Below are 230,686 nucleotides of genomic sequence, written 5' to 3'. Positions count from 1 at the left end.
GTAACTTTCTCTGGTGAAGCTGCTGAAATGCTAGAAAACAATGAACATCTACATTATGTGATTCCCAGTGAAGGCTCTAATCTCTGGTTTGATAACATTGTGATGCCTAAGACAGCCAAAAATAAAGAGGGTGCCTATGCATTTATGAACTTTATGTTACGACCAGAAAATGCAGCACAAAACGCAGAATATATTGGTTATTCCACACCAAATAAAGAAGCTAAAAAACTATTACCAAAAGAAGTTGCTGAAGATAAACAATTTTATCCAGATGATGAAACCATCAAACATTTAGAAGTTTACCAAGACTTAGGTCAAGAATACTTAGGAATTTATAATGATCTGTTCTTGGAGTTTAAGATGTATCGGAAATAAAAAAAAGTACCTTCGTAACTTTCGAGCCGCCCCTAAAAGTTAGATTTTTAGTCTAACTTTTAGGGGCGGCTTTTATTCATACAAGCTTCTAATTGAGGCACGAAGAAACCTGTGCTACACTTTGTATAAAGCATAAAAGGAGCAAAGAAAATGAAGAGGAAAGCAATCCGAATACTACTAATCAGTAGCGGGCTTATTTTAATCCTGCTGGTAGGTTACCGTTTGTATCTAGAATATCAAACAGATATTCAATTATTTTTGAATCCTAAAGCCAGTAAGACACAATTATTAGAGCGAATTCGTTCACATGGTTTTTCAGCAGCGCTATTGTTAGTTTTTTTGACCGCGATCATGTGTGCAGTACCAGGGATTCCAACCTCGGTAATTGGTGTGATTGCAGGATTGAGTTTTGGTCCCTTCAGCGGCACACTCATTAATGTTTTAGGGAATAGTTTGGGAAATTTAGTTGCAATCTTTTTGATGCATCATATAAAATTTTAGATAGAAAAACGGAGACCAATCATTGGGTCCAGTCCATTCGACGGATGAAGCATCCAAAAATTGGGATTATGGTGGGCTACATGATTCCAATTATTCCTTCTTCTGTGATTAATTTTGCTGCAGATACTATGCAGTTGCCATTAAAAAATTTAATAGCCGCTATATTCATTGGTGTAATTCCTTCCTCAATACTTTACGCATGTGGAGGCGAAGCGCTCTTTCATGGATATAATAAAACGGCAGTATTGTTAATTGTGAGTGTTCTTTTGTTCGTTGGCTTGGTGGTCATTATTGAGAAAGATAGAAAAAGATTTCAAAAAACTGTTCTTTAAGAACGGTTTTTTTGTGCATTTGAACAATAAATCCTGTTAAATTTACAATTTTAAAAAGAAAGGACTTTGATAGAATGAAAGCGTAAACAATTTAAGGAGCTGATTTTGAATGCCAGATATTACAATATCTTGGGTTGCTGCAATTTTAGGATTAGTTGTAGCGATAGTATTAATTTTGAAAAAATTTAATCCTGTGTATTCCTTGTTTTTTGGTGCAATTGTTGGTTGTCTTATTGGAGGCGCTTCCCTGTCAGACACAGTCGCTGTTCTATTAAACGGAACACAAAGTATTATGGGAACCGCAATCCGTGTTTTAGCAGCCGGTATGTTGGCGGGTGTGATGATGGAATCGGGTGCGGCAGAATCAATTGCCAACGCCATTGTACAAAAGCTTGGCGAGAAAAAAGCTATTTTATCTTTGGCATTATCCACAATGGTAATTACAGCAGTGGGCGTATTCATTCCTGTTGCAGTGTTGATTGTTGCCCCGATTGCTCTATCTGTTGGGAAAAGTACGGGTATCAGTAAGTTATCATTATTGATTGCCTTATCAGGTGGCGGCAAAGCGGGCAATATTATTTCGCCTAATCCAAATACTATTGCAGCGGCGAACGGCTTTGATTTACCTTTAAGTGACGTTATGATTGCTGGTTTTATTCCAGCCGTATTTGGCTTAATTACGGCTGTTGTTCTTGCAAATATCATGAGAAGTAAAGGATCAATGGTCAAAGAAACGGATCTTGTGGAGGAACAAACAAAAGAATTATTACCTTTGAAAAAGGCGTTGATCGCGCCAGTGTTAGCGATTGTCTTATTATTACTTAATCCGATTGGCGCCGTTTTAAATATTTCTTTCATCAAAAGTTTGAATATTGATGCTCTGTATATTTTGCCGTTCGCCTCAGTTGTTGGGACAATTGCGATTGGGCAAACAAAACAACTGGCCTTTTATGCGTCTTCTGGCTTGAAGAGAGTAACCGATACCGTTTTAATTTTAATTGGTGCAGGTGCAATTGCTGGATTAATTTCTGTTTCTGATTTATCAACACAAATTGTCCACTTAATTTCTGTTATGGGAATTTCTGGAACCTTCTTGGCACCGATTTCTGGTATTTTAATGGGCTTAGCAGTTGGTTCAACATCCACAGCGGTTATTTTAGCGACAGGTTCTTTTGGACCAGCGATTTTAGATATGGGCACATCTTCACTTTCAGCAGCAGTCATGGTGCATACTGGGGCGACTGTGATTGATAGTGTTCCTCAAGGCAATTATTTCCATATTACGGCACAAAGTATGAATATGACGATTAAAGAAAGAATTCGAGTGATTCCTTATGAAATGTGTGTCGGTGGGGTAATGACGATTGTTGCAACCATTTTATATGGCTTTATTTTAAACTAGTTGGAAAGTAGGCGCGAAAAGATGACGAAAAAATTTGTTTTGGCTCCAGACTCATTTAAAGAAAGTATGAGTGCAAAAGAAGCCTGTCTGGCAATGGAAAAAGGGATTTTAGCTGTATTTAAAGATGCAGACATTCAACACGTCCCGATGGCAGACGGCGGGGAAGGAACGGTGGATTCCTTAGTGGATGCAACAGGAGGCACAAGAGTACCAGTGCGTGTGGCAGGACCGCTTCCTGATCAAATCGTTGAAACCTATTACGGCTTATTAGGTGACCAAGAAACGGTGGTTATTGAAATGGCGAAAGCCAACGGAATTGAATTGGTCAAAGCAGTAGAACGTAATCCCTTGATCACTTCTACTTATGGTACAGGAGAAATGATTCAACATGCGCTCAATCATGGGGCAAAAAAAATCATTATCGGCATTGGTGGTAGCGTGACAAATGATGGGGGTGCAGGTATGATTCAGGCACTTGGTGCGCGTTTGTTAGACAAGGAAGGGCAAGAATTGACACGTGGCGGTGGTGCATTAGATAAACTGGCGCAGATCGATTTAACACAGTTTGATCAACGTATTTTTGCTACCGAAGTTCTAGTAGCAAGTGATGTGAATAACCCACTAACAGGGCCAACAGGGGCGTCTCATGTCTTTGGCCCGCAAAAAGGTGCGACAGAAGAAATGGTGGCTCAATTAGATAAAAACTTAGCCCATTATGCAGCGGTCATCAAAAAAGAGGTCGGCATTGATGTTGAGATGATGCCAGGCGCAGGAGCTGCTGGTGGTTTGGGTGCAGGGTTACTAGCATTCACAAAAGCTCAGTTACGCCCAGGAATTGATATTGTCGTAGAAGTGAATCAATTAGAAGAAAAAATAAAAGCCGCTGATTATGTCTTTACTGGTGAAGGCGGTATGGATTTTCAAACAAAATTCGGCAAAGCTCCTTATGGCGTTTCGCGTTTGGCCAAGAAGTATCAAAAACCGGTTTTCGCTTGTGCTGGCTATATCGGCAAAGATGTGGATGTCCTCTATGAAGAAGGGATGACGGCTATTTTTGGAATTTTGGCCAAAGCCGAACCGTTGGAAGCAGCATTGAAAAATGGACCAGTTAACTTAGAAAGAACCGTTGAAAATATTGCTCGTACATTACAGCTGGTGCCTTGTGACTAAGAACTAACCATGGTATCAGCAGTAATGAAAGCTGAAATAAAAATGTTCAGTCGTTGATCTGAAGAATTAAGCGTTTGGGACATAAGTCATTGCGGCTTATGTCCCAAACGCTACTCGCTTTTTAGAAAGTTGGCGATAGCAATGTTAAAATTAGACAAAATCCAAGCAAATAAAATTGTTGAAAAGTTAATGGCGGATATTCCTTATAACATCAATATTATGGATGAACGAGGAAAAATTATTGCGAGTGGAGATTCTGCTCGAATTGGGGAGCGCCATCGTGGCGCAGAAAGAGCCATCAATGAACGGAAAAATATTGAAATTTATAAAGATACTTCTTTAGAGAAAAAAGGCACCAATGAACCGATTATTTTGAATGATCACATTTTAGGTGTCGTAGGCATTTCAGGAGAACCAGACGAGGTGCGCAAATTTACCAAGCTTGTGCGCTCGATTGTTCTTTTACTGACAGAAGAATTAAATACACAACAAGAACGCGAAAAAAAGAAAAAACAAAAAAATCAGTTTATCCAGCACTTAATGCATGTTGATTCTGCTTACTCAGAAGCCTTAAAACTTGAAGCGTTGGAACTATATAACCTTCAATTAGATGACCAGAATCATTGTGTACTGACCAAGGACAAGCGCTTATTATCCAGTTATTATCCTGGCCATGAAATATTTGAATGGGAAAATTGTTATCTGGTGATTACTTCTGAACCACCTCAGATAACAAAGCCAGTAACAGAATACCTTGTAATAAGTTCGGAAAAAGCCACGATTCAACAAATGGTCCAAGAGGCACAAAACACGTATTTACTTCTATCATTTCTCCAATTAGAAAAGGCTAAGTTTTACCAAGCAGAAGATTTTTTCATTCAAGGAATTTTTAATTTTCCTTTTCATATTGAATTGGATTTTTTTGAAACCATCCAGACGATTTATGATGAATACTATGAAACCGTTATTTTTTTCGCCAATCATAATTTAAACATCAATGAAACCTCACAAGTATTACATATCCATCGAAATACATTGAATTACCGTTTGAAACGAATTCATGAATTGACGGGGATGGATCCAAAAGTTTGGCAAGATTTTTGGAAATTGTTCTATTATTTTGCCTATTGCTTTAAAGAACGTTTTGAAAAGTAGTGAGGAGCAGGAATGCTTGTTTGTTAAGCAAGTGTCAGCATATTTTTCGCCAGAATCAAAAATATCTTTTATAATAATTGTAAGGAATCAAACGATTTAGATATCAATGAGGAGTGGTGCCAGTGAAAAAAGCAGTTTTAATTGTTAACCCCAGTTCTGGTGGTGAAAAAGCCAAAGAATTTGAAACGTTAGCAGAAGAAAAATTAAAGCAGTTATTTGATGAAGTTGTAGTGAAACAAACAGAAAAAGGCGGCGATGCAGAACAATTTGCCCGTGAAGCTGCGGAAAGTCACTTCGACAGTGTTTTCGTAATGGGGGGAGATGGAACCGTTAATGAAGGAATTAGCGGGTTGGCAGAACAAGCTTACCGCCCGAAATTTGGCTTTTTTCCTTTAGGAACGGTGAACGATTTAGCGCGAGCCTTGAATTTACCGATGGACCCTGAAGAAGCGATTCAACAATTAGATTTAGAAAAAACCAGTGCTTTAGATGTGGGGAAAATCAATGACGACTACTTTATGAATGTCGTTGCGATTGGGACGATTCCAGAGTCAATTAACGACGTGGACGTTGAACAAAAAACGAAGTTAGGAAAACTCGCTTATTTTATTTCAGGTGCCAAACATTTAGCGAATGCTCAAACGTATCCTTTTCATTTAAGCTTGGATCAAAAAGAACAAACCATTGAAAGTAGTACCGTTTTAGTTGGCTTAACGAATTCAATCGGTGGGTTTGAAACATTATTACCAGAGGCCCAAGTGGATGATGGCAAACTTCATTTAGTTTATTTAAAAGATCAATCATTGTGGGATGCAGTAAAAGCAGTCCCAGATTTGTTAAAAGGAGTCGACCAGTCCACTGATAATTTAGTTTACCTAACCTTTAAAGAAGGAACAATCTCCTTAGAAAACCAAGAAGAATTAACCACTAATGTGGATGGTGATGAAGGAGCTGCTTTGCCAATTACGCTGGAAATTTTACCTAAACACTTGACGGTCTATTGCGGTGAAGAACAAACAAAATAGCTGATTTTTTGAGAAAAGCTAGAACATTTCTATTTGTTTAAAAAACAGATAAGTTCTGGCTTTTCAAATCATCTAAAAGAGAATCAATCAGGGGCTATGCTATACTTTGTTTCTACATATTGATAGATAAGGGAGTTAATGAGATGAGAAGAAAAAAACATAAAAACAAAAAGAAACAAAAACTTTTTGAAGAGATTGAAAAACAAGAATTAGCAGAACAAGAAATTAAGCAATTGAATGAAGAAATCGAAGACCCAGAATTTCGTTCTTTTTTTCAAGATGTCTTGAAAAAATTTCCACAAAAAACGTCTACGGCCATAATGAATGCTTTCGCAACTTCTAAAGGTAAAGCAGAACAATTAGTGACGAACAGTCAAACACAACTCGACAAAGTATTTGATGAATTTTTGGCTGGTGTTTCACCTGACGTGAAAAAGAAAAGTCATCAAACGATTCATTTTGCTGCATTGTCAGCAGCAATTATTGGGTTTTCGCCAATTCCATTTTCGGATGCTTTTTTACTGGTACCTGTTCAATTAACTATGATGTCACGGCTGCATAAAATTTTTGGTCAGTCTTGGTCTGAAAGCTTAGGGAAAAGTTTAACCAAAGAATTAGTAGTGGTTAGTTTAGGTAAGAGTGCAGTCGGGAATATTCTAAAAGTGATTCCTGTTGTCGGAACTGTGACTGGTGGCATGGTCAATGCTTCAGTTGCGGTAGTAATTACGGAAGCGCTTGGCTGGGTGACCGTCAAAATGTTAAACGATGGTGTTGATATCTTTGATGATGTGATGTCTTTCAAAGGACAATTTTCAACATTATTTAAAGCCATCCAAAATGCTAAAAAGAAATAATCACTGTATCGATTAACTAGGGTGAGACACATTTAAACTTTTTTAAGTAATTCGTAGCAAATTTCCAAGGTTTTCGTCACAAATTATTCACAGGTTCTCGTTAATATATAAGCATACCAACAAAACACCCAACATAAACACTTTTCATTTTTACTCCTCAAGTAAAAATAACTCCTTTCCACTCAGTCTACCCAACTGAGTGGTTTTTTTTGCGAAAAAAGAGGGCGTTGAACAATTTGTTCAACGCCCTCTTTTAATAGATGGGGAAGTCATTTGTTAAGAATTATTTTTTCCATTCTGCTACTTGGTCTTTATGTGAATCAACCCAATCACGTGCAGCTTCTTGTGGGTCTTTGCCTTCGTTAATTTCTAACATGACAGATTCCATATCCTTAGTGGTCCAATGGAAATTATCTAACACTTTGTAAGCTTCTGGTTGATCTTCTTTTAGGCCTTGGCGAGCCATTGTGTGAATCGCTTCTTCGCCGCCCATAGTGCCTTTTGGATCAGCTAAATATTTTAAATCATATTTTGCAAACATCCAGTGAGGAGACCAGCCAGTAATAACGATGTCTTCGTTGTTTTTAATTGCTTGTCCTAAGGCGACAGTCATGGCACCTGATGAAGAAGTTTCAACAGACCAATCTTTCAAATTAGGATAAGCTTCTTTAGTTTTCTCTGCTGCTGCAACAACACCAGCCCCAGGTTCAATTCCAGTAATCTTTTTCCCAGCTTGATCAGATAAATCTTCGATAGAATCAACATCCATATAAGAAGGGACGACAATTCCTAGCTTCGCACCTTTAAGGTTTTCACCAAGGTCGTCTAATTTATCTTTATATTGTTTATATTGCTCTGCGTGTGTTCCTGGTAGCCACGCACCAACCATGGCATCTGTTTCACCTTTAGCTACAGATTCCCACATAATTGCGTTATCTAAAGGAGTCGTTTTAACATCATACCCCATATCTTTTAAGACTTCGGCAACCACATGTGTGGAGGCTACTTCGGTATCCCATTCCACATAAGAAAGGGAAATTTGCTTATCATTTGTTGTTGTAAAAATTGAAGCACCAACTAAGCCAGCAACAATTACAACAACCGCTGCAATAATCCCATATTTTTTCTTTTTAGAGGTGGCACCAGCTGCTTTAGGGGCTGCTTTTTTATTATTTAAATGTTGAGTAAAACGGTCAATGATAATCGCTAAAATAACTAAAGCCACACCATTTACGAAACCGTTCCCGACTTGCGCACGTTGTAAAGCAGAAAGGACGCCACGTCCTAATCCAGGCGCACCAATCATTGAAGCAATAACTACCATTGATAGAGCTAGCATGGTTGTTTGGTTAACACCAGCCATAATCGTGTTTTTCGCTAAAGGTAATTCTAATTTGAATAATTTTTGCCAGCCAGTACTACCGTAAGAATCAGCTGCTTCAACAAGTTCATTTGGCACTTGTCGAATTCCTAAGTTCGTAAAGCGTACGGTTGGTGGTAAAGCGAAGATAACAGAGGCGAAGACCCCAGGAACCATACCAATTCCGAAGAATGCAACGGCTGGAATCAAGTAAACGAAACCAGGCATTGTTTGCATGAAGTCCAAAATCGGTGTAATAATACTCTTGGCTTTTTCGCTTTTCGCCATTAAAATCCCTAGTGGCACACCAATGATAATGGAAATAACACTAGAAAGTAAAACTAACGTAACGGTACTCATTAAATCGTTCCATAAGTTTTGGTTATAGATAAACATTAAGCCGATAAATGTGAATAAACTTAAGCCAATTTTTTTATTAGAAATAAAGAAAGCAGCAATCGTTAATAGCACAATCAGCACAAGTGGTGGTACGGCTGTTAGTAAGGCAGTAATGTTGTCCATTACACTTTGACCAATTGTTTGTAAAAAGCTGAATAATCCAGCAAATGTTGAAGTTAACCAATCAGTAAAACTTTCAACCCAAGACGCGACAGGTAATTGATACTTATTCATGTTCGTTCACCTCTGTTTCTGCAAGTGCTTCAAGTACGCTACCACGGATGACCACGCCTAATAGTTTGCCGTTATCAGTCACGGCAAGAGGTGTTTGTGCATCATAAATCAGTGGGAAAATATCATTCACTAACATATCTTTGTCGATTGTTTGAATTTCTGGATCCACACATTCTACAAGAGAAGTCCCATTTTTACGCGCTTCTAAAGCTTTTTCTGCGCGTACAACACCTTTTAGTTGGCGTTTTTTATCCACGGCAAGTAACATACTCACTTCTTCTTGACGCATCCGTTTTAAAGCAACAGTTGGGCCATCAATTTCAATGTTAGTAGTTAAAGCAGGTACCATAATATTCTGGGCAGTTAAGACTTTTGAACGATCCACATCTTCCACGAAGGTTCGCACATATTCGTTGGCTGGGTTGGTTAAAATTTCTTCTCCAGTCCCAATTTGCATAATTTGACCATCTTTCATCAAGGCGATCCGGTCGCCGATTCGTAAAGCTTCATTCAAATCATGTGTGATAAAGATAATGGTTTTTTTGACATTTTCTTGTAAATCTAATAGTTCGTCTTGCATTTCACGACGAATTAACGGATCAAGAGCAGAGAACGCTTCGTCCATTAATAAAATTTCTGGATCGTTAGCCAAGGCACGAGCAAGGCCGACACGTTGTTGCATCCCACCAGATAATTGACTTGGTAATTGGTCTTTAAAAGCAATTAAGCTAGAATTTTCTAAGGCTTTTTCAGCTTTTGCTTGGCGTTCTTCTTTAGGAACACCACGAATTTCTAAACCATATTCCGTATTTTCTAAGATAGTTCGATGGGGGAAAAGACCAAAGTTTTGGAAAACCATGCTCATTTTATTTCGACGTACTTCACGTAATCCTTCTTTATCTAAAGAAGAAATATCTTGTCCATCAATATAAATATTTCCTGAAGTTGGTTCAATCAAACGATTTAATAAACGAATTAATGTTGATTTCCCACTTCCTGATAACCCCATAATAACGAAAATTTCGCCTTCTTCAACTTCGAAATTTACATCATAAACACCGACTGTGGCACCCGTTTTTTCTAAAATTTCTGTTTTGCTTTTGTTGGCACGAATCATTTCAAGTGCCGGTTTGGTTTTCTTACCAAAGATTTTGGTAAGGTGATTTACTTTTACTTTTGGCAAATCATTGTTCCTCCTCATTAAAAAAAGTGACTACATCAGACTGCTATAAAGTTGTCACTTTGTCAAATTAGATGAAAATCTTTCTGAAAATGAAGAAAAACAGCATTTTAACTAGGTTTTATAGTGGTTTTTTATGAAAAATAGAAATAATAAATAAAAAAAGTGACTATTTACCGCAAGATAAGTAGTCACTTTTTTGTTTAAGGATAAAAGAAATTCTGCACTCGTTGTAAGGTTGATTCGTCATGTCCAACAAAATAAAGTGTGTCGTTCAACGAAATCTTTGCATATGGACCAGGTGAGACCAGAAGTTCTTCTTTGTGTTTGATGGCGATAATCGTTGCCGAAGTGTTTTGCCAAAAATTCATTTCGCTAATCGTCGCCTCAAGATAAGCAGCTTCTTCTGTTAAAACTAATGAATAAGGATTCATTGGATTGAAAGAATCAAAACGCTTTGTTTGTTCAACAAGAGTATCTAGAATGCTAGAAAAATGAGTAAGTTCTTCTTTTTGTTTCGCTACGCTATCTAGCAATTCTTCTTTAATTTCAGCAATCGTTTGAACGTCTTGATATTGTGTCACAAAGTCCTGCGCTTTTTCTTTTGATGCCACATAGAAGCCGCTGCCGTGTTTGGCTTTAACGATTTCTAAATCAACTAAAACGATAATGGCTTTGCGGGCTGTTTCTGGCGACACTTGGTATTGGTTAGCTAGGGTGGAACGGGCATGGATTTTATCTCCAACATGTAATTTGCCTTCTGCAATTTTTTCCGCAACATCAACGGCGATTTGTTGATATTTGGGCTTCGTTAAACTGATTTTTTTGGAAGCCATAGTGAATCCCTCCGTTAATTGTTATTTTCCATTTCTTCTAATTCTAAACTGAAATTTTCCCATTGCTCAAGTAGTTCATCTTGTTGCTGACGAGCGTCATCTAATTGTTGGTTTAAAGCCAGCAATTCAACATGATTTTCTAGAATGTCTGGTTGACTCATTTGTGCTTCTAATTGTGCAATTGTCGTATCTAACTGAGCAAGATTTTCTTCGACTTGTGTTATTTTTCTTTGCAAAGTACGGAGTAATTTTTGTTGCTCCTTGTTTTGATAAAAGGTATTTTTGGCTGTAACTGGTTCGGGTTTTTTCGCCGCTTCTTCATTAGCTAAGAGGGCAGCTATTTCTTCTTCCTCTTGTTTCTTTTCTAAATAATAATCATAGTCGCCTAAATAAAGTTTGCTGCCTTTTTCGGAAAGCTCAACAACTTTTGTTGCAATTCGATTGATAAAGTAACGGTCATGGGAAACGAAGAGGATGGTTCCTTCATAATCAATCAGCGCATTTTCTAAAACTTCTTTATTATCGATATCCAAGTGGTTGGTTGGCTCATCGAGAATCAAGAAATTGTCACGATCCATCGCTAATTTTGCTAATGCCACACGTGCTTTTTCGCCACCGCTTAATAAAGGAATCGTTTTTTCAACATCGTCTCCACTGAAGAGAAAGCCGCCTAAAATACTTCGAATCTCTTTTTCAGGTGTGGTTGGGTGTTCATCCCATAATTCCGCTAAGACCGTTTTATTGCCATGTAAATTGGCTTGCTCTTGGTCATAGTAACCTACAGAAACATTGGTGCCAAAAGTTTTACTTCCTTTAATGAAAGGAATGCGATCAATAATTGATTTCAAGAGAGTAGATTTACCAATTCCGTTCGGTCCGACTAAGGCAATGGCTTCTTTGCGACGAATATCCAAATGAATAGGTTCGGATAAAATATGTTCTTGGTCGTAACCAATGGCGGCATCTTCGACTTGTAAAACAACATTTCCCGAGACTTTTTCACTATCGAAAAGAAAATGCGCCGATTTTTCATCTCCTTGAGGTCGGTCTAAACGATCCATTTTTTCTAATACTTTTCGGCGACTTTGTGCATGTTTCGTTGTAGATGCACGAACCAGATTTTTGGCAACGAAATCTTCTAACTTATTGATTTCTTCTTGTTGCTTTTCATACGCTTTCCATTCACTGGCTAATTGTTCTGCTTTTAATTCTAAGTATTTGGAATAGTTTCCTTTGTAGTGAGTCATTTTTTTGCGGCTCAGTTCATAAACTTCATTAACTACCTTATCTAAAAAATAACGATCGTGGGAAACAATCAATAGGGCGCCGGCATAGCTTGGCAAATAAGATTCCAGCCAAGAAAGCGTCTCGATATCTAAGTGGTTTGTAGGCTCGTCCAGAATTAAAATATCTGGTTTTTGTAAAAGCATTCTTGCTAATGAAAGCCGGGTTTTTTGACCACCAGATAAGGTTTGAATATCTTTCTTGTAAAAGGATTCATCAAAGCCAAAGCCGTGAAGGACTGAGCGAATTTCATTTTCATAGCCGTAGCCATTTTTTTCAGAAAACGTATGTTGCAATTGATCGTACTCTTTTAAAATTCCTTCATAAACGGAGGTGGTTGGCTCCATTTCACTAATTTTGGTTTCTAATTCTCGCATACGCTGTTCCATTTCTAGGATGTCAGCAAAGGCTTTTGTCATTTCTTCCCAAACGGTTTTATCTGATTCTAAGCCGGTATTTTGAGCTAAATAACCTAACGTAGCAGTTTTATTTTTGGCAATGGTTCCGCTATCGGGAGCATCAATGCCTGCAATGATTTTTAAAAAAGTCGATTTTCCAGCACCATTACGACCAACTAAGGCAATCCGACTTTTTGTTGCAATTTCTAAATGTATGTTTTCAAACAATGTTTCCGAGCCAAAATGCCGGGCAACTTGATTTGCTTGTAATAAAATCATCAGTAGTCCTCATTTCTAAATTCATTGCCCTTAGTGTAGCATAAAATCTGCTAAAATAGCACGTATCAAAAAATGCTTTGTGAAGGTTTATACCTTTTATCACAAACTTTTGAAGAAAAATGCTATTTTTGAGCCATAGAATTGCTTTTTATTGTGAAAAACTGCTATTATGTTAATGGATAAGATTTAAGTGAAAGTATTGGAGGTCCAATTGTGAAAGATCAAGTTATTCCAAAAGCAACGGCGCGACGCCTTCCTTTATATTATCGCTACTTAAGAATGTTACATGATACAGGAAAAAATAAAGTCTCATCAACTGAATTAAGTGAAGCGGTACAAGTAGACAGTGCGACTATTCGTCGTGACTTTTCATATTTTGGTGAATTAGGTAAACGTGGGTACGGCTATGATGTTGAAAACTTAATGAACTTTTTTGCAAAAACATTGAATGAAGATGAGTTAACCAATGTCGCATTAATCGGGGTTGGTAATTTAGGAAGTGCTTTATTAAAGTACAAATTCCATCAAAGCAACAGTATTCGTGTAAGTTGCGCATTTGATGTGAATGAAGATATTGTGGGACGCATTGTTGACGGTATTCCAGTTTATCCAATGGAAGATATGATGGAACAAATCCGTGTTCAACAAATCGAAGTAGCTATTTTAACTATTCCAGCTCGCAAAGCACAAGAAGTTGTAAACAAACTTGCCGAAGCAGGGGTTAAAGGAATTCTAAACTTTACGGCTGCGCGTTTAGTAGCGCCACCTGAAGTATTAATTCAAAATGTTGACTTAACCAACGAATTACAAACATTAATTTATTTCTTACATCATGACAACGAATTGATTGACGAAGAAGAATAAGCAAAAGAAAAGGGCCTAGTCGTTTAGACGAAGGCCCTTTTCTTATTGAATTGCACCATTATGCAAAAGTAGTTGAACAATAATCACAATCGTATTCATGCCGCAATGGGCAATAATTGAGGTCCAAATTTTTCCAGTTTGCTTGTACAAAAGAGCAAAGAAAAATCCCATAAAGAAATAAACAAAAAAGTGACCATCGGCATGTGCGAGTGAAAAAATCGCCGAACTAACAGTAGCCGCAATCCAGAAATTTGTAAAAGGCTGGATTAAATGGATAAATGCATAACGAAAGACGAATTCTTCCATAATCGGACCACCGATAGTAGTTGTCAAAATAAATAAAGGATTTGCCAAAATCACCGCTACAATAGCTTGCGTATTTTGAGAAGTAGCTTGTTCTCCTGTGATGGCTACTTCAATGGCAAAAGTAACCCCTTGAATCAGCATGGCAATGAAAATCCCACTAACACCTAGTAAAAAAATAAAAATAGGTGATTTCAAGGTTGCGGTTTCCTCTAAAGGAGAAGGTTCTGTTGTTTTTAAAAAGATGCCAATCATTACAAGGGCGCCAATAATGTAGAGAGCAGTTGTCACATTAATCGCTGCATTGGGGGAAATACCCGAAAAAAGTAACGGCCCGAAAAAAGCGATAATGTATGTGACTAAAATAAATAAACTTGATTTTCTTAAGGTCATGGTTAATCCTTTCTATAATTATTTTTTACGATTATTGCGATATCCTAATAAAAGAAAAACGAATAAGAAAAAGAAAAGAGATTCCCAAAGTGTCGAAACAATTCCTTCTGTGACACTGAAAACAAGATTTCCTAAATTCGCTATCACAAAATAAACGAATGTTGCTATTAGTGCTGTAAGTAAACGTTGTTTCATTTTATTCGCCTCCAATCGTAGTCAATTTATTTTACCATGAATTAAAGGATTGGAAAAACATTCCATGAAAAAAGAATACGCAATAAAAAATGCGTATCTTATAATTGACAAGAAAAAGAGAGAAAAGACTTGCATTTTTAGAGTGAAATGAGTATTATAAATAGTGTGAGTTAGCACTCTTGTGTATCGAGTGCTAAAATAAGCGAAAACTTTTTATTTGGAGGGATTTATTGTGTTAAAACCATTAGGCGATCGCGTCGTAATTAGAGTCGCGAAAGAAGAAGAAAAAACTGTTGGAGGAATTGTTCTTGCATCCGTTGCAAAAGAAAAACCACAAACAGGTGAAGTTATCGCAGTAGGTGAAGGTCGTGTGCTTGAAAATGGCACAAAAGTTCCGATGGAAGTAAAAATTGGTGACACAGTAATGTTTGAAAAATATTCAGGAACAGAAGTGAAATACGAAGGCGTAGAATACTTAATTGTATCAGCCAAAGACATTATTGCCACTGTTGAATAATAAACAACTTTTACAGAATAATATAATAGAAGAAAAAAATTATGAGGTGAAGAAATCATGGCAAAAGAGATTAAATTTGCAGAAGATGCACGTGCAGCAATGCTACGCGGAGTAGATGTATTAGCAGATACAGTGAAAGTGACATTAGGCCCTAAAGGTCGTAACGTTGTTTTAGAAAAATCATTTGGTTCACCATTGATTACTAACGATGGGGTAACAATTGCTAAGGAAATTGAATTAGAAGATCATTTTGAAAACATGGGCGCAAAATTAGTTTCAGAAGTTGCTTCTAAAACGAATGATATTGCTGGTGACGGAACAACAACAGCGACTGTTTTGACACAAGCCATTGTTCGTGAAGGCTTAAAAAACGTAACTGCTGGAGCTAACCCATTAGGTATTCGTCGTGGGATTGAATTAGCAACAAAAACAGCAGTAGAAGAATTACACAATATTTCATCTGTAGTTGATTCAAAAGAAGCGATTGCACAAGTCGCTGCTGTTTCATCAGGTTCTGAAAAAGTCGGCCAATTAATTGCTGATGCAATGGAAAAAGTTGGTAACGACGGCGTAATTACCATTGAAGAATCAAAAGGGATTGAAACAGAATTAGATGTGGTTGAAGGAATGCAATTCGACCGCGGTTATTTATCTCAATACATGGTTACTGACAACGATAAAATGGAAGCTGTTTTAGAAAATCCATATATCTTAATTACCGACAAAAAAATCTCAAATATTCAAGATATCTTACCTTTATTAGAACAAATTCTACAACAAAGCCGTCCACTATTGATCATTGCGGATGATGTTGATGGAGAAGCTCTACCAACATTAGTATTGAACAAAATCCGTGGTACATTTAATGTTGTCGCAGTAAAAGCGCCAGGATTTGGTGACCGCCGCAAAGCGATGCTTGAAGATATTGCTATTTTAACAGGTGGTACAGTAATCACTGACGACTTAGGGTTAGAGTTAAAAGACACAACCATTGAAAACTTAGGAAATGCTAGCAAAGTAGTTGTCGACAAAGATAACACAACAATTGTTGAAGGTGCTGGTTCAAAAGAAGCCATTGATGCCCGCGTTCATTTAATTAAAAACCAAATCGGCGAAACAACGTCTGATTTTGATCGTGAAAAATTACAAGAACGTTTAGCTAAATTAGCTGGCGGGGTTGCTGTCGTTAAAGTCGGTGCTGCAACTGAAACAGAATTAAAAGAATTAAAATTACGAATTGAAGATGCGTTAAACGCAACACGTGCCGCTGTAGAAGAAGGCATGGTTTCTGGTGGTGGTACCGCACTGGTCAATGTAATTGGTAAAGTCGCTGCGCTAGAAGCTGAAGGCGATGTGGCAACAGGGATCAAGATTGTCGTTCGTGCATTAGAAGAACCAATCCGTCAAATCGCTGAAAATGCTGGTTATGAAGGATCAGTGATTGTTGACAAACTAAAAAATGTTGACTTAGGTATCGGATTCAATGCAGCTAACGGGGAATGGGTAAACATGGTTGAAGCCGGTATTGTTGACCCAACAAAAGTAACTCGTTCTGCCTTACAAAATGCAGCTTCTGTGTCAGCTTTATTATTAACAACCGAAGCAGTTGTTGCAGACAAACCAGAACCAGCTGCACCAGCTCCTATGATGGATTCATCAATGGGCATGGGCGGTATGATGTAAAAATAAAAAAGTATTCTAAAAGCTTACGATTGAAAAATCGTAAGCTTTTTTTTACATAAAGAATAAATAATCTAAATAATATCTTTGCTTGTAGTGTTTTCTCAAATATTTACTCATTTAACAAAAAAGATGATAATTTAAAGGCTTCGTTTTAGCTAGACAGCCTTGTTTTTATTCGATAAAATTTAGTAATAACAATCATTTTTTGAAAACTAGTAGTTGGTGATTTTTATTTATTAATAGAATATAAATAAAAATTATTATATTTTGAAGGGGAATATTAGGAAGATTGAGGTGGAAAAATGGAAAAATATACAATTGGTGTCGTTCCTTTGACAATTGAAACAAAAGAATGCTGTCAAAATTGGTTTGTTAGTAATCAAGTAGAATGTCAGATCATTCAAGGAACAAATATACTTCTTCATTTGCACCATATTGATGGATTAGTGATTGAAGTTACTGATCACCAGCAAGTAAATACTTGTTGTGAGTTATTAATGACAATTCGCAAGCAGTCAGACTTGCCAATTTGGTTATTTTCTCGGACAGAAGCAATTAGTAAAGTCAATCGAATTATTTATTTACAATTAGGCGCAGATGGCGTTTTTGATCATTCTTATGATCGTCAAGAATGCATGTTAAGCATGAGTAATTTATTGCAACGTGTAAAAAGACGTTTTTATCCTAAATTAGCTATTGCAAACGAGGAACAAACAGTTACTAAGAATCTTTCTGAGAGATTGTATTTAATTGCGCCAAATTTGAGTGTTTGCTTGGGAAGCGGAGAAGAAATTCTTTTAACAAAATTGGAATTTTTCACAATAGAGTATTTATACAAACACGCAGGACAAACAATTACATATGAAGAACTCTACAAAAATGTCTGGAAAGATACTGCGAATGAACGAAAATATCGTGTCGCTAATGTGATTTTCCATTTGCGTAAAAAAATTGAACAAGATGTGAACAAACCACAATATATCAAAACAATTCGCTCAAAAGGCTATATGTTAACGGTGTAAAAGGTACGAAGGAGGAGAAACAAATGTGGCAATTTTTGACTAAAAACAATGAAGATGAGGAGTATGAGAAGATGCCGGATTTCGAAAATGAACAATCGGGGAAAGCACAACCAAAGGTAACAGAGGAAGCAATCTTTGATGACGAGGTCGTTTATGCAAAAGAGCAGGCCGCAAAAGTAAAACAGGTCCAGCAACAAGTGCCGACTGAACTGTCAGAAGAGTCATTTTCTTTTGCTGAAAAACTAGAAGAAGAAAATCAACTATATCAGCAATCCATAAAAAAACTAACGGAGCAATTATTAATGCAAACCAATGAAGTGGAAGCATTACAAAAACAAGTAGTCGAAAAAGATGTTCAACTTAAAGATGTTAAAGAAACGTTAAGTGATAAAGAAGCAACTATCACTTCTTTACAGAAACAATTGTCTGAAGCAAAGATACAACAGAAACAGACTAACGAAGAGAACTTAGACACAGCCGTTACGCTTTCTCAAAAAGAAATTGGCGAAGTGTTATTAGAAGCCAAACGTCAAGCAAAAGAAACAATTAGTCAAGCCAACCAACAAGTTGCAACAGTTCATGAAGAAATGGAACAACGTTTAGCAACTTTAACACGCATGAAGCAAGTGGCAAGAGAGTACCAAGCTTATTGTGAACAAATGCTGACAATCAAGAATGAATCAACAGGAACGTACCAACAGATAGAGCAGTTATTAGCAGAAATAAAGAGGTAAATGAAGGAGAAATGCGATGAAAAAAAGAAAGGCAAGATATTTGAAGTTGGTATGTATTGGAATTTTAGGGATTTATGCGGGAGCCAGTTACTACAATTCGGAACCATTAATCGCTCAAGAAGAGACCGAAACGAGGGACGAAAGTCGACAGCTATCGCTGGAAGAAAAAAGAGCGGACCAAGTCAATCAAGACCAAGGAACCCTTACTTCTTCAACGCTGAACGAAACAATAATAAGTTCGTTTGAACAACAAGAAAGCTCAACACAAAATGACAGCAGTGACCCTCCAGAAAATAATGTGGAACCTTCAGAATCTGAAAATAGTTTACCGCCACAAGAAAAGACAATTGCTAGTACTAAACCAACCGAATCGTTACAAAATGAGCAACCAGTATCTGAAGAGCGTAAAGCGCTCACTGAGAAGTCACCTCATAATCAGGAACCACAAAATTCTACATTAACTGAAAAGACCAAAGAGCCGTTGGTACATTCAGAGATAGACAATAGTCAAGAAAAGGAAAAGCAAGCAGGAATTCAACAACAAGCCGAGGCAAATTTTGTTGTCCAAGAGAATGCTTCTACTTCTGAGTTTATTAGAAAAATCGGTGAAGAAGCACGAGTTATTGGTCAGCGACATGAGCTATACGCTTCTGTCATGATAGCTCAAGCTATTTTAGAAAGTGGCTCGGGCAATAGTGCGTTAGCCGCGCCGCCTAATTATAATTTATTTGGCATTAAAGGCGCTTATCAAGGTCAAAGTGTCAGCTTTTCCACACAAGAAGATGATGGTAAAGGGAAGATGACCACCATTCATGCCGATTTTCGTCAGTATCCTTCCTATAAAGAGTCATTAACAGACTATAGTAAATTAATCATCAATGGGTTGGCGGGGAATCCGGCGTTTTATCACGGCGTTTTGAAAGCAAACACGACGAATTATCAGCAGGCAACAAAATTTTTGACAGGTCGTTATGCAACGGATACATATTACGATAAAAAATTAAACGCGTTGATTGAAACCTATCAATTAACTGAATACGATCAAGAAAAGAAGAAACCAGTAGTGACTAATTTGGCAGAAGAAAAGAAACCTTCGTTTGATAAGGAAGCAGTCAAAGAACAGCTAAAAAAAGAAGCAGTCGTCTATGAAGTAAGCAAAGGAGATTCTCTCGCCACCATTAGCCAGACGTTTGGTGTGTCAGCAACAGCCATTTTAAAGCAAAATTCAAAGACTCAAGAAATGTTTTATATTGGCCAAAAGATCACGATTCCTCAGCATACAGCGGCGACTTCTCTCGAACCGAAAGAACAAGCGTTACTTCAATCACTAATAATCAGTAAATCGGTGACTAATGCTTTGAAGACAGCAGAACAATCAAATGGTACAGCGAATGACTCAAAAACAGAGTCTACTGAGTATTATGAAGTAAAAAGAGGAGAGACACTCGCAAAAATTGCTAAAAAAACGGGCTATTCCTTAACCGCACTCAAGCAGGCAAATAACTTAACGTATTCTGTATTAACCGAAGGACAAACGATAGCACTTCCTAAGCTAAAGGACTAATGCTGATTTAACTTATTGGTCGATAGAGTCAATATATTATTAGACGAAGAGTAGAGGAAAAGTTCATTCATGGATGAACTTTTCCTCTACTCTTACTATGTTTTTCATAAATACTTAATAAATAGTAAAATTAGCAAGAGAATTGTGTCTTTACACAAAATAGATAGGTTTTCTTGCCGAAGTTTGATAAAATGATTAGTTGAAAGGATGCGTGAAAATTGAAAGAATTATTTCGTAAATACCGAGAAGTACTGGCTTATTTATTTTTTGGTGGTGCAACGACGGTCGTCAACTTAGTTGTGTTTTTTGTTTGTCAAAATGTGTTAGGGCTGGATTACAAGATAAGTAACACAATTAGTTGGTTTTTATCTGTTCTATTTGCCTTTTTCACGAATAAATATTGGGTATTCGCAAGTAAGCATGAAAGCATAGCTGGTTTTTTTAAAGAAATGGGCTTATTTTATTGGTACCGAATTTTATCTTTTGTGGCTGATATGGGTTTAATGATTCTCCTAATTGATGGCATTCATTTTTCATCGTTTTGGGCGAAAATGATTACACAAGTTGTAGTAGTGATTTTAAATTATTTCTTCAGTAAATTTTTCATTTTTAAAGAAAAAGAGGTCTAAGCAGATTTTAGGCTAAAAAAAATTTTTTTGTTATAATATAAACAAGTTTTTAATACAAAGAATAGAGGTAGAAAACGATGGACTATACATATGCAGATGATAGTTTGACATTGCATACAGATATGTATCAAATCAATATGATGCAAACGTACTGGGAATTAGGGAGAGCAGATTTACATGCTGTTTTTGAATGTTACTTTAGAGAGATGCCCTTTAATCATGGCTACGCAATTTTTGCAGGTTTAGAACGTTTAGTCAATTATCTCGAAAATTTAACGTTCACAGAATCTGATATTGCATATCTCCGAGAAGTTGAAGAATATCCAGAAGATTTCTTGACGTATTTAGCAAATTTTGAATTTAAATGTACTGTACGCTCTGCTTTAGAAGGGGATTTGGTTTTTAATAACGAACCGTTAATTCAAATTGAAGGTCCTTTGGCACAATGTCAATTGGTAGAAACTGCCTTGCTAAATATGGTGAATTTCCAAACATTAATTGCGACAAAAGCGGCTCGAATTAAATCCGTGATAGGCGATGATCCTTTATTGGAATTTGGAACACGCCGGGCACAAGAATTAGATGCTGCCATTTGGGGCACAAGAGCCGCCTATATTGGTGGGGCGGACGCGACAAGTAATGTTCGTGCTGGTAAAATTTTTGGTATTCCGGTTAGTGGGACTCATGCCCATTCATTGGTTCAGTCGTATGGAAATGATTATGAAGCATTCATGGCGTATGCCAAAACACATCGGGATTGCGTTTTCCTTGTTGATACGTATGATACTTTGAAAGCGGGAGTGCCAAGCGCAATTCGAGTAGCTCGAGAAATGGGTGATAAAATTAATTTCCTAGGCGTGCGGATTGATAGTGGCGATATGGCTTATATTTCTAAACGAGTTCGTGAACAACTGGACGAAGCAGGCTTTACTGAAGCAAAAATTTATGCATCGAACGATTTAGATGAAAATACGATTTTGAATCTAAAAATGCAAAAATCAAAAATTGATGTATGGGGCGTGGGTACCAAGCTGATTACGGCCTATGATCAACCGGCTTTAGGAGCGGTGTTTAAATTAGTTTCAATTGAAGGTGAAGATGGTCAAATGAAAGATACCATTAAACTATCTAGCAATGCTGAAAAAGTGACAACACCAGGAAAAAAACAAGTTTGGCGTATTACACGTAAATCTGATAAAAAGTCAGAAGGGGACTATGTGACACTTTGGAACGAAGATCCTCGCCAAGAAGAAGAAATTTATATGTTCCATCCCGTTCATACCTTTATTAATAAGTATGTCCGTGATTTTGAAGCACGGACAGTACTCCAAGATATTTTCGTTGAAGGAAAACGTGTGTACGAATTACCAACTTTAGATGAAATTAAACAGTATGCAAAAGAAAATTTAGATTCACTTTGGGAAGAATACAAGCGGGACTTGAATCCGCAGAAATATCCAGTGGACCTTTCAACAGATTGTTGGAATCACAAAATGAATTTATTGGAAAAAGTGCGTAAAGACGTTAAACATTTAACGGAAACGGTGAATAAGGAGGCCTAGAAATGACAACACTTCAAGAAAAAATCATTCAAGAGTTAGGTGTTTTACCGACAATTGATCCAAAAGAAGAAGTTCGTAAAAGTATTGATTTTCTGAAAGCTTATTTAACTAAACATCCTTTTTTAAAAACCTTTGTCTTGGGAATTAGTGGCGGACAAGATTCAACATTAGCTGGGCGCTTAGCACAATTAGCGATGACTGAAATGCGCGAAGAAACAGGAGATATGTCGTATCAATTTATTGCGATTCGCCTTCCCTACGGTGAGCAAGCAGATGAAGCTGATGCACAAGCCGCGCTAGCCTTTATTCAGCCAGATGTTTCTTTACGAGTGGATATTAAACCAGCAGTGGATGCAATGGTTGGTTCGCTAGAAAACGCTGGCGTTCAAATTAGCGATTTTAATAAAGGGAACATGAAAGCACGTCAACGTATGATTACACAATATGCAGTAGCTGGCGAAAATGCTGGCGCAGTAATTGGCACAGACCACGCAGCCGAAAATGTGACAGCTTTCTTCACCAAATATGGCGATGGCGGAGCGGATATTTTACCGTTATTTCGTTTAAATAAGCGCCAAGGAAAAGCTTTGCTGAAAGAACTTGGGGCACCAGAAGCCTTGTATCTAAAAATACCAACAGCTGATCTAGAAGATGACAAACCGTTAGTTGCAGATGAAGTTGCCTTAGGTGTCACGTATGATGCCATTGATGACTATTTGGAAGGCAAAAAAGTCTCGGAAACAGATCAACAAACAATTGAAAACTGGTATAAAAAAGGACAACACAAACGGCATTTACCCATTACAATTTTTGATGATTTTTGGAAATAAAAACACAGACCATCGGCGAATGAACGATGGTCTGTGTTTTTTTTACATAACTACTTTTCAGAAAGTAAACGTTGCTACAGCAACTATCCTATGATAATGAAAGTCGTTTTCATTTAGGCGTTTTCACTTTCTTTTTCAAAACAGAAAAGGTACGCTCAATAATGTAAAGTGAATGATAGGAGAGAAAAAGAGATGAAGCATGTAACAAAATTGGGGATTACAATTATAACAGGAGTTTTGGCATTATTATTTGAATTTATTTTACATCAGCCGAATTGGGCGTATGGCATTATTTTAATAACAGGTTCTGTAATGGCGTTAATGATGTTCTGGGAAATGATTCAAACCTTACGTGAAGGAAAATATGGTGTCGATATTTTAGCGATTACCGCTATCGTTGCAACCTTAGCTGTGGGAGAATACTGGGCCAGTTTGATGATTTTAATTATGTTGACTGGTGGTGATTCATTAGAAGACTATGCCGCTGGAAAAGCTAACCAAGAGCTGAAGTCATTATTGGATAACTCGCCACAAAAAGCTCATCGCTTGAATGGCGAAAATTTAGAAGATGTTTCTGTTGAGGAAATCAATGTTGGCGATGAATTAGTAGTAAAACCAGGGGAACTAGTTCCAGTTGATGGCTTGGTAAAAACCGGGACATCAACAGTCGATGAATCTTCATTAACAGGAGAATCAAAACCAATTGAAAAAAATCCTGGTGATGAATTAATGTCGGGTTCCGTGAATGGTGATGGCTCTTTGAAAATGGTTGCTGAAAAAACTGTAGCCGACAGTCAATATCAAACGATTGTGAACTTAGTGAAAGAATCTGCGGCACGTCCAGCTCATTTTGTACGTTTAGCAGACCGCTATGCGGTACCTTTTACACTAGTTGCCTACTTAATTGCAGGTGTTGCTTGGTTTGTTTCAAAAAGTCCGACACGTTTTGCGGAAGTCTTAGTTGTTGCTTCGCCGTGTCCTTTAATTCTATCTGCCCCAATTGCTTTAGTGGCAGGGATGGGTCGTTCAAGTCGTCATGGGGTCGTTATTAAATCGGGAACGATGGTCGAAAAATTAGCTTCTGCAAAAACGATTGCGTTTGATAAAACAGGCACGATTACGCAAGGACAACTTTCTGTTGATCAAGTCCAACCAATCAATGCTGGAATAACTGCTGCTGAATTAGTGGGATTGGCAGCAAGCGTGGAACAAGAATCAAGTCATATTTTAGCTAGATCAATTGTTGCTTATGCCAGAAAGCAAGATGTCCCATTAAAAAATATTACAGATCTAGCGGAAGTTTCTGGTGCTGGCGTGAAGGCATTTGTGGATGGTGCTGAGATACGGGTAGGTAAAAAGAATTTTGTGACACAAGAGTCTCAAGCAACTGAAAAAATTGATAAAACGACTATTCATATTTCACGTAATGGCACATATTTAGGCCGAATTACTTTTACAGACACTGTACGCCCAGAAGCAAAAGAGACTATGGAAAAATTACACCAATTACATCTTCAACGAATTTTAATGCTGACGGGGGATCAAGAATCCGTCGCAGAAACGATTGCTGCAGAAGTAGGAATTACCGAAGTACATGGGGAATGTTTACCACAAGATAAGTTAACTATTCTAAAAGAATTGCCCAAAGAAAACCATCCAGTCATCATGGTAGGAGATGGTGTAAATGATGCACCTTCGCTTGCTGCTGCAGACGTAGGTATTGCTATGGGCGCTCATGGAGCTACTGCGGCTAGTGAAACTGCTGACGTTGTTATTTTAAAAGATGACTTAAGTAAAGTCAGCCAAGCGGTCGAAATTGCCCAAGATACCATGAAAATTGCCAAACAATCTGTATTAATCGGAATTTTTATCTGCGTTTTACTAATGCTAATTGCTAGTACCGGGATCATTCCGGCGCTAATCGGGGCTATGCTACAAGAAGTCGTGGACACTGTGTCAATCTTATCTGCTTTGCGTGCTCGTCGAATTGGCAAGTAAGGTGGAACAATTAATTGCCTGAATGTCCAGCTTAGTGGTAAAATAAAGGTACGTTTTTAATATTAATAAGTTACAGGGGAGAGATTGTGCAATGAAAGGAAACCAAATAGATGGGCAACCAGTTACGGAAGAACAACTATTAAAAGAAGGCTACCGTAAATATACTGGGGAAGGAATTGATATCTTTTATAATAAAGATATTTGTGAACATATTGGTAATTGTGTTCGCGGAAATCCAGAAGTCTTTGAAGTTGGTCGGAAACCATGGATTATTCCAGATAACGGAAGTGTTGAAAATGACATGATTGTAGTTGATTCATGTCCAAGTGGCGCTCTAAAATATATTCGGAAAGCAGGGAACGAATATGCAAATTAAAGAAGAAAACAATCGTTTTGCTCTATATAACGATGAAAACCAAGAAATTGGTGAAATGACTTGGTCAGATGCTGGCGAAAGCATGATGATTATTGATCATACGTTTGTTGATCCAACTTATCGTGGACAAAAATTAGCTGAAAAACTTGTTTTAGCCGGTGTTGAAAAAGCGAGAAAAGAGCATAAAAAAATTATTCCGCTATGTCCATTTGCCAAAAAAGAATTTGATACTAAACCTGAATACGGAGACGTATTGAGAAAATAAAGAAGAAACTAGCAACAGCCGCAAGTAGAAATCTGATTCCTACTTGCGGCTGTTGCTATTAGAGACAAATAGGGAAAGACATTAAATTTCACTGGTGTTTACAGATAAAATATGCTACATTAAAGTAGATGAATTTCGCATATTTGTATAAAAAGGAGAATTAACGCATGTATAATCTAATCTTAACGTTGGTCATCATCTTATCGGTTTTAATCGTCATTACTGTTATGATGCAACCAAGCAAACAAAACAGTGCAGCAAGTGCCTTCACTGGCGGTGCAGATAAATTATTTGGGAAGCAAAAAGCGCGCGGTTTTGAAGCTGTTATGCAACGCTCAACAGCAGTTCTTGGCGCAATTTGGATGATTTTATTATTTGTTTTGGCGTTCTTATCTTCAAAATAAGTACGTAATCTTTTAAAATGACAAGTTTAGAACAGAGAGATGAGTGCGGACACTTATTTTTCTGTTCTTTTTCTTTCTGAAAAAGTCTTTGAAACTTATCATTTCGGAAGGTTTTCTTTTGAGAATATGATAGAATGAAGCTGAGGTGAGCGAAGTGGCAAAAAAAATCAATTTACCGAAGCCGTTATTTTCAGAAAAAGGAAAACGGGCGGTCCTTTTATTACACGCTTATTCTGGCAGCAGTAATGATGTACGGATGTTAAGCAGACGTTTAGAAAAAGAAAATTATACTGTCTATTCGCCTAATTTTTCAGGACATGGCACGCTAGTTCCTGAAGATATTTTAGATCAAACAACGGAACAATGGTGGCAAGATACACAAGAAGCAGTCGCTTTTTTGAGAGAAAGAGGTTACCAAGAAATTGCTATTTTTGGTTTATCAATGGGCGGGATTTTCAGTATGCATGCATTAACGGAACAATTAACAGGATTAATTGGTGGTGGATTTTTCTGTTCACCGATCTACCCTGTCGAAAATAAAGTCCCAGAAAATTTTGTATTATACGCAGAAAATGTGATGAAAATCGCAGAAGTTCCTGCAGAGGAACAACAAAGCCGGTTGCAATCGATTGAGCAACGAGTCAAACAACAATTAGGAGCGATTGAAACGATTGCTAGTCAGACGGCTGACAAACTAAACAAAATCCACGCACCTCTTTTCTTAGCGCAAGCTGGCAAAGATGAAATGATTGAGCCAATGGGCGTCTATCAAACGGCCCAAGCGCTAACACAAGCACGTGTGACCTTACAATGGTACCCAAACAGCGGACATGTCATTACGGTGAGTGGAGAACACAAACAATTAGAGCAAGATGTGGTGCAATTTTTAGCAACACTACCTTGGAATGAGGAGAAATAATGACAAAACAAACAATTAAAGAGCAAATTTTACATTTCATGGAAAGCCAAAAAAAGAAAAGCTTTTCAATGGAAGAAATTGCACAAGGCTTGAATTTAGAAAAAAGTTCAGATTTTAAAATTTTAGTGCAAACCATTGCACAAATGGAACGAGAAAAGTCAGTTAGTTTCAACAAAAAAGGCAAAGTCCTGTTACCAATGAAAGACTTATTAATAGAAGGAACGTTTCGTGCAAATGAACGAGGCTTTGGTTTCGTGACCATCGATCCTGAAGAACCAGATGTTTATATTCCTAAAGAGGCAACGAACTTTGCAATGGATGGGGACACGGTTTTAATCGACGTGATCCAACATGCTGATCCTTTTTCAGATCGCGGCGCAGAAGGTAAAGTCAAAGAAATTAAAGAGCGAGCAGTGAGCCAAGTTGTCGGAGAATTTGTGGCATATAGTGAAGAAGAAATGGCAGAAATGGGACTGTATGGCTACATGATTCCCAAAGATAAGAAATTGAATCAGTATACTGTATCAATTGCACCTGAAGGGATTAAGCCAGTAGATGGTAGCATTGTCATTGCTGAAATTACCTATTATCCAGATCAAGAATATCCAACAAGTATGGAAGGACTAGTCAAACAAGTGATTGGTCATAAAAATGATCCAGGAATGGATATTTTATCAATCGTGGTGGCTCATGGAATTCCCACAGCATTTCCTGATGAAGTTTTGGCTGAAGCGGACCAAGTACCAGAAACTATTGCAGAAAGCGATTTAGTCGGTCGTCGGGATTTACGTGATCAGTTGATTGTGACGATTGATGGAGAAGATGCGAAAGATTTAGATGATGCAGTAACGGTACAAAAGTTAGCAAATGGCAATTTCTTTTTAGGGGTGCATATTGCAGATGTTTCTTATTATGTAACTGAAGGAAGTCAATTGGATATGGAAGCGTATGAACGTGGCACAAGTGTCTATTTGACAGACCGAGTTGTGCCAATGATTCCGCAGCGATTATCAAATGGGATTTGTTCGCTTAACCCACATGTTCCACGTTTAACCATGAGTTGTGAGATGGAAATTACACCAGAAGGAGAAGTTATTTCGCATGAAATTTTCCAAAGTGTAATCCAAACAACGGAGCGAATGACCTATACAGCAGTCAATGAAATTTTAGAAGAGCAAAAACCTGAAACGTTAGAACGCTACAAAGAGCTAGTTCCCATGTTTAAAGAGATGGGCGAGCTGCACCATATATTAGAAGAGATGCGTATGCGCCGTGGTGCGATTTCTTTTGAAGATCGTGAAGCCAAAGTCCTAGTTGATGAAAATGGTCATCCCCAAGATATTCTTTTACGCACGCGTGGCGTGGGTGAACGATTAATTGAATCCTTTATGTTGGCAGCCAATGAAACTGTGGCACGTCATTATCATGACTTAAAACTGCCATTTATTTATCGGATTCATGAACAACCAAAAGAAGAAAAAATGCAACGTTTCTTTGACTTTGCTGCAGTACTTGGCATTCTTGTTAAAGGAACAAAAGAAAACATTTCACCGAAAGATTTACAAAAAGTTTTAGAGCAAGTTGAAAATAAGCCGGAAGAAGTGGTTATCAATACGATGTTGCTAAGAAGTATGCAACAAGCGAAATACTCAGAAGACAACTACGGACACTATGGGTTGGCTGCTGAATATTATACGCATTTCACTTCACCAATACGTCGTTATCCAGATTTAATTGTGCATCGTTTGATTCGTAGCTATAGCCAAGATCAATCTGAAAAAAATCAAGAAAAATGGAACGAAGCATTACCAGAAATTGCCAATCATAGTTCAAGTATGGAACGTCGCGCAGTTGATGCAGAGCGTGAAGTGGATGCCATGAAGAAAGCCGAATTTATGGTAGATAAAGTGGGAGAAACGTATGACGGGATCATCAGCTCTGTCACAAAATTTGGTATCTTTGTGGAACTGCCTAATACAATAGAAGGCTTAATTCACGTGAATAACTTAAAACAAGATTATTTCCACTTTATTGAAAATCATATGGCGTTAGTTGGTGAACGGACGGGAATGACTTTGAAAATTGGTCAGAAAGTTCAAATCCGTGTTGAAAAAGCTGATCCAGAAACAAGAGAAGTTGATTTTGAATTGATTTCAGCTGAGGAAGTCGCACCAGTCGAAGGACCAAAAGGACGTAAAAAAGGTAAAGCCAATTCTTCAACTCGGTCAAATAATCAACGAAGAAATAAAAAAGATGAATCATTTGATGGTAAGAAAAAGAAAAATAAGAAAAAAGGCAAAGGCAAAAAACAACCTTTTTATAAAGAAGCAATGAAACAAAAAAATAAAAAAGGGAAAAAGAAGAAGTAGAGGAGGTCGCTTATGCCAAAAGGGGAAGGAAAATTAATCGCACAAAACCGCAAAGCTAGACATGATTATTCAATTATCGATACGGTTGAAGCTGGGCTTGTTTTACAAGGAACAGAAATCAAATCTATTCGAAATGGTCGTATCAATTTAAAAGATGGTTTTGCACGAATTCGAAACGGAGAAGCCTTTTTGTATAATGTTCATATTAGTCCATATGAACAGGGCAATATTTTTAATCATGACCCATTACGTACCAGAAAATTATTATTACACAAAAAACAAATTAATAAGTTAATCGGCGAAACCAAAAATACAGGTATCACATTAGTACCTTTGAAGGTCTATATTAAAGACGGCTATGCCAAAGTTTTGATTGGTTTAGCTAAAGGGAAAAAGCAGTACGACAAGCGTGAAGACTTGAAACGTAAGGAAGTTGACCGACAAATCAGCCGAACATTAAAAAATAACCGACGTTAAAAATGTAAATTTATTCTTTTTCGCATATTTGCTTGCCTTTCTTCGGATTAGGTGTAAAATCTGGTAAGTGTTGAGTAAATGAATGTAAATGATTCATTTTTTAATCGCTTCGGAAAGCAGTACCACCCTGCATTAGATTGGTTTATGGAAAAGGTTTTCCAACCAATTTTCAACACATGAAATTTTAAAAGTAAACTATTTGTAAATTATCAACAAGTGGTGGTACGATAGCTTTGCCAGGGATTATCACTCAGGAGTAGGATGAAACTTCTGAAAGATTGTTGGAAAAGAGGTGAATTGATTTGGAAGAGAAGAAATTACTCTTCAATATCGGACCAATTTGGTTTGATGGAACCATTGTTTTGATGGTGCTGTTGACGTGTATCATTGTTTTCGCCTTTGTCTATGCTTGTACGAGAAATATGAAGCTACGACCTAAAGGCAAACAAACGGTCATCGAATGGTTAGTGGATTTTATTCGTGGAATCATTACAGACAATTTACCTCGTAAAGAAGTGAGCAATTTTCATTTAATGGCGTTTACCCTGTTCATGTTTGTGCTTGTTTCAAACATCTTGGGTCTCGTTACAAAAATCGTTGTGGGCGACGATCTCAGCGTTTGGAAAAGTCCAACCGCCGATCCAATCGTAACCTTAACGTTAGCGATGATGATGATTGTCTTAACACACTTCTTTGGTATGAAACGCTTTGGTTTTAAAGGCTATCTAGTTAATAGTTATTTAAGACCCGTTGGTTTCTTACTACCGGTAAAATTAATGGAAGAATTCACGAATCTATTAACATTAGGCTTGCGTTTGTACGGAAACATTTTTGCCGGCGAAGTTCTATTGGGCTTAATTGCTGGAACCGTAGCAAGCGTCGGATTATGGGTTATCCCACTAGCAATTCCGCTAGAAATGATTTGGGTAGCATTCTCAATCTTTATTGGATGTATCCAAGCGTTTATCTTTGTGACACTTTCAATGGTTTATATGTCACACAAAATTGAAACAGAAGAATAATCAAGAAATACGAAGGACAAAAATTATCTTTTAGGAGGATTTTACACAATGGAAGGATTAAATTTTATCGCAGCAGCAATTGCAATTTTCGGTTCAGCTATCGGAGCCGCTATCGGTAACGGACAAGTTATTTCAAAAACAATCGAGTCAATGACTCGTCAACCAGAAATGTCTGGTCAATTAAGAACAACAATGTTTATCGGGGTCGCTTTAATCGAAGCTGTGCCAATTTTAGGTGTCGTTGTTTCTTTATTACTTTTATTCAGATAAGCAATAAAATGGAGGCAGGACGCTGATTATTATTGGGACCGTCACTGCTTTCTTCTATCTTTAGCCTTTTCAATAGCTGGTGATAAAGCAGTTGAAGAAGCTAAATCGATTTTTGCAGGAAAGGAAGTTGAGACTTCATGCTACTTACTACATTGGTAGTCGGTGAAACGGCTCCTAGTACCACACTAGGCACGATGATTGTTGTCAGTGGTGCATTTTTAATCTTGATGCTCTTATTAAAGAAATATGCATGGGGAGCAATCGTAGATATTTTGACACAACGTGAAGAAAAAATTGCCAACGATTTAGACTCTGCAGAACAATCTCGCGTAGCAGCAGCGAAAATGGAAAAAGAACGTCAACAACAATTACTTTCTTCCAGATCAGAAGCAGCTGAAATTATTAAAAACGCGAAAGAAAGTGGAGAACAGACTCGCCAAAAAACATTAAAAGAAACAACTGCGGAAGTTACTCGCTTACGCGAAAAAGCTCGGACAGATATTTCTCAAGAACGTGAAGAAGCATTGTCTTCAGTAAAAAATGAAGTGGCAGATCTTTCTCTTCAAATTGCAGCCAAAATTTTAAATAAAGAATTAACACCAGATGCACATGAAGCATTGATTGATTCTTATATTGAAAGTTTAGGTAAAGCAAATGAAACTAGATAAATATACAGTTGGTAAACGCTACGGCAAGGCTTTGTTTGAGTTGGCAGTTGAAAAGAACCAAGCTGAAGCAATTTATCAAGAATTATTGACGCTTCGCGAAGTCTATCACCAAGTACCTGGTATTGGCGATATTTTAAGTGATGATCGCTTAGAACCTTATGAAAAAGACAGCATCATGGAAAAACTAGTAACAGGTTTTAGTGAAATGATGCAAAACTTTTTGCGAGTGGTTTACGAATATCGTCGCATGTATGATCTGCTCTTGATGATTGATGAATATGAACGACGTTATGATGAGCACCAAGGACTAATTTTGGGTTCAGTGACAACAGCCATTCCTTTATCAAAAGAACAACATCAAGCAATGGAAGAAAAAGCTGCCCAATTATTAGGGTATGAACAAGCGCATTTAGTCAATTTAATTGACCCGTCAATTGTTGGCGGAGTGGTTATTGAAGCAAACCATCAAGTAATCGATGGCAGCATCCGCAAACAATTAGAACATATGCAGCAGAAGTTATTAAAATAATCTTTAGGACTACAAAGAGGTGAATTGAATGGCTATCAAAGCAGAAGAAATCAGTGCCTTGATTAAAGAACAAATCGAAAACTATCAACAACAGCTTGCTGTTGAAGAAGTTGGAACAGTCACTTACGTCGGTGACGGAATTGCCCGCGCCCACGGTTTAGAAAATGCCATGAGTGGAGAACTTGTTGAGTTTTCAAACGGTTCATACGGAATGGCACAAAACTTAGAAACAAATGATGTAGGGATTATTATCCTTGGCGATTTTGAAACCATTCGTGAAGGAGATAAAGTACAACGCACAGGCAAAATCATGGAAGTACCCGTTGGGGAAGCTTTGATTGGCCGTGTTGTTAATCCATTAGGTCAACCATTAGATGGTTTAGGCGAAATTAAAACAGACAAAACACGTCCTGTGGAAGCAACAGCTCCCGGTGTTATGCAACGTCAATCTGTTGCTGAACCAATGCAAACTGGCTTAAAAGCCATTGATGCCCTCGTACCAATTGGTCGTGGACAACGGGAATTGGTTATTGGAGACCGTAAAACAGGGAAAACATCGATTGCAATTGATACAATTATTAACCAAAAAGGACAAGATGTAATTTGTATTTATGTAGCGATTGGTCAAAAAGAATCTACTGTTCGTAACCAAGTAGAAACACTTCGTAAATTTGGTGCCTTAGATTATACAATCGTTGTGACTGCAGGGGCTTCACAACCAGCACCATTACTTTACATTGCACCATATGCAGGAACTGCAATGGGTGAAGAATTCATGTATAACGGCAAACATGTCTTAATTATTTTTGATGACTTATCAAAACAAGCCGTGGCTTATCGTGAACTTTCTCTACTATTACGCCGTCCACCAGGTCGTGAAGCTTATCCAGGGGATGTCTTCTATTTACACTCACGTTTATTAGAACGTGCAGCTAAATTAAGTGATGAATTAGGTGGCGGTTCAATGACAGCCTTACCATTCGTTGAAACACAAGCAGGCGATATTTCTGCTTATATTCCAACAAACGTTATTTCAATCACTGATGGACAAATTTTCTTAGAAAGCGACCTGTTCTATGCAGGCACTCGTCCAGCCGTTGATGCTGGGTTATCTGTTTCTCGGGTCGGAGGATCAGCGCAAATCAAAGCAATGAAAAAAGTTGCCGGAACGCTTCGTTTAGACTTAGCTAGTTACCGTGAGTTAGAAGCCTTTACACAATTTGGCTCTGATTTAGATGCGGCAACACAAGCTAAATTAAACCGTGGTCGTCGTACGGTAGAAATTTTAAAACAAAAACTACATGCGCCACTGCCTGTAGAAAAACAAGTCTTAATTTTATATGCGTTAACACACGGCTTTTTAGATAGCGTGAGCGTAGATAAAATTTTACACTTTGAACAAGATTTATTCGATTATTTTGATGGCAAACATGCAGACTTATTGGAAACCATTCGTACAACGAAAGACTTACCAGATACTGATGCATTAGATGCAGCGATTACAGAGTTTTCTGAAATGTTTGCAGCGGCAAACAACAGCGGAGATTCAGCCAAAGAAGCTTTAGAAAAAATCGATAACGCATAAGAGAGGTGAGCAACATTGGGTGCTTCATTAAATGAAATCAAACAACGCATTGCATCAACAAAAAAGACAAGCCAAATTACCAAAGCGATGCAAATGGTTTCTGCAGCCAAATTGACCAAGTCAGAAGGCGCCTCTAAAAGCTTTCAAGAATATTCTTCAAAAATTCGTAGTGTCGTTACGCATTTAGTAGCTGCTCAGTTAAGTGAATTACGTGAAACAGAGCAATCTTCTCTTAGTGAAGGGAACTATCATGTGATGTTAGCACAACGACCTGTCAAAAAAACAGGCTATATCGTTATCACTTCTGACAAAGGGTTAGTTGGTGGCTACAATAGCTCAATCTTAAAACAAACCATGAGTATGATTCAAGAAGACCACGATTCTAATAAAGAATATGCCTTAATCGCCATTGGTGGTACAGGGGCGGATTTCTTTAAAGCACGCGGAATCGATGTTTCCTATGAGCTAAGAGGCTTAACGGATCAACCAACGTTTGAAGAAGTCCGTAAGATTGTGACAACGGCAACGACTATGTACCAAAACGAAGTGTTTGATGAATTGTATGTTTGTTATAATCACCACGTTAACTCACTAACGAGTCAGTTTCGTGTGGAAAAAATGTTGCCAATTACTGATTTAGATCCATCAGAGGCGACCTCTTACGAACAAGAATATCTTTTAGAGCCTTCACCTGAAGCAATCTTGGATCAATTATTACCACAATATGCAGAAAGCTTAATTTATGGGGCGATCATTGATGCGAAAACAGCAGAACATGCTGCTGGGATGACCGCCATGAAAACAGCCACTGACAATGCGCAAAATATTATTAGCGATTTAACAATTTCTTATAACCGTGCTCGTCAAGGGGCGATTACCCAAGAAATTACAGAAATTGTTGCTGGTGCAGCTGCACTAGAATAATCTAGTCTTACGTTTGAACGTTTATAAAAACGTTCAAAGCGTGTGACTTTATGAAGACTGGAGGAAAGAAATTATGAGTTCAGGAAAGATTGTTCAAGTAATCGGTCCCGTTGTTGACGTGGAATTTTCATTAGATCAATCCTTACCCGATATTAACAACGCTTTAGTCGTTTATAAAAATGGCGAAGCAAAACAAAAAGTAGTACTTGAAGTCGCTTTAGAACTAGGTGATGGAGTGATTCGTTCTATCGCCATGGAATCGACAGATGGTTTACAACGTGGAATGGAAGTTATCGATACAGGAAAATCAATTTCAGTTCCTGTTGGTAAAGATACATTGGGTCGTGTGTTTAACGTTTTAGGAGACACAATTGACTTAGAAGCGCCATTCCCTGCAGATGCTGAACGTAGTGGGATTCATAAAAAAGCGCCAGCATTTGATGAATTAAGTACCAGTAATGAAATTTTAGAAACAGGGATTAAAGTTATTGACTTATTAGCGCCTTATCTAAAAGGTGGTAAAGTCGGACTTTTCGGTGGTGCCGGTGTTGGTAAAACCGTCTTAATTCAAGAATTAATTCATAATATTGCCCAAGAACATGGAGGGATTTCCGTCTTTACTGGTGTTGGTGAACGGACACGTGAAGGGAACGACCTGTACTATGAAATGAAAGATTCAGGCGTTATTGAAAAAACAGCCATGGTTTTTGGTCAAATGAACGAACCACCAGGTGCACGGATGCGTGTGGCCTTAACTGGGTTAACGATTGCTGAATATTTCCGTGATGTGGAAGGACAAGACGTGCTATTATTTATTGATAACATTTTCCGTTTCACTCAAGCCGGTTCAGAAGTTTCTGCCCTTTTAGGTCGGATGCCGTCAGCCGTTGGTTACCAACCAACCTTAGCGACTGAAATGGGACAATTACAAGAACGGATTACTTCAACGAAAAAAGGATCAATTACCTCTATTCAAGCAATCTATGTTCCAGCCGATGACTATACCGATCCAGCGCCAGCAACAGCGTTTGCCCATTTGGATGCAACAACTAACTTGGAACGTAAATTAACCGAACAAGGGATTTATCCAGCGGTAGATCCGTTAGCTTCATCTTCTAGTGCCTTGGCTCCTGAAATTGTTGGAGAAGAACACTACGAAGTGGCTACCGAAGTGCAACATATTTTACAACGTTACCGTGAATTACAAGATATCATCGCTATTTTAGGGATGGACGAATTATCAGATGACGAAAAAGTACTTGTTGGTCGCGCACGCCGTGTTCAATTCTTCTTATCTCAAAACTTTAACGTTGCTGAACAATTTACAGGTCAACCTGGTTCTTATGTACCAGTTGCGGAAACAGTTCGTGGCTTTAAAGAAATTCTTGAAGGTAAACATGATAATCTGCCAGAAGAAGCCTTCCGTAGTGTCGGTAAAATTGAAGATGCCATCGAAAAAGCGAAACAATTAAACTACTAGAAAGGCGGCAAACACAATGGATAGTCTTACTGTGAATGTAGTAACGCCTAATGGTCTAGTTTATGACCACCATGCAAAAATCGTTGTGGCGAAAACAACAGATGGTGAAATTGGTATTTTACCAAAACATGCGCCAATCATCGTTCCGCTAGCGATTGATGAAGTCCGCATCAAACGGACCGATTCAGATACACATGTTGACTGGGTAGCTGTAAATGGTGGTATCATGGAAGTCCGTGATAATGTCGTTTCTATTATTGCCGATAGTGCTGAACGTGAACGAGATATCGATGTACCTCGTGCTGAACGAGCAAAACAACGAGCAGAACGTTTAATTGAAGAAGCCAAAGCAAAAGACGACCGCGATCAACTACGTCGTGCGACTGTTGCTTTGCATCGTGCAATCAACCGGATCAACGTATCGAAACATGGGTAAAAAAGGCTGAAGGATTCAGTCACTTTTGTAGAGTTTAAGGCGCTTGCTATTGAGTCAGTTGCCTTAAACTCTATTTCTTCGTATTTTTTAATAAATAGTGTCAAATTTTGGCATTTCAAGTGGATTAATTATCGGTTTTTATTATTTTGTGATAAAATGTTCCTACGTTAGAAAAAAGGAGGCTCCTTATGCAATACTATGGAGTAGATGCTATTGTTCGAATCGTTAGTCATCTTATGTTCATTTACATAAGTTTTTGGGCGTTGCAATCATTGCGTATTGAGCAATTTTTCAAAACCCAATTTACACCGCAAATTAGAATGTTGATGGTATTTTTCGCCATCGCTATCGGATACACAGTTAGCTCGTTTGCTTTAGAATTGATTGCGCTTTGTCGAAATCTTTTCATTGTGTATTTTCCTTAAAAATTGAAAAATAAAAAAAGGTACAATTTTTAGTTGAATAATGGTATAATAGTAAAGATTTTGAATAGGAATACCTATTCTCATTTTTTTGGGGGGAACAAAATGGAACAAATTATTGTTCATGGTGGTAATACAAAATTAGAAGGAACTGTAAAAATTGAAGGCGCCAAAAACGCTGTTTTACCAATTTTAGCAGCTACTCTTTTAGCTGAAGAAGGCGTTACTACTTTAAAAAATGTACCAATTTTATCTGATGTATTTACAATGAATCAAGTAATTAAGCATTTGAATGTAGCCATTGATTTTGATGAAGACGCGAATGAAGTAACAATAGACGCAACACAACCTTTAGGGATCGAAGCAAACTATGAGTACGTTAGTAAAATGCGTGCTTCTATCGTTGTAATGGGACCTTTATTGGCTCGTAATGGTCATGCCAAAGTGGCAATGCCAGGTGGCTGTGCCATTGGCAAACGACCAATTGATTTACACTTAAAAGGCTTCCAAGCATTAGGTGCAAAAATCATCCAAAAAAATGGTTATATTGAAGCAATTGCGGATGAACTAATCGGTAACACTATTTACTTAGACTTCCCAAGTGTCGGCGCTACGCAAAACATTATGATGGCTGCTGTTCGTGCGAAAGGAACAACTATCATTGAAAACGTTGCTCGTGAACCTGAAATCGTTGACTTAGCAAACATTTTAAACAAAATGGGCGCCAATGTTATCGGTGCTGGAACAGAAACGATGCGTATCGAAGGCGTCGATAAATTACATGCCGTAGAGCATTCAATCGTTCAAGATCGAATTGAAGCAGGTACGTTCATGGTAGCTGCAGCAATGACTGAGGGCAATGTTTTAATTGAAGAAGCAATTTCTGAACATAATCGTCCGCTAATTTCTAAATTAACTGAAATGGGTGCAATCATTGAAGAAGAAGAAAACGGCATCCGTGTAATTGGACCAAAACATCTAAAACCAACAGATGTTAAGACAATGCCGCATCCTGGTTTCCCAACAGACATGCAAGCGCAAATGACAGCGATCCAAATGTTTGCTGAAGGAACAAGCATCGTGACAGAAACAGTCTTTGAAAATCGTTACCAACACTTAGAGGAAATGCGTCGAATGAATGCTGACTTAAAAATTGACGGCAATATTGCCGTTATTAATGGTGGCAACGAGTTACAAGGAGCAGCAGTGGAAGCCACTGATTTACGGGCAGCTGCCGCATTGATTTTAGTAGGGTTACGTGCAAATGGCATTACACGTGTCTCTAATTTGAAATATTTAGATCGTGGCTATTATGAGTTCCATAAAAAACTTCAAAAATTAGGCGCGAACGTTGAACGCGTCAATGATGAAAAAATTGAAGAAAAACAAGCAACGACAGTAATCTAAAGGAGTCAAACGTATGAGTTCATTTCGTTATATTTTAGTAACATTATTGAAAATTCTAGTGGTCATTTCGTTAGTCATTATCTTATTTGTTGTGGGAACAATGATTGGTTATGGTTTGATTGGAAATGGGAATCCGATGGATGTCTTTGATGAAAAAATTTGGACTCATATTATGAACTTCTTTAAATAAAAACTTATTTTAAGGCGGTGAACAAAAGTCAATTGACGATTGTTCATCGCCTTTTCTTTTTCCTGAATATCTATTTTATTCTATGCTATAATAATAGAAGTAAGATAATGAAGGAGTGGGATGGAAGATGCAAGCAACCGTAACAGAAATAGGCAAACATGCAATCGATGATTCAGAAAAAATGATTATTCTTTTTGGAGAAACTGCTACCGATACCTTGAAGCAACATGCAGTTATTCAATCATTCCCAGAAAAAGACCAAGTTACCTTGGCAGAAGGAGATCATCTGAAAATTGGCGATACAAACTATACAATCACAAAAGTGGGTTCTTTTGCCAATAGTAACTTGCAAAGTATCGCTCACAGCACTTTAATCTTTGCTGATGCACCAACCGATGAGGATGATGTTATCCGAAATGGTGTTTATTTAACGCCCCATCAGTTACCAAAGATAACGATTGGAACAACAATTGATTACTTAGTAAATGGAGCGTGAATCAATGGATAAAAAACAAACGACTGATAAACGCCTGTCTTGGTTTTGGCGTTGGTTTTTAAATAATCAAGTAGTAACAGCCTTACTGATTGTCTTATTGGTGCTGTTAATTATTCTAACTTTTACGAAAGTTTCTTATTTATTTAAGCCCGTCTGGCAGTTTTTCGGCGTTGTCGGCTTACCAGTAATTATGGCGGGGATTTTATATTATTTATTAAATCCGATTGTCGATTATTTAGAGAAAAAACAAATCTCACGTGTCTGGAGTATTATCGGCCTATTTATTTTAATTGTGGCACTACTCATTTGGGGTGGTATTGTAATCGTTCCTAAAATTCGTGAGCAATCTGTCAGCTTTGTAAATCATTTTCCTCAATATATTGATACAATTGATCAAAAATCGCAGGAAATATTAAGTGATCCACTTTTCGCGCAATTTAGAGAACAACTTGAAGCGGCAGGCGATAAAGTTGTCAGTTCGTTAGGTACCATCATTAAAAACGTCTCAACGTTCACAGTACAAGGAATTGGTAATTTCTTTGGGGCGGTGGCTACGATCTTTGTCGCCATCATTACGATGCCGTTTATTCTATTTTATTTACTGAAAGATGGCAAAAACTTAGCGCCATATTTAATGAAGTTTTTACCAGTGAAGATGCGTAAACCAACCTTAAAAGTTCTTGCAGAAGTCAATGATCAAGTCTCTTCTTATATTAGAGGACAATTAACTGTCGCTTTCGCAGTGGCAATTATGTTTATGATTGGTTTTTCTGTCATTGGCTTAGATTATGCAGTCACTTTAGGTATTGCAGCAGGCTTTTTAAATTTAATCCCTTATTTAGGGTCATTTTTAGCCATGATTCCAGCAGTCTTTTTAGGAATTGTCAGTGGGCCAGCTTTGTTAATTAAAGTCTTGATTGTTTTTGCCATTGAGCAAACGGTCGAAGGTCGGTTTATTTCACCACTTGTCCTAGGCAGTCAGTTATCCATTCATCCAGTCACCATTTTGGTTGTTTTATTAACGTCTGGTAAACTATTTGGGATTGTCGGGGTGATTTTAGGAATTCCTGTTTATGCCGCAGCTAAGGTGATAATTACACACATTTTTGAGTGGTACCAAATTGTTTCTGGTTTGTATGATGAAGATAAGCCAGATCAACAAGAATCTACGTAACAAAAGAGACAAGCAGTGAACGAACTGCTTGTCTCTTTTTGCTGTAAATCACTCGGAAAATTTAGAATGTTTTACCGTATTCAGTTGCTTTGGTCATGGCAGTATTTAAAAGTTCTTCCGCACGATCAGGGAAATGATCGATTCCTTCGATGAATAATCCGTCGACTTGATCAACACCAATAAAGTTTAGAATCGCTTTAATGTATTGAGAAGCAAAATCTTTTCCTTCGTAGAAGCCGCCATTTGATTGGATGTGTAAGGCTTTTTTACCACTTGTTAGAGGTTTTGGTCCTTCTGCAGTATATTGGAATGTTTTTCCAGCAACGTTGATTGTATCTACCCAAGCTTTTAAGCGTGTCGGTACGTTTAAGTTCCACATTGGATTAGCAATTACTACTTTGTCGGCAGATAAAAATTGATCAGTTAATTCATTAAAACGAGCCACTTTTTGTTGTTGGTTTTCGCTTAATGTTTCAAATGCTGCGCCAGCGCGAAGTGCACCCCAAGCAGATAATAATTCTTCATCGATTTCCGGCATGTTTGTTTCTGGTGCATAAACATCTAAAATTTCGATTTCGTCTGATGGATTTGTTTCACGGTATGAAGCTAAAAATGTTTCTAACGCACGAACTGAGCGTGATTCTTCTTTTGTTAATGGATGTGCTTTAACAACTAATAATTTTGACATTGTGTAATCTCCTTAAAATAAATAGTTTAAAAATTCAACATCTCTATTTTACTAATAAAAAGTAAGAGAAAGCAAGTCTTTTTTTTACTTTTAGTAAACTTTTTTTTAAAATGGATCAACAGAGTAAAAAATAAATAAAAATATTTTTTTGGAAAGGCTTGCATATTAAAAAAAAGCATGCTATTATTACTTTGTAAATAAGGATTGTTACTGCTTTGCAGGCAAAACCAGAGTCTTCCATTAACACAATCAGTGGAGGGATTCTGGGCTTTTTTTATAAAAAAGTGAGGTTGCATTCATCATGAGGATTGAAAAAGTTTTAAATAATAATGTCGTGCTTTCAAGAAATGAGCAAGGCGAAGAAATTGTTTATATGGGACGCGGCTTAGCCTTTCAAAAGAAGATTGGAGACACGATCAATCCGGATTATGTTGAAAAGGAATTCGTGTTAAAGGACTCCGCTATGGCAGGGCAATTCCAGCAGCTGTTTGAAGACGTCCCCACCAAAGAAGTAGAAGTCGTCAAACAAATCGTTGATTTAGCAGAAACAACGCTAGCGATTGAGCTTTCATCAAATATTTATTTAACTTTAACGGATCATATTCACTATGCGTTACTTCGAGCCAAAGAAGGAATTGATATTCCGAATCCTCTTGTATTCGAAACACGCAAATTTTATCCTAAAGAATTTGAAATCGCAAAGCAAGCATTAGCGATTATTGCTGAAAAGCTAGGGGTTCAATTTTCAGAAAATGAAGCGGGCTTCATTGCTTTTCATATTGTGAATGCTGAACAAGGAAATGGCAATATGGAAGTTACCATGGAAGCAACCAAGATGGTTCGTGATATTTTAACGATTATTAGTCGCTACTTTGGACAGGTGTTTGATGAAGATTCATTGAACTATCAACGAATTGTTACACATCTTCAATATTTTGCGCAACGTTATTTAAAACAAGAAGCGCATGATGAGGAGGACGAATTTCTTTTTGCTTTGGTCCAAGGAAAGTATCCTAGGGCGTTTCAAGCAGTCCAACGTATTAATGAGTATTTATTAAAAAGCTATGATCGACCAATTGATCAAGCGGAAATGATTTATTTAACCATTCATATCCAAAGAGTGGTCAATGATAAAAAAGCATAACAACCAATAATCGCGGATTGTTACTGATAATGCAGGCAAAACCTAGATTGAAAAAACCGATAACGATTTTCGCAGACTGCGCAGCTGTGAAGAGAAGGATCTGGCTCTTTTTCAATGTAGGTTTTTTTGATATTAAAAATTAATGGAAATGAGGATCTAGAGATGAGTAAAAATCAAGAAATTGCAGCACGTGTGTTAAAAGCTGTTGGGGGCGAAGGCAACGTTAATAGTGTTGTTCACTGTGCTACACGCTTACGTTTTAAATTAAAAGATGAGAATAAAGCAGATACAGCTGCATTGAATGCTGACCCAGATGTTATTCAGGTAGTTCAAAGTGCAGGACAATATCAAGTGGTTATTGGCAGTCACGTTAGTGATGTCTATAAGGATTTGATGGCCAACAGTGGACTAGGTAATGATTCTGATAATAGAGAAAAAGAAAGTGGCGGAAATATCTTTAACCGTTTAATTGATATTATTTCTTCTATTTTTACACCGTTTTTAGGTGCAATGGCCGGCGCTGGGGTTCTAAAAGGCTTCTTAACATTAGCTGTAACTATGGGCTGGTTAGCTGACACTTCAGGCGTATATCTTGTTCTCTTTTCGATTGCAGATGGCTTATTTACTTTCTTACCAATTATGTTAGCGTTTACGGCTGCTAAAAAATTCAATACTAATCCCTTTTTAGCGGTTGCTTTGGCGATGGCCTTAGTTCATCCCAGCATTACTGCTTTAGCAGGCAAAACAATTAGCTTTGCTGGTCTTCCAGTGATTATTGGGCCAAGTGGCTATACTTCTTCGGTTTTACCAATTATTTTGGCTGTTTTTGCACAAAGTTATGTGGAACGTTTCTTCAAAAAAGTAATTCCGAGTTTTCTACAAATTATCTGCGTTCCGTTAGCTGTTTTCCTTATTATGGCACCTGTTACCTTCTTAGCTATTGGTCCTATCGGGACGGTCATCGGCGATTGGTTGGGACAAGGATACAACGCAATTTACGCTTTTAGTCCAATTATCGCAGGGTTATTAATGGGTTCGTTGTGGCAAGTCTTGGTAATGTTTGGTATGCATTGGGGCTTTGTACCAATTATGATGTTAAACTTAACACAAGGTGGCGATACGATGGTACCAATGTTATTACCAGCCGTTATTGCACAAGGCGGGGCGGCTTTAGCTGTCTTTTTCCTAACAAAAAATGTGAAATTAAAAGGTTTGGCTTTGTCTTCAAGTATTACGACTATTTTTGGAATTACTGAACCAACTGTATATGGCGTGACTTTACCATTGAAAAAACCATTTATTGCAGCTTGTATTGGTGGCGGTATCGGTGGTGCATTTGTGGCTATGAATCACGTGAAAAACTTTACGTTTGGCTTGGTTAGTATGTTGAGTTTACCTGGGTTTATTCCTGCAGAGACAAAAGATACTGCACCGATGATTACTGGTGCGATTGGTGCCGGAATTGCCTTTATCATTGCGTTTGTCTTAACGTTTGTCTTACGCTTTGAAGATCAACCTAATCCAGAAACAGCAACTGAAAAAACAGAAACTGATAAGATGGTGGCACCTGTAAAAACGAATCAAGAAGACAAAATTATTTTAGCAAGTCCACTTCAAGGTGAAATTTTACCGCTAGAAAAAGTACAAGATCCTGTTTTTGCGTCAGGTGCTTTAGGAAAAGGTGTTGCAATTGATCCGACTGAAGGCAAACTGTATGCACCCGCAGATGGTGAAATCACCACATTATTTCCGACAGGACATGCTGTTGGCTTGACGACAACAGAGGGCGTTGAATTATTAATGCATATTGGCATGGATACGGTCGAATTAGATGGTAAAGGCTTTGAATTATCAGTGAAACAAGGTGATTCTGTTAAAAAAGGAGATTTGCTGGTTACTTTTGATATTGCTGCCATTAAAGAAGCTGGTTATCCAGTAGTTACACCGATTGTGGTAACGAATACGAATGATTATTTAGATGTTTTGGATATGAACCAAACAGACGTGTTACATGGTGAAGACTTTTTAGCCATTATTAAATAAAAGACAATTGGAGGAGGAACAAGTATGACAACAACGACAAAATTTCCAAAAGGATTTTTATGGGGCGGTGCAACCGCAGCCAATCAATTAGAAGGGGCTTACTTAGCCGATGGTAAAGGGTTATCTGTGGCAGATGCGATGCCTGGAGGAAAACAACGTTTCGCTATTTTAGGAGATGAAGCGTTTGATTGGACGATTGACGAAACGAAATATCGCTACCCTAATCATACAGGAATTGATCACTATGATCGCTTTAAAGAGGACATTGCGTTGTTTGCTAAAATGGGCTTTAAATGTTATCGATTTTCAATTGCGTGGTCGCGTATTTTTCCACAAGGAGATGAAACACAACCGAATGAAGCCGGCTTGAAATTTTATGATGCGGTTATCGATGAATGTTTAAGCTATAACATTGAACCAGTAATTACGATTTCTCATTATGAAATGCCACTGCATTTAGCGAAAGAATACGGCGGGTGGAAAAATCGTCAATTAGTTGACTTTTATGAACGTTTTGCGGAAACTGTTTTAACACGTTACCACCAAAAAGTTAACTATTGGATGACATTCAATGAAATTAATTCAGCTTTTCATTTCCCAGCACTTAGTCAAGGATTGGTAAAAAGCAATGGAGCCAATGATTATCAAAACATTTTCCAAGCCTGGCATAATCAATTTGTTGCAAGTAGTAAAGCTGTAAAAATTGGCCATGAATTAAATCCAGAATTACAAATTGGATGTATGATTATTTATGCAACAACGTATGGCATTGATTCGAATCCAGTCAATCAAGTTGCTACAATGATTGAAAACCAAGAGTTTAATTATTATTGTACAGATGTTCAAGTTCGTGGTGAATATCCAGCATACGCAGAACGCATGTATCAAAAATATGCTGTGAAAGACTTAGTTATTGAAGAAGGAGATTTAGAATTATTAAAAGAATACCCAGTGGATTACATTGGCTTTAGTTATTATATGTCGACTGCTGTCGATGTTACTGGCACTACCAACGATACAGCAAATGGGAATCTTTTAGGCGGCGTTAAAAATCCCTTCTTAGAAGCAAGTGAATGGGGTTGGCAAATTGATCCCGAAGGCTTACGAATTGCCCTAAATGAATTATATAATCGTTATCAAAAACCTTTATTTATTGTGGAAAACGGCTTAGGTGCAATTGATAAAGTAGACGAAAATTTCTATGTGGCAGACGACTATCGGATTGATTATTTACGTCGTCATATTGAAGCAATGGCAGAAGCAGTTGCAGACGGCGTCGATTTAATGGGCTATACGCCGTGGGGCTGTATCGATTTAGTCAGTGCTTCCACAGGTGAAATGAGTAAACGGTATGGGTTTATTTACGTTGATTTAGACGATGAAGGAAATGGTACTAAAAACCGTTATGAAAAAAAATCGTTTAATTGGTACAAACAAGTTATCGAAACTAATGGACAAAACTTAGACTAGTTATTGTAATTAAACAAAACAAGATAAGCGTAGCAGGTTGTTGCTTCTGTTCCCGCCGTTTATTAATTTTTAAGCTTGGGCCAAAAATCCAAAGTGATTTTTGGCCCAAGCTCTTTTTTGTCAATTTTTCAAAATAGTGCACAATACGTTATAATAGAAACAACTGAGAGGAGCGTTTCTAATGATTAAGCAATTACAACATCCATTTTTTGTTATTATGGGTCCTAGTGGTTCTGGCAAGACCGCAATTACAAGTAAGGTTTTTCCGAAAAACTATAAAGTTATCTCGCATACTACGAGGAAAAAACGATTGGATGAAGTGGATGGCGTGGATTACTATTTTGAAACAAAAGCAAGTTTTCAAGCCTTGATTGAAACCAATCAGTTAGTGGAGTATGATTTTTACCATGGAAACTATTACGGTGTCGGTGTAGCTGCCATCGTTGAAACAACGAAAGAGCATCCAGCCTATAATGCGTTAACTTTTCCAGGCTTTCAAGCGGTCTTTGAGCGTTTCGGCGAGTCCGTCATTCCAGTTTTTTTTGACGTTTCAAAAGAAAATATTTATCAACGTTTAAAACAACGAGAATCTGATCCTAAAATTATTGAAGAACGTTTAAACCTTTATGATCAAGAAATTCTTATCAAAAACCAATTGGAACAATATCCTAATTATCAACGAATAGATGCCAATGGACCTATAAAAGAGGTCGCTGGCTTGTTACAAGAATGCATCAAACACTATTATTAATCAAGCAACTGGTGAGACAGAATCTAACATCAATTTTGTCTTGCTAGGTGCTTGATTTTTTTTGTAAAAAACTTGCATTCTGAATAGAGAGTGCTATAATGACATGGTGTCATATGACAATGTGTCATAAAAGGGAGGAACACAAATATGCCTACGAATACGTTTTTTCATTTGCCAGAAGAAAAGCAACAACGCTTATTAGATGCTGCGCAAATTGAATTTTCACGCCATTCTTTACAAGAAGCGTCAATTGCAAATATTGTTAAATTAGCGGGAATTCCGCGCGGTAGCTTTTATCAATATTTTGAGAACAAAGAAGATTTGTATTTTTATTACTTTGCGACATTAAGAAAAAATAGTGAACGAGATTTAGAGAAACAAATTATTGCAGAAGATGGCGATTTAATCGAAGCCATGGATGTCTATTTCTCCAAGATGATTGTCGAAGTGCTAACTGGAGAGAATGCTTCTTTCTATCGGAATTTATTTGTCAACATGGACTATCGTGCTTCACGTCGGGTGACGGATAATTTAGCGACTGGGGAAGAGGAAAAAAATAGGAAACAGCACTGTCATAAGCATAGAGGAAGAAAAGGCCATGCTGCCTATGCAGAACATCTTTATCAAATAATTGATCGTTCGAAATTAACCATTGAAACACCAAAAGAATTCACATGGTTCATGCAGACGGCGATGCATGCCGTTTTCTCAACAATTGTTGATGGGTATCGTCAACAAAGAGAAAATACTGCCTATGATTCAACTGAAGCAGTCAAACAATTAAAAATGAAATTAAATTGGTTGAAAAATGGCGCTTATAAGTAGCAAAAAGGAGGAGAAGTTAGTTGATTAAACTAGTCAAACGGATGTCGTTATGGTCGGTCTTTGCAGCGGTTTTATTTATGATCGTGCAAATTATCGCAGATTTATATCTGCCCACATTAACATCTAATATCATTAATGACGGTGTCGCTAAAGGAGATATTAACTATATTTGGAGTACAGGAGTTGTCATGTTAGGCTTTTCTTTGATTAGCATTGTCGCTTCTATTGGAAATACCTTTTTTGCCACCAAAGAATCACAAAGTTTAGGTAAAAAATTACGGACTGATATTTATCGAAAAGTTGAAAATTTTTCTAATAATGAATTTGACAAATTTGGGACAGCTTCGCTAATTACACGAACAACCAATGATGTCAATCAGATTCAAATGGTTATGCAAATGTTTTTACGTTTAATGATTAACGCACCTTTAACGTTAATTGGTGCAAGTTTTATGGCGTATAACAAGGACCCACAATTAACGAAAATTTTTCTATATGTTTTACCAATTATGGCTGTTTTAGTGGGTGGTATCATGTTTTTAGCGGTTCCGTTATTTAAAAGCATGCAAAAGAAAACAGACCGTTTAAATTTAGTTTTTCGTGAAGGACTGACAGGGGTTCGTGTGATTCGGGCCTTTGGCAAAGCAAACTATGAAGAACAACGTTTTGATGAAGCCAATAAGGATTATACACAAACGGCGATTAAAGTGAATACGATTGTCGCTTTGATGATTCCTTTAATGACACTCATTATGAGTGGTACCAATATTGCAATCACCTGGTTTGGCGGTCATTATATTGCGGAAATGCAACTAGAAGTAGGGAACTTAATCGCCTTTATGACTTATGCCATGCAAATTCTGATGAGTTTCATGATGCTATCCATGATTTTTGTCATGGTACCGCGGGCGCAAGCTTCTGCTGATCGGATTAATGAGGTGCTAAATACTGATTCAGAAATCAAAGATGTACCCAATCCAGAACTACTCTCTCTAAAAGGCGACAAAGCAACATTGGCGTTTGAACATGTTAATTATCGTTACCAGCATGCTGAAAACTTAGCACTGGAAGATATAGATTTTTCAGCAAAATCTGGGGAGACGGTCGCAATTATTGGTGGGACAGGTTCTGGGAAAACAACGCTGGTTAATCTTTTACCACGTTTTTATGATGTTGAATCTGGCAAAATTTTGCTAAATGGTAAAAACATTAAAGAAACGTCACAGCATAATTTACGAGAAATGATTGGCTTTGTACCGCAAAAGGCTGTTTTATTTACAGGAACGATTCGTGAAAATATGCAATACGGCGCCCCAAATGCGACCGATGAGGAAATTTGGCAAGCCTTAGAAATTGCGCAGGCAAAGGCGTTTGTTTCAGAATTGGCAGAAGGTTTGGATAGTCATGTCGAACAAGGCGGCGGTAATTTTTCTGGCGGACAACGCCAGCGGTTGGCTATTGCTCGTGCTTTAGTAAAACCAGCAGATGTCTATGTTTTTGATGATTCCTTTTCTGCATTGGATTTCAAAACAGATGCTAATTTAAGAAAAGCCTTAAAAGAGCAGATGACGGATGCAATTGTCGTTTTAGTAGCCCAACGTGTAAGTACGGTTATGGAAGCATCGACAATTTTAGTATTAGACGAAGGGAAATTAGTTGGTAAAGGAACGCATGAAGAGTTATTAGCGAATAACCAAACGTATCAAGAAATTGTACATTCTCAATTGAGAGAGGAGGACCTTGCATGAGTAGTCGACCAAAAGGCGGACCAATGGGCGGGGGACCAGGACGTAACATTGGCGCAAAAGGGCCAAAACCAAAAAATTTCTGGAAAACAGTGAAACGTTTATTTCGGTACATGTCTAAACGAATGCTGTCAATTATTGCTGTCTTAGTATTAGCAATCGCAGCCGTCGTTTTCCAAATTCAAACACCAAAAGTATTAGGACAGGCAACAACTGAAATTTTTAAAGGCGTCATGAAAGGCGCTGCTGAAATGAAACAAGGCTTAAAAATAACTTCTTTTCCAATTGATTTTGACAAAATCGGTCAAATTTTATTAATTGTTATTGCCATGTACCTTATTTCTGCTGTCTTTAATTTCTTGCAGCAAGTAATTATGACACGTGTTTCACAGCGAACAGTTTATGAATTACGTCAAGAATTAGAAGCGAAAATGAACAAAGTTCCAATTTCCTATTATGATACTCATAGTAATGGGGACATTATGTCACGGGCAATTAACGACATGGATAATATTGCGAGTACTTTACAACAAAACTTAACCCAATTAATTACCAGTATCGTGACATTTGTGGGTGTACTTTGGATGATGCTGACCATTAGCTGGCAGTTAACACTAATTGCTTTAGCAACAGTGCCATTAAGTTTAATTGTTGTGATGGTTGTGGCACCTCGCTCGCAAAAACATTTTGCGGCTCAACAAAAAAGCTTAGGATTATTGAATAACCAAGTCGAAGAAACCTACGGTGGTCACGTAGTAGTAAAAAGTTTCACCCACGAAGAAAGTGATCAAGAAGTATTTGAAAAAGAAAATGAAAAATTATATCATGCTGGTCGCAAAGCACAATTTATTTCAGCGATCATTATGCCTTTAATGAACTTTATCAAAAATCTAGGCTACGTGTTTGTTGCAGTCCTTGGTGGCGTAAAAGTAGCGAATGGTATGATGGATTTAGGGGATGTCCAAGCATTTCTTCAATATACCAATCAATTTTCACAACCGATTACTCAAATCGCTAATTTAATGAATACAATCCAAGCTACGGTGGCTTCGGCAGAACGTGTCTTTGAAGTATTAGATGAAGAAGAAATGGTGGATGAACCTTCTGGCGTACCAGTGGAAACAGATAGTCCTTATCGTGTTTCTTTTGAACATGTTGCTTTTGGCTATTCACCAGAGAAATTATTAATGAAAGATTTCAATTTAAATGTTAAACCTGGGGAAATGGTCGCAATCGTGGGCCCAACAGGTGCTGGAAAAACAACCCTAATTAACTTATTGGAACGCTTCTATGATATTAGTAGCGGCAGCATCAAATATGATGGCGTAGATACGCGCGATTTATCTCGCGAAGAGTTGCGAGCACACTTCTCAATGGTTCTTCAAGATACTTGGTTGTTCACTGGAAGTATCTATGACAATATTCATTATGGTAATGACCAAGCGAGCGAAGAAGAAGTGATCCGTGCGGCGAAAGCAGCCCATGTGGATGATTTTGTCAGAAAATTACCAGAAGGCTACCAAACGATTTTAAATGAAGAAGCCAGCAATATTTCTCAAGGTCAACGACAATTAATTACAATTGCTCGAGCATTCTTAGCAAATCCAGACGTTTTAATTTTGGATGAAGCCACTTCAAGTGTGGACACTCGAACAGAAATACTGATTCAAGCAGCAATGAATCGTTTATTGGAAAATCGGACCAGCTTTGTAGTTGCTCATCGCTTGTCGACTATCCGTGATGCTGATACGATTATCGTTATGGCAGAAGGTTCAATTGTGGAAACAGGAACCCACGATGAATTAATGGCGAAAAACGGTTTTTATGCTGATTTATATAACAGTCAGTTTTCAGAAGAAGTAGCCTAAAAGGCGAAGCAAAAAATAGTAATTCATGATGAGGCTTCAGGAACCATAGTCGTAAAGACTGGTTCCTGAAGCCTTATTTTTTTGACAAAAAGTTGGCGAAATTGAAAAATTTCTATTTTCTTTTGAGAAAAACAGGATATTACTTGATGAAATAGCAAGAGATGTATAAAATGGGAGAGAAGAAAATGGAGGTAACAGAAAAAATGACTGAATTTCAATTAGAAAAAGCTGCGACATTAAAAACAATTGCCATTCGTGCGAAAAAAGTTGGCGAAATGGTCGACTTTTATAAAAAAGTAATGGGTTTTGTTTTAAAGTCAGAAGAAAATAACCTGTCTATCTGGGGTACACGTGAAGCAGGAACGCAATTATTAATTTTAGAAGAAACTAGAAAAGCCGAAGATTTTCATAATGAAGAAAAGCAAATGGCTTATTTTTCAATTAAAGTTCCTACGGAAAAAGAATTTTTACAAATTGCTCAACGAGTGCTTGAGCAAGACTACCCAATTGATGAAAGTTTCCAAATTGGCACACGACAAAGCATGTTCATTACTGATCTTGAAGGCAATCAATTTGAGATTTTTCACGATGAAGCAACAGCAAATTCGACTTCTGAAAAGCAACCAATTGTGCTTAAAGATCTTATCAGTGAGGACTTAGAGCCACATCAAGGGTTAGCCGCTGGGTCATATTTAGCGCATGTGCAATTAAAAACAAACAATCAAAAAGAAATAAAAGCATACTATGAGGAAGTTCTGGGTTTAAAACGCAATGAAAAAGATCAATTTGTTTTAGAAGATGGCAAAGCAACTATTGGATTCCAAAAACCTGAAACAAGTGAAGTGGATCAATTACCTGATCCACACTTAGGTTTAGATTTCTTTACCATTAAGCTCTCTGATCAAGAACATATTTTAGCAATGGAGCAACAATTAACGGCAAAAAATCAAGAGTTCTTTATTGACCAGAAAAAAGCGATTGTTACTGTGTTTGATCCAATTGGCTTGGAATGGTGGTTTGTCTTAAAATAAACGCTTAGACAGACAAAATAAGCTTGTTTTAGCAAGTCTGGAATAAAGTCGGAATAAAAGTTTAACGCTACTTTTGTTCGGGACTTATTCTAGACTTTTCCTTTAATATTAAAAATAGAAGGTGAAAAAATGTACGAAAAAACAAAGTGGAAAATTCAAAAAATGATGAAAAAAGGTGTTTTTTCGGGGGCTAGTTTTTGTTTCATTGAAGGTGAAAAAGAGGAGAGCAATTGTTGGGGACTCGCACAAATAAAACCCACCAAAGAACAATTAACCTCGGCCATGCTGTTTGATGTGGCTTCTTTAACCAAAGTAGTCGGCACCACCACCGTTATTTTGCAATTAGTGGAAGAAGGAAAAATTATTCTAGATCAATCATTACAAACTTATTATCCCTCTTTTCAAGATTCTAATATTACAATCCGGCATTTGTTGACACATACGGCAGATTTACAAGGCTATATTCCTAATCGTGATCAGATGAATGCCCAAGAATTAAAAGACGCCTACAATCATTCATTTCACGCAGGCAAAGCGATAGGTAAAAAAGTTGTTTATACAGATGCAGGGACTATTTTATTAGGCTTTATGTTAGAAGAAATGTTCCAGCAATCAATGATAGAAATTTTATCTGAGCGAGTATTGCTTCCTTTAGGGATGAACGAAAGTACGTTTCTACCAAAGAATCTTTTAAACTGTGTGCCAACAGAATTACATGAACAAAGAGGGTTGATTCGAGGTACAACCCATGATCCTAAGGCATTTGTTTTACGGGAACATGCAGGGAATGCTGGCTTGTTTAGCAATGTCTATGATTTAACAAAATTTGTTCGAATGTATTTAAATCGAAGCAGTTATCACAATCACCAATTCTTGAAAAAAGAGACAATTGATTTGTTACTAGTTAACCAAGTGCCAGCTGCAGATAAACCACGTTCTCTAGGCTGGGATTTTAAATATGATGTAGCTACGCAACGGCCATTATTATTCCATACAGGCTATACAGGCACTTTTTTGCTAATTGATGTGCAAAAACAATCAGCGTTTATCTTTTTATCTAATCGAGTCCATCCAGAGGACCACCGGAATACTTATATCGAAGAAAGAGATCAGTTGTTGGCAACCTATTTAAAAGAGAAATCATCAGTTTCAGATGAAATGACTAGTTTTTAGTGATATAATGAGAGCGAATTCAATTTGGGAGGTCACAGTCAATGCAAGAACCATTATTTTTACAACCTGTTTTTCAAGAAAAAATTTGGGGCGGCAATCGTCTACACACGCTATTTGGTTTCGATTTACCGAGCGATAAAATTGGTGAAGATTGGGCCATCAGTGCACATCCACATGGCGTTAGTACTGTTTTAAATGGCGAATTTAAAGGAAAAAAATTAGATGAATTGTGGGCAGACCATCAAGAGTTATTCGGCCATGCAGGTGGCGCTGTCTTTCCATTATTAACGAAAATTTTAGATGCTGAAGATGATTTATCCGTGCAAGTTCATCCTGATGATGCATATGGTCAAAAACATGAAGGCGAGCTAGGCAAAACTGAATGTTGGTACATTATTGATGCAGAACCTGGCGCTGAAATCATTTATGGACATCACGCGAAAACAAAAGAAGAACTAGCTGAAATGATTGAAGAAGGTCGTTGGGACGATCTTTTAAGAAAAGTACCAGTGAAAAAAGGCGATTTTTATTATGTACCAAGCGGCACTATTCATGCCATCGGCTCGGGTATTTTAATTTTAGAAACGCAACAAAGCAGTGATACTACGTATCGGGTTTATGATTATGATCGAACAGATGATCAAGGAAAGACCCGGGAATTGCATATTCAACAATCCATTGATGTGACAACCGTTCCGGCAAAGGATCCTGACCTCTCTATTCAACAAGAAAATCAAGGACAATCAAGCATTGTTACTTATGTAAAAACAGATTTCTTTAATGTTTATGAGTGGCGTGTCAGTGGGATTCTAAAAGTTAAAAAACAAGCACCTTATACATTAGCAACAGTTATTGAAGGTGTGGGTCGATTGATTACAGAAGATGCTGCAAAAGCAGATGTGGCTACTTTTGATTTGAAAAAAGGCGATAGCTTTATCTTTCCGACAGATATTCCGAGCTGGCGTTTTGAAGGTGATCTAACGATTATAGCTTCAGAACCTGGCAGTCGCTAAAAAAAAGAGGAGATCATCAACAGATGATTTCCTCTTTTTTAGCATTAAAACAGTTTATTTTGTTATAAAGGAACGTTTAGGTAAGACAGCGATAGCAGCTGTGACGATGATGACTGATAGCAAACGATCCCCGTAATCTGTTATCAATTGAACCAACAGGACGCTTGCTAACTGATTGAAGCCTAAACCATATAAAAATTGGACAATTATGCTGGAGCCAGCAGAAGTAATTCCACCAAATAAACAAACTGTGATTAAGGAAGAAATCACTGTTCCTGGTATCGTTAACCATAACGTTTTAAATGGTAATTTGGTTACTTTTAACTGCTGATGAAGGAGCAAACCTGCTAAAATTCCTGTGCAGAGTTGGACAGGTGAATAATACAGAGAAAAGATATCCGTTGTCAATCCAGTTAATAGACTTGTTAAAATACCTGTCAGTGCACCAAAGAGTGGGCCTAATAACGCACCTGTAAAAATAGTTCCCACGCTATCAAGATAAATTGGTAAACGAAGGAGTAACGCAATGGTACTGCCGAGGTAATTTAAAGCAACACTAAAAGCGATAATTGTAATGATTCGTGGTGTTATTTTTTTCATGGTTATCCCATCCTTAAATTTTTGAAATCTCTTTCGATCTCATCTATTTGTACATTTAAAAGAATGGATAGAAACTTCACGAAAAACTGTTGACTATCAACCGTAGTCAAGACATGACAATTAGCTGGTTGCTGCTGGAAATGATACTGATCGATCATTGATTGCCCCATAGCAATGCCGTCAGGAACAATTTGTCCGTAACTGGAAAAGCCTTGGCAGAGCGTAGGATCAATAAAATAAGCAACCGCTAAGGGATCGTTGATAACACACCCTAAAATACGTTCATATTTCCAATGAAAATCAAAATAAAATTGAGTAATCTCAGCGAGGTAATTCCCCATTTTGGGGTTGAGTCGTTGACAATAGTTGAGAATTGTTGGTGTAAAAACAATTTCTCGTGTGACATCTAAGCCGACCATCTCGATTTTTGCACCTAATTCCTCAAAAACCCAAGCTGCTGCATCAGGATCACACCAATAATTAAATTCTGCAACAGGAGAGCAATTGCCGTGGCTTTTAAAGGTACCACCCATTGAGACAAAACGTTGAAGATTTCGTCCCAGAAGAGGTTCTTTTTTTAAAGCCAAAGCAATATTTGTTAAAGGACCAAGGGCAATGATTGAGCAATCGGTAGCTTGTTGAAAGGTTTGTGCTAAATAGTCAGCAGCGGAAAGCGCTTGTGCTTGGATTTTGCTAGTTCTGGGGAAATAAGTTTCACCTAAACCATCCATGCCATGTGTATCTTGTGCACTAACAAATGGCCGTTTTAAAGGGCTAGCAGCCCCTTGGTAGACAGGGATATCTAAGCGATTAACTTTTTCTAAACATTTAAAAACATTTCCCACGCCAATCTCCACAGGGACATTTCCACAAACAACGGTAATCGCTTGGACATCTAGCTCTGGTGAAGCAAGTGCGTACAAGAGAGCAAGCGTGTCATCAATTCCGGGATCACAATCAATAATTACTTTTTGCATTTTTTCCAATCCTCCTTTTTCGTTAACTGCAAATGATAACTCTTGTTAAAAAAGCTATGACTTGAGTTAGTATTGAGAGATACTTAGTTTTTTATTCTGGGAAGTTTCCGAACCAGTCCGAGAAATTCTCGATTTTAAATGCACCTCTTTATCTTACTATATTTTGTAAAGATGTAAATAGTTGTCGGAGAAATGAAAAAGAATCTAGTCCTATATGTAGGAACTAGATTCTTTTTTTATTTATAAAGCGTTTCAGGAATAGCGATCGGTTCACCATATTTTTTCTCTAAAGCGGTCCGAATTAACCGAATCCCTAGATTTTTGTTGCGTGCTAAGATTGGACCGTGGAAGTAGGAGCCAAACACATTTTTATAGACAACGCCTTCGCCATTATCTTGACCGTTATTGCCTTTGCCTTGTTTGACTGTTCCTAAAGGTCGTTCACCTTCTCCTAAAAAAGTCATGCCATTATGATTTTCAAAACCATAATACGTTTCATCAAATTCTTCATTATAAATTTCGATATCACCAATGAAACGATTGTTGTCTTGGCTCAAAGTGTAATGATCTAATGCACCGATTCCTTTAATTTTTTCGCCTTGTGCGCCGACATAGTAATGTCCTAGAAGTTGATAACCACCACAGATAGCTAACAAGACGCCGTCATTTTCAATATAAGAAGTCAAAGCTTCTTTTTTATTCTGAATGTCTTCTGAGATGATCAATTGCTCGAAGTCTTGACCGCCACCAACAAAGACTAAATCATATTTTTCGGGATCAAACGGTTCGTAGATACTGATAATTTCTGATCGGAAGGTAACGCCCATTTTTTCGGTTAAATATTTAAGCATCAATAAATTTCCGTTATCTCCGTAAGTATTTAATAAGTTGCCATATAAATGACAAACGACTAATTCTTTAGACACCATTCATTCCCCCTTGAATATACCCTTGGGCTGTTAATGATTTTCTTAATTGCAAAACAGCAGTATAGGTTGCCAAAATATAGACATGATCTGTCGGCAACGTTTTAATTTCTGAAATTACTTGCTCCAAATCAGGAATTTCTAGTAATTTTTCTTCAGGAATACCCGCAACTTTTAAACGCAAGGCCATATCTTCATGGCGATCACCGCCAGCAATTACTTTTGGAATGTCCATATCAGCAAAGGCTTCATGATTACCATCCCAAATCCAACTGACATCAATTCCATCTGCATAATTGGCATTTAATAATGAAACCAGCGAGAAAGAGTAAGGGGCTAAGCCCATCATATCAATGACCTGATTTAAACCAACGGGATTTTTTACTAAAACTAATGTACATTCTTTATCGCCAACTTTAATAGTTTCTTGACGCCCAAAAACTTTTTCATCATAAGCTAAGCCTGCTCGAATTTTATCTGGTGCCACCTGATAATATTCTGCTACCGCTGTGGCCGCTAGCGCATTATAAACATTATACATCCCACCAACAGCAATGCCGTATTCTTCGCCATCAATCACAAAATCAGCAGATGTATTATCCATCCGGACCATCTCCGTTAACTGCACATCCAACTCAGGCCGTTTGAAGCCACAATTTGGACAATAGTAATCACCTAAATTAGCATACGTAATCATTTTATAATGAAGAATATGATTACATTTTGGACATAAAACCCCATCTGTATTGTAATGAGCCAATTGCTCTTTCGGTGGTAAATGATTAAATCCATAGTATTTGCGAGGATTTACAGTTTCTTTTGAATTAAAAATTGGCGAATCACCATTGCACAAAATAGTTGCTTCAGGAGCAGCAGCGGCGCCTTCCATAATTAAGCGATACGTCGTATAAATTTCACCATAGCGATCCATTTGGTCGCGGAAAATATTCGTAAAAACAAATAATTTTGGTTGAATATATTTAGTGACACGGCTTAAACTTGCTTCATCAATTTCTAACACCGCAAATTTCTTTTGTCCTTTTTTCGCCTTGGCATTTAAAAAAGTAGAGACAATTCCTTGCTCCATGTTAGCACCCGTTGGATTTGTTAATACCTCATCAAATTCTTGGCGTAAAATGTTAACAGTTAAAGCAGTTGTCAATGTTTTGCCGTTCGTTCCAGTGACTACGACAATTTCATAGTCTTTTGCCAATGTATCTAAAATTTTAGGATCGATTTTTAGGGCTAATTTCCCTGGGTAGCTACTGCCGCCTTTAAAAAATGTTTGTAAAACCCATTGCGAAGTTTTTCCTGCAGCAATTGCTAAATGACTTCGAATCCCCATTTGTTGTCCCCCAATTTCTATATCTTTAATTTTTCGTTATTTTAAATTAAACTCAATCTATCATACCATAACTAAAATAAAAAATTAATTCCTTTTACTTTTTCTTACTATTATTTAAAAAGTCTTTTAGAAAAAGTAGAATAGTGAAGGAAAAAAGAGAATAGACGACTTGTCTTAACAACAAATCGTCCATCGATTTCCATTTTTATTTCGCATCAATATAACTGTATAGCGTATATTTAGAAATATTGAAGAAGTTAGAAACTTTGTCCCCAGATTTAGTGACTAAGAAGGCGCCTTTATTATTTAAAAATTGAATACACTTGATTTTATCGTCCTTCGTCATTAATGGGACCGGCTTGCCAACTAATTTGACTGATTCGTGAATTAAATCGTCTAACAACTCATTAACATCCTGAGGAATGTAATCAGGGTCTTTATCTTCTTCAGGTTCTGCAGTGGAAATCAAAGATTTTAAGTTCGACTCTGCAGCAATCAATGTAGTGATGTCGTAGTTAATAGCAAAAATACCATCGAGTTGACCATTCTCATCTTTAAAATACATTGTACTAGATTTTAAAATACGACCATCATGGGTGCGGGTCAGATAGTTAATATGATCATTCAACTCACTAGGGTCTTTTTTTAAGGCTTCTAAGACTACTTGAGAAGGTCCATCGCCCAGATGACGAGAAGAGACATGACCATTTTCAATGGAAACAATAGAATTGTTAATATTGTCTTCATTGATTTGGTGGATAACGACTTCGCAGTTTTCACCAAATTGACCAGCTAAACCTTTAGCAATTTGTGTTAAAAAAGTAAGTTTTTCGTCGGATAACATAAATAAGCTCCTTTCTAATGTGCCTGGCACAAACAGTTTTTATAAGATTGTGTCAAATTTAACATAATATTTTTAAATGGAATAGGCAGGGCTAAATCCTTTAATGTCGCATACTACCTGTTCTGAAAAATAATGATAGCATGATAAAAATAATAATACAAGATAACGGCTGTCAAAATTCTAAAAAATATTTTTTAGGTAGCATTGTTTTTTTTAAGGTAAGGTGATATACTTTAATTAAGTTAATGAGTTCGTTAGTAAAAAAATGCAAGCGCTTCAAATGCTTTTCGTAAGGAATGTAGATTAGCAAAGCTAATCAAGCTATATTCGTGAATGATTGAGCGATTGATTTGTAAGCGTTTGCCACTTGTGGGGAATAGGTTGAAAAATAGGAGGAGAATACATGTTATTAATTGGAAATGGGCGTTTAATCACTCGGGATGCGCAGAATCATTTTTTTGAAAATGGGTGTGTGGCGATTGATGGTCAAGTTGTGAAACAAGTCGGAACGACAGAAGAATTAAAACAAGCTTATCCAGAAGCGACATTTATTGATGCTAAAGGTGGAGTGATTATGCCAGGCTTTATTAACATGCACAATCATATTTATAGTACCTTTGCACGTGGGTTAAGTTTAACGAATTATCATCCTAAAAATTTCATGGATATTTTGGTAGATCAATGGTGGCGAATTGATCGTGCCTTGACATTAGAAGACACTTATCAAAGTGGTAAGGTTGCTTATTTAGATAGTATTCGCAACGGTGTTACAACTGTCTTTGATCATCATGCTAGTTACGGAGAAATTACAGGGAGTTTAACCCAATTATCTAATGCAGCGGACGAGTTAGGGATTCGGACCTGCCTTTGTTATGAAGTTTCTGATCGCGATGGTGAGCAGAAAATGCGGGAAGCAGTTCAAGAAAATGCCGCCTTTATTAAAGCCAGTTCCTTAAGAAATGATGATATGCAAAAAGCGATGATGGGTATGCATGCAGCCTTTACTTTATCAGATGCTTCTTTAGAATTATGTGCAGCCAATACGCCAGATGGGATTGGTTATCATATTCATATTGCAGAGGATTTAGCCGATGTTCATGATTCTTTGAAAAAATATGGGAAGCCGATTGTGAACCGATTATTTGATTTAGGAATTTTAGGAAAACAGACAATGGCAGGCCATTGCATCCATATTGGACCTCATGAGATGGAATTACTAAGAGATACAGACACAATGGTGGTCACGAATCCAGAGTCGAATATGGGGAATGCGGTCGGTTGCCCACCTGCAATGCGCATGTTTAATGAGTATGGTATTTTGATGGGTCTTGGCACAGATGGTTATACGAATGATGTGACGGAATCTTATAAGGTAGGAAATGTTATCCACAAACATCATTTAGCTGATCCAAATGCAGCTTGGGCAGAAATTCCCGCAATGCTGTTTGATAATAATCCGCAAATGGCTAATCGCTATTTTAAAACAAAGCTAGGCGTTTTAGAACCTGATGCAGCAGCAGACGTCATTATTGTTGATTATCATGGCTCGACACCAATGACAAAAGAGAATTATAACATGCACATTTTATTCGGCATGAATGGTGGGATGGTTACTGACACGGTGATTAATGGAGAAATTCGGATGCGTAATCGTGAAGTTCAAGGAATTGATGAAGAGAAAGTTTGGCATGATGCGCAAACGCAAGCACAATCTTTCTGGAAACGAGTAAATCAATAGCTTTCATTATAAATAAAAGGAGTGACGTTAATGAGTGATATTATGCATCCCATCTCAATTGAGGCTTTATTAAATTGGATTTTTAGTGAGTATCAACAAGATGGCACAATTTTTGGCATTCGTAAATTTTATCATGCGGATCCTACAAAAACGATTTCGTTATTTGGAGAAAAAATGGAAACCCCTTGTGGTCCAGCAGCAGGTCCTCATACACAATTAGCACAAAATATTATTGCGGCCTATTTAACAGGTTCTCGTTTTTTTGAAGTTAAGACAGTCCAGATACTGGATGGAGAAGATTTACCAGTGAGTAAACCATGTATCGCAGCAGCGGATGAATGTTACAACGTTGAGTGGTCCACAGAATTGCGCGTTCCCCAAGCTTATGATGAATACGTCAAAGCATGGTTTGTTTTGAAGTTACTGAGTAAAGAGTTCGAGCTAGGTGACCCGAATGGTTTCATTTTTAACATGAGTGTTGGCTATGATTTGGCAGGGATTCAATCACCAAAAATTGATCGTTATATTTACGAAATGCAGAACGCAGAAGGAACGCCGATTTGGGCGGAATGCCAAGCAGCTGCCAAAAAATATCTATCTTATTTTAAAAAAGTAGATGACTTATATATCGAAGCAATTAGTCCTAAAGTCTGTCATTCTATTACGCTGTCGACTTTACACGGTTGTCCATCAGACGAAATTGAACGAATTGCGGCCTATTTATTAAGTGAAAAAGGGCTCCATTCCTTTATTAAATGTAATCCAACCATGTTAGGTTATGAATATGCGCGTCAAACGATGGATGAGCTAGGGTTTGATTATATGGTTTTTGACGATCACCATTTTAAAGAAGATTTACAATTTGAAGAAGCAGTACCGATGTTACAACGTCTGCAATTATTAGCCAATAGTAAAAATCTAAGCTTCGGAGTTAAAATTACGAACACTTTCCCGGTAACGATTGCAGCAAATGAATTACCTGGTGATGAAATGTACATGTCAGGACGTTCGCTATTTCCTCTTAGTATTTCATTGGCACAAAAATTATCAGAAGCATTTGATGGGAAACTACAAATTTCTTATTCTGGCGGTGCAGATATTTTCAATAGTAAAGAAATATTTGATGCTGGTATTTGGCCAATCACTATGGCAACGACGCTGTTGAAACCTGGTGGCTATCAACGAATGAATCAAGTTGCTAATGTATTAAGCGCAGCAGAATATCCTCAGATGGTTCATGTCAACTTGGATAAATTAGCCCAAGTTGTTGAGAAAGCTAAAACACAAGCGCGTTACCAAAAATCAATTAAATTACCAGAAAGTACCAAACTAAGAAAAACAGTTCCACTAACAGATTGTTATATCGCTCCTTGTCGAAGTGACGGTGGTTGTCCAATCAATCAGGATATTCCTGCTTACCTTCGTTATGTAAGTGAAGGCAATTATTTAAAGGCCTTGCAAGTAATTGTCGATAAAAATCCGTTGCCTTTTATTACTGGAACCATTTGTGCACATCCTTGTATGACTAAATGTACACGTCAATTTTATGAAGAATCTATTCATATTCGGGAAGTGAAGTTAGAAGCAGCTGAACATGCTTATGATGAATTATTGACGACACTAGAAAAGCCACAGCCAAAAGAAAATGCACCTAAAACAGCTGTTGTGGGTGGAGGCCCTGCAGGGATCTCTGCTGGGTATTTATTAGCACGTGAAGGCATGCCTGTTACTGTGTTTGAAAAATCCGAGACAATTGGGGGCGTTTGTAGCCAGATTGTACCAGAATTTCGAATTTCTATGGAATCTGTTCAAAAAGACGTTCAGTTAGCGGAATTTATGGGAGCCGAATTCCGTACAGGACAAGAGGCGCCATCATTGGCGGAATTGAAAAACCAAGGCTATACGAATGTTATTTATGCCATTGGTGCATGGAAACATGGGGTCCTTCGTTTAGAATCTGGTCGAGCATTGAACTCGTTAGAATTTTTAAAAGCAAACCGAGAAAATCCAACAATTAATCCTTATGGAGAACAGATTGTCGTCGTTGGTGGCGGAAATACAGCCATGGACTGTGCTCGTGCAGCCACAACATTACCTGGTGTTAAAAAAGTCTCAGTGGTTTATCGTCGGAATAAACGCAATATGCCAGCAGATGAAGAAGAACTTTATTTAGCCTTAGAAGATGGTGTCGACTTTTTAGAATTACTTTCGCCAATTAAACATGAAAATCAACAATTAACTTGTGAAAAAATGGTCCTAGGTGAACGAGATGCTTCTGGACGCCGTCGTCCAGTTGGTACAGGAGAAATGATTGATATTCCTGCTGATACAGTGATTGCCGCTGTTGGTGAAAAAGTAGATACAGAGTTTTACCAAGCATTAGGCATTCACACGGACACCTATGGGAAAGTCGTTTCAAATCAAGAAACATTGGAGACAAATATACCAGGCATCTATGTCATTGGTGACGCTAATTTAGGACCAGCCACAATAGTTGAAGCAATCGCTGATGCAACCAAAGCGGCCAATAATATTTGTCTTGTCCACAATCATCACTATGAAAAAGATAATTTAAATAGTGATGTTGCATTTGTTAGAAACAAACGAGGTATCCTTGTGACAGACGAGATGTCTTGTAGTCAAGCTAGTCGTTGCTTAGAATGCTCCACAATTTGTGAATCTTGTATGGATGTCTGTCCAAACCGAGCAAATATTGTTGTGTACGTCGAAGGAAAACCACAAATTGTTCATGTTGATCGGATGTGTAACGAATGTGGCAACTGTGAAACATTTTGCCCTTATGCAAGTGCCCCTTACAAAGACAAATTTACCTTATTTAACAGTGAAGCTGATTTTTATGACAGTACTAATTCAGGTTTCTATGTTCAAAATCCTGTGGATAAAATTTGTTTACTGCGTTTATGGGGAACGGTGTCAACAATTCAATTAACGGATCAAGGATTAGATGTACCAGAAGATTTAATCGCATTAATGGTAACTATGATTGAAGAATATGCTTATTGTATGCAAGCATAAAAGGAAATTTACGACTGGGGGATAAATAGATGTCTATTCTGCTCAAAGGTGGAACCGTCGTATCTGCATATAATCGTCGTCAATTGGATATTCGAATTGACGGCGAGCAAATTGTAGAGATAGGGGCAAATTTACCAGTAGAAAATTCTCAGATTGAGGATGTTACGGGGTGTTATGTATTACCAGGCTTTATTGATGCGCACACGCATCTGGAATTAAATAATGGCAAAGGTTCGTTAAGTACGGCGGATAACTTTACTACTGGCAGCCAAGCGGCGGTGGCCAAAGGTACGACTACGGTTATTGATATGGCTACACCTAATAAAGGTGGCTCATTGAAAGACTGTTTAGCTACTTGGAATCAATTGGCTGAAGGCAAGAGTTCATGTGATTATACTTACCATATGTCCATGATTGAATGGAAACCAACGATAGCTGCTGAAATTCAGGAAATGGTTGCTGCAGGTATTACTTCCTTCAAAATGTATATGGCTTATGATAACTTACGGACCACAGATGCGGAAATTTTTGAAGCGATGAAGGAAATAAAAAAAGTTAATGGAATGTTAGGCGTTCATTGTGAAAATGGTGATTTAGTAGATGAATTAATCCAATCATATGTTTCTCAAGGAAAGTTAGCCCCGCACTATCATCCGTTATCAAGACCGGCGGCTGTTGAAGCAGAAGCGGTAGCAAGATATTTGATGATAGCGGAAATGGCTGATTTGCCGGTTAATATTGTGCATTTAAGCACAAAACGATCATTAGAAGCGGTGGAACGGGCTCGTCAAAGAGGACAATCAGTCTATGTAGAAACTTGCCCTCAATATCTTTTACTAGATGATCACTTGTATGATGCGCCTAATTTTGAAGCAGCAAAATATGTCTGCTCACCGCCACTACGCAAACGAGAGGATCAACAGGCTTTGTGGCAAGGGATTAAAGAGGGGGCAATCAATACAATATCGACAGATCACTGCAGTTTTAATTTTCACGGACAAAAAACAGTTGGCGAAGATGATTTTAGTAAAATTCCCAATGGGATGCCAGGTGTTGAAACGAGACCAGAATTAATTTACACGGAAGGTGTGGCGAAGGGCCGAATCACCTTGGAAAAAATGGTTGCTTTGCTTTCTGAAAATATTGCTAAACAATTCTCGATGTATCCACAAAAAGGTGTGGTGCAAGAAGGCAGTGATGCCGATTTAGTTGTTTGGGATCCTAGAACAACCGGCGTGATTGCTGCGAGAACGCAGTTACAAAATGTCGATTATACGCCGTATGAAGGATTTGAAACACAAGGACAGGCTCGAATGGTTTATTTAAGAGGTCAAAAAGTTGCTGAAGCTGGGCAAGTCATCTTGGCAAATCAAGGAAAATTTGTTTTTCGTAAAGCAACTTAAAAATAGAAGGAGGAGAAGTATTTTTGGAAAAAATTAAATGGACAGCAAATGAAATGCCGAAGACGGAGGATAAGTACTTACCTCTGATGTCTAAAGAAAAAATTGAGAAAGCTTTGGCTTTTCACAAAAGTTTTCCACAGTATTCAGAAACACCATTAGCAGAATTGAATCATATGGCCGCGTATCTGGGGTTAAATGATTTCTTTGTTAAAGATGAATCTTATCGCTTTGGTTTAAATGCTTTTAAAGTCTTAGGTGGTTCGTTTGCCATGGCTAACTATATTGCCGAAAAATTAAAGAAAGATGTTTCGGAACTAACATATGATGAATTAACTTCTGATCAATTACGATCAGCTTTTGGACAAGCTACGTTTTTTACAGCAACTGATGGCAACCATGGACGAGGAGTCGCTTGGGCTGCGAATAAATTAGGTCAAAAATCAGTTGTACTCATGCCGAAGGGTTCAACACAGACGAGAAAAGAAAATATTGAAAAAGAAGGCGCAACCGTCACAATCGAAGAAGTTAATTACGATGAATGTGTGCGAATGGCTAATAAAATGGCCGAAGAAACTGAAAACGGTGTCATGGTTCAAGACACCGCTTGGGACGGATATGAAAAAATTCCAACTTGGATTATGCAAGGATATGGAACGATGGCGTTAGAAGCCTCTCAACAATTAAGAAAATTTGGCTCTGAACGACCTAGTCATGTTTTTGTTCAAGCTGGTGTCGGCAGTTTAGCTGGGGCGGTGATTGGTTATTTTGCTAATGCTTTTCCAGAAAACCCACCGATTATGGTCGTAGTTGAGGCACAGGCGGCTGACTGTTTATATCAATCAGCAATTAAAAAAGACGGAGAAATTCGCTTTGTCGATGGTGATTTACAGACAATTATGGCTGGCCTAGCATGTGGAGAACCTAATACGATTTCTTTTGATATTCTAAAAAATCATACATCCTTCTTTGTTTCAGCACCAGATTGGGTTTCTGAAAAAGGAATGCGTATGTTGGGCGCGCCATTAAAAGGGGATCCGCAAGTTGTATCAGGCGAATCTGGGGCAGTAGCAATGGGCTTAGTAGCTACAGTGATGCAAGATCCCGACTATCAAGAATTACGTGAGGCATTGCAACTGGATGAGACGTCAAACGTTTTAATGTTTTCTACCGAAGGGGACACTGATCCAGACAATTATAAAAAAATTTTATGGAGGTAAAAGGAATGGATTTTAATGCAGTAAATGCAGCAGCAGAAGGTTACAGAGAAGATATGGTCAAATTTTTAAGAGACCTTGTCAAAATTCCAGGAGAAAGTGCAGAAGAAGGCAACAAAATTGCGCGAGCAAAAGCCGAAATGGAAAAATTAGGTTTCGATAAAATTGACATTGATCCTCAAGGAAATTTACTTGGTTATATGGGGTCTGGTGAAAAATTAATTGCTTTTGATGGGCACATGGATACTGTCGGAATTGGTGAAATGAGTAACTGGAAATTTGATCCTTACGATGGTTATGAAACAGAAACTGAGATCGGTGGTCGCGGTACATCTGACCAAGAAGGCGGGATTGTTTCAGCTATTTATGGCGCTAAAATTATGAAAGATTTAGGTCTATTATCAGAAAAATACACTGCTTTGGTAACAGTTACTGTCCAAGAAGAAGACTGTGACGGTTTATGCTGGCAGTACATTATCAAAGAAGACGGTATCCGTCCAGAATTTGTTGTTTCAACAGAGCCAACAGATGGTGGGATTTATCGTGGTCAACGAGGCCGAATGGAAATTAAAGTTGATGTCAAAGGCGTTTCGTGTCATGGCTCAGCACCAGAACGTGGAGATAATGCCATTTACAAAATGGCGGATATCTTACAAGATGTTCGTGCCTTAAACAACAATGGAGATACAGAAAGCACAGCGATTCGTGGTTTAGTTCGTATGTTAGATCCTAAGTACAATCCAGAGTGGCAAGAAGCCCGTTTCTTAGGACGTGGTACGGTGACTGTTTCGCAAATTTTCCATTCTTCACCAAGTCGGTGTGCTGTTGCGGATGGCTGTACCGTTTCACTAGACCGTCGAATGACAGCTGGAGAAACTTGGGAAAGTTGTTTAGAAGAAATTCGTAATTTACCAGCTGTTAAAAAATATGGAGATGATGTGACGGTTTCAATGTACAACTATGATCGTCCTTCTTATACTGATTTAACTTATGAAATTGAATGTTATTTCCCAACGTGGGTAATTCCAGAAAATCATGATGTAACAAAAGCCTTGATGGAAACGCATAAAAATCTCTATGGAGAAACACGGAAAGGCTCTGTAGAAACAGTGGAAATGCGTGAAGAACGCCCATTGTTAGATAAGTGGACCTTCTCAACAAATGGCGTTTCAATTATGGGACGTAATGGCATTCCTTGTATTGGTTTCGGGCCAGGGGCGGAAGCACAAGCACATGCACCAAATGAAAAAACTTGGAAAGATGATTTGGTTCGTTGTGCAGCCGTTTATGCGGCATTACCAACGGTCTATTGTGGTTAAGTAAAGGATTATTAGACAAGAAAAAAGGAGCAGATGGAATGGAAACGTTTAAAGAATATATTGAGAAATTAGATAAATTAGAATTTGAAAAAATGTACGAAAATGACTTTTTCCTAACTTGGGAAAAAACAAGAGATGAATTAGAAGCTGTTTTCACAGTTGCCGATACATTACGCTATTTAAGAGAAAATAATATTTCAACTAAAATCTTTGATAGTGGCTTGGGGATTTCTTTATTCCGCGACAACTCTACAAGAACACGTTTTAGTTTCGCTTCAGCGTGTAATCTTTTGGGCTTAGAAGTTCAAGATTTAGACGAAGGAAAAAGTCAAATTTCTCACGGAGAAACTGTTCGTGAGACAGCAAACATGATTTCTTTTATGGCTGATATCATTGGTATTCGTGATGACATGTACATTGGTAAAGGCAATGCTTACATGCACGAAGTATCAGAATCTGTCCAAGAAGGATATAAAGATGGGGTATTAGAACAACGTCCAACGTTAGTGAATTTACAATGTGATATTGACCATCCGACGCAAGCAATGGCGGATGCGTTGCATTTAATTCATGAATTTGGTGGCATTGAAAACCTGAAAGGGAAAAAAGTTGCCATGACTTGGGCGTATTCACCATCTTATGGAAAACCATTATCTGTTCCTCAAGGAATTGTTGGTCTAATGACCCGCTTAGGAATGGATGTCGTCTTAGCACATCCAGAAGGTTATGAAATTATGCCAGAAGTAGAAGAAGTTGCGAAGAAAAATGCAGCAGAATTTGGTGGAAACTTTACTAAAACGAATAGTATGGCAGAAGCATTCAAAGATGCGGATGTTGTTTATCCGAAAAGCTGGGCACCTTTTGCGGCAATGGAAAAGCGAACTGAATTATATGGCAATGGTGACCAAGCAGGAATTGATCAATTAGAACAAGAATTACTTTCTCAAAATAAAAAGCACAAAGATTGGGAATGTACAGAAGAATTGATGAAAACAACGAAAGACGGCAAAGCTTTGTATATGCATTGTCTACCAGCTGATATTACTGGTGTAAGTTGTGAAGAAGGTGAAGTGGAAGCTTCTGTTTTCGATCGTTATCGGGTCGAACTTTACAAAGAAGCTAGCTACAAACCGTATGTTATTGCGGCTATGATTTTCTTAAGTAAAGTAAAAAATCCGCAAAAAACCTTAACAGACTTAGCGGATAAAGCGACACCAAGAGAAGTAAAATAATGAATTTGGCATGAAGACAGATGCTTTTTCTTTACACAATGAATCATTAGAAGTTGCCTCTTCAACATGAACAAATAAGACCTTCCCAAGTCTATTCATGAATGTGTGATTGTCTCGAGTCAAGAACGCTTAGTCATGTGCGTTGACTTCATGCAACGACAACAGACAGTTAATACGAAAACTCGTTGTGAAAAAGAAAAAGCATCGTCCTTTTTATAAAACAGAAAATGAGGTGAAGCAATGGGCAAACGCGTCGTAGTAGCTTTAGGTGGCAATGCTTTAGGAAATAATTTGACGGAGCAGATGACTGCCGTAAAACAGACCTCCAAAGCGATTGCAGATTTGATTGAAGCAGGATATGAAGTTATTTTATCTCATGGCAATGGTCCTCAAGTGGGGATGATTCAATTAGCTATGGAAGAATTTTCCTTTAATAATCCACAATATCCAGTTGTTCCGTTATCCATGTGCGTAGCCATGAGTCAAAGTTACATTGGCTATGATTTAGAGAATGCGCTACAAGAAGAGTTGCGTCAACGAAATATAAGTAAAGCCGTCACCACCATAGTCACTCAAGTGGTCGTGGATGAAAATGATCCGGCGTTCAAAAAACCAACGAAACCAATTGGTCGCTTCATGACAAAAGAAGAAGCAGAACAATTAGTCAAAGAAAAAAATATACAAGTGATGGAAGATGCTGGCCGTGGTTATCGCCAAGTCGTCGCTTCTCCTAAACCAAAAAATATTGTCGAACTTCTCACGATTCAAACATTGGTTGATGCTGGCCAAACAGTCATTGCTGGCGGCGGTGGTGGCATCCCAGTCATTCAAGAAGGGAACCGACTAAAAGGTGTAAATGCAGTTATCGACAAAGATTTTTGTAGTGAACGACTGGCTGAACAAGTGGATGCTGATCTGCTCGTGATTTTAACAGCAGTTGAAAAAGTTTGTATTAATTTTGGTAAAGAAAATCAAGAAGCCCTAGGGAATATTTCAACAGAAAAAATGAAACAATATGCGCAAGAAGGTCAGTTTGCTCCAGGTTCAATGTTACCAAAAGTTGAAGCAGCGATTAAGTTTGCTGAATCTAAGACAGGTCGAAAAACATTGATTACGTTATTAGAAAAAGCCAAAGAAGGATTATCTGGAAAAACAGGGACTTTAATTGAAAATAAAGAATCATAGAATGGAGGAAAACGATGACAAACAAAATGATTAATTCTGCACAGGCACCAGCTGCTGTAGGTCCTTATTCACATTCTGTCTTAGCGGGAAATACGTTGTACATTTCTGGACAACTAGGATTAGATCCTCAATCGGGCGAAATGAAGACTACAGTGGAAGAACAAGCAAAACAAGCTTTTATCAATTTAGGTTCGATTTTAAAAGAGGTCGAGATGACCTATGATAATGTTGTGAAAACAACGGTGTTTTTACAACATATGTCTGATTTTAGCAAAATTAACGAAATCTATGGGAATTACTTTTCAGAAGTTTTGCCTGCACGTTCTTGTGTAGAAGTAGCCAAGTTGCCAAAAGATGGTTTATTTGAAATTGAAGCAGTTGCTGTCAAAGGATAATTTTTAAGATGTTTCTGAGGGAAAAAGGATTGCATTCTTTACTGATTAAGGGAAACAATCCTTTTAGAATAAAAAGAAGAAGGAAACGATCCTATGAATGAAAAAAAAGAGCAAGCATTATTTGAATATGATGCGAAACTATCAATTTCTGAAGCAATTCCGATGGGATTGCAACACGTTGTCGCAGCAGTAGTAGGGATTGTCACACCGGGAATCATGATTGCCAAAGTTTGCCAATTAAGTCCTAGTGATACAACTATTTTGATTCAAACATCATTGATTTTTTCAGCAGTTGCCACGTTAATTCAACTTTTCCCTATTTTTGGAAAAGTGGGTTCACGGTTACCAGTTATGATGGGTGCAAGTTTTGCGTATGTACCGATTTTGATGGCCATCGGAGCTGATTTTGGGATTGCAGCAATTTTTGGTTCCCAATTAGTTGGCAGTATTCTTGTTATTATTGTTGGTTTGTTCATTAAAAAAATCCGTGTGTTGTTTCCGCCTTTAGTAACAGGAACGGTTATTTTAAGTATTGGCCTATCCCTGTTTCCTGTTGCGATTAAGTATATGGCAGGAGGAGCTGGTAGTGCTGATTTTGGTTCAGCCCGGAATTGGTTAGTTGCATTATTAACCTTTGCGATTGTCTTTTACTTCAATTATTTTGCAAAAGGATTTTTGAAGTTATCAGCAATTTTAAACGGAATGGTTATTGGTTATTTGATTTCTTTAGCTTTAGGGATGGTTAGTTTTGAGCCAGTTCAAAATGCTAAAATCGTTCAGGTAATTACCCCGTTTCACTTTGGACTGGATTTTCAATTGGTACCAATCTTTACGCTTGTGGTGATGTTTATTGTTGATGCTGTTCAAGCCATCGGTCAATTTACAGCAACAACGGTTGGGGCAATGGATCGGGATGCAACGGATGAAGAATTATCTGGCGGAATTATGGGGAGTGGTTTCACTAACTTTATTGGTAGTTTATTTGGATCAATCCCAGTGGCAACTTTTGGACAAAATGTTGGTCTGGTTACGGTAACAAAAGTGATTAATAAGTATGTTCTGGTTTTCGCTTCAGTTATATTATTAATTGCTGGTTTTGTTCCGAAAGTAGCTGCGTTATTAACTACGATTCCTTACGCGGTAATTGGTGGCGCAACGATTTCAGTTTTTGCTTCTATTTCTATGACAGGTATTCGGATGATTGCTTCTCAGGAAATGACTCCTCGAAATACTGGGGTTGTCGGAACAGCTCTAGCATTTGGAATTGGTGTCACATTGTCTACTGGAAGCTTAGCTGGTTTTCCAACTTGGGTAACAACGATTTTCGGTAATTCGGAAGTTATCTTAACCACTTTGGTAGCAGTCCTTTTAAATGTCATTTTAAAACCAAAAAAGCGCGTAGCACTTGAGTGAAGATTGCTTTTTTTGATACGAAAGTGAGTAAGCTTTCGTATCCTTTTTCCCTTACGTTATCTATAAAAAAATGAACGAATAAAGGAGGAGAAGATGTTTACGTATTCCTTAAACTTAAAATTAAAAACAAATCGGAACTTTTTTGGTCCTGGCGTTGTCGAAGTTTTACAAAAAATTCAGCAAACTGGGTCACTAAACTTAGCGGCAAAAGAGATGAAAATGTCTTATAATAAGGCATGGCGGATTGTGCGGGTAGCTGAAGAAGAGCTATCTTTTCCATTAATTATCAAAAGTGTTGGTGGTTGTAATGGTGGCGGGTCAATTGTTACGGATCAAGGAAAAGAGTTGATTGATCAATATCTTTTATTTGAGAAAAAAGTGTATCAACAGGTAGAGGCATGCTTTGAAGAAATATTTAAAGAACAGGATGTAGTATCGGAGGAACTGAAATGAGAGAAGTATTTCAGCGTTTGAAACAGGCAATATTGGAAAAGCAAGACACGATGTTATTAACGATTGGTACAAGTTCAGGATCTACACCACGAAGTCAAGGGGCTAGAATGCTGGTTTCCGCCGAAGGTAGAATAGCCGGAACTGTTGGTGGTGGCGCGGTTGAATTTCAGGCTGAACAAGTGGCAAAAAAGCTACTTATTGAGAAAGAAAATGCACAACGTCAATTTATTTTAGCCCCGAATAATATTGCTGATTTAGGCATGGTCTGTGGCGGAAATGTCACGATTTTTTTCCATTATCTTTCATGGGAAACGCCATTTTTAAAAGAGTTGTGTGAGTCCATAGAAACGCATTTTCAAAATAATCAACAAGGTTGGTTAATGACTGAACTAGATCAAAACAATTTAGGAAAAGTATCCTTTTATAGTGAAACAGGCAAATTGATTGGTTCCACTTCTTGGGAGGGGGAATTAAGTTTGCTACCTAAAGGTATCTATTGTGAGCAAAAAGAGGAAATCACTTTTTTAACAGAAGCGATCCTCCAAGTAGGGAAAGTGTATATTTTTGGAAGTGGTCATGTCGCACGCGCATTGGTACCTATTTTAAACTATTTATCGTTTTATTGCGTTGTAGTGGACGATCGTCCAGAATTTTTGACGGCACAAGCTTTTCCACAAGCTGAGGAACTACGGGTTATTCCTTTAGAAAATTTAGCTGCGTTTATTGAAATAACGGCGGACGATTATGGTATAGTAATTACCAGAGGACACAATTTTGATTTCATCGTTGCCAAACAGTTATTGGAAACACCAGCCAAATATATTGGTGTGATGGGGAGCAAACACAAAATTGCTTCACAAGTTCGACGGTTAAAAGAGGTCGGTTATACAATGACTGAAATTGAAAGAATTTTCATGCCAATTGGCTTAGACATTGCAGCCGAAACACCAGAAGAGTTAGCGATTAGCATCGCGGGAGAATTAATTCAACAGCGCTATCAATAATGAGGACTTTTGAGTTAAATAAAAAAGTTTTTTTGCTAAAAAATAATTTTTAGAACGAAGATTTGTGGTATAATCTAGGTGATTGAACACTAAACTATATCAGAAATCGAGGTGCAAGAAATGTATTCAATTATTGTAAATGGTCAAAGTGAAACCTGTGAAACAAACAAAAAATTAATGGACTTTTTGCGGGAGGATCTGGGCCTAACTGGAACAAAAGATGGTTGTAACCAAGGCTCTTGCGGCGCATGTACGGTGCTAGTAAATGGAAAGGCTTCCAAAGCGTGTTTGTTTACTCTAGAAAAATTAGCTGGTAAAGAAGTCACGACAATCGAAGGTTTAAGCCAACGGCAAAAAGATGTTTATGCCTATGCGTTTGCAAAAACGGGTGCAGTTCAGTGCGGGTATTGCATCCCTGGGATGGTTATTTCGGCACAAGGATTATTGAACAAGAAACCCGAACCCACAAAAGAAGACATTCAAAAAGCTATACGAGGAAACATTTGTCGTTGTACAGGATATGTGAAAATAATAGAAGCCATTCAGTTAGCTGCTAAAATGTTTTGTGAAGAAACGAGCATTCCGGAAGAACATTCAAATGGTAAATTAGGGGAAGACTTCCAACGGGTCGATGCAGTAGAGAAAACATTAGGCACAGGGATTTATGTAGATGACATTGACATAGAAGGAATGCTTCATGCATCTGCTTTGCGGAGTGCCTATCCTCGTGCAAAAGTTCTATCAATCGATAGTACCCAAGCGTTGGCGCATCCTGACTGTGTGGCTGTGTTCACAGCTAAAGACGTTCCAGGAAATAATAAAATTGGTCATTTAGAATTTATTTCCGATTGGGATGTAATGATTCCAGAAGGAGAAATAACACGGTACGTTGGGGATGCAGTGGCACTCGTTGTTTCAAAAAGAAAAGAAACCTTACCAGAGATAAAAAATTTAGTGGAAGTTGATTACGAAGAAATGATACCGCTTACTTCTTGTGAAGCTGCTTTAGCAGAAGGTGCACCAGCTATTCATGAAAAGGGCAATATCTTGTCTCATGAACACTTGGTACGTGGCAATGCAGAGGAAGTATTAGCAAATTCTGCGTTTATAGTGACAGAACATTATTCCGTACCAATTAACGAACATGCCTTTATGGAACCCGAGTGTGCGATTGCACAGCCTGAAGGTGAGGGCATTTTGCTCTTTAGTGCGGGTCAAAGTATCTATGATGAACAACGGGAAGTGGCTCGGATGTTAGGACTGGACAAGGAAAAAATTCATGTTCAATCAAAACTTGTTGGTGGTGGTTTTGGTGGAAAAGAAGACATGAGTGTTCAGCATCATGCATCCTTAGCCGCTTGGTTATTGAAGAAACCAGTAAAAGTACTGCTAAGCCGTGAAGAAAGTTTGATGGTTCATCCTAAACGCCATGGCATGGAAATGGACTTTACGACCGGCTGTGATGAAGAAGGCAATTTAACTGCAATGAAAGCAGTGATTTATGCGGATACTGGGGCCTATGCTTCTTTAGGAGGACCAGTATTGCAACGGGCTTGTACACATGCGGCAGGTCCCTACAAGTATCAAACGATTGATGTGGAAGGGTTTGCTGTATATACTAATAATCCGCCAGCAGGTGCATTTCGTGGATTTGGTGTTTGCCAAACGGCTTTTGCAATTGAAAGTAATTTAAACTTGTTAGCAGAAAAAGTCGGACTATCACCATGGGAAATACGCTTTAAAAATGCCGTCGCCCCAGGAGATACTTTACCGAATGGACAATTGGTCTCGAAAAATGCGGCGTTAAAAGAAGCCTTGTTAGCAGTTAAAGACGTCTATGAACAAGCGGAAGTTGCTGGAATTTCTAGTTTCTTTAAAAATAGTGGCGTGGGTGTGGGGCTACCTGATACAGGGCGTTGTATTATTTCTGTTGAAGAAGGAAAAATACATGTCCGCACAAGTGCTGCTTGTATCGGTCAAGGGATGGCAACCGTTACGACGCAAATTGCCTGTGAAACATTAAATTTACCACCAGAAATGATTGTTGCGGAAGCCCCTGATACGAGAAGAACACCGAATTCAGGAACGACAACGGCTTCGAGGCAGTCACTCTTCACAGGAGAAGCAACTAGAAGAGCGGCAATGCAATTACGGTATGAACTTGATATGGGACGTGCTTTAAGTGATTTGGAAGGTGAAGAATTTTATGGGGAATATTCAGCGAAAACGGATCCATTAATTAATGATAAAAAAAGTCCAGTTAGTCATGCTGGTTATGGTTATGCTGCTGAAGTAGCTATTCTAGATGACAAAGGAAAAGTAGCTAAATTTGTGGCTGCGTATGATATGGGGCAAGTGGTGAATCCACGAGCTGCTGAAGGTCAAATTGAAGGTGGGATTGCGATGGGCATGGGGTATGCTTTAACTGAAAAATTTGCCTTAGAAGAAGGCTATGTTAAAGCAAAATATGCAACGCTAGGATTAGTGAACGCCACTCAAGTACCACCAATCGAAACAATTTTGGTTCATGCTGACAATCTTCACGAAGGTTTAGCCTATGGAATTAAAGGCGTAGGTGAGTTAGCAACGATCCCTACCGCACCAGCTTTAGCAGGCGCATATTTTGCCTTGGATGGTCAGCTACGACCAAGTCTGCCTTTAGAAAATACCCCTTATCAAAAGAAAAAAAGATAAAAGGAGACAACTCATGTCACTCGTTAGTGTCATTATTCTAGCATCGGGCAATTCACAACGGATGGGCCAAAATAAATTGTTCTTAAAATATCAAGGAAAAACATTTTTAGAGCACACGTTAACCTTAGTGAATCAATTAGACGTATTAGAACGGATTTTAGTTGTTTCGCCTGAGAATCAGCCAGCGTTTCCTTTACCTAAGAACATTCAGGTGATTCTCAATCATCAATGGCAAGAAGGGCAAAGTAGCAGTATTCGTTTAGGAACCGAACAAGCTCGGGGAGCTGGCTATTTATACTTACCTAGTGATCAACCATTGTTAACACCTAAAATGCTACAACCCGTGTTAGATAAATGTCAGAGAAATAAAATTGTAGTGCCATTACAAAAAGATGGCTGTCCTAGTAGTCCAGTATTATTCGGTAATCAATTTCGACAAGAACTATTAACATTGACTGGTGAAAAAGGCGGACGCATGATTTATGAACGCTTTCCAGAAGCAGTTCAGATGCTGAGAATAGCGACTCCTGGCCGTTTGAAAGATATCGATACGCCAGAAGAGTACAGAAAATTAATTCAAGAAACCAATAGTTAGAGAGGAAAATCGTATGAAGGATTTGGTTTATTTAAATTATGCAGCGACTTCCTATAAAAAATTTCCAGCAACCATTGAGGCTTTGACTGCCTATTTAGCAGAAAATCAGTTCATGAATTACGGAAGAAATGCCCCTTTGCTGAGAGAGGGGCTTCCTCTTTTAGAGACACGTCAATTGTTAGCAGACTTTTTTCAGGCACCCAGTGCGGCTCAGATTACGTTTACGAATAACGCAACAACTTCCTTAAATCTTGCATTAGCGGGGATTTTACAACCTGGCGACCATGTGATTACGACTATGTTAGAACATCATGCAGTAGCCAGACCTCTTCACTTGCTTGAGAAAGAACGAGGCATTTCAGTGACGTATGTTGCTTGTCAAAAAACGGGTCTGTTAGATGTAGAAGATATTCAGCGAGCCTGGCGAACGAATACAAAAGCCTTGGTGATGACACACGCATCCAATGTCTTAGGCACCATTTTACCCATTGAAGAATGTTTTCAATGGGCCCAACAGAAAGGAGTATTAACCGTTTTGGATGCAGCTCAAACGGCGGGCTTTCTACCAATAAAAATGACTCAGATGGCCATTGATGTGCTAGCCTTTACTGGACATAAAAGCTTATATGGATTAGCAGGTATTGGTGGGTTAGCTTTTAGTGAGCGAGGGGCTGAAGCGGTCAAACCACTGATAACGGGCGGCACTGGTAGCCATTCTAATTCCTTTGATCAACCCTCTTTTTTACCAGATAAATTTGAAGCTGGTACGTTAAACAGTTTAGGTATTTTAAGCTTAAATAGTTCTGTTAAAGAGTTGAATAAAATTGGTTTAGCAGCGATTCAAAAGCATGAACGAACCTTAATGCAGAATTTTTTAAATGGTTTATCAGGGTTACCTGTCACAATTTTAGGAACCAAGGACGTGGCACAAACTGTCCCTGTTGTTTCTATCACACTGTGGAATCAGGAAGAAACAGTGGTGGCACAGCAACTAGCAGAACAATATGGCATTATGACGCGCGCAGGTTTGCATTGTGCACCATTAGCCCATGAAACAGCTGGGACTTTAGCAACTGGCACCTTACGTTTTAGCTTTGGTTGGCAGACAACGCCTGAAGAAATTACTTGGACAATTCACGCTTTACAAGAACTACTAATTTGAGAAGGAGCGGACAGCATGGATTTTTTATCACAATGTACATCAGGTGGCTGCGGGGCAAAAATTGAATCCCGTGTACTGAATCAATTGTTGCAACACTTACCCGAAACACCGGCAAATGAGCGGCTACTCGTCGGATTTGAACATGCCGACGACGCCGCGGTTTACCAAATAACGCCTGAAAAAGCTTTGATTTCAACGGTTGATTTTTTTTCACCAATGGTCAATGATCCGTTATCATTTGGAAAAATTGCGGTCGCTAATGCTTTAAGTGATGTCTATGCCATGGGCGGTACAGTCCTTTATGCGCTAAATCTTGTTTGTTTTCCACAAAAGATGTCAAAAGAATGGTTGGAACAAATGCTCTTGGGTGGCAGTTTAAAATTAAAGGAAGCGGGTGCTTTACTGGCGGGAGGCCATTCGATTTATGACCATGAACCTAAGTATGGCTTAGCGGTAACTGGAGAAGTTCATCCAGAAAATTTGTGGCATAATAATACGCCACAGGTGGGGGATGTCTTGATTTTAACTAAAGCATTAGGTGTAGGAATTATTCAAGCGGCTGTTCGGGGGCAATTGGCGAAGCAGACGGAACAAAAAATCGCACAAGATTCGATGGAACGTTTAAATAAATATGCCGCTGCGAATGCTCGATCCTACGCAGTACATGCTTGTACTGACGTGACTGGGTTTGGTCTATTAATTCATGCGAAAGAAATGGCTGATAATCAGGTAACATTACTGATTGATACAGAAGCATTACCAACCATTACAGGAGCGTTGGCCTACGCCGCAGAATGTTTAGTCACTGCAGCTGGGCAAAGAAACCGACAAACAATCGGAACGACAATCGATTATTCAAAAATTTCTATGGAAATGCAAGAACTTTTGTTTGATCCACAAACATCTGGCGGACTGTTAATTAGTGTCGCTGCTGATGAAGCGGCAGCCTGTTTAGCAGCTATTCAAAAAGAGGACCCTGTTGCCAAAATTATTGGCGAGGTTCTGCCAAAAGAACAACAAGCAGTAGTACTTTTATAGAGAGAAGGGCCAAATATGAAATTAGTAGATGCATTGGGGAAACCTTGCCCAATACCTGTGATTGAAACAAAAAAAGCTTTGGCGGAGTTAGGTTTAGCTGGAGGCACTATCGAGGTTTTAGTCGATAACGAAGTAGCTGTTGAAAATTTGAAAAAATTAGCTGCTAAAAAACAGGCCACTTTGACTGCGAAGCAGATAGAAGCCACGGTTTTCTCTGTCAAAATTACGGTACCTGAAGAAGCGACTCAACAAACAAGTCAGTCAGCAACAGATTTAGTAATTACGATTGGCTCCGATCAATTAGGTACTGGAGACGAGCAGCTAGGACGACTATTAATGAAAAGTTATCTTCAATCTTTATCAGAAGCAGAAACTGTTCCTACACAGCTATTATTCTTTAATCGAGGGGCGTTTTTAACGAATCAAGCAGCGAACACCTTAGCTGATTTGCAACAATTAGCGGAGAAGGGAACCACGATTCAAACGTGTGGGGCCTGTTTAGATTTTTATCATTTAACAGACACCTTAGCTATCGGCTCTATTACTAATATGTACGAAATTGTTGAAACAATGAATCAAGCGGCTAAAGTAATTACGCTTTAACAAAAAAAGAAGGTGAAAAGATGGAGTATTTGCTAACCTTTCCGAATACACATTATGCTGTTCAGGCGGAACAAGTACTGTTGGCAAGAAAGGTGGCTGTTCGCGCCTTTACTTTGCCACCATCATTGACGGATGGTTGTGGGATCGGTTTACTCATTAATGAAGCGGAAATAACTCACAGTGTATGTTTTTTAGAAGAAGCAAAAGTACGCGTAGCCTCTATTTTTTCTGTGAAAAATGACCTTGGGGAAAGGAGGTACCAACTGTGGAGTCCTTAAAAAAGTGTTTTGATTTACAAGGAAAGGAGATTGTGTCGATTGTTGGTAGTGGTGGGAAAACAAGCTTAATGTGGGCGCTAGCAAAAACATATCGAAAGGAAGCTGTTCTGGTTAGTACAACTACAAAAATTGGGTTTCCCCAACGTCAATTGTATGATTATTTTTATACAAACCATTTTGAAAAAATAACGCCGAATATCTGCGGAATCACTTTAGCAGGAACCGCTATCAACAACCAAACAAAACTAACGATGCCTGCAATGACCTCGTTTCAAACATTGTTTCAGCACTTCACGAAAGTTTTTTTAGAAGCGGATGGGTCCAAACAACGACCTTTGAAAGGCTGGTCTTCTTATGAACCCGTGATATTAAAAGAAACAACCACCACAATTGGTGTGCTTCCGATTTCTGTGATTGGTCAAAAGGTAGATGAAACGACCATTCATCGGTTGCCGCTTTTTTTGGAATTAACCGATGCGCAACTACAAGAACCAATCACAGAAACATTGTTAGCTCAACTCATTGCTCATCCAAAAGGATTGTTTAAAGAGAGCCAAGGCCAACGAATTTTGTGTTTAAATCAAACCCATACGCGAAGAGAGTTCGTTCAAGCGATGAATGTCTGTCTTCAATTACCCAAAAGCTGTTTTGAAAAATTAGACAAGATTATTGCTTGCAATATGGAATTAGAGAAAGGACTTATTTTATGGGAGAAATCAGTCAAAACATCCAAGAAAAATTAGTGATTGTTCGCGGAGGGGGCGATCTAGCGACAGGTGTTATCCAAAAATTATGGCACGTTGGCTTTAAAATACTAGTATTAGAAACAGAATGTCCTCTGGCCATTCGGCGGACTGTTTCAGTTTGTGATGCTATTTTCCAGAAAGAACAAAGAGTGGAAGATTTGGTTGCTGTTCGAATTACTTCATTAAAGGATTGCGCGAAATGTTGGCAGCAAAATAAGCTGCCTGTTTTTGTCGATCAAACAGCAAGTGCTATTCAACAATTGAAACCACTGATTGTTATCGATGCGATTTTGGCTAAGAAAAATTTAGGTACGCATCGAGGAATGGCACCGATTACGATTGCTTTAGGACCAGGCTTTTCAGCACCGCAAGATGTCGATGTTGTGATTGAGACAATGCGTGGACATAGGTTGGGACGTTTATACTTTGAAGGAACAGCTTTACCTAATACAGGTATTCCAGGTGAAATTGGCGGAAAAAGTGCGGAACGAGTTGTCCATGCCCCTGCTTCAGGACAAGTTATCCACCTTAAAAACATCGGGGATCTCGTGTTGAAAGGGGAAGCATTATTTTTAATCGATCAGGTTCCAGTTTATTCGCCTTTGACAGGGACTTTGAGAGGATTGATTTCAGAAAAGGTAATATGCTGTCAAGGGTTGAAGTGTGCAGATGTAGATCCTCGACCAGTTGAGAAAGTCGATTGCTTGACGATCTCCGACAAAGCTCGTGCATTAGGGGGAGCGGTTTTAGAAGCAATTTTTATGATTGGAAGAAGGAAAAATGTTTTATAAAAAAGAACCTAAATAATATTTTTTTTACCTTAAAAATATTGTTAAAACGGTTTGGAATGTGGTATAGTAAAGACGTAGTAAAAAATACTCTATCTCGAAAGGGGAAGAGTACATACTTAGTTAGATTAATTTGTGAATAAAATCATTTGTAAAAGTTATTTTTTTAGGAATTAATGTAAGGGGTTACAATTGCATTTGAATGCATTGAAATATTTAGGAAAAAAGAAAGGAAATGAATGAAGATGGCACTAGTAAAAATTGTTTATGCAAGTATGACTGGAAACACAGAAGAAATTTCCGAGATTTTGGAAGAACAGTTTCAAGAAGCTGGAGTTGAAGTAGAACGTGAAGAATGTTCAGAAGTTGATGTAGACTTCTTTGATGATGCAGATGCTTGTATTATCGCAACGTATACTTATGGTGATGGGGAACTGCCTTTTGAATTTGAAGATTTCTTTGATGAATTAACTGAAAAGGATTTAGCAGGTAAGCCATTTGGCGTTGTTGGTTCCGGTGATCGTGAATATGGTGAATTTTTCTGTAAATCAGCGCATGATTTTGTAGGAGCTTTTGAAAAAGCTGGTGCTAAAAAAGTAGCTGAAACAGTTGAAATTGAAAACAATGCAGAAGAAGACATCGAAATGCTAAAAACATTTGTTAAAAGTGTTGCCACAACTTTATCTGATAGCGTTGCCTAAAGGTTTAAGAAAGTAGGAGTCAGAATGAAAAGGAATGATGAAGGTAGGTATTTCAATGTTTAATATTCTTCAGTCGACTCAATTATCTAGTAATACATTTGATTTTTGGCTGGAAGCGCCAAGAATAGCGACACATGCCCAGGCTGGACAGTTTGTTATTTTAAGAATTGACGAAAAAGGAGAGCGGATCCCTTTAACGATTGCGGAGACAAATCCACAAGCAGGCAGTATTCGAATTATTTTCCAAGTAATCGGTAAGACAACAGCTGCACTTTCCCAACTTAAAACTTCCGACTCTTTGTTAGATATCACTGGACCTTTAGGTATGCCCACAGAAGTGAAGCAATATGGAACGGTGATGGTTGTCGGTGGCGGGGTTGGCATCGCGGCTATTTATCCAATTATCAAGGCTTTAAAAGAAGCAGGCAACCGAGTGATTACGATTTTGGGGGCACGCACAGCTGAGTTAGTTCTGTTACAAGAAGAATGCCGTCGTTATTCGGATGAACTAATCATTACAACGGATGATGGTTCATTAGGTAAAAAGGGCTTAGTAACAGAAGCGATGGAAGAAGTTATTGCACGTGAATCTGTAGCGTGCAGTTGGGCGATTGGGCCCAGCATCATGATGAAATTTTGTACCTTGACAGCTGAAAAACATCAATTACCAATTTATGTTTCCTTGAATCCTATTATGATTGACGGAACAGGTATGTGTGGCGGTTGTCGGGTCACTGTTGATGGCACCATGAAATTTGCCTGTGTTGATGGACCTGAGTTTAAAGGCAATGAAGTAAATTGGGATGAATTCATTAATCGAATGAAGCAATATCAGGAAGAAGAAGCAGTTTGCTTTACAGATCGTTTGAAAGAGCAGGTGGAGAAAAATGGCTAGAAAAAGTCGTATAAAAACACCGATTGCGGAACAAGCACCTACTATCAGAAAGAATAATTTTGAAGAGGTTTGCTTAGGCTATACATTAGCAGAAGGGCAAGAAGAAGCGATTCGCTGTTTACAATGTAAAAATGCACCTTGTATTGCTAAATGCCCCGTGATGATTGATATTCCTGGATTTATTTTAGCTATTCGTGAAGGAAACATGGAACAAGCAGCCGATATTTTAAGTAAATATACGAATTTACCTGCTATTTGTGGACGCGTTTGTCCGCAAGAGAAACAATGTGAACAAGTTTGTAAATTAGGGAAAGCCAAAAACTTTGAACCAGTGGCAATTGGCAAATTAGAACGTTTAGTTGCCGATTGGGCATTAGAAAATCACATGTTTCCTAAAAAAACAGCGGAACCAACAAAAGGGAAAATCGCAGTGGTCGGTTCTGGTCCTTCTGGGTTAACAGTTGCGGGGGATTTGGCAAAGCTCGGCTACGAAGTAATTATTTTTGAAGCGCTTCATGAAGCTGGCGGCGTATTAACCTATGGCATACCTGAATTTCGATTGCCGAAAAAAATTGTTAAACAAGAAATTGCGAGTATTGAAGCCTTAGGTGTAACAATAGAAACCAATGTGGTAGTAGGTAAAACGATTACGATGGAAGAAATAATGTCAGAGTTTGATGCCTGTTATCTATCGGTTGGTGCAGGGGCACCAAACTTTATGGGAATCCCAGGAACTAGTTTAAATGGGGTTTATTCTTCTAGTGAATTTTTAACACGAATCAATTTAATGCATAGCTATGAGTTTCCAGAATATGATACACCGATTAAACGTGCTAAAAATGTTGTTGTGATTGGCGGCGGGAATGTTGCAATGGATGCCGCTCGTTCAGCCAAACGATTAGGCGCTGAAAATGTGAATATTGTGTATCGTCGTTCGTTAGAAGAATTACCAGCAAGAATTGAAGAATACCACCATTCCCTTGAGGAAGGAATTAACTATTATTGGTTAACGAATCCAATTGCTTATTTAGATGACCAACAAGGAAATCTAGCCGGTGTTGAATGTATCAAAATGGTTTTAGGTGAACCAGATGTGTCTGGAAGACGACGGCCAGAACCGGTTCCAGACAGCACGTTTACCATTCCTGCTGATGCAGTAATCGAGGCAATTGGCCAAGGGGCAAATCGAGTTTTGTTATCAACATATCCAGAAATAGAACTAAACCAATGGGGTTACATTCAAGCTGATCCTAAAACGGGAGCAACCTCAATACCTGGCGTTTTTGCTGGGGGCGATATAGTCACAGGTGCTGCCACCGTTATTTTAGCGATGGGCGCTGGGAAAATCGCAGCTAATGCAATTGATCAGTATGTCAAAACACAAAAAACAACAGTCACAAGCAATGTTTAGGAAAGATAAAAGGTGAAAAAATGAAAAAAACAATGGATGGAAACACCGCAGCGGCTTATATTTCATATGCGTTTACAGAAGTTGCCGCTATTTATCCTATCACACCAAGTTCAACAATGGCTGAGTTGGTAGATGAATGGGCGGAAAGTGGTTTAAAAAATATTTATGGTCAAAAAGTTCAAGTTATTGAAATGCAATCAGAAGCTGGGGCAGCGGGAGTAGTTCATGGTTCGTTAAAAACAGGTGCGTTAACCACTACTTATACTGCTTCACAAGGTTTACTGTTGATGATTCCCAATATGTATAAAATCGCAGGAGAATTGCTACCTTCTGTGTTCCACGTGGCGGCTCGGGCAGTAACGACAAGTGCGTTGAGTATTTTTGGTGATCATGGCGATGTGATGGCTACCCGCCAAACAGGTTTTTGTATGTTAGCAGAATCGAGTGTTCAAGAAGTGATGGATTTGTCGGCAGTTGCTCATTTAGCTAGCTTAGAAGGTAGTTTACCTTTTGTAAACTTTTTTGATGGTTTTAGAACGAGCCATGAACTACAAAAAATCGAAGTGATTGATTATGATGACCTGAAAGAAATGGTGAATCAGGAAGCTGTAACTCGTTTTAGAATGGGAGGCATGAATCCTAATCATCCCACTGTTTCAGGGACCGCTCAAAATCCTGACATTCATTTTCAACAAAGAGAAACAGTCAATAAAAATTACGAAGAAATGCCAAAAATTGTTCAAAAATACATGAAAAAAATTAACAATCTTCGTGGAACAACGTATGATTTAACCGATTATTACGGGGTTGAAGATGCAACAGAAGTCATTATTTCAATGGGGTCGGCTTCGCCAGTAATCAAACAAACAGTCGACTATCTCAATCAACAAGGACGCAAAGTTGGTTTTATCAATATTCATTTATATCGTCCATTTCCTACCGAAAACCTTCTTGAAAAATTACCAGCTACAGTAGAAAAGGTTGCGGTTTTAGATCGAACAAAAGAATCAGGAGCCGAAGGGGAACCATTATTGCTAGATGTTCAAAGCGCTCTCTATCAACATGAAAATCGTCCAATTGTGATTGGTGGACGTTATGGGTTAGGTTCTAAAGACGTAGCGCCTAATCAAATTAAAGCGATCTATGACCATTTGTTATTGCCATTTAAAGAATTAAAACAACGCTTTACGGTAGGGATCGTTGATGATGTAACCTATCAATCATTGCCAGAAGAACCTACTTTAGATTTAACGCCAGATACTACCTTCCAAGCAAAATTTTGGGGCTTTGGTTCTGACGGAACTGTGGGAGCAAACAAGCAAGCGATTAAAATTATCGGAGATCATACCGACCTTTATGCACAAGCTTACTTTAGTTATGATTCTAAAAAATCAGGCGGTTTAACCGTTTCGCATCTGCGTTTTGGTAAAGAGCCAATTACTTCCACGTATTTAATTGAACAAGCAGATTTCATCGCTTGTCATAATGCTTCCTATTTGCATAAATACGACCTGTTAAAAGGTTTAAAAGATGGCGGAACGTTTTTACTGAATACTATTTGGGATCAAGAAAAGGTTCATCGTTTATTACCGGCTAAGTTAAAAAAATATATTGGGGAGCACCAAATCAAATTTTATATTATCAATGCGGTTGAGTTAGCTCGCAAAGTAGGCTTAGGTCGTCGGATCAATACAGTGATGTCTACTGCCTTTTTTGAAGTAACAGATATTTTAACGAAAGAGCAATATTTACCGTTACTTAAAGAAGAAGTGAAAAAGACTTATGGAAAAAAATCAATGGAAATTGTTGAAAAAAATTACCAAGCGATTGATGCTACCTTTGAATCGCTGCAAGAAATTGTAGTTCCAGAAGATTGGGCAACCATTGTTTTAGAGCCAGAAAATCAAGAGTCGGAAGCTCCAGCTTTTGTGACAAATATTTTAGAACCGATCAATCGTCAAGAAGGGGATCAGCTGACCGTTTCAGATTTGATTGAAAACGGAATGAAGGGCGGTGCCATTCCTATGGGCACTGCGGCTTATGAAAAACGTGGCATTGCGTTAGAAGTACCTGAGTGGCAAATGGATAAGTGTACGATGTGTAATGAATGTGCCTTTGTTTGTCCACATGCGGCTATTCGACCGTTTTTAGCGGATGAAGAAGAACTGAAAGAAGCACCTGCAGGTTTTGCCATGCGCGAAATGCGTGGCATAGATGGGTTGATGTATCGTATCCAAGTTTCTTTAGAAGATTGTACAGGTTGTGGTCTTTGTGTTCAGGCTTGCCCTGTGAAAGACAAGGCGATTTTAATGAAACCTTATGAAACTCAGAAAGAGCAAGCGATGAATTGGGCCTTTGCGATGACTCTTAAACAAAAAGCCAACCCAGTCAAAAAACTTTCTGTTAAAGGTTCCCAATTTAACCAGCCATTGATGGAATTTTCAGGTGCTTGTGAAGGCTGTGGCGAAACACCTTATATTAAGTTGTTGACGCAACTATTTGGTGATCGAATGATGATTGCTAACGCAACAGGCTGTTCATCAATTTGGGGTGGTTCGTCACCAGTGACACCATATACAACGAACGAATGTGGCCAAGGACCAGCTTGGAGTAATTCGCTGTTTGAAGATAATGCTGAATATGGTTATGGTATGTATATTGCCAATCGAACGAAACGTCAACATTTAGCTAGTCTGGTTGAAGAAAGTCTTGCTAAAAATGTCGGATCAGATTCACTTCAAGCCTTGTTAAATGATTGGTTGGAACACATGGCTGAAGGGGAAGGAACACAACAGCGAGCCACCAAACTAGCGGCGGCATTAAGTGAAGAAGCCGATGAAGATCCACTTTTAACAAAAATTTACGAACAAAAAGATTTACTAGTGAAAACGAGTCAATGGATTGTCGGCGGCGATGGTTGGGCCTATGATATCGGGTTTAGCGGCATCGATCATGTTCTTGCCAGTGGGGAAGATGTTAATATTTTTGTTATGGATAACGAAGTGTATGCCAATACAGGCGGACAAACATCTAAAGCTACACCAGCTTCAGCCATTGCCAAATTCTCAGCGGGTGGGAAACATACCTCTAAAAAAGATTTAGGGATGATGGCAATCACTTATGGGAATGTCTATGTTGCACAAGTGGCTTTAGGCGCAAACTCAATGCAAACGATTAAAGCAATTGACGAAGCGGAGCGGTACCCAGGCCCATCAATTATCATTGGTTATACCCCATGTATTAATCACGGGGTCAAAGGTGGAATGGTTCGGACGTTAGATCAAGCCAAAGAAGCCGTTGAATCTGGCTATTGGCCACTTTATCGCTATAATCCAGAGTTAGTTAAGAAAGGCAAAGATCCGATGGTCATTGACTACAAGAAAACAGATTTTGACAAAATGCGTGATTTCCTTGAAAAACAAACACGTTACTCTGCGTTGCATACAATTAAACAGAATCAAGAAGTAGTCGAACATTTACTTGATAAAACTAAAGAAGATGCAATTGAACGCTCTGAAAGTTATAACAAACTAGTCACACACATGAAAAAATAAAAAAACAAAGCCTCTTACTTGAGAGGCTTTGTTTTTTTATCCAATAATAATTTTTTCTGAAGGGTATTCGTAGCCTAAGTCACGTGTTTCTTTTGGTACAAAAATCATTAAGGTATAAAGCATACCAATACGTCCAATAAACATTAATAAGGCAATCATTAATTTACCTACTGTTGTTAAATCGTCTGTAATGCCTAAAGAAAGACCGGTTGTTCCAAAGGCAGAAGCGACTTCCACAATGATTGAAATCAAGGGAAGATTTTCAGTGGCTGACAAAAAGACGACAGCGAAAAAGCACATAATCAAAGATAACATGAAGACGACAATCGATTTTTTGACATCATCGTCATCTATTTTACGGCTAAAGACGCTAATATCATCTTCACTTTTTAAAAAGGCTAACAAATACAAACCAATAATCGCAACAGTCGTTGTTCGAACACCACCACCAACAGAGCTAGGACTACAACCAATAAACATTAACACAGAAAAAATAATCAACGTTGTAATTTGGAAGTCCCCTAAATCATTAATTTGGAGGCCAGCGTTTCGTGTAGTCATCGAATAAAACATCGAACTTACCCAACGGCCACTTTCATTCATTGTCAAAAATAGGTGATCTTTTTCTAATAAGTAAATCAAAATAGTCCCACCAATGAACAGAACAATAAACGCTAGCAAAGCAATTTTACTAAACAATGAAAAGCGGAAAGGCAAGCCTCGTTTCTTCTTGCGAAAGTTCTTTTTCTTAAAATGTAACCACTCATGAATTTCCAGTAAAACGGGAAATCCAATTCCGCCGATAAAAATTAAGAACATAATTGCCAGTAAAAAGAGATAATCATGAGCAAAAGGGATAATTGAATCACCTGAAATATCAAAGCCTGAATTAGTCACTGCAGAAATAGCTTGATAAAAGCCATAAAATATCGCATCTCGCCAGTTCGTATAATAACCACTTATATAAAAATAAATCGAAAAGAGCGAGCCGAAGATTACTTGGAACCAAATTAAAATCAAAAAAGTGGTGCGGATCAGTCGAACAATTCCGCTCAGTCGCGGCTGATTCATGTCAGTCATAATTAACTGACGTTGCTTTAATGTGATTCGCCGTTTTGATAAAATAAAAAAGACCGTTGAAATCATCATAATCCCTAAGCCACCAACTTGGAAAAGAACCTCCAATAAGACAATCCCACGATCATTAAAAACCGAATTAATATCGACTGTGGTGAGTCCAGTAACGCTGACTGTACTGATTGCTAAGAAAAATAAATCAATAAAGGGAACATGAGAGTCAGGTTCTCTGAAAATAGGGAGGCAAAACAATAAATAAGAAATAACCGTCATTAATATGTAATAAGCGACGATGATTTGAATAGATGAAAAATTTTTGCGAATAAATCGATCGCTTTTTCGCTGTGCCAGCCACAGCAAACGTGTATGGTTCACTAGATAACCTCCCAATTCTAATTAAACTAAGTATACCAAAACTTTTCGCCTCAAACGAATAATTCTGCCAGAAAATCCTTGAAATGACAAATAAAAATAAGAAATTCGTTAGAAATAATTGGAAAACATCCACAAACAAGCGAGAACATGATATTTTATGAAAGAATAGAAAAATAGGTTGTTCCCCAAACAACTTATTGCTAATTGGTCAGTTTGTCTAACGATACAACTTTAAAAAGTAGTGGTAGCTTTTTTATTTCGGTTGATATGTGAATGTGTTCACTTTATGTAACAAACTGTTATTTTTATTCAAATGAAAAATAAGAAATTGTGTTGGTAGAAATCAATAGTTTATAAGGTGGGAAAACAATGAAAAAAGTGTTAATGGGAGTTCTTTCCCTAGGGTTATTATTAGGTGCAGCAACAGGTTGTACAAGCGATCAAGAAAAAGCCGCTGGTAAAACAAAAGCATCTTCTGAAAAAACAGAAGCAACATCTGGTGCCTCTGCTAATGGTTATACAGATCCAAGCGAACTAAAAGACAGTTATGATGTTGTTATTGTTGGTTCAGGTGGTGCGGGGATGACCGCTGCATTACAAGCCAAAGAAGCTGGCATGAATCCAGTTATTTTAGAAAAAATGCCTGTTGCAGGTGGGAATACAATTAAATCGTCTTCAGGAATGAATGCTTCACAAACAAAATTCCAAGAAAAAGAAGGCATTAAAGATAGCAACGATAAATTCTTTGAAGAAACACTAAAAGGCGGTAAAGGAACCAACGATCAAGAATTACTACGTTATTTTGTTGATCATTCAGCTGAAGCAATTGATTGGTTAGATACAAAAGGAATTACATTGAGCAATTTAACGATTACAGGTGGAATGAGCGAAAAACGCACACACCGACCTGCTGACGGATCAGCAATTGGGGGCTATCTAGTTGACGGTTTAGTACGTAACGTTCGCGAAGAAAAAATTCCATTGTTTGTTGATGCTGACGTCACAGACTTAGTTGAAGAAAACGGTCAAATTGATGGCGTAAAAGTGAAAATGAAAGATGATAAAGAAAAAACAGTTAAAGCAAAAGCAGTCGTTGTCACAACAGGTGGTTTCGGTGCCAACGAAAAATTAATTACACAATACAAACCAGAATTGAAAAACTATGTTACAACGAACCAAGAAGGAACAACAGGTGACGGTATCCAAATGATTCAAAAAGTTGGCGGTGCGTTAGTGGATATGAAAGAAATTCAAATTCACCCAACTGTTCAACAAAGCGATGCTTTCTTAATTGGTGAAGCAGTTCGTGGAGAAGGCGCAATCTTGGCTTCTCAAAAAGGAGAACGTTTTGTTAATGAGTTAGATACACGCGACAAAGTTTCCGCAGCAATCAATGCCTTACCAGAAAAATCAGCTTATTTAGTCTTTGACCAAGGCGTTCGCGACCGTGCAAAAGCCATTGATTTCTATGATCAAAAAGGTTTCGTGGAAAAAGGTGAAACGATTGAAGAATTAGCTGAAAAAATTGGCATGCCTGCCGATACATTGAAAGCAACGATTGATACTTGGAACCAAGATGTTAATGCCAAAGATGACAAACAATTTGGCCGGACAACTGGAATGGAAGCTGACTTAAGCACAGCGCCTTACTACGCAATTAAAATTGCACCAGGGATTCACCACACAATGGGTGGCGTGAAAATCAACACGAAAACAGAAGTTTTACGTGAAGATGGCACACCAATTAAAGGTCTATATGCTGCTGGTGAATTAACAGGTGGCTTGCATGGCCAAAACCGTATCGGAGGCAATGCCATCGCCGATATTATCATTTATGGTCGTCAAGCAGGTACGCAATCAGCAGAATTTGCCTCTGCTCAAAAATAACTAGCATTAAAAAGTCTGAAATTGTAGTCAAATAACTACAATTTCGGGCTTTTTTATTGCATACTAGCAGGATCATTAGTTGGAGTATAAACAGCCCTGCTAAAATGACTTTGGCGTAGATTCTGTTTTTTTCAGAAAAATGCACGACCATTTTAGCTAAAAATACTGCTTTTTTGCTGAAAATATAGTAAAATACGTAAGGAACTAACGGAAAGGTGTAGTGAACATGGCTCAATTATTTTTCAAGTATGGCGCAATGAACAGTGGTAAAACCATTGAAATCTTAAAAGTAGCACACAATTACGAAGAACAAGACAAACCAGTTGTTTTGATGACCAGTGGACTAGATACACGTGATGGTGTCGGGAAAGTATCCAGTCGCATCGGATTACGCAGAGATGCTATTCCAATTTTTGAAGAAACCAATGTCTTTGACTTGATTAATGATTTGTCTTACAAACCTTTTTGCGTATTAGTCGATGAATGTCAATTTTTAAACAAGCATCATGTCATTGAATTTGCACGAATTGTTGACGAATTAGATATTCCAGTAATGGCATTTGGGCTAAAGAATGATTTTAGAAATGAATTATTTGAAGGCTCAAAGTATTTACTTTTATATGCAGACAAATTAGAAGAATTAAAAACGATTTGCTGGTTCTGTCATAAAAAAGCAACTATGAACTTGCACTATATTGATGGCAAACCCGTTTATGAAGGGGATCAAGTCCAAATTGGTGGGAATGAAGCCTACTATCCTGTTTGTCGCAAACATTATTTTCATCCAAAAACAGTGAATGAAGAACAGTAAGGAGAGACACTATGTACGATCAATTACAATCTATTGAAGATCGCTATGAGGAATTGGGCGAATTATTAAGTGACCCAGCAGTCATTAGCGATACAAAACGTTTCATGGAATTATCGAAGGAAGAAGCTAATACACGTGAGACGGTTGAAGTTTATCGCCGATATAAACAAGTTGTTGAAGGGATTAGCGATGCCGAAGAACTTTTAAGTGAAAACTTAGATGCGGAAATGGCCGAGATGGCGAAAGAAGAACTTTCTGATTTGAAAAAAGAAAAAGAAGTGTTAGAAGACCGCATTAAAATTTTATTATTACCAAAAGACCCAAATGATGATAAAAATATCATCATGGAAATCCGTGGTGCAGCCGGTGGCGATGAAGCCGCACTTTTTGCTGGCGACTTATTTAATATGTACCAAAAATATGCAGAAGCACAAGGGTGGAAAGCGGAAGTTTTAGAAGCGAACGTCACTGGAATCGGTGGATATAAAGAAGTAATTATGATGATTTCAGGAGATAACGTCTTTTCAAAATTAAAATACGAAAGTGGCGCTCACCGCGTGCAACGAGTTCCTTCAACAGAATCACAAGGACGGATTCATACATCGACAGCAACCGTTGTAGTTATGCCGGAAGCGGAAGAAGTCGAAATCGAATTAGCTGATAAAGATATCCGTGTCGATATTTATCATGCAAGTGGCGCTGGTGGACAGCACGTCAATAAAACCGCTTCGGCTGTTCGATTAACCCATTTACCAACAGGAATCGTGGTCGCAATGCAAGATGAACGTTCACAGCTAAAAAACCGTGAAAAAGCAATGAAAGTTTTGCGTGCTCGTGTGTATGACCAAATTCAACAAGAAGCACAAAGTGAATATGATGCTAACCGTAAATCGGCGGTGGGGACCGGAGATCGTTCAGAACGAATCAGAACGTATAACTTCCCACAAAATCGAGTAACGGATCATCGTATTGGTTTAACCATCCAAAAACTAGACCAGATTCTTGCTGGCAAATTAGATGAAATCATTGATGCATTAGTCTTATATGATCAAACATCGAAATTAGAAGAGATGCAAAATGGCTAAACGTTACTTTGAAGTCCTTAACTGGGCTTCTTCTTTTTTAGAGGCGCAAGGCAAAGAAGGCTATGCTATTCGCTATGTTTTTTTAGAACGTAAAGGTTGGGATAAAACGCAGTGGCTCCTGCATATGCAAGAAGAAATGCCCAAAGAAGAAGAGAAACAATTAAAAACGGATTTAGCCCAATTATTGACAGATTACCCAGCACAATATTTACTAGGACAAGCTGAATTTTATGGACATTCCTTTATTGTTAATGAACATACTTTGATTCCTAGACCAGAAACAGAAGAATTAGTCGAGCGTTGCTTAAAAGCCAATCCAGATACTCCTTTGACGGTCGTGGATGTCGGAACAGGGACAGGTGCCATTGCGATTAGCTTGAAACTGGCACGGCCCAACTGGCGAGTTATTGCCATTGATCTTTCAGAGAAAGCGTTGACTGTCGCTAAACAAAACGCGCAAGCATTAGGTGCTGGCATCGAATTTTATCATGGGAATGGCTTACAGCCAGTTGCTTCTGAAAAAATTGATCTGCTTATTTCTAATCCGCCCTATATTAGTGAACAAGAATGGCATTTAATGGATGCAAGTGTCCGAACGTATGAACCTAAAACCGCTTTATTCGCTGAAAATAACGGTTTGGCTTTATACCAACAATTAATTCATGAAAGTCAAACGATGCTTAAAGCAGACGGTAAAATTTATTTTGAAATAGGGTTTCAACAAGGCGCGGCCCTCCAAGAATTATTGAGCGCCGCCTATCCACAAAAAACAATTAAAATTGAAAAAGATTTATCTGGCAACGATCGCCTCGCGATAGCCGAGTAACTAAGGTTCTTCGTCGCCACTTTTCTAGAAGGAGCGATTTGCAATGGAAACAAAAAAATTAACCAAACAAGAAATAGCCCAAGCAGCAGCAGCCATTCAAGCAGGTGAGCTAGTGGCTTTTCCAACAGAAACTGTTTATGGCTTAGGTGCCGATGCCTTAAATGAAGCGGCAGTAAAAAAAGTTTACCAAGTAAAAGGCCGCCCCAGTGATAATCCATTGATCGTTCATGTGAACAACGTTGAAATGGTCAAAAAATACGTGGCGACCTTACCAGAAGTCGCTACAAAATTGGTGTCTGCCTTTTGGCCGGGACCATTAACTTTAATTTTTAATGTGCCTAGCGATACATTTTCTAAAACAGTAACAGGTGGTTTAGAGACAGTCGCTTTTCGTATGCCAGATAACCAAGCGACCTTAGCTTTGATTGAACAAGCCAATGTTCCATTGGTCGGACCAAGTGCGAACACTTCTGGCAAGCCTAGTCCAACATCTGCAGAGCATGTTTATCATGATTTGCAGGGGAAAATTGCTGCCATATTAGATGATGGCCCAACGCAGATTGGGGTGGAGTCAACGGTCTTGGATTTAACGGCGGAAGATGGTGTGCCAGTTATTTTACGACCAGGAGCAATTACCAAAGAGCAGTTGGAAAGCATTATTCCCCAAGTGAAAATCGATACACATTTAATTAGCGAAAATGCAGCACCCAAAGCGCCAGGGATGAAATACAAACACTATTCTCCTGATGCGGAAGTTTGGATTATAAGCGGTCAAACAGCAGAATGGCAAGCGGCGATTCAGCAAGCAAAAGAACAACAGGAAAAAATCGGCTTATTTTTAAGTGATGAACAGGCAGCACAACTAGATACAGAAAATGCGTTTGTTTATTCCTATGGTGCAGAAACGGTTGAAAATGCCACAAAAGAACTATTTGCAGGGTTAAGAGCGTTAGATGAGCAAGGAGCTACCACGATTTTTGCGCAAGGATTTGCAGAAACTGGTTTAGGCACTGCTTACATGAATCGCTTGAAAAAATCAGCTAATCAAAAATTTTTTGAAAAATAAGAGGTATTTGTAACGAAGCTGACACAGAAGTATGATACAATCAGACAAAAGAAAACAAAATGGAGTGTTGTTTGAATGGATTACAAAACGTATGACCCAGATTTATGGAATGCAATTGCAAGAGAAGAAGAGCGCCAAGAAAATAACTTGGAACTAATCGCATCTGAGAATGTTGTGTCAAAAGCAGTTATGGCTGCCCAAGGAAGTATTTTAACGAATAAATACGCAGAAGGTTACCCTGGCAAACGGTACTATGGTGGTTGTGAATTTATCGATATCGTAGAAAATTTAGCTATCGATCGTGCCAAAGAATTATTTGGTGCAAAATTCGCGAATGTACAAGCCCATTCAGGTTCTCAAGCCAATACAGCGGCATACCTTTCATTGGTTGAACCAGGTGATACCATTTTGGGGATGGATTTATCAGCTGGTGGTCACTTAACACATGGTTCGCCCGTTAACTTTAGTGGAAAAACCTATAATTTTGTCAGTTATGGAGTGGATCCTTCAACAGAAGTAATCGATTACGATGTTGTGCGAATTTTAGCAAGAGAACATCGTCCAAAATTAATTGTTGCTGGCGCAAGTGCGTATTCACGAACGATTGATTTCAAACGTTTCCGTGAAATCGCTGATGAAGTAGATGCCAAGTTAATGGTTGATATGGCGCATATTGCAGGCTTGGTAGCTTCAGGGTTGCACCCAAATCCAGTTCCGTATGCTGATATCGTAACAAGTACGACCCATAAAACATTGCGTGGTCCTCGTGGCGGTTTAATTTTGACAAATAGCGAAGAATTGGCGAAAAAAGTAAATAGTAGTATTTTCCCAGGCATTCAAGGTGGCCCATTGGAACATGTGATTGCCGGAAAAGCCGCAGCTTTTAAAGAAGCATTGGATCCAAGTTTTGCTGAATATAGTCAGCAAGTGATTGCAAATGCGCAAGCGATGACGAAAGTTTTCAATCAAGCGCCAGAAGCTCGTTTAATTAGTGGGGCAACAGACAACCACTTATTACTGATTGAAGTGACAGGTTTTGGTTTAAATGGAAAAGAAGCAGAAGCTATTTTAGATAGTGTAAATATTACTGTCAATAAAAATTCAATTCCGTTTGAACAATTAAGTCCATTTAAAACAAGTGGTATCCGTATTGGAACGCCTGCGATTACTTCACGTGGTTTTAAAGAAGAAGATGCGGTAGAAGTTGCTAAATTAATCGTTCAAGTTTTAAAAGATCCAGAAAATACAGCAGTTCATGATGAAGTCAAAGCAGCTGTAGCAGCGCTAACTAAAAAATATCCATTATATAACTAACATCAGGGATAGCTGAAGCGCGATTCTCTGTACAAATAAGAGTCGGAGCTTAGGATTTAAGGAATTCAACTTGTGTCCTAGGCTCTTTTGTTTTACAATAAGAAAGAATAAAATAATGAAGGAGAATAGATATGGGAAAATTTCAAGTAATTGATCATCCGCTAATTCAACACAAACTAACAATGATTCGCGAAAAGAACTGTGGGACAAAGGTTTTCCGCGAAGTTGTCAACGAAATTGCTATGTTAATGGCTTATGAAGTATCACGGGATATGCCTTTAGAGGATGTTGTCATCGAAACACCGATGGGTAAATCAACACAAAAAACACTTTCAGGGAAAAAAGTAGCAATCATTCCTATTTTACGTGCCGGCATTGGCATGGTTGATGGGATTTTAGAATTAATTCCAGCAGCGAAAGTTGGACACGTTGGACTTTACCGTGATGAAGAAACATTGCAACCACATGAATACTTCGTGAAATTACCTGAAGACATTGCAAGTCGTCAATTATTTGTTGTTGACCCAATGCTAGCAACAGGTGGTTCCGCAATTATGGCCATCGATTCATTAAAAGAACGTGGTGCTAGCAACATTAAATTTGTATGTCTAGTGGCCGTTCCAGAAGGTGTGAAAGCTTTACAAGAAGCGCATCCAGATGTAGATATTTATACAGCAGCTTTAGATGAGCGCTTAAACGAAGACGGCTATATCGTTCCTGGTTTAGGGGATGCTGGTGACCGTTTATTTGGAACAAAATAATAACAAAAAACCGTTAGATAACCGATTATGGTTACTAACGGTTTTCTTTTGCTTGAAGAACTTTTCTAGGTGTATAATAAAAAATAAAAAAACAAAGGAGGAGCTATGAAAAAGAATAAAAAAGTCTTACACGCTATCGCTGTGATTGCTAGTGTGATGTCAGTTTTGATGTATGTTTCATATATTCCACAAATTTATGGAAATTTACATGGGGAAAAAGGCAATCCGACGCAACCATTAGTGGCAATGATTAATTGTATTTTTTGGACGATTCATGGGTTATATGGAGACGATGGAGAAACACGAGATAAGTCCATTATTTTTGCTAATGTGCCCGGAATTATTTTTGGTTTTTTTGCGTTTATTACAGCATTATAGTTTCCGATGAATTGGAAAGTATTCCAATTCTGTACATAAAAAAGAGCGGGGGAAATTTCCCACGCTTGAAGAATTAAATCTTTTTCAATTGTTTGTAATTAATAACAATCACACCATTGCTGTGCACCATTAAGTGATTGTTTTTTTGCGTTTCGTCAATTTCGACGACAGCGGCATTTTTTAATTGCTTCGTAACAACGCCTGTTTGTGGCTGTCCGTGAACAAGAAAAGTAACATGGGTGTCAACGGCGAAATCCTTACCAGCATCCGATGGAACAACAGGAGTAACCATACCATTAAAATTTGACATACAAAAAACCATCCTTTCTTGATATCTCTATTATACCACATTTTCAGAAAAAAGTTTGTAAAGTCGCTATTTGGCTTATTTTAAAGAGATTTTGCATAAATAAATAACAAACATACTTTACAAATAAAGTAGAAAGTCCTATAATAGATTTGTTTCAGGCCAGCTTAGCTCAGTTGGTAGAGCAACGCACTCGTAACGCGTAGGTCACAGGTTCGATCCCTGCAGCTGGCATAGATTGAAAAGGCAAATACACCAAGCCATAAAGGTAATTGGTATATATGTCTTTTTTGTTTTGGAAGTTTGCAATGCCTATAATTGCCTACTTAATTAAAAATTAGTATTAAAACGTGTTATTTTATAGGTCCGAAATATCATAATTATCAAATTTGTCGCTCATTGATTTTTGAGAAATTAGGGTATAAATGACCAAAGGTTTCAATGGTTGTAGGAATAAAAGAGTGACCTAGTCGTTCTTTTATAGTAGTATTTTTTTGTTATTATGAATAGTAAGAGCTACGTGTGAATGTCTAAAGTCATGTAATTTTATAGATTTAAAATTTAAGTGGTTTCTCACTATCAATATTTTGAAAATTATTTGTTAGTAATTTTGCTTGTATTTCTTGCTATTTTTTGACATGGCGGTTATTTTTGTGTTGATAGTAATATATTTATTGCTGCTTTCTGTTTTTTGTGTGGTTGTTACGTAATAACCATTAATTAGTTTAGCACTTTTGTTTATATGGACTGTTTGATTATAAAAATCAATATTACTCCATGTTAAAGCAATCATTTCTCCTGCACGCGTTCTAGAAAAAACGCTAACTGGTACAACACTTTTAAAAATAGTTTATTCTTATCAACGTGAGAAAAAAGCTGTAAATTTGTCTAAAGTCCAAAAATCAATTTCTTTTTTTGTATTATTAACTTATCTGTTTTGTTATAAGAAATTTCATAGGATAACTTTTCTTTTATAGCTATGTTAAATAATTTCTGTAGATGAATAATAATCATATTGGGAAAGATTCACTTGAGTATATTAAAGCACAGAAAAATTATGTGGTAATCTATAAATCAGTAAAATTTAAATAGTAAAAGAATTGTATTATACTTCTTTTTTAGAAAAGAAGGTGCTGTTTGTTTTAGATGATACATTTTTGTTTTTAAGAGGAAATTCTGAAATGATCTATGACTTTAGTGAAAAAAAGATGCTATAATATTGGTGACAGTATTTATATTAACTTCTTGTCCTTTCTAGTTAGATACAACAAGTGAAGAATTTAAAGATAGAATTATTTAAAATTGAGATAATTTTTAAGAATAAGATTACAAGAAAATGGATTTTATTTTTTTCTTTATCATGATAAAGAATCTAATAGATATTCAGCGGATATATGGGTTCTTCATGAAAGTAAGGGTGGTAAACCATACCTATGTAATATTTTTGATGGAAATAAAGACTTAGTAAATTTAGAAAATAAAGAATTTTTTAATAGTACTAGTGCAAATATGAATTATAAAATAGTACGGTTAAGTTAGGGAAATTCAAATAAAAATATATTTAAGATATATATATTTAGGTGTCATTTCCTAATAACATGTTTTTATTAGTATTTTGTATGTTGTATACTTTAGAGGTTAATAAAGAATAAAATGATTGCAATATATATTCCTCTATGGTTCATAGATTTATGGTATAATCAAAATTAGAGAGTTTAAAAAAGGAGAATTTAGTATGAATAAAATAAATAAAAATTCATTGGGGAAACCATTTGTGGAGTGAGGTGGCGTAATGTCTAAGTCAATTGAAGAAAAAGTTGAAGAGTACTATAAAAAATATCTGGATGAATTGGGAATTACATACTATGGTAAAACACAAGCAGAAATGATGAGTAAAAGTATTGCAAAAGCTTTTACTTCCGCACCATCGAAGTCTGGCGGTAGTGGAAACAACTATCCTGATATCATGCTTATGCTTAATTCAGAAAAGGAAAATCGACATATACCAGTTATCATAGAAGCGAAAGGCTCTAAAGATAAATTAGAAAAGATTGATAAAGATGGTGTAATCGTTCAAGTTATTCCTTGGATGAGTGATTCAAAAGTAGGTGCTAAAAATCCTCATAAAAAGGGTGACCCTAATACGACAGCAATTACTCAATTTGCTGTTAATGGTGCTTATCATTATGCTAAGAATATCCTTGAAAGTAGTAGTTCAAGTTATGATGAAGTTATTTTTATTGGAGTTAACGGAACTGATCTTGATAAAAATAACAGGTTAAAGAATCCTGAACAGAAAGCTTACTATTTGTCTAAACTTAACAAGTTACAACCTAAGCATATTGCGGATTTAGATAAAGTTTGGGATTTATTTAAGAAATCAAATTTGGACCAGTTATTTTCTATTTTAGATAGATTAACGTTATCTGAAAAAGAACTTGAAGCATTAACTCATAAAACAGAAGATGAACTCGAAAAAGCTGTTAAGAAAATTCATCAAGAAATTTACGATAATACTTCTCTGAAAAATGCTTTAAGCACTAATGAGAAATTGTATTTGTTTTCTGGGTTAATCATGGCTGGTTTGCAAACAGTTGGAGTTAGTCGGTTAACACCAAGTAACCTAGAGGGGAACAGTGATAGAGATGATAATGATGGGCAGACCATTTTACGTAGAATAAAAAGTTTCCTGAAAAAACGTAAAGCTGATTCTCATAAAATAGCTATGATTGAAGATTTATTGAGACCAATTTTTACAAAGTCAATTTTATGGAAGCCTACTAATGGTGAAACACTAATCAAACAGATTTTTACCGATATTTATAATGATATCATCCCCTTACTAGAATCTGATCTACAACTAGATTTTACAGGTAAGATTTTAAATTCTCTTAACGATTGGGTGTCTATTGACAATGATGTTGCTAATGATGTGGTGTTGACGCCTCGCTATGTTACAGAGTTGATGGTTAAGTTGGCACGTACAGATATGGATTCATATGTTTGGGATACAGCTATGGGGTCTGGCGGATTCTTGGTTTCTGCCATGGATGTCATGTTGAAAGATGCACGTTCTAAGATTCAAGACAAAGAAAAGCTAACGAATAAAATAGCTCATATTAAGGAACAACAGTTACTAGGAATTGAATTGCTAGGTAATATTTATATATTGGCTATTCTTAATATGATTTTAATGGGGGACGGTTCAAGTAATTTAAAAAATGGAAATTCCCACGAATTATTTGAAAATGAAAATTTTCCTGCTAATGTCTTTTTACTTAATCCTCCGTATTCTGCGTCAGGAAAAGGATTTAATTTCGTAGAAGAAGCATTTTCGAAGATGGATAAAGGCTATGGTGCTGTACTGATTCAAGAAAATGCGGGTTCTGGTCAGGGATTACCTTATACTAAGCGAATTTTAGAGAATAATTCATTAGTAGCTTCAATTCACATGCCAACCGATTTGTTTGGAGGGAAGGCTAGTGTTCAGACTGCTATATATGTATTCAAAGTGAATGAGCCACACAATGAGAAACAAGCCGTCACTTTTATAGATTTTTCCGAGGATGGTTATTCACGTCAAAATCGAAAAAAATCAAGCCAAGCTGTTAATTTACGTAATACAGATAATGCAAAGGAACGTTATCAAGAAATCGTAGATATTGTATTAGGTAATATACCTGATACAACTTATTACACTGTCGATAATGGAAAAGTTATTAAAGACAAGATTAGCTTAGAGGGGAATGATTGGACATACCAAGACCATGTTAAAGTTGAAGCAATCCCTGAAATAGATGATTTTAGAAAAACAGTTAGTGATTTTCTATCATGGAAAGTTAGTCAGTTATTAAAGAGTCAGGGAGAATAATTATGCCTAGTTTAAATGATAGAGAATGGGGACGATTTCGTATAGGAAATTTGTTTGAAAAACTTCCCTTAAAGCGTATTAAAAAGACTTTTGATAAGAAAAAAGACCTGTCAAAAGTACAGACTGTAGAGTTCAATTTACCACTTATCAATGCTAAAGTCGGTGATAATGGTATTATGTATTACGGCAGAGAGAAAGATTGGGAATCTGTTGAAATGACTATAGATATTGTAAATGATGGTGCAGTTTCTACTGGTATGGTATATGCTCAACCGCAGAGAACGGGCACATTATATAATGCTTATCAAATAAGGCTTAGAAAAATATCACCAACATACCGTCAACTTCTATTCTTACAACAGTGTTTACAGAAAAATATACAATTAAAATTTGACTATTATAATAAAGCTACTTGGGATAATAAGGTTGAAAATGAGACAATTCTGCTTCCACTAATTTCACAAGTAGATCCAAAAAACTATTCTCAATCAGATATTGATTGGCAATTTATGGAGGAGTTTATAGAAGAGCTGGAAATTGAACGTATCCAAGAGTTAAAAGAATATCTAATAGCAACTCGTCTGAACGATTATCATTTATCAGATGATGAAAAAGTCTTGTTAGACTACAAACCACAGTTTAAACCATTCAAACTAGCGTCAACCTACTTTATGAGAGGAAAGAAAGTAGCTGTCGATGAAAATGGAATATTTGATATTATCTCCACTAAGAAAAAGATCAATGCTAATAGTGTATCATTTGATGGTCAATATCCTTATGTAGCTCGTGGGGAAAGTAAAAATGGTATTCGAGGCTATATTAATTTTGATGAAAATTATTTAAATCCTGAAAATACGATTTCATTTGGACAAGATACTGCTACGATGTATTATCAATCAGAACCTTATTTTACAGGAGATAAAATCCAAATATTTCAACTAAATAAAAAGTTTGGAATATTGACTGAAAATACTGCTCTGTATATCATCAGTTCAATGAAAAAGGCATTTGCTAACTTTAGTTGGGGACAGCAGTCATTTGCCTTGGATGCTATCTCTGTAATGAATATAGAGCTACCGGTGGATAATAAAGGTGATGTTGATTTTGAATATATGGATAAATATGTTCAAATTATTAAGAAATTAGCGATAATTGATGTTGTACAGTTTAAAGATGATATTATTGAAAATACCAGAAAAGTAATTATTTAAGTAAAAAAGACGATTTTTGAATAGTATTTCCCTTTTTTTGTATTATCGTTAATGCTATGTGTTTGATGTATTTTAGTGTATATTTTCTTTATTTTAAATAATTCTTCAAATATAACTTTGTAGAAATATAGTGGTTTAATGCAAAATGAATTGCAGAATCCAGAAATATTTCTTTTATACAATCCTTTGAGAGTTTTTTTAAAATTGTAAAAATGATAGATATTATGATAGAAAGTATATCTTATGAGCTTATTAAGCATTGTGAAAATTATAAATAATTCATCAATGATAGCTAGAAGAACTTAAACTGTTATAGTGCGGTTTAATTGGGTTTTCAATTTAATGGAATAGCTAATAGTTATATGTCTGAAAACTTACTAAAACATATTTATAAAATTAAGCATATTTTATTTTTTATAAAAATATATTGATGTTGAAGTGTTTATATCGAAATATGCTTTAACATTTACCCGTAACGCGTAGATAACAGATTCGATCTCTGCAGCTGGCATCTAAAAAAACAAACAGGCACTACCAGATGGTAGTGCCTGTCTGTTTTTTTAGATAAAATTTTGGATTAGTGCAAATGAAGCAATGCCTACCAGTACAATAAGTAATAAGTTTTTAGAGAGTATTGCGGCTAAAATGGTAGGAAATGAAGCGAATAAATAAGGAAGATTGAGGCTTGGTAAATGCCCTATTCTTTGTTCAAATAAGCTACTAAACCATAAGGCTGACATAATCACAATGGGAACAAAACTTAGATATTCTAATAATTTCTGTGGCAGACTGATTTTTTTTAAAAGTAAAAATGGCAGTATTCTTGAAAGCCAGGTTGCAACGGTACAGCCTAAAATTGTTAAAAAGAGATACTCAGAAGAAGGCATGTTTTATCATCACTCCTATTCCACAACCGATTAACGTGACAACTAAGACAATTAAATTACTGGGAATAAAAATTAGACCAATAGACATCAACCCAAAAGTAATCAGGACCATGATGAGTTGTAAAGCGATTTTCATGGAACGATCACTAATTATCTGCAGATAGAGTAAACCAATGAACATAGCCACGACCGCAAACTCAAGACCTAATGCTTGAGGGTTTGCAATAAAGCGCCCTAGATAGGCACCGATGATCGTCGAAAAAACCCAAGTCGCATAGGAAATCAAATTGGCAGCATTAAACCACTCAAAACTTAAACGTCCTTTGGTATGGTTTAATTTATTCATTCCTAGTGCAAAACTTTCATCCGTCAGTAAGGTTCCCAACCAGAGATTTTTACCGAGAGATTCGGCTTTAAAGTAAGGCGCAATGGTCATTCCCATAAGAATCATACGCGCATTTACTAAGAAAGTCGCTAACACAATAGATAAGATAGGGCTGCCGCCAGTCAACATACTAACTGTTACAAACTGAGCAGATCCTGCAAAAATAAAAAACGACATCGCACTAACAATCAGAGGGGAAAAACCTGCTGCTTGTCCTACGATACCAAAAGCAATGCCAATACCAATATAGCCAAAAACCGTTGGCAAGGCTTCACGAATGCCAGTGCGTGCATCTAATTGGTGGTTCATTCTCTTTTTTTCCTTCTTTCTGTATAAAATTTAAACACGTGTGTCTGAAAATCTAGACCTTCGATAATAAGACACAACGAGCGAATGAGCGTTTTCATTATTAACCACTCCTTTTGAACAACTAAGATATATATTGTATAATACAATAAAGAATACTTTTGTTCAATATATTAAACTTTTGGATGATAAAAAGAAACAGAAGGAGCAACTATTTTGGAGATTAATACAATTATTGGCAATAATTTAAAAAAAATTAGACAAGAAAAAAAACTTACGTTAGATGAACTAGCTGGGATAACCGGAGTGAGTAAAGGGATGCTTTCGCAGATTGAAAAAGGAACCACCAATCCTACCATAAATACAATTTGGAAAATAAGTAATGGACTCAATGTTCCATATACGTATTTATTAGAAGATGATTATGTTAAAGAAAATCCCGTGGTTAAAAAAACTGAGACGGTAACACAACATTCTGAAGATCACTCCTATCGAGTCTTTAATTACTACTCGGACAACCAGGAAAGAAACTTTGAACTCTTTCAGTTTGAATTAGATCCAGGGAAAAAGTATCAAGCTGTTGGGCATTCAAAACGTTCGACAGAATATGTCATGGTTATTCAAGGAGCATTAGCTCTTGAAGTGGGCGGTCAGAGATACCTTCTTCCAAAAGACGCCGCTATGTATTTTGATGCTAATCAAGTACACACGTATATAAATGACGGAACAGAGAAAGTCCAAGCTGTCGTCATTAACTATTATACGTAACAGTGGAAAATAAACATTAGGAAATTGCTGCATCTGTTATTTTATGGACAAAAAAAGTAAACAATGCTACCCTAAAAATAATAGAAAATGAAAGATAAAAGAAGAGGTCAAAATGAATAAAAAAATTGAAAGTCTTGGTAATACAGCATTAAGTTTACTAAGTAATACGATTATTGTTGTGCCTTATTTACTTTACATTCAATTGAGTGATGGACACAACCTTCTAACAATTTTACCATTTGTCTTATTTTATACATTGCGTATGACAGGCATTTTTCTGGTTCGAGGAATTAATTTGTCTTTAACTAGTCTAGGTCTACTAAAGATTTCTCTATTGTTAGGCTTGGCAGGCTCCTTAATTGGGATTGCCGGCGCTTATTCTTTCCCGCTTTATAGTATTTCAGGAATGTTGTTAGGACTTAGTGGAGCGTTGTTGCCACCAAGTAATCAATCAATTCGCTTTTTCTTAAAAGAAGAAGGTCAAAAAATCAGTCATAGCAATCTTTTAACGACAGTCTTATTGACCGCTGTTTTATTTGGCGCTTTATTTTTTAAAGCGACTGAGATTGGACTGGCGTTATTGGTGTACGCGCTCTATTTTCTGGTTGCTTTAGTAGCAATCAAGAGCTATCCTGTTTCATTAAACGAGCTAGAAGAAGAATCAGCAGAAGTTTCACGAAAAGAATTAATTCTGTTTGTTATCTTTTTTGTGTTATTACTTTTATTAAGAAGTGGTCGCTTATTAACGAATGCGGTGGAATTTGATTATGCGATTGTTGGCGCCTGCTGTTTCTTTGTGGTGGCTGTCCTTTTCGTTAGTCATTATGGCAAACGCGGTGCGTATAAAGTATCATTAGAAATGAATCTTGCGACCTTGATTAACGGGATTGTCGGGAACTATTTATTTTTATTTGGCTCCATTTATGTTGCAGGGGTTTATGGCAGAGCTCATATGGGCATCTATCTCTATTTACCTTATGTTTTAGGGATGATTTTTGCAATGATTGTAGCTAGTAAAACGAAACAATGGTCAAACAACATACCAATGGTTGGTCTGGCGGGAAGTTTGGGAATATTACTTCTTACCTCGTGGACTATTTTAGGCCTGTTTCTCTTGAGTTTTTTCAAAAGCACATTGAATAGCTTTTTAGCTAGGCGATATTATCAAGAGACAGATTTGCCAAAAGATAGCCGCATCCTTATCAAATATACAACACAAACAAAAGGGAGTTTATTCCATCAATTTATTTTGATGGCGCTTATGTTAGTCACTGTAGTAGGCAAAGGTGGCACGACACAATTTTTATTAGAATTGACTGGCGGCAAAGGCATTTCAATGCAAACAAGTCAATTTTTAACTTTAATTAAAAATAGTAACTCGCTCTTAGTGTTATTGTTTATTGCAGTTTATTTCGTGGTCGTTTTTCGTCAAAAGAAACGATAATTTACAAATATTCATAAAAAAAATACTTGGAAAAACAGTGATTGTGGCTGATTTTCCAAGTATTTTTTTATGAAAAGATGTTTTTTTTTTTCGAAGATTCAAAAAAAATTAATCAATTGTTTCATTTTTAACAAGCTATTATTAGGTTATATGAATTTTATTGAAAGGGGATTAGTATGAAGAAAAAAACTTTTTCTTTTGTGATGTTGAGTATACTTCTCGCACAAAATTTCGGGTTTGCCGCAAATGCCTATGCTGTAACAACGACAGAAGCACAAACAGAGACCACTGATACAGCAAAAAAAGAGGCAGAGTTATCGAACTCAACACCATCTTTACCTTTAGCAACAACGAATACTTCAGAAATGAATCAACCAACTGCAACAACTGAATCGCAAACCACAGAGGCGAGCACAACAGCTTCCAGTGATGCTGCTACACCATCTGAACAACAAACAACGGAGGACAAGGATACCTCACTTAATGAAAAAGCCCTACCAGATGTTCAAGCGCCAATTACAGATGAACTACTTGACAGTATGAGTCTTGCGCCGATTGGTGGAACAGAATACAGCCAAACAGAGGTTCACCGCGAATTAAATACAACACCGGTAACCGCTACGTTCCAATTTGCTGTTGGAAACACAGGTTATGCACCTGGATCAGTTTATACAGTTCGATTACCAGAACATTTAGGTTATTCAACTGTTAGCGGAGATGTGACGGGCATTGGCGCAACTTGGGCAGTCGATGCGGCAACCAAAACATTAAGTATTACGTTTAATCAACGAGTTTCAGATACTTCCTTTAAAGTAGAACTAAAAAGTTATCTAACAACAGAGGCGGAACCATTAATCAAAATTGAAACTCCAGGAAAAAATAAAAAAACCTACTCGTTTGATTTATATGAACAAGTGGAACCAATTCAATATAACGAACGAACCAGAACGACAGGGTTAGATGGCGAAATTTTTTATAATTTAGACCGGACGTTAACTGGCAATCAAACATTAGAATTATTAACAACAGAGACGCCAGGCGCTGTCTTTGGAAAACAAGATAACTTGGAACCTCAAGTTTTCAGTTACGATGTCGACATTAATGGTCAAATTTTACCAGAAACGCAAACCTTGTTAACACCTGGCAAAGATTATATATTAAGCGATAATTCACTCGGGCGGATTGCTGTAACTGTTCCAAACATGAATCAACAAAAAGCCTATTCCTTATCGATTAATCGGACAATTTATTTAGAGAGTGCTTCGGACTATAACTACTTATATTCGCAGCAGTATCCAACCACAAAAATTGGGTCAATTTCTTTGAAAAGTACGACAGGAACTAAACAAACAACCGATTTTACTGCTAAGACGAGTCAAACAAGTAAAGTAATTGCTGATCGTGAAATGCGTAGTATGTCCTATATCAGTTTTCAAAGCAAAGGGAAATATTATGTAACAATTTATGGCACATTAACAGAAACAAAAGTGGGTCAACAAATCGTATTAGAGAGTACAAACGGTCAAGAAATTAAGAATCCTAAATTTACGGCGTATGGTCCTTTATATGAAAATGTAAAATTGGAAGACTATTTTGATATTAAAACTGAAGGTGGCAAGCTTACCTTAACGGCCACAAAAGATAGCTATTTAAGAATAAATATTTCTGATTTAACAATGGATTTTGACAAGAAGGACATTAATCTATCATTAAGTACACCTGTAATTGGTCCCAATAAAGCCATTCAATTAGTATCTGATCAATATATTGAACCAATTAGTGTTGTTAATCCTTTGAATGCTGAAACTGCTTGGGGTAATTATGATCAAAATGGTGCCTATTCATCAAGAACAACTGTCTCAGTTATGGGAAGCAAAGAGACACCGATTCAAAATTTAGAAATTAAAGTAAAGCATCCTAATTATCTTTCATTGCGAGCTACAAAAGAAATTTATTTTTATTACAAGTTAGGAACGGATTATACAGTAACGCCAACGTCAGATGGTTCAGTTATTAAGTTCACTACGCCAATAACCAACGAAATCCAAATTCCAATTGGTTTTAATTATGTGCCCGATAGTTTGCCAAAAGATAAAAGTATCCCAGTCGATACGATACCGATAACAATGAGTGCTGAAGGTTTAACTCCAGTTGATACGACAGTAACTACTAATAGTAAGCGTGGTTCTGAACGAACACTTCAAAGTAGTAAAAATCAATTCCTTGTCAATGCACGAAATGATTCTTTTGACTCACTAAGCGTCCGTACAAAAATTCCAGCTGGCGCCGATGTTCTTTTTGACATTTATGATGTTTCAAACGATCAGGTAGATTCAATTTATCCACAATACTGGGATCGTGGCTATTATTTTGATAAACCAATGTCACCAGACAGTCCTGGATACCCAACGATTACTTTTGACGAAAATACCAATAGTTACACGTTTGATTTTGGAAAAACCAACAAACGTTACATTATTGAGTATAAAAATGCCAATGGCTGGATCGACGTGCCAACTCTTTATATAACAGGGACAGCTAAAGAACCACAATCGAATAATAATGAAGGGTCTGCTTCGGTTTCTGTTCAAAATGAAGCGTTAGACATTTTGAGTGCAACACAAGCGGCGAATCCAACATTAAAAAATGTAACAAAAACGACAGTAACAACAAAAAATATTGATAATAAAACACATCGTGTGAAAAATCCAACGATTGAATTAACACCAAAAGGCACAAGCAATGCTCAAATCGATTTGAATTCTATTACCGTGAAAGGCGTGCCAGAAGATGCTTATTCATTAGAGAAGACTACAAACGGTGCGAAAGTCATTTTTAAAGACTATACATTGACAGAAAACATTACGATTGAATACAATACTGTCTCTGCAAACGCTGGCCAAATCTATACAGAAACAACAATCGACTCTGAAACATTGAACCAGATGTCTGCTAGCAAGAAAAAAGTCACCACTGCGCCAATCACATTGAAATTCTCAGAAGGTGATGCGGAAGGTATTGTTTATTTAGCAACTGCCACATTCTATACGCATAACATAGAGGATGAAAACCAAGCAATTGCGAAGGTTTCTTTTGAACTAATTGATAATGTCACGCATACAGCAACCGAATTTACAACAGATGAAAAAGGTCAATACTCCTTTGATGCCATCATGACAGGTGATTATACTTTGCGAGTAACGAATGTACCGCAGGAATATTCCGTGGATGAAGAGTATTTGACAGGAAAAGCCATTAAGCTGGTCAAAGGAGACAATCAACTAAAAATTCCATTAACTAAAACAATTGATCACAGTCGCTTACAAGTCAAAGATACAACGATTTATGTCGGCGATTCATGGAAACCAGAAGAGAACTTTGTTTCAGCAACAGATAAAACAGGTCAAGATGTTCCCTTCGAAAAAATCACTGTTTCAGGTCAAGTTGATACTAGCAAAGCAGGCGTTTATCCAATCGTATACAGTTACGAAGGTAAAGAAGAAACAGCTAATGTGACCGTCAAAGCCGACCAGTCTAAGTTAGAGGTCAAAGATACAACGATTTATGTCGGCGATAAATGGAAACCTGAAGATAATTTCGTTTCAGCAACAGACAAAACAGGCCAAGACGTTCCGTTTGAAAAAATTGACGTTCAGGGAACAGTGAATGTTGATAAAATAGGCGATTATGAAATTGTCTATAAAAATGGCACAAAAGAAGCGAAAGCAATCGTTCATGTCCGTGATGATAGTCGTTTACAAGTCAAGGATACAACGATTTATGTGGGCGATAAATGGAAACCAGAAGATAATTTCGTTTCGGCAACAGACAAAACAGGCCAAGACGTTCCCTTCGAAAAAATCACTGTTTCAGGTCAAGTTGATACTAGCAAAGCAGGCGTTTATCCAATCGTATACAGTTACGAAGGTAAAGAAGAAACAGCCCATGTGACCGTCAAACCCGACCAATCTAAGTTAGAGGTCAAAGATACAACGATTTATGTCGGCGATAAATGGAAACCAGAAGATAATTTCGTTTCAGCGACAGATCGTGACGGTCATGCTATATCCTTTGATAAAGTTCAAGTGAAAGGGAAAGTTGATACAAAGAAAACAGGAGAGTACCAGATTTCCTATACCACTGAGCCAGTTAATGAAACCAAACCAGCTGTGCAGTCACGACTTTTCTCAATGTTTTCAAACGAGACACCTCGTCAATTGACGACAGTAGCAACTGTTCATGTGATTGATCGTAATCCTACACCACTACCAGATAAAAATGAGAACAACCAGACTAGTTCCTCAACGAATCAAACCACGATAAAAAGTAGTCAGTATGTCACACATATTGTGAAACCTGACAAGCAAGGACGTTATCCAAAAACGGGAGAACAAACTAATGGTCTATATCGTGTGCTAGGACTTGTTGTGTTACTTATTGTGATTATTAGTGGTATAGTCATCAAGAAGAAACGAAAATAATTAAATGAGCGTGGGGCAAAAGTTTAAAGTAACTTTTGTTCCACGCTTAAAAGATGAATAAGTGCATGAATGAGGGTAGCTGTTTCCTTGGAAAATAGGAAGTTTTACAAGTGACTTTTATTTTAAGAACACCTATTAGCAGGTTTTTCTGTTAAGATAGTTATTTTTATGAAATAGTTTGGAGGAATAATAAACGAGATGAACCAGCGAACTATTTATTATGGTAGTATCGGCACAGCCTTATTTCTTTCTTCAGGAATGTTGATTGCTTCAGTGAATAGCTATGCAAACGAAGCGACAACACCAGGCAAATATACCGTGACTTATGAAGTGGATGGCAAAATTGAAACAGCAACCATTACGGTCAAAGAAAATCAAACGGAACTTAAATTAAAAGACACGTTTGTAGGAGTTAATCAAGCATGGTCACCATTAGACAATGTTGTTTTTCTAAAAGATAAAGAGGGACGCCCTCTAAATTTAGAAAATGTAATTATAGAAAATAATGTAAATACTCAAAAAGTAGGCCTTTATTTTGTAACCTTCCGTTACGAGTCATACCTTTCTATTGCGAAGGTGTATGTCAACCCTACTAATTTTGCTGCAGAGGGGAATATGCTTGCAGAGCTTCCTTATAGTCAAGCAATGATTGGGCCAGAAAGACCAATTATTGCCTCAAGACAGGACAAGGAGCAACAAACAAAACAGGAGAAAAAGAAAAATAAAATTGAACAGGAACGAGTAAATAAAAAGGTGCTGTTAAATGATGAGTTGTTGAAAAAAATAGATACGATAGCCCCAGTGGAAATTACTGGAGGAGCGGCAAGTGGGTCCTCTCAATTTGGTACCACTTTAAGCTTCCTGTCAGGCTCACTTTTGTATGGAACAAGGAGAGTTTAAATGGAATTCTTGTTATTAGATGATCGGGAAAATTTAAAATTAGCGATTATTAGAAAGTTAGAGCAACAATATTCATTTTCTGAACGAAAAGATCGTTTATGTAAGCAATTAGCTATTTCTCCTTATTTGCTAGAACGGAACATAACAGAAATCAATGCAGATTTGCAACGCTTTGGTCTGATTAATGAGATGGAAATCAGTGAAAAAAATAATGAAATTTTGTTATCTCAAAGCCTTCGTATTTCTTCAAGTATTATTGAAGAATATTATTTAAAAGACTCGTTAGAATTTAATCTATTAAAAACGATTTTCTTTCATCAGTTTACCTCAATCAAAAAATATGGTGAAAAGCATGGGATGAGTCGAACGGTTGTATACAAAATTGTTGACCATATCCGGAAAGAATTGGGGCAATACGGTATTAAGTTATCCAAAAATTTACAACTTAGCGGCAATGAAATGGCGATTAGACAATATTTTACTATGCTCTATTACCGAATTTACAAAGATTCTGAAGAATTATATAATCAAACAGATCTTCGCGCAGTGAACCAATTATTGGCTCAATTGAAAGGCTCTTATGAAAATATCACTAATTTTCATTTATTTAAACATTATGTATTGGTGGCGTTAGAACGAACGCAGAGAAAAGCTAATTATTTTTTATCCCAAGAAGAAAATCCATTCGCTTTTGATGAAGAAAGTTCGATTTATCAAGAAATTCAAAGTTGGATCAACGAAGTGATGAAGGCGACTCATGCAGAGAAAAACGCAGAAATTCAAGGAATTATCGGCAATTTATCGGTCTATCAAAGTGAACTTATTTCGGAACATTTGCTGAGTTCTCACAATGAGACAATTACGGCTACGAAAACATTATTCTTTTCTTATATGCCGTTTACAATTTCGGACGAAGAATTTTATCAAGAAATTGTTCCGATTATTTATCAACATCGTTTTATTACGCCGTTCATCGATATCACCTTACGAATTATGGATTTAGAATTTTTTCAGGAACGCTACCCAATTGTTTTTAATAGCTGTCGTCAGTTTTTATTTGCGTTGGATTGCTCGGCGTTTGAGTTTAGTAAGCTTTCTTTATTTTTTGATTTGCTATTAGTGTTATCCCGTCTTTATGACCAAAGGAATGAAAAAAGCACGATCAATCTTTATGTGAATTTTACGCAAGGAGAAAAATATACTCAGTTTATCAAAGAACAAATCAAAATATTCGAATCTTTCAGCATTCACTTTCATTCAGCGATTCGACCAGATACGGATTTAGTAGTTTCGGATTATTTACCAAAAACGTTATTTTCAGTAAAATGTTTAATTTGGCTAGCGCCCCCGCGAGCCAGTGACTGGCAAAATTTTGGCAACGAAATTGTCCGAATTAATAAAGAGCTACAACAAACGAAACAAAGAAAAAGCGAATAAAAACAGTCGCAACGTGTTTTAGTTGCGACTGTTTTTTGTTACTGACTGTTTATAGTAAACTTTCTCATTATCACTGATGTAAAAAATTTTAAATAAAAGCAAAATAGGATTGAAGAAAAAGAAAAAATTGCTAGTGAAGGACCAATTCTCTAAAGTTTTTCTCAAATATAGTAGAATTCCTTTCTTTTCTTCTGTGAGAAAGATATAATAAAAAACGTATGAACAAAGGAAAAGGGATGACGAATGAATAGAAAAGAGAAAACAAATTTAGATAGTCGAATTGATTACGGCGTGATATTACCAGTGTTTCTTTTATCACTAATTGGTATGCTATCGCTTTACGTAGCGCTTTACAATGATCCAAGCAAACCTAAAATTGGTAGCTTGTTAATGAAACAAGGACTGTGGTATTTAGTCGGAGGATTAAGTATTGTCATTATTATGCATTTTAGCTCAAAATTACTCTGGCGGTTAACGCCCGTTTTTTATGCACTTGGATTAGTATTAATGGGATTACTACTGAAATTCTATGATCCCGTGCTAGCAGAGCAAACAGGTTCTAAAAACTGGATTCGCTTTGGTGGCACCACATTCCAACCATCGGAATTGATGAAGATTGCGTTTATTTTGATGTTGGCCTATATAGTGACCATGCATAATGTTAAATATGTGGACCGAACACTCAAAAGCGACTTTTGGCTAATCGCTAAAATGCTATTAGTGGCGATTCCGGTAATTGTTTTAGTACTTTTACAAAAAGACTTCGGGACGATGTTAGTTTTCTTAGCCATTTTTGGGGGAGTTTTCTTAATGTCTGGCATTACTTGGAAAATTATTGTGCCCGCCTTTATCATAGCTGCTCTAGTCGGAGCTGGAACCATCTACTTGGTAACAACAGAAACAGGAAGAGACTTATTGTCTAAAATTGGCATTAAAGCTTATCAATTTGATCGGATTGATTTATGGCTAAATCCTTTCCATACAGATCCAGATCGCTCATTCCAACCAGCGCTAGCATTAACAGCAATTGGTTCTGGGGGCCTTTTCGGAAAAGGCTTTAACGTGAGTGATGTGTATGTCCCTGTTCGTGAGTCAGATATGATTTTTACAGTTGTTGGTGAAAACTTTGGCTTTATTGGTGGCTGTTTCATTATTTTGTTGTATTTTATTTTAATCTACCGCATGATTCGCGTTTGTTTTGATACAAATAATGAATTCTATGCCTACATTGCCACAGGAATTATCATGATGATTTTGTTCCATGTTTTTGAAAACATTGGAGCAAATATTGGTTTACTACCATTAACTGGGATTCCATTACCGTTTATTAGTCAAGGTGGTTCTTCCATTTTAGGTAACATGATTGGGGTGGGCTTAATTATGTCCATGCGTTACCAACAAGAAACGGTTCGTACCAGAAGTGGCCGTTAAAGAAAGAAGAAAGAAGGGGTAGAAATGTACACACTTTATGAATATCCTAAATGCTCAACTTGTAAAAAAGCGAAAGCGTCGTTAGACCAACAAGGCGTTAAATACCAAGCAATTGATATTAAAGCAACACCGCCTAGTAGTGAACAACTAGCAAAATGGATGAAAGAAACCGGCTTGCCTGTTCGTCGTTTTTTTAACACAAGTGGGGTTTTATATAGAGAACAAGGCTTAAAAGATCTTGTTGACAGTTTTTCTATTGAAGAAGCAAGTCAGCGTTTAGCTGCGGATGGCATGTTGATTAAGCGTCCAATTCTCTTAAAAGACAATACATTTCTAACGAATGGTTTTAAAGAAGCAGATTACGAAGGAGTGCTTGGAAAATGAGTGAAATGAAACAAATCGATCAATTATGGGTCTTACTAACAGAAGCAGGTTATAAAATTGGTTTAACTGCCGAAGCCCAAGAGGATTTAGGGAAGATTACTTTTGCAACATTTCCAAAAGTCGGACAAACATTAGCTAAGGGTGATTCTTTAATTGAATTAGAAGCAGAAAAAGCAGTCAGTGAATTCAGTAGTCCATTATCTGGTAAGGTAGTTGCGATTAATGAAGCGGCTGATCAAGAGCCAAGTGCATTAGATGAAGAAAATGCCTGGATTGCTGTTTTAGCAGATGTTGAACCAACAGAATTTGAAAATCTTTAGTCTTACGTTGACAAGGTCAATGTTTATTGCTATAATTTTCTCAATCTAATCAAAAGAAAGCTTTGAAAAGAAGAGTACATGTTAAGGACGTTTGAAGAGAGCCCTGTTTGCTGAGAATGGGTAACAGATTTAAGATGGAAGATGGTCTTTGAGCAGAGTAAGTGAGCGAAGCAGTGAACTTACTACGGGGCGCCCGTTACAGCCAACGGTATGCGAAGAATCAAGTACCGTATGAGGTTATTATTGAGAAATAATAGCGAATTAAGGTGGTATCACGAAATGACAAACTTTCGTCCTTTTTGCTGTAATAGCAAAAGGATGGAAGTTTTTTTGTTTTTATTAAGCAAATTCGTTTCATAAAAAGTGCGAAACCTTCAAAATAAGAAAGTAGAACAGAAAGAAGAGGAGAACAAAATGGCATTAATTGAATTACGTCATGTAAAAAAAGAGTTTTCCGGTAAAGCGGGTAAAGTCACGGCTTTAAAAGATATTGATTTAACGGTTGAATCAGGAGATATTTATGGCATTATTGGCTATTCAGGTGCAGGAAAAAGTACGTTGGTTCGCCTATTGAATGGACTTGAAACACCTACAGAAGGTGAAGTAGAAATTCAAGGACAAGATATTGCATTGTTGCCAAATAAAGAACTACGAAACTTCCGTAAAAAAATTGGGATGATCTTTCAACATTTTAATTTATTATGGTCACGGACGGTCCTAGAAAATATCATGCTCCCATTGGAAATTGCTGGCGTTCCAAAACAAAATCGGAAAAGCCGCGCAGAAGAGTTAATCAAGTTGGTTGGTTTAGAAGGACGGGAAAATGCCTACCCAAGTCAACTCTCTGGTGGGCAAAAGCAACGAGTGGGGATTGCCCGTGCCTTAGCTAACAATCCTGATATTTTGCTTTGTGATGAAGCAACGAGTGCTTTGGATCCGCAGACAACCGATGAAGTGCTAGAATTACTACTAAAAATCAACCAAGAATTAAATTTAACGGTTGTATTAATTACCCATGAAATGCACGTGATTCGTAAAATTTGTAATCGCGTAGCCGTGATGGAATATGGTGAAATTGTTGAAGAAGGTAAAGTAATCGATATTTTCAAAAAGCCTCAAACAGAAATTGCGAAACGCTTTATCCAACAAGAAGCGGATAAAAACATTGAAGAAACGGAACTGGTTGTTGAAGAAATGTTGGAACAATATCCGAATGGAAAAATTGTTCGCCTACTTTTCCACGGCGAACAAGCGAAATTGCCAATTATCTCGCATATTGTCCAAGAATATCAAGTAGAAGTCAGTATTATTCAAGGGAACATTCAGCAAACAAAGCAGGGTGCAGTGGGTTCTCTTTATATTCAATTATTAGGCGAAGAGCAAAATATTCTAGCAGCCATTGAAGGATTACGTAAACTTCGTGTAGAAACAGAGGTGATTGGAAATGAATAATCGTGGCTTAGCAAGTTTCTTTGATTTTTCCCAAATTGATATAAGTAAACTACAAGAAAAAACGATTGAAACACTTTATATGACAGGGATTTCAATCATAGTGGTCGCCATTTTAGGGCTGATTTTAGGACTACTACTTTTTGAAACGTCAGGCAGAAAAGGGATTTTGAGCCGATTACTGTATTGGCTAGTGGCCATTTTTGTAAATATTTTCCGTTCGATTCCGTTTATTATCTTAATCGTTCTGTTAATTCCTTTTACAAAAATTATTTTAGGGAGTATGTCTGGTGTCAAAGGCTCCTTACCAGCATTGATTATTTCCGCAGCACCTTTTTATGCTCGCATGGTCGAAATTGCTTTTCGTGAAGTCGATAAAGGCGTGATTGAAGCAGCCAAAGCAATGGGGGCCAATCGTTTCCAAATAATTTGGAAAGTTCTATTACCAGAAAGTCTGCCAGCGCTTGTTTCTGGCTTAACCGTTACAACCATTTCTTTAGTGGGCTACACTGCAATGGCAGCTGCTATTGGAGCGGGCGGTTTAGGAAGTTTGGCGTATCAAGATGGCTTCCAACGTGGTCAAAATACAGTTACCTTAGTAGCAACGATTTGTATCTTAATTATTGTCTTTGCGATTCAATGGCTTGGGGATACAGTCGCTAAAAAAATAGATAAACGATAAATGGAGGGAATAAGATGAAAAAACGTACATTATGGTCAGTAATTACTGTAGCAGTAGCTGTCTTAGTTTTAGGGGCTTGCGGCAATAAAAAGAGTGATGACTCGGTCTTGAAAGTTGGAGCTTCACCAGTTCCACATGCAGAGATTTTAGAACATGTAAAACCTTTATTAGAAAAAGAAGGCGTAAAATTAGAAGTGACGACTTATACAGATTACGTGCTACCTAACAAGGCGTTGGAAAGTGGCGATATCGATGCCAACTATTTCCAACATGTGCCGTTCTTTAATGAAGCGGTTAAAGAAAATGATTATGACTTTGTGAATGCAGGTGCGATTCATTTAGAACCAGTTGGGCTTTACTCGAAAAAATACAAATCGTTACAAGAAATTCCTGATGGTTCAACGATTTACGTTAGCTCTTCCGTTTCAGATTGGCCGCGTGTTTTAACGATTTTAGAAGATGCTGGTTTAATCACGCTGAAAGAAGGGGTAGACCGGACAACTGCTACTTTCGATGATATTGATAAAAATACTAAAAAGTTGAAATTCAATCATGAAAGTGATCCAGCAATCATGACCACTCTTTATGACAATGAAGAAGGGGCTGCGGTTTTAATTAACTCAAACTTTGCCGTGGATCAAGGATTAAATCCGAAAAAAGATGCGATTGCTTTAGAAAAAGAAAGTTCACCTTATGCCAATATTATTGCGGTTAGTAAAGAAGACGAAAACAACGAAAATGTAAAAAAATTAGTCAAAGTGTTACGTAGCAAAGAAGTCCAAGATTGGATTACGAAAAAATGGAACGGTGCCATTGTTCCAGTCAATGAATAAAAAGAAAAAGACAATAGAATAAAAACTTGAGGTCGGGACAGGCGTGTTAAGCTTCAAGAAATAAGAAGAAAGTTCTGAAAGATGCTTTTTGTCTCTCAAGGACGTTCAGCTTATTTCCGAAGAAGCTGCTCCTGTCCCGTTGTTTATTTAAAATTTTAGGGCTAGGCAGATACATCATGTTGATTTACCTGCCAAGTCTAAGTTTTTTTCTTTTAAAAAAGGACCATAAATGATAAAGTTACAAGGAATTTCTTAATTATCAGGAAAATTCAGGGACTATGCATAGGCATTTGCATTAGTTATTGTTATAATAATTAAGATAGATTTTTTGGAATGGAGGGAAAAAGATGTTACGTTTTTTTCCGCAAAAAAATAAATATGTAGAAGAAGCAAGCCAGTACGCCTTTGATAAAGAAGGCCAAATTCCGCAGCACATTGCCATTATTATGGACGGAAATGGCCGGTGGGCACAGAATCGAAGACTGCCGAGAATTGCTGGACATAAAGAAGGCATGGATACGGTTAAAAAAATAACGAAGCATGCTAGTCATTTAGGCGTTAAAGTTTTAACACTTTATGCATTTTCAACGGAAAATTGGAAGAGACCAACAGATGAAGTCAATTTCTTAATGCAATTGCCTGTTGATTTTTTTGATACATTCGTGCCTGAATTAATTAAGGAAAATGTTAAAGTCAATGTAATGGGCTACCAAGAGTTTCTACCAAGCCATACGCAAGATGCTGTTAAGCGGGCCATTGAGCAAACCAAGGACAATACGGGCATGGTTTTGAACTTTGCTTTAAATTATGGGGCGCGTGCGGAGCTACTAACTGCCATGAAACAGATTGCTGCAGAGGTTTCAGAAAAAACATATACGGCAGATGAGATTACAGAAGAAACGATCGCAGATCACTTAATGACTGGCTTTTTACCCACGGAACTTCGTGATCCAGAATTGTTGATTCGAACAAGTGGGGAAGAGAGAATTAGTAATTTCTTGCTATGGCAAATTGCTTATAGCGAGTTGTTTTTTACAAAAGCATTATGGCCTGATTTTTCAGGAGACACTTTAGAAACCGCGATTGCTTCTTTCCAAAATCGTAATCGTCGTTTTGGTGGTCTAAAAGAAACTACAGAAACAGAAGGGAGCGATCCGCAGTGAGACAACGTGTCATCACAGCTATCGTCGCATTAATCATCTTTATTCCAATTATCTGGTATGGTGGTTTTGCAATTGAGATTGCCGCTGTTGCTTTGGCAGTAGTCGGCGTGTACGAGTTATTCCGTATGAAAGGATTAACGTTATTAAGTTTTGAAGGTGTTTTATCAGCATTAGGGGCCGTTTTTTTAGTTATCCCGACAATTAAATGGTTAAACTTTTTGCCGGAAATGCAAACAAATTTCATTTTATTTTATGTCACTGTAATGTTGTTGTTAGGTGCTTCGGTAATTTCTAAAAATACATATACGATTGAAGAAGCTGGCTTTCCAGTTATTGTCAGTTTATATGTAGGGATGGGGTTCCAGAACTTTATTAGTGCCCGTTCCGCAGGTTTTGAAGTCTTGTTATTTGCTTTATTCATTGTCTGGGCAACGGATATTGGTGCATATCTATTTGGACGCCGATTTGGTCGTCATAAATTGATGCCAGATGTTTCACCCAACAAGACAATAGAAGGTGCACTTGGTGGTATTTTATCAGCCGTCGTTGTAGCAGCGTTGTTTTTAGTTTTCACAGCTAATAAAGGGCTATTTCCTTATCCGATGCCGGTGATGCTTGTATTGACGGTTCTATTTTCTATAGTAGGTCAATTCGGTGATTTGGTTGAATCTTCTATCAAACGTCATTATGGCGTGAAAGACTCTGGTAACATCTTGCCAGGACATGGTGGTATTTTAGATCGTTTTGATAGTTTATTATTTGTTTTCCCAATTATGCACTTATGTGGATTATTTTAAATTGATTAACAAAATTTAAAAAAGTATCGTCAAATAAGCAAAAATCCAGAAGAGAGACTCTTCTGGATTTTTGCTGTTTATTGAGATAATGCGTGAAACACTGACAGGGTATGTTTGAGATAAGTTTAATTTTAAACATGCGGTGGTTTTACTCTTTAATTGACAATAGCCTTCTCTTTAAAGAGAAGGCTATCTAACGAATCAATATTATTATTTTAAAGTTGGATCAGACTATTTCTAGTATTCAAGTATTTTTCATTTAAGCGATGTATTCCCTACCTCTAATACATCCTTGTATCTCTCTAGACACGCCAGTTTTGAATAAAATCATCAAAACAATTGAATGGTTCGTTTAAAAATATTTTTCGTGTTCTAATTATTATAACATAAAACTCGTCAACTGACCACTAGCTGACGAGTTCATAATTTTTCCAGATAAATAGACAGCCGTTTTCCGCCGACTGTCTAAGATTAAGATAGATTTGTAAAGAAGTGAATAAATGCTTCCTACTATCTCTTTATAACATGAGGAAAAGAAAACTGCAAAAGATAGCTGTGTTTTTTGAAAAAAAGATCAGCTGGTTTCCGCCAGCTGATCATCCGTTGAAAAGAGATATAAAGAAGTGAATAAAGCTTGCTTTACCTCTATTTTATACCATGTTTTGATTCAAATAACTATTCAGTATTAGTTATACTTAAATAATAAATATGTATACGGATGTATTGTTTTGAGGTATAGTCATAGAGAAAAGAGGGAACGTTTATGAAAAAATTTTGTTTAAGTTATAGCTCTGGTAAAGATTGTTTATTGGCGATGGATCGATTGATACAAGCAGGAAATCAGCCAGTAGCGTTAGTGACAACACTAAGTGATGAAATTAATCGTTCTTGGTTTCACGGGATACCAATCTCCGTCTTAGAAGCAGCGGCCGAAGCGTTAGATTTACCACTTGTTATATCACATAACAATGAAACAAATTACACAGAAAAAGTGGTTGAGGCACTGCATGAAACTAAAAAATTGGGTGCAGAAACGGTTTGTTTTGGCGATATAGATATTGAACAAAATGGTGCTTGGGATCGCCAAGTTGCATTAAGTGCTGGGCTTGAGCCACAATTACCTCTTTGGCAGGAGAATCGCGAAGCACTTGTCAAAGAATTTTTGGCAAAAGGGTACACAGCAATTATCAAAACGGTCAGCAAAGAGGCAGGCATTCCAATAAAATTTTTAGGAGAACCGTTAGATGAAATATTTATCACGTACCTTAAAGAGCATCAATTAGATATTTGCGGAGAAAACGGGGAGTACCATACGTTGGTAATTGACGGCCCGCTATTTAAAAAGAGGCTCAATTATTATACTTCAGGAATTTATGAAAGTACTTATGCTTATTCTTTGATTATTGATGCTTAAATGAAAGTAAAAGGACACAAGCTGCCACTTTTTCTAGTTATATGCTATAATTGACTTAAGAAAAGTAGAGAAAGTGAGTGGTTAATTATGGAAGAAACTGTCTTTTTTAATTTAGGAAATGCCCTTGCTTCAAAAAGAGATCAAAAAGAATTAATTAAAGAAGCCCAAATTGCGAAAGATACTCGAAAGATTCCAGGAAAACTGATTATCGTTGAAGATGAAGAAAATGGTACCCATATTTTATTTGAATTAGCTGATCAAACAGAACCGTCTGCTGAAACAAAAGAATTCAAAGTGAAAAAAGTGATTGATTAATAAAAAAGCAACGAATTTTTCTAAATTTGTAGTGAGACCCGAAAGTTAGACCGAATACCGACTGGAGAAATCTGGTCGGTATTTTTATGCGACGAACCGTTTACGGAATTGAACGGGACTGCACCCTAGTTTTGTCTTTATTCGTTGATGATTATAATAATCAATCCATTCCTCAATTGCTTGTTCTAGTTCTTCGAAACTAGAATAAATAATGCCATGGTAGGTTTCTTGTTTTAGTAAACCAAAGAAATTCTCCATAGGAGAATTATCAAAACAATTTCCTTTTCGAGACATGCTTTGAAAGATCTGGTGACTGGTTAATTGCTTTTTGTACTGCTTCATTTGGTACCCCCAACCTTGGTCAGAATGAAAAGTGCGCCGATATGGACAATCTTGCGTTTTATCAATGGATTCTTTTTGTGCCTCAAGAATTGCTTTGGCATTCGGCTGTTTAGAAATACGGTAAGACAAGATTTCCCCATTAAATAAATCAAGAAAAGGATCCAAATAGAGTTTTTTTATTTGAATCTTTCCACTTTGGTTACGTTCATAATACTTAAATTCAGAGGTATCTGTTGTTAGCTTTTGATGGGGTACTGAAGTGTAGAAACGACGATGTAGACGGTTTTTTTCGCCATAGCCAACGGTTCCTTTGTAGGAATTGTATTTTCTTGATTTACGAATAAATTTTGTCCCTTTTAGGCCAAGTTTACGCATAAGACGACGAATTTTTTTCTGGTTTACGTTCAATCCTTGTTCTTTTAAAGCTAATTGAATACGGCGATAGCCATAGTTTCCTTTGTTTTCGTCAAAAATTTTCTTAATCAGGGCTTCTAATTTTTGATTGGGATTTTTTCGCTCAAATCGCTTTTGCCAATACATATACGTCGCTTTAGGAAATTTGGTTGCTTCCAGTAAGATTGTTAATCGGAATTTTTTTCGGAGTTCGTGGATGATTCGGGCATCTCGTTCTTGAGTCGTTCCGGGATATTCATTCCTAAAGCGCGGAGCTTTTTTATGAAGGCTAGTTCCGCTCGCAATAGTTCATTTTCATGTTCTAATTCTTGTTCACGTGTTCGTGTTTTTTTCACCTGAACGGGTTTCTTTTTCTTTGACATAGAAGGTCTTCTTTTCTGTTTTGGTGAAAGCCCTTCTATGCCTGTTTCTAGAAATTTCTGGTGCCAAGCCAAGACTAAGGTATCGTTTGGCAGACCATATTTCAATGCGACAGTCAGATAAGAGTCACCACTCGTTAAATAATAGTGTATGACATCCCGCTTGAATTTGGAAGAGTAATGTTGGTAATTTACTCTTCGATGAAGTGCGTTAAATCCAAATTTCTCGACTGTTTTAACCCATTTACGAACAGTCGAAAGTGAAGCAATATCAAATTGATTCGCTAGTGTTCGATAACCTCCTGCGCCATTTTGGTAAGCTTCTACTACTTTTTTCTTGAATGCATAATCGTATTTTGCCAATTTAAATACGCCCCCAAAGTTAGATTTTTTGGTCTAACTTTGGGGGCGCACTACAATTCGTTGCTTTTTTATATTTTTTTACACAAATGATACAAAAAGAATATCAAAATCAAATAAATGATTAGTATACTTGAAGAAACAAATAGGAAGCAAAGCAAACATTTTGAGGTGTTCTTTCATGGAAAATCGAGGAATTTTATTTGATAAAGATGGTACGTGTATTCGTTTTGATACTCTTTGGCAAGCAGGTTTGAAAGCTTGTTTTGAAACACTAAGTATGTTAGCCCCTCATCATTCAGCAGAAATAAAAAAGACATTAGCTATTCAGGAGCAACGTTTTTTGCAAAAACATTTACTTGATGAAGTACTTTATCAGGAACTTTATCAGGAATTGGCGCAATTTGAGGAATTAGTCGAACAGGGAATCAGCAGTCGATGGCTGGAGCAATTTTTTTATGATTATTTACGAAAAAATCTGAAAAAGATTGAACCAATTGGTGATTTAAAACAGTTATTTCTTGAGCTGAAACGGAAGAACTATAAAATTGGATTGGCAACTTCAGATACTTTGCCAGCGACTATGTTGATTATGGAATATCTTGGTTTAACAGAAATGTTTGATTTTATTGCGACAGGAGATCGTTACTTACCGAAACCAGATGCGGCCATGCTCCAAGCCTTTTGTCAGTCATGTCAATTGAAGCCGACAGAAGTAATTATGGTAGGTGATTCGCTCGTGGATGTTTTCATGGGAACTTGTCATGGTAAAGCGGGAATTGGTGTTTTAACCGGCAACTGCCAGTCAACTGATTTTGAAAAGTTTGAAGTAGCTTATTTTCGTGATATCCATGAAATACCTTATCAAGAATTATGGGAAAATACCAAGAAGAAAAAAATCCTGAAAAGATGACGAGTCTTTTCAGGATTTTTTTATTAATCTAATTGAAGCAATTGCCGTTTCTTTTGTTGAAATTCTTCTTCTGTTAGAACTCCTTCATCAACTAACATTTTTAAATTTCTTAACTCAGCCATTACGTCTTCAATAGTGCTAGATGAGTTTTTTTGTGAATCAGATAGCTTTGGTTCAATCGGTTGGTTTTTATCAATCTTTATAGGAGTTGGTATTTCTTTTTCTTTTATTCGACGAACAATAGTGTCTAATGATGAAAGGGCTCGTTCGGCATTGAAACGGGCTCTATCGATCGCTAATTGACGATCAAATTCAGTGGTTTGCTCACTAAGTGTCTTTAAAAAGGAAATAGTGATGGTTGGGCGTTGCAAATCATCTAGATTAATCAAAATATAGACACTACTGACGCGATCATAAGGTACGTTTTCTTCGGTGAAATGGGTATTTTTTTTTCTCTAAAATTTTGTAATCAGCGATAATGCTTACTGGCAAAATTTTTGATGAACCAACCAGTCGAAATTTTTTTTCAGGTTCATCGAATTCAATCGAGCCAGCAATAGTTGTTGTAGGATTGAATAGCCGGTTGTCTTCTTGGACATTTCTTAAATCCGTCAATGTCCAAGTTTGGGTATATCCTTGTCCCTGGACACCGAGTTGACCTGCACATTTCTTACAGATTTGGTAATTATCTGAAGTTAAATATTTTCCTTTATTATCCTGACAAAGAGCACATAGATTTCCATAAACTTCAGCATTTTTTTCATTTGCTTTTGCGATTTCAGACTGCTTGTTTATTAACTCTTGCATTTGTTGTAAATCAGCTAAACTTTTTTTATCAACGGACCAAGTGGATACTTTAAGTTTTTTTAAACAGCTTTTTCCTACGCGATAAAAATCACTCGTAAAGTACTTGCCAGTTTCCTCTTCGCAAAGATAACATAAATTTCCCTTTGCTTGCATTGCTTGATCCTTTTTTATAATTTCTTCTTGACGTTTTATAATACTTTCCATTGTTCGATCTTTAATTTCTTTTGGTTTTAACTCTAAATGTTCTGCACAATGTTTACAGATACCGTGATTATCAAAGGTGATGATTTTACCAGGATTTAGATCACACAGTTCGCACATACTTTTCATGGGATGACTCCTTTTTGTTAAGATAAATTAATTTTACCATTCAACTCTATGAAGAACAAACCAAAAAAGCAAGTAGAACTAAGTGCCTACTTGCTTACAGACTATTTAATTGTAATTTCTTCAACAGCGATAGAATCTCCCATGCTGAACATACTGTCTCTGAAAGTAAAAGTTACAGGTTTTGTTTCATCAGCAAATTCATAAGGGTATGCTGCTTGGACAGTTGCGCCAGGATTAACTTTTTTATTTAACATGTCAATTCTATCTTTAATCGGAGAATCATTAACAATTCCATAAGTTAAATCTTCTGTTGTATCGCCGGTATTTTGTGATACGCTAACAAAACTAGAGTATAACATTTGTACATCTTGTGCTTCCTTAGTGTTATTAGTCAAATCAAATAGTACATAAAAGATTGGTTTACCATCGAAACTTGTACCTTTTTGGAATTCGGTGATTTTTAATACACCATCAGGAACAGTCAATGTTCGATCTTTATAAGTCCCTTTATCTTCTTTAGCTTTTGTTTCAGTTGTTGCGGTAGCAGTACTTGAGGTTTTTTTAGTTTTATTAGTGTTGTTTGTTCCAGAACCACATGCACCTAAAATCAGAGTACTAATTAAAACTAATCCTAACATAGAAAATTTTTTCATTTTCACTTTCCCTCCCATAGTTTAGTTAATGATTTGTAGCGCTTACTAAATAGTTGAAAACAATCCCCAATTAAATAACTTTGGACTACAAATCACTTAGTTTAAATGAAAATAAGTATACCGTCCTGTGTAAAAATAACACACCACAGTATACTTATTTTATCATTATTTCATAAAAATAACACCATTATTTTTATGAAATAATTAAAAAAGATAAAAAATCTAAAAACTTCGACCGCCGCCACCGAATGTGCCGCCGCCAGTTGAGTGGGTGGTGCTGCCACCACCGCCCATTCCGCCACTGCCGCCATTGTTTTTAGGAATACGACGCGTAGTGATGAAAGAGTTGGTTAACTGATCTGTGCGGGAGGTTAAGTTTAAAGTTGTTTTTTCCCTAAAGGGATATTGATAACTTGAAAATTTTAATTGATATTTAGAAATATTAATGCCTAAGAAGACCAAACTGAGTATCAGAGCAGCAGCAAAAGCAATTACCATTTCCAGCGGGGTAATGGCTTTATAACGGGTGATTTTACCTGTTTCGCTGTCCACACGATAGTGCCCCCCAGGAACCCCTTTATTAACAAATGCTTGAGTTTCCTGAACAAAGGTTTGAGCAGCCGCGAAATAATTTCCTTGACTCATCCCATCCATTACTTTATCTAAGGTATCATCAATTCGTGCATCCGTCATATAATCAATCATGTTTCCAGAAGTAGAGATGTAGACTTTCCGTAAGTCCATATCAATGAGAAAAAGAATCGCATTTTGGTCCTTGCCAACTTTATTTAAAAGATAATGATCTGCATATTCTTGTTCATCGCCATAGGTATTATTATTTGTGGTCACAATAAAGACAGAGGCTTTTGTTTTTTCTTCTAAAGGTTGTATCTCTTGCTTTAGTTGGTTGATTTGATCAGGTGTCAGTAATTGTGCGCCATCATCAATTGAATTTTCAGCCGCCGAAACGGGTAGGGCAAGGCCAAAGGTAAGAAGTATTAGGAAAAAAATAGGTAAAAGTCGTTTTTTCATAGGAAATAACCTCCTAATAAAAAGAGTGCTAAGAGTCCAGCGAAAATGCCTAACGTTGCTAGTCCTAAACGAGTGTAACTAATTGGAAGCACACCGCTTACTTTACCTGTTTGTCCATTCATGGCATAATAATAAACTTTTTTTGATTGTTCCTGACTGCGATAGGTGACTAACCAAATTGGCAAAAGCATATAGTGATTATTTTCTTGGTTTAGAGAAATATCCGTGCGAACATTTGTCAACGTAGTATAACCAGAAGCAGAGTCCCGTAACAATGATTCCGAATAATCTTGTAATTCTTGTTGGACGTGTTTTTTGATTGCTTCATATTCAATATCGCGTTTTTCTGCTTGGAAACCTGCTAGGTATTGGCTTTTGAAAGGCACTGCTTGATCAATTAAAAATGGTTGAACGCCTTCCACCATTTTTTGTTGGACGTTTTTTGACAAGGCATTTTTAACTAATTCTTTAAACGATAATTTTCCTGAACGTCCCACATTGAAACGTTTTGTTTCGGTGTATTCAATATCACCTACGCGCCAAATGCGAATACTTGTGCCAGTAGCTTGGAGTTGTCCATCGACTTCTGCATCAACGACCCAATAGGGGAAGTAAACCCCAGTTAATTTATCGATTTGATTTTTGCTGAAAAAATCTCGGGGAATGAACCATTTTTTCTTGGTCCAAGCGAGAAATTTTTCAATCGCTTCGTCTTTTTCAATTGTAAAGGGTAAGACGTTTTCTGGTAAAAATTCGCCACTTAATCGACCAGCCAAGACAACAGGATTATGGCAATAATAACAGTATGTGGCAGCCGTTGTTGCATCGGTGACAATTTGAGCGCCACAGCTTGGACAATTAAAAATTTCCATTGTGCCTGCATCTGCAGCTGCTTCATTCTCAGTGGTCTCTGTTTGTTGCGTAGCGGAGGATTCTTCTTCCGCCGTGAAAGTCAAATTTTCCTCGGCAGTCGTTGTTGAGGGATTCTCTAAATGCGCCTCATGTTGCTGTTGCTCATAACGAGTCACTTCTTCTTCCGTGTAAATATTTAAACAATATTCACAATGAAATTTTTGATCTTTGGGATTAAATAAGAGCGGGCCGCCACAGTTGGGGCATTTATGGGTAAATGTTGTTTCCATTGCAACCGTCCTTTCTAATAGAGTGAGTAAATAACAGGAATCTGATTCAAAGAAAAAGGGTAGACTTGTGCCTGACCCTTTTCTTTAATTGTTCACTACTTGCTTATAAAGGAACCCCTTGGAATGGTTTACCACAATGTGGACAGAACTTAGGAATACCATTACTTAAGTCAACAATTTCGCTACATTCACTACATTTCATTTCTAATTTTGGTTTTTCGTTTGTTGGTTTTGGTGTACCACAGTTTGAGCAAAACTTCCCAGTGTTTTCAGTCCCACATTGTGGGCAAGTCCAAGTGTCTGTAGCCCCTTGTGCGTTTTGCTGGTTTTGTTTTTCTTGCATTTGTTGTTGGTTTGTTTGAGACGCTTGCGCAAAGTAGTTGCCATTCGCATTCATGCCCATACCAACGCCCATAAAGCCGCTCATAGCGCCACCTTCATTTTTACCAGCAGCCTCCATACCACGAGCCAAGGAACCTTGAACATAGCCTTCGCGAACACCTGGATCGCTGAGCATAGCTCCTTCATTTCGCATGTTGATTAATTTTGTTGAATCATCTGTATAAGAAATGCTCGCAACTGCTACAGAAACAATTTCCATGCCGCGATTGGTGCGCCAATCCTCATCAAGTGCAGTTTGCATATATTTGCTTAATTCAACACTTTTTGAGGGAACATAAGAAATACGTTGCCCATCAGCAGACATTTGATTGATTGCTGCTTGCAATGCTGTAATGAACTCTGCCAAATATTGTTCATTAATATCATTAATATCTACTTGCGTTTGATTTTTAGGAATCGCATTAGTATAAAATAGTAAAGGATCTGTAATTTTAATTGAGTAATTTCCGTGTGCACGTAAGAAAAGTTCGGCATTATAAAAATTATCAAAATAGTTTAATGGCGCAGGTGTTCCAAATTTAATGCCTTTAATTTCTTGCAAGTTAATATAAAAAACTTGTTGTTTTTGTGGAGTTACGCCACCAAATTTGAAACGACTGAAGGTCTCTGCAATCGCATCTTTTAAAGAACCGTTAAACATTGAAGGCGCAGAATCATTTTTGACTGTATAATAGCCTTCTTCAGCAGTGTAATCGATGATTTTGCCCCCATCGACAAGAAGCATCATCATGTTGGGATAGACATGTACAACAGAACCATCTGTTAAAACATCGTCCGTTCCTTTACGATTAGAACCACGTTTATCATCTTTACGCACAAAAACACCTTTTGTCATGACGGTTGTGTCCCCCATATTATCAGGTTCAATAACCTCTAGCCATTGATCGGCCAAGCCACCGCCAACTGAACTTGTTGCTGCTTTAATAAGTCCCATGTTCATTCCTCCTAATAAAAAACTAATTGTTACAGCTAGTATACCACACAATGAATGCAGAGAAATCCAACGAAAGCCTGATGAAATGGAAAAAATTGATCAAACTTTATTAAGAAATTAAAAAAAGTATAGGTGAAACACAAGCATTTTAAAAAAAGTTACGTATAATAGAAGAAAAGACATATTATATAGTTAGGGGATTATTGAATGGAACGAAGCAATCGTAATAAAAAATCTTCAAAAAAACCACTTATTCTTGGTGTTTCTGCCTTGGTTCTAATCGCTGCTGCCGGTGGCGGGTATTATGCTTATAGTCAATGGCAAGCCAAACAAGAATTAGCCGAAGCGAAGAAAACAGCTACTACATTTTTAAACGTATTGACAAAACAGAAATTTGATAAGTTACCGTCCGTTGTTCAAGAAGCTAGCTTAAAGAAAAATGGCTATGATACTAAATCTGTTGTTGAAAAATACCAAGCAATTTATTCAGGGATTCAAGCAGAAGGAGTCAAAGCTAGTGATGTTCAAGTCAAAAAAGCGAAAGACAATCAATACACATTTACCTATAAATTATCGATGAGTACCCCTTTAGGCGAAATGAAAGATTTGTCTTATCAATCAAGTATCGCCAAAAAAGGCGATACCTACCAAATCGCTTGGAAGCCGTCTTTAATTTTTCCAGATATGTCAGGAAATGATAAAATTTCGATTCAAGTAGATAATGCCAAACGTGGAGAAATTGTCGATCGTAATGGTAGTGGGCTAGCAATTAACAAAGTGTTTGACGAAGTGGGCGTAGTGCCTGGCAAACTCGGTTCTGGCGCAGAAAAAACAGCCAATATCAAAGCTTTTAGTGATAAGTTCGGCGTTTCTGTTGATGAAATCAATCAAAAGTTAAGCCAAGGGTGGGTCCAAGCAGACTCCTTTGTACCAATCACAGTCGCTTCTGAACCAGTGACAGAATTACCAACAGGGGCTGCGACAAAAGATACAGAGTCACGTTATTATCCGCTGGGGGAAGCAGCTGCGCAATTAATCGGGTATACAGGCACCATTACTGCAGAAGATATTAAAAAAAATCCAGAGTTAAGTAGTACGGGCGTAATTGGTAAAACTGGCTTAGAACGAGCGTTTGATAAAGAATTAAGAGGGCAAGATGGTGGCTCACTAGTTATTTTAGATGACAAAGAGAATGTCAAAAAAGCTTTACAAACCAAAGAGAAAAAAGATGGTCAAACGATTAAATTAACGATTGACAGTGGCGTACAACAACAAGCCTTCGCTATATTTGACAAACGCCCTGGTAGTGCGGTCATTACCGATCCTCAAAAAGGCGATTTATTAGCAACGGTTAGTTCACCTTCGTATGATCCTAATAAAATGGCCAATGGTATTTCTCAAAAAGAATATGATGCTTACAATAACAACAAAGATTTACCATTCACAGCACGTTTTGCGACAGGCTATGCACCAGGTTCTACCTTTAAAACAATTACCGGTGCCATTGGTTTAGATGCAGGGACATTGAAGCCAGATGAAGAGCTAGAAATTAATGGCTTGAAATGGCAAAAAGATAAATCTTGGGGCGGCTATTTTGCAACACGTGTAAAAGAAGCAAGTCCAGTCAATCTGCGTACCGCTTTAGTTAATTCAGATAATATTTATTTTGCCCAACAAACATTACGTATGGGGGAAGACAAATTTAGAGCGGGTCTTAATAAATTCATTTTCGGTGAGGAACTAGATTTACCAATTGCCATGACGCCTGCTCAAATTTCAAATGAAGATAAATTTAATTCTGAAATTCTTTTGGCAGATACGGGCTACGGCCAAGGCCAATTGTTAATTTCGCCAATCCAGCAAGCTACCATGTATAGTGTTTTCCAAAATAATGGGACATTAGTCTATCCAAAACTAGTTTTAGACAAAGAAACGAAGAAAAAAGACAATGTAATCAGCGCCAACGCAGCGAATACAATTGCCACAGATCTTTTAGGTAGTGTGGAAGATCCTTCAGGTTATGTTTATAATATGTACAATCCGAACTTCTCATTGGCTGCCAAAACAGGAACAGCTGAAATAAAAGATAAACAAGATACAGATGGCAAAGAAAACAGTTTCCTTCTAACGTTAGATCGTAGTAACAATAAATTCTTAACAATGATTATGGTTGAAAATTCAGGAGAAAATGGTTCTGCAACAGATATCAGTAAACCATTAATTGATTACTTAGAAGCAACCATTAAATAAAAAGAGAAAATGAACGAAACGAGGTTTCTGTAAAAAGAAACCTCGTTTTCCCTTTTTAGAAAAAGGAAAGTGTGCTACAATGAAGCGACTAAATTGTAGAAGGAAAGGGATTCGTGTGCGAATTTTAGCAATAGATACATCTAACCAAACATTGAGTATTGCTGTGTGTGAAAATCAAAAAATTCTGGGAAGTTATACAGCAACGGTTAAAAGAAATCATAGCTTAACATTAATGCCGGCAATTGACTATTTGATGAGTCAATTGAACTTGGCGCCAACGGCAATTGATCGTTTTGTCGTAGCAGAAGGACCTGGATCATACACTGGTTTACGTTTAGGCGTGACGACTGCCAAAACATTGGCCTATACTTTAAAGAAAGAGCTAGTAGGCATTTCCAGTCTACAAACGTTAGCTGCCAATTGTGTTGGACAAACCGGTTTAGTTGTGCCTCTTTTTGATGCGCGTCGTAAAAACGTCTATGCTGGTGCTTATCGGTTTGTCGATGGCGTGTGGCAAAATGAGTTACCGGACCAACATATTTCCCTGCGGGAGTTATTAGAACAACTAAAAAATGAACCAAATCTTTTTTTTGTTGGTGAAGATGTTGAAAAATTCACTGAAGAAATAGCTCAAATCATTCCTCATGGGGAAATTTGTGATGTCCCGCAATGGCAAATTCCTAATGCCGCAGTTTTGGCTGCGTTAGGCAGTGTGGCTGAACCTGTTGAAAATGTTCATGGGTTCTTACCTGCGTATTTGAAAAAAGTAGAAGCGGAAGAAAATTGGTTGAAGACACACACGCCTAATGGAGAAAGCTATGTGGAAAAACTTTAATTTTGTGACAAAATACTTTACAAAAAGACGGCAACGGTATATAACTAAAACCATTGCAATGAACCAGCAAGAATTTCAATTGCGTGAAATCACCTACCAAGATATTAAGGATTTACTAGCAATTGAACGTGAAGTTTACGCTGGGGAACTTCCTTGGACGATGTCTGCTTTCATGGCAGAACTTGGCTCAAAAGCGCCGCATCTCTATTTGTTAGCGGCAATTAACGGAAAAACAGTTGGCTTTATTGGTTGTCGGATTCAAGGAACGGATGCACACATTACGAATGTCGCTGTCCATACAGCATACCAAGGCTTAGGTTTAGGTCGTTCTTTAATAGAAGAAACGCGAATTTTTGCCAAGAAAAATCGTTGTGAAACCTTATCGCTAGAAGTACGAATGAGTAATGTTAAAGCCCAACGTTTATATCGAAAAATTGGCTTTGTCTCACAGACGGTGAAAAAAGGCTATTATGACGAAAATAATGAAGACGCACTAGAAATGATAATTGATTTAAAAGAAGAGTGAAGAAAAAATGTTAGTAACAAAAAAAGAAATATCTGTAGCAAATATTGGTGAAGAATTATGGCATTTTAGTAATTCTTCTTATACAACTGGCTCCCCTTGGACAGAAACACAATTCGCGGAAGATTTTGCTCAGGAAAATAGCGAATATCTTTTTTTAGTTGAAAATGGCCAGTGGTTAGGTTATATTGCCTATCATTTTATTTTAGATGAAGCAGAAATTAGTCACGTTGTTGTGAATGGTCAGAAACAACACCAAGGAATTGGTTGTCAATTAATGAAAGCTTTTAAAGAATATGTTAAAAGTCGTGACATTACACAAATTTTCTTAGAGGTCAGAGAATCGAATACACTAGCTCAAAAACTTTATGAGAAAACAGGTTTTCGGAAAGTAGCTGTTCGAAAAAATTATTATAAAGAACCTCAAGAAAATGCCTTTGTAATGTGTGCGAAATTAAGGAAGGAAGCCCAATGACAATTTTTACAAAAGAACGTAAATTATTATTAGCTGTGGAAAGTAGCTGTGATGAAACAAGTGTGGCTGTCATTGAAGATGGCGACAAAATTCTTTCCAATATCGTAGCTTCGCAAATTAAGAGCCATCAACGTTTTGGTGGAGTCGTTCCGGAAGTTGCGAGCCGTCATCATGTTGAACAAGTGACGATCTGTATTGAAGAAGCATTAACAGAAGCAAAAGTCACACCAGAAGAGCTTAGTGGCGTTGCTGTGACCTATGGGCCTGGGTTAGTTGGTGCTTTATTAATAGGACTTTCTGCAGCAAAAGCATTTGCTTGGGCGCACCAATTACCACTTATTCCAGTCAATCATATGGCTGGGCACATTTATGCTGCCCGTTTTGTGGCACCGCTCGAATTTCCATTGATGGCCTTACTCGTTAGTGGAGGACATACGGAATTGGTCTACATGAAAGAAGATGGCTCTTTCGAAATTGTTGGTGAAACACGTGATGATGCAGCTGGTGAAGCGTATGATAAAGTCGGACGTGTGTTAGGGTTGCCTTATCCTAGTGGCAAAGAGATTGATGCTTTGGCCCATGAAGGCACAGATACCTATCAATTTCCACGGGCGATGCTAAAAGAGGATAACTATGACTTTAGCTTTAGTGGTTTGAAAAGTGCGTTTATTAACACGGTTCATAATGCAGAGCAACGTGGTGAAGTACTGTCTACAAAGGATTTAGCCGCAAGTTTTCAGGCGAGTGTGGTAGAAGTATTAGTGACTAAAACCATTCGTGCTTGTCAAGAATATCCTGTTAAACAATTGCTAATTGCTGGGGGCGTTGCTGCGAATCAAGGATTACGAGAAGCAATGAGACATGCAATCAGTGAACAATTACCAGAAGTGACATTACTTATTCCGCCATTAAAACTTTGTGGGGATAACGCGGCGATGATTGGCGCTGCCGCCTTTATCGAAGCTGAAAAGAATCACTTTGCTTCGTATAACTTAAATGCAGAACCTGGCGTTAGTTTTATGACAATTAGTGAAGAAGGCTAGCCAGCTAGACAAAAATTTGCTATAATGAAGCCAGTTTAACAATGACATTCGATGATAAAGAGAGTACTTATTTCAACGTCAGCTTAGCGATCTTGGGAAGGTGGGAGCCAAGAGTGATCGGAATGAGGAAGCGCACTTTTAGAATTCTGCTGAAAGCAGACGGCAATCACCGTTATCGATGAAGCAGGTCTATCCAAGTAGTATAGACAATTAGAGTGGTACCGCGGGTAAATTCTCGTCTCTGACAAAACAAATCATTTTGTTTTGTCAGAGACGTTTTTGTTTTTTTATACTTACAAATTAATCAGGAGGGTTCTTATGAACAACAAAGAAATCGTAGCAAAAGCGTTACATGATGTTTTAAATGAAGAATTAACGATGGATCAAATCGAACAATTATTGGAAAATCCTAAATCTGTTGATCATGGAGATGTTGCTTTTCCAGCCTTTTCATTAGCTAAAATTTATCGTAAAGCACCACAACAAATTGCAGCAGAATTAGCAGAAAAAATTGATGGCACAAATTTTGAAAAAATTGAAGTGGTAGGACCTTATTTAAACTTTTTCATGAATAAAGAAGCAGTCAGTCAAGCTGTCATTGGCGCAGTAGTCAAAGAAAAAAACAACTACGGAAACAGTACCTTTGGCAATAATGGCAATGTTCCTATTGATATGTCTTCACCAAACATTGCTAAACCAATTTCTATGGGGCACTTACGTTCTACGGTAATCGGGAATTCAATTGCCTTTATTTTAGAAAAAATTGGGTATCAGCCAATTCGGATTAACCACTTAGGTGACTGGGGTACACAGTTTGGTAAGTTAATTGTAGCTTATAAAAAATGGGGTTCTGAAGAAGCAGTCCGCCAACAACCAATTAATGAATTATTGCGCTTATATGTGCAATTTCATGAAGAAGCAGAAGAAAAACCAGAATTAGAAGACGAAGCACGTGCTTGGTTTAAAAAATTAGAAGAAGGAGACCAAGAAGCCAATGAATTATGGAAATGGTTCCGTAGCGAGTCTCTAAAAGAATTTGATAAAATCTATTCCATGTTAGAAGTTGAATTTGATTCTTATAATGGCGAAGCCTTTTATAATGATAAAATGGATGAAATTGTTACTTTATTAGAAGAAAAACATTTATTAACAGAAAATCAAGGTGCAGAAATTGTTGATTTGACAGAATATAATTTAAATCCAGCACTTATTCGTAAATCAGATGGTGCGACCTTATATATCACACGGGATTTAGCTGCTGCGCTTTACCGTAAACGGACGTATGATTTTGCCAAATCACTTTATGTAGTCGGCAACGAACAAAGCAATCACTTCAAACAATTAAAAGCAGTCTTGAAAGAACTAGGATTTGACTGGTCAGATGATATGGAACACATTCCGTTTGGTTTAATTACTCAAGGCGGTAAAAAATTATCCACACGTAAAGGGAAAATTGTTTTATTAGAAGAAGTATTGAATGAAGCTGTTACTTTAGCAGGAAATCAAATTAACGAGAAAAATCCAGACTTAGCAAATCGTGAAGAAGTGGCGAAACAAGTTGGTGTAGGTGCAGTTATTTTCCATGACCTTAAAAATGATCGTCTAAATAATTTCGATTTTGTATTAGATGAAGTTGTTCGTTTTGAAGGCGAAACTGGCCCATATGTTCAATATACACATGCTCGTGCGATGAGTATTTTACGTAAAGCAAACTTTACACCAGACGCTACACAACGTTATGCACTAAATGACAAGGATAGCTGGGAAGTCGTGAAGTTGTTACAAAAATTCCCTGAAACTGTGATGCAAGCTGCTGAAAAATATGAACCATCTGTTATTGCGAAACATAGCATTCATTTAGCACAAGCGTTCAATAAATATTATGCCCATGTTCGGATTTTGGATGAAGATGCTCAAAAAGAGGCACGCTTAGCGTTAGTTTATGCAGTAGCTACTGTTTTAAAAGAAGATTTACGTTTACTAGGATTACATGCACCAGAAGAAATGTAGAAGTTTTTGTGAAAATTTTACTGCGTTGAACGCTAAACTTATTAAGCAAATATTAAAGTTAAGTTACAGATTGAGAAATTCATAGTAATTAAATAGCTGGGGTGCTATACTCGAGTCAAGTTATAAAAGGATTAGAAAAGGTGGCACCCAATTATATGACAGAAAAATGGCGTGAAGACGAAGAATATCTTTCTTATGTAGAAGATTTATTAGCAACCGAAGAAGTCCAAAAATTAGCAGAATACACACAACATATGCATTCAACTCGTTTAGAACATTCAATTAGTGTTTCCTATCATAGCTATAAATTAGCAAAGCGTTGGAACGGCAATGCTCGTGCAACAGCTCGTGCTGGTTTATTGCATGATTTGTTTTACTATGATTGGCGCACAACAAAGTTTGACGAAGGCTCTCATGCCTATGTTCATCCACGAATTGCAGCCAAAAATGCTGAAAAAATTACAGAGTTGTCTGATTTAGAACGAGACATTATTATTAAACATATGTGGGGCGCAACTATTGCACCACCAAAATACAAAGAAAGTTACATTGTAACCTTTGTTGACAAATATTGTGCTGTCAAAGAAGCAGCGTTGCCGATGACGACAGCCATGAAAACCAAATGGCGTCAGTATTTTGGCCAACAGTCAATCTAAAAAAAGCTTATCCGGAAGGATAAGCTTTTTTTGTTTGACGTTGACTAAAAAGTCTAACATTCATCTATTTAAAATAAATATTAAAAGTAATTTTGTTCTGTTAATTTCTTTTGAGCATATCGATAGACTGCTTCTTGATTTTCAGTTGTCAATTGTTTGTAAACATTCATAATATTGGTCGGGACAACAAGTGGCGTTTCTTCCGTTTCAGGAATACCTAAGATTTCAAGAGGTGATACATCTAAAACTTTAGATAAGGCGACAATTTTATCCCTCCCCATATTTTCAATCATTCCAGTTTCCCATTTCCTGACGGTACTTTTTCCAACACCAACAAAATTTCCAACTTGTTCTAATGTAAGATTTTTCTCCATCCGTTTTTGCTTCAAAAAATTTTCTTTCAAAAAAACCACCTCCGTAAAAACATTCTAGCACAAAAAGTGTCGCAAAAGAAACATGTTTTTTTGAAAGTAGATATAACAAATATAACAAAAAAGTTATTTGATTTTAATGATATTGACGTTTTTTTCACAAAATGATATAATTTCTGTGTCTTATTAGACACGAAGGGTGGAAAAGGGGGAGAGTAAAATGGAATCAAATTTAATTCACTCAAAATTGAGAATGAAAGGAAAAAATGTTGAATGGTTGGCAAATGAAATGACTGCATACGGGCAGCCCGTATCCGCTTCAACGATTTACAAAAAATTAAAAGGAGAAGTTGTTTTCAAAGCAGCGGATATTAAATTGATTTCACAGTTGTTGGATTTGAAGAATGAAGAAATTATGACTATTTTTTTTAGTGAATTAGTGTCTAAAAAGACACATATTGATGTTGAAAGGATTGTGATGAATGAAAAAAATTATTAATAAGTTATTTTCGCTTTGTTTAATTATTTTTATTATTTTAGGATCTAATACAAGTATTATTTCTTATGCGATAGATAATGAAAGTGGACCGCAAATTCGGTCTGTATCTGTGGAGTATCCAGAAAATAAGACGGAAATTGTTGCGACAAAAGATTGGGCAACTGTTTCCTTGGCGTTATCAATTTCCGAATTAGCAATTGGAGAGACGATTACATTAAGAATGGATAGCGAAAAATATTCCTATTCAATGACACCTTTTGAAATCAGTGATGGGCTTCGAGTGACTCCAAATGATGATGGAACTTGGACGATTAAAGCGTTGCAAAATATTGTAGACTATTCAGCTGATTTAGAATTAAAATTACGATATAACCAAAATTTGTCAGAAAATTTTGAAGATAAAGTGACTTTTACTTTTGGAGATTCACAAAAAGTTGCAATGATTAACATTGGGCAATATGTTGAGAAAGTTCCAGAAACTGAGCTCGTTCGGAAAGTTCCTTTAGGTTTTACGCCAGAAGGAAGAGTTGCTTGGGTCATCTATTTTAACTATAACCAAGCAGGACTTTCAGGTTCAGAAAAAACAACCTTTAAATTTTTAGATAATGTAGGTCCAAACCAAACATTAGCTGTTGACAGTATTGCCGCGTATCTCACCAAGCAGCCTATTTTAGAAGTAAATGGTGAAATGATTCGGAATTTAGAGCATGATGAATACAGTTACGATGCTAGTCAATTTTTCCAAAAACATGCTTCTAAAAGCGGACTTAATTATGAAGCGGAGAAATTTGAAGGAATACCAACGGCTACGGGCAGTTATCTTTCTAACAAAAACGCCTATTATATTTATTTAGAAACAATTCCAAATGAAAATATTCCAAGTGATGCCTTACTATCAAATTACACCTATATGCGTATTTCTAATGAGGGATTCGATGCTTGGGAAGATGAAGACATCGCTTATATCACTGCGGATGAAAATAGTGGAGGAACAGGTCAAGGTGGTGTTATTTTAGAAAAAATAGACGCAGAGACAGCTGAAGTTCTGCAAGGCGCTATTTTCAAACTTGTGAATAAAAAAACACAACAAGTTATTCAAGAGAATTTAAGGACCAATCAATCTGGACAAATCCGTTTAGCTGGTTTAGAACCTGATCAATATGAATTAATTGAGGTTAAAGCACCACCCGGCTATAAATTAGATGCAACGCCAGTATCATTTGAAATTAAATCAGGCCAAACTCAGACGATTCGTCTGAAAAAAGAAAATACACGTTTAGAAAATCAATTAAAAGTAGAAAAAGTAGATGAAAATAATGAGGCGAAGCGTTTAGCGGGTGCTGAATTTTCGTTGTATGACCAAAAAAATAATCTAATAGAAAAAGGTGTCACGAATGAAAATGGCGAGCTGTTATTTTCAAATTTATCACCTGATGGAGAATATTATTTAGTTGAAACGAAGGCACCTAATGGCTATGAATTAGACGATACTAAACATCCTATTTCATTTGCTGGAAAAGCCGACTACACTTTAACATATCGGGTGAAGAATAAGCAGCAAGTACAAATTGGTTCCATCAAAATTGTTAAACAAGATAAAGACAGTAAAAAACGTTTAACAGGCGCAGAATTTCAGTGGAAAGATACGGTGACAGGAAAAACAGGAACAGTGACAGTTGGAATCGATGGAACCATCACAATTCCCAATTTAGCAGTCAATCGTACGTATGAAATCACAGAAACGAAAGCACCCACAGGTTATGTACTAGACAAAACCGTGCATAAAGTCACTTTAACAACTGCACAAGCCAATAAAGTAGTGACTGTAACTGTTGACAATGTAGCGCAAAAAGGGTCTATCAAAATTGTTAAACAAGACAAAGACAGTAAAAAACGTTTAACAGGCGCAGAATTTCAGTGGAAAGATACGGTGACAGGAAAAACAGGAACAGTGACAGTTGGAACCGATGGAACGGTCACAATTCCCAACTTATCCGTCAATCGTACGTATGAAATCACAGAAACGAAAGCACCCACAGGTTATGTACTAGACAAAACCGTGCATAAAGTCACTTTAACAACTGCACAGGCAAATAAAGTAGTGACAGTAATCATTGAAAATACAGCGCAAAAAGGTAGTCTAGCAATAATCAAAGTAGACAAAGATTCAAGAAAACGTCTAGCAGGTGCAGAGTTCAAATGGCGTGATACGGTGACGGGAAAAGAAGGAACAGTTGTAGCCGACAAAAATGGACAAGCACTGATAACAGATTTGCCAGTCAATCGTGTATACGAAATTACGGAAATTAAAGCACCAAACGGCTATATCTTAAATAACAAGACTTACCGAGTTACCCTAACGACTAATTTTGCAGATAAAATTGGTTATTATACCATTGAAAATACAGCGCAAGAAGGTAGTCTAGCAATAATCAAAGTAGACAAAGATTCAAGAAAACGTCTAGCAGGTGCAGAGTTCAAATGGCGTGATACGGTGACAGGAAAAGAAGGAACAGTTGTAGCTGACAAAAACGGACAAGCCCTGATAACGAATTTGCCAGTCAATCGTGTATACGAAATTACAGAAATTAAAGCACCAAACGGCTATATCTTAAATAACAAGACTTACCGAGTTACCCTAACGACTAATTTTGCTGACAAGATTGGTTATTATACCATTGAAAATGTTGCGCTACGTGGCAATTTAAAATTAATTAAACAAGATAGTTATTCAAAACAACGTTTAGCAGGTGCACAATTTAGATGGCGTGACACAGTGAACGGGAATACAGGCGTAGTAACTGCTAATGCTAATGGTGAAGCAACTTTATATAATTTTTCCGTCAACCGGATTTATGAAATTACAGAAATAAAAGCACCAAATGGTTATATACTTGACAAAACGGTGCATAGAGTTCTTTTACCTTCGAATTATGCTGGCAAAACCTACACGTTTACCAAAAATAATCAAGCACAAAAAGGCGCCATCAAAATTGTTAAGCAAGATGGATATACGAAACAACGTTTAGCAGGCGCACAATTTAAATTCCGAGACACAACCAATAATTATACTGCAACGTTTACAGCGAATAGGAACGGTGAAGTACTGATTACTGGATTAGCCGGTGATCGTATCTATGAGATTACAGAAATCAAAGCGCCGAATGGCTATATCATAGATAGACGTGTTCATAAAGTTGATTTACGTGGACAAGGTGGTAAAACCTATACATTAGTCTTAAATAATCAAGCACAAAAAAGTGCCATCAAAATTATTAAGCAAGATGGATATACGAAACAACGTTTAGCAGGCGCACAATTTAAATTCCGAGACACAACCAATAATTATACTGCAACGTTTACAGCGAATAGGAACGGTGAAGTACTGATTACTGGATTAGCCGGTGATCGTATCTATGAGATCACAGAAATTAAAGCACCAAACGGCTATACCATAGATAGACGTGTTCATAAAGTTGATTTACGTGGACAAGGTGGTAAAACCTATACACTAGTCTTGAATAATACATCACAACAGGGCGCTATCAAAATTATTAAGCAAGATACGGATACAAAACAACGTTTAGCAGGCGCAAAATTTAGATTCCGCGATACCACCAATAACTATACGGCAACATTTACAGCAAATGGAAATGGTGAAGTACTGATTCCAGGATTATCGTCAGATCGTATTTATGAAATCACCGAGATTCAAGCGCCAACTGGGTATGCGTTGGATAGTAGGGTCCATCGGATTGACTTACGAGGCCAAGGCGCAAAAACGTATACGTTAGTGTTAAACAATAAAGCAAACTATGGTGCTATTAAAATTATTAAACAAGATGTTGAAACAAAAGTACGTTTAGCAGGCGCTGTTTTTGAATGGAAAGATACAACTAACGGCTATACACAAAGAGTGACAACTGGGGGAGATGGTACAGTTACTATCAGTGGACTATCCGTAAACCGAGTGTATGAAATTAGAGAAGTTCAAGCGCCAGCTGGTTATTCACGAAATACTACGCCAACACGTGTCAGTCTGATGCAAAATCATGCGGGGCAAACAATTGCAATTGTTCGAGAAAATCGCAGAATACCAGTTTATAATCCACCGCCACCAACAGTTTGGCCCTATGTGCCACCCATCACTAACTATAATCCACCTGTGTACTATAATCCGCCAAGATATTATTATGGGGGATGTGTCATGGTTATCGTGGTGGTGTGTTGGTAAAAAACAAATAGAGAGAAAGGAGTATCTAATGAGTCAATCCGCTTTACCGAAACTTGGGGTAATTTCAACGGGCGCCCTTTTCGTGACTGATTTAATTGGTGTTATTCTAGTTTCAATTGTCACTGCCTACATTCTATATCGTTATTTTTTGAAAAGAGGACAAATTACATGATTTATTTGTATCAGTTATACAAAGTAATTATGTTCATTTTCTTAACCTATTTATTTACAAGTTTATTTCTCAGTTTTCGAACAAGAAAAAAAACAAGAAGAGAAGTCGAAGTAGCAGAAGAATTTTTCTGCTACTTTCTTGTACCGTGTGTAAACGAGGAGAAAGTCATCGGAGAAACATTAAAAAAACTGGTTGCTTTACCAATTAAGAAAAAAATAATTGCGATTGATGATGGATCAACGGACCAAACCAAAGCAATGATGGACAGTATTGCTGGTCCAATCCAAGTTCTGTCTCGTCAATTTCCTAATGCGCAACAAGGCAAAGGCGCCGCTTTGAACCATGCTTTCCAAATTGTATTAGCAGATGCAGAAAAAAAAGACTACTCACGAAATCAAATATTGGTGGGAGTAGTGGATGCAGATGGTTTTTTTAGTGAGAATATTATCAATGAACTAACTGCTGTTTTCGCAGATACAACAGTCTGTGCTGCGCAAACAAGAATCAAAATGAAAGATGTTACAAGTTTTATGTTTATTGCACAAGATGTTGAGTTTTTTACGATTAATAATTTTATTCAAAAGGCACGTCGGGCAACAAAAACCATCGGACTTGGTGGCAATGGTCAGTTTTTTCGGTTATCAATGATTACCGAACACTTAGGTTATCAGCCTTGGGGAAATGCTTTATTGGATGACTATGAGTTAACCATTAAATTAATGCTGAAAGAGTTATCGATTGCTTATATTGACGAGGCCTTTATGGCTCAAGAAGCACTGAGAGATGTGAAACGTTTTATTCGGCAACGAAGCCGTTGGGTTCAAGGGAATTTAGATTGTCTAGCGTATTTACCCAGGGTGATTAAATCAAAGTCATTAACGCTAAGGCAGAAGTGCGGCATCTATTATTTTTTAGCGCAACCCTTTATTAATCTCGTCGCAGGAATCCTCGTTTTTGTTTTAACTGGGCTTCAACTTCAACACTTGTATAGGTTAGGTTTTTCGTTATCTCTAGGTATTAGTTTTGCTTTGGCTGTCAGTATTTCGCTAGTTTTCGGCATTTTTTTACAATCAACTATTATCGCGAGTTGAAAAATTTTCAATTAGAAGTACCGGCAAAATTGGGGCTAATTAGTTTACCTTTTACTATTTCCTACATGTACTTAATTTTATTCGTTAGTGTGGTAATGGCTTATTATCGGTTTATTAAAGGGAATAGCACGTGGATAAAAACGGAACGCAATTGATTTTTTATTGCACTTTCCAGAGTTGCGTGGTATTATTTTTAATAGTTTAATAGCAACATGGTGATGGTGTTCACCACGAACTATTTATCGGACGAATAAATTAATGACGCCTACCAAACGGGAGAAGTGTACCCTTTGGTAGGCTTTTTCTGTACGCTAGGATTGGCGATAAGAAAATTGTAAAGGAGCATGTAAAGTGAAAAAAGAAACAAAGCAACTACTATCAATCGGCGGTTATATGGCAAAATGGTTGCTCATTACCGCAATTATTGGTTTATTTATGGGGGCGTTATCCGCCTTTTTCTTAAAGAGTCTCACTTATGTAACAGATGTTCGTTTAGCAAATCCTTGGTTACTCTTTATCCTCCCCATTAGCGGTGTCGTTTTTACGTATTTCTATACGCGTTTTGGGAAAAATGCTAGCCGAGGAAATAACTTAGTGATTGAACAAGGCAATGGCGGGGAAGAAGATATTCCCTTGCGCTTAATTCCTTTAACATTGTTTGGCACGATTACTACGCACTTATTTGGTGGTTCTGTTGGTCGTGAAGGGACGGCGGTGCAAATGGGGGGCGCAATCGCAAATGCTGTAGGAAAAGTCTTTAAACTGTCCGCTTTGGAACGACAAGTAATTATTATTAGCGGAATTAGTGCAGGTTTTAGTTCTGTTTTTGGCACACCATTAGCGGGAACGGTTTTCGGATTAGAAGTTTTGGCGATTGGAAAAGTTCGTGCAGAGGCACTTTTCCCAAGTTTTTTTGCAGGCTTATTTGCTAATTTTGTGACTGAAAGTTTTGGTGTAACACATACGCATTATCCGATGGGCAAAATTCCGACTTGGTCGGTTGATCTATTTGTAAAATTATTTTTGGCATCGATTTGTTTTGGTTTGGCAGGTTGGGTTTTTAGTCGTTCCATTGTCTTTTTAAAAAAGACCTACGCAAATTGGTTTGCTAATGTCTACCTTCGTGCGTTTCTTGGGGCGTCCATTGTCGTTCTGTTTGTGCTCGTCTTAAACAACCAGCGTTATTTAGGCTTGAGTTTACCTTTATTAGAAGATGCTTTTGCAGGCAATGCGCAGCCTTTTGATTTTGTTGGGAAATTATTCTTTACGGTGTTATCCCTGGGTGCTGGGTTCCAAGGAGGGGAAGTAACGCCATTGTTTGAAATTGGGGCTACGTTAGGTAGTTCTTTGGCCCCTTTGTTACATCTATCAATTCCTTTTTTAGCAGGTTTAGGATTTATTGGTGTTTTTTCTGGCGCCACGAATACGCCGATTGCTTGTTTCATTATGGGCATTGAACTATTTGGTAGTGAAGCGGCAGTCTATTTTTTCATGGTCTGCTTAATCAGTTTTATGTGTTCTGGAAATAGTGGTATTTATGCTTCACAACAAAGTTTGTATCGCAAAGGAACAGCAGAATATCCTCTCTTTACTGCATTAAAAAATCGACGTAAATAAGATGTTTTTTTACGAAAATATGCTAAACTAGAGAAGATGAGGTGAAGACATGAAAGACTATCAATATCCATTAGATTTAGATTGGACGACAGAAGAAATGGTGATTGTCACTAATATGTGGACAGCAGTTGAGCAAGCCAACGAAACAGGCTTGCCTGTTGACAAATTTTTAACAACCTATCAACAATTTAAAACGGTCGTTAAAAGTATCGGCGAAGAAAAACGCTTAGGTCGTGAATTTGAAAGTGCTTCAGGATATTCGTTATATCGTACGCTTCAACAAGCTAAAAAACAGGGAAGCGGTAAATTAAAGCTGGGGGATGATTAGATGACTGAAACGCAAAAATTTGTTCAAACAATTCAAAGTTGGCTTTTTGAAGCAGCCGATGTGATTCGAATGAACTTGGAATCAGAGTTAACCGTTCAACAGAAAAATGGCCGCACCGATTTAGTGACAAATATGGATGAACAAACCCAAGAATTTTTAATGAATAAAATTCAAACAAATTTTCCCGAAGATCAAATTTTAGGGGAAGAAAAAGGCTACAATACTTTAAAAAGTTTTGCTGGTCGCGTGTGGATCATCGATCCGATTGATGGCACAATGAATTTCGTGATGGAAAGAGAAAATTTTTGTATTATGTTAGCTGTTTATGAAGACGGCATTGGTAAATTAGGTTTTATCTATGATGTGATGCGAGAAGAACTTTATTGGGGTGGCAAAGGGCTTGGCGTTTATCGGAATAATCAATTATTAAAAGCGCCTACTATGAAAGCCTTGGCAGATGGATTATGGGGCATGAATGCTTACATGCATGGAAAAAATATTCATCACGCAACGGAAATCGGACAAGCAAGCATGGGCGTGCGTATTAGCGGTTGTGCAGGTTTGGAAATTATTGCTATGTTAAAAGGCAACCATCATGGCTATTTATCTAATCTAAGTCCTTGGGATTATGCAGCTGGCTTAGTACTTTTGGAAGAATTTGGGTTTAAATACTCTGGTATTACAGGAAAACCATTAACTTTTACGGGTCGTGAATACTTTATTGCAGCAACTCCTGAAACCTATGATGAAGTATTTACCCGATATTTAAATGAATCGGAATAATCAAAGAAGAGCGTTGCTGAAAGGTAAGGCTCTTCCTCTTTTAAAAGAGAAAAATTTGTAAAAAAATGTCCTTGTTTTCAGAAAAAGCCGAATAATTTCTAAAACTTTCATTATTTTTGCAGGCGAAAGCCTTTTTTTAATGAAAAAAGTTTGCTATAATAAGCAGTCGGCTTTTATGGACTTAAGTAACATAAGCGTATATAGATAAGGAGCAATTAAATTGAAATACAGAGATGATATTCGTAACGTGGCAATTATCGCCCACGTTGACCATGGTAAAACAACCTTAGTAGATGAACTTTTAAAACAATCTGACACTTTAGATGGACACACACAATTACAAGAACGTGCAATGGATTCCAATGCACTTGAAAGTGAACGTGGAATTACTATCTTAGCAAAAAATACAGCCGTAGATTATAACGGTACACGTATCAACATTCTAGATACACCAGGACACGCGGACTTCGGTGGTGAAGTAGAACGTATCATGAAAATGGTAGACGGTGTTGTTTTAGTTGTCGATGCGTATGAAGGAACAATGCCTCAAACACGTTTCGTATTGAAAAAAGCATTAGAACAAAAAGTAACACCAATCGTGGTTGTTAATAAAATTGACAAACCTTCTGCTCGTCCTGAACACGTAGTAGATGAAGTTTTAGAGTTATTCATCGAATTAGGCGCAGACGACGATCAATTAGATTTCCCAGTTGTTTATGCTTCTGCTTTAAACGGAACTTCAAGTGAATCAGATGATCCAGCAGATCAAGAGCCAACAATGGCCCCAATTTTTGATAAAATTATTGAACATGTGCCAGCTCCAGTTGACAATTCAGACGAACCACTTCAATTCCAAGTCTCATTACTAGACTACAACGATTACGTTGGACGTATTGGGATTGGCCGTGTGTTCCGTGGCACAATGAAAGTCGGCGACCAAGTTGCGTTGATGAAATTAGATGGCAGCGTGAAAAATTTCCGTGTAACGAAAATTTTAGGTTTCTTTGGCTTACAACGTGTGGAAATTGATGAAGCAAAAGCGGGTGATTTAATTGCCGTTTCTGGAATGGAAGACATTTTCGTTGGGGAAACAGTTGTAGATGTTCACAATCAAGAAGCATTACCAATTCTACACATTGATGAGCCAACCTTACAAATGACTTTCTTAGTTAACAATTCTCCATTTGCGGGACGTGAAGGAAAATACATTACCGCTCGTAAAATCGAAGAACGTTTAATGGCTGAGTTACAAACAGACGTATCTTTACGTGTTGATCCAATTGGCCCAGATTCTTGGACTGTATCAGGCCGCGGCGAATTGCATTTATCAATTTTAATTGAAAACATGCGTCGTGAAGGCTATGAATTACAAGTTTCTCGTCCAGAAGTTATTGAACGTGAAATTGATGGGGTTAAATGTGAACCATTTGAACGTGTTCAAATTGACACACCTGAAGAATACATGGGTAGCGTGATTGAATCCCTAAGTTTACGTAAAGGCGAAATGCAAGATATGATTAATGCCGGTAACGGACAAATGCGTTTAATCTTCTTGGCACCAGCTCGTGGCTTAATTGGTTATTCAACAGAATTCTTATCAATGACTCGTGGTTATGGTATTATGAACCACACCTTCGATCAATACTTACCAATGATTCAAGGAACGATTGGTGGCCGTCATCAAGGAGCGCTAGTTTCAATCGATACTGGTAAAGCAACGACTTACTCAATCATGAGTATTGAAGAACGTGGTACAGTTTTCGTTGAACCAACGACAGAAGTTTACGAAGGAATGATTGTTGGGGAAAACAACCGCGACAACGATTTAACTGTGAACATCACAAAAGCTAAACAAATGACTAACGTTCGTTCGGCAACGAAAGACCAAACATCAGTCATCAAAAAACCGAAAAAATTAACGTTAGAAGAATCATTAGAATTCTTGAATGAAGATGAATACTGTGAAGTAACACCAGAAAGCATCCGTTTAAGAAAACAAATTCTTAACAAAAACGAACGCGAAAAAGCAAGCAAGAAAAAGAAAAAAGCTGAATAATTTTTTTGAAAAGTACAAAATGCCAATGGCTATTGTACTTTTTCTTTTAATAAGTAAGGGAGTTGTGTGGATAAGTGAATAAAATCGCAAAATCTCTGATAGTAGGGGTATTTCTATTAACTGGGTGTGCTAATAGTTCTGTTGAACGTTTATTACCTAAAAACCAGACACAAATTATAGCTCATCGTGGAGATCATAATAAAGCTCCAGAAAATACTGTTGAAGCAATTAATGAAGCAGCTAACCAGAATTATAATGGTGTAGAAATTGATGTTCGTAGCAATAAAGATGGTCAATTATATTTAATGCATGACAATACATTGGATAGAACAACGAATGGACAGGGAAAATCAGAAAAATTTACCATGAAACAATTAAAAAAATTAAGTATAAAAACGGCTAGTTATCCTAAATATGAAAACACATCAATAAAAATTCCAACGTTTGAAGAAGCAATTGAAGCAGCTGCAAATAATGGATTGATGGTTAATGTTGATGGATCTAAAGGAAACTGGTTAGATGGACACTTTGTTAAAAATGTTATGGACATCTTAAAAAAATATGAAATTTATGATCGAAGCTTTTTTGTGATTAGTGATGAGCCAAGTCGGAATTTTGTGATTCAAAAGTATCCAGATGCTACTGTCTCATGGTTATGTGATAAAAAAGAAGATATTCCTAAAGAGATAAAAAAAATTAAATCATATAAAAACGCATTATTATCTGTCGCTAATGATATTGCGGATGAAGCGGTCATTGAGAAACTCAATGTTTCTGGAATTCGTTATCAAGTATACGGTGTTCAAACTTCAGAGCGATATCAAGAATTGAAAAAAATGAAAGTACCTTTAATTGAAACAGATAAAGTTGTACCAGATAAAGCTGAATAATTTTTCGACAAATAAACATTTAAACCAACTATGCTCGTTTTACTACGAAAATAGTTGGTTTTTTTTATGAAAAAAACGGATTAATGCGTATTTTTAAGATAAGGTTATTTTTTTATGTGTGGATAACTACTCGTTATCCACAACAAGCAAATGTCGTTATTTTTGAAAGCTTTTGATAGCAAGCTTTCACAATTTTTCATTCTTTTTGATGTTTCACGTTAACTGGTGTTTCACGATTGTGTCTTGGTTTAACACACCTTGTTCCTGTTAGATTAGCGTGTTAAAATGACTTGTAGAACAAAGATTGGAGCGCAATAAATGAGTGCATTACAAGAATTATTAAAAGATACATTTGGCTATGATGATTTTCGGCCAGGACAAGAAACGATTATTCGTCATGTATTGCGACAAGAAAATGTCTTAGGCATTATGCCAACAGGTGGAGGCAAATCGATTTGTTATCAGTTGCCAGCCTTACTTCTGGATAATTTAACATTGGTGATTTCACCATTAATTTCTTTAATGAAAGATCAAGTAGATGCCCTGAATTTAATGGGGATTCCAGCTACATATATCAATAGTACCATTTCCTATCAAGAAATGAATCATCGTATTCAATTAGCGGTTAACAAAGAAGTCAAGCTATTGTATGTTGCGCCAGAGCGATTAGAATCTTATGATTTTCAACAGATGCTGACACATGTACCGATTGATTTATTGGCAGTAGATGAGGCACACTGTATTTCACAATGGGGGCATGATTTTCGTCCAAGCTATTTGCGTTTAGCAGAGATTATCGATCAATTTCAACAACAACCAACCGTGATTGCACTAACAGCTACAGCAACGCCACAAGTAGCGGAGGATATTGTCAAGCAATTAAGCATTCCACCAGAAAATGAAATCAAAACAGGATTCGCTCGAGAAAATCTATCTTTTCAAGTCGTGAAAGATCAAAACAGAGACGTTTTTCTTTTGGAATATTTAAAGATGAATACTGGGCAATCAGGTATTATTTATGCAAGCACGCGGAAGGAAGTTGAACGAATTTATCATTTATTAGAGAATAAAAAAATTGCGGCTGGGATGTATCATGGGGGCATGAGTGAACAGTTACGTAGTGAAAATCAAGAAGCATTCTTGTATGATCAAGTGCAAGTGATGGTAGCAACAAATGCCTTTGGTATGGGGATTAATAAGAGTAATGTTCGTTTTGTCATTCACGCACAAGTACCAGGGAATATTGAATCTTATTATCAAGAAGCCGGCCGAGCTGGTCGTGACGGTCTGCCTAGTGATGCTGTGTTAATGTTTGCTCCACAAGACTTGCAAATTCAACAATACTTTATTGAACAATCTGAAATGACCATTGATTATAAGCAGAAAGAGTACTTGAAATTACGGGAAATGTCACAATATGCGAATGCACAAATGTGTTTACAAAAATATATTTTACGCTATTTTGGTGAAGAAGGGACGGACTGCGGTCGCTGCTCGAATTGTCTGGATAATCGAGAATTAGTCGATATTACGGTCGATGCCCAAAAAGTCTTGTCTTGTGTAAAACGTATGGGAGAACGTTTCGGTAAGGGCTTAGTTGGTAAAGTCTTGACTGGTTCAAAAGATCAAAAAATTGATCAATGGCATTTTGATCGTTTGCCAACATACGGACTAATGAAAGGTCGCACACAAAAAGAAGTCACACAGCTGATTGATTATTTGACAGCAGAACGTTATTTAATTCCTTCTGATGGGCAATTTCCGTTGTTATCAGTCTCGACAGAAGGTGTTCAGGTGCTTTTAGGGGAACGGAAAGTCTTCCGAAAAGAAGACCAAAAAGTTCGAAAAGTAGCAGTGGATGATGCCTTGTTTGAACGATTACGCGAATTACGTATGGACATGGCTCAAGAGGCAGGCGTGCCGCCATATGTAGTCTTTTCCGATAGTACACTTAAAGAAATGTGTGAAAAATTACCGCAAACAACGATTCAATTATTGCAAATAAAAGGGGTCGGCCAAAATAAATTAGATAAATATGGCACCGCCTTTTTAGAAGTAATTAAAGAATATCAAGAGACGAAAAAATGATATAGTTTGTTATTTTATTTAAAATTAAAAGCAGAAAATAAGAAAAAAGTCTTTTAATGTATTTGTTGTTGTATTGATAAAATAAGCTTGTTATATAAAGAGATTTCTTACTTAATATATCGCTTGGTTTTAGAAAATTTCTTAAAGGAAATTTTCTGAAATCATCATGTATCTAACTGAGAATTATGTTATAATTATTTAATTAAGATAGGGAGGTTCTGTACAAATGGACGAAGGAATTTCAAAGAAATTTGCCATTCAATTATTAGAAGACGATGCAGAACGCATTAAAATGCTTATTCGTAATCAAAAAAACAGTTTGTGCATTTCTCAATGTAAAGCATTTGAAGAAGTGGTGGATACACAAATGTATGGTTTTTCAAGACAAGTGACCTATGCGACCCGTTTGGGGATTTTAACTAATGATGAAGGACATCGCTTACTAAGTGATTTAGAACGCGAATTGAATCAATTATATACAGATGTTTATGAAGAAACACAAGAAAAAAACGAGATTGGCAAGGAGGGTTAAGCTTTGCCAAACAAAGTAAAGAAACGGCATTTGCTAGACTATAGTATTTTTATTCCATATTTAATTTTAAGTATCGTGGGATTGATTATGGTATATAGTTCCACATCCGCATTACAAGTAATGAAAGGTTTTTCACCTACGTCATTCGTTATTAACCAGGTTGCCTTTTGGGTAGTAGGGTTAGTTGCAATGTTTTTTATTTATAAGATGAAAACATCCGTTTTCCAGAATCGAAGTTTTATCATGTTTGCCATTGCAGTAATTACGGTTATGGTTTTAGCCGTTCGGATTCCTGGTATCGGGAAAGAAATTAACGGCGCACGTGGTTGGATTGAGATTGGTGGATTTTCGATGCAACCAGCTGAGTATTTAAAAATCATGGTTGTCTGGTATTTGTCTTATATTTTAGCACGGCGACAAAAGACAATTAATGGAGGCATGGATCAATTTAAACAAGCTGCCGGGCGACCGTTGATGCTCGTTTTTGTATTAATTGCTCTAGTTGCAATCCAGCCTGACTTCGGGAATGCGGCCATTCTAACATTAATTACCATCGTGATGGTTTTAGCAAGTGGGATTAATTATATGTATACCTACTTGGTCGGTGGCTTGGGCATTTTAGGTAGTATCACGGCTATTCAGTTATTAATTATGTCTAAAGGAAAAATTTTCCCAGCGCGTTACCAATATATTTATAATCGTTTTGCTGTTTTTAAAAATCCATTTTTAGATGAACGGAACTTAGGCCATCAGTTAGCTAATTCTTATTATGCAATCAGTAATGGCGGCTGGTTTGGCAAAGGTCTAGGGAATAGTGTTCAGAAAAAAGGCTTTTTACCAGAAGCACATACGGACTTTATCTTTGCGATTACTTTAGAAGAGTTAGGCATTATCGGCGGTCTAGCGATTTTAGGATTGTTGATGTTTATGATTGCGCGAATTATTTTAGTCGGTGTACGCTCGAAGAAACCTTTTAATTCACTAATGTGTATTGGAATTGGTACAATGTTATTAATTCAAGTCTTTATTAATGTTGGTGGGATTACTGGGATTATTCCATTAACAGGAATTACTTTCCCGTTCTTGAGTCAAGGTGGGAATAGTTTGCTGATTATTTCGATTGCTGTGGCCTTTGTCCTGAATATCAGTGCAGATGAAACACGTCAGAAATTAGAAAATGAGTACTATTTATCTTTAGAACAGAACCAATAAATTTGAAGGAAATTGATGGTAGGAGTGACGTTATGAAAAAGGTATTAGTTGCCAATCGTGGCGAAATTGCGATTCGAATTTTTAGAGCTTGTACAGAATTAGATATCCGTACAGTAGCGATTTATGCTGCAGAAGATGAGTATTCTGTTCATCGTTTCAAAGCAGATGAAGCGTATTTAGTTGGTAAGGGGAAAAAACCAATTGAAGCCTATTTAGACATTGAAAATATTATCCAAATTGCCAAAAAATCGGGAGCAGATGCCATTCATCCTGGTTATGGCTTTTTATCTGAGAACTTACGCTTCGCCGAACGTTGTGAAGAAGAAGGAATCATTTTTGTCGGACCTAAAACACATCATTTAGATATTTTTGGCGATAAAATTAAAGCGAAAGAAGCAGCTGTAGCTGCGGGGATTGCTTCGATTCCAGGCTCAGACGGGCCAGTAGCAACGGTGGAAGAGGTCGTAGCTTTTGGTGAAACGCATGGCTTTCCTATCATGATTAAAGCTGCTTTAGGTGGCGGCGGTCGCGGGATGCGCGTTGCCCACGATGCCAAAGAAGCACGAGAAGGTTACGAAAGAGCAAAAAGTGAAGCGAAAGCAGCCTTTGGTTCTGACGAGGTTTATGTTGAAAAGTATATTTCTAATCCTAAACATATCGAAGTACAAATTTTAGGCGATCACCATGGGAATGTCTTGCATTTATTTGAACGTGATTGTTCCGTTCAACGGCGCCACCAAAAAGTGGTAGAAGTCGCACCCTGTGTATCAATGAATGAAGAACAACGAGCAGCCATTTGTTCGGCTGCTGTGCAGTTAATGGCGCATGTCGGCTACGTGAATGCGGGAACGGTTGAGTTTTTAGTAGAAGGGGATCAGTTTTATTTTATTGAAGTGAATCCTCGTGTTCAGGTAGAACATACTATCACAGAAATGATTACAGATATTGATATTGTGATCTCTCAATTACAAATTGCGCAAGGGCTTGATTTGCATAAAGATATGCATTTGCCAAAACAAAACGAATTGACATTAAAAGGCGCGGCTATTCAATGTCGGATTACGACTGAAGATCCCTTGAACCAATTTATGCCAGATACAGGGAAAATTGATACGTATCGTTCACCAGGTGGGTTTGGTGTGCGTTTAGATGTAGGAAATGCTTATTCTGGCTACGCTGTGACGCCTTACTTTGATTCTTTATTGGTTAAAGTCTGTACGCATGGTTTCTCTTTTGAACAGGCAATCAGTAAAATGCAACGCTGCTTAAAAGAATTTCGGATTCGTGGCGTGAAAACAAATATTCCGTTTTTACAAAATGTTGTGAGCTATCCAGCGTTTCAATCTGGGGAAGCCAAAACAACCTTTATTGATAATACACCTGAATTATTTGAATTTCCTCGTATGCGCGATCGTGGCAATAAAACGATGAAATACATTGGAGAAGTAACGGTCAATGGGTTCCCTGGCATTGAACGAACGGAGAAAAAATATTTTGAAGCTCCGCGCGTGCCGACAGATGTTGAAGTTCCAGAAAAAGTGATCACAGCTAAAAATATTCTAGACGCTCAAGGAGCAACCGCCGTCATCGATTGGGTTAAGAATCAAGAAAGTGTGTTAATGACAGATACCACGTTCCGTGATGCGCACCAAAGTTTATTAGCTACTCGTGTGAGAACACAAGATTTTAAAGCAATTGCTGGTCTAACTGATGCAGCCCTGCCTGAGCTGTTTTCTAGTGAAATGTGGGGTGGCGCTACGTTCGATGTTGCCTATCGCTTCTTAACCGAAGACCCATGGCAACGTTTAAGAAAAATTCGTCAGTTGATGCCAAACACACTTTTACAAATGCTGTTCAGAGGATCTAATGCGGTAGGCTATCAAAATTATCCTGATAATGTTATTGAAGAATTTATTAAAGAATCCGCTTGCCAAGGAGTCGATGTTTTCCGAATTTTTGATAGCTTAAACTGGATTCCTCAAATGGAAAAAAGTATTCAAGTCGTTCGGGATACCGGAAAAATTGCGGAAGCAGCAATTTGTTATACTGGGGACATCAATGATCCAGCCCGAGCAAAATATAATGTTCAATATTACCTTGATATGGCTAAAGAATTGGAAAATTTAGGGGCACAAATCATTGCGATTAAAGATATGGCTGGCTTATTGAAACCACAAGCTGCTTATCGTTTAATTAGTGAATTAAAGGCAGCCACGGATTTACCAATTCATCTCCACACCCACGATACTAGTGGCAATGGGATCATCACATATTCAGCAGCTACTAAAGCAGGCGTTGATATTGTTGACGTCGCAATGAGTGCGATGAGTGGTGCAACTAGCCAGCCAAGTATGAACAGTCTATATTATGCTTTAGTCAATGGTGAACGGACGCCAACTATTAACATTGATAATGCACAGAAAATCAATCATTATTGGGAAGATGTGCGCATGTATTATCAACCATTTGAAAATGGCTTAAATGCCCCGCAAACAGAAGTCTATATGCATGAAATGCCTGGTGGTCAATACTCTAATCTGCAGCAGCAAGCAAAAGCGGTAGGCTTAGGGCACCGTTGGGATGAAATCAAAAAAATGTATCACACAGTGAATTTGATGTTTGGCGATATTGTAAAAGTGACGCCATCTTCAAAAGTCGTGGGAGACATGGCACTCTTCATGGTTCAAAATAATCTGACAGAACAAGATGTTTATGCGCGTGGCGAAGAACTAAGTTTTCCTGAATCCGTTGTGACTTTTTTCCAAGGTGATTTAGGTCAACCAGTTGGTGGGTTCCCGAAAGAGCTCCAACGAATTATTCTAAAAGGTCGACCAGCCTTCACAGAGCGGCCAGGTGACTTAGCAGCACCTGTTGATTTTGCAAAAGTACAAGAAGAATTAGCCGAAAAAATTGGGTATCAACCTAAATTGGAAGAAGTTTTAAGTTATTTAATGTATCCACAAGTATTTTTAGAGTATCGTCAAAAATACGAAACCTTTGGAGATATAACCTTATTAGATACGCCAACATTCTTTAATGGTATTCGTCAAGGAGAGACATTGGAAGTTCAAATTGAACGAGGAAAAACGTTAATTATTCGTTTAGATGAAATTGGCGAACCTGATATTGACGGAAACCGTGTCTTGTTCTTCAATTTGAATGGGCAACGTCGTGAGGTTTTAGTTAAAGATGCCTCCATTAAGTCTGCTGTTCAAGTAAAACAAAAGGCGGAACCAACTAATAAAGAACAAATCGGCGCAACGATGTCTGGTTCTGTTCTACAAGTATTGGTCAAACGTGGCGATAAAGTAGAAAAAGGTCAGCCGTTGCTGATTACAGAAGCCATGAAAATGGAAACGACTATCGAAGCACGTTTTGCGGGCACGGTAGATCACATTTATGTTGAAGAAGGCGAAGCAATCAGCTCAGGTGATTTGTTATTAGAGGTGAAAGAAAAATAAGATGAGAGGGGAAAAAATGAAGCGATTTTGGACCTTTACTGCTGTTTTTTTAACAGTTCTACTCATCGGATATTTAGAGCCAGTTTTTTTCCCTGCTGAAAAACCAACCGAAACAGCTCAAAGTGGGCGCTTATCCAGCGCTCACACCGCTGTTCCTCATGAAGAATTGCCAGCTTCTGGCTACGCAGCATACATAGGGAAAGATGTGGAAACCTTTATCCGCCAGTTTGGCAATCCTAAAGAAAAAATTAAAACAGGTCGTACGTATGAATTATGGACGTTCGGTTTGACGATGAATGATTACTTAGAAGTCAACGTTCGAGAAAATAAAGCCATCGCAATTAAGGCCTTTAACAATGACAAAATGATAGAACCGTTTAAGATAGATATGAAGCTTGCTGACTTGTCTGATTTAATGACGATTTATTCTAATTTTGCATTTAATTTTCATCATGAAGCTTACGATGTCGAGCTGATGGAAGAAGATATGAACTATCGACCACTGGTTGCTTTTGATAATGGCAGTTTTGCGGTGTTATTTTTTAATCAGCGGACGGGCGGTTTAATGGCAGTTAATTATGTCAATAAAGAAACGTTGCTCACGGAAATGCCGTATCAATTAAATGAAGGTTCTCCTTTGCCAGTTGATATAACGCAGTCAATGACCTTCGATCCTGTTCAAAGTAACCAAGCGATTTATGTCATGAATCTGGTTAAACAGCAAGAAAATCAAGCTGCTTTTTCAGTTTCCACACAAAGTCAAAAAGATGCCCAAACATTGTATCAAACGCTGGCTAACCATACATCAACAATTTTGTCGGCAAATCGACAAGCAGAATTGTTACAAACGAGAGAGGAACATACAGCCATTCATCCATTTCAGTTGACTAAGGACGAATTTTCTTTATTAGTTAAAACGAGCAAACTTTCGTTGAGAGAACCAGCAGGTATTTTCCAAGAACCTGTTTATGATAGTACCTTTACTATTTTGTCATGGTTTTCGGACCCGCAATATGATAGCTATTTTGCTGAGTCAGAAACGACAGAATTGGGCGTTGCCTTTTCCAATGAAGGTGTGTTAGTCTTATTAGAGAAACGACCAGAAAATAGGCAAATCACGGAGAGTAGTGAAAAGTTATGATTGTGACAGAACATTTATTTGCAATTGAAGATCAAACAGAATGCTTAATTTCAGCACTTTTAGAAAGTGATGCTGTTCAAAACTATAAAGAAACAAAAAAAGCCATGTATGCTTCAACGGAAGTTGCTCAGTTACAAAAAGCATTTTTAGAAGCTAAGTCAGCTTTTGAACGAGTTGAGGCTTATGGAATTCATGCACCCGATTTTCGGGAGAAACAGCGAGCCCTACGTAAAGCAAAGCGGGCGCTTGATTTAAATGAAATCGTTGCAAATTATCGTTTTGCTGAGACAAACGTTCAAACGTTGCTAGATACAATTGGTTTAAAGATTGCGCAACTAATTTCTGAAGATATTAAAGTAGATGCTGGAAATCCTTTCTTTGAACGAGGAAAGAAACATTCAGGTTGTGGAGGAAGCTGCCATGCAAGCTAAAGAAGAAAAAGAATTTACGCTTCAAGAGCGTCGTTGCCTAATTGTTTGGGTATACACATTAAAACCGTTAAAACAGTTACGCCGATATGGACTGATTCACTATGTTTCACGAAAAATGAAATATGTGGTGATTTACATGAATGAAGAAAATATTGAAAGTAACATGGAAAAAATTAATCAGTTACATTTTGTTCGTAGTGTCGATAAATCGTATCGACCAGATGTCGAAATGAATTTTGCTGAAAAAATTGGTACCAAAGCGGCTTATCAAGAACAAGAAGACGATGGCTATGTAGTAGAGGAATTATCTACAGAGATTCGCTTAGCGGAGAATGTCTAATGCAAAAGAGTGAGAAATGTTATGAGAAATTTCAAACATTTTTCACTCTTTTTGTTATAATGAATTATAAAAGAATGATTGATAAAGGAGTCGAAACAATGCGTGTTATTTCTGGAGAATATGGTGGCCGGCGCTTGAAAGCGTTAGATGGCGACAATACTAGGCCCACAACAGATAAAGTAAAAGAATCTATTTTTAATATGATTGGTCCATATTTCGATGGTGGAATGGCGCTGGATTTATATTCAGGAAGTGGCGGGTTAGCGATTGAAGCCGTTTCTCGTGGAATGGATAAAAGTGTTTGTATTGAAAAGAATTTTGCTGCACTAAAAGTAATTAAAGAAAATATTGCGATTACAAAAGAACCAGAAAAATTTGAAGTTAGAAAAATGGATGCTAATCGTGCCTTAGAACAGTTTTATGAAGAGAAGCTACAATTTGATTTGGTCTTATTGGATCCGCCCTATGCCAAACAAGAAATTGTTTCACAATTAGAAAAGATGTTAGAACGGCAGTTATTAACAAACGAAGCCGTTATCGTTTGTGAAACAGATAAAACTGTCAAATTACCGGAAACGATTGGTACACTAGAAAAAACAAGAGAAACCGTTTACGGAATCACTCAAGTAACGATTTATCGTCAGGAGGCGTAAGATGCGTAAAATTGCTCTATTTCCCGGAAGTTTTGATCCGATGACAAATGGTCATTTAAATTTGATTGAACGCAGTGCGAAGTTATTTGACGAAGTCATCATTGGCGTTTTTATAAATACAAGTAAGCAAACATTATTTACGCCAGAAGAGAAAAAATATTTAATTGAAGAAGCAACTAAAGAAATGCCAAATGTGCGTGTTATTATGCAAGAAACCCAGTTAACTGTGGAAAGTGCAAAATCATTAGGGGCTAATTTTTTGATTCGTGGCATTAGAAACGTCAAAGACTACGAGTACGAGAAAGACATTGCTAAAATGAATCAACATCTGGCGCCAGAAATTGAAACGGTTTTTCTATTAGCAGAAGAACCATATGCACATGTAAGCTCCAGTTTACTAAAAGAAGTTTTACGTTTTGGAGGCGATGTGTCTGACTATCTTCCTCCCAATATTTATCATGCGTTAAAACAAAAGAAGAATGACTGGAGCTAAAATAATGAATAAAAAAACAGAAAAATTTTCGTTTAAATCACTCATTCCAATGGTATTGGCATTGCTGCTAATTGGTTTGTTTATCGTCCCAATTCCTTATTATATTGAAGGACCAGGAACGACAGAAAATTTAAAAGAGTTTGTAACTGTTGATGGGAAAAAAGATACGCAGTCTGGTGCTTTTTATTTAACAACGGTGGGCATTCGTTCGGCCACTATTTTTTCTGCCATAAAAGCAAACTTTTCGGATTTTCAAGAAGTTATGTCTAAAAAAGAATTAATGGGGGATAGCAGTAATAGCGAATATAATCGAATTCAACAATACTATATGGATTCCTCAAAAAACGCCGCAATTGAGCAAGCCTTAAAATTAGCGAAGGTTCCATATGAGATGAAATTTAAAGGTGTCTATGTGTTAGCGATGGAAGACAACTCAAGTTTTAAAGGAAAAATTGAAGTTGGCGATACCGTGACAGGCGTGGATGGCAAATCTTTTAAAAGCAGTGAAGAATTAATGAACTACATTAAAGCACAAAAAGTGAATCAAAAAGTCACTGTTCAATTTATTCAAGATGGCAAAGCAAAAGAAGCGACCGGCAAATTAATTGAATTGCCAACAGATAAAAAAGCGGGGATTGGTATTGGTTTGACCGATCATACAGAAATTGATTCTTCTATCCCAGTATCTATTGAAGCGGGTGATATTGGTGGGCCATCGGCTGGGTTAATGTTTACTTTGCAGACCTATGAACAATTAAGTCATAAAGATTTACGTAAAGGTCATGAAATTGCTGGAACAGGTACGATGAACAGTCAAGGAATCGTTGGTAGAATCGGTGGTATTGACAAAAAAGTTGTAACAGCCAGTGAGAATGGTGCAGAAATTTTCTTTGCACCCGATGATGAAATAACTTCAGAAATGAAAAAAGTTGAACCGAAAATCAAATCGAATTATCAAGAAGCACAAGAAGCTGCGAAAAAAATTGGGACAAAAATGAAAATTGTCCCAGTAAAAACGGTTCAAGATGCCTTGAACTATCTAGAGAAATTAAAATAAAAGTACGCCTGGACCAAAAATTACTAGTGATTTTTGGTCCAGGCGCATTTTTTTGTTAAAAAATGCGTAATTATATTTTGAAGGGAGGACAAACGATGGATTGGTTGAAACAGTTACCCAAAAAGTGGCTATTGCTAGGTAGTGGCGCGTCTATAGTTATTTTGATAACTCTATTAGTGGGTATTTATTTGATGGTTAATAAGGAGCCACGAGTAGACACCACAATGTGGGAGGAGACAAGTCTGACCACTACGGCAGAGGCCACCACAGAGGCCACAAAAGAAAGGGCAGAAACAATGATCTATGTTGATATTAAAGGCGCAGTGAAAGTACCAGGAATCTACCAACTAAAAAATCAGCAGCGGATTTGGGATGCTTTAGCTTTAGCTGGAGGCGTGAGCGAGGAAGCTGATACTGCCCAGGTCAATTACGCTCAAAAAGTAAAAGATCAAATGATTATTTACGTGCCCAAAAAAGGAGAACCAGTGGCACAGTCATTAGAAACGCTGCAGGAATCAGCATCTGCTCAGCAAAATCAGGAGGAAAAGATCAACCTTAATACGGCAACAGAAGCAGAGCTACAAACGATTTCAGGAATCGGTGCGAAAAAAGCACAAGAGATTATTCGTTTTCGTGACGAACAAGGACCGTTTAAAACCGTCGAGGAACTGAAAAATGTTCCCGGTATTGGAGAGAAAACAGTAGAACGTTTAAAAGACATGTTGACAGTGACTGGCTAACTTTTAACAGAAAATTCCTGAGAATTCTTGACTATGGGATGCGGATAACATACTATTTGTAATAAGATTAAATGATTTGGCAAATCGAACACAGGAGTCATTAAAAATAAAGGAGGTTTATTATGGAACGAATTCCATGGGACCAATATTTTATGGGACAAAGCGTCTTATTATCATTAAGAAGTACTTGCACACGGTTAACTGTTGGAGCAACCATTGTTCGCGACAAACGAATTATTGCAGGAGGTTATAATGGTTCAGTCAGTGGCGGAACGCATTGTATTGATGAAGGATGCTATGTTGTTGATAATCATTGCGTTCGAACAATCCACGCAGAAATGAATGCAATTTTACAATGTGCGAAGTTTGGCGTCCCTACAGAAGGGGCAGAAATTTATGTGACACATTTCCCTTGCCTGCAATGTACAAAGATGATTTTACAAGCAGGGATTAAAAAGATTTATTATTTAAAGGATTACCGTAATGATGCGTACGCCCTAAATTTAATTGAACAAGTAGGAGCCACGGTTGAAAAAGTGACTTTAGTACCAAAATATTTTGCCGAATTACAATGGGGAGAAGAATTTGCCACACTTGAGGACAATCCTTCCTCAGCTGAGGAATAATTGGTTCTTCATAGCTCTGCTGACTAGTTGTGGGCTGTGGTGTTTTTTCGCACCTAGCCTATTAGGAGCTCTTCTTTTTTCTATCACTGTTATCCGTATTGTCTGTACAAAAAGTTTTCCTGTTATATTGGGAGGTTTTTTGTGCAGTTTTTTAATAGTAGGGGGCATATTGATTTTCCAGTGGTTAAAGCCAGTCTCTTTGTTGCCTAAAGAAGTCCGCTTGTCAGGACAGCTAACGATATTGCCAGATGAAATACAAGTCGATGGTGATCAAGTAAAATTTCCTGCCAATTGGATCGTAAAAGGCAAAAGGCAGAAAGTGATGGCATTTTATCAATTAAAAAGTGTGAAAGAAAAACAGCAATGGCAACAACTAACCACAACCATTCAGGCAACCGCTGTAGGTATTTTAGACTCGCCCCAAGGTCAAACCAACAAAAATGGCTTCAATTATCAACTATTTTTAAAGAATCAAGGAATCGAAGCTATTTTATTCATTGAGGAGATAGGACAACCGCGTTCCTTTTTTTCTTGGCGGTTTAAAGAAATCATTAGCGGCTGGCGGAAATGGGCGATGGTACATATTCAGAAAAATTTTGGTGATACTAGTGCAATGTACATGAATGCGTTGCTCTTAGGTTTTCGTAATGAAGAATTTGCTGAAATAAGCGATAAATTTTCAGCATTAGGCATTTTGCATCTTTTTAGTTTGTCAGGGATGCATGTTTCTTTTTTCCTTCGTTTATTTCGCTTGCTGATGCTAAGAATCGCTCGCCGAACACAAGAAAGTTATTTTTTGTGGCAATGCGTTTTTTCTCTGATATATGCTGGTTTAACAGGATTCTCAGTCAGTGTCATGCGGGCGCTTTTACAAACAAACCTCAATACGTTCAATCGACGGTTTAATTGGCAGGTTCCGGCCCTCGATTGTTGGAGTTTAACTCTCTTAGTGCACTTGATTGTTCAGCCAACCCTCTTTTTATCAGTCGGTGGACAATTTAGTTACTTACTTTCCTTTGTTCTGCTGTTTTTAGAGCAAACATTGTTCGGTTATTCTTCGCCTTTCATTAAAAATTGTGTAGGCTCTTTCCTATTGGCTGTGGCTTCCTTACCTATTTTAGTCCAATCATTTTATGAATGGCCCTTGTTAGGAAGTTTCTTAACATTTCTCTTGTTACCAATTTTTGAACGGTTCTTGTTACCGCTTTTGACGTTGAGCTTTTTTCTAGTGATTATTATGCCAGCACGTTATTTAGCAGCCTTGCTCGAACCACTATTTTTAACAATGAATGGCTTATTTGAGTGGGTGCTAGTTCACTTAAATCCGAAGCTGACCATCGGCTATTTAAATTCTTGGATACAAATTAGTTTGTTATTACTAATCGGACTTTCAATGATTTATTTAGCAGACAAGTCTAAAAAAATTTTTTTCTCAATCGGACTACTAATTGTTTTGATAAATAGTAAATACCTTTCGCCAATTGGCATTGTTGCAATGATCGATGTAGGCCAAGGGGATAGTTTGTTTATCCAAGCGCCTTTTCACAGAAAAAATACACTGATCGATACAGGTGGTCGGTTGTCTTTTGACAAAGAAGCTTGGCGGCAACGGAAAAATAGTCGATCAGGAGCGGAATATTCAGTGATTCCTTTTCTCAAAAGTCAAGGAGTCAAACGTTTAGATGAAGTGATCATCACACACGCACATGAAGACCATTTTGGCGATTTATTAGCCATTGCGCAGAAGGTTCCAATTTCTGTTCTTTATTTCCCTAAAGGAGCAGCTGAAGCCAATTTTTCGTTTCGCCAAGTCTTGAAACAACTCCAAAAAAGCGGAACAGACTGTCGGCCAATTTTAGCGCCCAAGCGAATTAATGGGCCCATTTCTCTTCAAATTTTATCGCCCAATAAGAGCAGTATTGGGGGCAATAATGACTCGATAGTGTTTTCCACACAATTAGGTGGACGGCATTTTTTATTTACTGGTGACTTGGAAGCCGAAGGAGAAGAACAAGTGTTGGCTCGCTATCCCCAGTTGAAAATCGACATCTTGAAAGTCGGTCATCATGGCAGTAAAACGTCGTCTACTAAAAGATTTATCGAACAGCTTAATCCGCGAGAAGCATTGATTTCAGCTGGGCTGAATAATCGTTTTAAACATCCTCATCAGGAGACATTAGCGACGCTGGAGGAGCAAAAAATAAATTATTATCGGACTGATCTTCAAGGAATGATTTATTATCAATGGTTACCTTGGCAAGGGCTTTCTAAAGCCAAATTTGTTAAAGAACAAGACTAGTATTTCCAGAAGTAACATGATAGGATAAACAAGAGAAACGAGAAAAGGAGCGAGCCAATGGAGTTACAAAAAGCTTTGAAAGAAGTGCGAGAGCAAAAAATCGCTCCAGTGTATTTATTAATAGGAACAGAACTTTATTTAACTGAATTATTTAAAACAACATTGATGAAAGAATTGTTGACGGAAGAGGATGATCAATTTAACTTTTTCTCATTTGATATGGAGGAAACACCTTTAAGTGCAGCGATTGCTGAAGCGGAAACAATTCCGTTTTTTGGTGATTATCGCCTTGTCTTTGTGGAAAATCCTTACTTTTTAACTGCCGAAAGAAAAACAAACGGTGTGGAACATGATGTCAATCTTTTATTGAATTATTTGGAAAGTCCATCACCAACAACTGTTCTTGTTTTTATGGCCTCTTATGAAAAATTAGATGAACGAAAAAAAATTACCAAAGCATTGAAAAAAAATGCCACAGTAGTTGATGTCAATCCAATGGATGAAAAGGCTATTCGTCAGTACATTTCTCAAACGATTGAGAGCGAAGGGTACACTATTCGCTCCGATGCTTTTGATTTATTACTTCAATTGACAGACTTGAACTTATCAAAAATTATGGGAGAATTACAGAAGCTGTATTTATATGCCCTTGAGACGAAGAAAATTACACGAGGTGCGGTTCAAGAATTAGTCCCTAAGTCTTTGGAACATAATGTTTTTGACTTAACCAACGAAGTACTTTCTGGAAACAGTGAAAAAGCTGTTCAATTGTATGAAGATTTACTTTTACAAGGAGAAGAAACCATTAAGTTAAATGCAATCTTATTGAATCAGATTCGCCTTTTTCTACAAACAAAAATTTTGGCTAAGATGGGCTATCAACAAGCGAATATCGCTGATACATTAAAGGTTCATCCTTATCGAGTCAAGTTAGCGTTACAACAAGTCCGACGATTTGAATTGTCTCGATTAGAAAGACTTTATGATGAATTAGTTGAAAATGATTATCGCATGAAAACGGGCCAAATGGATAAAGAATTACTATTCCAATTATTTATTTTAAAATTGACTGCGCAAGCAAAATAAGAAAGTACCAGAGACAATCGTCATACAACGATTGTCTCTGGTACTTTCTTATTATTTAGCTCCTAATAGTTCTTCTTTTCCGTGAACAAGCTGTGTCAACATGGCACAGAAAGGTGTTGCTACGTTGTATTTTTGTCCTTTGCGCCAAACAGCACCATTAATGTAATCAATTTCTGTGAGACGATGATTTTTAATTAAATCTTGATACATAGACGGATAGTGCAAGCCAATACCGTTTGGATCATAAGTTTGAGCAATATGTGTATAGACTTCTGCTTGATCTAAATGAATGGCTTCTTTTTCTGCGACTGCTGCAAATTCACTGATTAATGTTTTAACAAGGGATTCACTAACAGGTAGTGCACCAAATTCGGCAATATTACAATCAAGGATTGTACACAAACCGTTTAGCGTGCCATTGACACAGGCTTTCCGCCAAATAGAGTAGCGAACATTGCTACTATAGCTTGGATTTAAACCAGCTTTTTGGAAGACATCAACGACTTCTAAAGCAAATTCTTTACCAGAAGGATCAATATTTTCTAATTCAATTTCGCCATCACCTAAAAGTTTAACACGTCCCGGTCCTTCTAAACCAGCTGTCCACATGGTAATGCCAACCAAGATGTTTTCTTTTGGTACATATTTTTCTAGTACATCTTCATGACCTAAGCCATTTAATAAACATAGTACATACGTTTTTTCAGTAATCATTGGTTGAATCGCTTTAAACATTGCATCTAATTGTTGTGCTTTAGTTAAAGCGATAATTAAATCTACTTGTTCATTTTGATGGTCAATTTCTTCTGGTGAGAAGATTGGTAGGTTCGCGACAACTTCTTCTCCATTAAAATCAGCGATTAAACCATTTTTACGAATAGCTTCAATGTGCGCGGGCCATTGATCGATTAAAGTTACATCATTTCCGCCTTGATGCAACATAATTCCTAAACGGCTGCCCATAGCGCCGGCACCAGCAATTGCAATTTTCATGTGTATCCATCTCCTTAAAAGTTCTTTAACCGTTATTATTATACAGCAACTTTCCTAAAAATGAATAAATGGGACTTGCAAATTTGTTATTTTTTAAATGTTTCCTAAAAAGTAAGGATTGCATCAAATGGTAAAGTAAGCTAAAGTAAAGCGTGGAAAAGTTTATAAATGAAAGTAGAGGAATCGTTAATGACGAAAGAAAAATTTTGTCGAGAATCACGAGTGATTCAAACACATCGTGTATTTCCCTTTGATTTAAATCCCTTTGGTGCACTATTTGGTGGGAAATTAATGTCTTTAATTGATGACGCCGCATCCATTTCCGTTTCACGGCATTGTCGGAGAGGGGCAGTTACAGCATCTTTAGATAACTTGAATTTTTTAAAACCTTTAAAAGAAAATCACTCAGTGTGTGTTGAAACGTTTGTTTCTGGCGTGCATCATAAATCGATGGAAGTATTTGTTAAAGTTGTAGGAGAAGATTTAACAACTGGAGAGCGTTATTTAGCGGCGACTTGTTTTACAACTTTTGTAGCCATTCCGTCTCATATGAATCCCGAAAGTGACTTCCAATTAGCGGCAGTCGTCCCAGAAACTGCAGAAGAAAAGTTGATTTGTTCCAATTATGAAACGAGAAGACAACAACGTTTAGCTTTGCGAGAAGAGACTAAATTATTTAGTCAACATCTCACAACAGATTTACCGTGGATTGATTCACCTTTATAAAAAAATGTCCGAGTCTTTGTGAAAACAGACTTGGACATTTTTTGATGAAAAAAGAAGCTAACATGAATGCTAACTTCTATCTCACATTATTTAGCTAATTTGCTTAAACGAATTTTATCGCGGTTAGCTTTGTTTTTATGGATTAAACCTTTAGTTGCAGCCATATCAACAGCTTTAACAGCTTCGTTGTATAAAGCATCGACGTTATCAGCTCCAGCAGCTACAGCTTCTTCAAATTTCTTGATTGCTGTACGCATTGCGTTTGTTTGAGATGAATTTTTCGCATTCGCGTTAGCACTTGTACGTACGCGTTTGATTGCAGATTCGATATTTGGCATTTGTTTCACCTCCGATGATTTAGGTTTTACACTGGTCAGCCAATGTAATTCAACAGTAATCATTATACCTAATCCATTGTTCCATTGCAATAAAAGACGACAAGTTTTTTTCCTTAACAGACAATTTCAAGAAAAAAATAAGAAAATTTGCCAGAGCCTTAAGAAAAAAGCATACATTTTTTTTTAAAACATGCTATGATAAAATAGATAAATGAAAAATGGTGGTGTCTTTGTGAGTATTGCATTATTGGTAACGATTACTTTGGTAATGGGTGTAATTTTTGTTAACGGTTGGACGGATGCGCCGAACGCAATTGCAACCGCTGTCTCGACTCGGGTGTTAAAACCGAATGTCGCAATTTGGATGGCTGTTGTGATGAACTTTTTAGGTGCATTAGTCATGACCTTTTTTAATGCCCAAGTAGCTGAAACGATTAGTAACATTGTTAGTTTTGACGCAAATGGAAACGCTTCACAGGTGGCTTTGGCTGCTTCGCTTTTTTCAATTGTGGTTTGGGCAGTTGCTGCGTGGTATTTTGGTATTCCCACAAGTGAAAGCCATGCGTTAATTGCCGGCTTGACTGGTTCGGCAATGGCATTAGGTGGTTTGGGTGCAGTCAATGGCTCGGAATGGATCAAAGTGCTTGTTGGTCTAGTTGTTTCTACCGTTATGGGCTTTGGCGGCGGTTATTTGATTGCCAAACTTGTTGTGAAAGCTTTCTCGGCTGTGCCTAGAAGAAAAGCCAACAAATTTTTTACAGTTGGACAAGCCTTTGGTGCAGGAGCTAATGCTTTTTTACATGGTGCGCAAGATGGGCAAAAATTTATGGGCGTGTTCATGTTAGTGCTTTTTTATAATAATTTAGTCGAAAAAACAGGTGGCGGTTTTGTGATTCCGTTATGGGTTATGGTTCTGTGTTCCATTACAATGGGCATTGGAACTTCTGTGGGCGGTATGAGAATCATTAAATCAGTCGGGATGGATATGGTAAAACTCGAACGCTATCAAGGCTTCACTGCGGATTTAAGCACGGCTATTTGTTTATTTTTAGCATCGGCTTTTGGGATTCCAGTTTCAACTACTCATACAAAAACGACAGCGATTATGGGAGTAGGTGCTTCTAAGCGAATCTCAAGTGTTGACTGGCGTATCGTGAAAGAAATGCTGATAGCATGGATTTTAACTTTCCCAGGATGTGGGCTGATCGCTTATGTGATGTCAAAATTATTTATTGCAATTTTTTAAGGAGAGAAAAACATGGCACGTAAAAAACAATTTGATTATTTTGGAGAATTAAACCAGTTAGCAACAAATGCTTATGAAGCGGCAAAGGTTTTGCAAGAAATTGTAGACAATTATTCATTAGAAAACTTAGTAAAAAAATCAGAAGCGATTCATCAATTGGAAAAAGAGAATGATGAAATTGTTCGCAAAATTTTAAATGAACTCTATATTTCCTTTATTACGCCAATTGATCGAGAAGATATTGTCGATATTACGGATCACTTAGATAACATTATCGATAGCATTAATAGTTTGTCTTATTTACTTGATCATTTAGTTGTCGAAGAAATGATTGCGCCCGCGCTAGAATTAACTGCTTATATTGTTAAAGCGACAGAAGGCGTTAAATCAGCAACGAAGGAATTTGCAAAATTTAAAAATTCTAAAACGTTAGTTTCATTGATTGATGAAGTGAATACGATTGAATCTCAAGGCGATAAATTATACAGTAGCGCCATGAAAGATTTGATGACTAACGAAAAAGATTTATTAAAAGTTATCAAGTGGAAAGATGTTTATGATCAGCTTGAGCGCACGATTAATGATTGTGAATCAGCTGTTAATATTATTGTCGGAATTGTCATCAAAAATACGTAAAGAAAAGAGGGGGGAGCTGTTGGTTAAAGTAATTATTGATGCTGATGATTTTGGGATGTCAGAAGCGATTAATCATGGCATTATCAAAAGTTATGTCGATGGTTTAACGACGTCGACACTTTTGATGCCCAATTTACCAACAGCAGAACACGCCGTTGCGTTAGCAAAAAATTATCCAGGCTTATTTGTAGGTCAGCATACGAATTTTTTATTAGGGAAACCTTGTGCAGACCCATGTATGATTCCTTCACTGGTAGATGAACAAGGCAATTTTCATCGCTCTTCTTATTATCGTCAACAAAAGCAAGTAACCTTCGTATATGAAGAAGTACGACTTGAAACGATTGCGCAATTGACGCGCTTTAAGGAACTAACTGGACATTATCCTGAACATTTTGATTGCCATTCGATTGGTGATGAAGTGGTTGATCAAGTATTTTTAGAATTAGCAGAAGAGTACGGACTTCATACAACCCTGAAATATAGTGGGGAAAAAGAATATCCACCGCAACAAGGTTATTTCCAGGTAACACATCTGTTAGAGTCTGGCGTGTTATCTTATATTCACGAAGGCGTATCAGTGGAGAATTTTTTAGAAGATGACTTTGGTTTATTACGGATGCCGGAATCGGCAATTGCTGAGATGCATTTTGATGTTGGATATTTGGATCAATTTGTGTTAGACAATTCTTCTTATACCACTTTACGCTGTAAAGAATTAGCAACGATTTGTGATCCTCGTGTTCGTCAGTGGTTTGAAGAACAGGGGATTGAGCGAATAACGTTTGGCGATTTAAAAAAATAAAACCGTTGCTTTCACTGTTGAAAGCAACGGTTTTATTTTTATGAGAATAACCAGTAGCCAATTAAAATCGCACCTAAAATTACGCGATACCAACCGAAAACTGTAAAATCGTTTTTCTTCAAGTAATTCAATAAGAATTTAATCGCAATGATGGAAACAACGAAGGCAACAATAGAGCCAGTTAATAAAATAATGATTTCTTCTGATCCAAACGTATTTCCTTTGGCCAAGAATTTAAAGATTTTTAAAAAACTTGCTCCAAACATTACTGGAATTCCTAAGAAAAATGAAAACTCTGTTGCAACAAAACGTGAGGCCCCAATTAAGATTGCCCCTAAAATGGTCGCTCCTGAACGTGAAGTTCCTGGAATTAATGCCAGTACTTGGAAAGCACCAACGATTAAAGCGGCTTTATAAGTGAAGTCTTTTAGATTAGTACACTTCGGTGCAACATTTTTATTTCGTTTTTCAATGATAATAAAAGCAATCCCATAAACAATTAACATAATCGATACTGTTAAAAAGTTATAAAAATGTGCGTCTAAATAATCATCAAATTTTAGACCAATAACTGCCGCTGGTAAACAAGCGACTAAGACTTTAGACCAAAGAATCCAAGTATCTTTTTTCTCTTCGCCATTTTTCTTTGGTGAGAAAGGATTCAATTTGTGGAAGTATAAAATAACAACCGCCATAATTGCTCCCAATTGGATAACGACGTTGAACATTTCCATAAAATCTTTACTTAGATCGAGTTTAATAAACTCATCCACTAAAATTAAATGTCCGGTACTACTAATTGGAAGCCACTCGGTAATTCCTTCGATAATACCAAGAATAATTGCTTTCCATAGGTTAGCAAAAAGCATGTCACCATTCCTTTCTGAAATAAATGCAAAATACATCAAGTATAAGTATACCCGCTGACAAAGTAAATGCCAATGCAAATTCTTATTTTAAAATAAATTTTAGAATTATACAAAGGTGCCACTTGTAATTCATGAAACTTTTTTCTATACTAGTGATACTTTAAAAAATGGGGGAAGAGAAATGTTTGGATTTTTGAAGAAAAAGAATGAAGTTGTCGAAAATAATACAATGTATGCCGTTGCCAATGGAACCGTTATCCCAATTAGTGAAGTGAATGATCCTGTTTTTTCACAAAAAATGATGGGAGATGGCTATGCAGTAGTTCCAGAAAATGGTGAAATTTATGCACCTATTGAAGGAGAAGTTTTAAGCGTTTTCCAAACAAAACATGCCATTGGTTTAAAAATGACAAACGGTCTTGAAATTTTATTACACATGGGTATTGATACGGTAGAGTTAAACGGGGCACCGTTCACTATTAAAGTGAAAGAAGGCGACCAAGTGACTGCAGATACGGTGGTCGCAATTGCTGATTTAGAGGCAATTAAAGCAGCTGGTAAAGGAACTGAAATGGTTGTCATTATTACCAACATGGATAAAGTAGCACAATTTTCGTTAGAGAAAACTGGCGTGGTTACAGCTGGTACACCAGTTGGCTCTGCCACAGCCAATTAATGTAGTAGACGAGGTCGGGACAGAACCGTTTAGCTCCGAGAAATAAGAAGAAATTTCCGAAAATTGATCTTTGATTTTTGGAGACCAAGTAGGTATTGTTCATCATCGAATCACTACGTTCTTCGTGATTCTCAACAATTTCGGCTTATTTCCGAAGGACCTTCAACTCTTAGAGCTTTAGCACTTAGAAGTTGTTGAGATCGGAGCAACGCGGAGTGTTGCTTCTATTCCCGCCGTTTATCAGTTTTTGAGCGTGGAGCAAAAATCCAAAGTGATTTTTGTTCCACGCTCGTTTTTTTTTGAACAGAAATAAAATTTTATTTTGGAATTAAAAAATATTTAGAAAAATAGTTGAAATTTTATTTCAAACAAGTTATAATGAAAGCGTATTAGAGAGGAGCTAAAAAGATGTATGGTATTTCAGTTTTTCTTGGTGAAGAGATTACAAACGATACAATTATTTATATCAAAAAGATGAAAGCGCTTGGATTTGATGGTATTTTCACTTCTTTACACATTCCAGAAGATGATACTTCCCTTTACCGCCAACGCTTGACTGATTTAGGGGCAATTGCTAAGGCAGAAAAAATGAAAATTATGGTAGATATTTCAGGTGAAGCGTTAAAAAGAGCGGGTTTTTCTTTCGATGAATTAGAGCCTTTAATTGAGTTGGGCGTAACTGGCCTCCGGATGGACTATGGCATTACGATAGAACAAATGGCTCATGCTTCACATAAGATTGATATAGGATTGAATGCTAGTACCATTACACTGGAAGAAGTAGCTGAGTTAAAGGCTCACCAAGCGGACTTTTCTCGCTTAGAAGCTTGGCATAATTATTATCCAAGACCTGAAACAGGCATTGGAACAACATTTTTTAATGAAAAGAACCGCTGGCTTAAAGAATTAGGCTTACAAGTTTTTACTTTTGTGCCAGGAGATGGGCAAACAAGAGGCCCAATTTTTGCTGGTTTACCAACATTAGAAAAACATCGGGGGCAAAATCCTTTCGCCGCTGCCGTTGGTTTGATGGCTGATCCTTATGTCGATGCTGTTTATATTGGTGATCCCACAATTAGTGAGCGAACCATGGCTCAATTTGGTTATTATCACCAAACCAATCAATTTCTGTTAGAAGTAGCACCTAGCAAGAGCCACTATTTGAAACGAATACTTGGGACTCATACCAATCGTTTAGATGCTGCAAGAGATGTTTTGCGAAGTGAATTATCAAGAACGAGTGAAATGTTCAGAAAAGATGAAATTGCAACGATTGAGTCAGAGCAGACTGAAGCACGTCCAGTGGGAACCGTAACGATTGATAATGAAAAATATGGTCGCTATATGGGAGAAATTCAAGTCACACTTGTGGACTTGCCGAAAGATGAAAAAGTCAATACGATTACACGAATTATTGAAAAAGATCAAACGATATTGCCGTTAATCAAGGCAGGCAATCAATTTACGCTAGTCACGGAAGGAACGATAGAAAATGAATTTAGAAAACTTAACAACTGAACGTAGAAATGAAAATACAATGGGCTTAGATGAGATGAGTGTCAAAGAAGCTTTACAAAAAATGAATCAAGAAGACCAAAAAGTTGCAATAGCAGTGGGTCAAGAATTAGCAGCCATTGAACCAGTGGTAGAAGCCATCATCAAAAGTTTCAATCAAGGCGGCCGCTTGATCTACATGGGCGCTGGTACGAGTGGTCGGTTAGGTGTCTTAGATGCAGCCGAATGCGTACCAACTTTTGGCGTCGAGCCAGAGATGGTTCAAGGCCTCATCGCTGGTGGTCAAAAAGCAATGACTGTCGCAGTAGAGGGTGCCGAAGATTCAAAAGAACTAGGTCGTCAAGATTTAGTTGATCTAAAATTATCAGCAAATGACATTGTTGTTGGGATTGCAGCCAGTGGTCGGACGCCTTATGTAATTGGCGGTTTAGAATATGCTACAACGGTGGGAGCAGCTACCGCAACTGTGGCATGTAATAAAAATGCCGAAATTAGTAAATATGCGCAAATGCCGATTGAAGTAGATGCAGGACCTGAATTTTTAACAGGTTCGACTCGCTTGAAATCTGGGACAGCTCAAAAATTAATTTTAAATATGTTATCAACTATTTCCATGATTGGTATTGGGAAAGTCTACAATAACTTAATGGTTGATGTAAAACCAACCAATGAAAAATTAGTGGAGCGTTCCAAACGGATTATTATGGAAGCAACGGGTTGTAGTTATGAAGTTGCCGAACTAAAATTTGTAGAGGCAGAAGAAAATGTGAAGTTAGCAATTGTAATGATTTTAACTGATAGTACTAAAGAAGAAGCAACACAAAAATTAATTGACGGGAATCAATTTATCAAGAATACATTAAATTAAGGAATTAGGAGGGTGTTTTAACATGGCAGAAGAAAGAATTAAACGCATTGCTGATGGGATTTATAAAGAAGTTGGTGGTCAAGAAAACGTGGACAAAGTCATTCATTGTATGACTCGTGTTCGTATGGATATCCGCGATTATGACAAAGTGGATATTGAAGGATTGAAAAAAATTGATGGCGTTATGGGCGTCGTAGAAGATGATACGTTACAAGTAGTTGTTGGTCCAGGGACTGTTAACAAGGTTGCACAAGAAATGGTAGATCAAGCAGGTGTCAAATTGGGAGAACCATTTAATCATGACACCTCAACTGATGCTTCAGCAGGCAAATCTGGAAAAGATTTAGTAGAAGAAAAAGCCGCTCAAATGAAAGCACAACAAAAAGCGAAACAAAATAACACTTCACCATTTAAAAAAGTATTAAAAGCTATTTCTAGTATCTTTGTTCCGATGATTCCTGCCTTTGTTGGGGCTGGTATTATTGGCGGGATTGCAGCTGTTATGTCTAACTTAGTTGTTGCTGGTGATATTTCAGCTTCATGGCAACAATATATCGATGTCTTAAATATCATTAAAAATGGGATTTTTGCTTATTTAGCTCTTTACACTGGGATTAACAGCGCCAGCGTTTTTGGTGCAACGCCAGCGTTGGGTGGTGTTATTGGGGCAGTCACAATGTTGACAGGAATGAATCCGGATGCTCCAATCAGTAATATTTTCACTGGGGGAACATTATCTGCAGGACAAGGCGGAATTATCGGTGTTATTTTTGCCGTATGGTTATTATCATTGTTAGAAAAACAATTGCATAAAATTGTCCCAGAATCAATTGATATTATCGTAACGCCAACCATTTCACTTTTAGTGATTGGCTTAGCAACTATTTTCTTAATCATGCCTGTAGCCGGAGCTATTTCTAATGGCTTAGTTGGTATTATCAATGTTGTCTTAGAAAAAGGTGGCATGGTTGCTGGCTTTACTCTTGGTTTAACCTTCTTGCCAATGGTAATGTTTGGTTTACATCAAATTTTGACGCCAATCCACATTGAAATGATTAATCAAACAGGGATGACTTTGTTATTACCAATTCTGGCCATGGCTGGTGCGGGACAAGTCGGTGCAGCTTTAGCATTATGGATTCGTTGTAAATCAGATAAAAAATTAGTTGAAATGATTAAAGGTGCCTTGCCAGTTGGGATTTTAGGTATTGGTGAACCATTAATCTACGGAGTTACTTTACCATTAGGACGTCCATTCATTACTGCTTGTATCGGCGGTGGTATTGGTGGTGCAGTAATTGGTGCCTTCGGTAATGTTGGTGCGATTGCTATTGGACCAAGTGGGGTGGCTTTAATTCCATTAATTGCCAACAACCAATGGCTTGCATATGTATTAAGTTTATTGGCTGCTTACGCAGGTGGTTTTGTAGCAACGTTATTCTTTGGGATTCCTAAAGATATGCAAACAACTAAATAATAAATAGAAAAAAGGAGAACTTGGCTTCTCCCTTTTTCTTTGTTAAAATTTAATTGCGTAGGAAATGGTGTATCAGGAGGGGTGTTTATGCAACAAAATATTGTCTTATCTATCCAAGATCGTCTACAACAATTACCAAAATCAGAACGAAAAATCGCAGAATATATTTTAAAAAATACAGAAACAGTTATTTCAATGAATGCGCAAGAGCTAGCGAAACAAGCAGGATCAAGTCCAGCGGCAATTATTCGCTTTTGTCATTCTATGGATGTGAATGGCTTCACAGAGTTGAAACTTTTATTATCTGCAAATCTTGGCCAAATGAAGCAGCAAATGTATACTGAAGTTACTAAAGGGGAATCAACAGCTGATATTAAACAAAAGTTACAGGCGCGCTTTGTTCATGTGGTTGAGCGAAGCGGTCAGACATTAGAGGATGTCGCAGTGAATGAAGCCGTTGATTTGTTGGAAAAAACAGAAGTAATTTTTGTCTATGGGTTGGGCGCCTCTTCGTTGGTTGCTCAAGATATTTATCAAAAGTTTACGCGCTTAGGCCGAACGGTATTTACAACATTGGATCATCATTTATTTGCTTCTATGTTAGGCTCAACAGAAAAGCCTAGTGTTTTTATTGTTATTTCTAATTCTGGAACGAATAAAGAAGCAAGTACTTTAGCTGATTTAGCGAAGCAGCAAGGGATTCCTATTATTAGTATCACACAAGATGAAAAATCAGTGATTGGTGAAAAAAGTGATATCGTCCTTCAAACCTCTAGTGGGGAAGACGTGCCATTGAGAAGTGCGGCTACTGTTTCCTTGGTGGCACAATTGTATGTAGTTGATGTTTTATTTTTTGCTTATGCAGCAAAAAACTATAAGGAAACCTTAGAAAAAATTCAAATTTCAAGAAAAAACGTAGAACGTTTAAAAGAATAAATAAAAAGAGAAGGTTATCTGTCATTTTGACAGATAACCTTCTCTTTTTTTACAACAAACGGCGCTTTTCAGCGATCTTTTTTCCCTTTTCAATATAAGAAATATCATTAATTCCTTGAATGGTAAATGTTCCTTTTTCGTAAGTTAAGGTCGTCACGCTACCATTCTCCAGCGCCATCTGCATAGGCAAACTTGCATCAATTAAGGAAAGTAAAAAGGAAATTGTTAGTCCATGGGAAACCACCATGACTTTGCCGCCACCATTTTTTTCTCGATGATGAGCGATATCTTCGAAACCAGACCAAACACGATCACGGATAACTTCATAAGGCTCCGCCCAGTCAGCCGTATCGGCTTCAATAATAGCATTTGCTAGCTCACGATAGGTAATCTTCGTGGTCATCATGTCCTCATAACTTTTAAAAGCTAAAATGCGTGGCACCACACCCAAAAGTTCACCATCATAGCCACCATCTAAAGAACCAAAACACCACTCACGAATCCGTTTATCGGTTAGGTAAGGAATCTTTTGGTGGTTTTGATGTTCTTGTAAAATAATCTGAGCGGTTTGCATGGCACGACCACTATCACTACTATAGGCTTCCTTAAAGTCTATATCCCTAAGACCTAAGCCTAAATGATAAATGCCTTCTTCTCCTTGTTTGGTTAAGGGGGTATCTGACCAGCCTTGGGTTCGGCCAATCGTATTAAACATCGTTTTTCCGTGACGAATAATATAAAGTGTCGTTGCTTCAGTCATTGCTACTCCTCCTAAGTTTCTTTAAATAGTGAATAAATCTCTAATTAAAAAATGGGTTTGTGGCTTTTTCATGTTGAATGGTTGTGGCATCACCATGGCCTGGATAAACAGGAAATTCTTCTGGTAAAGTGAATAGATAGGTCATAATGCTGTGTAATAATTGTTGCATATCACCAGTGTGTAAATCGGTACGACCAATACTACCTTTAAACAATGCATCCCCAACAACAACAAAATCATCAAAGACAAAGCTGACGCTACCAATTGAATGACCAGGTGTTGGGACTACGGAAAATTTCATGCCGCCAATTTCATAATCGGTTAGTTTAAATTCATGTTCGGCGGGTTGAACAATAATATTTGCTATATCATCATGTCTGCCTAATCCTGAAAGATTCAAAATAGGATTGGAAAGCCACGCTTGTTCTAATGGACTAACATAAACAGGGATTTGATAATGATGGCGCAATTCTTCTACCGCACCAATATGATCATAGTGAGTATGTGTTAATAAAATAGCGGCTGGTTTCTTCCCTAAACGGGTAATTTCTTGAATTAGTTTTGCTCCTTCTGCACCTGGATCAATAATTAATAATGCTTCTTCATTATAAACAAGATAACAGTTTTCTTGAATAACACCTGTTCTAATTTGTTCGATCTGTATCATCTCAGGACCTCCTAAAGTTCTAACGATTCTCTTCAAGTATACCGAAGAATCTTAAGAATAGAAAGTTTTCTTGTTTATCCAAAGAAAAAATAAATCATTCTTAGAACGTTCGGTTTTTGCTTGTTTCAACACGTATTTTTTTAAAAAAAATCACATTTTTATAGTTATTAAGCGAAAGTTTATGTATAATCTTCATGTGATAGTAAGGAGGAGTATTAAATGTTTCATTTTGTAATAAAAGGAACAGGTTTTTCTAGTAAAAATTTGCAAGAGATTAAAGTTTATGAAGAGACACTTTTTTGTATAGATGAGGCCGGAGTAATTCAGGAAATAATTGAACCAGATGCTGAAGCGTATGAAACTGTGCTAGCAGAACAAAAAGAGGCACAACGTTTTCAAGAATTGCCCCAAGATTCTTATCTTTTACCTGGCTTTGTTGATTTACATGTCCATGCACCTCAGTGGGCACAATCTGGGACCGCCTTGGATATTCCATTGTATGAATGGCTGAATACGTACACGTTTCCTTTGGAGTCCAAGTTTGCAGATTTAGCATTTGCCCAACAAGTCTATGATGAATTGGTAACCCAATTGTTAGCTAATGGGACAACAACAGCCCTTTATTTTACAACCATTCATTATGAAGCTAGCCGTCGTTTGGCAGAGATTTGTGCGGAAAAAGGGCAGCGTGGCTTAATTGGTAAAGTTGTAATGGATGATCTTAATGAGAATCCAGAATACTATCGTGATCAAACAACGCAACAAGCATTAGAAGAAACGGAACGGTTTATTCAAGAAATTCAAACATTAGCGCAGCAAACAAAACAAGGCGTGTATCCCGTTGTAACTCCGCGTTTCATTCCAAGTTGTACAGAGGAAGCACTTAAAGGATTAGGAGAATTAGCAGCGAAATATCAAGTCCATGTTCAAAGTCATTGTAGTGAGAGTGATTGGGAACATCAATTTGTTAAAGAACGTTTTGGAAAAAATGATGCCCAAGCATTGAATGATTTTGGTTTATTGACAGAAAAAGCAGTGATGGCACATGCAGGCTTTTTAGAAGAAGCAGATATGAATTTATTCCATGAAACAGGGACGGCTGTGGCGCACTGCCCAATCTCTAATGCTTATTTTGGTAATGCAGTAACACCGATTGCAAAATTAGTACATCAACATCAAGTAGAAGTTGGTTTAGGTAGTGATCTTTCAGGTGGTTTTTCACCAAGTCTTTTTGACAATTTAAAGCAAGCGGTTATTTCTTCTAGAATGTTAGAAGATGGCGTCGATGCTACAAAAAAAACAGAAGTACGAGGTGTTAAAACAGCACGGATTACCGTAAATGAAGCGTTTTATTTAGCTACTGCTGGTGGTGGTCAAGCGCTAAGTTTACCAATTGGAAAATTAGAAAAAGGGTATGCTTGGGATGTTCAAATTATTAATACAAGCTTGTCACAAGCACGAATCCCTAAAAATCCAGGGGAATCATTGCTTGATATTTTCCAAAAAATCTTATATTTAGCACGACCAGAAAATATTCGAGAAGTCTGGGTACAAGGTGAAAAAGTACATGATAAAAATTTAATGTCAGCAACTAAAGGAGTATAAAAAATGAGTGAAAAGAAACAAAGTAATCTTCATTTAACAGTGGGGCCAGAAGATTCAGTATCTTTTGGGCAGGCCACTATGTTAGGGATTCAGCATGTCTTAGCAATGGACGTGTACGTCGTACCTGTGATCATTGCTTCAATTATTGGGATTAGCACAGCACAAACGTCTTCTTTAATCCAAGCGACATTCATAGCAGCAGGACTTGCCACGATTATTCAATCTCATTTTTGTATGAGATTACCAGTTGCGCAAGGCCCTTCATTTATTCCAATCGGAGCAATTGCAGGAATTTATTTTGCCAATAACCAACAAGGAAATGGCTGGGGCGCAGTTTTAGGTGCTAGTTTAGTGGGAGCAATTGTTGTTATTATATTAGGATTTACTGGTATCTTTAATCGTTTAATCACTAAATTTGTTCCACCAATTGTGGGAGGAACAATTATTTTTGTGGTGGGTCTTTCGTTAATGCCAGTCGCTTTATCGGATAATATCTACCACGCAAAAGGGGAATTAGGACAAAATATTTTATTAGCATTTATAGCAGCGGGTACGTTGATCTTCTTTGCGCTCTTAGGTTCTGCTTTGAAAAAAGGGCGGATTTTCCGCGTTTCTTCTGTCATTTTGGCATTATTATTTGGGAGCATCGCGGCACAATTATTAGGGGTACTTGATTTATCAGCCGTTAGTGAAGCGGCTTGGTTTAGTTTGCCTCAGTTACCATTAGTTAACTTTTCTTTCCAATTTGATTGGTCAGCCATTGCCACGATGTTAGTTATTTATCTGGTTTTAATGGCGGAAACAACAGGCACTTGGTTTGCTGTGAGTCATGTTGTCGCTGAACCTTTGACCGAAGAAAAAATTAATCGCGGCGTAATTGGTGAAGGGTTAGGTTGCTTAGTTTCTTCATTCATTGGCGGCACGCCAGTAACTAGTTACTCTACAAATGCTGGGATTATTTCAATCACTGGAGTTGCTAGTCGCAAGGTTTTTGTGGCTGCAGGTGCGTGGTTTGTCTTATTTGGCTTATCTGGAAAACTTTCCACCTTGATTTCGGCCATTCCGGCACCAGTTATCGGCGGTGTTTTTGTGGTTGTTTGTGGCATCATTTCTGTAAGTGGAATGAAAGTCATGAGTGATGTAACAATTCATGAAAAAGAGATGTATGTAATTGCCGTTCCGATTATTATGACGTTAGCGTTGACATTGTTGCCAAAAGAGTTTTTGGAAACTCTACCACAATTTTTACAATATTTATTTAGTTCACCCGTGGCAACTGCCTCAATTGTTGCTATTTTATTGCAGGCCATTTTACCAAACGTTCAAGAAGGGTAAAAAGATTAATTTTCGTTAAAACGCCTTTGACAAGTGGCGGTAAATAGTGTAAATTAACAATGGTGTTTGTAAACACGAACGTTAAATGACCGAATGTTCGGTTTTTACGTTATTTTTGTAAATAACTAGGAGGCAGTAAGTATGAAAGTTTTTGATTATGAAGATGTCCAATTAATTCCCAATAAATGTATCGTGAATAGTCGTTCTGAATGTGATACTACAGTAACTTTAGGAAAACATTCGTTTAAAATGCCTGTCGTTCCAGCGAACATGCAAACAATTATTGATGAAACGATTGCGGAAACCCTTGCTGAAAATGGTTATTTTTATATCATGCATCGGTTTGATGAAGAGGCGCGAGTGCCATTTATTAAAAAAATGCAACAAAAAGGCTTGATCACGTCAATTAGTGTGGGTGTGAAAGAAGGGGAATACGCTTTTGTTGAAACGTTAGCCCGAGAAGGTTTAGTTCCTGATTACGTGACAATTGATATCGCCCATGGTCATTCAAATGCGGTGATTAATATGATTCAACACTTAAAAAAATTTTTACCAGAAACGTTCGTTATTGCGGGCAATGTTGGAACGCCAGAAGCCGTTCGCGAATTAGAAAACGCTGGAGCCGATGCCACCAAAGTGGGGATTGGACCAGGAAAAGTATGCATTACTAAAATTAAGACTGGCTTTGGGACAGGTGGCTGGCAGTTAGCGGCTTTACGTTGGTGTGCCAAAGCTGCTCGGAAACCAATTATTGCAGATGGTGGAATTCGGACCCATGGAGACATTGCAAAATCTGTGCGTTTTGGGGCAACTATGGTCATGATTGGTTCACTATTTGCTGGACATGAAGAATCACCAGGTGAAACAAAAGTGGAAGATGGTGTTGTTTACAAAGAATACTTTGGTAGCGCCTCTGAATTCCAAAAAGGCGAAAAGAAAAACGTTGAAGGTAAAAAAATCTGGTTACGCCATAAAGGGAAGTTGGCAGATACTTTAGTCGAAATGCAACAAGATTTACAATCTTCCATTTCATACGCGGGAGGTCGCGATTTAGAAGCGATTCGTAAAGTTGATTATGTGATTGTAAAAAATTCTATTTTTAATGGTGATACCATTTAAGATTCAACTATAGACTGAAAAGAAGACAGCACGTAGTGCAGAAATTAAAATGATTTCTGCATTACGTGTTTTTTTTACTTTACCTATCGTAGTAATCGTGTTAAGATAATTACAACGACAGACGTAGTACGATAGTTGAAGTACTTGAGGGAGGAATTTATGTGATTGGTAGTGATGCAATTCGAGGATACAACGATACCTTTATTCTCTCAATCTTACAATCCGGCGCTTCATATGGTTATGCGATTTCTAAACGCATTCGTGAAATTTCTAAAGAACAATATTCGATTAAAGAAACGACACTTTATTCTGCTTTTACACGTTTAGAGAAAAATGGCTACATTGAATCATTTCCAGGAGAAGTAACGCATGGCAAAAAGCGGACCTATTATCAAATAACCCATGCAGGAGAGTGTTATTTAGAGGAAAAGTTACTAGAATGGGAAGTAACAAAAGACGTCGTCGAAGCATTTGTAAAGGAGATGGGAAAATGAAAATTATAGAAGAATTTATTGATAGCTTATTTTCAGGCGTTGTTGAAACACCTGAAACAAAACAATTAAAGGCGGACTTATTAGCAAATGCTGAGGATCGTTATGAAGATTTGCTCAGCCAAGGAAAATCGGAAAATGAAGCAATTGGTACAATTATTTCTGAATTTGGTACTATTGATGAATTAATGGAAGAATTGAATTTAGAAAATAAACAAGTGGATGAAACAAACGATTCAATGAACGGTTTGCCAGATATTTCAGTGGAGGAAGGACTTGACTATTTAGCTGTCCAACGTAAAGGTGCGATTCAAATTGGTCTTGGCGTTGTTGCAATCATGGTGGGTGTTGGCTTGCTGGTTGGTATGCGTGGTGTTCTTTCTAACGGTCTTGGTTTAGTTTGTCTTTTCATAGGTGTGGCAATCGGCGTTCCATTATTTATTGTTGCTGGTAATCGGTTTGTTGCAATGGACAAACAACTGGGGCAACGATTGATTCCGATTAAGTTAAAAAAAGAAGTTGCACAAAGAGAACAAAGTTTTCAACGATCATTTATTTTTTGTATGGCAGCGGGCGTCGTTTTTTGTATTTTGGGTTTAATCCCAGTTGTTGTCTTTAGTAGTGGCCTTCATCTGATGATGCGCCGTTCCATGCATCAAATGATGGGGGGACAATATTATAATGGAACGATGGGAATTAGTTGGCTCTTCTTTTTAGTATCGATTGGCGTCTTCTTGTTTATATTTGGTGGAGTAATTAAAGGAAGTTTTAATAAATTGTTGAATGAAACTTATTTTTATTCAGAACATGTTGGTCATCCTGATTTTGCCCCTCAACAAACAAAAACAGAGGAAGGACCTGTGGGAAATCTTGTCGGTACAATTATTGCATCCGTTTATTGGCCCTTAGTTGTTGCACTCTATCTATTTATTAGTTTTGTTTTAGGGGATTGGCGGTTTAGTTGGTTAATCTTTATGTTCGCAGGAATCTTTTACAACACCATCCAAGCATTTTTACACAAACATTGAGACAAACCTGTTAATAGTAAAACAGAAAAGTGGGACATTCGTCAAAACGGCTGTCTCACTTTTCTTGTATTTTCGATTGACAAAAGCATTAAACTGGATTACTTTTAACTCATCCAATTGTTGAGGTGATTGCTATGTGGCAACTTAAAAAAGAACAAAATGTTCCCATTTATCGCAGTATTATGGAAATGATTGTTCAAAAGATTCAAACAGGCGAATTATTACCAGGCGAAAAAATCCCTTCGGAACGTAAACTGGCAGAGTACTTGTCTGTCAATCGTTCAACCGTTGTTCATGCATTAGATGAACTGGTGGACTTAGGCTGGATTGTGCGAAAAAGAGGGAGCGGAACGATCGTCAACGAAGGAAAATGGGGGGTAATGATGACGCCACGAACGGATTGGCATCGTTATTTAGAACAAAATGTGTTCAAACAAGTTCATCCCTTGGTGGCAGAGATTGAGTTACGTGCTAAACAAAATTTGCCGACTGACTTAGATATGTATACAGGTGAGTTGCCGTTAGACTTAATTCCCAGTTTCGATTTTCCAGCATTAAATTGGAAACAATTTTTAAAAGAGGAAGCACAAGATGAATTAGGTTATTTGCCGTTAAGAAAAGAAATCCAAGCCATTACAGCAACGGAATATCAGCTTCATTTACCAAGTGAAAGTTTATTGCTTACTTCAGGTGCGCAACAAGCACTTTTTTTAGTTTTGCAAGTTTTATTGAGACAAGGAGATAGTGTTGCCGTAGAAGATCCATCTTTCTTCTATGCCTTACCAATTTTCCAAGCTGCTGGTGTGCGCTTATTTGGTGTGCCCATGACAGAGGAAGGGATTGATCTTGAAGCGCTAGAACAAACAATCCGACAACATCGCATCAAAATGGTTATGGTTAATCCTTCCTTTCAAAATCCCACTGGGACAGTGATGCCTTTAAGAAAAAGAGAACAGCTCGTGAAAGTTTGTCAAACGTATCAAGTTCCTATTTTAGAAGATGATGTTTTTGGGCAGCTAAGTTTTATCCCGAAAACAGAAATTCCTCCTTTAAAAAAATTAGATCCAGATAATGTCTTGTATATCGGTTCGTTGTCAAAAATTTTAGGTTCGACCACGAAAATTGGTTGGTTAAGTGCGCCCGCCTCTGTGACGAAACAAATTGCAGAAGCCAGAAAAATGATGGATGTTTCGTTGAGTATTTTTCCGCAGATGCTCGCTAAAATGGCGATTGAAGATCCTTCTTTTTCTGAAAAAATTACGTTATTAAATAAACAAGTGGAACAACGAGCAACAGCTGTATATCAAGTATTTAAATCGTTGTCAGAATGGGAAGTTTCGCCAGTAAAAGGCGGTTTTTATTTATGGGCACATTGGCGTCAAGGGGCACTTAAGCCAGAAGATTGGCAAGTGTTTTTACGAGAAGGTGTTTTGGTAGCACCAAGTGTCGCTTTTAGTGAAAAACGTGGAAGTATTCGCTTGAACTGTTCCCGAATTTCACCAGAAGAAATGCCTCTTTTTTGTGAGCGAATGGTACGGATTACACGACAACTTTCTGAAAATAGACAAACAAAAATAGAACAGTAAGTAAGATTTTTCTTATAAAAATCATTTGCTGAGAGAAAACGCTACAACTTCCCTTTTCTAAACGAATATCCAATGCTATACTTAAAAAGTAAAAACAAAAAAACAAATGAGGTGTTTTCCATGTCTTGGGAACAAGTTTACCAACAATGGTTAAATGAAGAAAATATTCCAGAAAATTTAAAAAATGAATTAAAGGACTTAAATACAGACCCTGAAAAATGTGAAGATGCATTTTACGCACCATTAGAATTTGGGACTGCCGGGATGCGCGGGATTTTAGGCGCCGGTATTAATCGGATGAATATCTTTACGGTTCGTCAAGCAACAGAAGGGCTTGCACGTTTTATGGATACGCAAGATCCTGAAACAAAACGTCGCGGTGTAGCCATTGCCTATGATTCACGTCATATGTCTCCAGAATTTGCAATGGAAGCAGCTAAAACATTAGCTAAACATGATATTCCTTCTTTTGTGTTTGAAAGCTTACGACCAACACCAGAATTATCTTTTGCGGTCCGCTACTTTAAAGCTTTTGCGGGAATCATGATTACGGCTTCTCACAATCCAGCTGCCTATAATGGCTACAAAGTCTATGGTGAAGACGGTGGTCAAATGCCGCCAGCTGATGCAGATGCATTAACTAAATATGTTCGTAGTATCGAAAATCCTTTGAAAATTGATGTCTTATCAGATGAAGAAGTTGCCCACAGCGGTTTAATTAACATTGTTGGTGAAGAAGTCGATAATGCGTATTTGAAAGAAATTAAAACAGTTACGATTAATCAAGAATTAATTAACGAAATGGGTAAAGAATTAAAATTAGTTTACACTCCCTTACATGGAACTGGGAAAATGTTAGGAGAAAAGGCATTAAAACAAGCCGGTTTTGAAAAATTTGTTTTAGTACCTGAGCAAGCCGTTGCTGATCCTGACTTTACTACAGTTAAGTCACCAAACCCTGAAGAACATTCAGCTTTTGAATACGCGATTCGTTTAGGGGAAAAAGAAGGCGCTGATTTATTGATTGCAACAGATCCAGATGCTGATCGTTTAGGTGCCGCTGTGCGGATGCCAAACGGAGACTACCAAGTATTAACAGGAAATCAATTAGGTTCAATTATGATTCATTATATTTTAGAAGCCCATCAACAAGCAGGCACGTTGCCTCAAAATGCTGCGGTTCTAAAATCAATCGTTTCTAGTGAACTTGCTACAGCGATTGCTGAGAAATATAATACGAAGATGTTTAATGTTTTAACAGGTTTCAAATTTATTGCTGAAAAAATTCAACAATACGAAGAAGACCATAGTCAAACGTTTATGTTTGGTTTTGAAGAAAGTTATGGTTACTTAGTGAAACCTTTTGTTCGTGATAAAGATGCGATTCAAGCGTTAGTTTTATTAGCAGAAGTAGCGGCTTTTTACAAAAAACAAGGAAAAACATTATACGATGGCTTACAAGATATCTTTGAAGAATTTGGTTACTTTGAAGAAAAAACTATTTCCGTAACAATGAGCGGAATTGAAGGCAGCGGTAAAATCAAAGCTTTAATGGCAAAATGTCGTGAACAAGCGCCAACTGAGTTTGCCGGGATTCAAGTTGCTCAAACGGAAGATTTTAAAGAATTAACACGCACTTTTGCAGATGGTCAAACAGAACAATTACAAACGCCTCCTTCTGATGTGCTGAAATATCATTTAGAAGATGGCAGTTGGATTGCTATCCGACCATCAGGAACAGAACCAAAAATTAAATTCTATCTAGCGACAAAAGCAAAAAGTAGTTCAGAAGCTTCTGAAAAAATTGCTGCGTTTGAAGCAGTCGTTAATGAATTAACAAAATAAAATAAACGAAACAGGCTGTACGGAAAAAAGTACGAATGTTAGTGTTTGTGTCAAAAGCTAATTGACTTTTGACACAAACACTTTATTTAACTAAGGAGGGAATGCTATGAAAATTGGCTTTATCGGTGCTGGCAGTATGGGCGGTGCCATGATTAAAGGGTTACTGAAAGCTGAGGCAGTCAAGAAGGAACATTTATATGTGAAAGGCGGCTCAAGTGGAACAGCAGAAGCACTTCAAAAAGAGTGGGGCTTTCAACTTGTCACAGATTATGCACTTTTCCAAGAATGTAAGGTTATTTTTATTGCGACAGGAGCAAAGGTCGTGTTACCTGTTCTTCAGGAATTAGCTCCTCATTTTTCCAACGAAAGTCTATTGATTTCTGTTGCAACAGGTCATACCATACAAGAAGCACAAATGGCTCTTGGCAATAAAGAAGCCAAAGTTGTTCATGCCATTCCTAATACACCAGTTAGCGTGAATCAGGGTGTGATTGGCGTAGCCTTGGCACCAACAATTGAAGGCCAAACGAAGGACCTGGTAATGGAACTTCTTGCTACTTTAGGGTTAGTCAAAGAAATTCGTGAAGCGCAACTGGAAACTTTTGGTACTGTGGCTGGTTGCAGTCCAGCTTTTGTTGATATCTTTATGGAAGCATTGGGAGATGCAGCAGTCTTAGAAGGGTTACCAAGAGACTTATCTTATGAAATTGTCGCTCAAATGATAAAAGGAACGGCGACCTTAGCCTTAGACACGAAAAAACACCCAGGAGCATTGAAAGATGAAGTGACTTCTCCAGGAGGAAGTACGATTCGCGGTGTCATAGCTCTAGAAAAAAATGGCTTCCGTTATGCCGTGATGGATGCAGTTCAGCAAGCCAACCACGAATAGATGAAGAAAGTTGGAAAATCGACAAGTTTGTCATTTTTCCAACTTTCTTTGTGCCATATTTTTCGTAGGAAAGAACAATCGCAGTTCTTATTTTAAAAAACTCTGTGTTATAATGAGTGCAAAGTGAGGCGACTATAATGAAACAAATGGAAGAAATCAAACAAGTAAGTCAATTATATAAAGTATTAAGTGATCCAACACGTTTAAGAATTTTGCTACTTTTAAAAGAAGGCGAGCATAACGTAACGGCGATTAGTGAACAATTGGGAATGGAACAGTCCGCCGTTTCTCATCAACTAAAATTATTAAGAGATAGCCGGGTTGTCAAGGCACGTCGCGAAGGAAAAACGATTTTTTATACATTGGATGATCATCATGTAATAGATATTTTAAATCAGACCTTTGAGCATATTGAACATCGATAAAAAGTAGGGAAAAAATAGCGTAACTAGAATAGCGCTGTTGATGGAGGTAAAAATGAAGGATACCTTAAAGATCGGGTTACTAGGATTAGGGACTGTAGGCACTGGCGTTTTAACTCTCTTGAAAGAACATCAAGAGAAAATTTCACAAGTGACAGGAATGAATGTAGTCATTGAAAAAGCATTTGTCCGAAATCTTGAAACGAAACAAGCGCAAGCGGAAGAATACGGTCTTTCTTTAACAACTTCAATTGATGATATTTTAGAAGATAAAGAGATTCAAATCGTTGTGGAATTAATGGGAACCATTGAACCAGCCAAAACGTATATCATGAAAGCTTTAGAAAAGGGCAAACATATTGTGACTGCTAATAAAGATTTACTGGCGCAACATGGGAGTGAATTAGTAGCGTTAGCCCAAAAACATCATTGTGATTTATATTACGAAGCAAGTGTTGCTGGCGGGATTCCTATTTTAAGAACAATTGCTAATAGCTTAGCGGCAGACAATATTCAACAAGTTTTAGGGATTGTGAACGGTACGACGAATTATATGCTTACGCAAATGGTTTCTGCTGATAAAAGTTATGAAGAAGCTTTAGCAGAAGCGCAAGCGTTGGGATTTGCTGAAGCGGATCCGACAAATGATGTCGATGGAATTGACGCAGCCTATAAAATGGTTATTTTAAGTCAATTTGCTTTTGGGATGAATGTTTCATTACCACAAGTTGATATTCGTGGAATTCGCGGATTGTCTTTAGATGATGTCGCTATGGCTAAACAACTGGGGTATGAAATCAAATTGATTGGCTCTGCTGAACAAAATGAGAATAGTATCTCGGTAGAAGTGGCGCCTATGCTAGTCAATCAAAAGCATCCTATTGCATCTGTTCGAAATGAGTACAATGCAGTATTTATTAAAAGTGCAGGTGTGGGCGAATCAATGTATTACGGTCCAGGAGCTGGCGCTAAACCGACAGCAACCAGTGTGGTCAGTGATTTAATTACGATTGCTAAAAACATTCGCTTGGCAACGACTGGCCATATGTTCAATTCGTATCAACATAAAACCCAATTGACGAGTTCCGAAAATGTATTTGGGCAGTACTATTTTTCATTAGATGTTCCAGATACACCAGGACAATTTTTGCAGTTGACGCAATTAATGACTAAAGCAGAAGTCAGTTTTGATCAATTAGTTCAACAGAAATCAGATGGACAGCGAGCAAGAATTGTTGCCATTACACACCAGATATCAAAAGCACAAATGCAACAAGTTGTGACAGCTATTCAAAATACGGCAGCCTTTCAGTTATTGAATGTAATGAAGGTTATAGGAGATGAGTAAACATGTATGAAGGTTTGTTAAAACAGTATCAAGCGTATTTGCCCGTAACAGAAAAAACACCAATGATTTCTTTAGCCGAAGGAAATACGCCACTGATTCCTTTACCTAATTTATCCAAAGAATTAGGTATTCAATTATATGGAAAATACGAAGGCTTAAATCCCACTGGCTCATTCAAAGATCGCGGGATGGTGATGGCTGTAGCAAAAGCGGTAGAAGAAGGTGCCAAAGCGATTGTTTGTGCTTCTACAGGAAATACTAGTGCCGCCGCTGCTGCGTATGCCACAAGAGCAGGCATTAAAGCGTATGTAGTGATTCCAGAAGGAAAAATCGCACTGGGAAAATTGGCGCAAGCTATTATGTATGGGGCGGACATTATTTCGATTCCAGGTAACTTTGATGAAGCATTAAAAGCGGTGCGAGAGATTGCGAAAACTGAGGCAGTTGCGCTAGTTAATTCAGTGAATCCTTATCGCTTAGAAGGGCAAAAGACAGCAGCTTTTGAAGTTTGTGAACAATTAGGTCAAGCGCCCGATGTCTTAGCGATTCCAGTTGGAAATGCCGGCAATATTTCCGCTTACTGGAAAGGCTTTAAAGAATGGCATGAAAAACAAGGAACAACTTTACCAAGAATGCATGGTTTTGAAGCAGAAGGTGCCGCAGCGATCGTGAAAGGCCAAGTGATTGAGCAACCTGAAACCGTGGCAACAGCGATCCGGATTGGAAATCCTGCTAGTTGGCAATTAGCAGAACAGGCACGCGATGAATCGGGTGGTTTCATTGATGCCGTGACAGATCAAGAAATTTTAACGGCTTACCGAAAAATTGCTGCTCAAGATGGGGTTTTCATTGAACCTGGTTCGGCTGCCTCATTAGCTGGAGTTATTCAACATGTTAAAAACGGTAAAATCAAAGCAGGTGAAACCGTCGTGGCAGTCTTTACTGGTAACGGACTGAAAGATCCTGATACAGCAATGGAGACAGAAGTAACTATTTCAAAAATGAGTGACGTGGAAGAAATGCGTCTGCACTTACGAAAAGGAGTCGCAACACTATGAAAATAAGAGTACCTGCCACTAGTGCCAACTTAGGACCTGGCTTTGATTCATGTGGCATTGCATTATCCGCTTATTTAACAATCAACGTTTTAGGTGAAAGTGAATTTTGGGAAATTCAACATACTTTGGGAGAAGAAATCCCTACTAATGAAGAGAATTTATTAATTCAAACGGCATTGAAAATTGCACCAGAATTAACACCAAAAGTTATTCGGATGGTTTCTGATATTCCCCTTGCAAGAGGACTAGGCAGTAGCTCAAGTGTGATTGTAGCAGGCATTGAATTAGCTAACCGACTAGCACATTTAAATTTGTCCCCTAAAGAAAAAGTCCGTTTGGCCACAGAGATGGAAGGACATCCGGATAATGTTGCCCCAGCTATTTTAGGAGATTTCGTGGTGGCTAGCCATGTAGAAAACCAAGTCTACCATGTCAAACATCATTTTCCAATGTGTGATGTCATTGCATTTATTCCAGAGGAACCATTATTTACCGAAAAAAGTCGCGCTGTTTTGCCCGAAAAATTGGCTTATAAAGAAGCAGTCGCGGCCAGCTCAATTGCCAATGTTATGATTGCCGCAATTTTAAACGGGGATTTACCTTTAGCAGGCAAAATGATGGAACAAGATAAATGGCATGAAACGTATCGTCGTTCATTGGTTCCTCACTTAAAAGAAATTCGTCGTTTAACTCAGCAAAGAGGTGCTTATGGTTCTTTCTTAAGCGGTGCTGGTCCAACTGTGCTAATCTTGTCGCCAGAAGAACGAACCAACGAAATTGTTCAAAGCTTGGAGAAATTATCTACCAAAGCGAGCATCCAAATTTTCAATATTGATCAAGAAGGCGTTCAAGTCTTTTAAAAAAACGAGAAAAAATCACTAGTGATTTTTTCTCGTTTTTTTTTAATCCTCGGAGGTTTCCGTGGAATAATAACTATGATCTTCTAAGTTCAAAGCATTAAGAATCATTGAGGCAGTTTCTTCAATTGAAAGAGAAGCGACATCAATAACGATACAACCTAATTTTTGATAAAGATCATTAGCAAAAGCCAGTTCTCGCCGAATTTTTTCAATATCTGAATAAGAAGTATTTTCAGGTAATCCATATGCGCGCATTCGTTCTTTACGAATCCCGTTTAAAACATTGGGATCATTGGTTAAGCCAACAATTTTTTTAGGGTCCATTTCGAATAATTGTTTCGGTAAATGTGCTTCAGGAATTAGTGGCAAATTAGCAACTTTTAAGTTCTTGTTGGCTAAAAAGAGACTTAGCGGTGTTTTAGAAGTTCGGGAAACGCCAAGAAGTAACACATCCGCTTCTAAAAAGCCTCGTGGGTCCTTGCCATCGTCATATTTGACAGCAAATTCCATTGCTTCAATTCGTTTAAAATAATTTTCATTCAGATGATGTAAGGCACCTGGTTCCCGCATGGGCGCGACACCTGTTAATCGTTCGATTTCCGCAACTGGTGGTGTCAAAATGTCAAAATGGAACAATTGATGCTCATTGAAAAATTGATTAGCAATCGCCACGAGATGATCATTAATAATAGTATGAAGTACCATGGCTTCTGCTTTTTTGGCATCTTCTAACGCTTGCACCAGTTTATCTTCGTCTTTAACGAATGTTCGTCTAATCAAAGTAAAATCAACAGTGGGGTACTGGGCCATTGAAGCAGCCGCCAATTTTGAAGCGGTCTCGCCAGCAGAATCTGAGATGACAAAAATCGTCACACATTTTTTTTCTTCAGAAATAGTCATAGAGGGTAAGTCCTTTCTTGCATTTTTAATAATTTTATTATACCATAAGTCCAGAATCTATTTCGTAATGATTCTGATTTAGATTGGTGAGGGAGGAAATGGCGATGGCACCAGTAAAAACCAATATTGAACAAGCCTTAGAAACCATGAAAGCCAGTGGATTAAAATATACTAAAAAACGAGAATTACTGATGAGCTATTTGATTAAGCGAAATCGGTATGTTTCTGCACGTGAAGTGTATGAATTTATGAATGAAACCTTTAAAGGAGTCAGTTATGATACGGTTTATCGTAACTTGCATGACTTTGAGCGCTTGGAATTGCTGGAAAAAACAGAATTAAATGGCGAGCAAAAGTTTCGCTTCCGTTGTTGCCAAGAGGTGGAACATCATCATCACTTTATTTGTACGGTTTGTGGCAAAACGGAAGAAATTCACATGTGTCCGATGAATTTTTTTGAAGAACAGTTAAAAGGTTGTTCAATTGAAGGACATCGCTTTGAAATACTTGGTCGTTGTGCCGATTGTTGCGAAAAATAGCGAATAAGACGAAAAATCAAACAAAAATTTCGTATTTTATCAGTAGAGTGGTTGACGGTTATTTATGCTTTAGCTATAATATAACAAGGACAGTATTTTAATTTGTGGGTTTTTCCCACAAATAAGAAAAACGGTTACTTTTTAAGCTCGGAGGGAGGGAATAACATGTCAAAAACAGTCGTTCGTAAAAACGAATCTCTTGATGATGCTCTTCGTCGCTTCAAACGTTCCGTTTCAAAAGCGGGTACTTTACAAGAATCACGTAAACGTGAATTCTACGAAAAACCAAGTGTAAAGCGTAAGAAAAAATCTGAAGCAGCTAGAAAACGTAAAAAATTCTAGTTTTGAATGAATTGGAGTTGGTGGTATGTCATTGCTAACCACATTGAATGACGACATTAAAACAGCGATGAAAGCTAAAGACAAAGAAACTTTAGCCGTACTTCGTATGTTAAAGACTGCCATTCAAAATGATCAGATTAAAGCGGGCCGTGAATTGAACGGAGAAGAAGAACTCACTGTATTGTCTCGTGAGATGAAACAGAGAAAAGATTCTTTATCAGAGTTTGAAAAGGCGGGACGCGACGATCTTGTTGAAAAAGTAAAAGTTGAAATAGCAATTGTTGAAAAATATATGCCTCAACAACTAACGGAGGAAGAAATTCGTCAACTAGTTCAAGAGGTAATGACGCAAACTGGCGCCACTTCACCAAAAGATTTTGGTAAAGTGATGGGCGCTATGATGCCGAAAGTCAAAGGCAAAGCCGATGGCAACCAAGTTAACGCAATTGTGAAAGAATTATTACAAGAAAACTAAGAGCGTTATCGAAACTAGGACAGGATACTGTCCTAGTTTTTTTATACAAAGAGAAAACCGGTAGCTTTTTCCGGTTTTCTCTTTTTTGACTTTCAAAGTCAAATCAGGTACGACTTCTTTTTAAACAGATAAGAATGTGGTATCATTGTAAAGGACTATATAATAAAGGAGATGGACGTTTTTTGACAGATAATCAGTCAAAATCTTTGGAATTAATACTTACTGATTCTGATGATGCACACATGCTTTTAGGAACACATGATAAACATATCAAATTTTTAGAAGAGAATACCCACGTAACGATTAATAGTCGTGGCGAAGTTATTCAGTTAATTGGCGAATCATCAGAGGTAGAGTTAGTCGCTTCCGTGTTAAGAGCGCTACAAACATTAATTCAACGAGGCATCAAAGTGCATACGCCAGATGTCGTTTCTGCTTTAAAAATGGCCAAAGCTGGAAATTTAGAGGCGTTTATTGCCATGTATGAAGAAGAAATTATGAAGGACCATCATGGTCGGGCAATCCGAATTAAGAATGTTGGTCAAAAAAAATATATCGATGCAGTTAAAACTCATGACGTCATTTTCGGGGTGGGACCTGCGGGGACAGGAAAAACCTTTTTAGCCGTGGTGATGGCAGTAGCAGCCTTGAAAAAAGGCGAAGTACAAAAAATTATTTTAACTCGTCCAGCGGTGGAAGCTGGCGAAAGCTTGGGCTTTTTACCAGGTGACTTAAAAGAAAAAGTCGATCCTTATTTACGTCCAGTTTACGATGCCTTGTATCAAATTTTTGGTATGGATCATACAAATCGTTTAATGGAACGCGGCGTTATTGAAATTGCCCCGCTTGCTTATATGCGTGGTCGTACATTGGATGATGCTTTTGTCATTCTAGATGAAGCACAAAATACTACGGTTGCCCAAATGAAAATGTTTTTAACTCGTTTAGGGTTTAGTTCAAAAATGATTGTTAATGGAGATACTAGTCAGATTGACTTGCCACGTGGTGTAACAAGTGGTTTAGTTAACGCCGAGCGTACGTTAAAAGACATTGAAAAAATTGCCTTTGTAAATTTTGAAGCCAGTGACGTTGTGCGTCATCCGGTTGTAGCACAAATTATTCAAGCCTATGAAAAAGAACAACAAAAGCATTCCTAAGCAGTTAGGGAAGGAGTGAAAGTACCTTTTGAAAAAAGTACTTACAAAGTTAGGGGATCGTTTAGGTAAAGCCTATTTACCTATTTTATTAGCCGTTTTTTCTCTTCTTTTATTTATGATTATGTTTGGCAGTGTCCATCAGAAAAGAGTAGAAATTAAAGAAGGTCAACTGGCCGAGAAAACCATTCGTGCAAATAAAAATATCGAGAATACCTACGAAACAGAACAAAGAAAAAAATTGGCAGCAGAAGCTGTCACACCCGAATATATTTATCAAGAAGATACGGCATCTGTCCAACATAATCGTATTGATAAATTATTTAAATTGATTGATTCTGCGAATGAAAAAGTAGACAAAGAGTACAGCAACAAGCAAGCGAAGGCCAAAAAGGAAGAAACGATTCCTGCGCCGACCGTGGAAGAACGAGTAGCTAGCTTAAAATCATTATTTGAATCTTTACCGCAAGATGAAGTTACGTTTTATCAAAGTTTTCCTAATGTTTTTTATCAAACAATCTTTACATTAACCTCTGAGCAATTAGATAAGGTTCGTTCAGAAAGTTTGATGTTGGTGGATGACGCAATGCAAAATCACGTTCGAGAATCTGATTTGGATAAAATTCGCCAAGAAGCTAACGGTAAAATTCAATACTTAGATATTACGAGTACCATGCAACAAGTTATTCGTTACATTGTTAACCAAGGGATTGTGGTAAACGATATTGCCAATGAAAAACGAACAGAAGAGCTACGCCAAAAAGCGATGAATGCTGTTCAACCCGCAATGATTTATCAAGGCGAAATTATTGTTCGTGAAGGTACTCAAATTGATGCAAAAGCGGTCGAAAAACTTGAGTTACTAGGAATGACTAGTCAAAATACCTCTATTTTTCCGATGGTGGCATTAGCATTAGCTATTTTACTTCAAGTTGAAGTGTTGATTTTCTTTACAAAACAAGTGACTGAGCCTTCGCGACAACGCTCGTTTATTATCTTTTACACGGGTGCTATGCTAATCAGTGTTATTTTAATGAAATTCTTCCAGATTTTCCAAACAGAGCAGTTGATGTATATTCCCTTGTTCTATCCAGCAGCCTTTGCGCCGCTGATTCTAAATCATTTTGTGAATCGTCGTTCAGGGATAATCGCTGCCATTTTCCAAGTCGTTTTTGCGTTATTTATCTTTTATAATTCTATTGGTACAAACTCGTTGACGGTTATTCTGATTATGTACTTATTCTCAGGATTTCTAGCAACAGTTGTTAAACGGAAACGAATGAGTGAGCAAGTTTTCCCAGCTTTAATGTGGGTAGTGGTCTTTCCTGTTTTCATGGCGGTTGTCTTAATGATTTATCAAGGAATGAGTTTAACAGATGGTAAAACGTGGACAGCTTTAATTTGTGCAGGTGCAGGAACGGTACTTTCATTTTTAGCAACAATGGGCTTGCATCCATATATCGAATTATTAGTGACTGATGATAGTATGATTGTCTTGAATGAATTAAGTAATCCGAACCATCCGTTGTTAAAACAACTGTTAGAAGAAGCGCCAGGTACCTATCATCATAGCATGATGGTGGCTAGTTTGAGTGCTAACGCTGTTGCTGAGATTGGCGGGCGGTCGCTATTAACACGAGTTGCTTGTTATTACCATGACATTGGCAAAATTAAACACGCCAATTTCTTTGTGGAAAACTTACCTGCTGGTGCAGAAAATCCACATAACTTTTTATTACCAGAAGATAGTAAACAAATTATTTTTGGCCACGTAATTGATGGCGCCAAAATTTTAGAAGAGTACAATATGCCGCAAATGGTGATTGACATTTGTCGTCAACATCATGGCACAACATTGATGAAATTTTTCTATGTGAAAGCAAAAGAACGCAATCCTGAAATTAAAGAATCCGACTTCCGTTATCCTGGGCCACGTCCACAAACACGAGAAGCAGGGATTGTGAGTATTGCTGATACTTGTGAGGCTGCTGTGCGGGCGATGGATCATCCGACCAACGAAAAAATTCAAGCCTTTGTGCATAATGTGATTCAAGATAGAATTTCAGATGGCCAATTAGATGAATGTGGGTTAACGATGAAAGAGATTCGCATCATTGAAAAATCATTAATTAATGGATTATGCAGTACCTTCCATTCACGGATTAAGTATCCAAAAATGAAAGCTGAAGCAGAAGAAATGAAAGATGAACAAGAAAAGAGAGATGACTAATGGATATTACTTTCATTGATGAAACCGAGAAAGTACCAACAGAAGAAATCAAAGAAATCGAAAACTTGCTGCAATTTGCAGCGGGTTTTCTAGAAATTGCCGAAGATACGGAGATGTCGGTGACTTTTACAGATAACGCAGGTATCCAAGTGATTAATCGTGACTATCGGGGCAAAGATATGCCTACAGATGTCATCAGTTTTGCTTTAGAGGATGAAGGGGAAGACGAATTGCCAATTATTTTTGATGATGAAGAGTTGGCAGAGCTACCACGGAATCTAGGTGATTTAATTATTTCAACAGAGCGAGCAGCAGAACAAGCAGTTGAATATGGGCACACATTGGAACGAGAAATGGGCTTTTTGGCAGTACATGGCTTTTTACATTTGAATGGGTACGATCATATGGAACCTGAAGATGAAAAAGAAATGTTTGGTTTACAGAAAGAGATTTTAGATGCGTATGGCCTTAAAAGATGAGCAAACAGGAAAGAATAAACATTTTATTAATTCATTAGAATTTGCCTGGCAAGGAATCAAAACAGTTTTTCGAGAAGAACGTAATATGCGCAAACATGTGGCGTTTGGTGTCACGGCCATTGTGTTTGGTTTCTTGTTTTCTTTAACACTTGCTGAATGGCTGTGGTTGTTATTGGCCGTTTTTCTTGTCTGGTTGGCAGAAATTATCAACACAATTTTTGAAAATGTCGTAGATATGTTTACGGATTTTCACTTTCATCCAATCGGAAAAAAGGTTAAAGACATGGCCGCAGGAGCTGTTTTATTAACAGCCGGTTTCGCAGTGCTAGTAGGACTAATTCTATTTGTACCAAAAATTTTACAAATCATTCAAATGTGGAAATAAAAGGAGAAATACAATGACAACTGAACATAAATCTGGTTTCGTAGCCATTGTCGGCAGACCAAATGTTGGGAAATCAACATTGTTAAATCGAATTGTCGGCCAAAAAATTGCAATTATGAGTGACAAAGCACAAACAACTCGTAATAAGATTCAAGGAATTTATACAATTCCTGAAGCACAAATTGTTTTTATCGATACTCCAGGGATTCACAAACCTAAACACCGCTTAGGCGATTTCATGGTGGAAAGTGCCTACAATGCGATGCGTGAAGTAGATGCTACTTTATTTATGGTAAGTGCTGATCAAAAACGCGGGAAAGGTGACGACTTTATTATTGAACGATTGAAAAATAATAATAGTCCAGTCTACTTGATTATTAATAAAATTGACAAAGTCCATCCAGATGATTTATTGAGTATTATTGAAGACTATTCGAAACAAATGGACTTTAAAGAAATTATTCCCATTTCTGCCACTGAAGGAAATAATTTTGAGCATTTGATGGATGTTCTCGTTGAGCAAATGCCAGAAGGACCACAATATTTCCCTGATGACCAAATTACGGATCATCCAGAATATTTTATCGTTTCCGAATTAATTCGTGAAAAAGTGTTACTTTTAACAAGAGATGAGATTCCTCATTCTGTCGCTGTCGTTGTGGACTCAATGAAACGGGATGAAAACGATAAAGTCCATGTCCAAGCAACCATTATTGTGGAACGGGACAGTCAAAAAGGTATCATTATTGGCAAAGGCGGAAAAATGCTGAAACAAATTGGTACCAAGGCGCGTCAAGATATTGAATATTTATTAGATGACAAAGTGTATTTGGAGCTTTGGGTAAAAGTCCAAAAAGACTGGCGTGACAAAAAAATCTATTTACAAGATTTTGGTTATCGCAAAGAAGAATATTAAGAAAGTAGTGTTTGGGAAGCGAGTGTATAAACGAACTTTCCAAACACTACACTAATTTACATAAGAAATGGAAGTGAATTGAATGGCATTAGGGGAGACCAAAGGCATTATTTTATTTACGAAGGATTTTAAAGAGAAGGATAAACTCGTCAAAATTTTTACAGAATCCTATGGAAAATTGATGTTTTTTGTGAAAGGCGCGCATCGAAAAAATAATCCTCTTTTGCCAGCGATTCTGCCATTTACAGAAGCCGTCTACATCGGAAACTTTAGAGAAGAAGGCTTATCTTTTCTCAATAGCAGCAAAGAAGTTCAACCTTTTCGAAACATTCAACAAGACATATTTATTAACGCATATGGAACATATATTTTAAACTTAGTCGATGCAGCAATTGAAGATCAGCACTATGACCCTAATTTATTTCAATTTACCCACATGGCATTATCCGCTTTAAATGAGCAAAAAGATCCGGAAATCATTACAAATATTTTTGAAATTCAATTGTTAGAACGGTTTGGTGTACGACCAGAATGGCATCATTGTGTGGCTTGTGGCGAAACACAAGGGAAATTTGACTACTCTTCAAAGTATAGCGGTGTGCTTTGTGAAAAACATTGGCATTTAGATGAACAGCGCTACCATGCAGATCCTAGAGCAATTCATTTTATTCGCTTATTTTCGCAAGTCTCCTATGAAAAAGTCCAAAACATTCAAGTAAAAGAAGAAACTAAGAAAAGTATTCGAGAAATGATTGATATGTTATACGATGAATATGTCGGGTTGCACTTAAAAAGCAAAAAATTTATTGATCAAATGAAAACGTGGGAAAATACGTTAAAAATTCCACCACGAAAGAAGGAAGAAAAAGAAACATAAACAAGCAGACGTTTTTCTAAAAAAAATTTGACAACTTCCCTCAGACACCGTATTATGATAGAGAAGTTAAATACGTACGAAGAAAAAGAGAAGTAAAAAGAACCCTCTGTTAAGCGAATCTGGGAGAGTGGGAGCCAGAAACACGGAACTTTTGAAAGGCACTTTGGAGTACGACAAACGAAGCTGCCGATGAACACATCGGAAGTAGGGTGGAACCGCGATAATTATTCGTCCCTATGTCTATTAATAGGCATGGGGACTTTTTGCTGTGAATCACTACGATTGGCGCAAATGCGACAGAGTAGATGATGAACAGTACAAGGTGACCAAAGGGAACGTTGTAACCGAATAAAAAAAGCAAACAGTTAACACCAAAAGAAAAAATAGTAACGTTTATTCAAAAAAGCTCAATTGGCGCAAAGGCGACAGAGTAGATGATGAACAGCATAAAAATTATCTCATTCTACAAAATTGTTTCTCTGTAGCCCTTTTTAAATTTACATTCCCGAAGCTAAGCCAATCCCTATGTCTATAAAAAATATTCCAAGGAGGAAAACAATGAAAAACAAGTTAACCGTACAAGAAATGATTTTAACCTTGCAAAAATTTTGGTCATCTAATGGCTGTATGTTAATGCAAGCCTATGATACAGAAAAGGGAGCCGGCACCATGAGTCCTTACACGTTTTTACGTGCCATTGGACCTGAACCATGGAATGCTGCCTACGTAGAACCTTCTCGTCGTCCAGCTGATGGACGCTATGGCGAAAATCCAAACCGTCTATACCAACATCATCAATTCCAAGTTGTAATGAAGCCTTCTCCTGAAAATATCCAAGAACTTTATCTAGAAAGTTTAAAATTATTAGGAATTGATCCATTAGAACATGACATTCGTTTTGTAGAAGATAACTGGGAAAATCCTTCAATGGGCTGTGCTGGTTTAGGTTGGGAAGTTTGGTTAGATGGCATGGAAATTACCCAATTTACGTATTTCCAACAAGTTGGCGGCTTACAATGTCATCCTGTCACTTCTGAAATTACTTACGGGTTAGAACGCTTGGCATCATATATCCAAGAAGTCGAAAGTGTCTATGATTTAGAATGGACACAAGGCGTTAAATATGGTGAAATTTTTGTGCAACCTGAATATGAACATTCAAAATATTCCTTTGAAATTAGTAACCAAGAAATGCTTTTAGAAAACTTTGACAAATTTGAAAAAGAAGCTAAACGCTGTATTGAAGAAAGCTTAGTTCATCCAGCCTATGATTATATTTTAAAATGTAGCCATACATTCAATTTATTAGATGCTCGCGGCGCTGTCTCTGTAACGGAACGTGCAGGATATTTAGCCCGCATTCGGAATATGGCTCGTTCCGTAGCGAAAATTTTTGTGGCTGAACGTGAAAAATTAGGGTTCCCATTATTAAATAAAGATCAAAGTGTATCCAAGGAGGCAGAATAACATGGCAAAAGATTTATTATTAGAAATTGGCTTAGAAGAAATGCCCGCACATGTTGTCACACCAAGCCGTATCCAACTTGAAGAAAAAGTAATCAAATTTTTAGATGAACATCATTTAGACTATGAAACAGTGCAATCCTTTGCCACACCTCGTCGCTTAGCCGTGAAAGTAACTGCGATTCCTGAAAAACAAGCAGATGTTGAAGAAGAAGTAAAAGGTCCAGCGAAAAAGATTGCTTTAGATGCTGAAGGAAATTGGTCAAAAGCTGCACAAGGTTTTGTACGCGGCCAAGGAGTTACAACTGAGGACATTGTTTTCAAAGAATTAAATGGCGTCGAATATGTCTATGTGACGAAGTTTACCAAAGGCCAAAGTGCCAAAGAGGTATTAACAAAATTAAATGACGTGATTACAAGTCTAACTTTCCCAGTAACAATGCACTGGGCAAACTATGATTTCGAATATATTCGTCCAATTCATTGGATTGTGGCACTACTTGATGATGAAGTAATTCCTTTCAAAGTGTTAGATGTGACAACGGGGCAAACTTCTCGTGGCCACCGTTTCTTGGGAGACGATGTGACGTTCCAACATGCTAATGAATATGAAGCAAAATTAAAAGAACAATTTGTAGTGGTTCAACCGAATGAACGGAAACAAATGATTGTTGATCAAGCGAACGCACTCGCTGCTGAAAAAAATTGGCAGTTAGCTTTAGATGAAGAGTTACTGGAAGAAGTTACGAATTTAGTGGAATATCCAACTGCATTTGTAGGCAGTTTTGATGAAAAATATTTATCTGTTCCAGATGAAGTATTAGTGACTTCTATGAAAGAACACCAACGTTACTTTGAAGTTCGTAACGACCAAGGCTTATTAATGCCGCATTTTATCGCTGTTCGTAATGGGGATAATGTTCACCTTGAAAACGTGATTAAAGGAAATGAAAAAGTGTTAATTGCTCGTTTAGAAGATGCAGAATTCTTTTACAATGAAGATAAAAAATTAACGATTGAAGCATGTGTTGAAAAACTAAAAAATGTGACTTTCCATGAAAAGATTGGCTCAATTTATGAAAAAATGCAACGGGTTGCTTTAATTGCACAAATCATTGGTCGAAAAGTTGGCTTATCTGAGGATGAATTGGAAGATTTAAAACGTGCCTCTGAAATTTATAAATTTGACTTAGTAACAAATATGGTTGGTGAATTCCCAGAATTACAAGGAATTATGGGAGAAAAATATGCCTTATTACAAGGCGAAAAACCAGCCGTAGCAACGGCGATTCGAGAACACTATTTACCAACTTCCAGTGAAGGTGAATTGCCAGAAACAGCAATCGGGGCTGTTTTAGCCTTAGCCGATAAGCTTGACAGCGTCTTTTCATTCTTCTCAGTTGGTATGATTCCAACAGGTTCTAACGATCCTTATGCACTTCGTCGTCAAACCTATGGCGTTATCCGAATTATTGAAGATAAAGGCTGGACCTTCCCATTAGTCCAATTACAAACAGAAGTTGATGAAGCAGTGAATCAAGATGTTGAGAAATATGGCGTTTTACTAAACGAAGGACAAGCAGAAGTCGTTGAATTTGTGAAAGCTCGCTTACGTCAATTATTAATGACGAAAAATGTTCGCCATGACATTATCGATGCAGTGGTGTCTGCTGAGCAAGCCGATTTATCGAAATTATTTGCTTCAGCGAATATTTTAAAAAGCCGTTTTGAAGATCAAGATTTTAAACCATCAATGGAAGCCTTAACGCGTGTTATTAATTTAGCGAAAAAAGGTCAAGAACTTTTAGGTGATACTGAAGAAGGGATTGATCCAAGTCTGTTTGAAAATAAGGCAGAAAAAGAACTGTATCAAGCGGTTAACGATTTATCTGAAGCATTTGCGACACGCACGATTGCAGAAAACTATGAAGCATTAGTAAATCTACGTCCGTTAATTGATGCGTACTTCAATGAAACGATGGTTATGGTTGAGGATGAAAAAGTCAAACAAAACCGATTAAAACAATTAATGCAAATTGCTAAAATGGCGTTATCAATTGCTAGCTTAGATTTATTAATTGTAAAATAAAAAGCGCTGTTTTTCGACCGCTAAGGAGGAACCGACAGCATGCTAGAAACAACATTTGAACAAATTTTAACACAATTATCAAAGCCAGCTGTTCGTGCGCTAACGAATAAAAAAATCAACAGTGTGGATGAACTCTATGCACGAGGCCGAAAAGCGTTACTTTCGTTGCATGGCTTTGGTCCAAAGTCTATTCGAATTATTGAAGAGATGACTGGGAAAGAATTGAAGTAAAAAAAGGATCGCCGTTTAGAGGCGATCCTTTTTTTATTTACGTTTTTGTTTTCCAGCATTGCGACCTTTATTGCCGTTTGCTTTTGGTTGGTTCGTTTTTTGCGTTACTTTGTTTGTTTCTTTTGGTGTCACATCCTTAATAGGAGTAACCACTTGTTTTGGTGGGTTATTTTTCAATTCTTCTTGTACTTGTTTTTTAATTCTTGGACGTAAGAGGATATTTGTGATGGCAGATTGAATACATGTGAAAATACCACCAACTACCCAGTAAAGCGCTACGCCTGCAGGTGAGCTAAAGGACATGAAAACAATCATTAATGGTGAAACAATCAGCATTGATTTCATTGTTTTCTTTTGTTCTTCAGGAATACCAATCATTGAAATATAACCTTGAGCTAAATAGGCTAAACCAGCTAATGCCACTAAAATCATATTTGGTTGTCCTAAATTCATTTCTAAGAAGCTTGCCGTGGCAATACCTTTTGTATAACGAGCAGCAAAGAACAGAGAAGAGAAAATAGGCATTTGAATTAATAAAGGCAAACAACCAATTCCGCCAACCATACTCACATTGTTTTCTTTATAAATCTTTTGTAGTTCTGCTTGTGCGGCCATTTGTTCTTCACGCGTACTTGCTTGTTTCATTTTTGCTTGTGCAACATCCACTTGAGGTTTGATTGCTTGCATTTTTTCCGTTTGGATAAAGCTTTTTTTCGATTGATGTAAGCCTAACGGTAAAATAATGATCCGTACAATAATGGTGATAAAAATAATCGCCCAACCATAGTTCCAATTAAAGTTATCGACAAGATAAGTAATTGCATTACTCATCGGTAAAACAAGGAAGTTATAGACAAAACCTTCACCAGTTGGTTGTCCATCTGCTCCTGTTTTCACACAGCCTGATAAAAACATTACTAAAAATAGTAAGCCAGAGCCGTAAAGCCATCGGTTTAATTTACGCATGTAATTCGGTCCTTTTCTAAAAAATTTTTACATGGTTAACTATACTTGAAACAGCGCTCTTTTTCAATCAAAATCGAAAAGAAGCTCTTACAAAAATCAATAAAAAGCAGGAACTACTTGCTGTTCAAGGCTTCTTCCCAAAGAAATCAATCGTTAGAAAGTAAGTTTATTGAATCACTTTAAATTGGTCCGTTTCTTCTAACAAAGGGTCTTCTTGAATATCAACATACGTTACACGTCCCGCTGGACTGGGGGAATCTTTGATTTTTTTGATAAATGTTTCCATTATGTCTTCAGGTGCAATTGCTGTGATTGAAACGGACCCGTCGTCTTCGTTCTTCACCGAACCAGAGACACCTAATTGATCTGCCACCATTTTGGTCATGTAGCGGAAGCCAACACCTTGGACACGCCCTTGTACATTCATTCTTAGTTTTTCCATGAGAGACACTTCCTTTGCTTTTTTCTTTATGATAGCGATTTTTCTTGGTTCTAGCAAGTATCCAAGCAAGCTAGAAGCATGCTATAATACAAAGGCGAGGTGACTTATGAAAGAAATTATATCAACGAAAAATAACCAATTAAAAGAATGGAAAAAATTACACAAAAAGAAGTACCGAGAAGAACTGAACCAATATATAATAGAAGGATTTCATTTAGTTGAAGAAGCGGTGAAGGCCAATGCCGATGTCCAGTGGATTTTGTTTAACCAAAGAGGTCAACAAGAATGGGGAACTTGGTTAGCTGAACAAGAAACAGAAAAATTAATTTTTGTTAGTGATGAGGTTTTAAATAGCTTGTCGGAGCTGCCAACTTCACAAGGAATTTTGGCAATTGTCACCTTGGAAACGCAACAAGAGCAGTCGCTTTCTTTTAAAGGTGGTTGGTTACTTTTAGATAATATCCAAGACCCTGGTAATGTTGGTACGATGATTCGCACAGCTGATGCAGCGGGTTTAGCAGGCGTGATTTTAGGTAAGGGCACAGCAGATATTTACAATACAAAAGTGTTGCGCTCAATGCAGGGGAGCCACTATCATTTACCGGTTCTCCAACGAGAATTGACCGAAGTGGTTCAGGCATTCAAGAAGCAAGGTCTACCAGTTTTCGGTACAGAATTAAATGAAGCTGCGATTGCTTATTATGAACAAGAGGCAGTGGAAAATTATGCGTTGATTTTAGGCAATGAAGGTAGCGGGGTTTCGCCAGAATTGTTAGCAGAAACCACGAAAAATCTTTATATTCCAATGAAAGGTCAAGCAGAATCATTGAATGTCGCTATCGCAGCGGGCGTGTTAATGTTTTATTTTGAAAATAATCAATAACAGAAACGAGTGTCAAAAAATGCTGACTATCAAAAAGACAACCCAGTTAACAGAAAAAGAATTAGAAACCATTATGACTATTTGGCTGCAAACGAATCTAGAAGCTCATCCATTTGTCCGCGCTGCGTTACCAAAAGCAACACTGATCTTAGCGGAAGAAGAGGGTCAGATAATTGGGTTTTTAGGCTTAATGGATAACTATATCGCAGGAATTTTTATAAAAAAAGCGTTTCAAGGGAAGGGCATCGGTCAGAAATTACTGCAAGTAGCAAAAGAAGAACAGGACATCTTATCTTTGGCTGTTTACAGGGAAAATCAAGCAGCTTACGCCTTTTATCAAAAACAAGGCTTTGTCCAACAAAAGCGAACCATCGATGAAACGGGAAACGAAGAATGTCATCTTGTTTGGCAAGCGCAGTAGGAGCGACATTTCTAGTTTTAAGGCTTGCTATTTTTCTGAAAATATCTTATACTGTTAAAGGTGTGATTTTCACACACGAAATCCACATTCTTTTCCATCTGCGAAGTGGTGCTACTACGGTAGTTCTTCAAGGAGTTGACGAAAAGAAGAGGAAAATAAAAACCAAACTGGAGGAAACACAACATGGCAGTAATTTCTATGAAACAATTACTAGAAGCCGGCGTACACTTTGGTCACCAAACTCGTCGCTGGAACCCAAAAATGAAGAAATATATCTTCACAGAAAGAAACGGTATCTACATCATTGACTTACAAAAAACAGTGAAATTAGTAGATGCAGCTTACGATTACATGAAAAACGTTGCAGAAGAAGGCGGCGTTGCTTTATTCGTAGGAACTAAAAAACAAGCACAAGAAGCAATCAAAGATGAAGCAATCCGCGCTGGTCAATACTATGTAAACCATCGTTGGTTAGGTGGTACGTTAACTAACTGGGATACAATCCAAAAACGTATTGCTCGCTTGAAAAAAATCAATGCAATGGAAGAAGACGGCACTTTCGAAGTTTTACCTAAGAAAGAAGTTGCTGGCTTAAACAAAGAACGTGAACGTTTAGAAAAATTCTTAGGTGGTATCGCTGATATGCCAAGAATTCCAGATGTAATGTACATCGTTGACCCACGTAAAGAACGCATTGCTGTTCAAGAAGCACACAAATTAAACATTCCAATCGTTGCAATGGTTGATACAAACTGTGATCCTGATGAGATCGATGTTGTAATCCCTTCAAATGATGATGCAATCCGCGCCGTGAAATTAATCACTGCTAAAATGGCTGACGCTTTCATCGAAGGTAACCAAGGGGAAGACCAAGCAACTGAAGAGTTATTCGTTGAAGAAACACCAGAAGCAACTTCAATCGAAGAAATCGTTGATGTTGTTGAAGGAAATAACGAATCAGCTGAATAATAATGATTACGGAGCTGTCTCAAAGGCTAGGCGACAAAAAGCCTGATTCTCCTTTGAGATAGCTTTTTTAAAAAGAATTGATAATATCCGAGGAGGACACAAATAATGGCAGACGTTACAGCTAAAATGGTAAAAGAATTACGCGATATGACTGGCGTTGGAATGATGGACGCTAAAAAAGCATTAGTAAAAGTAGAAGGCGACATGGAAAAAGCCGTAGACTTTTTACGTGAAAATGGTATGGCTAAAGCAGCGAAGAAAAATGACCGCATTGCGGCTGAAGGTTTAGCAAACGTAGCAACTGTAGGTAACGTTGCAGCAATCGTTGAAGTAAACTCAGAAACTGACTTCGTTTCTAAAAACGAAATGTTCCAAGATTTAGTTAAAGATATTGCGACTAAAGTTGCTGAAAACAAACCAGCTACGATGGAAGAAGCAATGGCTATTAAAACTGAAAAAGGCACAATCGAATCTGATTTAATCGAAGCAACAACTGTTATCGGTGAAAAAATCAGCTTCCGTCGTTTTGAAGTTGTCGAAAAAGCTGACAATGCTGCATTTGGCGCTTACTTACACATGGGTGGCCGTATTGCTGTATTAACAGTTATCGATGGCACAACTGACGAAGAAGTAGCGAAAGATGTTGCTATGCACATCGCGGCAATCAACCCTCGCTATGTCAACGAATCTCAAATTCCTCAAGAAGAATTAGAACACGAAAAAGCTGTGTTAACTGAACAAGCATTAAACGAAGGTAAACCAGCAAATATCGTTGAAAAAATGGTTGTTGGTCGTCTACAAAAATTCAAAGCAGAAATCGCTTTGGTTGACCAACCATTTGTTAAAGATCCAGATATGACTGTCGAAAAATTTGTTGCTTCTAAAGGCGGCGAAGTGAAATCATTCGTACGTTTTGAAGTTGGCGAAGGTATCGAAAAACGTGAAGATAACTTTGCGGATGAAGTAATGAGCCAAATGAAAAACTAAGAGCATCAAACGCTCGGTTGAAAAGCCGTGAATCATAAGTATCTAAACAGACAGCGATCCCCAAAGGAAGCTGCATAAATTGATTACTACTTGATTCAAGGCAGTCTTTCAGCCATTTGGGAACGCATAACTTTGATATGCGCTCCCTTTTTTTAGGCAAAACCAGTGGATCGCACTGCTTGGTCTAAAAAATCATTTTGGTGAAAAGTCATCTAAATGAGGAATTGAATGATTTTTAGAGAATCTTGGAGGGAATTATGATGGTTAAACCTAAGTATCAACGTGTCGTATTAAAGTTAAGTGGAGAAGCGCTAGCCGGAGAAGACGGTTTTGGCATTAAACCACCAGTCATTAAAGAAATCGTCCAAGAAATTAAAGAGGTCCATGAATTAGGTATCGAAATGGCCATCGTGGTTGGCGGCGGAAACATCTGGCGTGGACAAATTGGTGCTCAAATGGGCATGGAACGTGCACAAGCTGATTATATGGGCATGTTAGCTACTGTGATGAATGCCTTAGCATTGCAAGATACATTAGAAAATCTTGGTGTGCCTACACGTGTTCAAACATCAATTGAAATGCGTCAAATTGCAGAACCATACATTCGTCGTCGTGCAGAACGTCATTTAGAAAAAGGCCGCGTTGTTATTTTTGCCGGAGGAACAGGAAATCCTTACTTCTCGACAGATACAACGGCTGCGTTACGAGCTGCAGAAGTAGATGCGGACGTCATCTTAATGGCGAAGAACAATGTTGATGGTGTTTATTCTGCGGATCCACGTGTGGATGAAACAGCGACAAAATTTGAAGAACTAACACATTTAGATGTTATTTCTAAAGGGCTGCAAGTAATGGATTCAACAGCAAGCTCATTAAGTATGGATAACGATATTCCTTTAGTTGTCTTTAACCTAAATGAAGCAGGAAATATCCGTCGTGCCATCCTTGGTGAAAATATCGGAACAACTGTAAGGGGGAAATAAAGAATGTCTAAAGAAGTTTTAGCAACAGCCAAAGAAAAAATGACAAAAGCGGAAGAAAGCTTACGCCGTGAATTAGGTCAAATTCGTGCTGGTCGTGCGAACGCAAGTCTATTAGACCGTATTCAAGTAGAATATTATGGTGCACCAACACCAGTTAACCAATTAGCAAGTATCAATATCCCAGAAGCACGGGTATTAATGATTACACCGTTTGACAAAAATTCTATCGCTGACATTGAAAAAGCTATTCAAATGAGTGATATCGGCATTAGCCCAACCAATGATGGAAATGTCATCCGTTTAGTGATTCCACAATTAACGGAAGAACGTCGGAAAGAATTAGCCAAAGACGTGAAAAAAGAAGCGGAAAACTCAAAAGTTGCTGTCCGTAACGTTCGTCGTGATGCAATGGATGAGTTGAAAAAAGCTCAAAAAAATGGCGACATCACTGAAGATGAATTACGTTCATTTGAAAAAGATGTTCAAAAATTAACAGATGATAGCATCAAAAATATCGATGCGATTACTGCTGAAAAAGAACAAGAACTTTTAGAAGTATAAAACCAATCACTAATAAAAATTATTGAATCCAGAGAAGCAAATGCTCTGGATTTTTTTGTATAGATGAGAAAGGCGTATCTCAACGCTCTCTTTGCGAAAGTCATTCTAAAGTAATTATTTAAGAAAACGCTTTCTTGAATAATTTTTTTTATTCTACCAGAATTTTTTTCTTTGTGTAGGGAGGATCACTTGAAAATATAGAGAAACTTTGAAATATCAGCATTTTAAAATTTTCCTTCACAAATTGAATCCTAAAATTTGATGATAAGAGTTGTTATTTTTAGCAATTGTAATTTGCGATTCATTCTCAATTAGGCTAAAATGAGTGAGAACGGAAAAACGATTAAAACAAGTTGGAGGGAATTGTACATGTCTGTGTTAGAAATCAAAAATTTACACGTATCAATTGAAGATAAAAAGATTCTAAAAGGGGTCGATTTAACAATTAATACTGGAGAAATCCATGCAATTATGGGACCTAATGGAACTGGTAAATCTACTTTATCAGCAGCAATTATGGGAAATCCTAACTATGAAGTCACAGAAGGAGAAATTCTATTTGACGGCGTCAACGTTTTAGATTTAGAGGTAGACGAACGTGCTCGCTTAGGTTTATTCTTAGCAATGCAATACCCAAGTGAAATTCCAGGAATTACCAATGCTGAATTCATGCGTGCAGCAATCAATGCAAAACGTGACGAAGACAACAAAATGTCAGTCATGCAGTTCTTAAAAAAATTAGATAGCAAAATGGAATTATTAAATATGCCTGAAGAAATGGCTGAGCGTTACTTAAACGAAGGTTTTTCTGGCGGCGAGAAAAAACGAAATGAAATTTTACAATTATTGATGTTAGAGCCTACGTTTGCCATTTTAGATGAAATTGATTCAGGCTTAGATATCGATGCGTTAAAAGTAGTTTCTAAAGGGGTTAATGAAATGCGCGGCGAGAACTTTGGTGCGTTAATTATTACCCATTATCAACGCTTATTGAACTATATCACGCCAGATGTTGTTCATATCATGATGGAAGGCCGCGTTGTGAAAACCGGTGGGGCTGATTTGGCAAAACGTTTAGAAACAGAAGGCTATGCTGGTATCAGCCAAGAATTAGGTATTGATTACAAAGAAGAAGCGTAAGGAGGACAAGATAAATGAAAAAAGTAAATCTAATGGATTATCTTGACGAAGTCACCGCTTTTTCACTAGAACATGAAGAACCAGCTTGGATGACTGAATTGCGAACAACGGCTTTAAGAAACGCTGACGAAAGTGAGTTACCACATATTGATCGTGTGAAATTTCATCGTTGGCCTTTATTAAATGTTCACATGGAAAGTTATGTGCCTTCTGAAGGAAATGTCGCAAGTTTTGATCAAATGAAAGACAATCCTTTAATTGTTCAACAAGGATCTTTTCATGCTTTTGAGCAATTGCCAGCCTCATTAGCGGAACAAGGGGTAATTTTTACAGACATTTTTACTGCTTTACAAGAGCACCCAGAATTGGTTAAAGAATACTATATGACTAAAGCCGTATTACCAGAAGAAGATAAGCTGACAGCAGCTCATGCAGCTTTCATGAATAGTGGCGTTTTCTTATACGTTCCTAAAAACGTAGTGATTGAAGAGCCCATTGAATCTTTGTTTATTCAGGATTCAGATAGCAACCAACCTTTCTTTAAACATGTTTTAATCGTTGCAGATAATCATAGTGAATTCAGTTATTTAGAACGTTTTCAATCAACCGGTCATCACGCAGAGAAAGCTTCTGGAAATATTGTTGTGGAAGTGATTGCGAAAGATGGCGCAAAAGTTAAATACTCAGCTGTGGATCAATTAGGGCAAACTGTAACGACTTATATGAATCGTCGTGGCTATATTATGCGGGATGCCTCTGTTGATTGGGCTCTAGGCGTCATGAATGATGGCGATGTTGTGGCTGATTTTGATTCTGATTTAGTTGGCGAAGGCGCTCATTCAGAAGTTAAAGTCGTTGCAATTAGTGCAGGTAAACAAACACAAGGCATCGACACACGAGTGACAAACAAAGCGCCACATTCGATTGGTCATATTTTACAACATGGAGTTATTCGTGAACGTGGTACTTTAACGTTTAACGGAATTGGCCACATTTTAAAAGGAGCAAAAGGAGCCGACGCACAGCAAGAAAGTCGTGTTTTAATGCTGTCTGATAAAGCTCGTGGTGATGCCAATCCAATTCTTTTAATTGATGAAAATGAAGTGACTGCCGGACACGCAGCCAGCGTTGGTCGAGTAGATCCAGAAGAAATGTATTATTTAATGAGCCGCGGCTTGCGTAAAGAAGAAGCGGAACGTTTGGTGATTCGTGGCTTCCTAGGTTCTGTCATTACAGCAATTCCAGTTAAAGAAGTACAAAATGAATTTGTAGAAGTAATTGAAGGGAAGTTAAACGCATGATGGATGCAGCAACCATTCGTCAATCGTTTCCTATTTTATTTCAAGAAGTTAATGATGAACCGCTAGTTTATTTAGACAATGCTGCAACAACCCAAAAACCAACGGCAGTGTTAGATGTTTTACGACATTATTATGAAACCGATAATGCCAATGTTCATCGTGGGGTGCACACGTTAGCCGAACGAGCAACGAAGGACTATGAAGCCTCCCGCGAAAAGGTTCGCCAATTTATCCATGCCAAAGAAACAGCGGAAGTTTTATTTACACGAGGAACAACAACCAGTTTGAATTGGATTGCCAAAAGTTATGGTGACTTGGCAGTTACAGCCGGGGATGAAATCGTCATATCTTACATGGAACATCATTCAAACATTATTCCCTGGCAACAATTAGCCCAACGTACAGGAGCCATTTTGAAGTATATAGACGTCACTGAAGACGGCTTTTTAGACATGGCAAGTGCACGTCAACAAATTACAGAAAAAACGAAAATTGTTTCGATTGCTCATGTTTCAAATGTGTTAGGGGTCATTAATCCAATCGAAGAATTAACACAATTAGCTCATCAAAATGGCGCTGTGATGGTGGTAGACGGCGCGCAAGCAGTTCCTCATATGCCTGTGGACGTTCAAGCCATCGATGCTGATTTTTATGCATTTAGTGGTCACAAAATGTGTGGACCAACTGGAATTGGTGTCCTTTATGGCAAACGTCATTTATTGGAACAAATGGAACCTGTGGAATTTGGTGGCGAAATGATTGACTTTGTTCATCTTCAAGAAAGTACTTGGAAAGAGCTTCCATGGAAATTTGAAGCTGGCACACCTAATATTGCTGGGGCAATTGCCTTAGGTGCCGCTATTGATTATTTAACTGAAATTGGTTTAGAGGCCATTCATCAACATGAAGCAGCCCTTGTTCACTATGTTTTGCCGAAGTTGCAAGCTATCGAGGGCTTGACGATTTATGGTCCACAGGATCCAAAAGACCACACAGGTGTGATTGCTTTTAATATTGAAGGTTTACATCCACATGATGTGGCTACAGCGTTAGATATGGAAGGGGTCGCTGTCAGAGCGGGTCACCATTGCGCGCAACCGCTATTAAACTATTTGAGCGTGCCAGCAACCGCACGGGTAAGTTTTTATTTATACAATACCAAAGAAGACGCAGATCGCTTAGTTGAAGCGATTAAAGCGACAAAGGAGTTTTTCCAGCATGGCACTTTCTAAATTAGATAACTTATATCGCCAAGTCATTTTGGACCATTCTAGCCACCCACATCACCACGGAACGCTAGATGCGTCTAGCCAAACAATTGAACTGAATAATCCTACTTGTGGAGATGTGATTGAACTGGATGTGGCCATTGAAGACGATGTGATTAAAGATATTGCCTTTCAAGGAAGTGGCTGTTCCATCAGTACAGCAAGTGCTAGTATGATGACTGATGCAGTCTTAGGAAAAACAATCGCCGAAGCAACGGCCTTAGCAGAGGATTTCTCTCAACTTGTTCAAGGAAATGAAGTGGCCGAAGATGAAAAATTAGGCGATGCAGCAATGTTAAGCGGCGTAGCTAAATTTCCAGCTCGGATTAAATGTGCAACCTTGGCTTGGAAAGCCTTAGAGCAGGCTGTTGCTAATAACGGCCAAGGCGAAGCCGGTCATTTACATTGTGAAAAATAAAGAAAGGGTGACGACGAATTGAGTACAGTACCTGAATTAGAAGAATATAAATTTGGCTTTCACGACGATGTGGAACCAGTCTTTAGTACCGGAGACGGCCTAACAGAAGACGTCGTTCGCGAAATTTCTCGCGTGAAAGGCGAACCAGAATGGATGCTTGACTTCCGTTTAAAATCGTTAGAACAATTCAATAAAATGCCCATGCAAGAATGGGGTCCAGACCTGTCAGATATTGACTTTAGTAAAATTAAATATTACCAAAAACCGAGTGACAAACCTGCACGCGATTGGGATGATGTACCTGATAAAATCAAAGAAACCTTTGAAAAAATTGGGATTCCCGAAGCTGAGCGTGCTTATCTAGCTGGGGCTTCTGCTCAATATGAATCAGAAGTTGTTTACCACAACATGAAAGAAGAATTTGAAAAATTAGGTATCATTTTTACAGATACTGACTCTGCTTTAAAAGAATATCCTGACTTATTCAAAGAGTATTTTTCAAAACTTGTGCCGCCAACAGATAATAAACTGGCCGCTTTAAACTCAGCTGTTTGGTCAGGTGGAACCTTTATTTATGTACCAAAAGGCGTTCGAGTTGATGTACCATTACAAACATATTTCCGAATCAACGCTGAAAATACCGGCCAATTTGAACGGACCTTGATTATTGTCGATGAAGGGGCCAGCGTTCACTATGTTGAAGGATGTACGGCACCCACGTATTCAAGTAACAGCTTGCATGCGGCCATCGTAGAAATTTTTACTAGAAAAGATGCTTATTGTCGTTATACCACTATTCAAAACTGGTCAGATAACGTCTACAACTTAGTAACCAAACGTGCTAAAGCTTACGAAGGTGCCACTGTCGAATGGATTGATGGTAACCTAGGAGCTAAAACAACTATGAAATACCCAAGCGTTTACTTAGATGGCAAAGGTGCCCGTGGCACGATGTTATCGATTGCCTTTGCTGGCGCTAACCAAATCCAAGATACTGGGGCCAAAATGATTCACAATGCGCCGAATACCTCTAGCTCAATTGTTTCAAAATCAATTGCTAAAGACGGCGGCGAAGTTAACTACCGTGGCCAAGTGACTTTTGGCAAAGACAGCGCAGGCTCGATTTCCCACATCGAATGCGACACGATTATCATGGACGAAAAATCAAAATCAGATACGATTCCGTTTAACGAAATCCATAACAGCCAAGTGTCCTTAGAACACGAAGCCAAAGTTTCAAAAATTTCTGAAGAACAATTATATTATCTAATGAGTCGCGGCTTATCTGAAGCCGAAGCGACAGAAATGATTGTTATGGGCTTTGTTGAACCATTTACGAAAGAATTACCGATGGAATATGCGGTTGAGTTGAATCGGTTGATTAGTTATGAGATGGAAGGCAGTGTTGGCTAAAACCAATTTGAGCGCTAGAAACGTTGATTTATCAATATTTCTGGTGCTTCTTTTTTTCGAAAAAGTAAACTAACTACAAAACTAACTACAATTTCTTTTAGAAATGATATTTTTCCTTTTCAATAAACTGAGCGAATTGGTCAGCGCTACGCTCCTCACGTTCGGGGTAGAAGTAGTTATATACTTGTCGAGTCATCTTGGAATCTTTATGGCCGACACGGTACATAATATCTTCTAAGTTCATATCTGCCATTGCACAAAGTGAGACATGTGTTTTACGGAATTCATGAAGTGTAATTCGCTTTAGTTTGTATTTTGTCGCGATGACATCATACCAATCATTCGCTTGACCAGGACGACAAAATTTATTCTCTTTGTTAGGAAAAACAAGTTGGTGCTTGTTGGTTGCTCTAATTCCTAAAACCTTAAACTCAAACTGCTGTCTAGTTTGCCATTCCTGTAACATAGCCATGGTTTCTGAATCAATTGAAATGGTTCTTTTACCAGCATTTGTTTTGGCACTTTGACTAGCTACTTTGGTTATTTTAGTACTAGGATTACTTTCGACTTCAGCTAATGTTTTACTGATAATTAATTTCTTCGTTTCAAAATTAATATCATTCCATTCAAGAGCAAGTATTTCTGATTTTCTAGCACCTGTATAGGATAGGACTCGAAAATAAGTTTCGATTTTCTTGTTTCCATGCTTTTTGCCGCAATCCAAGAAGATAGCTAGCTCTTTTGGAGTGTAAACACTCATTGTTTCAGTAGCAACTAAATTCTCATCTATTTCTTGACGTTTGATAGGCTCGGTTTTTCGCATAGGGTTTTCATTGATTAATTCTTGCTGAACACCATATTGTAAAATCTGTGCAACTGCCCGACGAAAGTAATAAGCTTGCTTGTATCCATCTCTTATCCAGCGACGATTGACTTGAGTACAGAAACGTACTGAAATATCATTCAACTTTTTGTCTCCAAAATATTCAAGCGCATGATCTTCAATGGCTCTTCTCGTAATCATGATAGTTGATGGCTTTACTTTCAATCGATACTGTTCAATGAATTCTTCATATAGTTCTTTAAAAGTAATATTGCCATTCATTTTTAGTAGATTCTTATCGAAGTCTAGTTGCAGTTGTCTATATACTTGTTGTGCTTCTTTTTTTGTTTTGAAACCACTTCTAGTTGTACGAATCTCTTCTCCAAATTCAGTTTTTCCAAAATAGCATTGAAATTTCCAAAGTTTTTGATTGTACTTGGTGTATTGCTTAAAAGAAACAGACATATAAATCTTCCTCCTAATTCATTCATTGGATTAGGATATTTTTGTCTTTAGCAAAATTTTAATATTTGAGGTTTTAATTAGGTTAATCATTTTTTAATTGATTGAAAATATCCTTTACATCTTCAATATCGTACAAATGCTGCCTACCAATAATAATGACTTCTAATCCGTTAAGGCGAAGTGTTCTTAAAGTATCATAGCCAATATGCAACTCTTGCATTAGAGTTTGTTGGTTCACATATCTTCCTAGAATCAATGATGTTTTATTAGGTAAGTCCATATAAAATCACCTTTCTTTTCTTGATAGTCAGGCTATTTATCCATCCTTTCTTTTTACAAATAGAGTATTTGCCTCAAAGTGCTGCGAGCTAGAATCAAATACATACCTTAATTATAGGACTCGTAGTACTTTTTTTCTATATAATATTGTAAAAAGCATCTCATTCACTGGATTGTTTTATACATATTCAAACGACTTAGAAAAGTCCACAGGAGTTTCACCTCAACTCAAACTCGGAGAAGCTACCCAATGCTGTGAAGCGTTCAAGGTAGGAGTATCATTATAATTGAATACAATTCATGGCTTCTTCAATTTCCTAAAATGAAGAATGTAAATCAAAAGGGATCGCTCATTTTTTTTAAAGTCATTGCGATTTTGTTTACGTAGCTCGTTGTAATCAAAAATGTATTTGAATAGGTTATTAAATTTTCAATGAACAGTTTAAGATATATGCTAATAAGAGGTTTTAAAAAGGGGTAATCACAACATTTTTTGATATTGATTTGGTAAATAAGTTAAAAATGGCTAAGGTAAATTCCTCAGCCATTTTTATTTATTGTAGTATTTGAATTCAAAATAGTTTATAGGTCTATTGTTGTACTTTAAAAGCGAGTATCAGTTTGATAAAGTGTTCTGACAACTCTTGATAGCAATCTAAATCAAGCTCACCATTTCGAGTAGATTCTTTTAATAGTAGTGGACGAAATTGTTGATATAAATGATTCATAGCTTGTTCGTTTCCTTGCTGTGCGGCAAGTAATAATGAAGTAATAGTTTCCATAGCGTATTCCTCCCTTAAATGTTCTTATGGGAATTGTCTAAGGGGGAGACCGAATGCATATGAATTTGCTGTTAGCTTTTCATTAACACCTTTACTTTTTTTAATAGTCTTTTTTTGTATATTGAAATGGCTTGTTGAGATAAATTTCTTTCTTTTGCAAGTTCTGTATCACTTTTTCTAAGAATGAATTTTTCAAATAGAAATTTTTTTTCCTTTGTAGACAATCCTTTGATGGCTTTTATTAATAAATCATTATCAAAATAATCTTCGAGATCTTTTGATTCTATTGTTTGTAAAGTGTATGACTCAGGACAGGTGTCTGTTGAAAAAGAATTAGGATCAAGTTCTTGAAAATCTGTTAAAACTGATCTAGTTGTATAATTCTTTTTTTTTCGATAATAGTTATTTGCATGATAATGTATCCCAATACGAAGATATTTCTTTATCTTATTATCACTAGGAGTATTTGCCATATTTATCAGCACCTTTAAATGTATTTAACTATACGCGTCTATATTGCCAAAAACCTCGACTAATTTTTTCTATAGGTAAGTTTTTATCTTTTACAATTTTAGGTAGGATATTATTCACCAAGTTTTTGTAATCTAAATTGAAGTGTAAGGTTGCGGTTAGTGTAGAATGGATTTGAGAGCCATTCATAGGCTTGCCTGAATTTTTCAGTACATAGCAGATATCTTTAGAAATAATGTCATAAGGAATTGAAGCTGTTTTTATTTTGTGATCATAGAATCTAGTTCTATCTATTTCTGATTTTGGTATGAGACTTGTTTCTTTTAATGCTTTACCATCATAAATCTCTGTTTCTATTTCTTTAATACGATTTAATCTGTTTTCAATTGACTCATAAAGACGAGTAATAGTTTGGCGTTCGTGCGTTAATTCTGTAATTAATTTCATAAGTTCCAGTTTTTCTTCTAATAAATCCAAAGTAATCACCTCTTTACTAATAAGAGGTTCAAGCATGGTGGAATAACAACAAAAAAACTATCAATTTTTTGATAGCTTTTTGAAAAAAATATTTAATTCATATACTAGAGGTAAGGTGCCTTTTTTATTCTATTGTTTTACTTCTACATGAACTTGAATAGATAGTCGTTCACTAACTATATTTAATCAACATTAAGTGTAACAACTTTAAATATAAATATTTACTTGTATTTGAAGTGAATTACATCAATCTAATAGAATATGAGGTTGTAGCTCAGGCTGTAATTATCTTCAGTGTTGTGCAGGTTTTAAGAAATTCTTTGAAAGAATAGTTTTTTATTGTTGTATGTGTGTAAATGTAGATTAATTTACAAATTTGAAGTGATTTATGGAGAAGAAATCATTCCTGCAAAATGGAATAATTTGTTTAGGTTTTGTGGAATTCAAATCATAATAGTCATGTATTATTATGATGGAGTCAAGTGTCGTCTGGGCAGTTGCTTCAAGAAAAGAAAGAATGGGGAGTTAAACATGAAGAAAAAAATGACAATTTTAATGGTTGCTAGCTTGTTTTTTGGCAATGCAAGCTCTTTATTACTGGCAACAGAAAATGTTTTTGCAGATGAACAGGTTGGAAATCAAGCTAATGATGTTGAGGAACAGAATTCCTTAAGCGTATCAAATAACGATGAGCAAGTAGTGCAGGATACAGTTATAGCTATTCCTTCAGAAAAAGTTCAAGTAGATGATAATAAGGAACCAGCAAAGTCCTCCAGAGCGGCTCAAGATTATGTTTCTATTCCAGATGCGGTGCTACTAAAAGCGATAAAAAGTGCTTTGTCATTAGAATTTGTAGATCAATTAACTGAAGAACAGTTAACCAGATTAAATATTTTAAGTATTCAAAGTGTAGATGGTTATAACGGATTAAAAGATTTAACAGGATTAGAATACGGAGTTAATTTAACTAAAATGAATATTTCTGGTCAACCCAATTTAACAACACTGATGCCTGTTGCAAATTTGAAACAATTAACTACTTTAAATGTTACAGATTCTGGTATTGCTAGTTTAGATGGAGTATCCCAATTAACTCAATTGGAAAAATTACAATTAAGTGGTAACCATATAACCGATTGGTCAGCTCTTTCTGAGTTAACAAATTTAAAGGAGTTTACTTACGATTCGTATAACTGGGTACCGGGTTCAAACTATACCGTGATAGAAGATATAACTCCCTTTTTGAACCTAAAATCATTAATTAGTTTAGATTTGTCAAATAATGCTATTTCTGATTTATCTCCGTTAGATGGTAACAATCAACTTGTCACGATTAATCTTGACAACAATCTTGTTACTAACCTTACCCCATTGACGACCATGACAGCATTAAATTTTTTGTCAGTTAATAATAATAATTTAAATAACATCGATGATTTAGCTACGTTAAGTGGTGTGAGTGAAATAAGGGCGAACCAAAATCATATTTATGATCTTAATAAAATAAAAACAATGTTTGAAACTATGCCGATGTCAGCAGATACTAGCGCGTTGCAGCTTAATAATCAAACGATAACTTTGCCAAGTATTACAGTAGTCGAAGGACAGACTGTTAGCAGTCAAAATCCTACTAAGGATATAAATAATCAAGCAATGGCTATTACAACAATTTCGGATTCAGGAACATCAGAAGATAATCAGTCTGTAATATGGCAAAATATTACTACAGATAAAAATTTGACGTATCAAGTAAGTTATACTAGCACTAACGAACAAGGAGTGCCATTGAATTATTCAGCAACTATTACACAACCTGTAAAAATAGTTGCTGCTGGGCAAACAATCGTCAATGTACATGATTCAACACTTTATACAGGAGACAATTGGTCAGCGCAAGATAACTTTGACAATGCTACTGATAAGGAAGGTAAGCCAGTTGATTTTGAAAAGATAGAAGTAACGGGAACAGTGGATACGAGTAAAGTTGGAACGTATCCCGTGAACTACAGCTATGATGGAGTGGAAGCCACAGCAACAATTACAGTGAAAGATAAGCAAACGACCGTCAATGTACATGATTCAACACTTTACACAGGAGATGATTGGTCAGCGCAAGATAACTTTGACAATGCTATTGATAAAGAAGGCAAACCGGTTGATTTTGAAAAGATAGAAGTAACGGGAACAGTGGATACAAGTAAGGCTGGAACGTATCCTGTGAACTACAGCTATGATGGAGTAGAAGCGACTGCTATGATTACGGTGAAAGAAAGAGAAAATCTAAGAGCTAAAGATGTTCTTATTAATTACGTTGATCAAGATGGTAAAATTATTCATGAAGCTCAAAAAGTAAGTGGTAACATTGGTGAAAAGTATGATTTCACTAGTTCTAAATATCAATTAACAATTGAAGGCTATTCCTTAACTAAAGTACCAACTAATGTAACTGGAACGTTTTCAGAAAAAGAACAAGTAGTGACATTTGTATATAAGAAAATAATGAGTAATCAACCTAGTATCCCACCAATAAATATGGATAAGGAGAATCCAAACTCTTCTTCTAAACTAAAACAAAATGAAAATGCTTCTGTATTGCCTAAAACGGGTGAATATCAGTCTAATTCTCTCTGGTTAATAGGTGGGATATTAATGATAAGTGGGATATATGTATTCGTAAGAAGATGGAGAAAGAGCTAGCCTATAATAGACTGAAAACTGTAAAATTAATTAAGATTGTTTTAAATTAGTAATGTAAATAATTTTTGTAGTTAGTACTTTTGAATAGTCTTTAGAGAATGATGAATCAGTAGCTATAAAACACAAATGGTAGAAAAAAGAATAATAAGTTCACTCGTAAAAATATGTAAGAATAGCTTTCATGTTCTTGAATATATTTTAAATTACTTTTTTAACAGGATATATAGTAAAAAAATGCAAAGTAGTTTGGTACTACTACTAAAACGAGAAAAATAAAACGCCTCTGTTGGATTCTTATAAAAAGAAACCAATAGGGGCGTTTCTTATAGGCATAGGTTTAATGAGCACAGTACCTAGATGGGCTAATTTTTAATACAATCATAAAAGGTGCATAAATAAAAAAATATCTGGATTTTTTTCACTGAAACTATAGTAGTTATATCAATACTAGGTATTTTTGAAAAATGATTTTCTGTAGATTAGATTAGTTAGATGCTGTAAAAGATTTTGCCAATTCTCATAGTCTCGAATATCTTCAAAATAGAATCGTTCAGCTTTAGATTCTTTTCCTTCATAGGTATCTGAAATGATAAGGTCCGCTTCATTAGGGTTTTTGGTAATAAGGATAGTTGATTCGTTGAAAGTTGTTTTCAAAGAGTTTGCAATCAATGTCCCATCGTAAATATTTTTGGAAAATTGTACATAAATTTTAAGCTGTTTAGGGATGCTATTAATATCAAGAATAAAGTAGATATTTGAATTCCTTAATTAAAGATGGAGAAACTTCTCCAAGACAGTCTTTAAAGATATCATCATTTAAGAATTTAGAAATCAATTTTTCGTTATGAGGAAAGTCGGTATCAATAGAATGATGATAGTTTTTCAATGTAAAAGTATTTTCATAGAAATCAACATAACCAATATTGATGTGTCTAATATAAATCAAAACAATTAACATTAGATAATAAGATTCAATATAACCTTCTTCCGTAAAAGAAAAAGATGCGTAGTTGGAAAATGAGGTTAACAGGTGGGAAATGTCATCCGCAATTTTTAATTTTGATTTTTTATAAAGAGTAACAAGTTCTACTTTTTTTTCGAAAGAATCTAAATCATAAACAATTCCTCTAATAGAGTAACAGAAGAACAACGTTTCAGTTTCAATAACATCAGAAGTTAATAATTTGCTGGTTTTAGTAATAGAGAAATGGTCTTCATTAAAAAATTGAATATCCTCTAAAAATTCTTTATCCAAATGAATGAACTGTCTTCTATAGAGTAGTCTATACAGGGTCAGACCTTGAGCAATTTTAAGTTTTTTTTCTTGAGAAGCAGATAAATTTTCTGTAGTAATTAAATGTCTTTTTAAGTTGTCTAGATTTAAAAACTCTATGGGCATTTTTTTTGAAAATGAAATATCTTTATTTGTCTTGTTTAACATCCAAATAAGGTAATATGAAAAAAATCTGATGCCAATTTCGTCGCCTTCAATATTCCCAGACTGAGTGAATGAAATTTTACCTTTAAATGTTTTTGCTATGTCATTTAATACAGCAAGTTTATTGTATATAGTCGACGGTGCAAGTTCTAATGATACCTCTAAATCTTTAATAGATAAATTTTCTTTTTGCATAACTGCGGAAAAAACCTGAAATAAGGTGCTTTTTCTTACATAAAATTCTTTTAGGGTTTCAATGGTTAAGCTATTACTAAAGCTTTTATCTTTTTGGATAAAGTAATTTCCTTGCTCATCGATTAGTAATTGCACAGAATTAAAACTTTTTAAGAGATCCTCTCCAAGTTCGCTTACATATCTCAAAGAAGTACTTTTTGAAAGCTTAATTCTTTTCATAATTGTTTGAATAGAAACTTCACTGTTAGTAAGTAAAATGTATTTAAAGAGATTTACTTTTACTAATTCTTTTTTACTCATAAAATAATTATACAATGGCTTCACTACTTTCTAAAAGTATCTATGTCTGGATTAAGGCTTTTTACAAAATATAAGAGTGTTGTGCAGTATTTACGTAGAAGTATATTCTAAAAATATAACATAATCAACAAGTAATAATACTGTTTTGATTTAGTTGTAAACTAAGTAAACATTTGTGCTGATTAAAAAAGGAACTTGAGTATTCTGTGAAAGTGAAACAAATTGTTTCAAAGTAATGGAGCTTTGATTTAGTAGATAGGCTATCATGAAATGGCTGTAATTGTAGCATGCCTAAAAAACTCATTATAATGATAAGCTAGTCTAACCATGTCTAGTCAAAATGACTCAAAGCATAGAAGAACGTATCTATAACAAACGTATGATAGAATAACTTTATACTAAGACTTTTTCTTAATGATATTCCCGACTGTTATTTTAATAGTGTGATTATTTTTTGTTATTGATTAAATGCTTATTAAATTAGGTACATTGAAAATAGTATCTTTAAAATTTGTCTAAAAATAACAATATTAGTTTTTGTCAGTGTGATATTTTCTGTAAGTATGTAAAAAGAGAAGGGGGATACTGATGAAAAAATTTATGAGTCACTTAACCATATTATTAATGATATGTGCACAAATAGGTTCATCTGTAACGGTCTTTGGTGAAGAATCAGGACAAAGTCTAAAATTAGAACAATCGAATGGAGATTCTGAAGAAATAGATACAGTTGAAACTACAGCAAGTACACCTATGTCTGACTTAGAAGAAAAACAAAATACTAAACTGGAACAACCAAATGTTTCTCCAAGGGAAATTGATAATTCAAAGGAAGAATACGTTACAGAACCTATTATTGAGGATATAGCCAATAATGGAGAGTTAGAATCATCAACAATCGACGTATATGCAGGTGAACCATTAGTTATCCCTGATTTAATAGTACGAAAAGCTATCAATACAGCATTAAAGCATGTTAACGACTGGGAGACATATACACCTACAATCGATGAAATTGCGGGTATAAAAGGAATTTTTTATCTGAAACCAACCGAATCTGAATCTGTGGTCAATTCTTTAGAAGGGATGCAGTATTTAACAGGTATCACTCAACTTTATGCGACAGATATTAAATTTTCTGACTCAAATGAACTATACAAATTAAGTTCTTTAAAGCAGTTGCTCTATTTGAGTATGGGAAATACAGATATTGAAAATATTGATTTTATTAAAGGATTAGATAATTTAACTGGTTTAGTTTTACCTGATAATAAAATAAAAGATGTTAGCCCAAGCTATGATTATTACAATTCTGGTAATAGAAAGCAATACAATTTTTTGACTCAGAATGTAGATGAAACCATTGATATAAATTACGCTGAGACGATTACTATACCTCCAATGAAATTAACTGGTGTAAATGGCAATCAAGTAGCGTTCCAGTCGTTTGTCAACAATCCAAATAATAATTTTTCATATTCCAACGGTGAATTTATCGGAAAAAACCTATTACCTGGAAAAACCTACCAATTGTCTTATCGTTTCATAGACAATAGTATTAATCATGCAGGTGCTTTCAGTGGTGTAGCGACTATTAATATAACTGTTATTGCACCAGATGCAGCGCCTGTTACAGTTAAATATGAAGATGAAAATGGGAATGAGTTGGCTCCATCGGAGGTGTTAAATGGAAAAGTTGGTAATCCTTACACTAGTGTTGCGAAAAGTATCAATGATTGGACATTAAAAGAGACACCAGCGAATGCAAGTGGCACATTTACGGATCAACCCCAAACGGTAACTTATGTATACGAACGAATCGAAGCTGCACCCGTAACGGTGAAATACGTGGATGAGGAAGGTAATGAACTAGCCACATCAGAAACATTAAATGGAAAAATAGGGTTGCCATATCAATCAACAGTGAAGAGTATAACTGGCTGGACATTGAAAGAAACACCAGCGAATGCAAGTGGTACATTTACGGATCAACCCCAAACGGTAACGTATGTGTATGAACGAACAGAAGCAGCACCTGTAACAGTGAAATACGTGGACGAGGAAGGCAATGAACTAGCCACATCAGAAACATTAAATGGAAAAATAGGGTTGCCGTATCAATCAACAGCAAAGAGTATAATTGGCTGGGCGTTGAAAGAAACACCAGCGAATGCAAGAGGTACATTTACGGATCAACCCCAAACGGTAACGTATGTGTATGAACGAACAGAAGCAGCACCTGTAACAGTGAAATACATGGATGAGGAAGGCAATGAACTAGCCACATCAGAAACATTAAATGGAAAAATAGGGTTGCCGTATCAATCAACAGCAAAGAGTATAACTGGCTGGGCGTTGAAAGAAACACCAGCGAATGCAAGAGGTACATTTACGGATCACCCCCAAACGGTAATTTATGTGTATGAACGAACAGAAGCAGCACCTGTAACAGTAAAATACGTGGATGAGGAAGGTAATGAACTAGCCACATCAGAAACATTAAATGGGAAAATAGGGTTGCCGTATCAGTCAACAGTGAAGAGTATAACTGGCTGGATGTTGAAAGATACACCAGCGAATGCCAATGGAACATTTACAGATGCAGTGCAAACGGTGACGTATGTATACAAAAAAGCAAAGAGCAATCCCCCAATCATTCCACCAAGCAATATTGACAAAGGAGATAGTGTTTCTTCATCTAAATTAATAGGCAATAGAAGTAATTCTTCATTACCTCAAGCGGGTGAACAACAAACCTCTAAAATTTGGGGAATTCTTGGCATGTTGTTATTTGGAAGTTCGGTAGTAGTTATAGGTAGACGTAGAAAATATCAAAAATAAAAATGATTTTCGATTGGTTTTGAGTAAGAAAAGAATATTCTGGTGTTATTGGTTAAATTTGAATGAAACAACTATAAATCTAAGGAATGGAGTTTTTTTATGCAACGAATGTTAAAAATCGGAGCAGTCAGATTATTGCTAATAATGAGTGTGAATACTTCTACAGTAGTAAATGCTTTAGAGACGGAACCATCTTATAATGAAAGCAATGCGGTTTCTCAAACAAGTGTAGAAGCTGCAGTAATAAATCCTATTATTTCAGAAGATAAGGTAATTACTGGAATACTTCCAGCCTATGGAACAACAGATCTGGGAGAGAAAATAAAATTAACTTATTCTTCAGCAGCTATGCTTTCTCTTAACAATCAAATATACAATCAGGATACTGTTAGTGGTAATCAAATGTTTAACTACTCCGTTACACCGCTTAATGATGATTATTATACTTTTACTTTCACTCTACCAGATAATAAATCATTTGTTTCAGGTGATAAATTGAATTGGTTTATTATACCTGCAACTCTCCCAGTAGGAGCTCCACAATTATCGCAAAAGTTATCAAGTGAAGTGATTGCCAGAGATACACAAGCAAACATAAAAGTTCATGATTCTGAAATTTTTGTGGGTGATAATTGGACAGCAGAAGATAATTTTGACAGTGCAACTGATAAAAATGGTAACACTGTGGATTTTAGTCAAATAACTGTTGATGATTCACAAGTGGATACTTCTAAAGCAGGTAAATATGAAGTAAGTTATACTTACGAGGGTGTCACTAGCAAAGCAACTATTACAGTTATAGAGGACAAAAACTCAGTTATTGTTCATGATTCAGAACTAACAGTAGGTGATAGTTGGATGCCACAAGATAATTTTGATAGTGCAACTGACATTAACGGAAATTCAGTAGACTTTTCAGAAATTGATGTTGAAGGAAGTGTAGATACTTCAAAAGTAGGAACTTATAAAGTAACTTACACACGAATTATGTCTTCTTTCTTTAGTCCTTCTGAAAATCAGGGGGAATATTCAGCCATAGCAACAATTACAGTAAAAGAAGATACGCCTGCGAAAGCAGGTGAAGTGACTGCTAAGTATATAGATATTGATGAGAATAAAATATCAGATGATGTAATCAAATCAGGCAATATTGGTGAAGACTATTTTACAGAAGAAAAAAAGATAGCAGGTTATACATTTAAAGAAGTTAAAGGGAATACAACCGGAAAATTCAAGGAAGAAGCCCAAATTGTGACATATGTGTATGAGAGAACTGAAGCGGCACCAGTGACGGTGAAATATGTAGATGAAGAAAATAATGAACTAGTCGTATCAGAGACATTAAATGGAAAAATAGGTTTGCCGTATCAATCAACTGCAAAAAGTATAACTGGCTGGATGTTGAAAGAGACTCCAGTGAATGCCAATGGAACATTTACGGATAAAGCTCAAACGGTGACGTATGTATACAAAAAAATGAACAGCGATCAACCAAGCGTTCCGCCCACAAATATTGATAAAGAGAATAGTATTTCTTCTTCTAAACCAGTAGGCGTTAAAAGTAATTCTTCATTACCCAAGGCAGGTGAACAGCAGACCTCCAAAATTTGGGGAATTCTGGGTATTTTATTATTGGGGAGTTCAGTATTAGTTGTAGGTAGACGTAGAAAAAATCAAAATTAAAGTAAGGGAACTAACGGTGATTTTATCGTTAGTTCTTTTTAGTATATTCTACTTTCAAATTATTAATGTAATAGGTTTGATTAATAAAGCCTACCACGTTAATTTTTGAATTGTAGTCGTAAATTTCCTAAAACATCAGTTTTACCAAGAATGATTCTTCTTATAAGGTGTTAAAAATGTTATCATGTAGGTAGGTAAACACAATGAATATGGAGTTGATTTTATGAAAGAAAGCATCATTGATTTAACAGATCGTACAGATATTTCTAAATTTTTAACTCATTTAACCAGAAACACTAGAGATGCTACAGCAAAGGAAAATTTAATTTCCATTTTAAATGATAAAAGGATAAATGCATCAAGTTATTGCTGTATGTTTAACAAAGAACTATCTAAGTTATCAGAAGAATACCAAAAGGAATTTAGTGTGACATGTTTTACAGAGACGCCGTTAGATCGTTTAAAGGTTGTTGTTAAGACTTTAGAACATAACAACAGAAGGTTTGAACCTTATGGATTAATATTTATGAAAGATACTCAGTGTTTAGAAAGTGGTTTTGGAATTAACCCAGTTATTTATATTAGGCAAAAAAATACGAGTTTGACAAAATCATTTTGGGATCAATTTAACAATTGGAAAGATAGTCCCAATGAAAATGCGAGCTTTCCAACTTTTGGCTGTTTAGTGAATCATGTAAGTTCAGAAAATGATTTTCAATGGCAAAGAGAGTGGCGAATGAAAGGTGATTATCATTTTGATTATAACCATATAGTTGCGGTAATTGCCCCACAAGAAGAGCACACAGCAATAAAAGAATTCTGTACGTTTGAATCAGCTAATAAATTAACTTTTATTGATTCTGAATGGAATACTGAAGAAATTTTGTACCAACTTTCCAAAAAATATTGGCATTTGAGTGAGCAAGTTATGAATGTGTTTAAAGTTTAAAAAAAATAATTATCTTTTTTTGTATGATTAACTAATATAACTTAAATCATTTGTTATTAGGAGGATACAGAGTGGGAACTTATGCGTACAAAGATGAAGATAGAAATGAAAGTAGCGTCATTTTTGCAAAGGACGCTCAAGAAAAACATAGAAAAGTTCGATATTATTGTCCCAATTTGGATTGTCCTGCAGAATTATACATTTGCAGTTTGGATGGAGAAAAAGAAGCCTATTTTTCAGCAAATTCTTCAATTAAACATGTTGATGGATGCTGGGGTGCTTCCAAAAATAGTAAAATAAAACTTAATGAATATACAGAAGAATTATTTGAATTTGAAGATGCCCTGACAAATTTGATGAAACCAATATCCACAAGTAAAAAAGATAGCGAAAGACAAGAAGGTAAAACTCATGGTACTGGTGATTCTAAATTAAAACCATTACGCACAATTCATCAAATATATGAAATGTGTAAGTTAAATCACATAAAAGATACGTACAATGGTACCTTAATAGGTTATATGTTATTGGATAAAAGGAGTGAATATCTATACTCTAAAGGTATCTATGGATTTAAGATTGTTGAATGTACTAGACAAAAACCAAATTTTTATAATAACGAAAAGAAGGAACTGTTTCTAGTGGCTCCGAAAGATATTCATAGATTTAAATTGATCTTACAATTTGAAAATGCAGCTCTATTTACAAAGTTAAAAAATTCCTATTATTCCAATAGAGATGCAACTGTTATAGTAGCTGGTAATTGGTCTTACTCTAAAGAAAGAAAAGCATTTCTTACAGAAATAAATAGTGCAAAACAATTTAAAATTTTGAAATAAGTTGATTTATTTATGGAGGTGAAAAAATGATATTTGAAAAAATTACTCCAGAAAGATTAGATAGTTGGAGTAGTGAAAACAGCAGACGCGCACAAGAAATTTTACCAGAAATTGTTGCAAGATTAGTATTAAGTAGTTTTAATCAGATTAAGGATTTTAATTTTCCTTATGGAAAAGGTATTCAGTTTCCAGGTTATGATGGTTATTTGAATGTTGATGAAAGTACAAATTATATTCCTCAAGGAGTCTCTGTATTTGAATTTGGAACAAATGGGAACATATTGAATAAGTTTGATGATGATATAAAAAAAAGATCTGAAAATCCGCTGAATATAACAAAAGAGATTACGAATTTTATTTTTGTATCATCAAAAATTTGGAGTCATAGAGTATCTGTACCTGATAAAATTATTGAGACCAAAAAAAAATATACTTGGAAAGATATTAAAATACTTGATGCTCAAGCATTGTGTTTATGGCTTGAGGAAACCCCTGCTGTATCTATTTGGTTATCGGAAATAATAAACGGAAGCATTTCAGGTATTTCGACTGTTGAAAAATATTGGGATGAAAAAACTGAAACAACGAATCCTAAATTGACAGATAAATTTTTCATTAATAATAGAGAAGAAAAAGTAGATGAAATTAAAGAGTGGCTTATAAAAAGTGAAGGGTACTAT

At 37.1% G+C, this 230,686-nt stretch carries 212 protein-coding genes, 1 tRNA gene, 1 pseudogene, 2 riboswitches and 2 other annotated features (2 of these 218 running past the window's edge); of the genes and pseudogenes, 176 read left to right on the top strand and 38 right to left on the bottom strand.

Annotation, left to right across the window (positions count from 1 at the left end; translation table 11 throughout):
* The 7 genes and pseudogenes from IGJ04_RS05485 to IGJ04_RS05455 form a co-directional block, all read left to right on the top strand.
* On the top strand, positions 1–375 hold the 3' portion of the coding sequence (locus IGJ04_RS05485) for an ABC transporter substrate-binding protein (RefSeq protein WP_002376560.1). Its footprint begins 699 nt before the window's first position; 375 of the gene's 1,074 nt are visible here — the last part of the coding sequence; its start codon lies off the left edge, out of view; its stop codon occupies positions 373–375.
* Between the two features lie 150 nt (positions 376–525).
* A pseudogene (locus IGJ04_RS05480) lies at positions 526–1,208 on the top strand (TVP38/TMEM64 family protein).
* A 109-nt stretch (positions 1,209–1,317) separates the two neighbouring features.
* On the top strand, positions 1,318–2,610 hold the full coding sequence (locus IGJ04_RS05475; protein ID WP_002359581.1) for a GntP family permease: 1,293 nt from the start codon (positions 1,318–1,320) through the stop codon (positions 2,608–2,610).
* Positions 2,611–2,631: 21 nt separating this feature from the next.
* A complete protein-coding gene (locus IGJ04_RS05470; protein WP_438840014.1) occupies positions 2,632–3,780 on the top strand; it encodes a glycerate kinase in 1,149 nt (382 codons plus the stop codon).
* Positions 3,781–3,921: 141 nt separating this feature from the next.
* Entirely contained in the window at positions 3,922–4,935 is a 1,014-nt protein-coding gene (locus tag IGJ04_RS05465) for a CdaR family transcriptional regulator (RefSeq protein WP_002356518.1), read from the top strand.
* Between the two features lie 122 nt (positions 4,936–5,057).
* A complete protein-coding gene (locus tag IGJ04_RS05460) occupies positions 5,058–5,960 on the top strand; it encodes a diacylglycerol/lipid kinase family protein (protein WP_010713166.1) in 903 nt (300 codons plus the stop codon).
* A 119-nt stretch (positions 5,961–6,079) separates the two neighbouring features.
* Positions 6,080–6,814, top strand: coding sequence for a YcjF family protein (locus tag IGJ04_RS05455; RefSeq protein WP_438840013.1), 735 nt, complete (start codon positions 6,080–6,082; stop codon positions 6,812–6,814).
* A gap of 283 nt (positions 6,815–7,097) precedes the next feature.
* Here IGJ04_RS05455 and IGJ04_RS05450 read toward each other — a convergent pair whose 3' ends face one another.
* The 4 genes from IGJ04_RS05450 to IGJ04_RS05435 form a co-directional block, all read right to left on the bottom strand.
* On the bottom strand, positions 7,098–8,807 hold the full coding sequence (locus tag IGJ04_RS05450) for an ABC transporter permease/substrate binding protein (RefSeq protein ID WP_002356521.1): 1,710 nt from the start codon (positions 8,805–8,807) through the stop codon (positions 7,098–7,100).
* On the bottom strand, positions 8,800–9,990 hold the full coding sequence (locus tag IGJ04_RS05445; RefSeq protein ID WP_002388977.1) for a quaternary amine ABC transporter ATP-binding protein: 1,191 nt from the start codon (positions 9,988–9,990) through the stop codon (positions 8,800–8,802). Before IGJ04_RS05445 ends, IGJ04_RS05450 begins: the two co-directional genes overlap by 8 nt.
* Before the next feature lie 200 nt (positions 9,991–10,190).
* Positions 10,191–10,823: a GntR family transcriptional regulator gene (locus IGJ04_RS05440; RefSeq protein WP_002356525.1), complete on the bottom strand. Its 633-nt coding sequence runs from the start codon at positions 10,821–10,823 to the stop codon at positions 10,191–10,193.
* Positions 10,824–10,837: 14 nt separating this feature from the next.
* The gene (locus IGJ04_RS05435) at positions 10,838–12,784 is read right to left on the bottom strand and encodes an ABC-F family ATP-binding cassette domain-containing protein (RefSeq protein WP_438840012.1); all 1,947 of its coding nucleotides are present in this window, start codon (positions 12,782–12,784) and stop codon (positions 10,838–10,840) included.
* Between the two features lie 213 nt (positions 12,785–12,997).
* Between IGJ04_RS05435 and IGJ04_RS05430 the strand changes: the two genes are divergently transcribed.
* The gene (locus IGJ04_RS05430) at positions 12,998–13,648 is read left to right on the top strand and encodes a redox-sensing transcriptional repressor Rex (RefSeq protein WP_002356528.1); all 651 of its coding nucleotides are present in this window, start codon (positions 12,998–13,000) and stop codon (positions 13,646–13,648) included.
* Between the two features lie 42 nt (positions 13,649–13,690).
* Here IGJ04_RS05430 and IGJ04_RS05425 read toward each other — a convergent pair whose 3' ends face one another.
* Both IGJ04_RS05425 and IGJ04_RS05420 read right to left on the bottom strand, forming a co-directional pair.
* Positions 13,691–14,344: a lysostaphin resistance A-like protein gene (locus IGJ04_RS05425; RefSeq protein ID WP_438840011.1), complete on the bottom strand. Its 654-nt coding sequence runs from the start codon at positions 14,342–14,344 to the stop codon at positions 13,691–13,693.
* A gap of 18 nt (positions 14,345–14,362) precedes the next feature.
* Positions 14,363–14,539 carry a hypothetical protein gene (locus tag IGJ04_RS05420; protein WP_002356530.1) on the bottom strand — a complete coding sequence of 59 codons (177 nt, stop codon included), beginning with the start codon at positions 14,537–14,539 and terminating at the stop codon, positions 14,363–14,365.
* A gap of 232 nt (positions 14,540–14,771) precedes the next feature.
* On the opposite strand from IGJ04_RS05420, the gene groES reads away from it, so the two are divergent.
* The 28 genes from groES (at position 14,772) to IGJ04_RS05280 (ending at position 40,491) form a co-directional block, all read left to right on the top strand.
* The gene (groES, locus tag IGJ04_RS05415) at positions 14,772–15,056 is read left to right on the top strand and encodes a co-chaperone GroES (RefSeq protein WP_002356531.1); all 285 of its coding nucleotides are present in this window, start codon (positions 14,772–14,774) and stop codon (positions 15,054–15,056) included.
* 57 nt (positions 15,057–15,113) lie between these two features.
* The gene (groL, locus tag IGJ04_RS05410) at positions 15,114–16,739 is read left to right on the top strand and encodes a chaperonin GroEL (RefSeq protein ID WP_438840010.1); all 1,626 of its coding nucleotides are present in this window, start codon (positions 15,114–15,116) and stop codon (positions 16,737–16,739) included.
* A 302-nt stretch (positions 16,740–17,041) separates the two neighbouring features.
* Positions 17,042–17,761, top strand: coding sequence for a response regulator transcription factor (locus tag IGJ04_RS05405; protein WP_070415738.1), 720 nt, complete (start codon positions 17,042–17,044; stop codon positions 17,759–17,761).
* 23 nt (positions 17,762–17,784) lie between these two features.
* Positions 17,785–18,495, top strand: coding sequence for a hypothetical protein (locus IGJ04_RS05400; RefSeq protein WP_438840009.1), 711 nt, complete (start codon positions 17,785–17,787; stop codon positions 18,493–18,495).
* A gap of 16 nt (positions 18,496–18,511) precedes the next feature.
* Positions 18,512–20,059, top strand: a complete 1,548-nt coding sequence (locus IGJ04_RS05395) for a glucosaminidase domain-containing protein (protein WP_438840008.1) — start codon at positions 18,512–18,514, stop codon at positions 20,057–20,059.
* A 218-nt stretch (positions 20,060–20,277) separates the two neighbouring features.
* On the top strand, positions 20,278–20,688 hold the full coding sequence (locus tag IGJ04_RS05390; protein WP_002356537.1) for a GtrA family protein: 411 nt from the start codon (positions 20,278–20,280) through the stop codon (positions 20,686–20,688).
* 77 nt (positions 20,689–20,765) lie between these two features.
* Positions 20,766–22,250 (top strand): nicotinate phosphoribosyltransferase, encoded by a 1,485-nt coding sequence (locus tag IGJ04_RS05385; RefSeq protein WP_438840007.1) that lies wholly within the window; start codon positions 20,766–20,768, stop codon positions 22,248–22,250.
* 2 nt (positions 22,251–22,252) lie between these two features.
* Positions 22,253–23,080, top strand: a complete 828-nt coding sequence (nadE, locus tag IGJ04_RS05380; protein ID WP_002356540.1) for an ammonia-dependent NAD(+) synthetase — start codon at positions 22,253–22,255, stop codon at positions 23,078–23,080.
* A 168-nt stretch (positions 23,081–23,248) separates the two neighbouring features.
* Positions 23,249–25,078: a heavy metal translocating P-type ATPase gene (locus tag IGJ04_RS05375; RefSeq protein ID WP_025191376.1), complete on the top strand. Its 1,830-nt coding sequence runs from the start codon at positions 23,249–23,251 to the stop codon at positions 25,076–25,078.
* A gap of 91 nt (positions 25,079–25,169) precedes the next feature.
* Positions 25,170–25,454 (top strand): (4Fe-4S)-binding protein, encoded by a 285-nt coding sequence (locus IGJ04_RS05370; protein WP_002356543.1) that lies wholly within the window; start codon positions 25,170–25,172, stop codon positions 25,452–25,454.
* Entirely contained in the window at positions 25,444–25,719 is a 276-nt protein-coding gene (locus IGJ04_RS05365) for a GNAT family N-acetyltransferase (RefSeq protein WP_002356545.1), read from the top strand. Before IGJ04_RS05370 ends, IGJ04_RS05365 begins: the two co-directional genes overlap by 11 nt.
* Positions 25,720–25,886: 167 nt before the next feature.
* On the top strand, positions 25,887–26,123 hold the full coding sequence (gene secG / locus IGJ04_RS05360; protein WP_002356546.1) for a preprotein translocase subunit SecG: 237 nt from the start codon (positions 25,887–25,889) through the stop codon (positions 26,121–26,123).
* 145 nt (positions 26,124–26,268) lie between these two features.
* Positions 26,269–27,042, top strand: coding sequence for an alpha/beta hydrolase (locus IGJ04_RS05355; RefSeq protein ID WP_002384145.1), 774 nt, complete (start codon positions 26,269–26,271; stop codon positions 27,040–27,042).
* A complete protein-coding gene (rnr, locus tag IGJ04_RS05350) occupies positions 27,042–29,411 on the top strand; it encodes a ribonuclease R (protein WP_002356549.1) in 2,370 nt (789 codons plus the stop codon). Before IGJ04_RS05355 ends, rnr begins: the two co-directional genes overlap by 1 nt.
* Before the next feature lie 12 nt (positions 29,412–29,423).
* Complete coding sequence (smpB, locus tag IGJ04_RS05345) at positions 29,424–29,888, top strand: SsrA-binding protein SmpB (protein ID WP_002356550.1); 465 nt, start codon at positions 29,424–29,426, stop codon at positions 29,886–29,888.
* A gap of 302 nt (positions 29,889–30,190) precedes the next feature.
* A complete protein-coding gene (atpB, locus tag IGJ04_RS05340; RefSeq protein ID WP_002356551.1) occupies positions 30,191–30,910 on the top strand; it encodes a F0F1 ATP synthase subunit A in 720 nt (239 codons plus the stop codon).
* 48 nt (positions 30,911–30,958) lie between these two features.
* Positions 30,959–31,180: an ATP synthase F0 subunit C gene (atpE, locus tag IGJ04_RS05335; protein WP_002356552.1), complete on the top strand. Its 222-nt coding sequence runs from the start codon at positions 30,959–30,961 to the stop codon at positions 31,178–31,180.
* Positions 31,181–31,317: 137 nt separating this feature from the next.
* The gene (gene atpF / locus IGJ04_RS05330) at positions 31,318–31,848 is read left to right on the top strand and encodes a F0F1 ATP synthase subunit B (RefSeq protein ID WP_002365031.1); all 531 of its coding nucleotides are present in this window, start codon (positions 31,318–31,320) and stop codon (positions 31,846–31,848) included.
* Positions 31,835–32,377 (top strand): ATP synthase F1 subunit delta, encoded by a 543-nt coding sequence (gene atpH, locus IGJ04_RS05325; RefSeq protein WP_002356554.1) that lies wholly within the window; start codon positions 31,835–31,837, stop codon positions 32,375–32,377. The genes atpF and atpH overlap by 14 nt, the downstream gene beginning before the upstream one ends.
* A gap of 28 nt (positions 32,378–32,405) precedes the next feature.
* Positions 32,406–33,962, top strand: coding sequence for a F0F1 ATP synthase subunit alpha (gene atpA / locus IGJ04_RS05320; protein WP_002356555.1), 1,557 nt, complete (start codon positions 32,406–32,408; stop codon positions 33,960–33,962).
* A gap of 15 nt (positions 33,963–33,977) precedes the next feature.
* A complete protein-coding gene (locus IGJ04_RS05315; RefSeq protein WP_002359606.1) occupies positions 33,978–34,886 on the top strand; it encodes a F0F1 ATP synthase subunit gamma in 909 nt (302 codons plus the stop codon).
* Positions 34,887–34,959: 73 nt separating this feature from the next.
* Positions 34,960–36,366, top strand: a complete 1,407-nt coding sequence (atpD, locus tag IGJ04_RS05310; protein ID WP_002356558.1) for a F0F1 ATP synthase subunit beta — start codon at positions 34,960–34,962, stop codon at positions 36,364–36,366.
* Between the two features lie 16 nt (positions 36,367–36,382).
* Positions 36,383–36,802, top strand: a complete 420-nt coding sequence (locus IGJ04_RS05305; RefSeq protein WP_002356559.1) for a F0F1 ATP synthase subunit epsilon — start codon at positions 36,383–36,385, stop codon at positions 36,800–36,802.
* Between the two features lie 188 nt (positions 36,803–36,990).
* Positions 36,991–37,227 carry a DUF1146 family protein gene (locus IGJ04_RS05300; protein WP_002356560.1) on the top strand — a complete coding sequence of 79 codons (237 nt, stop codon included), beginning with the start codon at positions 36,991–36,993 and terminating at the stop codon, positions 37,225–37,227.
* Between the two features lie 102 nt (positions 37,228–37,329).
* On the top strand, positions 37,330–38,631 hold the full coding sequence (gene murA, locus IGJ04_RS05295; RefSeq protein ID WP_002356562.1) for a UDP-N-acetylglucosamine 1-carboxyvinyltransferase: 1,302 nt from the start codon (positions 37,330–37,332) through the stop codon (positions 38,629–38,631).
* A 13-nt stretch (positions 38,632–38,644) separates the two neighbouring features.
* Positions 38,645–38,821, top strand: coding sequence for a DNA-directed RNA polymerase subunit beta (locus IGJ04_RS05290; RefSeq protein ID WP_002356564.1), 177 nt, complete (start codon positions 38,645–38,647; stop codon positions 38,819–38,821).
* A 127-nt stretch (positions 38,822–38,948) separates the two neighbouring features.
* Positions 38,949–39,317: a PTS glucitol/sorbitol transporter subunit IIA gene (locus IGJ04_RS05285; protein WP_002356567.1), complete on the top strand. Its 369-nt coding sequence runs from the start codon at positions 38,949–38,951 to the stop codon at positions 39,315–39,317.
* Between the two features lie 4 nt (positions 39,318–39,321).
* Positions 39,322–40,491, top strand: a complete 1,170-nt coding sequence (locus IGJ04_RS05280) for an AI-2E family transporter (RefSeq protein ID WP_002381494.1) — start codon at positions 39,322–39,324, stop codon at positions 40,489–40,491.
* Positions 40,492–40,552: 61 nt separating this feature from the next.
* Here IGJ04_RS05280 and IGJ04_RS05275 read toward each other — a convergent pair whose 3' ends face one another.
* On the bottom strand, positions 40,553–41,179 hold the full coding sequence (locus IGJ04_RS05275; RefSeq protein WP_002367152.1) for an FMN-dependent NADH-azoreductase: 627 nt from the start codon (positions 41,177–41,179) through the stop codon (positions 40,553–40,555).
* Positions 41,180–41,480: 301 nt separating this feature from the next.
* Here IGJ04_RS05275 and licT point away from each other — a divergent pair, with 301 nt between their 5' ends.
* The 10 genes from licT (at position 41,481) to manA (ending at position 54,242) form a co-directional block, all read left to right on the top strand.
* On the top strand, positions 41,481–42,323 hold the full coding sequence (gene licT / locus IGJ04_RS05270) for a BglG family transcription antiterminator LicT (protein ID WP_270278320.1): 843 nt from the start codon (positions 41,481–41,483) through the stop codon (positions 42,321–42,323).
* A gap of 162 nt (positions 42,324–42,485) precedes the next feature.
* Complete coding sequence (locus IGJ04_RS05265; RefSeq protein WP_438840006.1) at positions 42,486–44,366, top strand: beta-glucoside-specific PTS transporter subunit IIABC; 1,881 nt, start codon at positions 42,486–42,488, stop codon at positions 44,364–44,366.
* Positions 44,367–44,390: 24 nt separating this feature from the next.
* Positions 44,391–45,836, top strand: a complete 1,446-nt coding sequence (locus tag IGJ04_RS05260) for a glycoside hydrolase family 1 protein (protein ID WP_002362575.1) — start codon at positions 44,391–44,393, stop codon at positions 45,834–45,836.
* A gap of 181 nt (positions 45,837–46,017) precedes the next feature.
* Positions 46,018–46,587, top strand: a complete 570-nt coding sequence (locus tag IGJ04_RS05255; RefSeq protein WP_002387147.1) for a guanylate kinase — start codon at positions 46,018–46,020, stop codon at positions 46,585–46,587.
* 147 nt (positions 46,588–46,734) lie between these two features.
* Positions 46,735–47,412, top strand: a complete 678-nt coding sequence (locus IGJ04_RS05250) for a TetR/AcrR family transcriptional regulator (protein ID WP_002362576.1) — start codon at positions 46,735–46,737, stop codon at positions 47,410–47,412.
* Between the two features lie 20 nt (positions 47,413–47,432).
* The gene (locus IGJ04_RS05245; RefSeq protein ID WP_002374237.1) at positions 47,433–49,160 is read left to right on the top strand and encodes an ABC transporter ATP-binding protein; all 1,728 of its coding nucleotides are present in this window, start codon (positions 47,433–47,435) and stop codon (positions 49,158–49,160) included.
* Positions 49,157–51,025: an ABC transporter ATP-binding protein gene (locus tag IGJ04_RS05240; protein WP_438840005.1), complete on the top strand. Its 1,869-nt coding sequence runs from the start codon at positions 49,157–49,159 to the stop codon at positions 51,023–51,025. The genes IGJ04_RS05245 and IGJ04_RS05240 overlap by 4 nt, the downstream gene beginning before the upstream one ends.
* A gap of 161 nt (positions 51,026–51,186) precedes the next feature.
* Complete coding sequence (locus IGJ04_RS05235; protein ID WP_002359617.1) at positions 51,187–52,056, top strand: VOC family protein; 870 nt, start codon at positions 51,187–51,189, stop codon at positions 52,054–52,056.
* Between the two features lie 129 nt (positions 52,057–52,185).
* The gene (locus IGJ04_RS05230; RefSeq protein WP_438840004.1) at positions 52,186–53,229 is read left to right on the top strand and encodes a serine hydrolase domain-containing protein; all 1,044 of its coding nucleotides are present in this window, start codon (positions 52,186–52,188) and stop codon (positions 53,227–53,229) included.
* Positions 53,230–53,270: 41 nt separating this feature from the next.
* Positions 53,271–54,242, top strand: a complete 972-nt coding sequence (gene manA, locus IGJ04_RS05225; protein WP_002356580.1) for a mannose-6-phosphate isomerase, class I — start codon at positions 53,271–53,273, stop codon at positions 54,240–54,242.
* 54 nt (positions 54,243–54,296) lie between these two features.
* On the opposite strand, the gene IGJ04_RS05220 is transcribed toward manA, so the two are convergent.
* The 5 genes from IGJ04_RS05220 to IGJ04_RS05200 all read right to left on the bottom strand — a co-directional run bounded on the left by IGJ04_RS05220 (position 54,297) and on the right by IGJ04_RS05200 (position 58,934).
* On the bottom strand, positions 54,297–54,842 hold the full coding sequence (locus IGJ04_RS05220; protein ID WP_049095653.1) for an ECF transporter S component: 546 nt from the start codon (positions 54,840–54,842) through the stop codon (positions 54,297–54,299).
* Between the two features lie 2 nt (positions 54,843–54,844).
* Positions 54,845–55,819 carry a nucleoside hydrolase gene (locus tag IGJ04_RS05215; RefSeq protein WP_002367139.1) on the bottom strand — a complete coding sequence of 325 codons (975 nt, stop codon included), beginning with the start codon at positions 55,817–55,819 and terminating at the stop codon, positions 54,845–54,847.
* 77 nt (positions 55,820–55,896) lie between these two features.
* Positions 55,897–55,941: riboswitch (PreQ1 riboswitch) on the bottom strand.
* 114 nt (positions 55,942–56,055) lie between these two features.
* Positions 56,056–56,748 (bottom strand): type 1 glutamine amidotransferase, encoded by a 693-nt coding sequence (locus IGJ04_RS05210; RefSeq protein ID WP_002356583.1) that lies wholly within the window; start codon positions 56,746–56,748, stop codon positions 56,056–56,058.
* Positions 56,738–58,090 (bottom strand): Mur ligase family protein, encoded by a 1,353-nt coding sequence (locus IGJ04_RS05205; protein ID WP_002362254.1) that lies wholly within the window; start codon positions 58,088–58,090, stop codon positions 56,738–56,740. Before IGJ04_RS05205 ends, IGJ04_RS05210 begins: the two co-directional genes overlap by 11 nt.
* 205 nt (positions 58,091–58,295) lie before the next feature.
* The gene (locus tag IGJ04_RS05200) at positions 58,296–58,934 is read right to left on the bottom strand and encodes a helix-turn-helix transcriptional regulator (protein WP_002381503.1); all 639 of its coding nucleotides are present in this window, start codon (positions 58,932–58,934) and stop codon (positions 58,296–58,298) included.
* Between the two features lie 403 nt (positions 58,935–59,337).
* On the opposite strand from IGJ04_RS05200, the gene ssnA reads away from it, so the two are divergent.
* The 23 genes from ssnA (at position 59,338) to nifJ (ending at position 87,791) form a co-directional block, all read left to right on the top strand.
* Complete coding sequence (gene ssnA, locus IGJ04_RS05195) at positions 59,338–60,672, top strand: putative aminohydrolase SsnA (protein WP_085443241.1); 1,335 nt, start codon at positions 59,338–59,340, stop codon at positions 60,670–60,672.
* Positions 60,673–60,702: 30 nt separating this feature from the next.
* Positions 60,703–63,708, top strand: coding sequence for a putative selenate reductase subunit YgfK (gene ygfK / locus IGJ04_RS05190; protein ID WP_438840003.1), 3,006 nt, complete (start codon positions 60,703–60,705; stop codon positions 63,706–63,708).
* A 29-nt stretch (positions 63,709–63,737) separates the two neighbouring features.
* Positions 63,738–65,111 carry a dihydropyrimidinase gene (hydA, locus tag IGJ04_RS05185; protein ID WP_137207814.1) on the top strand — a complete coding sequence of 458 codons (1,374 nt, stop codon included), beginning with the start codon at positions 63,738–63,740 and terminating at the stop codon, positions 65,109–65,111.
* Positions 65,112–65,134: 23 nt separating this feature from the next.
* Positions 65,135–66,328 carry a diaminopropionate ammonia-lyase gene (gene dpaL, locus IGJ04_RS05180; protein WP_002356589.1) on the top strand — a complete coding sequence of 398 codons (1,194 nt, stop codon included), beginning with the start codon at positions 65,135–65,137 and terminating at the stop codon, positions 66,326–66,328.
* Positions 66,319–67,644, top strand: coding sequence for a YgeY family selenium metabolism-linked hydrolase (locus tag IGJ04_RS05175; RefSeq protein WP_002362247.1), 1,326 nt, complete (start codon positions 66,319–66,321; stop codon positions 67,642–67,644). The genes dpaL and IGJ04_RS05175 overlap by 10 nt, the downstream gene beginning before the upstream one ends.
* Positions 67,645–67,682: 38 nt before the next feature.
* A complete protein-coding gene (gene ygeW, locus IGJ04_RS05170) occupies positions 67,683–68,876 on the top strand; it encodes a knotted carbamoyltransferase YgeW (protein WP_002359643.1) in 1,194 nt (397 codons plus the stop codon).
* Between the two features lie 240 nt (positions 68,877–69,116).
* Positions 69,117–70,061: a carbamate kinase gene (arcC, locus tag IGJ04_RS05165; protein WP_010828946.1), complete on the top strand. Its 945-nt coding sequence runs from the start codon at positions 69,117–69,119 to the stop codon at positions 70,059–70,061.
* A gap of 14 nt (positions 70,062–70,075) precedes the next feature.
* A complete protein-coding gene (locus IGJ04_RS05160) occupies positions 70,076–70,456 on the top strand; it encodes a RidA family protein (protein ID WP_002362244.1) in 381 nt (126 codons plus the stop codon).
* A gap of 93 nt (positions 70,457–70,549) precedes the next feature.
* A complete protein-coding gene (locus tag IGJ04_RS05155) occupies positions 70,550–71,869 on the top strand; it encodes a nucleobase:cation symporter-2 family protein (protein WP_002356594.1) in 1,320 nt (439 codons plus the stop codon).
* Positions 71,870–71,962: 93 nt separating this feature from the next.
* Positions 71,963–72,322: a winged helix-turn-helix domain-containing protein gene (locus IGJ04_RS05150; RefSeq protein WP_438840002.1), complete on the top strand. Its 360-nt coding sequence runs from the start codon at positions 71,963–71,965 to the stop codon at positions 72,320–72,322.
* Entirely contained in the window at positions 72,319–73,326 is a 1,008-nt protein-coding gene (locus IGJ04_RS05145) for an XdhC family protein (RefSeq protein ID WP_010713177.1), read from the top strand. Before IGJ04_RS05150 ends, IGJ04_RS05145 begins: the two co-directional genes overlap by 4 nt.
* A 120-nt stretch (positions 73,327–73,446) precedes the next feature.
* Positions 73,447–76,020: a selenium-dependent xanthine dehydrogenase gene (xdh, locus tag IGJ04_RS05140; protein WP_010707245.1), complete on the top strand. Its 2,574-nt coding sequence runs from the start codon at positions 73,447–73,449 to the stop codon at positions 76,018–76,020.
* A 13-nt stretch (positions 76,021–76,033) separates the two neighbouring features.
* Complete coding sequence (gene mocA, locus IGJ04_RS05135) at positions 76,034–76,615, top strand: molybdenum cofactor cytidylyltransferase (RefSeq protein WP_010707246.1); 582 nt, start codon at positions 76,034–76,036, stop codon at positions 76,613–76,615.
* A gap of 13 nt (positions 76,616–76,628) precedes the next feature.
* On the top strand, positions 76,629–77,777 hold the full coding sequence (gene sclA / locus IGJ04_RS05130; RefSeq protein WP_438714411.1) for a selenocysteine lyase SclA: 1,149 nt from the start codon (positions 76,629–76,631) through the stop codon (positions 77,775–77,777).
* A gap of 15 nt (positions 77,778–77,792) precedes the next feature.
* Positions 77,793–78,815 carry a selenide, water dikinase SelD gene (selD, locus tag IGJ04_RS05125; protein WP_002362241.1) on the top strand — a complete coding sequence of 341 codons (1,023 nt, stop codon included), beginning with the start codon at positions 77,793–77,795 and terminating at the stop codon, positions 78,813–78,815.
* A gap of 15 nt (positions 78,816–78,830) precedes the next feature.
* Positions 78,831–79,418, top strand: coding sequence for a sulfurtransferase-like selenium metabolism protein YedF (yedF, locus tag IGJ04_RS05120; protein ID WP_002367122.1), 588 nt, complete (start codon positions 78,831–78,833; stop codon positions 79,416–79,418).
* Positions 79,419–79,438: 20 nt separating this feature from the next.
* Entirely contained in the window at positions 79,439–79,696 is a 258-nt protein-coding gene (locus IGJ04_RS05115) for a DUF3343 domain-containing protein (RefSeq protein ID WP_010713179.1), read from the top strand.
* The gene (gene yqeC / locus IGJ04_RS05110) at positions 79,684–80,439 is read left to right on the top strand and encodes a selenium cofactor biosynthesis protein YqeC (protein WP_438840001.1); all 756 of its coding nucleotides are present in this window, start codon (positions 79,684–79,686) and stop codon (positions 80,437–80,439) included. The genes IGJ04_RS05115 and yqeC overlap by 13 nt, the downstream gene beginning before the upstream one ends.
* A complete protein-coding gene (gene yqeB, locus IGJ04_RS05105) occupies positions 80,403–81,233 on the top strand; it encodes a selenium-dependent molybdenum cofactor biosynthesis protein YqeB (protein ID WP_010707250.1) in 831 nt (276 codons plus the stop codon). The genes yqeC and yqeB overlap by 37 nt, the downstream gene beginning before the upstream one ends.
* Positions 81,234–81,469: 236 nt before the next feature.
* The gene (locus IGJ04_RS05100) at positions 81,470–81,931 is read left to right on the top strand and encodes a flavodoxin (protein WP_002398814.1); all 462 of its coding nucleotides are present in this window, start codon (positions 81,470–81,472) and stop codon (positions 81,929–81,931) included.
* A gap of 37 nt (positions 81,932–81,968) precedes the next feature.
* Complete coding sequence (locus IGJ04_RS05095) at positions 81,969–82,826, top strand: sulfide/dihydroorotate dehydrogenase-like FAD/NAD-binding protein (protein WP_002365019.1); 858 nt, start codon at positions 81,969–81,971, stop codon at positions 82,824–82,826.
* A complete protein-coding gene (gene gltA / locus IGJ04_RS05090) occupies positions 82,819–84,237 on the top strand; it encodes an NADPH-dependent glutamate synthase (RefSeq protein ID WP_002370484.1) in 1,419 nt (472 codons plus the stop codon). Before IGJ04_RS05095 ends, gltA begins: the two co-directional genes overlap by 8 nt.
* Before the next feature lie 20 nt (positions 84,238–84,257).
* Positions 84,258–87,791: a pyruvate:ferredoxin (flavodoxin) oxidoreductase gene (gene nifJ / locus IGJ04_RS05085; RefSeq protein ID WP_438714405.1), complete on the top strand. Its 3,534-nt coding sequence runs from the start codon at positions 84,258–84,260 to the stop codon at positions 87,789–87,791.
* Positions 87,792–87,827: 36 nt separating this feature from the next.
* On the opposite strand, the gene IGJ04_RS05080 is transcribed toward nifJ, so the two are convergent.
* Positions 87,828–89,243: a TrkH family potassium uptake protein gene (locus IGJ04_RS05080; protein ID WP_010713181.1), complete on the bottom strand. Its 1,416-nt coding sequence runs from the start codon at positions 89,241–89,243 to the stop codon at positions 87,828–87,830.
* Between the two features lie 369 nt (positions 89,244–89,612).
* Between IGJ04_RS05080 and IGJ04_RS05075 the strand changes: the two genes are divergently transcribed.
* The 8 genes from IGJ04_RS05075 (at position 89,613) to IGJ04_RS05040 (ending at position 97,371) form a co-directional block, all read left to right on the top strand.
* Positions 89,613–91,130 (top strand): flavocytochrome c, encoded by a 1,518-nt coding sequence (locus IGJ04_RS05075; protein WP_002356617.1) that lies wholly within the window; start codon positions 89,613–89,615, stop codon positions 91,128–91,130.
* Between the two features lie 226 nt (positions 91,131–91,356).
* The gene (locus IGJ04_RS05070; protein ID WP_002356618.1) at positions 91,357–91,941 is read left to right on the top strand and encodes a thymidine kinase; all 585 of its coding nucleotides are present in this window, start codon (positions 91,357–91,359) and stop codon (positions 91,939–91,941) included.
* Positions 91,942–91,952: 11 nt separating this feature from the next.
* Positions 91,953–93,026 (top strand): peptide chain release factor 1, encoded by a 1,074-nt coding sequence (gene prfA / locus IGJ04_RS05065; RefSeq protein ID WP_002356619.1) that lies wholly within the window; start codon positions 91,953–91,955, stop codon positions 93,024–93,026.
* Positions 93,019–93,852: a peptide chain release factor N(5)-glutamine methyltransferase gene (prmC, locus tag IGJ04_RS05060; protein WP_070415724.1), complete on the top strand. Its 834-nt coding sequence runs from the start codon at positions 93,019–93,021 to the stop codon at positions 93,850–93,852. Before prfA ends, prmC begins: the two co-directional genes overlap by 8 nt.
* 43 nt (positions 93,853–93,895) lie before the next feature.
* Positions 93,896–94,918 carry an L-threonylcarbamoyladenylate synthase gene (locus IGJ04_RS05055; RefSeq protein WP_033625648.1) on the top strand — a complete coding sequence of 341 codons (1,023 nt, stop codon included), beginning with the start codon at positions 93,896–93,898 and terminating at the stop codon, positions 94,916–94,918.
* A gap of 75 nt (positions 94,919–94,993) precedes the next feature.
* Entirely contained in the window at positions 94,994–96,232 is a 1,239-nt protein-coding gene (gene glyA / locus IGJ04_RS05050) for a serine hydroxymethyltransferase (protein WP_002356623.1), read from the top strand.
* A 131-nt stretch (positions 96,233–96,363) separates the two neighbouring features.
* On the top strand, positions 96,364–96,993 hold the full coding sequence (gene upp, locus IGJ04_RS05045) for a uracil phosphoribosyltransferase (protein WP_002356624.1): 630 nt from the start codon (positions 96,364–96,366) through the stop codon (positions 96,991–96,993).
* A gap of 105 nt (positions 96,994–97,098) precedes the next feature.
* Entirely contained in the window at positions 97,099–97,371 is a 273-nt protein-coding gene (locus IGJ04_RS05040) for a membrane protein (protein WP_002356625.1), read from the top strand.
* A gap of 73 nt (positions 97,372–97,444) precedes the next feature.
* On the opposite strand, the gene IGJ04_RS05035 is transcribed toward IGJ04_RS05040, so the two are convergent.
* The gene (locus tag IGJ04_RS05035; protein WP_002381528.1) at positions 97,445–97,681 is read right to left on the bottom strand and encodes a hypothetical protein; all 237 of its coding nucleotides are present in this window, start codon (positions 97,679–97,681) and stop codon (positions 97,445–97,447) included.
* A 158-nt stretch (positions 97,682–97,839) separates the two neighbouring features.
* Between IGJ04_RS05035 and IGJ04_RS05030 the strand changes: the two genes are divergently transcribed.
* From IGJ04_RS05030 to IGJ04_RS05020, 3 genes are all read left to right on the top strand, one after another.
* A tRNA-Thr gene (locus IGJ04_RS05030) sits at positions 97,840–97,912 on the top strand.
* Between the two features lie 1,558 nt (positions 97,913–99,470).
* A complete protein-coding gene (locus IGJ04_RS05025) occupies positions 99,471–101,549 on the top strand; it encodes an HsdM family class I SAM-dependent methyltransferase (RefSeq protein WP_104675248.1) in 2,079 nt (692 codons plus the stop codon).
* A 2-nt stretch (positions 101,550–101,551) separates the two neighbouring features.
* Positions 101,552–102,760: a restriction endonuclease subunit S gene (locus tag IGJ04_RS05020; protein WP_057086440.1), complete on the top strand. Its 1,209-nt coding sequence runs from the start codon at positions 101,552–101,554 to the stop codon at positions 102,758–102,760.
* A 560-nt stretch (positions 102,761–103,320) separates the two neighbouring features.
* Here the strand turns inward: IGJ04_RS05020 and IGJ04_RS05015 are convergent.
* Together IGJ04_RS05015 and IGJ04_RS05010 are read right to left on the bottom strand one after the other, a co-directional pair.
* Complete coding sequence (locus tag IGJ04_RS05015; RefSeq protein ID WP_002356627.1) at positions 103,321–103,647, bottom strand: AzlD domain-containing protein; 327 nt, start codon at positions 103,645–103,647, stop codon at positions 103,321–103,323.
* Positions 103,634–104,341 (bottom strand): AzlC family ABC transporter permease, encoded by a 708-nt coding sequence (locus tag IGJ04_RS05010; protein WP_002356628.1) that lies wholly within the window; start codon positions 104,339–104,341, stop codon positions 103,634–103,636. The genes IGJ04_RS05015 and IGJ04_RS05010 overlap by 14 nt, the downstream gene beginning before the upstream one ends.
* A gap of 213 nt (positions 104,342–104,554) precedes the next feature.
* Here IGJ04_RS05010 and IGJ04_RS05005 point away from each other — a divergent pair, with 213 nt between their 5' ends.
* From IGJ04_RS05005 to IGJ04_RS04935, 15 genes are all read left to right on the top strand, one after another.
* Positions 104,555–105,106 carry a helix-turn-helix domain-containing protein gene (locus tag IGJ04_RS05005; RefSeq protein ID WP_002362234.1) on the top strand — a complete coding sequence of 184 codons (552 nt, stop codon included), beginning with the start codon at positions 104,555–104,557 and terminating at the stop codon, positions 105,104–105,106.
* Positions 105,107–105,218: 112 nt separating this feature from the next.
* Positions 105,219–106,550, top strand: coding sequence for a hypothetical protein (locus IGJ04_RS05000; RefSeq protein WP_002409658.1), 1,332 nt, complete (start codon positions 105,219–105,221; stop codon positions 106,548–106,550).
* Positions 106,551–106,726: 176 nt separating this feature from the next.
* Positions 106,727–111,031, top strand: a complete 4,305-nt coding sequence (locus IGJ04_RS04995) for a bacterial Ig-like domain-containing protein (RefSeq protein ID WP_438840000.1) — start codon at positions 106,727–106,729, stop codon at positions 111,029–111,031.
* Positions 111,032–111,229: 198 nt separating this feature from the next.
* Positions 111,230–111,931 carry a bacterial Ig-like domain-containing protein gene (locus IGJ04_RS04990; protein ID WP_438839999.1) on the top strand — a complete coding sequence of 234 codons (702 nt, stop codon included), beginning with the start codon at positions 111,230–111,232 and terminating at the stop codon, positions 111,929–111,931.
* The gene (locus IGJ04_RS04985; protein ID WP_438839998.1) at positions 111,932–113,368 is read left to right on the top strand and encodes a helix-turn-helix domain-containing protein; all 1,437 of its coding nucleotides are present in this window, start codon (positions 111,932–111,934) and stop codon (positions 113,366–113,368) included.
* Between the two features lie 243 nt (positions 113,369–113,611).
* A complete protein-coding gene (locus tag IGJ04_RS04980) occupies positions 113,612–114,799 on the top strand; it encodes an FtsW/RodA/SpoVE family cell cycle protein (RefSeq protein WP_002367107.1) in 1,188 nt (395 codons plus the stop codon).
* A gap of 24 nt (positions 114,800–114,823) precedes the next feature.
* Positions 114,824–115,183 carry an arsenate reductase family protein gene (locus IGJ04_RS04975; protein ID WP_438839997.1) on the top strand — a complete coding sequence of 120 codons (360 nt, stop codon included), beginning with the start codon at positions 114,824–114,826 and terminating at the stop codon, positions 115,181–115,183.
* 5 nt (positions 115,184–115,188) lie between these two features.
* A complete protein-coding gene (locus IGJ04_RS04970) occupies positions 115,189–115,503 on the top strand; it encodes a glycine cleavage system protein H (RefSeq protein WP_438840351.1) in 315 nt (104 codons plus the stop codon).
* 53 nt (positions 115,504–115,556) lie between these two features.
* Positions 115,557–115,804 (top strand) — a binding site (T-box leader).
* Positions 115,805–115,917: 113 nt separating this feature from the next.
* The gene (locus IGJ04_RS04965; protein ID WP_002364465.1) at positions 115,918–116,955 is read left to right on the top strand and encodes a methionine ABC transporter ATP-binding protein; all 1,038 of its coding nucleotides are present in this window, start codon (positions 115,918–115,920) and stop codon (positions 116,953–116,955) included.
* The gene (locus IGJ04_RS04960) at positions 116,948–117,634 is read left to right on the top strand and encodes a methionine ABC transporter permease (RefSeq protein WP_002356640.1); all 687 of its coding nucleotides are present in this window, start codon (positions 116,948–116,950) and stop codon (positions 117,632–117,634) included. Before IGJ04_RS04965 ends, IGJ04_RS04960 begins: the two co-directional genes overlap by 8 nt.
* Positions 117,635–117,648: 14 nt before the next feature.
* The gene (locus IGJ04_RS04955) at positions 117,649–118,467 is read left to right on the top strand and encodes a MetQ/NlpA family ABC transporter substrate-binding protein (RefSeq protein WP_438839996.1); all 819 of its coding nucleotides are present in this window, start codon (positions 117,649–117,651) and stop codon (positions 118,465–118,467) included.
* 347 nt (positions 118,468–118,814) lie between these two features.
* Positions 118,815–119,630, top strand: coding sequence for an isoprenyl transferase (locus IGJ04_RS04950; protein WP_002356646.1), 816 nt, complete (start codon positions 118,815–118,817; stop codon positions 119,628–119,630).
* Positions 119,627–120,427 (top strand): phosphatidate cytidylyltransferase, encoded by an 801-nt coding sequence (locus IGJ04_RS04945; protein WP_002359680.1) that lies wholly within the window; start codon positions 119,627–119,629, stop codon positions 120,425–120,427. The genes IGJ04_RS04950 and IGJ04_RS04945 overlap by 4 nt, the downstream gene beginning before the upstream one ends.
* 763 nt (positions 120,428–121,190) lie before the next feature.
* Positions 121,191–121,841, top strand: coding sequence for a diphthine--ammonia ligase (locus IGJ04_RS04940; RefSeq protein ID WP_002400884.1), 651 nt, complete (start codon positions 121,191–121,193; stop codon positions 121,839–121,841).
* Positions 121,842–121,928: 87 nt separating this feature from the next.
* Positions 121,929–122,156 (top strand): hypothetical protein, encoded by a 228-nt coding sequence (locus tag IGJ04_RS04935; RefSeq protein WP_002362220.1) that lies wholly within the window; start codon positions 121,929–121,931, stop codon positions 122,154–122,156.
* Positions 122,157–122,240: 84 nt separating this feature from the next.
* Here IGJ04_RS04935 and IGJ04_RS04930 read toward each other — a convergent pair.
* A protein-coding gene (locus tag IGJ04_RS04930; protein WP_438839995.1) for an IS3 family transposase occupies positions 122,241–123,634 on the bottom strand; the annotation gives its coding sequence in 2 pieces (ribosomal slippage) (positions 122,241–123,094 and positions 123,094–123,634; 1,395 coding nt in all).
* A gap of 178 nt (positions 123,635–123,812) precedes the next feature.
* Between IGJ04_RS04930 and IGJ04_RS04925 the strand changes: the two genes are divergently transcribed.
* Complete coding sequence (locus tag IGJ04_RS04925) at positions 123,813–124,544, top strand: HAD family hydrolase (protein WP_002400880.1); 732 nt, start codon at positions 123,813–123,815, stop codon at positions 124,542–124,544.
* Positions 124,545–124,567: 23 nt separating this feature from the next.
* Here IGJ04_RS04925 and IGJ04_RS04920 read toward each other — a convergent pair whose 3' ends face one another.
* The 6 genes from IGJ04_RS04920 to IGJ04_RS04895 all read right to left on the bottom strand — a co-directional run bounded on the left by IGJ04_RS04920 (position 124,568) and on the right by IGJ04_RS04895 (position 129,844).
* The gene (locus IGJ04_RS04920) at positions 124,568–124,786 is read right to left on the bottom strand and encodes an SHOCT domain-containing protein (RefSeq protein WP_438840350.1); all 219 of its coding nucleotides are present in this window, start codon (positions 124,784–124,786) and stop codon (positions 124,568–124,570) included.
* A gap of 169 nt (positions 124,787–124,955) precedes the next feature.
* Complete coding sequence (locus IGJ04_RS04915) at positions 124,956–125,555, bottom strand: hypothetical protein (RefSeq protein ID WP_438839994.1); 600 nt, start codon at positions 125,553–125,555, stop codon at positions 124,956–124,958.
* Between the two features lie 227 nt (positions 125,556–125,782).
* Positions 125,783–126,334, bottom strand: a complete 552-nt coding sequence (locus IGJ04_RS04910) for a DUF5067 domain-containing protein (protein WP_010707301.1) — start codon at positions 126,332–126,334, stop codon at positions 125,783–125,785.
* Between the two features lie 222 nt (positions 126,335–126,556).
* On the bottom strand, positions 126,557–127,366 hold the full coding sequence (locus IGJ04_RS04905) for a TPM domain-containing protein (RefSeq protein WP_002400877.1): 810 nt from the start codon (positions 127,364–127,366) through the stop codon (positions 126,557–126,559).
* Positions 127,363–128,508, bottom strand: coding sequence for a hypothetical protein (locus IGJ04_RS04900; RefSeq protein ID WP_002356655.1), 1,146 nt, complete (start codon positions 128,506–128,508; stop codon positions 127,363–127,365). The genes IGJ04_RS04905 and IGJ04_RS04900 overlap by 4 nt, the downstream gene beginning before the upstream one ends.
* A gap of 103 nt (positions 128,509–128,611) precedes the next feature.
* The gene (locus IGJ04_RS04895; protein WP_002356656.1) at positions 128,612–129,844 is read right to left on the bottom strand and encodes an SPFH domain-containing protein; all 1,233 of its coding nucleotides are present in this window, start codon (positions 129,842–129,844) and stop codon (positions 128,612–128,614) included.
* A gap of 207 nt (positions 129,845–130,051) precedes the next feature.
* On the opposite strand from IGJ04_RS04895, the gene pbp4 reads away from it, so the two are divergent.
* The 7 genes from pbp4 to IGJ04_RS04860 all read left to right on the top strand — a co-directional run bounded on the left by pbp4 (position 130,052) and on the right by IGJ04_RS04860 (position 137,636).
* Positions 130,052–132,094: a penicillin-binding protein PBP4(5) gene (pbp4, locus tag IGJ04_RS04890; protein ID WP_002400876.1), complete on the top strand. Its 2,043-nt coding sequence runs from the start codon at positions 130,052–130,054 to the stop codon at positions 132,092–132,094.
* Between the two features lie 115 nt (positions 132,095–132,209).
* A complete protein-coding gene (gene tsaB, locus IGJ04_RS04885; protein WP_002362637.1) occupies positions 132,210–132,929 on the top strand; it encodes a tRNA (adenosine(37)-N6)-threonylcarbamoyltransferase complex dimerization subunit type 1 TsaB in 720 nt (239 codons plus the stop codon).
* The gene (gene rimI / locus IGJ04_RS04880) at positions 132,901–133,455 is read left to right on the top strand and encodes a ribosomal protein S18-alanine N-acetyltransferase (protein ID WP_002387121.1); all 555 of its coding nucleotides are present in this window, start codon (positions 132,901–132,903) and stop codon (positions 133,453–133,455) included. The genes tsaB and rimI (IGJ04_RS04880) overlap by 29 nt, the downstream gene beginning before the upstream one ends.
* 7 nt (positions 133,456–133,462) lie before the next feature.
* Positions 133,463–133,927 carry a ribosomal protein S18-alanine N-acetyltransferase gene (rimI, locus tag IGJ04_RS04875; RefSeq protein ID WP_202531158.1) on the top strand — a complete coding sequence of 155 codons (465 nt, stop codon included), beginning with the start codon at positions 133,463–133,465 and terminating at the stop codon, positions 133,925–133,927.
* Positions 133,924–134,970, top strand: coding sequence for a tRNA (adenosine(37)-N6)-threonylcarbamoyltransferase complex transferase subunit TsaD (tsaD, locus tag IGJ04_RS04870; protein WP_002374298.1), 1,047 nt, complete (start codon positions 133,924–133,926; stop codon positions 134,968–134,970). Before rimI (IGJ04_RS04875) ends, tsaD begins: the two co-directional genes overlap by 4 nt.
* A 42-nt stretch (positions 134,971–135,012) precedes the next feature.
* Positions 135,013–135,216 (top strand) — a binding site (T-box leader).
* Between the two features lie 72 nt (positions 135,217–135,288).
* Entirely contained in the window at positions 135,289–136,980 is a 1,692-nt protein-coding gene (argS, locus tag IGJ04_RS04865) for an arginine--tRNA ligase (RefSeq protein ID WP_002367081.1), read from the top strand.
* Between the two features lie 155 nt (positions 136,981–137,135).
* Positions 137,136–137,636 carry an HD domain-containing protein gene (locus IGJ04_RS04860; RefSeq protein WP_002356666.1) on the top strand — a complete coding sequence of 167 codons (501 nt, stop codon included), beginning with the start codon at positions 137,136–137,138 and terminating at the stop codon, positions 137,634–137,636.
* A gap of 80 nt (positions 137,637–137,716) precedes the next feature.
* Here the strand turns inward: IGJ04_RS04860 and IGJ04_RS04855 are convergent, their stop codons facing one another.
* On the bottom strand, positions 137,717–138,049 hold the full coding sequence (locus IGJ04_RS04855; protein ID WP_016618386.1) for a helix-turn-helix domain-containing protein: 333 nt from the start codon (positions 138,047–138,049) through the stop codon (positions 137,717–137,719).
* Positions 138,050–138,227: 178 nt separating this feature from the next.
* Between IGJ04_RS04855 and IGJ04_RS04850 the strand changes: the two genes are divergently transcribed.
* The 23 genes from IGJ04_RS04850 (at position 138,228) to holA (ending at position 165,836) form a co-directional block, all read left to right on the top strand.
* On the top strand, positions 138,228–138,506 hold the full coding sequence (locus tag IGJ04_RS04850) for a hypothetical protein (protein ID WP_010707303.1): 279 nt from the start codon (positions 138,228–138,230) through the stop codon (positions 138,504–138,506).
* Positions 138,490–142,740, top strand: coding sequence for a SpaA isopeptide-forming pilin-related protein (locus IGJ04_RS04845; RefSeq protein ID WP_104674523.1), 4,251 nt, complete (start codon positions 138,490–138,492; stop codon positions 142,738–142,740). The genes IGJ04_RS04850 and IGJ04_RS04845 overlap by 17 nt, the downstream gene beginning before the upstream one ends.
* A 28-nt stretch (positions 142,741–142,768) precedes the next feature.
* The gene (locus tag IGJ04_RS04840; protein WP_002400869.1) at positions 142,769–142,912 is read left to right on the top strand and encodes a hypothetical protein; all 144 of its coding nucleotides are present in this window, start codon (positions 142,769–142,771) and stop codon (positions 142,910–142,912) included.
* Positions 142,909–144,003: a glycosyltransferase family 2 protein gene (locus tag IGJ04_RS04835; RefSeq protein ID WP_438839993.1), complete on the top strand. Its 1,095-nt coding sequence runs from the start codon at positions 142,909–142,911 to the stop codon at positions 144,001–144,003. The genes IGJ04_RS04840 and IGJ04_RS04835 overlap by 4 nt, the downstream gene beginning before the upstream one ends.
* Before the next feature lie 205 nt (positions 144,004–144,208).
* Positions 144,209–144,278: riboswitch (Fluoride riboswitch) on the top strand.
* A 76-nt stretch (positions 144,279–144,354) separates the two neighbouring features.
* Positions 144,355–145,620: a voltage-gated chloride channel family protein gene (locus IGJ04_RS04830; protein WP_064687312.1), complete on the top strand. Its 1,266-nt coding sequence runs from the start codon at positions 144,355–144,357 to the stop codon at positions 145,618–145,620.
* Between the two features lie 49 nt (positions 145,621–145,669).
* Positions 145,670–145,948 (top strand): UPF0223 family protein, encoded by a 279-nt coding sequence (locus IGJ04_RS04825; RefSeq protein ID WP_070415964.1) that lies wholly within the window; start codon positions 145,670–145,672, stop codon positions 145,946–145,948.
* A complete protein-coding gene (locus IGJ04_RS04820; protein ID WP_002384205.1) occupies positions 145,949–146,731 on the top strand; it encodes an inositol monophosphatase family protein in 783 nt (260 codons plus the stop codon).
* A gap of 220 nt (positions 146,732–146,951) precedes the next feature.
* On the top strand, positions 146,952–148,787 hold the full coding sequence (gene typA, locus IGJ04_RS04815; RefSeq protein ID WP_002356682.1) for a translational GTPase TypA: 1,836 nt from the start codon (positions 146,952–146,954) through the stop codon (positions 148,785–148,787).
* Between the two features lie 74 nt (positions 148,788–148,861).
* On the top strand, positions 148,862–149,677 hold the full coding sequence (locus IGJ04_RS04810; protein WP_002400865.1) for a glycerophosphodiester phosphodiesterase family protein: 816 nt from the start codon (positions 148,862–148,864) through the stop codon (positions 149,675–149,677).
* Between the two features lie 318 nt (positions 149,678–149,995).
* Entirely contained in the window at positions 149,996–151,765 is a 1,770-nt protein-coding gene (recQ, locus tag IGJ04_RS04805; RefSeq protein WP_002400864.1) for a DNA helicase RecQ, read from the top strand.
* Between the two features lie 226 nt (positions 151,766–151,991).
* Positions 151,992–152,297: a YlaN family protein gene (locus tag IGJ04_RS04800; RefSeq protein ID WP_002356684.1), complete on the top strand. Its 306-nt coding sequence runs from the start codon at positions 151,992–151,994 to the stop codon at positions 152,295–152,297.
* 3 nt (positions 152,298–152,300) lie between these two features.
* Positions 152,301–153,509 (top strand): FtsW/RodA/SpoVE family cell cycle protein, encoded by a 1,209-nt coding sequence (locus tag IGJ04_RS04795; protein WP_002356686.1) that lies wholly within the window; start codon positions 152,301–152,303, stop codon positions 153,507–153,509.
* Positions 153,510–153,541: 32 nt separating this feature from the next.
* On the top strand, positions 153,542–156,970 hold the full coding sequence (locus IGJ04_RS04790; RefSeq protein WP_438839992.1) for a pyruvate carboxylase: 3,429 nt from the start codon (positions 153,542–153,544) through the stop codon (positions 156,968–156,970).
* Between the two features lie 16 nt (positions 156,971–156,986).
* Positions 156,987–158,111 (top strand): CAP-associated domain-containing protein, encoded by a 1,125-nt coding sequence (locus IGJ04_RS04785; RefSeq protein WP_438839991.1) that lies wholly within the window; start codon positions 156,987–156,989, stop codon positions 158,109–158,111.
* Complete coding sequence (locus IGJ04_RS04780; RefSeq protein ID WP_002400862.1) at positions 158,108–158,542, top strand: YlbF family regulator; 435 nt, start codon at positions 158,108–158,110, stop codon at positions 158,540–158,542. Before IGJ04_RS04785 ends, IGJ04_RS04780 begins: the two co-directional genes overlap by 4 nt.
* Entirely contained in the window at positions 158,532–158,882 is a 351-nt protein-coding gene (locus IGJ04_RS04775) for a YlbG family protein (protein ID WP_002359714.1), read from the top strand. The genes IGJ04_RS04780 and IGJ04_RS04775 overlap by 11 nt, the downstream gene beginning before the upstream one ends.
* Before the next feature lie 59 nt (positions 158,883–158,941).
* Positions 158,942–159,535, top strand: coding sequence for a 16S rRNA (guanine(966)-N(2))-methyltransferase RsmD (rsmD, locus tag IGJ04_RS04770; protein ID WP_071646757.1), 594 nt, complete (start codon positions 158,942–158,944; stop codon positions 159,533–159,535).
* A 1-nt stretch (position 159,536) separates the two neighbouring features.
* Entirely contained in the window at positions 159,537–160,028 is a 492-nt protein-coding gene (gene coaD / locus IGJ04_RS04765) for a pantetheine-phosphate adenylyltransferase (RefSeq protein ID WP_002356693.1), read from the top strand.
* A complete protein-coding gene (locus tag IGJ04_RS04760; protein ID WP_002382735.1) occupies positions 160,015–161,085 on the top strand; it encodes a SepM family pheromone-processing serine protease in 1,071 nt (356 codons plus the stop codon). The genes coaD and IGJ04_RS04760 overlap by 14 nt, the downstream gene beginning before the upstream one ends.
* Positions 161,086–161,147: 62 nt before the next feature.
* The gene (locus IGJ04_RS04755) at positions 161,148–161,825 is read left to right on the top strand and encodes a helix-hairpin-helix domain-containing protein (protein WP_025192009.1); all 678 of its coding nucleotides are present in this window, start codon (positions 161,148–161,150) and stop codon (positions 161,823–161,825) included.
* 122 nt (positions 161,826–161,947) lie between these two features.
* Positions 161,948–162,451 carry a ComE operon protein 2 gene (locus IGJ04_RS04750; RefSeq protein WP_002356697.1) on the top strand — a complete coding sequence of 168 codons (504 nt, stop codon included), beginning with the start codon at positions 161,948–161,950 and terminating at the stop codon, positions 162,449–162,451.
* 34 nt (positions 162,452–162,485) lie between these two features.
* Positions 162,486–164,750 carry a DNA internalization-related competence protein ComEC/Rec2 gene (locus IGJ04_RS04745; RefSeq protein WP_438840349.1) on the top strand — a complete coding sequence of 755 codons (2,265 nt, stop codon included), beginning with the start codon at positions 162,486–162,488 and terminating at the stop codon, positions 164,748–164,750.
* A 57-nt stretch (positions 164,751–164,807) separates the two neighbouring features.
* Positions 164,808–165,836: a DNA polymerase III subunit delta gene (gene holA / locus IGJ04_RS04740; protein WP_010713208.1), complete on the top strand. Its 1,029-nt coding sequence runs from the start codon at positions 164,808–164,810 to the stop codon at positions 165,834–165,836.
* Between the two features lie 51 nt (positions 165,837–165,887).
* Here holA and IGJ04_RS04735 read toward each other — a convergent pair whose 3' ends face one another.
* A complete protein-coding gene (locus IGJ04_RS04735; protein ID WP_002397139.1) occupies positions 165,888–166,829 on the bottom strand; it encodes a ketopantoate reductase family protein in 942 nt (313 codons plus the stop codon).
* A 168-nt stretch (positions 166,830–166,997) separates the two neighbouring features.
* Here IGJ04_RS04735 and IGJ04_RS04730 point away from each other — a divergent pair, with 168 nt between their 5' ends.
* Positions 166,998–167,555, top strand: a complete 558-nt coding sequence (locus IGJ04_RS04730; RefSeq protein WP_002382741.1) for an acyl-CoA thioesterase — start codon at positions 166,998–167,000, stop codon at positions 167,553–167,555.
* An 86-nt stretch (positions 167,556–167,641) separates the two neighbouring features.
* Here the strand turns inward: IGJ04_RS04730 and rpsT are convergent, their stop codons facing one another.
* Positions 167,642–167,893, bottom strand: coding sequence for a 30S ribosomal protein S20 (rpsT, locus tag IGJ04_RS04725; RefSeq protein WP_002356703.1), 252 nt, complete (start codon positions 167,891–167,893; stop codon positions 167,642–167,644).
* Positions 167,894–168,104: 211 nt separating this feature from the next.
* On the opposite strand from rpsT, the gene IGJ04_RS04720 reads away from it, so the two are divergent.
* The 3 genes from IGJ04_RS04720 to IGJ04_RS04710 are packed head-to-tail and all read left to right on the top strand — an operon-like array spanning position 168,105 to position 170,580.
* Positions 168,105–169,139: an inorganic phosphate transporter gene (locus IGJ04_RS04720; protein ID WP_002356704.1), complete on the top strand. Its 1,035-nt coding sequence runs from the start codon at positions 168,105–168,107 to the stop codon at positions 169,137–169,139.
* A gap of 12 nt (positions 169,140–169,151) precedes the next feature.
* On the top strand, positions 169,152–169,775 hold the full coding sequence (locus tag IGJ04_RS04715; RefSeq protein WP_002356705.1) for a DUF47 domain-containing protein: 624 nt from the start codon (positions 169,152–169,154) through the stop codon (positions 169,773–169,775).
* A gap of 19 nt (positions 169,776–169,794) precedes the next feature.
* A complete protein-coding gene (locus tag IGJ04_RS04710; RefSeq protein WP_153854420.1) occupies positions 169,795–170,580 on the top strand; it encodes a ChbG/HpnK family deacetylase in 786 nt (261 codons plus the stop codon).
* A gap of 38 nt (positions 170,581–170,618) precedes the next feature.
* Here the strand turns inward: IGJ04_RS04710 and IGJ04_RS04705 are convergent, their stop codons facing one another.
* A complete protein-coding gene (locus IGJ04_RS04705) occupies positions 170,619–171,449 on the bottom strand; it encodes an undecaprenyl-diphosphate phosphatase (RefSeq protein ID WP_002356708.1) in 831 nt (276 codons plus the stop codon).
* Between the two features lie 115 nt (positions 171,450–171,564).
* On the opposite strand from IGJ04_RS04705, the gene IGJ04_RS04700 reads away from it, so the two are divergent.
* The 5 genes from IGJ04_RS04700 (at position 171,565) to IGJ04_RS04680 (ending at position 176,921) form a co-directional block, all read left to right on the top strand.
* Positions 171,565–172,125 (top strand): PTS sugar transporter subunit IIA, encoded by a 561-nt coding sequence (locus tag IGJ04_RS04700; protein WP_002380597.1) that lies wholly within the window; start codon positions 171,565–171,567, stop codon positions 172,123–172,125.
* A 408-nt stretch (positions 172,126–172,533) separates the two neighbouring features.
* Positions 172,534–173,643, top strand: a complete 1,110-nt coding sequence (locus tag IGJ04_RS04695) for a DUF871 domain-containing protein (protein WP_033917865.1) — start codon at positions 172,534–172,536, stop codon at positions 173,641–173,643.
* Entirely contained in the window at positions 173,618–174,508 is an 891-nt protein-coding gene (gene murQ / locus IGJ04_RS04690) for an N-acetylmuramic acid 6-phosphate etherase (RefSeq protein WP_002381571.1), read from the top strand. The genes IGJ04_RS04695 and murQ overlap by 26 nt, the downstream gene beginning before the upstream one ends.
* Before the next feature lie 22 nt (positions 174,509–174,530).
* The gene (locus tag IGJ04_RS04685; RefSeq protein ID WP_438839990.1) at positions 174,531–175,985 is read left to right on the top strand and encodes a PTS transporter subunit EIIC; all 1,455 of its coding nucleotides are present in this window, start codon (positions 174,531–174,533) and stop codon (positions 175,983–175,985) included.
* An 87-nt stretch (positions 175,986–176,072) separates the two neighbouring features.
* Entirely contained in the window at positions 176,073–176,921 is an 849-nt protein-coding gene (locus IGJ04_RS04680; protein WP_002382748.1) for a MurR/RpiR family transcriptional regulator, read from the top strand.
* A gap of 49 nt (positions 176,922–176,970) precedes the next feature.
* Here the strand turns inward: IGJ04_RS04680 and IGJ04_RS04675 are convergent, their stop codons facing one another.
* Positions 176,971–177,681, bottom strand: a complete 711-nt coding sequence (locus IGJ04_RS04675; RefSeq protein ID WP_438839989.1) for a histidine phosphatase family protein — start codon at positions 177,679–177,681, stop codon at positions 176,971–176,973.
* Positions 177,682–177,721: 40 nt separating this feature from the next.
* Positions 177,722–178,348, bottom strand: coding sequence for an MBL fold metallo-hydrolase (locus tag IGJ04_RS04670; RefSeq protein ID WP_010776006.1), 627 nt, complete (start codon positions 178,346–178,348; stop codon positions 177,722–177,724).
* A gap of 219 nt (positions 178,349–178,567) precedes the next feature.
* On the opposite strand from IGJ04_RS04670, the gene guaD reads away from it, so the two are divergent.
* The 12 genes from guaD to thrB all read left to right on the top strand — a co-directional run bounded on the left by guaD (position 178,568) and on the right by thrB (position 191,934).
* A complete protein-coding gene (guaD, locus tag IGJ04_RS04665) occupies positions 178,568–179,953 on the top strand; it encodes a guanine deaminase (RefSeq protein ID WP_438839988.1) in 1,386 nt (461 codons plus the stop codon).
* A 3-nt stretch (positions 179,954–179,956) separates the two neighbouring features.
* Positions 179,957–181,288 (top strand): nucleobase:cation symporter-2 family protein, encoded by a 1,332-nt coding sequence (locus tag IGJ04_RS04660; RefSeq protein ID WP_002400852.1) that lies wholly within the window; start codon positions 179,957–179,959, stop codon positions 181,286–181,288.
* Positions 181,289–181,429: 141 nt separating this feature from the next.
* Positions 181,430–182,407 carry a GMP reductase gene (guaC, locus tag IGJ04_RS04655; RefSeq protein ID WP_002362677.1) on the top strand — a complete coding sequence of 326 codons (978 nt, stop codon included), beginning with the start codon at positions 181,430–181,432 and terminating at the stop codon, positions 182,405–182,407.
* Between the two features lie 161 nt (positions 182,408–182,568).
* Positions 182,569–182,901: a PadR family transcriptional regulator gene (locus IGJ04_RS04650; RefSeq protein WP_002367058.1), complete on the top strand. Its 333-nt coding sequence runs from the start codon at positions 182,569–182,571 to the stop codon at positions 182,899–182,901.
* Complete coding sequence (locus IGJ04_RS04645) at positions 182,898–183,926, top strand: permease prefix domain 1-containing protein (RefSeq protein WP_438839987.1); 1,029 nt, start codon at positions 182,898–182,900, stop codon at positions 183,924–183,926. The genes IGJ04_RS04650 and IGJ04_RS04645 overlap by 4 nt, the downstream gene beginning before the upstream one ends.
* A gap of 134 nt (positions 183,927–184,060) precedes the next feature.
* Entirely contained in the window at positions 184,061–185,512 is a 1,452-nt protein-coding gene (locus tag IGJ04_RS04640; protein ID WP_002372187.1) for a PLP-dependent aminotransferase family protein, read from the top strand.
* Between the two features lie 120 nt (positions 185,513–185,632).
* Positions 185,633–187,357: a phospho-sugar mutase gene (locus IGJ04_RS04635; protein WP_010707311.1), complete on the top strand. Its 1,725-nt coding sequence runs from the start codon at positions 185,633–185,635 to the stop codon at positions 187,355–187,357.
* A 106-nt stretch (positions 187,358–187,463) separates the two neighbouring features.
* Entirely contained in the window at positions 187,464–188,246 is a 783-nt protein-coding gene (gene proC / locus IGJ04_RS04630; RefSeq protein WP_137207834.1) for a pyrroline-5-carboxylate reductase, read from the top strand.
* A gap of 116 nt (positions 188,247–188,362) precedes the next feature.
* A complete protein-coding gene (locus IGJ04_RS04625; protein ID WP_002356730.1) occupies positions 188,363–188,671 on the top strand; it encodes an ArsR/SmtB family transcription factor in 309 nt (102 codons plus the stop codon).
* A gap of 52 nt (positions 188,672–188,723) precedes the next feature.
* Positions 188,724–190,016 (top strand): homoserine dehydrogenase, encoded by a 1,293-nt coding sequence (locus IGJ04_RS04620; protein ID WP_131750146.1) that lies wholly within the window; start codon positions 188,724–188,726, stop codon positions 190,014–190,016.
* A 2-nt stretch (positions 190,017–190,018) separates the two neighbouring features.
* A complete protein-coding gene (gene thrC, locus IGJ04_RS04615; RefSeq protein WP_010823848.1) occupies positions 190,019–191,074 on the top strand; it encodes a threonine synthase in 1,056 nt (351 codons plus the stop codon).
* The gene (gene thrB, locus IGJ04_RS04610; protein ID WP_010709745.1) at positions 191,071–191,934 is read left to right on the top strand and encodes a homoserine kinase; all 864 of its coding nucleotides are present in this window, start codon (positions 191,071–191,073) and stop codon (positions 191,932–191,934) included. Before thrC ends, thrB begins: the two co-directional genes overlap by 4 nt.
* A 42-nt stretch (positions 191,935–191,976) precedes the next feature.
* Here thrB and IGJ04_RS04605 read toward each other — a convergent pair whose 3' ends face one another.
* On the bottom strand, positions 191,977–192,834 hold the full coding sequence (locus IGJ04_RS04605; RefSeq protein WP_002382760.1) for a pyruvate, water dikinase regulatory protein: 858 nt from the start codon (positions 192,832–192,834) through the stop codon (positions 191,977–191,979).
* 98 nt (positions 192,835–192,932) lie between these two features.
* On the opposite strand from IGJ04_RS04605, the gene IGJ04_RS04600 reads away from it, so the two are divergent.
* The 12 genes from IGJ04_RS04600 to IGJ04_RS04545 all read left to right on the top strand — a co-directional run bounded on the left by IGJ04_RS04600 (position 192,933) and on the right by IGJ04_RS04545 (position 204,015).
* The gene (locus tag IGJ04_RS04600) at positions 192,933–193,373 is read left to right on the top strand and encodes a Fur family transcriptional regulator (protein WP_002387080.1); all 441 of its coding nucleotides are present in this window, start codon (positions 192,933–192,935) and stop codon (positions 193,371–193,373) included.
* 165 nt (positions 193,374–193,538) lie between these two features.
* The gene (gene rpsU / locus IGJ04_RS04595; protein ID WP_002356740.1) at positions 193,539–193,715 is read left to right on the top strand and encodes a 30S ribosomal protein S21; all 177 of its coding nucleotides are present in this window, start codon (positions 193,539–193,541) and stop codon (positions 193,713–193,715) included.
* 25 nt (positions 193,716–193,740) lie between these two features.
* Complete coding sequence (locus IGJ04_RS04590) at positions 193,741–194,190, top strand: GatB/YqeY domain-containing protein (protein ID WP_002356741.1); 450 nt, start codon at positions 193,741–193,743, stop codon at positions 194,188–194,190.
* A 242-nt stretch (positions 194,191–194,432) separates the two neighbouring features.
* A complete protein-coding gene (locus IGJ04_RS04585; RefSeq protein WP_369810298.1) occupies positions 194,433–195,347 on the top strand; it encodes a PhoH family protein in 915 nt (304 codons plus the stop codon).
* 28 nt (positions 195,348–195,375) lie between these two features.
* Positions 195,376–197,574 (top strand): HD family phosphohydrolase, encoded by a 2,199-nt coding sequence (locus IGJ04_RS04580; RefSeq protein ID WP_002382763.1) that lies wholly within the window; start codon positions 195,376–195,378, stop codon positions 197,572–197,574.
* On the top strand, positions 197,574–198,053 hold the full coding sequence (ybeY, locus tag IGJ04_RS04575) for an rRNA maturation RNase YbeY (protein WP_002356745.1): 480 nt from the start codon (positions 197,574–197,576) through the stop codon (positions 198,051–198,053). The genes IGJ04_RS04580 and ybeY overlap by 1 nt, the downstream gene beginning before the upstream one ends.
* A complete protein-coding gene (locus IGJ04_RS04570) occupies positions 198,037–198,438 on the top strand; it encodes a diacylglycerol kinase family protein (RefSeq protein ID WP_002382764.1) in 402 nt (133 codons plus the stop codon). Before ybeY ends, IGJ04_RS04570 begins: the two co-directional genes overlap by 17 nt.
* Before the next feature lie 13 nt (positions 198,439–198,451).
* Entirely contained in the window at positions 198,452–199,354 is a 903-nt protein-coding gene (gene era, locus IGJ04_RS04565) for a GTPase Era (RefSeq protein ID WP_002359745.1), read from the top strand.
* Between the two features lie 82 nt (positions 199,355–199,436).
* A complete protein-coding gene (recO, locus tag IGJ04_RS04560; RefSeq protein ID WP_438839986.1) occupies positions 199,437–200,231 on the top strand; it encodes a DNA repair protein RecO in 795 nt (264 codons plus the stop codon).
* Positions 200,232–200,789: 558 nt separating this feature from the next.
* Positions 200,790–201,698 (top strand): glycine--tRNA ligase subunit alpha, encoded by a 909-nt coding sequence (gene glyQ / locus IGJ04_RS04555; protein ID WP_002379669.1) that lies wholly within the window; start codon positions 200,790–200,792, stop codon positions 201,696–201,698.
* A gap of 1 nt (position 201,699) precedes the next feature.
* Positions 201,700–203,784 (top strand): glycine--tRNA ligase subunit beta, encoded by a 2,085-nt coding sequence (glyS, locus tag IGJ04_RS04550; RefSeq protein WP_016616529.1) that lies wholly within the window; start codon positions 201,700–201,702, stop codon positions 203,782–203,784.
* Between the two features lie 39 nt (positions 203,785–203,823).
* A complete protein-coding gene (locus IGJ04_RS04545; RefSeq protein WP_162782729.1) occupies positions 203,824–204,015 on the top strand; it encodes a hypothetical protein in 192 nt (63 codons plus the stop codon).
* A 33-nt stretch (positions 204,016–204,048) separates the two neighbouring features.
* Here the strand turns inward: IGJ04_RS04545 and yidC are convergent, their stop codons facing one another.
* On the bottom strand, positions 204,049–204,981 hold the full coding sequence (gene yidC / locus IGJ04_RS04540; protein WP_438839985.1) for a membrane protein insertase YidC: 933 nt from the start codon (positions 204,979–204,981) through the stop codon (positions 204,049–204,051).
* 166 nt (positions 204,982–205,147) lie between these two features.
* Positions 205,148–205,423, bottom strand: a complete 276-nt coding sequence (locus IGJ04_RS04535; RefSeq protein WP_010707316.1) for an acylphosphatase — start codon at positions 205,421–205,423, stop codon at positions 205,148–205,150.
* Between the two features lie 106 nt (positions 205,424–205,529).
* Between IGJ04_RS04535 and IGJ04_RS04530 the strand changes: the two genes are divergently transcribed.
* The 11 genes from IGJ04_RS04530 to sufB all read left to right on the top strand — a co-directional run bounded on the left by IGJ04_RS04530 (position 205,530) and on the right by sufB (position 215,767).
* The gene (locus IGJ04_RS04530; protein WP_347495525.1) at positions 205,530–206,306 is read left to right on the top strand and encodes a TrmH family RNA methyltransferase; all 777 of its coding nucleotides are present in this window, start codon (positions 205,530–205,532) and stop codon (positions 206,304–206,306) included.
* Positions 206,307–206,325: 19 nt separating this feature from the next.
* Positions 206,326–206,727 (top strand): GNAT family N-acetyltransferase, encoded by a 402-nt coding sequence (locus IGJ04_RS04525; protein WP_438839984.1) that lies wholly within the window; start codon positions 206,326–206,328, stop codon positions 206,725–206,727.
* 183 nt (positions 206,728–206,910) lie between these two features.
* Entirely contained in the window at positions 206,911–207,696 is a 786-nt protein-coding gene (gene rpsB / locus IGJ04_RS04520; RefSeq protein ID WP_002356759.1) for a 30S ribosomal protein S2, read from the top strand.
* A gap of 105 nt (positions 207,697–207,801) precedes the next feature.
* Positions 207,802–208,683, top strand: coding sequence for a translation elongation factor Ts (gene tsf, locus IGJ04_RS04515; RefSeq protein WP_002356760.1), 882 nt, complete (start codon positions 207,802–207,804; stop codon positions 208,681–208,683).
* Positions 208,684–208,943: 260 nt separating this feature from the next.
* Entirely contained in the window at positions 208,944–209,666 is a 723-nt protein-coding gene (gene pyrH, locus IGJ04_RS04510; RefSeq protein WP_002356761.1) for a UMP kinase, read from the top strand.
* Positions 209,667–209,669: 3 nt separating this feature from the next.
* On the top strand, positions 209,670–210,227 hold the full coding sequence (gene frr, locus IGJ04_RS04505; RefSeq protein ID WP_002356762.1) for a ribosome recycling factor: 558 nt from the start codon (positions 209,670–209,672) through the stop codon (positions 210,225–210,227).
* Positions 210,228–210,596: 369 nt separating this feature from the next.
* The gene (gene sufC / locus IGJ04_RS04500) at positions 210,597–211,367 is read left to right on the top strand and encodes a Fe-S cluster assembly ATPase SufC (RefSeq protein ID WP_002356763.1); all 771 of its coding nucleotides are present in this window, start codon (positions 210,597–210,599) and stop codon (positions 211,365–211,367) included.
* Positions 211,368–211,381: 14 nt separating this feature from the next.
* Positions 211,382–212,668 (top strand): Fe-S cluster assembly protein SufD, encoded by a 1,287-nt coding sequence (gene sufD / locus IGJ04_RS04495; protein WP_002364433.1) that lies wholly within the window; start codon positions 211,382–211,384, stop codon positions 212,666–212,668.
* Complete coding sequence (locus IGJ04_RS04490; protein ID WP_438839983.1) at positions 212,665–213,900, top strand: cysteine desulfurase; 1,236 nt, start codon at positions 212,665–212,667, stop codon at positions 213,898–213,900. The genes sufD and IGJ04_RS04490 overlap by 4 nt, the downstream gene beginning before the upstream one ends.
* Positions 213,887–214,354, top strand: a complete 468-nt coding sequence (gene sufU / locus IGJ04_RS04485; protein WP_002400834.1) for a Fe-S cluster assembly sulfur transfer protein SufU — start codon at positions 213,887–213,889, stop codon at positions 214,352–214,354. The genes IGJ04_RS04490 and sufU overlap by 14 nt, the downstream gene beginning before the upstream one ends.
* Before the next feature lie 18 nt (positions 214,355–214,372).
* Positions 214,373–215,767 carry a Fe-S cluster assembly protein SufB gene (sufB, locus tag IGJ04_RS04480; RefSeq protein WP_002356769.1) on the top strand — a complete coding sequence of 465 codons (1,395 nt, stop codon included), beginning with the start codon at positions 214,373–214,375 and terminating at the stop codon, positions 215,765–215,767.
* A gap of 97 nt (positions 215,768–215,864) precedes the next feature.
* Here sufB and IGJ04_RS04475 read toward each other — a convergent pair whose 3' ends face one another.
* The 5 genes from IGJ04_RS04475 to IGJ04_RS04455 form a co-directional block, all read right to left on the bottom strand.
* Entirely contained in the window at positions 215,865–217,055 is a 1,191-nt protein-coding gene (locus IGJ04_RS04475; protein ID WP_438839982.1) for a tyrosine-type recombinase/integrase, read from the bottom strand.
* An 82-nt stretch (positions 217,056–217,137) separates the two neighbouring features.
* Positions 217,138–217,335, bottom strand: a complete 198-nt coding sequence (locus IGJ04_RS04470; RefSeq protein ID WP_368014522.1) for a hypothetical protein — start codon at positions 217,333–217,335, stop codon at positions 217,138–217,140.
* Between the two features lie 589 nt (positions 217,336–217,924).
* Entirely contained in the window at positions 217,925–218,116 is a 192-nt protein-coding gene (locus IGJ04_RS04465; RefSeq protein WP_061112804.1) for a helix-turn-helix domain-containing protein, read from the bottom strand.
* A 71-nt stretch (positions 218,117–218,187) separates the two neighbouring features.
* The gene (locus IGJ04_RS04460) at positions 218,188–218,589 is read right to left on the bottom strand and encodes a hypothetical protein (RefSeq protein ID WP_438839981.1); all 402 of its coding nucleotides are present in this window, start codon (positions 218,587–218,589) and stop codon (positions 218,188–218,190) included.
* Between the two features lie 28 nt (positions 218,590–218,617).
* Positions 218,618–219,064 carry a hypothetical protein gene (locus IGJ04_RS04455; RefSeq protein WP_438839980.1) on the bottom strand — a complete coding sequence of 149 codons (447 nt, stop codon included), beginning with the start codon at positions 219,062–219,064 and terminating at the stop codon, positions 218,618–218,620.
* Between the two features lie 531 nt (positions 219,065–219,595).
* Between IGJ04_RS04455 and IGJ04_RS04450 the strand changes: the two genes are divergently transcribed.
* A complete protein-coding gene (locus IGJ04_RS04450; RefSeq protein ID WP_438839979.1) occupies positions 219,596–221,761 on the top strand; it encodes a bacterial Ig-like domain-containing protein in 2,166 nt (721 codons plus the stop codon).
* Positions 221,762–222,497: 736 nt separating this feature from the next.
* Here the strand turns inward: IGJ04_RS04450 and IGJ04_RS04445 are convergent.
* Positions 222,498–223,694, bottom strand: a complete 1,197-nt coding sequence (locus tag IGJ04_RS04445; RefSeq protein WP_438839978.1) for a helix-turn-helix domain-containing protein — start codon at positions 223,692–223,694, stop codon at positions 222,498–222,500.
* Between the two features lie 588 nt (positions 223,695–224,282).
* Between IGJ04_RS04445 and IGJ04_RS04440 the strand changes: the two genes are divergently transcribed.
* The 5 genes from IGJ04_RS04440 to IGJ04_RS04420 all read left to right on the top strand — a co-directional run.
* The gene (locus tag IGJ04_RS04440) at positions 224,283–226,535 is read left to right on the top strand and encodes a MucBP domain-containing protein (RefSeq protein WP_438839977.1); all 2,253 of its coding nucleotides are present in this window, start codon (positions 224,283–224,285) and stop codon (positions 226,533–226,535) included.
* A 99-nt stretch (positions 226,536–226,634) separates the two neighbouring features.
* Positions 226,635–228,218: a MucBP domain-containing protein gene (locus tag IGJ04_RS04435; protein WP_438839976.1), complete on the top strand. Its 1,584-nt coding sequence runs from the start codon at positions 226,635–226,637 to the stop codon at positions 228,216–228,218.
* Positions 228,219–228,441: 223 nt separating this feature from the next.
* Complete coding sequence (locus IGJ04_RS04430) at positions 228,442–229,167, top strand: hypothetical protein (protein ID WP_438839975.1); 726 nt, start codon at positions 228,442–228,444, stop codon at positions 229,165–229,167.
* Between the two features lie 71 nt (positions 229,168–229,238).
* Entirely contained in the window at positions 229,239–230,006 is a 768-nt protein-coding gene (locus IGJ04_RS04425) for a hypothetical protein (protein WP_438839974.1), read from the top strand.
* Positions 230,007–230,032: 26 nt separating this feature from the next.
* Positions 230,033–230,686, top strand: partial view of a hypothetical protein gene (locus tag IGJ04_RS04420; RefSeq protein WP_438839973.1) — the start only. The gene runs 3,135 nt beyond the window's last position; the window shows 654 of its 3,789 coding nt (coding positions 1–654); it begins with the start codon at positions 230,033–230,035; its stop codon lies beyond the right edge, outside the window.

The organism is Enterococcus sp. AZ050 (assembly GCF_051715085.1).
Taxonomy (GTDB): domain Bacteria; phylum Bacillota; class Bacilli; order Lactobacillales; family Enterococcaceae; genus Enterococcus; species Enterococcus faecalis.
The sequence above is the reverse complement of the archived record's forward strand: the minus strand, read 5'-3'. Positions and strand labels throughout refer to the sequence as shown.

What these genes read in the sequence shown, in the direction of transcription:
- IGJ04_RS05475 (WP_002359581.1), top strand. Translation starts at nt 1,318, where the DNA reads ATGCCAGATATTACAATATCTTGGGTTGCTGCAATTTTAGGATTAGTT.
- IGJ04_RS05470 (WP_438840014.1), top strand. Translation starts at nt 2,632, where the DNA reads ATGACGAAAAAATTTGTTTTGGCTCCAGACTCATTTAAAGAAAGTATG.
- IGJ04_RS05465 (WP_002356518.1), top strand. Translation starts at nt 3,922, where the DNA reads ATGTTAAAATTAGACAAAATCCAAGCAAATAAAATTGTTGAAAAGTTA.
- IGJ04_RS05450 (WP_002356521.1), bottom strand. Translation starts at nt 8,807, where the DNA reads ATGAATAAGTATCAATTACCTGTCGCGTCTTGGGTTGAAAGTTTTACT.
- IGJ04_RS05440 (WP_002356525.1), bottom strand. Translation starts at nt 10,823, where the DNA reads ATGGCTTCCAAAAAAATCAGTTTAACGAAGCCCAAATATCAACAAATC.
- IGJ04_RS05435 (WP_438840012.1), bottom strand. Translation starts at nt 12,784, where the DNA reads ATGATTTTATTACAAGCAAATCAAGTTGCCCGGCATTTTGGCTCGGAA.
- IGJ04_RS05425 (WP_438840011.1), bottom strand. Translation starts at nt 14,344, where the DNA reads ATGACCTTAAGAAAATCAAGTTTATTTATTTTAGTCACATACATTATC.
- IGJ04_RS05420 (WP_002356530.1), bottom strand. Translation starts at nt 14,539, where the DNA reads ATGAAACAACGTTTACTTACAGCACTAATAGCAACATTCGTTTATTTT.
- groL (WP_438840010.1), top strand. Translation starts at nt 15,114, where the DNA reads ATGGCAAAAGAGATTAAATTTGCAGAAGATGCACGTGCAGCAATGCTA.
- IGJ04_RS05405 (WP_070415738.1), top strand. Translation starts at nt 17,042, where the DNA reads ATGGAAAAATATACAATTGGTGTCGTTCCTTTGACAATTGAAACAAAA.
- IGJ04_RS05400 (WP_438840009.1), top strand. Translation starts at nt 17,785, where the DNA reads ATGTGGCAATTTTTGACTAAAAACAATGAAGATGAGGAGTATGAGAAG.
- IGJ04_RS05395 (WP_438840008.1), top strand. Translation starts at nt 18,512, where the DNA reads ATGAAAAAAAGAAAGGCAAGATATTTGAAGTTGGTATGTATTGGAATT.
- IGJ04_RS05385 (WP_438840007.1), top strand. Translation starts at nt 20,766, where the DNA reads ATGGACTATACATATGCAGATGATAGTTTGACATTGCATACAGATATG.
- nadE (WP_002356540.1), top strand. Translation starts at nt 22,253, where the DNA reads ATGACAACACTTCAAGAAAAAATCATTCAAGAGTTAGGTGTTTTACCG.
- IGJ04_RS05370 (WP_002356543.1), top strand. Translation starts at nt 25,170, where the DNA reads ATGAAAGGAAACCAAATAGATGGGCAACCAGTTACGGAAGAACAACTA.
- IGJ04_RS05365 (WP_002356545.1), top strand. Translation starts at nt 25,444, where the DNA reads ATGCAAATTAAAGAAGAAAACAATCGTTTTGCTCTATATAACGATGAA.
- secG (WP_002356546.1), top strand. Translation starts at nt 25,887, where the DNA reads ATGTATAATCTAATCTTAACGTTGGTCATCATCTTATCGGTTTTAATC.
- rnr (WP_002356549.1), top strand. Translation starts at nt 27,042, where the DNA reads ATGACAAAACAAACAATTAAAGAGCAAATTTTACATTTCATGGAAAGC.
- smpB (WP_002356550.1), top strand. Translation starts at nt 29,424, where the DNA reads ATGCCAAAAGGGGAAGGAAAATTAATCGCACAAAACCGCAAAGCTAGA.
- atpE (WP_002356552.1), top strand. Translation starts at nt 30,959, where the DNA reads ATGGAAGGATTAAATTTTATCGCAGCAGCAATTGCAATTTTCGGTTCA.
- atpF (WP_002365031.1), top strand. Translation starts at nt 31,318, where the DNA reads ATGCTACTTACTACATTGGTAGTCGGTGAAACGGCTCCTAGTACCACA.
- atpH (WP_002356554.1), top strand. Translation starts at nt 31,835, where the DNA reads ATGAAACTAGATAAATATACAGTTGGTAAACGCTACGGCAAGGCTTTG.
- atpA (WP_002356555.1), top strand. Translation starts at nt 32,406, where the DNA reads ATGGCTATCAAAGCAGAAGAAATCAGTGCCTTGATTAAAGAACAAATC.
- atpD (WP_002356558.1), top strand. Translation starts at nt 34,960, where the DNA reads ATGAGTTCAGGAAAGATTGTTCAAGTAATCGGTCCCGTTGTTGACGTG.
- IGJ04_RS05305 (WP_002356559.1), top strand. Translation starts at nt 36,383, where the DNA reads ATGGATAGTCTTACTGTGAATGTAGTAACGCCTAATGGTCTAGTTTAT.
- IGJ04_RS05300 (WP_002356560.1), top strand. Translation starts at nt 36,991, where the DNA reads ATGCAATACTATGGAGTAGATGCTATTGTTCGAATCGTTAGTCATCTT.
- murA (WP_002356562.1), top strand. Translation starts at nt 37,330, where the DNA reads ATGGAACAAATTATTGTTCATGGTGGTAATACAAAATTAGAAGGAACT.
- IGJ04_RS05290 (WP_002356564.1), top strand. Translation starts at nt 38,645, where the DNA reads ATGAGTTCATTTCGTTATATTTTAGTAACATTATTGAAAATTCTAGTG.
- IGJ04_RS05285 (WP_002356567.1), top strand. Translation starts at nt 38,949, where the DNA reads ATGCAAGCAACCGTAACAGAAATAGGCAAACATGCAATCGATGATTCA.
- IGJ04_RS05280 (WP_002381494.1), top strand. Translation starts at nt 39,322, where the DNA reads ATGGATAAAAAACAAACGACTGATAAACGCCTGTCTTGGTTTTGGCGT.
- IGJ04_RS05275 (WP_002367152.1), bottom strand. Translation starts at nt 41,179, where the DNA reads ATGTCAAAATTATTAGTTGTTAAAGCACATCCATTAACAAAAGAAGAA.
- licT (WP_270278320.1), top strand. Translation starts at nt 41,481, where the DNA reads ATGAGGATTGAAAAAGTTTTAAATAATAATGTCGTGCTTTCAAGAAAT.
- IGJ04_RS05265 (WP_438840006.1), top strand. Translation starts at nt 42,486, where the DNA reads ATGAGTAAAAATCAAGAAATTGCAGCACGTGTGTTAAAAGCTGTTGGG.
- IGJ04_RS05260 (WP_002362575.1), top strand. Translation starts at nt 44,391, where the DNA reads ATGACAACAACGACAAAATTTCCAAAAGGATTTTTATGGGGCGGTGCA.
- IGJ04_RS05255 (WP_002387147.1), top strand. Translation starts at nt 46,018, where the DNA reads ATGATTAAGCAATTACAACATCCATTTTTTGTTATTATGGGTCCTAGT.
- IGJ04_RS05250 (WP_002362576.1), top strand. Translation starts at nt 46,735, where the DNA reads ATGCCTACGAATACGTTTTTTCATTTGCCAGAAGAAAAGCAACAACGC.
- IGJ04_RS05240 (WP_438840005.1), top strand. Translation starts at nt 49,157, where the DNA reads ATGAGTAGTCGACCAAAAGGCGGACCAATGGGCGGGGGACCAGGACGT.
- IGJ04_RS05235 (WP_002359617.1), top strand. Translation starts at nt 51,187, where the DNA reads ATGTATAAAATGGGAGAGAAGAAAATGGAGGTAACAGAAAAAATGACT.
- IGJ04_RS05230 (WP_438840004.1), top strand. Translation starts at nt 52,186, where the DNA reads ATGTACGAAAAAACAAAGTGGAAAATTCAAAAAATGATGAAAAAAGGT.
- manA (WP_002356580.1), top strand. Translation starts at nt 53,271, where the DNA reads ATGCAAGAACCATTATTTTTACAACCTGTTTTTCAAGAAAAAATTTGG.
- IGJ04_RS05220 (WP_049095653.1), bottom strand. Translation starts at nt 54,842, where the DNA reads ATGAAAAAAATAACACCACGAATCATTACAATTATCGCTTTTAGTGTT.
- IGJ04_RS05215 (WP_002367139.1), bottom strand. Translation starts at nt 55,819, where the DNA reads ATGCAAAAAGTAATTATTGATTGTGATCCCGGAATTGATGACACGCTT.
- IGJ04_RS05210 (WP_002356583.1), bottom strand. Translation starts at nt 56,748, where the DNA reads ATGGTGTCTAAAGAATTAGTCGTTTGTCATTTATATGGCAACTTATTA.
- IGJ04_RS05205 (WP_002362254.1), bottom strand. Translation starts at nt 58,090, where the DNA reads ATGGGGATTCGAAGTCATTTAGCAATTGCTGCAGGAAAAACTTCGCAA.
- IGJ04_RS05200 (WP_002381503.1), bottom strand. Translation starts at nt 58,934, where the DNA reads ATGTTATCCGACGAAAAACTTACTTTTTTAACACAAATTGCTAAAGGT.
- ssnA (WP_085443241.1), top strand. Translation starts at nt 59,338, where the DNA reads ATGTTATTAATTGGAAATGGGCGTTTAATCACTCGGGATGCGCAGAAT.
- ygfK (WP_438840003.1), top strand. Translation starts at nt 60,703, where the DNA reads ATGAGTGATATTATGCATCCCATCTCAATTGAGGCTTTATTAAATTGG.
- hydA (WP_137207814.1), top strand. Translation starts at nt 63,738, where the DNA reads ATGTCTATTCTGCTCAAAGGTGGAACCGTCGTATCTGCATATAATCGT.
- IGJ04_RS05175 (WP_002362247.1), top strand. Translation starts at nt 66,319, where the DNA reads ATGGAGGTAAAAGGAATGGATTTTAATGCAGTAAATGCAGCAGCAGAA.
- ygeW (WP_002359643.1), top strand. Translation starts at nt 67,683, where the DNA reads ATGGAAACGTTTAAAGAATATATTGAGAAATTAGATAAATTAGAATTT.
- arcC (WP_010828946.1), top strand. Translation starts at nt 69,117, where the DNA reads ATGGGCAAACGCGTCGTAGTAGCTTTAGGTGGCAATGCTTTAGGAAAT.
- IGJ04_RS05160 (WP_002362244.1), top strand. Translation starts at nt 70,076, where the DNA reads ATGACAAACAAAATGATTAATTCTGCACAGGCACCAGCTGCTGTAGGT.
- IGJ04_RS05155 (WP_002356594.1), top strand. Translation starts at nt 70,550, where the DNA reads ATGAATGAAAAAAAAGAGCAAGCATTATTTGAATATGATGCGAAACTA.
- IGJ04_RS05150 (WP_438840002.1), top strand. Translation starts at nt 71,963, where the DNA reads ATGTTTACGTATTCCTTAAACTTAAAATTAAAAACAAATCGGAACTTT.
- IGJ04_RS05145 (WP_010713177.1), top strand. Translation starts at nt 72,319, where the DNA reads ATGAGAGAAGTATTTCAGCGTTTGAAACAGGCAATATTGGAAAAGCAA.
- xdh (WP_010707245.1), top strand. Translation starts at nt 73,447, where the DNA reads ATGTATTCAATTATTGTAAATGGTCAAAGTGAAACCTGTGAAACAAAC.
- mocA (WP_010707246.1), top strand. Translation starts at nt 76,034, where the DNA reads ATGTCACTCGTTAGTGTCATTATTCTAGCATCGGGCAATTCACAACGG.
- sclA (WP_438714411.1), top strand. Translation starts at nt 76,629, where the DNA reads ATGAAGGATTTGGTTTATTTAAATTATGCAGCGACTTCCTATAAAAAA.
- selD (WP_002362241.1), top strand. Translation starts at nt 77,793, where the DNA reads ATGGATTTTTTATCACAATGTACATCAGGTGGCTGCGGGGCAAAAATT.
- yedF (WP_002367122.1), top strand. Translation starts at nt 78,831, where the DNA reads ATGAAATTAGTAGATGCATTGGGGAAACCTTGCCCAATACCTGTGATT.
- IGJ04_RS05115 (WP_010713179.1), top strand. Translation starts at nt 79,439, where the DNA reads ATGGAGTATTTGCTAACCTTTCCGAATACACATTATGCTGTTCAGGCG.
- yqeB (WP_010707250.1), top strand. Translation starts at nt 80,403, where the DNA reads ATGGGAGAAATCAGTCAAAACATCCAAGAAAAATTAGTGATTGTTCGC.
- IGJ04_RS05100 (WP_002398814.1), top strand. Translation starts at nt 81,470, where the DNA reads ATGAAGATGGCACTAGTAAAAATTGTTTATGCAAGTATGACTGGAAAC.
- IGJ04_RS05095 (WP_002365019.1), top strand. Translation starts at nt 81,969, where the DNA reads ATGAAGGTAGGTATTTCAATGTTTAATATTCTTCAGTCGACTCAATTA.
- gltA (WP_002370484.1), top strand. Translation starts at nt 82,819, where the DNA reads ATGGCTAGAAAAAGTCGTATAAAAACACCGATTGCGGAACAAGCACCT.
- nifJ (WP_438714405.1), top strand. Translation starts at nt 84,258, where the DNA reads ATGAAAAAAACAATGGATGGAAACACCGCAGCGGCTTATATTTCATAT.
- IGJ04_RS05075 (WP_002356617.1), top strand. Translation starts at nt 89,613, where the DNA reads ATGAAAAAAGTGTTAATGGGAGTTCTTTCCCTAGGGTTATTATTAGGT.
- IGJ04_RS05070 (WP_002356618.1), top strand. Translation starts at nt 91,357, where the DNA reads ATGGCTCAATTATTTTTCAAGTATGGCGCAATGAACAGTGGTAAAACC.
- prfA (WP_002356619.1), top strand. Translation starts at nt 91,953, where the DNA reads ATGTACGATCAATTACAATCTATTGAAGATCGCTATGAGGAATTGGGC.
- prmC (WP_070415724.1), top strand. Translation starts at nt 93,019, where the DNA reads ATGGCTAAACGTTACTTTGAAGTCCTTAACTGGGCTTCTTCTTTTTTA.
- IGJ04_RS05055 (WP_033625648.1), top strand. Translation starts at nt 93,896, where the DNA reads ATGGAAACAAAAAAATTAACCAAACAAGAAATAGCCCAAGCAGCAGCA.
- glyA (WP_002356623.1), top strand. Translation starts at nt 94,994, where the DNA reads ATGGATTACAAAACGTATGACCCAGATTTATGGAATGCAATTGCAAGA.
- upp (WP_002356624.1), top strand. Translation starts at nt 96,364, where the DNA reads ATGGGAAAATTTCAAGTAATTGATCATCCGCTAATTCAACACAAACTA.
- IGJ04_RS05040 (WP_002356625.1), top strand. Translation starts at nt 97,099, where the DNA reads ATGAAAAAGAATAAAAAAGTCTTACACGCTATCGCTGTGATTGCTAGT.
- IGJ04_RS05035 (WP_002381528.1), bottom strand. Translation starts at nt 97,681, where the DNA reads ATGTCAAATTTTAATGGTATGGTTACTCCTGTTGTTCCATCGGATGCT.
- IGJ04_RS05025 (WP_104675248.1), top strand. Translation starts at nt 99,471, where the DNA reads ATGTCTAAGTCAATTGAAGAAAAAGTTGAAGAGTACTATAAAAAATAT.
- IGJ04_RS05020 (WP_057086440.1), top strand. Translation starts at nt 101,552, where the DNA reads ATGCCTAGTTTAAATGATAGAGAATGGGGACGATTTCGTATAGGAAAT.
- IGJ04_RS05015 (WP_002356627.1), bottom strand. Translation starts at nt 103,647, where the DNA reads ATGCCTTCTTCTGAGTATCTCTTTTTAACAATTTTAGGCTGTACCGTT.
- IGJ04_RS05010 (WP_002356628.1), bottom strand. Translation starts at nt 104,341, where the DNA reads ATGAACCACCAATTAGATGCACGCACTGGCATTCGTGAAGCCTTGCCA.
- IGJ04_RS05000 (WP_002409658.1), top strand. Translation starts at nt 105,219, where the DNA reads ATGAATAAAAAAATTGAAAGTCTTGGTAATACAGCATTAAGTTTACTA.
- IGJ04_RS04995 (WP_438840000.1), top strand. Translation starts at nt 106,727, where the DNA reads ATGAAGAAAAAAACTTTTTCTTTTGTGATGTTGAGTATACTTCTCGCA.
- IGJ04_RS04990 (WP_438839999.1), top strand. Translation starts at nt 111,230, where the DNA reads ATGAACCAGCGAACTATTTATTATGGTAGTATCGGCACAGCCTTATTT.
- IGJ04_RS04985 (WP_438839998.1), top strand. Translation starts at nt 111,932, where the DNA reads ATGGAATTCTTGTTATTAGATGATCGGGAAAATTTAAAATTAGCGATT.
- IGJ04_RS04980 (WP_002367107.1), top strand. Translation starts at nt 113,612, where the DNA reads ATGAATAGAAAAGAGAAAACAAATTTAGATAGTCGAATTGATTACGGC.
- IGJ04_RS04975 (WP_438839997.1), top strand. Translation starts at nt 114,824, where the DNA reads ATGTACACACTTTATGAATATCCTAAATGCTCAACTTGTAAAAAAGCG.
- IGJ04_RS04970 (WP_438840351.1), top strand. Translation starts at nt 115,189, where the DNA reads ATGAAACAAATCGATCAATTATGGGTCTTACTAACAGAAGCAGGTTAT.
- IGJ04_RS04965 (WP_002364465.1), top strand. Translation starts at nt 115,918, where the DNA reads ATGGCATTAATTGAATTACGTCATGTAAAAAAAGAGTTTTCCGGTAAA.
- IGJ04_RS04960 (WP_002356640.1), top strand. Translation starts at nt 116,948, where the DNA reads ATGAATAATCGTGGCTTAGCAAGTTTCTTTGATTTTTCCCAAATTGAT.
- IGJ04_RS04955 (WP_438839996.1), top strand. Translation starts at nt 117,649, where the DNA reads ATGAAAAAACGTACATTATGGTCAGTAATTACTGTAGCAGTAGCTGTC.
- IGJ04_RS04950 (WP_002356646.1), top strand. Translation starts at nt 118,815, where the DNA reads ATGTTACGTTTTTTTCCGCAAAAAAATAAATATGTAGAAGAAGCAAGC.
- IGJ04_RS04940 (WP_002400884.1), top strand. Translation starts at nt 121,191, where the DNA reads ATGAAAAAATTTTGTTTAAGTTATAGCTCTGGTAAAGATTGTTTATTG.
- IGJ04_RS04935 (WP_002362220.1), top strand. Translation starts at nt 121,929, where the DNA reads ATGGAAGAAACTGTCTTTTTTAATTTAGGAAATGCCCTTGCTTCAAAA.
- IGJ04_RS04925 (WP_002400880.1), top strand. Translation starts at nt 123,813, where the DNA reads ATGGAAAATCGAGGAATTTTATTTGATAAAGATGGTACGTGTATTCGT.
- IGJ04_RS04915 (WP_438839994.1), bottom strand. Translation starts at nt 125,555, where the DNA reads ATGGAAAGTATTATAAAACGTCAAGAAGAAATTATAAAAAAGGATCAA.
- IGJ04_RS04910 (WP_010707301.1), bottom strand. Translation starts at nt 126,334, where the DNA reads ATGAAAAAATTTTCTATGTTAGGATTAGTTTTAATTAGTACTCTGATT.
- IGJ04_RS04905 (WP_002400877.1), bottom strand. Translation starts at nt 127,366, where the DNA reads ATGAAAAAACGACTTTTACCTATTTTTTTCCTAATACTTCTTACCTTT.
- IGJ04_RS04900 (WP_002356655.1), bottom strand. Translation starts at nt 128,508, where the DNA reads ATGGAAACAACATTTACCCATAAATGCCCCAACTGTGGCGGCCCGCTC.
- IGJ04_RS04895 (WP_002356656.1), bottom strand. Translation starts at nt 129,844, where the DNA reads ATGGGACTTATTAAAGCAGCAACAAGTTCAGTTGGCGGTGGCTTGGCC.
- pbp4 (WP_002400876.1), top strand. Translation starts at nt 130,052, where the DNA reads ATGGAACGAAGCAATCGTAATAAAAAATCTTCAAAAAAACCACTTATT.
- rimI (WP_002387121.1), top strand. Translation starts at nt 132,901, where the DNA reads ATGGAGAAAGCTATGTGGAAAAACTTTAATTTTGTGACAAAATACTTT.
- rimI (WP_202531158.1), top strand. Translation starts at nt 133,463, where the DNA reads ATGTTAGTAACAAAAAAAGAAATATCTGTAGCAAATATTGGTGAAGAA.
- tsaD (WP_002374298.1), top strand. Translation starts at nt 133,924, where the DNA reads ATGACAATTTTTACAAAAGAACGTAAATTATTATTAGCTGTGGAAAGT.
- argS (WP_002367081.1), top strand. Translation starts at nt 135,289, where the DNA reads ATGAACAACAAAGAAATCGTAGCAAAAGCGTTACATGATGTTTTAAAT.
- IGJ04_RS04860 (WP_002356666.1), top strand. Translation starts at nt 137,136, where the DNA reads ATGACAGAAAAATGGCGTGAAGACGAAGAATATCTTTCTTATGTAGAA.
- IGJ04_RS04850 (WP_010707303.1), top strand. Translation starts at nt 138,228, where the DNA reads ATGGAATCAAATTTAATTCACTCAAAATTGAGAATGAAAGGAAAAAAT.
- IGJ04_RS04845 (WP_104674523.1), top strand. Translation starts at nt 138,490, where the DNA reads ATGAAAAAAATTATTAATAAGTTATTTTCGCTTTGTTTAATTATTTTT.
- IGJ04_RS04840 (WP_002400869.1), top strand. Translation starts at nt 142,769, where the DNA reads ATGAGTCAATCCGCTTTACCGAAACTTGGGGTAATTTCAACGGGCGCC.
- IGJ04_RS04835 (WP_438839993.1), top strand. Translation starts at nt 142,909, where the DNA reads ATGATTTATTTGTATCAGTTATACAAAGTAATTATGTTCATTTTCTTA.
- IGJ04_RS04825 (WP_070415964.1), top strand. Translation starts at nt 145,670, where the DNA reads ATGAAAGACTATCAATATCCATTAGATTTAGATTGGACGACAGAAGAA.
- IGJ04_RS04820 (WP_002384205.1), top strand. Translation starts at nt 145,949, where the DNA reads ATGACTGAAACGCAAAAATTTGTTCAAACAATTCAAAGTTGGCTTTTT.
- recQ (WP_002400864.1), top strand. Translation starts at nt 149,996, where the DNA reads ATGAGTGCATTACAAGAATTATTAAAAGATACATTTGGCTATGATGAT.
- IGJ04_RS04800 (WP_002356684.1), top strand. Translation starts at nt 151,992, where the DNA reads ATGGACGAAGGAATTTCAAAGAAATTTGCCATTCAATTATTAGAAGAC.
- IGJ04_RS04790 (WP_438839992.1), top strand. Translation starts at nt 153,542, where the DNA reads ATGAAAAAGGTATTAGTTGCCAATCGTGGCGAAATTGCGATTCGAATT.
- IGJ04_RS04785 (WP_438839991.1), top strand. Translation starts at nt 156,987, where the DNA reads ATGAAGCGATTTTGGACCTTTACTGCTGTTTTTTTAACAGTTCTACTC.
- IGJ04_RS04780 (WP_002400862.1), top strand. Translation starts at nt 158,108, where the DNA reads ATGATTGTGACAGAACATTTATTTGCAATTGAAGATCAAACAGAATGC.
- IGJ04_RS04775 (WP_002359714.1), top strand. Translation starts at nt 158,532, where the DNA reads ATGCAAGCTAAAGAAGAAAAAGAATTTACGCTTCAAGAGCGTCGTTGC.
- rsmD (WP_071646757.1), top strand. Translation starts at nt 158,942, where the DNA reads ATGAATTATAAAAGAATGATTGATAAAGGAGTCGAAACAATGCGTGTT.
- coaD (WP_002356693.1), top strand. Translation starts at nt 159,537, where the DNA reads ATGCGTAAAATTGCTCTATTTCCCGGAAGTTTTGATCCGATGACAAAT.
- IGJ04_RS04760 (WP_002382735.1), top strand. Translation starts at nt 160,015, where the DNA reads ATGACTGGAGCTAAAATAATGAATAAAAAAACAGAAAAATTTTCGTTT.
- IGJ04_RS04755 (WP_025192009.1), top strand. Translation starts at nt 161,148, where the DNA reads ATGCGTAATTATATTTTGAAGGGAGGACAAACGATGGATTGGTTGAAA.
- IGJ04_RS04750 (WP_002356697.1), top strand. Translation starts at nt 161,948, where the DNA reads ATGGAACGAATTCCATGGGACCAATATTTTATGGGACAAAGCGTCTTA.
- holA (WP_010713208.1), top strand. Translation starts at nt 164,808, where the DNA reads ATGGAGTTACAAAAAGCTTTGAAAGAAGTGCGAGAGCAAAAAATCGCT.
- IGJ04_RS04735 (WP_002397139.1), bottom strand. Translation starts at nt 166,829, where the DNA reads ATGAAAATTGCAATTGCTGGTGCCGGCGCTATGGGCAGCCGTTTAGGA.
- IGJ04_RS04730 (WP_002382741.1), top strand. Translation starts at nt 166,998, where the DNA reads ATGAAAGTAGAGGAATCGTTAATGACGAAAGAAAAATTTTGTCGAGAA.
- rpsT (WP_002356703.1), bottom strand. Translation starts at nt 167,893, where the DNA reads ATGCCAAATATCGAATCTGCAATCAAACGCGTACGTACAAGTGCTAAC.
- IGJ04_RS04720 (WP_002356704.1), top strand. Translation starts at nt 168,105, where the DNA reads ATGAAAAATGGTGGTGTCTTTGTGAGTATTGCATTATTGGTAACGATT.
- IGJ04_RS04715 (WP_002356705.1), top strand. Translation starts at nt 169,152, where the DNA reads ATGGCACGTAAAAAACAATTTGATTATTTTGGAGAATTAAACCAGTTA.
- IGJ04_RS04705 (WP_002356708.1), bottom strand. Translation starts at nt 171,449, where the DNA reads ATGCTTTTTGCTAACCTATGGAAAGCAATTATTCTTGGTATTATCGAA.
- IGJ04_RS04695 (WP_033917865.1), top strand. Translation starts at nt 172,534, where the DNA reads ATGTATGGTATTTCAGTTTTTCTTGGTGAAGAGATTACAAACGATACA.
- murQ (WP_002381571.1), top strand. Translation starts at nt 173,618, where the DNA reads ATGAATTTAGAAAACTTAACAACTGAACGTAGAAATGAAAATACAATG.
- IGJ04_RS04685 (WP_438839990.1), top strand. Translation starts at nt 174,531, where the DNA reads ATGGCAGAAGAAAGAATTAAACGCATTGCTGATGGGATTTATAAAGAA.
- IGJ04_RS04680 (WP_002382748.1), top strand. Translation starts at nt 176,073, where the DNA reads ATGCAACAAAATATTGTCTTATCTATCCAAGATCGTCTACAACAATTA.
- IGJ04_RS04675 (WP_438839989.1), bottom strand. Translation starts at nt 177,681, where the DNA reads ATGACTGAAGCAACGACACTTTATATTATTCGTCACGGAAAAACGATG.
- IGJ04_RS04670 (WP_010776006.1), bottom strand. Translation starts at nt 178,348, where the DNA reads ATGATACAGATCGAACAAATTAGAACAGGTGTTATTCAAGAAAACTGT.
- guaD (WP_438839988.1), top strand. Translation starts at nt 178,568, where the DNA reads ATGTTTCATTTTGTAATAAAAGGAACAGGTTTTTCTAGTAAAAATTTG.
- IGJ04_RS04660 (WP_002400852.1), top strand. Translation starts at nt 179,957, where the DNA reads ATGAGTGAAAAGAAACAAAGTAATCTTCATTTAACAGTGGGGCCAGAA.
- guaC (WP_002362677.1), top strand. Translation starts at nt 181,430, where the DNA reads ATGAAAGTTTTTGATTATGAAGATGTCCAATTAATTCCCAATAAATGT.
- IGJ04_RS04645 (WP_438839987.1), top strand. Translation starts at nt 182,898, where the DNA reads ATGAAAATTATAGAAGAATTTATTGATAGCTTATTTTCAGGCGTTGTT.
- IGJ04_RS04640 (WP_002372187.1), top strand. Translation starts at nt 184,061, where the DNA reads ATGTGGCAACTTAAAAAAGAACAAAATGTTCCCATTTATCGCAGTATT.
- IGJ04_RS04635 (WP_010707311.1), top strand. Translation starts at nt 185,633, where the DNA reads ATGTCTTGGGAACAAGTTTACCAACAATGGTTAAATGAAGAAAATATT.
- proC (WP_137207834.1), top strand. Translation starts at nt 187,464, where the DNA reads ATGAAAATTGGCTTTATCGGTGCTGGCAGTATGGGCGGTGCCATGATT.
- IGJ04_RS04620 (WP_131750146.1), top strand. Translation starts at nt 188,724, where the DNA reads ATGAAGGATACCTTAAAGATCGGGTTACTAGGATTAGGGACTGTAGGC.
- thrC (WP_010823848.1), top strand. Translation starts at nt 190,019, where the DNA reads ATGTATGAAGGTTTGTTAAAACAGTATCAAGCGTATTTGCCCGTAACA.
- thrB (WP_010709745.1), top strand. Translation starts at nt 191,071, where the DNA reads ATGAAAATAAGAGTACCTGCCACTAGTGCCAACTTAGGACCTGGCTTT.
- IGJ04_RS04605 (WP_002382760.1), bottom strand. Translation starts at nt 192,834, where the DNA reads ATGACTATTTCTGAAGAAAAAAAATGTGTGACGATTTTTGTCATCTCA.
- IGJ04_RS04600 (WP_002387080.1), top strand. Translation starts at nt 192,933, where the DNA reads ATGGCGATGGCACCAGTAAAAACCAATATTGAACAAGCCTTAGAAACC.
- rpsU (WP_002356740.1), top strand. Translation starts at nt 193,539, where the DNA reads ATGTCAAAAACAGTCGTTCGTAAAAACGAATCTCTTGATGATGCTCTT.
- IGJ04_RS04590 (WP_002356741.1), top strand. Translation starts at nt 193,741, where the DNA reads ATGTCATTGCTAACCACATTGAATGACGACATTAAAACAGCGATGAAA.
- IGJ04_RS04585 (WP_369810298.1), top strand. Translation starts at nt 194,433, where the DNA reads ATGCTTTTAGGAACACATGATAAACATATCAAATTTTTAGAAGAGAAT.
- ybeY (WP_002356745.1), top strand. Translation starts at nt 197,574, where the DNA reads ATGGATATTACTTTCATTGATGAAACCGAGAAAGTACCAACAGAAGAA.
- IGJ04_RS04570 (WP_002382764.1), top strand. Translation starts at nt 198,037, where the DNA reads ATGGCCTTAAAAGATGAGCAAACAGGAAAGAATAAACATTTTATTAAT.
- era (WP_002359745.1), top strand. Translation starts at nt 198,452, where the DNA reads ATGACAACTGAACATAAATCTGGTTTCGTAGCCATTGTCGGCAGACCA.
- recO (WP_438839986.1), top strand. Translation starts at nt 199,437, where the DNA reads ATGGCATTAGGGGAGACCAAAGGCATTATTTTATTTACGAAGGATTTT.
- glyQ (WP_002379669.1), top strand. Translation starts at nt 200,790, where the DNA reads ATGAAAAACAAGTTAACCGTACAAGAAATGATTTTAACCTTGCAAAAA.
- glyS (WP_016616529.1), top strand. Translation starts at nt 201,700, where the DNA reads ATGGCAAAAGATTTATTATTAGAAATTGGCTTAGAAGAAATGCCCGCA.
- IGJ04_RS04545 (WP_162782729.1), top strand. Translation starts at nt 203,824, where the DNA reads ATGCTAGAAACAACATTTGAACAAATTTTAACACAATTATCAAAGCCA.
- yidC (WP_438839985.1), bottom strand. Translation starts at nt 204,981, where the DNA reads ATGCGTAAATTAAACCGATGGCTTTACGGCTCTGGCTTACTATTTTTA.
- IGJ04_RS04535 (WP_010707316.1), bottom strand. Translation starts at nt 205,423, where the DNA reads ATGGAAAAACTAAGAATGAATGTACAAGGGCGTGTCCAAGGTGTTGGC.
- IGJ04_RS04530 (WP_347495525.1), top strand. Translation starts at nt 205,530, where the DNA reads ATGAAAGAAATTATATCAACGAAAAATAACCAATTAAAAGAATGGAAA.
- IGJ04_RS04525 (WP_438839984.1), top strand. Translation starts at nt 206,326, where the DNA reads ATGCTGACTATCAAAAAGACAACCCAGTTAACAGAAAAAGAATTAGAA.
- rpsB (WP_002356759.1), top strand. Translation starts at nt 206,911, where the DNA reads ATGGCAGTAATTTCTATGAAACAATTACTAGAAGCCGGCGTACACTTT.
- tsf (WP_002356760.1), top strand. Translation starts at nt 207,802, where the DNA reads ATGGCAGACGTTACAGCTAAAATGGTAAAAGAATTACGCGATATGACT.
- pyrH (WP_002356761.1), top strand. Translation starts at nt 208,944, where the DNA reads ATGGTTAAACCTAAGTATCAACGTGTCGTATTAAAGTTAAGTGGAGAA.
- frr (WP_002356762.1), top strand. Translation starts at nt 209,670, where the DNA reads ATGTCTAAAGAAGTTTTAGCAACAGCCAAAGAAAAAATGACAAAAGCG.
- sufC (WP_002356763.1), top strand. Translation starts at nt 210,597, where the DNA reads ATGTCTGTGTTAGAAATCAAAAATTTACACGTATCAATTGAAGATAAA.
- sufD (WP_002364433.1), top strand. Translation starts at nt 211,382, where the DNA reads ATGAAAAAAGTAAATCTAATGGATTATCTTGACGAAGTCACCGCTTTT.
- IGJ04_RS04490 (WP_438839983.1), top strand. Translation starts at nt 212,665, where the DNA reads ATGATGGATGCAGCAACCATTCGTCAATCGTTTCCTATTTTATTTCAA.
- sufU (WP_002400834.1), top strand. Translation starts at nt 213,887, where the DNA reads ATGGCACTTTCTAAATTAGATAACTTATATCGCCAAGTCATTTTGGAC.
- IGJ04_RS04475 (WP_438839982.1), bottom strand. Translation starts at nt 217,055, where the DNA reads ATGTCTGTTTCTTTTAAGCAATACACCAAGTACAATCAAAAACTTTGG.
- IGJ04_RS04470 (WP_368014522.1), bottom strand. Translation starts at nt 217,335, where the DNA reads ATGGACTTACCTAATAAAACATCATTGATTCTAGGAAGATATGTGAAC.
- IGJ04_RS04465 (WP_061112804.1), bottom strand. Translation starts at nt 218,116, where the DNA reads ATGGAAACTATTACTTCATTATTACTTGCCGCACAGCAAGGAAACGAA.
- IGJ04_RS04460 (WP_438839981.1), bottom strand. Translation starts at nt 218,589, where the DNA reads ATGGCAAATACTCCTAGTGATAATAAGATAAAGAAATATCTTCGTATT.
- IGJ04_RS04450 (WP_438839979.1), top strand. Translation starts at nt 219,596, where the DNA reads ATGAAGAAAAAAATGACAATTTTAATGGTTGCTAGCTTGTTTTTTGGC.
- IGJ04_RS04445 (WP_438839978.1), bottom strand. Translation starts at nt 223,694, where the DNA reads ATGAGTAAAAAAGAATTAGTAAAAGTAAATCTCTTTAAATACATTTTA.
- IGJ04_RS04440 (WP_438839977.1), top strand. Translation starts at nt 224,283, where the DNA reads ATGAAAAAATTTATGAGTCACTTAACCATATTATTAATGATATGTGCA.
- IGJ04_RS04435 (WP_438839976.1), top strand. Translation starts at nt 226,635, where the DNA reads ATGCAACGAATGTTAAAAATCGGAGCAGTCAGATTATTGCTAATAATG.
- IGJ04_RS04430 (WP_438839975.1), top strand. Translation starts at nt 228,442, where the DNA reads ATGAAAGAAAGCATCATTGATTTAACAGATCGTACAGATATTTCTAAA.